This is a genomic window from Pantoea sp. YR525, from assembly GCF_900116775.1.
Lineage (GTDB): Bacteria > Pseudomonadota > Gammaproteobacteria > Enterobacterales > Enterobacteriaceae > Pantoea > Pantoea symbiotica.
Map to the genome: position 1 here is coordinate 1 of NZ_FPBU01000005.1, position 230686 is coordinate 230686.

The following is a 230686-nucleotide window of genomic DNA, read 5'->3' on the forward strand; positions in this document are numbered from 1 at the left end:
CACGAACGAATTTGTCTCAGAACGGGCATGAGCCCGGTGGAATACCGGGCATCAAAAGAGATGTAAAATGTGTCCAGGTTTTGGGGTTCAGTGCATGGCCACGCCCTCTGCACTCCCGGGCCCTGCGCCAGCCCAACCCGCCGCTGCGCGGTACCTTCACTCATTCACGATTCCTGACGGACCGGTGGCGATTCGCTCCTGCTCAGCGCCACCTCTCGCCGCATCCATGCGGCTCGCCCTGGAATCCCTCATTCGCTCAGCGGTTTGGGATGTCGCCTCAACACCCGCGCTGCAGTAGCAATGCAATTTTCCGACTCACAATCGCGACTAATTCCGTAGGGTCGCCATTCATGGCGACCTGGTGCGCATGAATGCGCACCCTACGAAAAACCCGTTCGGGTACTGTCATTATTGTGCGATAACCTCTGCGGCTGGGGCGACCTGATGGCCGCAGGCTTCGATTTCGCTGCGCACAATGGTGGCGAGCGCCAGCGAACCTGGCGTGTCGCTGTGAACCAGAATCGAGCGCGCTCGCACTGCAATCTCTTCACCTTCAATCGTCGTCACCGTGCCATGCTGCAAAAACTGTCGCACGCGGGCGCGCAAGGCGGCTTCCTCTTTGATTACCGCACCGGCAATGCCGCGTGGAACTAAGCGGCCTTGCGCGTCATAGGCGCGGTCCGCCAGAAACAGCGTCAGCGTCTTCAGGCCAGCCGCCTGCGCGGCGGTTTCGATGATCGTATCGGGCTGGGCGAAGATGATCAGATCGCTATTGATGCGCGCCACCAATTCCATCACCTGTTGCGCCAGCGCGGCATCGCGGTTGACGATGTTGCCCATCGCGGCGTGGAAACTGAAGTGGGAAACATAGGTGCCTTCCGCGCGGGCAATCGCCGTGAGCGCGCCGAGCTGATAGGCCACCTGCTGGCAAATCTCTTCGGCGCTAAACGGCAGTTCGCGGCGGCCAAAACCCTGACGATCCGGTAAACCGGGATGCGCGCCAATCCCCACGCCATGTGCCTTCGCCAGCCGCACCATGTTGGTCATGATCGCCGCATCGCCCGCGTGAAAGCCGCAGGCGATATTGGCGGATGACACCACTTTCATCAGCGCGGCGTCATCGCACAGCTGGTAAACGCCAAAGCCTTCGCCCATATCGGAATTCACATCAATCTTCATGCCTGGTTTCCTTATGCGGATTAAACGGTAAGCGCTTTACGCAGTGGCTGGCAGCTGAGACGCAGGCGGCTCAGCCAGCGCGTGACTTCCTGTTCGATGGCGATCGCTTCACGCACATCGCATTGGATCAGCTGGATCGACTGGCCCGGCAGCACTTGTCCAAGTCGCCATAGATCCTGCTCGATCACGCCCGCGATCTTCGGATAGCCGCCAGCGGTGTTGGCATCGCTCAGCTGGATGATCGGTTCGCCGCCCGGCGGCACCTGCACAATGCCGGGGATCAGCCCGTAAGATCGCATTTCAACGGTTTCTGACGGGAAGATCGGATCGCCTGAAAGCCGATAGCCGGTGCGATTGCTTTGATTCGATACCTGCCACGACTGCTGCCAGAAACGCGCAGCATCGGCGGCAAACAGCGGGTATTCGCCGGAGGGAATGGCGCGCAGCTGAATTTCTCCGGCGGGGTTGCGGGGAAAACATGCGTGTAATGCGCTGTCTGGCGGTTCAATGCCGATGCCGCTGTGGGGAAGTAACGGGCTGCGACTTTCGCCGAGCGCCAGCCGATCGCCACGCTGCAGCGGACGACCTTCAACGCCGCCGAAGCCGCCGCGCAGCGCGGTACTGCGCGAGCCGAGCACCAGCGGCACATCGATGCCGCCAGCAATACACACATAGCCACGCGCGCCGCTGCGTGGATAACGCAGCTCCAGCACTTGCCCGGCGCGTACGCTGCAGCCCCACCACGGCGGCAGCGGCGTGCCATCCAGCGTGGCGCGGCAATCGGCACCGGTCACCGCGATGCTGCTGTTTTGCAAAAAACGTACGTGAAACGGAAACAGCTGCACTTCAATCGCCGCTGCATTTTCGTCGTTGCCGAGCAGGAGATTACCGGCACGCAGCGCCAGCGGATCCATCGCGCCGCTTACTGACACGCCCATGTGGCGATAGTTGAAGCGACCTAAGTCCTGCACCGTGTTCAGCGCACCGCTCTGTTCGATCTCAATCACAGCTCTATCCTCTGCGGCAGAAAACGGATGCGATCGCCCGGTGCCATCAGCGCGGGCGATGCGGCCAGCGGATCAAACACCGCCAGCTCGGCAAAACCAATCGCGTTCCAGCCGTTTGGGCCGGTCAGCGCCGAGACGCCCGCCTGTGCGCCGCCGATGGTGACGGTGCCTTTAAGCATGCTGAGCGACGGCACTTTCTTGCGCGGCGTCGCCAGCAGCGGATCCAAACCATGCAGATAACCGAAGCCAGGCGCGCTGCCCAGCGCAAACACCGTGTATTCGCTTTGATGATGCAGGCGTACCACCTCGCGCGGGCTTAAGCCGGTATGGCGACATACCGCCTCGAGATCGATGGCGTGTTCGCCGCCGTAATGCACCGGGATTTCAATCAGTTTGCCCTGCGGACTGATCGCCTGCGCCTGATCCCAGGCAGCATGCAGCTGCATGCGCACGGCGGTTTCATCGGCTGGGATATGGCGGAACAGCACCAGCAGATTGGTGACGCCGGGGATCAGCGCTTCAATTGCTTCATCGGCATGCAGCAGGCGCGCCAGCGACCAGATGCGCCGCTGCGCCGGGAGATCGAAACCGCCCGGCGCTTCCACCAACCACGCGCGTGCGCCGATGGTGGAGAGCTTGATATCAGAGGAGCAAACCAGCGCGGGGGCGCTGGCGGGCGGGAGAGCAGAGTGCGACTTCACGGGCATGGTTATTCCAGCGGTTCAAATTTCAGACTGGAGAGCGGCTGTACGCGCTCTTCGCGCACCATTTTGTATTCGGTGTTAGGCCCAATCCATGTATCCCAGATTTTGTCGATGGTGCCGTCATCGTCCATCGCCTTCAGGCTGCTGTTGACGCTGGCCAGCAGTGCCGGTTCATCACGCTTCATGCCGACACCAATCGGCTCCAGCGCCATCGGCTCTTTGATCATCGCCAGATTGATGCCGTCTTTTTTCGCCTGTGAAATGGTTTTGATGCCGGTCATGGTGTTGGTGACGAAGCCGACTGATTTGTTCTGCTCCAGCGCGAGGAACGCGGAGGCCGAATCCTGGAAGGTCACCGCTTTGCCGCCTTTAATGTGGATCGACTGCTCAGAGGTGGTGCCTTTGGTGGCGCTGATGCGTTTGCCCTGGAAATAGCTCAGCGGCTTGTCGGCCAACGGTGCTTTCACCAGCAGCATCTCTTTGGCGACGTAGTAGGGATCGCTGAACTGAATCTGGTTGCCGCGAGTTTTGGTGTAGGCAAGGTTAGCGATCAATACGTCGGCGCGACCGGTGGCAATCACCGCAATACGCGCTTCCACCGAGGTGGGCACCAGCGTCAGTTTGACGTTCATCTGCTTCGCCAGCGCGTTGCACAGATCGATATCCATGCCCGCCAGCTGGCGCGTTTTCGGATCCGGGGAAGAGAAGGGCGGCACGTCCGAATAGACCGCGCACTTTAGCTCGCCGCTGGATTTGATGTTCGCCATCATGTCTGCATGAGCAGCCGAAATAGCCAGCAGCGGCAGCAGTGCCAGCCCGATGGTGGTACGTCTTTTCATGGTCATGTGAACTTCCTCAATGATGAATACCACGGCGTCACCGGGACGGAGCGCCTGATTTCTCGCTTTTCTGGACTATATCGGCTTTGTTTTCAGACGAAAAAGAGGGAAACCCTGTCGTGCGATAGCAAAAAAATATGGCTAAGCGGCGCATAAGTTCTTTCTATTCGGGCAGAGCAAAAAAGTGTTATCCAGCGCACACTTTTATCGCCAGGCTGGTTGCATGTCCTCTCGGCAGTCCCGCCGATTGCATGTGGTAGAGAGAAGTGAAAAAGCATGAATGCCCGATTAGGCGTGTTATTGAAGATAGTGGCCGCGCTGTGCGCCACCTTGATGCTGGCGTGTGTGAAGGGGCTAAACGGTGCCATTCCCACTGGCGAAGTGATTTTTTTCCGCAGCTTTATCGCGCTGTTCCCGCTGCTGATTTGGCTGAAAATGCAGGGCAACGTGCTGGAAAACCTCAAGACGCGTAACCTGTTTGGTCACTTTATACGTGGCTTCTCCGGCACCGGCGGCATGTATTTTAACTATCTGGCGCTGGTGTATATCTCACTCGCTGATGCGACCGCGCTCAGCTATGCCGCGCCGCTGTTTACCGTGATTATGGCGGCGATGCTGTTGAAAGAGCGGGTGCGGGTTTCGCGCTGGATCGCGGTGGTGGTGGGATTATCCGGCATTCTGATCATGCTCTCTTCCAGCCTGAGCGCCAGCGGCGCGCTGTTTTCTCATGGTGCCAGCAATGCGACGGCGAGCATCGGCGTTGCATTTGCGTTGCTGGCGGCGCTGTGTTCCGCGACCTCTAACGTACAAATCCGCTTCCTCAACGGCATCGAAAAGCCGGGCGCGATTGTGTTCTATTTCTCTGTAATGACGACTCTTATTGGCCTGGCGACGGCGCTGTTTGGCTGGAGCAAACCCAGCTCCATACAGCTGTTATTGCTGGTGGGCTGCGGCCTGTTTGGCGGTCTCGCACAGATTCTGGTGACGCTTAGCCTGCGTTATGCCGATGCCTCACTGCTGGCACCGTTCGATTACACCACGCTGGTGTGGTCGATGCTGATTGGCTATCTGTTCCTGAACAGCCTGCCGGGCAGCACCACCTTGCTGGGCGCATCGATTGTGGCGCTGGCCGGGATTTTTGCGGTGTGGCGTGAGAACCGGCAGCGTAAGCTGGCAATGGTGAGTAGTACGCCGTAGGGTTGCCATTTATGGCGACCTGGTGCGCATAAATGCGCACCCTACGACGGCGAAAGATTAGCGGAACACATCATCAATGATTTCAACCTGCTTGGTGCGCAGCGTCTCATCCAGCCAGCTGCGTTCCAGCGCGCCGGTCTTCGCCAGCTCGAAGTTGTGTTCATCAACGATGAGATATGCCTGCGCTGCTTCGAGAATGCGTGCGGCATCCTGGCGAGGAATCACAATCACACCATCCGCATCGCCCAGCACGATATCGCCCGGCGAGACGTGAATTTTACCGCAGGCAATCGGCACGTTGATCTCGCCGGGACCGTCCTTGAACGGGCCACCCGGCGTGTGACCGGCGGCGTAGATGGGGAAATCCATGCGTGACAACCCTTCGATATCGCGGACCGGGCCGTCCAGCACAATGCCTTCCATACCGCGCTGTCTGGCATAGGTCGCCATCACTTCACCCATCAGCGACTGACTGCGATCGCCTTCGTTCGACAGAATAATCACATCGTTTCGGCCCGCCATATCCAGCGCTTTGTGCAGCATCAGGTTGTCGCCGGAACGCGCTTTAACCGTCACCGCCAGGCCACACATGATCGTCTGGCGCGGCGCGGTTTTCAGACTGATCTCCGCCGACAAGGCGGGCAAGCGGCTCATGCAATCCGCTACCACCGCCGCCGGTAAACGGCGAAAAGCTTCCAGCAGCGGTTCGGCATCGGCGGGACGGCGTAAATAGATTCGGTTTCCTGCGCTCATGGTTATTTTCCTGTAGGGAGTGATTTAATTAATCGAATCGTGTTTCTGAATAAATAATTAAAGATGGAAGTAAGACGTTGTATTTTTCTTTGTGAGAAGTCACTACTTCAATAATTAGGGCGTTAAGCTAACAAGCTGAATCAGCGGGTGATTACTAGTATGAAATTAAGCTTACGCGATTGCGCAGGTGTTACGTATGGGATGTTACGGCTAACGGAGGCAGGATCACGAATTAATATTTTGGGTGGGTTTAAATCACTGATAATTAATTTCATTGGATTTTATTATGGTGAGATAGATTAAAAGTATTAGCTGAGTCGTTAATTTATTTTCAGAAGCGTCTCTCAAATCTAAGACGTTCAGTACATCGGCAAGCAGAAATCATGATGCAAATCATCTCTCAAAATATAACTTCCAGTTTATATGGTGTCGATATAAACTACAGTTTATGAGAGGCAATTTTGAACAGTTGGGAAGTCGAAATTACTTTGCTCTTTGCAGCATGGCTGCAAGAACAAGATGATGAAATGGTTGAAGATGTGTTGTCGAGTCTCGAAGTGCTAAAGGTGTTTGGCCCAATGTTGGGGCGACCGGATGTCGATACGGTCACCGGTTCTCGTTTTGCCAACATGAAGGAACTTCGCGTCCAAAGTAATGGAAGGCCGATTCGCGCATTTTTCGCGTTTGATCCTGCAAGGAAGGCTATCGTGCTGTGTGCGGGGGATAAAACCGGTGTTAATCAGAAGCGCTTCTACCAATCGATGATCAAACTGGCTGATAAAGAGTACAAGCAGCATCTGGAGGAATTAACCAATGCCAAAACTTGAAGAGCTGATCGCACAGCGTTCTCCTGAGTCCCAGGAGCGCATTAAAAATAAGGCCGACCAAAAAATCATGGAGATCCGCCTGCGTCAGTTGCGTGAGGAGCTGGAACTTTCACAGGTGCAGTTGGCTGAAAAAATGGGTATCTCGCAGCCTGCTATCGCCGCGATTGAAGCGCGAGGTGACGAGATAAAACTTTCCAGCCTGAAAAAGTATGTCGAGGCGTTAGGCGGTAAGTTGAGTCTCAATGTTGAACTTCCCACCGGAGATGGTCGGATATTTCAGATCTGATGTGGAGGAAGATGTCCGTGAGAAACCGGCATCTTTTTCAGAACGCAGAAAAGTAAAAACCCAGCCATAAGCTGGGTTTTCAGAATGTTGGTGCCCGGACGCGGAATCGAACCACGGACACGGGGATTTTCAATCCCCTGCTCTACCGACTGAGCTATCCGGGCAACGGGGCGCATTAAACCCTAATGGCTTATCGTCGTCAACGGCTTTCGTCAAAAAAGCGTAGCAATCGTGATTGATTGCTTGCTTTTCAGACAAGGTGGATAAAAAGGCTACGCCAGCGCACCATTTTTGCGGCACAGCGCGATGCCGAGTACATCTTCCGCCAGGCGGCGCGCCGTTGCCACATCCTGCACGTTGCGTTTCACCAGCAGCTTGCTCAGGCAACCTTCCAGAATCAGCTCCATCTGATCGGCCACCATGGTGGGATTATCCAGCGCTAAATCGACCAGAATTTCATGGGTAAATTGCCAGGAACTGCGCTTTTGCTGTTCGGCTAGCTGATGCACCGGCTGATCGGGTTGCGGATAGAAGCTGCAGGCGGCGATAAACAGGCAGCCGGGAAAGCGGCCTTTGCTGACGTGTTCACTCAGCACTTCGTAGCGGGCCAACAGCTTTTGTTCGGCGCTGAGATGTTCATTGAGCTGCACCTGACGACGCCAGCTATCAATCTGCTGGCCGTGATAGCGCAGCGCGTCGTACAGCAAGGCATCACGATCGGGCCAGAAACGCGTCAGCTGTTCTGCTTCAAGACCGGTTTCGCCAGCCAGTTGGCTCAGGGAAGTGGTGGCGGCCAGGCCGCTCTGTTCGAGCACATTCAACGCATGCTCGAGTATTTGTTCACGTTGCAAGTGACTCTCCTCTGGAATGCGGGCCCGCTCGCGGACGAGCGGGCAGTGTTCTGCTGACAGTGTCGTTTAACGTGACAAATTCTGCAAATGCGTGCGGAAATCGGCGGCGTTGAGGAAGCCGGTGACGCGCGAATCAGGGATCTCTCTGCCTTGCGCGTCAAAGAACAGAATGGTCGGCAAACCTAAAACCTGCAGATGCTGCAACAGCGCGTTGTCCTGGGCGTTATTGGCGGTGACATTGGCTTGCAGCAGTTGCACCTGACTTAATGCGTTACGCACGCCTTCATCGCTGAAGGTGTATTTCTCGAACTCTTTACAGGCCACGCACCAGTCGGCATACAGATCGACCATAGTGATGCGGCCTTGCGCCTGCTGCAGCGCGCTATCGAGCTGCTCGCTGCTATTGATGGTTTGGAACGGCAGATGCGCCACGGCTTGCGCGCTGGTGCTGCTGCCAAACGCCCAATCCTGTAACGGGCGAGCACTGACCAGCGCGGCGGCGAGCATGATGATCTGCAGCACACGCCATTTACCGCTGGCGCGCAGGCTAAGGCTGAATGCCCAGGCAAAAAACGCCACGCCGAGCAGGCTCCACAAACGGATGCCCCACAGATCGCCAATCACGCGTTCCAGCAGGAATACCGGCAGCGCCAGAATCACAAAGCCAAAACCTTCTTTGACGGTTTGCATCCACGGCCCGCTTTTCGGCAGCAGCTTGTTGCCAAACATGGTCACGGCAATCAGCGGCAGGCCCATGCCGAAAGCATACAGCCACAGCGTGCCAGCACCGGCCCACAGATTACCGCTCTGCGCGATATACAGCAGAATGGCGCTGAGCGGTGCGGTGGTGCAGGGCGAGCAGATCAATCCCGCCAGTGCGCCCATCATAAATACGCCGGGCAGCGAGCCACCTTGCTGGCGATTGCTCCACAGTGTCAGGCGCGTTTGCAGGCTGGCAGGCAATTGCAGCGAGAACAGGCCAAACATCGACAGCGCCAGCACGATAAACAACGCCGACAAGCCCATTAACACGTAAGGATGCTGTAGCGCGGCCTGGAAGCGTAATCCCGCCGCTGCAACCACCATGCCGAGCACGGTGTAGGTCAGCGCCATACCTTGCACATACACCATCGCCAGCGCGAATAATCGCCCCATCGAATAGCGGCGCGGGCCACCTAAAATGATGCTGGAGATCAGCGGATACATCGGCAATACGCATGGCGTGAAGGCAACGCCAATACCAATCAGTAGCGCCCACAGCGGTGAAAACGGCAGCGGCGTGCTGTTTTTGGCGGGCTGCGCGCTGACTGCGGGCGCAGCCTGATTGGCGGCAACCGCGCTCAGCGGCACGGCGCGGGTTTCAGGCGGATAGCAGAAACCGGCGGCGGCGCAGCCTTGATAGGTCACGGTGACGGTCGCGCCGGCATCGGCCTGGCGCAGCGTGATCGGCAGTTGCAGATCTTGCGGATAGATTTCACTTTTGCCGTAGAACTCATCTTCGTGCGACTGGCCTGGCGGCAACGTCAGCGGGGCAATCTGCGCTTTTTGCGGCGTGACATGGATTTGCTGGCGATAGAGATAGTAGCCATCCTTCACTTTCCAGCTGAGCGTCAGCTGATTGCCCTGCTGCGAGAAATCGAAGCCAAACGCTTGATCAACCGGCACAAAGCGGCTGTTGTTGTTCGGGGCGAAAAGTGAGGCTTGTGCCGAAAGGCAGAAAACCAGCGCCAGGCAAAAGCCGGCAAGGCGAAAGAGTCGTGCAGCCATAGCGAATGAATGAGCTCCGGTGGCGAATAGGCCGCGATAATAGCACGACCGCTTCGCCACGAGGTTTTCAGGATGTAACGGCGCTATAGAATCAGGCTGCCAAACAGGAAGCCAAACGCCACCGAGAAGGCAATTGCCAACACGCCGGGAATAATAAAGGAGTGGTTAAACACAAACTTGCCGATACGGGTTGAACCGGTGTCATCCATTTCGACGGCGGCCAGCAGCGTAGGATAGGTCGGCAGCACGAACAGCGCGGAAACCGCTGCAAAGGAGGCGACAGCGGCCAGCGGCGAGACGCCCAGCATCAACGCAGCAGGCATTAACGCTTTGGTGGTGGCGGCCTGCGAATAGAGCAGCGTGGCGGCGAAGAACAGCACCAGCGCCAGCATCCACGGATAACCTTGCAGCATATCTCCGGCTAACGCCTGAATGTCGTTGAGGTGCGCTTTAACGAAGGTATCGCCCAGCCACGCGACGCCCATCACGCAGATACAGGCACTCATGCCTGATTTAAAGGTGCTGGCGCTGAGGATTTCACCGGTATCGACTTTGCAGGTCAGGCAAATCAGCGTGGCAACGGTCAACATAAACACCACGATGGCTTCGTTGCGCGGCAGCACTGGGTTGGTGATGAGGCCAACGCTGTCGCTAATCGCGGTGGCGTAGAGCACCACGGCGGCAATGCCGATCAGGAAGAGGAAGACAGCACGCTTCGCGCCTGGTTTGATGTCATAAACCTGCTCACCGCGCAGCCTCACTTCACCTTTTGCCAGTCGCGCCTGGTAAACCTCATCATCCTTAAGTTCTTTGCCGAGGAAACTGGTGATGATGGCGGCGCAGAAGATTGCTGCCATGGTGGAGGGAATCGCAACGCCCAACAGCGCCAGATAACTTACGCCGCGCGGTTCAAGAATGGAGGCGAAAAATACCACTGCCGCAGAAAGCGGCGACGCGGTGATGGCAATCTGCGAGGCGACAACCGCAATCGACAGCGGACGAGAAGGGCGCACGCCTTGCTCTTTCGCCACTTCAGCAATCACCGGCAAGGTGGAGAACGCGGTGTGGCCGGTACCGGCCAGCAGCGTCATGACATAGGTGACCAGCGGCGCGAGGAAGGTGACATAGCGCGGATGACGGCGCAGCAGGCGCTCGGCCAATCCCACCAGATAGTCGAGACCGCCAGCAATCTGCATCGCGGCAATCGCGGCAATCACCGCCATGATAATTTCGATCACATCGAAGGGAATCGCGCCGGGCTTTAAGCCGCAAATCAGCGTTAACGCCAGCACACCTAAACCGCCCGCGAAACCGATGCCGATGCCGCCAAGACGCGCACCGAGCCAGATCGCCAGCAGGACAATAACTAACTCCACTACTACCATTCGTTCCGCTCCCTGAGCCGTGGATCAATTTCGACTCTTAAAGTTGTAGCCGCCAAAATGAAAAAAGCACGCCGCATTGTATACGGGCGTGCTTTTGGCAACTTGATCCGGAACGGATTACTGTTCGTTTTCGTCGGTGTAGCGTTTGGCTTTATATACCGGATGCATCAGGTTCTGAATGGAGAAAATATCGTCCAGTTCGGTTTCCGTCAGCAGGCCGCGCTCCAGCACCACTTCACGTACGCTCTTGCCGGTTTCGGCACAAATCTTACCGACGATGTCGCCGTTGTGATGGCCGATGTACGGGTTGAGGTAGGTGACGATACCAATCGAGTTGAACACGTAAGCTTCACACACCGCTTTGTTGGCGGTGATGCCGTTAACGCATTTTTCCAGCAGGTTGAAGCAGGCGTTAGTCAGGATGCTGATCGATTCGAACAGCGCCTGGCCAATTACCGGCTCCATCACGTTGAGCTGCAGCTGACCCGCTTCAGACGCCATGGTGACGGTGATGTCATTGCCGATCACTTTGAAGCACACCTGATTCACCACTTCTGGCACCACTGGATTCACTTTGGCGGGCATGATTGATGAACCGGCCTGCAGTTCTGGCAGGTTGATCTCATTCAGGCCGGCGCGCGGACCGGAAGAGAGCAGGCGCAGGTCATTACAGATTTTCGACAGTTTCACCGCCAGACGTTTCAGCGCCGAGTGCACCATCACGTATGCGCCACAGTCGGAGGTGGCTTCAATCAGATCTTCTGCAGGCACCACCGGCAGATTACTCACTTCTGCCAGACGCTGTACCGCCAGCTGCTGGTAGCCATCTGGCGTGTTGAGACGCGTACCGATGGCGGTCGCGCCAAGGTTCACTTCCAGCAGCAGTTCGGCGGTGCGCAGGATGCTGCGGGTCTCTTCATTCAGCAGCACGTTAAACGCGTGGAACTCCTGGCCGAGCGTCATCGGCACCGCATCCTGTAGCTGGGTACGGCCCATTTTCAGGATGTTTTCGAACTCAACCGCTTTGCGCTGGAAGCCTTCGCTTAGCTGATTGATGCCGTCGAGCAGTTTCAGAATCGAGGCGTAAACCGCGATACGAAAACCGGTTGGATAAGCGTCGTTGGTGGACTGACACTTGTTCACGTGATCGTTGGGATTGAGGTACTGATACTCACCTTTCTGGTGGCCCATCAGCTCCAGACCGATGTTGGCCAGCACTTCATTGGTGTTCATGTTGACCGAGGTGCCCGCGCCGCCCTGATAGACGTCAACCGGGAACTGATCCATGCATTTACCGTTATTCAGCACTTCATCACAGGCCTGAATAATGGTGTTGGCGATATTACGGGGAATGGTCTGCAACTCTTTGTTGGCGAGCGCGGCTGCTTTCTTCACCATCACCATACCGCGGACAAACTCCGGTATGTCGCTGATTTTACTATTACTAATATAGAAGTTTTCAATCGCACGCAGAGTATGAACACCGTAGTAAGCGTCTGCCGGAACTTCGCGCATGCCTAACAGGTCTTCTTCGATACGAATGTTGTTCGCCATGATTACCTTCTTATTATTGCTGCCTGGTTACTGCCGGGCGTCCGAATGGACGGGCGGCAATTAACGTGCAGGTGAAGCGATTATATTGTCGTGGAATGTCAGCGCCGACATATTATCCATCTTCGCGCTGACGGGCACGATCATATTCTGATGTTACAGAATTGTTTGTGCACAGATCACTTTACGGGCTTTTACAGGCCCAGCGGTAATAACGATATGTGATGTACTTCGCAATTTTAAGTCAGTGGGAAAAAAATGGCAGGATCAGTTGAAAATGCCGGTGCAAATGCCCATCTCTATCAATACGGTCCTACAGACCATCCCTTTCTGCTGTCTGGCAATTTGCGGGGCAGCTCCAACTCACAGGAGAATTCGGTGCGCTGGTTACCGTTAGTGATTTTTTTTGTTTTGGCCTGGATTGAGATCTCAATCTTCATTCAGGTCGCGCATGCGCTGGGCGTGCTGCTCACCATGCTGCTGGTGATCTTCACCTCGTGTATTGGTGTGTCGCTGGTGAAAAATCAGGGCATGAAGAACTTCCGGCTGATGCAGGAGAAGCTGGCGCGTAACGAAAGCCCGGCGGCTGAGATGACCAAAAGCGTTTCGCTGATCATCTCCGGCTTCCTGCTGCTGTTGCCTGGTTTCTTCACCGACTTTCTCGGTTTACTGCTGCTGTTGCCGCCGGTGCAGAAGCATCTGACCTTGAAACTGATGCCGCATCTGCGCGTGTGGCGCGGACCGGGCGCCGGTCCGGATGCCGGTTTCACCGTGGACGGTGAATACGAGCGCAAAGATCAGGACCGAATTGGTCACGATAAGGACCAATAAATTCATCAAGGCGGCGCAAGCCGCCTTTTTGCTGCATTTTTCGCCATCTGTTGCAGAAACGAAAATATTTATATTTTTTGCCCTTGAAAGCCCACTTATTGCCCCTATCTCTTCCAGCACGAGGCCGGAAGCCATGCAGTCCGGTTCAACCCCAAAAAATGAATGATTGGACTTCTCAAAGGAGAGCTATCAAATGAAAATTCGTCCATTGCATGATCGCGTCATCGTCAAGCGTAAAGAAGTTGAAGCTAAATCAGCGGGCGGCATCGTGCTGACCGGTTCAGCTGCCGGTAAATCTACCCGCGGTGAAGTCCTGGCTGTTGGCAAAGGCCGCATCCTGGAAAACGGTGAAGTTAAGCCACTGGACGTAAAAGTGGGTGATCTGGTGATTTTCAGCGAAGGCTACGGTGCTAAAACCGAGAAAATCGACAACGAAGAAGTTCTGATCATCTCCGAAAGCGACATCCTTGCAGTAGTTGAAGCGTAATTTACGCGTAATTCACTGAACGAAACGAATTTAAGGGATATTTGAAATGGCAGCTAAAGACGTAAAATTCGGTAATGACGCACGCGTGAAAATGCTGCGTGGCGTAAACGTACTGGCAGATGCAGTAAAAGTTACCCTGGGCCCGAAAGGCCGTAACGTGGTTCTGGATAAATCTTTTGGTGCACCGACCATCACTAAAGATGGTGTTTCTGTTGCGCGTGAAATCGAGCTGGAAGACAAGTTCGAGAACATGGGTGCACAGATGGTGAAAGAAGTTGCCTCTAAAGCGAACGACGCAGCAGGCGACGGCACCACCACCGCAACCGTTCTGGCTCAGGCGATCATCACCGAAGGCCTGAAAGCTGTGGCTGCGGGCATGAACCCGATGGATCTGAAGCGCGGTATCGACAAAGCAGTTATCGCTGCCGTTGAAGAACTGAAAGCGCTGTCTGTACCTTGCCAGGATTCACGCGCTATCGCACAGGTTGGCACCATCTCTGCTAACTCCGACGAAACCGTGGGTACTTTGATCGCTGACGCGATGGACAAAGTGGGCAAAGAAGGCGTTATCACCGTTGAAGAAGGCACCGGCCTGCAAGACGAGCTGGACGTGGTTGAAGGTATGCAGTTTGATCGCGGCTACCTGTCTCCGTACTTCATCAACAAGCCTGAAACAGGCGCAGTTGAGCTGGAAACCCCGTTCATCCTGCTGGCTGACAAGAAAATCTCTAACATCCGCGAAATGCTGCCAGTGCTGGAAGCCGTTGCTAAAGCCGGTAAGCCACTGCTGATCATTGCAGAAGACGTGGAAGGTGAAGCACTGGCAACGCTGGTGGTGAACACCATGCGCGGTATCGTGAAAGTGGCTGCGGTTAAAGCACCTGGTTTCGGCGATCGTCGTAAAGCTATGCTGCAGGATATCGCTATCCTGACCGGCGGTACCGTGATCTCTGAAGAGATCGGTATGGAGCTGGAAAAAGCTACCCTGGAAGATCTGGGTCAGGCTAAGCGCGTTGTCATCAACAAAGACACCACCACCATCATCGATGGCGTGGGCGATCAAGGCGCTATCTCTGGCCGTGTTACTCAGATTCGTCAGCAGATCGAAGAAGCGACCTCTGATTACGACAAAGAGAAACTGCAGGAGCGCGTAGCGAAACTGGCAGGCGGCGTTGCCGTTCTGAAAGTGGGCGCAGCAACTGAAGTTGAAATGAAAGAGAAGAAAGCACGCGTTGAAGATGCTCTGCACGCGACCCGTGCTGCAGTAGAAGAAGGCGTGGTTGCAGGTGGTGGTGTGGCGCTGGTTCGCGTTGCAGCGAAAATCGCCGCATCTGGCCTGAAAGGCGATAACGAAGATCAGAACGTGGGTATCAAAGTTGCGCTGCGCGCAATGGAAGCGCCACTGCGTCAGATCGTTTCTAACGCCGGCGAAGAGCCTTCAGTTGTTGCTAACAACGTGAAAGCGGGCGACGGTAACTACGGTTACAACGCGCAGACCGAAGAGTACGGCAACATGATCGACTTCGGTATCCTGGACCCAACCAAAGTGACCCGTTCTGCGCTGCAGTACGCTTCATCTGTTGCAGGCCTGATGATCACCACCGAAGCGATGGTGACCGATCTGCCTAAAAACGATGCACCTGATTTAGGTGGCGCTGGCGGTATGGGTGGCATGGGCGGAATGGGCGGCATGATGTAATTGCCCCTGACTGCTTAAGTCATCTGGAAAACCCCCGATCGGAAACGGTCGGGGGTTTTTCTTTTGCTGGGGAACAAGGTATAAGTAAGGGCGCAATACTTCGGCTTTACGGGTTTAGGGCAATGAATGTTCAGAAAAAAAGTGCGCTTTTCTGCTACGCTGCCGCCCGACACTGATGATAATAAATGGGGATTACAATGCGGATTAACCTCTTGCTCGGTCTGGCAGTCGGAACTTTACTGCTGGCGGGCTGTAGCAGCTCCAATCAACTGAGTGCTGGCGGCGAACGTGTGACCTTCGTCGACCAACAACCCGCGAGTCAATGTCAGCTGCTGGGAACGCTTACCGGCTCCCAGAGCAACTGGCTGAGCGGTTCAGGCGGTGAAGGCAGTTCACTGCGTGGCGCAGCTAACGACCTGCGTAACCGCGCGGCTGAAATGGGCGGCAACGTGATTTATGGCGCCACCAGCCCGACGCAGAATTTGCTGTCAGCTTTCGCGCCGCTCGATAGCAAAATGACCGGCCAGGTGTATAAGTGCCCGTGATTTTTCCGGCCTAATGGCCTGAAAGATGAAAAGCAAAATGGCCGAAAATTCTCGGCCATTTTGTTATTTGCGCAACGCTGCCATCTCATTACGTACGCGTGTTAGTTCGTCCTTCGCCTCAGAGAGTTCTTCGCGCTTGTCCTCTAATCGACGTTGATATTTGCGAATTCTTTTCGCATCGCCATCCATGCGGGCGCGCTGTAGATCAAACTCGATTTCTCGAATAGATTTCTGCTTACTCGCGACTTTATCGCTGAGTTTATCCAGCTGACGCTGCGTGTCTGAAATAACACTACTTCTGCTGCAGTGGGCATCCAACTCGGTGAGTGCACTGCGCAGGCCAGCGATGCGGGCAGGGTTATTATTGGCTTCGGCGTAACGTAACTCTTCGCTGATGGCCGCGTGACGTGAGCCGCAATCCTGAGCCGCTTTAGCCTTCATGCTTAAAAATAAACTCAATGACAATAATGCCAGCAATATCAATGCTAACTTTTTCATAAAAGCTCCTGGCTTCCAAAAGCACACTATGTGCTCGATCGTTCCAGGTGCTTTTATAGAGGAACTGAACTGGGGAAACACCCAGTCGTGTCTGGCTTATTCCTGACGCAGCTGTAAATCCAGCGGCGTCTTGCTTGGCTCTCCGCCAATCTCTCGCGCCAGTTTTGGCACCATATAACCGGACACCATCGCCAGCAGCTGGCGCACCAGCACGCGCGCTTCTTCATCGGAAACAAAGAAGTGCGCCGCGCCTTGCACCTTATCCAGCACGTGCAGGTAGTAGGGCAGAATGCCGGCATCAAACAGCGCATTACTGAGATCCGCCAGCGTCTGCGCATCATCATTCACATCACGCAGCAACACGCTCTGATTAAGCAGCGTAACGCCTGCACGCTTCAGCATCTGCATGCCGTAACGCAGCTCGTCATCAATTTCCTGCGCGTGGTTGATATGGCTCACCATCAACACCTGCAGACGCGTGTCGGCCAGAATCTGACACAAGCCTTCAGTGATGCGCGCCGGGATCACCACCGGCAAACGGGTGTGAATACGCAGGCGTTTGAGGTGCGGGATTTTTTCCAGCGCGTCCACCAGCCATGCCAGCTCATGATCTTTCGCCATCAGCGGATCGCCGCCGGAGAAGATAATCTCATCCAGTTCCGGATGCGTGGCGATGTAATCAATCGCCGCTTGCCAGTTGCGCTTGTTGCCCTGGTTATCCTGATAGGGAAAATGACGGCGGAAACAGTAGCGGCAGTTGACCGCACAGCCGCCTTTTACCAGCAGCAGCGCACGGTTTCTATACTTATGCAGTAAACCCGGCACCACGCTGCTTTGTTCATCCAGCGGATCGGTGCTATAACCTGGCGCATCAATAAATTCCTGACGGCTGGTGAGCACTTGCAGCAGCAGCGGGTCCGTTGCATCGCCTTTTTTCATGCGTGCGATGAAGGCGCGCGGTACGCGCAGGGCGAAAAGCTTGCGTGCATCAGCGCCTGCAGCCAGATCAGCATGCTGATCAAGAGATAAAAGTTGCAGTAATTCAGCAGGTTCGGTGACAACATCAGCTAGTTGCTGCAACCAATCTTCTCTGACGGGGGGATTTAGGGTTACAATGTGTGCCATTTTTTTGGCTATTTACCAGTTCAATATTTACAGAGGGCCTTTATGGCGACTTATCTTAGCAACGATTTCCGTCCCGGTCTTAAAATCATGTTCGAAGGCGAGCCATATGCCATCGAAGCCAGTGAGTTCGTTAAGCCGGGTAAAGGCCAGGCATTTGCGCGCGTAAAAATGCGTCGTCTGCTGACCGGTTCTCGCGTTGAGAAGACCTTCAAATCTACTGACTCTGCCGAAGGCGCAGACGTTCGTGATATGACGCTGCAATACTCTTACAACGACGGCGACTTCTTCTACTTCATGCACCCGGAATCTTTCGAGCAGTATCAGATCGAATCTAAAGTGCTGGATGACGTGACCAAGTGGCTGCAGGACAATGCGGATTGTATCGTTACCCTGTGGAACGATAAAGCGATCGCTGTTCAGCCACCAAACTTCATCGAAGCTGAAGTTATCGAAACCGATCCAGGCCTGAAGGGTGATACCGCAGGTACTGGCGGTAAGCCAGCTACGCTGTCGACTGGCGCGGTAATCAAAGTGCCACTGTTCGTACAGATTGGCGAAGTGGTAAAAGTGGATACCCGCTCTGGCGAATACGTTTCTCGCGTAAAATAATCGTCAAATCAGGCGCATCATCGATGCGCCTTTTTTCTCTCTGTGTGTTTCCCTTCTCTTTTTTCATCCGCCCAATCCGCAGTTTTACAGATCAAGACTATGCTTTAAGAGCTGTACTTTTACTGCAACCAAAAAGGATATGGCTATGTTAAAGAAAAGTATTGTCGCGATTTTTTCCGTGCTGGTGCTCTCATCCGTTCTGACCGCTTGTAACACCACGCGTGGTGTTGGCGAAGATGTTCAGGCGGGCGGCAAAGCGATTCAGCGCAGCGCACAGTAAGATATTCCGGTGTGAAAGCGACTTTCGCACCGGTTCTCTCTATTTCTGCTCCACCCAAATCAGTTCATCCACCGGGAATCCGGCACTTCTGGCCTGTTCAACCAAACGTTGTTTAACGCTTTCATCCAGTTGCGGCGTACGCGACAGAATCCACAAGTAGCTACGATTCGGCCCGCACACCAGCGCATAGCGATAGTCAGGATCCAAGGCAATCACGTTGTAACCGCCATAGAACGGGCCAAAGAATGACACTTTAAGCGAGGCGCGCTGTTTATCGCCGGTGAAGTAGGCTTTGCCCACGCTCTCCTGCCAGCGCTGTTTCTGCTGATTGTAGCCACGATTGATCACCTTTAAGCCGCCATCGTCGCGCGGACTATAATTGGCAGTAACCTGTTGTAATCCTCGCTCAAAGCGGTGATCGAGGCGGGCGATCTCATACCATTGGCCGAGATAGCGCTGACTATCGAAACCTTCTACCACCGTGACGCCTTTGGGCGGCGTGGTCGTGCAGGCAACGGAGAGAAAGGCGCTCAGGCTGGCGAGCAGGGTTTTCCATGGGGACATTGTGGGATTCCTTTACGATTTAATGGGTTAAGTATAGCTGCCCGATACCAAATTGCTGCCTGCGCCCGCTGTCGTTGTTTGCTATCGGCAATGCGGGTAGACTTCCACCCCTTATCTGTATGAGGAGTCATCAACATGAGCGAAACGGCAAGCTGGCAGCCGAGCGCATCCATTGCCAATTTGTTGAAACGCGCCGCTATCATCGCGGAAATACGTCGTTTCTTTGCCGATCGCGGCGTGCTGGAGGTCGATACCCCGGCGATGAGCCAGGCGACCATCACTGACATCCATCTGGTACCGTTCCAGACGCGTTTTGTTGGGCCAGGCGCAGCCGAAGGGCGCGATTTGTGGCTGATGACCAGTCCGGAATATCACATGAAGCGCCTGCTGGCGGCCGGAAGCGGCCCGATTTACCAGATGGGCCGCAGCTTCCGTAACGAGGAAGCAGGACGTCACCACAATCCCGAGTTCACCATGCTGGAGTGGTATCGTCCGCACTACGATATGTACCGCCTGATGAATGAAGTGGACGATTTGATGCAGCAGGTGCTGGAGTGCGACAGCGCTGAATCGCTGTCGTATCAGCAGGCGTTTATCCGCCATCTGGAAGTGGATCCGCTGTCGGCCGATAAAGCACAGCTGCGCGAAGTGGCGGAGAAGCTGGGCGAGGGCGAGCTGGCGAATCGTGAAGAAGACCGCGATACGTTGCTGCAACTGCTGTTTATGCTGGGCGTTGAACCGAAGATTGGTAACGATAAGCCGTGCTTCGTCTACCACTTCCCGGCAACACAGGCCGCGCTGGCAGAGATCAGTACCGAAGATCACCGCGTCGCCGAGCGCTTTGAGGTTTATTACAAAGGGATTGAGCTGGCGAACGGTTTCCGTGAGTTAACCGATAGCCGTGAGCAGCGTCAGCGCTTTGAGCAGGACAATCGTCGTCGTGCTGCGCGCGGCCTGCCACAACATCCTATCGATACCAATCTGCTGGATGCGCTGGCGCACGGTATGCCTGCTTGTTCTGGCGTGGCGTTGGGCGTAGATCGTTTAATCATGCTGGCGCTGAAAGCCAGCTCGCTGAGCGAAGTGATCGCCTTCCCGGTCGATCGCAGCTAAATCATCAGGGCGCGCAAGCGCCCTTATGGCGTGGTGGTGGCGGGCGCGGTCACTTCCGGGAATTCCTGAATCGTCACCGGCAAGGTCATTTTCTTTTCATTGCGCAAAATCTGCACGTCAATCACCGAACCCGGACGAATTTCTGCCACCTGATCCATGGTTTCCTGCGCCGAGAGCGCCGGTTTGCCATTCACTTCCAGCAGCACGTCATTAGCCTGAATGCCGGCGCTATCGGCAGGCCCGCCCGGCGTGACGTCGCTAACGATAATGCCCTGTACGCGATCGAGATTATTGCCCTGGCCATGCAGCGGCGGCAGTTCACGTCCGGTAATGCCGATATAGCCGCGAATCACCCGGCCATCACGAATCAGCTTATCCATGATTTTGCTCGCCAGCGCGGTGGGAATGGCGAAACCAATCCCTTCCGGCGTTTCGCCATCGCTGCTTTTATCAAACGTCAGGGTATTAATGCCCATCAGTTCGCCCAGCGAGTTAATCAATGCGCCGCCCGAGTTGCCCTGATTGATTGAGGCATCGGTCTGCAGGAAATTTTGTCGTCCGGATGAGCTCAGGCCCACGCGTCCGGTGGCGCTGATAATGCCTTGCGTCACGGTTTGGCCTAGGTTGTAAGGGTTACCGATCGCCATGACGACGTCGCCGATGTGCGCGATACGTTTGGCGTTGATGGGGATAACCGGCAAGTTGGAGGCGCTGATTTTCAACACCGCTAAATCGGTCATGGCATCGGAACCCACTAAGGTGGCTTCGAAGAAGCGTCCATCCTGCAGCGCGACGATGATCTGATCGGCGTTATTAATCACATGTTTATTCGTGAGGATGTAGCCTTTGCCGTTCATGATCACGCCGGAGCCGAGCGTGGTGATGCCGCGATTATTGTTGCCGTGGGCGCTGCGGTTATAGACGTTGACGACTGCGGGCACGGCGCGTCGCACACCCTGATTAAAACTAACGGGTGCTTCATCGTCGCTATTGTCATGTTCAAAGGTGATGTTGCTGCCCATACGCAGCGCAGGGATCGCGACAAGCAGTAAGCCAGCCACGATCAGGCCCATCACCACAGAACGCAAAAGTTTAAGAAACATGGTGTTATTTCAAGCCAGGTGAGATCGCAGGGCAGAATAGCATGAGAAAGGCGGACAAACACCTGCTTGTCCGCCTGATGCGAGGATTATCGCAGAAGCAGGTAAATACTCTCTTCGCCGCGCACCACGTTCAGTGCCAGCACCGGCGGTTTGCCTTCCAGCACTTTGCGCATTTCGGCAATAGAAGCGACGCGATTGCGGTTCACGCCGATGATCACATCATCTTTCTGCAAACCGACTTGCTCCGCTGGTGTGCCTTTTTCGATGGCATCGACTTTCACGCCTTTATCACCGGTTTTGGTCGCGCCGTCGCTCAGCGTTGCGCCTTGCAGTGCCGGAGACATCAACTGTGCGCTGGCGGTGGTTTGCGCACTCTGTTCCAGCGTAACGGTAACGTTGACCGGTTTGCCTTCACGCAGCAGGCCGATTTTCACGTCCTGGCCCGGCGGCGTGGTTCCGACTTTCACGCGCAGCTCGGCAAAGCTGGTGATCGGCTTATCATTGATCGAGGTAATGATATCGCCGGCTTTGATGCCCGCTTTCTCGGCGGCTGACTTCGGCAGTACTTCTGAAACAAAGGCACCGCGCTGCGCATCAACGTTAAACGCTTTGGCGATATCGGCAGTCATTTCCGTGCCTTTGATGCCGAGCTGACCGCGCTTCACTTCGCCGAACTGAATCAGCTGCTGCGCCAGATTCATCGCCATGTTGGCGGGAATGGCGAAGCCAATGCCGATGTTGCCGCCGCTTGAGGCCAGAATCGCGGTGTTGATACCAATCAACTCGCCATTCAGGTTCACCAGCGCACCGCCGGAGTTACCGCGGTTAATCGCGGCATCGGTCTGAATGAAGTTTTCCAGACCTTCCAGATTCAGGCCGCTACGACCCAGCGCGGAGATAATGCCCGATGTGGCCGTTTGACCCAGACCAAACGGATTTCCGATGGCCACGGCAAAATCACCCACCTTGAGCGAATCGGAATCGGCGATTTTTATCTGCGTGAGATTTTTCGCGCCTTCAACCTGAATCAAGGCGATGTCGGTTTGTTCATCGTGACCAATTAACTTAGCGTCATATTCGTTGCCGTCACCCAACTGCACGCTAATTTTATCGGCGTTGCTGACCACATGGTTGTTGGTGAGGATGTAGCCTTTAGCGGCATCGATGATCACGCCAGAACCCAGACCTTCAAAGGGCTGCGGCTGAGATTGGCCCGGTGCCTGACCAAAAAAGCGCTTCAGCGGTTCAGGAATCTCCTGCGCCTGCTGGCCGCTGTCGGTACCTTCAACACGCACGCTCACTACTGCGGGCAGAACTTTTTCCAGCATCGGTGCCAGGCTTGGCAATGCTTGTCCCTGAATCTGGGCAGGAAGAGTCGCCAGCGCACTCGGCGCCGCAGCCAAACTCATCCCGATACCCAAGGCTAATGCGCTTAACAGACGTGCTTGTTTTTTCATTGCTACAACGCTCTCGCTGCGAAAGGGATAAAAGAAGTGTGACAGTAGTTTGTGGTTTGTGTTCGAAAACAAAAAGGGCACAGCCAAGCTGTGCCCCAAAAGGATTAATTACGCGGTGCGCGGTCGCTGCCACGTAACAGGCCGGATGCGCCTTCAGAGTAATCGCGCGGCATCTGTACCGGCGCCTGATCGTTATCCGCTTCGGCTTCCGTTAGCTGGTAGGCAAACGGGTTTTTCTCGCCTGGCAGGTTTGGCAGCAGGTCGTTAGAACCTTTCGCCATGTGCTGATACAGCTGGCGATAATCATGCGCCATGTTGTCCAGCAGCTCGGCGCTGCGGGCGAAGTGGTTAGTGAGCTCCTCGCGGTAATCCGCCAGCTCCGACTTCGTTTTTTCCAGTTCATACTGCATGCTACGCTGCTCGCGCAGCTTCTTGTTGCCAAAACGCATGACGACTGCGCCGACAATAATGCCAATCACTAAACCAATCAGCCCGTATTCCCAGGTCATAATGACTCCCGTGTAATTTCCGTTGTTTCGTAGGGCATTGCTTCTGTTGCAACATCAACTTCAATAGCAGCCACTATACCCAATAATCTATTGGAAGTGGAACTATCGGGCTGCATCGCTTAGTGTAGAGCGGCCTAATTTTCGTCAACCGACCCGTGAATCGGACTTTTTCAGGGATTCTGAGAGAACCATGCAAACCTCATCTCCGCTTGCACGCTACGAGCAGGCGCTGTCGCAGGGCGAATTCCGCCCGGATGACGTACAACGAGAAGCGATTACCCGCTTAGATACCATCCAGCAAGGATTGATTGCCCGCCAGCAACAGGTTGAACCGGCTGCCAAAGGTCTGTTTGGCCGCTTGTCTAAGATGATCAATAAAGAGAAAAGCACCCACGAAGCGCCCGTGCGCGGCCTTTATATGTGGGGCGGTGTGGGACGCGGTAAAACCTGGGTGATGGATCTGTTTTTTCAGTCAATTCCTGGTGATCGTAAGCTGCGCCTGCATTTCCACCGCTTTATGCTGCGTGTCCATCAGGAACTGACGCAGCTGCAAGGCCACAGCGATCCGTTGTTGATTGTTGCCGATCGCTTTAAAGCAGAAACCGACATTCTCTGTTTCGATGAGTTTTTTGTCTCGGATATTACCGATGCGATGCTGCTGGGCACGCTGATGGAAGCACTTTTTGCGCGCGGCATTTCGCTGGTGGCAACCTCGAACATTCCGCCGGATGAGCTCTATCGCAATGGTCTGCAGCGCCCGCGTTTCCTGCCTGCCATCGAACAAATCAAGCGTCATTGTGACGTGATGAACGTGGATGCCGGTATCGATTACCGCTTGCGCACCTTAACCTCAGCGCATTTGTGGAACTTCCCGCTCAACGATGCCACGCACAGTGAAATGGAGCGCATGTTCCGCGCGCTGTCAGGCAAAGCGCGTGAAGACGCGCCGGTGCTGGAGATCAACCATCGCCAGATGCCGACGCTCGGTGTGCATGAAGGCGTGCTGGCGATCAATTTCCTGACGCTGTGCGGCGAAGGGCGCAGTCAGCACGACTATATTGAGCTCTCGCGCCGTTTTCATAGCGTCTTGCTGTATGATGTGCCGGTGATGATTTATAAGACCGAAGATCAGGCGCGCCGCTTCCTGGCGCTGATCGATGAGTTCTACGAGCGCCACGTGAAACTGGTTGTCGCGGCTGAAACATCACTGTTTGAAATTTATCAGGGCACACGCTTGAAGTTTGAGTATCAGCGCTGCTTGTCGCGTTTGCAGGAGATGCAGAGCGAAGAGTATTTGCGTCTGCCGCATCTGCCCTGATGACGTGGCATAAATCGTAGGTTTTAGATGCAAAAAGGTTCGATCTTTGAGTTCGACTTCTCTATAATCTTGCGACCCCACGTTACAGCATCGGTTTTCTTTCCCAAGAACTCGATGTGATCCGGTAACTCACTTGAAGGGGTGGCTTGCTGGGCAAAATGGTCGTGTGAGCCTCAATCGTTTACTTAGCGTTTGGGATTTCACCAACGTGTAACTTTTTATTTGGGTAAGCTTTTCAATGAAAACTTTTACAGCTAAACCAGAAACCGTACAGCGTGACTGGTATGTTGTTGACGCAACGGGCAAAACCTTGGGTCGCCTGGCGACTGAACTGGCGCGCCGTCTGCGTGGTAAGCACAAAGCGGAATACACTCCGCACGTTGATACCGGTGATTACATCATCGTTCTGAACGCAGAAAAAGTTGCTGTAACCGGCAACAAGCGTACTGACAAGATTTACTATCACCACACTGGCCACATCGGTGGTATCAAGCAAGCGACCTTTGCAGAGATGATCGAGCGCCGTCCTGAGCGTGTGATTGAAATCGCGGTTAAAGGCATGCTGCCGAAAGGCCCACTGGGTCGTGCTATGTACCGTAAACTGAAAGTTTACGCAGGCAACGAGCACAACCACGCGGCGCAGCAACCGCAAGTTCTTGACATTTAATCGGGATTATAGGCAATGGCTGAAACTCAAAACTACGGCACTGGTCGCCGCAAAAGCTCTGCCGCTCGCGTCTTCATCAAGCCGGGTAGCGGTAACATCGTAATTAACCAGCGCTCTTTGGAGCAATACTTCGGTCGCGAGACTGCACGCATGGTCGTGCGTCAGCCGCTGGAGCTGGTTGATATGGTTGGTAAATTTGACCTGTACATCACTGTTAAAGGTGGTGGTATTTCTGGTCAGGCTGGTGCGATCCGTCACGGTATCACACGCGCTCTGATGGAGTACGACGAGTCTCTGCGTTCTGAACTGCGTAAAGCGGGCTTCGTTACCCGTGATGCGCGTGAAGTTGAACGTAAGAAAGTCGGCCTGCGTAAAGCACGTCGTCGTCCGCAGTTCTCCAAGCGTTAATTGTTTGCTGCTTCGGCAGCGGCAGTTGGCTCAAAAAACCCGCTTCGGCGGGTTTTTTATTGTCTGCATTTATGATTTTTTCCCACGAAAAACGCGAGCTTTACCCGCATTTTGCCCGCAAATCATCACGCCCGCCCCACAAGCTGCTTAAAATCTGGTAAACTCACTGTCACTTTGCGCCTGCGAGACGCAGCGTTGTGCTTGTCGTTCCTGTCGGGAAGACCGGACGATGCGACTAACGCTGACGGTAGGCGAATCTGATGAGCCGGTGAGTCGCCGCGTGGTTGGCTATTCGCAGTATCTTTTTGTGAACAAACTTGGAGGTTTTCATGGCTGTCGCTGCCAACAAACGTTCGGTAATGACGCTGTTTTCTGGTCCGACTGACATTTTCAGCCATCAAGTACGTATCGTACTGGCTGAGAAGGGCGTCAGCGTGGAGATCGAGCAGGTTGAAACGGATAACCTGCCGCAGGATCTGATTGACCTCAACCCGTATCGCACCGTACCGACGCTGGTCGACCGTGAACTGACGCTGTATGAATCACGCATCATCATGGAATACCTCGATGAGCGTTTCCCGCATCCACCGCTGATGCCGGTTTATCCGGTCGCGCGCGGTGAAAGCCGTCTGATGATGCACCGCATTGAGCAGGATTGGTACAGCCTGATGCGCACCATCGAAACCGCCAACGGTGCAGAAGCCGACGCAGCGCGCAAGCAACTGCGTGAAGAGCTGCTGGCGATTGCGCCACTGTTCGCACGCACGCCGTTCTTCATGAGCGAAGAGTTCAGCCTGGTGGATTGCTATCTGGCGCCGCTGCTGTGGCGCTTGCCGCAGATGGGTGTTGATCTGTCTGGCGCGGGTTCAAAAGAGCTGAAAGGCTATATGACGCGCGTGTTTGAACGTGACTCTTTCCTTGCGTCACTGACGGAAGCAGAACGTGAAATGCGCCTGCAAGCTCGGGGCTAATGTATGGAAATGTCGCAACTAACGGCGCGTCGTCCTTACCTGTTGCGGGCGTTCTACGACTGGTTGCTTGATAATCAGTTGACGCCGCATCTGGTGGTCGACATCAATCTGCCTGGTGTGCAGGTGCCGCTGGAATATGCGCGTGATGGGCAGATCGTTCTGAACATCGCGCCGCGTGCGGTAGGTAATCTGGATCTCGCCAATGATGAAGTGCGCTTCAACGCGCGTTTCGGTGGCGTACCCCGTCAGGTTTCTGTGCCGATGGCTGCGGTTCTGGCGATTTATGCCCGTGAAAACGGCGCTGGCACTATGTTCGAACCGGAACCGGCTTATGAGCTGGCAACGGACGATCAGGATGGTAGCGGTCAGGAAGAGACGATGATGTCTGTGATTGATGGCGATCGTCCGGATGATGCGACTGACGACGATCACTCGCCAGATGATGAGCCCCCGCCGCGTGGCGGACGACCTTCACTGCGTGTGGTGAAGTAAAACGTGCAATAAAAAACGGGCCGATTGGCCCGTTTTTTTATACCTGCGCGTCTTAGTAGACGTCGCGCAAGTAGCGTTTATCTTTCTTCAGCTGATCAACGTAAGCCGCCGCACGCTCGCTGGACAAGCCACCGAACTGACGAACCACTTCATACAGCGCGGCATCAACATCTTTTGCCATGCGTGATGCATCGCCACACACGTAGAAGTACGCGCCATCCTGCAGCCAGGCGTACAGCTCAGCGCCTTTCTCCAGCATGCGATTTTGCACGTAGATCTTCTCTTCCTGATCGCGCGAGAAGGCCAGATCCAGATTAGTCAGCAGACCTTTCTCCTGCCATGCCTGCAGCTCTTCTTCGTAGATGTAATCGTGTGCCTGATGCTGGTCACCGAAGAACAGCCAGTTTTTACCTTCTGCGCCCGTTGCCTGACGTTCCTGCAGGAAGGCGCGGAACGGTGCGATACCGGTGCCAGGTCCAACCATGATCAGCGGTGCATTGCCGTTTGACGGTACGCGGAATGCTTTGTTCGGCGAGATGAAGATCGCCGGCTTTTCGCCGCGACGTACACGTTCAGCCAGATAAGTTGAGCACACGCCTTTACGCTCGCGGCCACCGCTGTGGTAGCGCACGGAAGCGATGGTCAGATGTACCTGATTTGGATGCGCTTTCGAGCTCGACGAGATGGAGTAAGCGCGATGCTGCAGTGGACGCAGCATGGCAACGAATTCCGGCACCGACAAGCTGCGCGTCAGCTCAAGCTGCAGCAGATCCAGCGTGTCTTTGCCCCACAGCCAAACGGCAAGGGTATCTTTGTCGTCGTGCTGCAACACGTGACGCAATTCCTGGTTGGTGGTGTTCTGACCAACCCATTCAATCAGTTTGCGTGACGGCTCCGAAATTTCGAACTGATAAGTCAGCAGATCGCCAAGGTTACGGTCAAAGCCAGGTACCGGCGTTTCGTAATCGGCTTTCAGCTGAGTCAGCAGCAGTGAAACCAGTGACGCGTCGTTCACCGGGATCACACCCAGCGCATCGCCCGCTTCATATTTCAGACCGCTGTCGGTGAGATCAAACTCAAAGTGACGAATATCTTTCGCCGACTCTTCAGCCGACAGGCGCTTATTGGTCGCCAATGCGGCCGCGTAAGGGTTTTGCTTATTGCTGCCCGGAATGACAGGTGCTTCTGGCGCGCTTTCTAATGCATTACCGCTGCTGCCCGCACTGGCGGCGAATTGCGGCATTGCCGTGCCAATCCATTCGCTGGATGGCTCTTCGAAGTCGATATCGCAGTCGATACGATCGGCGACGCGTTTCGCACCGAGCTGCTCCAGACGCATATCGATGAATTTACCTGCCTGGCAGAAACCGTCGTAGCCGGTGTCGCCAATCGCCAATACCGCAAAATGCATCTGCTCCAGACGTGGCGCGGTGCTGGCTGAAATCGCGTTCCAGAACAGCTGAGCGTTATCCGGCATTTCGCCTTCGCCGTAAGTCGAGGTGACGATCAGCACGTGACGCATGGTAGCGAACACATCCAGATCCACTTCGCCCAGCGCCTGCACCACTGGCACTAAACCTTTGGCGCGTGCGGCTTTAGCAGCCGTTTGCGACAACGCTTCAGCGTTACCGGTCTGTGAACCGAACAGGATATGCAGCTGGGTGTTTGCACCCGCAGCCGGTGCGCTCTGCTTGTCTTCTAATACCAGCAGGCGCGAATGGAGACCGGCGAGGAAGCCCGCCAGCCAGTATTTCTGCTCACCGTTAAACGGTGCATCTTCAGGAATGTAAGGAATTTTCATCGGTAAGGCACTCAATCCTGTTCAATCAAAATATAAAGACTAAATTACACATGTTCATTAGCACTGCAATCAGGAAAGTTTCCCGACCGCAGCAGCGATTTCTGGTAGTGCAGCACGCGCAAACAGCTCTTCAAAATCAGGCAGATGGCCAAGCACTTCGCGGTTGCAGGCATCCTGATAAATGATCCAGCCGTAAGTCGCCAGGCTGTCCATGGAGCGAATGTTGCGCTGCGTTAACGCCGCTTTGTAATCCGCCATACGTTTAGCGGCGATCAGGCTTGCCAGTTCGTCATCGCTGTAGCTCTCAATCGCCGAGCGTGCATGACGTTGCAGACGGCTTATCAAGGTGAAATCTTCGGTCATCAGCAGATTGCGTACCGCTTTTTCCACCGCCGGATCTTCCACCGCCGTGCCTTTCGGCAGTTTGCCCAGAGCCAGCTGCTGCGCGAGGCTGAGAACGGTGTAATTGTTCAGCAGAACAAACATCTCCAGCGTATCTGTCGCGCCGTAAGCCGGAACCGCGCCGTTGGCAATGGTTTTACCGTCACGCCAGGCCGATTTGAACTTCGTCACCTGATGCGCAGCCAGCGACGTTGACAGCTCTTCAAGCAAGTCTTTACGTGATTTGGCTTTGAGGATTTCGGTGCCATCCTGATACAGCAGCAGTGAACGCGGCATCACATACACAAAGTGATGACACTCGGTTTCCCAGTTATCCAGCAGCCAGGCCGCGCGTGGCGATTGGGTTGCTTCCAGATGCCAGTTAAGCATGGTCAGCACCGCTTGCTTGTGCACCTGCGCCATTTCATCATCATCGGCGATGGAGCCAAACAGCACTGAATCACCTGCCGCATGCGCAGCCAGCGATCCATACGGGTCGTACTGGTAAGCGAAACCGCCGCTCATGCCGTTGCCGAAGCCTTTACCAAAGGTGCCAAGGTTAAGAATGGCGCCGTTGGTCATGTATTCGCAGCAGAAGTCACCCACGCCTTCAACTACCGCGGTTGCGCCGGAGTTACGCACGGCGAAGCGGTCACCCGCCTGGCCCTGAACAAACAGACGACCGCCGGTCGCGCCAAACAGCGCGAAGTTACCGATCAACACGTTGCCATCGCTGTCTTGTGCGCCGCCGCCTGGTGACATCACCACCAATTCGCCGCCGCATTGGCCTTTACCGACACCGTCGTTGCAGGTGCCGTAATGCTTCATTTGCATGCCGTCGTTGCAGAACGCGCCGAACGACTGGCCGGCAGAACCGCTGGTATTAATCAGCACGCTACGCGGTGCCAGATAATGACGACCGCGATCGTCTTTCATGACCGCCGGCAATGCTGCCAGTTGATCTTTAGGTAATTCATGGTTCAGCATGCGCTCGATATCGATCGCCAGTTGACCGCCCACGCTCTTGTTACGGTTGTTCAGGGTGATGCCCGCGCCCAGCGCGATTTCACGGCTTGCCGCGCCAACCAGCTGCGTTTTCAGCTCGTTAACCCAGCCATCATCCAATTCAAAGTCTTTTTCCAGATACACCGGCTTAGCAATTTTCTGCTCTGGCACCACGGTCAACATAGCGCGCAGATCCAGTTTGCCGACTTCCAGCGGGTGATCCATCAAGTGCAGAAGATCCGAACGGCCGCGCGCTTCACGTAATGAACGCAAGCCGAGGCGGGCGAGGAACTCACGCACTTCCTGCGCCACGTTGATGAAGTACTGCGCCAGCTGACGCGGATCACCATCAAAGGCTTCAGCGTTGGTGGTTAAACCGGCCGGGCATTTGACGTTACAGTTTTTCGCCATCACGCATTTCAACATCATCAGCGCGGTGGTGCCGAACTCGAAGCTGTCGCCACCGAGCAGGGCAGATTTGATCACATCGCTGCCGGTCTGCTGCGCGCCGGAGCAGCGCAGCTGCACTTTGTCGCGCAGGCCGTTAGCACACAGCGCCTGATGCACTTCAGCGATACCGATCTCCGCGACGCGGCCGGTGTATTTAAGGCTGGTAACGGAAGCCGCGCCGGTGCCGCCGGTGTTACCCGCGACGTTAATCACATCCGCGCCGGCTTTCGCCACGCCGACGGCGATGGTGCCGATACCTTCAGATGAAACCAGCTTGACGATGACGCGCACGCGCGCGGCTTTACAGTCGTGGATCAACTGAGCCAAATCTTCGATGGAGTAAGTGTCGTGGTGCGGCGGCGGTGAAACCAGCTCGACGCCCGGCGTACCGCCACGCGCGGCGGCAATTTCAACGGTCACTTTCGGTGCCGGCAACTGACCGCCTTCACCGGGCTTCGCGCCCTGACCGATTTTGATCTCCAGCTCTTCCAGCATTGGATCAGCAAGATAAGCCGCCCACACGCCGAAACGACCCGATGCCAACTGCTTGATACGTGACGCACGGATGGTGCCGTGACGTGAATAGTGCTCGCCACCTTCACCGCAGTTACTCATGCCGCCAACCATGTTGGTACCGTGTGCGACAGCTTCATGCGCAGGCGCAACCAGCGCACCGTGGCTCATCGCACCGGAAGCAAAGGTACGCGTGATTTCATGTGCCGGTTGAATCTCTTCCAGCGGCAGCGATGGCAGCGCGGTGAAGATCAGCGACAGATAATCAGCGGCTTTGCCGTAAGCGGTGATGTGCAGTACGCCATCCGCCACGCTGCTGCTTTCGATATCGTCGGTGAAACGGGTTTTCAGCGCACGCACCAGCGCTTCCAGGCGCTCGTTCTCTGGTTTCAGGCCAGCAATCGCATCGATCAGACGCAGCTCAAACTGGTTCAGGCTGCCGTTCACCGCTTCACACTTCAGGCCTCGCGTAGCGAAGCCGTTGTTCACCAGCGAGTAGCGGCCCAGTTTGCGGCCGAATTCGGCTTCGCTATCAACGTGGGTCAAATCGCACGGCAGCGCAAGGATGTCGCGCAGCGCCGCTGGACGACGTTTACGCTCGGCATGCATCAGGCCGGAGAACTGACGGTAATCTGGCGTGATGGCAAAGGTGTCGATTACATCATTCGGGATGCGCTCAAAGCTGCTGTCTTTAAAGGCTTCTGCTTTGATGTTGAATGCGTTATCCAGTTTGGCCAACGTCATCAAACGAATAAAGTTGTCCTCTTCGCGCTCTTTATTAGCAAAGCGAATCGGCTGTTCCGTCATATCGATAAAGGTACGTACCGCGATGGTACCGTACGAGTGTCCCGCGCCTTCAGCACGCTCTTTGAACAGGCCGAGCAACGGTACTTCCGCTTCGCCCTGAATTTTCAACGAGCTCTGGTGCCAGTCAACTGCCATCTGAGCGATCGCCGGGAAGCCTGCGCCGCCGACAGGAGTTTTGATATTCGGGAAATATTTCTTCAATACCGGATCGTCGGTATTCAGGAAGTTCGGCTCGAAGAACTCGCCGCAGCTGTAGCTCTCAACCGTACACAGGCCGACTTTACCCATGGTTTTCATCAGCGCTTTTTCGGCTGCTTTGGCATAGCGTTTAAAGGCTTTGTTGCCTTCTTCGCCTTCACCAAATTTCTCTTCCGCACGCATCTGCACGCCGAGTGGGTAAACGGCAGAAGCACCGAAGCCCAGCGTCGCCGCGATGTGGTGTGAAGAGATGCTTTGACCACTTTCGACTACCAGCGAAACATCCAGACGCAGACCTTCCTGCACTAAGCGCTGGTTGATCGCCGACACCATCAGCAGCATCGGAATCGCTGCGTGGGTTGAGGAGATATGACGATCGGTGATCACCGCGATGCCGCCTTGCTGGCGTGCGAAATCCACCACCTGCTGAGCTAAGTCATCAATGGCTTTTTCCAGCGCGTTGGCGTTGGCCGCACGGCTGACGATATCTTTGCCAACGACTGGCTCATACAGCATCTCGAAGCGCGCATAAGGTGCGACGGTTTGCTCGCGCAGGCGCAGCATGTCGAGGTGCGTCAGGATTGGCGTCGGAACTATGATTTGCTGACCTTTGCTGCGGCCGAGATGCGGTTTCGCACCCAAGGCAACACGCAGCGTCATGCCGTCCGCTTCACGAATCGAATCGAGCGGCGGGTTAGTGACTTGCGCAAATCGTTGTGAGAAGTAGTGCGCCATGCCGCCTTCGTGGTCGGACAGGCCATTGATGGCGTTGCCGTAACCCATTGCTGAGATCTTCTCAGCGCCGGTTTGCAGCATCGGGTCCATCATGAATTTGAAGCTTTCCTGGTTGTAGTAGTAGGCGACAAAACGTTGATAGGTTTTGAGGTCACCACGATAACGCAGCGGCGAACCAAGCTGCTCCGCCTGAATTTCCGGCAAGTCGGCGAGATCGATACGCGCTTTGCCCAGCAGCGACAGGTAATCTTTTTCAGCCGCCAGTTTTTCCAGCGCTTCAACCGTGGTGTAAGAGCGTTTCTCTTTGTGATCGTAATAGAGCATGCCGCCCGCTTCGATACGGCCACGACGCAGTACGCTTTCCGGTGGGAAGGCGATCTGGCCTGCTTCAGACATCGCACCGATGTATTCCGCAGTTTCAACGGAACGCAGTGGACGGAGGCCGAGGCGGTCAAGACGCGCGCCGATCACTTCACCGTTACCGAAGATCAGCGCAGCTGGGCCATCGTTCTTCTCTTCATATAAAGAGAAGTACTCGAGCATGGCGCGCACTTCGTTTGAGAGTGACGTATCGTTCTCCCACGCCGGCGGCATCATCGAAACCACGGCGTTGATCAGGTCGAGATTATCTTCCATCAAACGGCTGTGGATGCTCTGGTCGAGACGTGAGCTGTCTGACTGACCTTTTGGACGCACGATTTTTTTACCGCGCGCCAGCATCAGTGCCGCTTCAGCAATGCGATTTTTACGATCGGTGTTCAGCTCGCCGTTGTGCGCCATTAAGCGGAACGGTTGCGCCATGGTGGTATGCGGATCGGTGTTGGTCGAGAAGCGGGTGTGGAAAAACAGCCCGCGCACCTGATGGTCCGCATCGGTCAAATCTTTGAAGTATGGGATCACTTCGTTGGAGTTCAGGCGTGCTTTAAATACCTGCGTGCGCGAAGAGAGCGACAGCGGATAGAGGCCGCCGAATTCGCTTTCGGTAAAGGCGCGTGCTTCGATATCCAGCAACGCGCGATAAATCTGGCGCTCGAATTCGAGTTGTTCAGTCACTTCCTGCGGCGCGGCAAATATCCACTGCACAATCGGCAGCTGGAATTGCAGGGCGGCCGGGCGCGTCACGCTGCCGTCCAGCGGCATATCGCGTTTCACTAAGATCGGGAAGTTATGCGCCGCCAGCGTTTCTTCAACCAAACGCTCAGCGTTGGCTCGCAGCTCTGCATCTTTTGGCACAAAGAAGTTACCCACGCCGAAACGGCCGGCTTCCAGCGCCAGACCGGTAACCTTGCGGAAGAAGTTCAGGGAGAGATCGACGTTTACACCCGCGCCATCGCCCACGCCTTCGGCAGACATGCCGCCACGATGCGGGACTGTGCATAGCGCGCTATGGGCCATCCGCAGAATCTCATGAGTCTGCTCGCCGTCCTTACGGGTAATGAAACCTACACCACAGCTATCACTTCCGGCTGATGGGTCATACAAACCATAGGGATTCGGTTTTTGCGTGGACATTGAGAGTCTCCTTAAACTTCTTTTGACATTACCTGCATTATTTCGCGTACCGCAGCGTGGCATTTAGAGCCAACGCGGCGGTATCAATTCTTGTGCCGCTCAGTAAAGAGCGGGCGTCGCAGCACCGAGCAAAGGCTCTCAAGACACTGTTGTCACGTCCTTAATGAGCTGCTCTTTTTATTCCGGTCTCTTTCGGGAGATAGCTTGCATCCAGAGGGAGGCTTCTTGCTGCATAGATATGCCGAGACACAGGCCCACCAGGAAAGCTTCCAGTGGAATTCCAACTTATCGGGAAAGCGAACTCAGGTCAAATAGCCAGCTTTGTTGCGGGTAATTGGCTTTTTCGCCACTTAATTAAATGATTATTAAGGTTTTATTGCGTAAATTTATGTCAATCTCCCGCTGCGCATTCCCCCAGGAAGTGTGAGCCGTCTCACTGTGACCCAGCCCTCTAATATCCAAACAATGCTGGCAGGAAGGGTTATAACAGCATTTAATTCTGTTGGGGGCAGTTGATACACAGCATGTATCTGTTTTTCTTATGGCGTCATATTTGAATCAAAATGGGGCTGCCATTAGTAAAATTAATCACGCGAGGCGTGCTTAAAAAATCACTTAAGTTGAATGGGTATGCAATAAAGAGGTGCAACCATCAGGAAAAATGGCTGCCAGGGTGCTGATTAGCACAGGATGTTGAGATAAGGCCCGCAAAAGCGCGGCCCTCCAGATTATTCAGTTGGCAGAATTAGTCAAGCGCTTTGCGCATATAGAAGGGAACGTCGGCGAAATCGCGCTGCGATGCACCATTACAGGGCATAACCCGCGTGTTATGGCAGGGTGAAGCGGGGCAGCGCAGCGATAATTACGCTATCATGAGCCAGATTTCGTTCAGGGAGCTCGTAATGAAACAGATTCGTCTTTTAGCGCAGTACTACGTTGATTTGATGGTCAAACTCGGCCTGGTGCGTTTTTCGCTACTGTTAGCCTCGGCGCTGGTCGTACTGGCGATGGTGGTGCAGATGGCCGTCACCATGGTGTTGCGCGGACATGTGGAAAGCATCGACGTTGTCCGCTCCATCTTCTTCGGTCTGTTAATTACGCCCTGGGCAGTCTATTTCCTCTCGGTGGTGGTCGATCAGCTGGAAGAGTCGCGCCAACGCCTATCAAAACTGGTGGATAAGCTGGAAGAGATGCGTACGCGCGATCTCGAGCTTAATCAGCAGATGAAGGAGACCATCACCCAGCTTAATCAGGAAATTAACGATCGTATTAAAGCTGAGCAGGCGCGTGAGCAGGTGATGGATAAGCTGCGCGAAGAGATGGCACGACGCGAGCAGGCGCAAATCGAGCTGGAACAGCAATCCTCCTTCCTGCGCTCTTTCCTGGATGCATCACCGGATTTGGTATTCTACCGCAACATTGATAAGCAGTTCTCCGGTTGTAACCGCGCCATGGAACTGCTAACCGGCATGAGCGAAAAGCAGTTGATTGGCCTGACTCCGCGCGATATCTACGATGACGAAGCCGCTACCAAAGTGCTGGAAACTGATGAGAAGGTATTCCGCCACAATGTATCGCTGACGTACGAACAGTGGCTGCAATATCCCGACGGGCGCAAAGCCTGTTTCGAAATCCGTAAAGTGCCCTATTACGATCGCGTGGGTAAACGCAGTGGCCTGATGGGCTTTGGCCGCGATATTACTGAGCGTAAGCGCTATCAGGACGCGCTGGAGAACGCCAGCCGTGAGAAGACCACCTTTATTTCTACTATCAGCCACGAGCTGCGTACGCCGCTGAATGGCATCGTTGGGCTGAGCCGCATCCTGCTGGATACCGATCTCAATCAGGAGCAACTCAAGTACCTCAAAACCATCCACGTTTCAGCCATCACGCTGGGCAACATCTTCAATGACGTGATCGAAGTGGACAAAATCGAGCGCCGTAAAGTGCAGCTGGATAATCAGCCGCTTGATTTCACCGGCTTCCTCGCCGATCTGGAAAATCTCTCTGGCCTGCTGGCGCAGCCAAAAGGGCTGAAGTTTGTTATGGCGCCAGAGTTGCCGCTGCCGCATAAAATCTCGGCGGATGGTACGCGCTTGCGTCAGATTCTGTGGAACCTGATTGGCAACGCCGTGAAATTTACCCAGCAGGGCGAGATTGTGGTGCGCGTCGCCTATCGTCAGGATGAAACGCTGCACTTTGAAGTGCAGGATTCCGGCATGGGCATTCCGCAGGAAGAGCAGGATAAGATCTTCGCGATGTATTACCAGGTGAAAGATCAACATGGCGGCAAACCGGCGACGGGTACCGGCATCGGTTTAGCGGTTTCGCGTCGTCTGGCACAGGCGATGGGCGGCGATATCAGCGTCAGTAGCGTCGCGGGGCAGGGTTCCTGCTTTACCGTCGAGATCAACGCGCCACGCGTCGCTGAGGAAGTAGAAGACGATAATCTGGATGACAGCATGCCGTTGCCGGCGCTGCACGTGTTGCTGGTGGAAGATATCGAGCTCAACGTCATCGTGGCGCGGTCGGTGCTGGAGAAGCTGGGCTGCAGCGTCGACGTCGCGATGACCGGAACGGACGCGCTGGCGATGTTTGATCCGCAGGAGTTCGATCTGGTGCTGCTCGACATTCAGCTACCGGATATGACCGGCCTCGACGTGTCGCGTGCCATCCATCAGCGTTATGCCGATGTGGCGCTGCCGCCGCTGGTGGCATTGACCGCCAACGTGCTGAAAGACAAAAAAGAGTATCTCGATGCCGGCATGGATGATGTGTTGAGCAAGCCGCTTGCCGTGCCAGCGCTGACGGCGGTGATCAAGAAGTTCTGGGATTATCAACCTGAGCAGGAAGAGATAGCCGTCGAGTCATCAGACGAGCAGTCACGCACGCTGTTAGATGTGGCGATGTTGGAGCAATACATTGAGCTGGTTGGCCCAGGATTGATTACCCAAAGCCTCACCATGTTTGAGCAGATGATGCCGGGTTACCTCGACGTGCTGGATTCCAACATGATGGCACGCGATCAAAAAGGCATAGCTGAAGAAGGGCACAAGATCAAAGGTGCAGCAGGTTCGGTTGGCTTACTGCATTTGCAGCAGTTAGCGAAACAGATTCAGTCGCCAGAATTGCCAGCGTGGTGGGACAACGTGCAAGAGTGGGTTGACGAATTAAAACAGGAATGGCTCAAAGACGTGAACGTGTTACGTGAATGGGTAGCAGAGCGGGAAAAATCACAGGACGTTAGAAAAAAATGACCCCAGTCGAAACTGGGGTGCGCGAATACTGCGCCAACACCAGGGAAATGGGTACTGCTGCTATTATTAGAAATCGAATAAGAAAGCAACAGTTCGGTATTGGTTAACGCTTCAAAATCACCTTAACAAATTCGCCAATGCTTGCGACAAGATTCATTAAATTGTGTGATGTTGAGCAGCGATTAAATACAGAAAACATTAATTTGCTGACACAGTCAAGCAAGGAATTAATTTCTTTGCCATATTGCACTTTTTTTGACCAAATGTTCTGCTTTTTGCCTGGTTTTGCTGCAGTGACCGGCAGGAAAAGCCTGACACAAGCATGGAAAATCTGATTCTGACAAAAAATTGAGGTTAAGTAAGATTAACACTCTGATATTGATAGATAAAAACAGATTTTTCGGCGGGTTATCCAAAACGTTTTGGAAACCTTAAACGGAAAGTTCCAGTTTATAGTTTATTGAATAATGTAAACCAAACGTGCGGTAAATCGCTTTACCATCCGTGAGGTCGAATGCATGCAGGATCAGACAGATTTGGGCGCATTTTTCAGAATGGTCTCTGTTATCAATGAACAAGTTCGAACAACAATAAAATTGATAGTTAAGTATCATGAAAGAATTTACGTGAGCGATATCACATTCAGTTAAGTGTTCATGCATGCAGCATTTGATCTATTGATCGCTATGGAACCGATTCCTTTTTGGCGGAAGTGCTTGATGTGATTGGCTCTAATAGAGGAACACTGATTGCGATGGCAACAATTTTCCAGACGTCTTAACCAGTCTGAGGATAAAATTTAGTGGTTAATCGTTGGTATTCGCTATCGTGACTTGGGTGATTGATTAATACAGGGAACAGGTAAGAGAAAATTGCATGAGCAAGAGTAAAGGAACACTGGGAAAACGTATTAAAGTGCTGATTGCTAAAGCGCTACTGGCCTGGCTTGGCATATGGTTAGCGGGCATTTTGCTGTTTGCTTTTTTACCGGTACCGTTCTCGGCGGTGATGGTGGAACGGCAAATCAGCGCCTGGTTTACTGGGCGCTTTGATTATGTGGCGCACTCGGATTGGGTCGGCATGGACGAAATCTCGCCGTGGATGGCATTAGCAGTTATCGCTTCTGAGGATCAAAAGTTTCCCGAGCATTGGGGCTTTGATGTCGATGCCATCCAGTCAGTGCTGGATAACGATGGCAATGAACGCATGCGCGGTGCTTCAACCCTTTCACAGCAGACGGCGAAAAACCTGTTTCTGTGGGATGGTCGCAGCTGGTTGCGTAAAGGGCTGGAAGCAGGATTAACGGTGGGAATCGAAACCGTGTGGACTAAGCGGCGTATCCTGACGGTTTATCTCAATATCGCAGAATTTGGCGACGGCGTGTTTGGTGTGGAAGAAGCTTCACAGCGCTATTTTCATAAACCCGCTAGCCGCCTGACGATGTCTGAAGCGGCGTTACTGGCAGCAGTGCTGCCCAATCCGATCCGTTTCCGCGCCGATGCGCCTTCAGGCTACACACGGCAGCGGCAGCAGTGGATTCTGCGGCAGATGCGCCAGTTGGGCGGCGAGGGTTTCCTCAATCGCTACAAGCTGCACTGAAAGGCTTAATCTTCGTCAAAGCCCGCTTCAAACAGTTCTATAACCGCTGCCAGCGCCTGCTCTTCCTGCGGGCCGCTGGCTTCAATCTCAATATGGCCGCCTTTCGCTGAGTCGAGCATCAGCAGCGCAATCACGCTGCTGGCTTCGGCTTCGGTGCCCGATTCGTTACGCAGCAACACTTCAGCATCAAAACTCTGCACCAGCTCGAACAGCTTCATTGCTGGGCGCGCGTGCATGCCCAGCTTGTTACGAATCTCAACGGTTTGCTTCACGGTCATGATTTGCGTTTTTCCAGAGTGCGATGACGAGACTGCACGTTTTTACCGCGTGAACGGAAATAATCCGCCAGTTGTTCAGCGATATACACTGAACGATGCTTCCCGCCAGTACAGCCGATGGCGACGGTGAGATAGCTGCGGTTATTGGTTTCCAGCATCGGCAGCCACAGTTCCAGATAGCTGCGCGTTTGATAGATAAAGTTGTGCACTTCGGTGTGACGATCGAGGAAGGCGGCAACTGGACGATCCAGGCCGGTCATCGGACGCAGCTTAGGATCCCAGTGCGGATTCGGCAGGAAACGCACATCGAAGACATAATCAGCGTCGATTGGAATGCCGTGTTTGAAGCCAAATGACTCAAACACCATGGTCAGTTCACGCTCGCGTTTGCCCAGCAGGCGCGTGCGCAGCATCTCCGCCAATTCATGAACCGACATCTCGGACGTATCGATAATTAGATCGGCGCGTGAGCGCAGCGGCTCCAGCAGATCGTTCTCTTCATCGATAGCACTCTCCAGCGACAGATTTTTGCTGGAGAGCGGATGCAGGCGACGCGTATCGCTGTAGCGGCGAATCAGCGTGTTGCGATCGGTATCGAGAAACAGCAGCTGCGGCGAGAAGGTATCCGGCAGATTGTTGAGCGCGGCCTCAAAGACTTCCGGTGATTCCGGCATGTTGCGCACGTCAATGCTGACCGCCGCAGAGATATTGCGTTCGGTTAAGGTATTCGCCAGCTCCGGTAGCAATACCACCGGCAAGTTGTCGACACAGTAGAAGCCCATATCTTCAAGGGCACGCAGCGCGACTGATTTTCCTGAGCCTGACCGACCGCTAACGATCATCAGCACCATCACATTTCTCCCGTTTTAAACCGGCGAACAGGCCGGTAAAAGTGTTTCTCGCTTAAGAGTGTGCTTCCTGAGCTTCTGTGATAATGGCGTAGAGCTCTTCGTCGCTCTGTGCCGCACGCAAACGACGACAGACGGTTTTATCCGCCAGACGTTTGGCAACCAGCGAAAGCGTATGCAAGTGGGTTTTACACTGGTCCGCAGGTACCAGCAGGGCAAACAGCAGGTCAACCGGCTGATTGTCTACCGCATCAAAAGCGATAGGCTGATCGAGGCTGATAAACACGCCGACAGCGCGTAAGGTGTCCTCCTCCAGCTTGCCATGTGGAATGGCGATGCCGTTGCCAATACCGGTACTGCCCATACGTTCGCGGGTCAGGATGGCTTCGAAAAGCGTCTGGTGCGGCAGATTGAGCTGCTTCGCTGCCAGCTCGCTGATAATTTCCAGCGCGCGTTTTTTACTCTGGCAGTGTACGCCGCTACGGGTACAGTCCAGTGAAAGGACCGAGCTCAATTCCAGTGTTAGATCGTTGTTCATCATCGTTTCACTTGCGAGTTCACATAGCCGCGAGGTTCAGGCGATTGATTTCATTGCCGTTCGCCCGCTGGCGCTTGCGCAGATGACAAAACGGGGCGGTAATATCCGCCCCATTTATGCTCTAAGTGCCGAATCAGTCAGCACTCTGCAAGCGTGAAGGTTAGTGTTTTTTCAGTTTGTCTTTGTGTTTGGTCAGCTGACGGGAAAGCTTGTCGATTAACCCGTCGATGGCCGCGTACATGTCTTCCGCTTCCGATGTGGCGTGCAGCTCCCCGCCGTTGACGTGCAGTGTTGCATCCGCAATCTGCGTCACCTTCTCTACCTTCAGAACAATATAAACCTGATTGATGCGATCAAAATAGTGTTCCAGTTTGGCAAATTTGGTATTTACAAATTCACGCAGAGGTTCGGTAATCTCAACATTAAGGCCGGTAAGGTTTAGCTGCATAGGTCTTCCTTCTTCGTTCGGTCAAACCAGCTGTTTACGCTGGTTTGATGGCGGTATAGATAAAGACTCGCGATATTTAGCAACCGTACGTCGCGCTACCATGATGCCCTGTTCGGATAACATGGAGGTCAGTTTGCTGTCGCTCAAGGGTTTTGCGGGGTTTTCCGCCGAGATCAATTTTTTCACTAATGCACGAATCGCCGTGGACGAGGCTTCGCCACCGCCTTCGGTGTTGACGTGACTGGAGAAAAAATACTTCAGTTCAAAGATGCCACGCGGGCTGTGTAAATACTTTTGCGTGGTCACGCGGGAAATAGTGGATTCGTGCATATCAACAGCCTGAGCGATATCCGCCAGCACCATCGGACGCATGTACTCCTCACCCTGCTCAAAAAACGCCTGCTGCTGTTCAACGATACAGCGTGTCACTTTCAGCAGCGTGTCGTTACGGCTCTCCAGGCTCTTAATTAGCCACTTGGCTTCCTGTAAATTGCTACGAATAAACTGATTATCGCTTTCGTTACGGCCAGCTCCGCCCATCGCAGCATACTGCTGATTGATTTTCAGGCGCGGCATGCTGTCGGAATTCAGTTCAACCGTCCAGCGCTTGCTGATTTTGCGCACCAGCACATCGGGAATGACATATTCCGGTTCGCTGGTATTGATTGACTGGCCAGGGCGCGGATCGAGTGACTGAATCAGCAACATCGCCTCTTTCAGCACCTCTTCCTTCAGACGCGTTACGCGCATCAGGCTGCGGAAATCATGGTTGGCCAGCAGATCAAGATGTTCGCTCACAATCAGGCGCGCTTCCGCCAGCATGGGCGTGGCGGCATCATATTGCGAAAGCTGTACTAACAGGCAATCACGCAAATCACGCGCACCAACGCCGACCGGATCGAAACGCTGCACGCGTTTGAGCACGGCTTCAACTTCTTCTAGCGTCAGCTCTTCATCGCCAATACTGTCATAAATATCTTGTAAGCTGACGGTGAGATAGCCGGTGTCGTCAATGGCATCCACAATGGATGTAGCGATGGCGCGATCGGTATCAGTGAACGGCGTTAACTCAACTTGCCACATCAGGTAATCCTGCAGCGATTGCGTGGTTTCGCCCTGATAGATTGGCAGTTCGTCCTCCTGGTAATCGGTGCCGGTGCCTGACGGCGTGCCCGCAGTGTAGATTTCGTCCCAGGTGGCGTCGAGCGGGAGATCTTCAGGCATGTCTTTCTGTTCAAGAGCTTCACGCGTGTCTAGTGAATCACTCTCTTGTTCCTGAAATTCGCGCGCGTCGACTTCTTCGTGCAGATCGGTTTGTTCAAGCAGCGGATTGCTTTCCAGCGCCAGTTGGAGTTCTTGCTGGAGTTCAAGCGTAGAGAGTTGCAGCAAGCGAATGGCTTGCTGCAACTGTGGTGTCATCGCCAGCTGTTGGCTGAGCCTGAGTTGCAAACCTTGCTTCATAATTCGGTTAGAATTTCCTAAGCAAACGTAGGGTGTTACGACACCTTATCAGAGTCTGAACTCTTCGCCCAAATAAACACGCTTAACCTGCTCATCTACAAGAATTTCATCAGGCGTGCCATGGGCAATTAAATGCCCCTGGCTAACTATATAAGCGCGTTCACACACCGCGAGGGTTTCACGCACGTTGTGGTCGGTAATCAGCACGCCAAGGCCGCTGTCACGCAGATGCTCGATGATTTTCTTGATGTCGATAACCGAAATGGGGTCAACACCGGCAAAAGGCTCATCCAGCAGGATGAATTTCGGATTAGCGGCCAGCGCGCGGGCAATTTCCACACGACGGCGTTCACCACCCGACAGCGCCTGGCCCATGCTGTCGCGCAGATGGCCGATATGGAACTCTTCCATCAGCTCGTTGGCACGATCCTGACGCTGCTCTTCTGTCAGATCATCACGGATCTGCAGCACCGCCATCAGGTTGTCGTACACGCTCAGGCGACGGAAGATCGAGGCTTCCTGCGGCAAATAGCCGATGCCGCGACGGGCGCGCGCATGCAGCGGCAAGATGCTGATGTCTTCATCATCAATTACGATGCGGCCCGCATCGCGCGGCACAATTCCGACCACCATGTAAAAGGTGGTGGTTTTACCGGCACCGTTTGGGCCCAGCAGGCCGACAATCTCGCCGGATTTTACCTGCAGGCTAACATCTTCCACCACGCGGCGGCCTTTATAGGCTTTCGCCAGGTTCTCAGCGATTAGTGTAGCCATAGCAATCAGTTACTCTTTTTAGGGCTCGCGGACGAACCGTTTTTGTCCTGCAGCTGCGACGGAACCAGAACGGTGGTCACGCGCTTGCTGTCACCCTGGCTGAACGCCTGCATCTTCTGCTCTTTCACCAGGTAAGTGATGCGGTCGCCTTTAATGTTGCTATCCTGCTGCTGAATGAAGGCATTACCGGTCAGCTCAACAAAATCGTTCGCCAGTTCATAGTGCAGTTTACTGGCGTGGCCTTGCACCGGCTTACCGTTATCCTGCATCTGATAGAAGGTCGCTGGCGTGCCGTAAGCATCGACGATGGTTTTCTTGCTATCGCCGCCCGGACGGGTGACGACCACTTTATCGGCGGTAATCTTGATGGAACCTTGGGTCACAATCACGTTGCCGGTAAAGGTCGCGACGTTGCCCTGCAGGTCCAGCGCCTGGTTGACGGAGTCAATATTCACCGGCTTGTCTGAGTCACCGGTTAATGCCAGCGCAGGCAGGCTCGTTGCCAGTAGCGTACTCACCAGCAATAACTTAAGGCTATTTTTGTTCATTTTGAATTTCATAGGAAGTTTTGACCTTTTCAAGCAGCTCAGCATGTTTCGTCCGTAAATTGCCGCGCATTTTCATGCCAGTGGAATTAAAACTGCGGCCAAAAAGGGTGACTTGATCGTCAGATGTCACATCCTGGGTGACCAAATTAACCTGAGCGTTATCGGTAAGGATGCGCTCAAGCTGTGAATCCTGGGTCAAAGTATTGACGACAACGTTGCCATAAAGATAAAGCATACGATCTTTAGTCAGCTTTGCCTTATCGGCGCGCACCGACCATGTCGCGACTTTGTTTACGTCATAGGTGGTCATCACCGGATTATCGAACCAACTTATCTCATCGGCAGCAAAGTAGGTGACTTTATCGGAGACCAGCTTATAGCCCAGCGCGCCTGTTGGGTTATACACCACCGTGTTCGATTTCTCGCTGGTGTAGGTTGGCGCTTGATCGTTAGTCGCCACCGGCGTTCGGTCGTCATCCTGGTTGGTGAGATTCCAGCCGATCAGCACTAAGGCGATCAAGGCCAGGATCAGCGTCATCCAACGCCTGCTCTTACTCATATTGATTGCCCTTTGGCATCCTCAAATTTGTTCTGCGCCATCAAGATCAGATCGCACAACTCACGTACAGCGCCGCGCCCACCGGCAATGCGGGTAACATAATGCGCGCGCGGCAGTAAAATTGGGTGGGCATCGGCAACGGCCACGCTCAAACCCGCCTGCGCCATCACCGGCCAGTCGATCAGGTCATCGCCAATGTAGGCGACCTGATCGGCGGTCAATGACAGTTTATCCAGGAGTTCCCGCCAGGCCAAAAGCTTATCCGATTGTCCCTGGTAAAGATGCGTAATGCCGAGTGTCTTACAGCGATCTTCCAGCAGTTTTGCTTTGCGGCCGGTAATAATAGCCACTTCGACGCCGGAGGTCAGCAAGCAACGCACGCCATAACCATCGCGCACGTTAAAAGCCTTCAGCTCTTCACCGCTGTTGCCCATGTAAATCACGCCATCCGACATCACGCCATCGACGTCACAAATCAGCAGGCGAATCTGCGCAGCACGCGCCATGACTTCTGCGCTCACCGGACCGTAGCACGTCTCGACCATCGCTGTTTCAGCACTCATTGTTTCTTCCTGTTCAGACTACGCCAGCGCGCAGCATGTCATGCATATGTACCACACCGAGCAGGCGATCGTCATCGGCCACCAGCAGGGCGGTGATGTTTTTGTTTTGCATCAGATTAAGGGCATCGACCGCGAGCATATTCGGGCGCACGCGAATACCGCCGCTGGTCATCACGTCCTGAATACTGGCAGTCTGGAAATTGATGCCCATATCGAACACGCGGCGCAAGTCACCATCGGTAAAGATGCCTTCGATTTTCATCAGGTCATCAACAATCACCGTTAAACCAAGATTCTTGCGGGTAATTTCCAGCAGCGCATCGCGCATTGAGGCATCACGGCTGACGTGCGGGATTTCATCGCCGCTGTGCATGATATCGCTGACGTGCAGCAGCAGTTTGCGGCCCAACGCACCGCCGGGATGCGACAGCGCAAAATCTTCCTGGGTAAATCCGCGCGCTTCCAGCAACGCCACGGCGAGCGCATCACCCATGACTAAGGTCGCGGTGGTGCTGGTGGTCGGTGCCAGGCCGAGCGGACAGGCTTCCTGCGGCACTTTCACGCACAGATGCACATCCGCCGCGCGGCCCATCGCGCTTTCCGGACGGCCGGTGATACAAATCAGCTGCACCTTCTGGCGCTTTAACACCGGCACCAACGCAAGGATTTCGCCGGACTCACCGCTGTTGGAAATCGCTATCACCACATCATTTGTGCTGACCATGCCGAGATCGCCGTGGCTGGCTTCACCGGGATGCACAAAGAAAGAGGGCGTTCCGGTGCTGGCAAAAGTCGCGGCCATCTTTTTACCGATATGTCCGGATTTTCCCATGCCCATCACCACCACTTTGCCTCGGCAGGCAAAGATCATCGCGCAGGCGCGATCGAAATCGTCATTGATATATTGATCAAGCTGCTCCAGCCCTTCGCGTTCGATGCGCAGCACCGCTTTACCTGCTTGCTGGAAATCGAAATCCGGTTGCTGATGTGACATGGTCAGTCCGTCCTTAATAGCTTGTGATAAGCATGGGGCTAAGCCACAGCCACAGCACCCACGCGATAAAACCACCTAATAATAGTGTGCCTGCGATACGGCCAATACGGCGTTTGCGCAGCAGGCAGAGCAGGGCGAACAGTACGCTCACTGCCAGCATCACCCAGTAATCACGCGCGAAGGCATGCGCATCAACGCTGCCGGGATGAATCAGCGCTGGCAGGCCGAGCACAATCGCCAGATTGAAAATGTTGGCGCCGATCAGGTTACCGATAGCGATATCGTCCTCACCTTTCAGCGCGCCGGCCACAACGGTGGCCAGTTCGGGCAAGCTGGTGCCGACGGCAATCAGCGTCAGGCCCATCACCAGTTCGCTCACACCGAAGTAGTCGGCAAAGACGGTGGCGTTGTCGATCACCATCCGCGTTGACATCGGCAGAATAATTAGCGCGACTGCCAGCCACAGGAAGGCCACGGTGTTGCCGGCTTCATCGCGCGGCAGTTCGGCCAGCTGTTCACGGGTTAGCGTGTCGTTATTATCACGTTCAGCACGGCGAGCAATGCGGATCACCACCAGCAGATAACCCAGCGCGATCAGTAGCAGCGCAACGCCATCAAGACGGCTGAGGTGATTATCAAACAGCATGATGCCGCTGAGCAGTGAGACTAGCAGCATTAATGGCAGTTCGCGCCGAATCAGATTGGAGTGTACTGTCAATGGATGGAGCAACGCTGCGCCACCCAGAATCAAGAGAATGTTGGTGATGTTCGAGCCCAGCGCGGTGCCGACCGCTAAATCCATCTGTCCATGCTGCGCGGCCGAAAACGAGACGATCAATTCCGGCAATGATGTGCCAATGCTCACCACCGTCATACCTATGATCAGCGGTGGGATGCCAAAGGATCGACAGAGGATCGCGGCGCTAAATACCAGACGGTCGGCGCCGTAAACCAGTAAAATCAATCCGATAAACAGCAAGGCAGAGGCTACGAACATTAAAAATCCTTGATGGATGGAGGTGTCGGCGAACCTTGTCCGACAGGTAAAAACATTCTGCACGCACTAACAGGCGCTGATTTTGACTGTCTGAGAGGCAAAAGTAAATTTTAAGGCCGTTTTCGCCACACTAAGTGGGTAAGTTTCTGTAAAACTATCGTGCATTCGAGGCTACCAGGCTACCATCCACCGCTTTGATAGCGCCCGATCCGCATAAAGAGGTAAAGATGATCCAGCAGCAAACGAATCTGGTTGAGGTTCGTGGCGTCAGTTTCACGCGCGGAGATCGTACAATCTTTGACGATATCTCGTTAACGGTACCCGCCGGCAAAGTCACCGCAATTATGGGGCCGTCCGGAATTGGTAAAACCACGCTTTTACGTCTGATTGGCGGGCAATTACAGCCCGACAAAGGCGAGATTTGGTTCCGCGATCAGAATATCCCGACGCTTTCCCGCACGAAATTGTACGAAGCGCGTAAAAAAATGAGCATGCTGTTTCAGTCAGGCGCGCTGTTTACCGATCTCAACGTGTATGAAAACGTTGCCTGGCCGTTGCGTGAACATACGCAGTTGCCGCCAGAACTGTTGCACAGCACCGTATTGATGAAGCTGGAAGCGGTGGGATTGCGTGGTGCTGCGAAACTGATGCCTGCCGAACTCTCTGGCGGTATGGCGCGCCGTGCGGCGCTGGCGCGTGCTATCGCGCTGGAACCGGAGCTGATCATGTTCGATGAGCCTTTTGTCGGCCAGGATCCGATCACCATGGGCGTGCTGGTGAAGTTAATTGACGAACTGAATCATGCTTTGGGCCTGACCTGCATTGTGGTTTCACACGATGTGCCTGAGGTATTGAGCATTGCCGATCATGCCTATATTGTTGCCGGACAAAAAATTATTGCTCAGGGCAGCGCGCCGGAACTGCGGGAAAATCCCGATCCGCGTGTGCGCCAGTTTATCGAGGGTCATGCGGATGGTCCGGTGCCGTTTCGCTTTGCCGCTGGCGATTATCTCAGCGACTTGACCCGCTCAGGGAGAACGTAAACTGATGTTGTTACAGGCGCTAGCGTCATTTGGACGTCAGGGAATTAATACCTGTGCCGCTTTTGGCCGCGCAGGCCTCATGCTATTTCATGCGCTGGTGGGTAAGCCGGCTTTTCGTCGCCATGCGCCGCTGCTGGTAAAACAGCTCTACAGCGTGGGCGTGTTATCGTTGCTGATCATCGTGGTATCCGGCCTGTTTATTGGCATGGTACTGGGTCTGCAAGGCTATCTGGTGCTCACCACCTACAACGCTGAAACCAGCCTTGGCATGCTGGTGGCGCTCTCGCTGCTGCGTGAACTCGGTCCGGTCGTCACGGCGTTGCTGTTTGCAGGCCGTGCAGGTTCAGCGTTAACCGCTGAAATCGGGCTGATGAAAGCCACCGAACAGCTCTCCAGCATGGAGATGATGGCCGTCGATCCGTTACGTCGCGTGGTATCACCGCGTTTCTGGGCCGGCTTTATCAGCATGCCGCTGCTGGCGCTGATCTTTACCGCCGTCGGTATTGCCGGTGGCGCGCTGGTGGGCGTGAGCTGGAAAGGGATCGATCCGGGTTTCTTCTGGTCGGCGATGCAGAACGCGGTGGATTTCCGCACTGATGTCGTTAACTGCATGATCAAAAGCGCGGTCTTTGCCGTTACGGTAACCTGGATTGCGCTATTTAATGGCTATGATGCCATCCCGACCTCGGAAGGGATCAGTCGGGCGACGACGCGTACCGTGGTGCATGCTTCACTGGCGGTACTCGGTTTGGATTTTGTGCTGACAGCACTGATGTTTGGGAATTGATGCAATGCAAAGCAAGAAAAACGAAATCTGGGTTGGCGTCTTCATGCTGGCTGCGCTGCTGGCGCTATTATTCCTCGCCCTACGCGTCGCCGATCTCAAAACAATCGGCACCGAACCGACGTGGAAGATGTATGCCACCTTCGATAATATCGGCGGACTGAAAGTCAGTTCTCCGGTAAAAATTGGCGGCGTGCTAATTGGTCGGGTGTCAGATATCGCGCTGGATGAGAAAACTCTTTCACCGCGTGTAACCATGGATATCAGCGATAAATTCGCCAATAAGATTCCAGACACCAGCTCATTAGCCATCCGCACCCAAGGTCTGCTTGGTGAGCAGTTCCTGGCGTTGAATTTAGGTTTTGACGATCCCGAGCTTGGCTCATCGATGCTGAAAGATGGCGGCACCCTGCGTGACACCAAATCGGCACTGGTGCTGGAAGACCTGATCGGTCAATTCCTCTATAAGAGCGGCGATAATAAACCCGACAACAAATCCCAGGGCGCGGAGAGTGCACCAGCAGCACCTGCAACAACGGAATAACCTACGAGGTAAAACATGATGTTTAAACGTTTACTGATGATTGCTGTGTTGGCAATCGCACCGCTGGCAGCCAACGCCGCAGCGGATCAAACTAATCCTTACAAGCTGATGAACGAAGCGGCGGATAAGACCTTTACCCGCCTGAAAAATGAACAGCCAAAGATTAAGCAGGATCCGAACTATCTGCGTGAAGTGGTGCGTCAGGAACTGATGCCGTACGTGCAGGTAAAATATGCCGGTGCGTTGGTTCTCGGCCGCTATTATCGTGATGCGACACCGGCGCAACGTGATGCCTACTTTGCCGCGTTCGGTGATTATCTGGCGCAGGCTTACGGCCAGGCGCTGGCGCTGTATAACGGTCAAACTTACCAAATCCAGCCGGAACAGCCGATTGGTGATGCCAATATCGTGGCGATTCGCGTCACCATTATCGATCCGAACGGGCGTCCGCCAGTGCGTCTCGATTTCCAGTGGCGTAAGAACAGCCAGACCGGCAACTGGCAGGCGTATGACATGGTGGCTGAAGGCATCAGCATGATCACCACCAAACAGAATGAGTGGGGCGATCTGTTGCGCACCAAAGGCATTGATGGCCTGACGGCTCAGCTGAAAGTCTATGCAGCACAGCCGATCACCCTGGATAAAAAGCAATAATGAGTGAACCGTTACGCTGGCAGCGTACTGCCAGCACGCTGGCCCTAAGCGGCAAATTAGATCGTGATACTTTGCTGACCTTGTGGCAGGAACGTGACACTGCGGTGGCGGATATCACCACCATTGATGTTGCCGGGCTGGAAAGGGTGGATTCAGCGGGTTTAGCGCTGCTGGTGCATCTGCGTGAAATCGCGCGAGCCCAAGGCAGCGCGCCACTTTTCTCTGGCATCTCCGATAAACTCCAGTCGCTGATCACGCTGTATAACCTGCAGCAGATTATTGTTTCTGCGGAAAAAATCGCCTGATCTGCGGATGTCGAAGCTAAGCCCCTGATTTTTTCAGGGGCTTTTGCGTATTTAAGAGTCAGGCGCTTTCCTCTAAGATGGCAGCCTTATTATTATTAAGCGAAGTAACGAGCAATGGAAAATAGTGAAGTTCAGGCCGTGCTGATGCAGGCGCTGGCATTAGAAGAAGTACACGTACTCAGCAACGATGGCAGCCATTTTCAGGTCATCGCGGTGGGCGAAATGTTCGGCGAATTGAGCCGCGTGAAGAAGCAGCAGGCTGTGTATGCGCCGCTGATGGAATATATTGCGGATAACCGTATTCATGCGGTTTCCATCAAAACTTATACCCCAGCCGAGTGGGCGCGCGACCGTAAACTCAACGGTTTCTAAGTGCCTCACCGGTTGTTTTATTGATAGATAATTGAGAGCCGTGTTAATGGACAAATTTCGTGTGCAAGGCCCCACTCGTTTAAGTGGTGAAGTGACCATTTCCGGGGCGAAGAATGCTGCGTTGCCGATTCTGTTTGCTGCGCTGCTGGCTGAAGAGCCGGTAGAGATTCAGAACGTACCGAAGCTGCGTGATATCGATACCACCATGAAGCTGCTGAATCTGCTGGGTGCGCGCGTTGAGCGCAATGGTTCGGTCCACGTTGATGCTCGCGAAGTTAATGTTTTCAGTGCGCCATACGATTTAGTGAAAACCATGCGTGCTTCGATCTGGGCGCTGGGTCCGCTGGTGGCGCGTTTTGGTCAGGGCCAGGTTTCACTGCCGGGCGGTTGCGCTATCGGTGCGCGTCCGGTCGATCTGCACATTACTGGCCTGGAACAGCTTGGTGCGGAAATTAAGCTGGAAGAAGGCTACGTTAAAGCTTCTGTCAATGGCCGCCTGAAAGGCGCGCACATTGTGATGGATAAAGTGTCTGTTGGCGCTACCGTCACCATCATGAGCGCTGCTACGCTGGCTACCGGCATCACCATTATTGAGAACGCCGCGCGTGAGCCGGAGATTGTCGATACGGCAAACTTCCTCAACACGCTGGGCGCGAAAATCACGGGCGCAGGCACAGACAAAATCACCATCGAAGGTGTTGAGCGTCTGGGCGGCGGCGTTTATCGCGTTCTGCCAGATCGTATCGAAACCGGTACTTTCCTGGTCGCAGCAGCGATTTCACGTGGCAAAGTTGTTTGCCACAACACTAAGCCTGATACGCTGGATGCGGTGTTGTCTAAATTGCGTGAGGCTGGTGCAGAGATCGAAGTGGGCGAAGATTGGATCAGCCTGGATATGCACGGCAAGCGTCCAAAAGCGGTGAACATCCGCACGGCGCCGCATCCGGGCTTCCCAACTGATATGCAGGCGCAGTTCACGCTGCTCAACCTGGTGGCAGAAGGAACCGGTGTGATTACCGAAACCATCTTCGAAAACCGCTTCATGCATATCCCTGAACTGATTCGTATGGGCGCGCATGCAGAAATCGAAAGCAACACTGCGATTTGTCATGGCGTTGAGACCTTGTCGGGTGCGCAGGTGATGGCTACCGATCTGCGTGCATCAGCGAGCCTGGTGCTGGCGGGTTGTATTGCAGAAGGCACCACGTTAGTCGATCGTATCTATCACATCGACCGTGGCTATGAGCATATCGAAGATAAATTGAAAGCGATGGGTGCAAATATCGAGCGCGTAAGCGGCGAATAATTTTTACCTTTGCGCATTAAAAAACCAGTCACGGCAACGCGGCTGGTTTTTTTTCATCTGCAGTATGGTCAGATCTTTTTACGATCTTTGGGTGAGCGTATGCGCTTTTTGCGATCCTTCAGCAGGCCGGTAAAAGGATCATAATATCGGCTCGGCCAGATCTCTGCCGGATGCACCTTAATCGCATTGGCGATTAGCCATTCGCCTTTGGGCCAGGGTCGCGATAGCGCATTGGCCAATGTTGACGAGCTGAGCCCTGATTCACGTGACAGTGCTGCCAGTGATGTGCCTTTCTTACGTAATGCAGCAATGATATCTGCCGGGTGCCAATCCACTTTCCTTGGGTACATAACTTTCTTCTCCGTGTCCGTGTTATTACTTCATCTCCGCTGAAAAAGCTTTCCCGTTGCAGAGATATCTGGAAAAAACCCGCATTTTTATAGCAAATGTTTCCAGTTAATTTCCAGTAAATGTTTGAACGGCGCACGAAACTGCGTCGCTTTTCGCAAAAGCAATGCAAGCGATGTAAGTGAAAGGGGAGAAGAGTGAGGAAGGAAACGGGACCAATGCAGGCCCCGTTAAAATCAGAAGTCGCGTTGTACTGACATGTGCGCCAGCGCTTCTAGTGCGCTGCGCCACGGGCTTTCGGGTAATACTTGCAGTGCTGAAATAGCTTTATCCGCCTCTTCTTCAGCACGTTTGCGCGTCCATTCCAGCGAGCCAGTTTGTTGCATTGCAGCCAGCACCGGTTCCAGCAGGTGACGACCGTTGCCTTCTTCAATGGCTTTACGGATCATCTGCGCCTGTTCAGGCGTTCCGTTGTGCATCGCGTGCAGCAGCGGTAGCGTCGGTTTGCCTTCGCTCAGGTCATCACCGGTATTTTTACCCAGCGTTTCGCCATCCGCGCTGTAATCCAGCAAATCATCAATTAACTGGAAAGCGGTGCCAAGATAGCGACCATAATCCTGCAGCGCTTTTTCCTGCGCTGGCGAAGCATCAGCTAAAATCGCCGATGCTTGCGAAGCTGCTTCGAACAGGCGGGCGGTTTTGCTGTAGATCACCCGCATGTAGCTCTCTTCAGTGATGTCGGGATCGTTGCAGTTCATTAACTGCAGCACTTCCCCTTCGGCGATCACGTTGACCGCTTCCGACATCAGCGCCAGGATCTTTAAGGATCCCATGCTGGTCATCATCTGGAATGAGCGCGTATAGATAAAATCGCCCACCAGCACGCTAGCCGCATTACCAAACGCGGCGTTCGCGGTGGCTTTGCCACGGCGCATATCGGATTCATCCACCACATCATCGTGCAGCAGCGTCGCCGTATGGATAAATTCGATCAGCGCCGCATTGGTGATGTGCAACGATCCCTGATAATTCAGCGCGCGTGCCGACAGCACAGCGATCATCGGACGGATGCGTTTGCCCCCGCCGCTGATAATGTAATAGCCCAACTGGTTAATCAGTGAGACTTCTGAATTCAGCTGCTCGAGGATGGTCTGGTTGACGGCCGCCATGTCCTGCGCGGTTAATTCATTAATCTGTTCTAAGTTCATTCGTCTTTTCAGCTTTACTCGTTTTTTGCATGGTAAGCGCTTTAAACAGCGTGAGTTCAGGTAATCTGTTACTGATTGTACTTGAAAAATCGGGTTGCGAAACGTTTGCATTCGCCTTGCGCTTTTTTTCTGCAAGAGAGTGCAAAGTGCTCTTGTCTTCTGCTGGAGTATTGCGTAGAATTCGCGCCCTATTGTGAATATTTATCGCGCCGCCTGATGAACAAGAAAGGCACGCGCAGAAGCGGAGTTTTATATGTACGCGGTTTTCCAAAGTGGTGGTAAACAACACCGAGTAAGCGAAGGTCAGACCGTTCGCCTGGAAAAGCTGGACATCGCAACCGGTGAAACCATTGAGTTTGACCAGGTTCTGATGATCGCAAATGGCGAAGACGTGAAAATCGGCGCGCCACTGGTTTCAGGCGGTGTGATCAAGGCAGAAGTTGTGGCTCACGGTCGTGGCGAGAAAATTAAAATCGTTAAGTTTCGTCGTCGTAAACACTACCGTAAGCAAGCTGGTCACCGTCAGTGGTTCACAGATGTGAAAATCACTGTGATCGGCGCGTAAGAGGAGATCTGACAAATGGCACATAAGAAGGCTGGTGGCTCGACCCGTAACGGTCGCGACTCCAACGCAAAACGTCTGGGTGTAAAACGTTTCGGTGGCGAATCTGTTCTGGCAGGTAGCATCATCGTTCGTCAGCGTGGCACCAAATTCCACGCAGGTAGCAACGTAGGTTGTGGTCGTGACCACACCCTGTTTGCCACCGCAGACGGCAAAGTAAAATTCGAGATTAAAGGCCCGAACAACCGTAAATATATCAGCATCGTTGCTGAGTAAGGTTGTCGTGCTGCAGACGTCTAACGTCTGAATACACGAATGAAAGGCCCCGCAGCTTTGCGGGGCTTTTTACATTCTGCTACTGAGCTTGCTGGATAACAGTTACGCTTTAGCACAGTTGTTGTACAATTTATGTACTCCTGGCTTTGCCAATCTTGTATTATCCGCCGTCGGTCAGCGCAGAAGACCCTGGCGGACCCGTTTGCGGCCTGCAAGCTGCCGTGAACGACAGCGTGACGGAGAAATAAAATGAAGTTTGTAGATGAAGCGACGATCCTTGCGGTCGCGGGTGATGGCGGCAACGGTTGCGTAAGCTTCCGCCGTGAAAAATATATTCCAAGAGGCGGCCCGGATGGCGGCGACGGCGGCGACGGCGGCGACGTGTATCTGTTGGCGGATGAAAACCTCAACACCCTGATCGATTATCGCTTTGAAAAGTCTTTCCGTGCCGAACGTGGCCAGAATGGCCAAAGCCGTGATTGCACCGGTAAACGTGGTAAAGACATCATCGTTAAAGTGCCAGTTGGTACCCGCGTCATTGATCAGGGTACAGGCGAAACGCTGGGCGACATGACGCGTCATGAGCAGAAGCTGATGGTGGCGAAAGGCGGCTGGCATGGCCTTGGTAACACGCGCTTTAAATCCTCGGTTAACCGTTCCCCGCGTCAAAAAACCATGGGAACACCGGGCGAGAAGCGTGACCTGCAACTAGAACTGATGCTGCTGGCTGACGTTGGTATGCTGGGTCTGCCGAATGCCGGTAAATCGACCTTTATTCGCTCTGTTTCCGCAGCGAAACCAAAAGTTGCGGATTATCCGTTTACTACGCTGGTGCCAAGCCTTGGCGTAGTCCGCATGGATAACGAAAAGAGTTTTGTTGTCGCTGATATCCCTGGCCTGATTGAAGGCGCAGCGGATGGCGCAGGTCTGGGTATTCGCTTCCTGAAGCACCTTGAGCGTTGTCGCGTGCTGTTGCATCTGATCGATCTTGCCCCAATCGATGAATCTGATCCGGTCGAAAATGCCCGCATCATTCTCGGCGAGTTGGAGAAATACAGCGATAAACTTTTCCAGAAGCCGCGTTGGTTAGTGTTCAACAAATGTGACCTGCTGAGCCGCGAAGAAGCGGAAAGCCGTGCCAAAGCGGTTGTGGAAGCATTAGGCTGGGAAGAAAAATATTACCTAATCTCTGCGGCTAGCCATGATGGCGTGAAAGATCTTTGCTGGGATGTGATGAGCTTTATCATCGAAAATCCAAAAGAAGCCGAAGAAGAAGCTAAAGAGCCAGAGAAAGTGGCCTTCATGTGGGATGATTATCACCGTGAAGCCATGGAAACTGCGCAGGAAGTGGAAGAAGACGACGATTGGGATGACGACTGGGACGAAGAAGACGACGAAGGCGTCGAAATCATTTACCAGCGTTAATCGCACAAAAAAGCGGCCAGAAGGCCGCTTTTTTTATGTCTTAACCCAGCACCGCCACCGTCAATCTCGAGGTGCAGCACAGCTGATCGCGGGCATTACGAATCTCGATCTGCCAGCTTTGATTACGCGCACCAAGGTGTAGCGGGCGGCAAATGCCGTGCACTTCACCGCTGCTCACCGCGCGATGATGGCTGGCACTCACCTCAATGCCCACCACGCTTTTGCCTTCTTCGATGCTGAGATACCCGGCGATCGATCCCATCGACTCCGCCAGCACCACCGAAGCACCGCCGTGCAGCAGGCCAAACGGCTGCTGCGTGCGGGCATCCACCGGCATGGTGGCTTCGAGGTAATCTTCGCCGATGGTGGTAAACACAATACCAAGGTGTGCCACCAGCGAGTTCTCACCCATCTTATTCAGCGTTTCAAGATCGACCGATCGTTTCCAGATTGCCATCACTTAGGATCCTAGCGTTGCGCCACCGTCGACCACAATATCCTGCAGTACTACGTGGCTGGCAAGATCCGAAGCGAGGAACATCACGTTCGCGACGATCTCATGCGGTTTAGCGATCTTACGCAGCGGGATCCCCAGCTTGTACTGATCCGGGAAACCATTAATCATCTCCTGCTCGGCTTCTGGTGTATGCCACAGGCTGCGTTGCATATCGGTATCGGTGGAACCTGGCGAGACGATATTGCAGCGCACGCCGAACGGAGCCATTTCCAAACCCACGGTCAGACACAAGCTGCGCAACGCGGCCTTGGACGCGCCATAAGCGGACATACCAAGACGCGGCGCATGTGCCGAATTGGAGGCGATGGTGACAATCGCGCCCGCACGCTGCTGGCGAAACACCGGCAAGGTTTGCTGGAACATGTTGAACGCGCCGCCGGCATTCACCGCCAGACACGCTTGCCAATCTTCGAACGACAGTTCATCGGTGCTGCCAATACGCAGGATGCCGGCACCGTTCACCAGCACATCCAGACGTGGCTGATCCGCCAGCAAACGCTGACAAACCGCTTTCACCTCGGCGGCGTTCGCTACATCCAATACCTGCGTGGTGAACGGATAGTCGGCCTGATCGAAACGCAGATCGAAGCCGATAACCTGCGCACCTGCTTGATGGAAGCTCAGCGCTGTGTGATAACCAATCCCTTTGCCCGCGCCGGTGACCCAGACAATCTTTCCGCTAAAATCGAACGTCGCACTCATTTAGTCGGCACCCTTGATAACAGCGCCCACCAGCCATCGATGGTCGGATTTTTTGCCAGACTGACGAAGTCGATATCGCTGTGCACCTGACGCCAGCGCGCCGCCAGCGCCATTACGCGTACCGAATCCAGACCGTAATCGATCAGGTTCTCGTCATCTGCTGGCACATCGTCATCTTCCAGCAGCGGCAGAATCAGCGCGCGCAGATCGTCTTTGCTCAACGGCAGCGGCATCAGATCGGCGGTCATTACCACTTTACCGCTGCGACCCGCGGTGTAAGTCAGCGCCATCATGTGCTCTTCACGCGTGAAGTCGGCCAGCGCATCCGCCACCATAAACGGCTGGATGTTACGCATAAAGGCGTCAGTCGCGGTGGTCAGGCAACCGATATGTGCGTACACGCCGGTGATGATCAGCTGATCGCGCCCCATTTCCTGCAGGATCGATTCCAGTGGTGAGCGCACGAAGGCGCTGTAACGCCATTTGGTCAGAACCTGGTCGTCCTGATCCGGTGCCAGCGCATCAACGATCTTCTGTTGATCGGGATGTTTGTTCAGGCCCGGTCCCCACATATCGTTAAGCAGCGCGCGATCGGCATCGCTCTGCTCGTTCGGCTGAGCGGTATAGAACACCGGAATGCCCTGCGCTTTGCAGTAAGCGCGCAGGCGAGCGATGTTTTCCACCACCTGATTAACCAGCGGGCTATTTTCGCCCCAGAAATTGAGGAAATAAGCCTGCATATCGTGAATCAGCAGCGCGGCACGCTGAGGTTCCACCGCCCACTTCACTTTGTTGGTTGGCAGTTCAGTCGCTGCAGGCAGCGCGTAAGAGTTCAGTTTTGGAATAGCCATTACAATCTCCGGAACAGGTCAGGCTTGCGCTTGTTGATCGGCAAGCTGTTGGCGTAAACGTTTTTTATCCACCTTGCCGACAGGCGTCAGCGGCAGGGCATCTACGCAGGTAATACGGTCAGGTAATTTGAACTCGGCCACGCCCAGTTCGCGCAGGTGACGACGCAGCGCCACTGCTTTAATCGGTTGGCTGGCGACAATAAAGGCGCAGCTCTTTTCACCCATCAGTTCGTCGTTCATCGACACCAGCGCGGCGTGGATCACATCTGGATGGCGCTGTAGCAGATTTTCGATCTCTTCCGCAGCGATCTTCTCGCCACCGCGATTGATCTGATCCTTTTCGCGCCCTTGCACGGTGATGTAGCCCTGCGCGTCGATCTCAATCAGATCGCCAGAACAGTAAAATCCGTTGGTATCGAAGCTGGCAGCGTTATGTTCCGGGCTCTTGTAGTAGCCACGGAAGGTATAGGGTCCGCGCGTCATCAGGCGACCGATGGTGCCGGTTGGCAGCGCATTACCGTGCTCATCGGCGACCCACACTTCATCGTCTTCAGAGATCGGGCGGCCTTGCGTGGTGAGAATAATTTTCTCATCGTCGCCAAAGCGAGTGTAGTTCACCAGACCTTCGGCCATGCCGAACACCTGTTGCAGCTGACAGCCGATTTCGCGCTGAATACGTGCCGCCAGGGTTTCGCCCAGTTTGGCGCCGCCCACCTGAATACGCTGCAGCGAGGCCAGCTGTTTATTGCTGCCCCATTCCTGAATCGCCTGTAACCACAAACTCACCGCTGGCGGCACCAAACCGGTATCGGTGACCTGATACTTCTCGATCAGCGGGAAACAGAGCGTGGCGCTGGGATCGGCGGCCAGAATCACCTGACCACCGGCATAAAATACGCCGAGCGAGCCCGGTGAGCTCATAGCGAAGTTATGCGGTGCGGGCAGGGCGATGAGATAGCGCGTATCGGCGGTGACTTCACAGATCTCATCACTGGCGCGGATGCTGTAGTAATAGTCGTTGTGCGTGCGCGGAATCAGCTTCGGCGTGCCGGTGCTGCCGCCGGAGAGCTGGAAAAACGCCACTTCATCGGCGGCAGTTGGCGTGGCGACGAAATCACCCGCAGCTTCCGCCATCAAGGATTCCAGCGTGTTTTCCGGCTGATTGTCATTACGCAGAATCACCTGCTGCAGTGAAGGCTGCGCATCGCATAGCGCGCTGATAAAGCTATCGTCAGCAAACAGCGCGTGAGTGCGATCGGCAATCAGCAGCTTAGGTTCGATCTGCGCCGCATAGGCACTCAGCTCGGTACGCTGATGGCTGAACAGCGCGAATACCGACGCCACGCCGAGTTTAAACAGCGCAAATACCGTGACATAAAAATCAGCCACGTTGCCAAGCTGCACCAGCGCCGTATCGCCGTTTTGCAGGCCACGACGCTGCAGCGCGGCGGCCAGGTTGCTGCTCAGCACATCCATTTCGCGATAGCTAATCTGACGATCGCCATCAATCACCGCGATGGCATCGTTGTGCTGATGACGCGCCAAAATATCGGTCATCGGCACATCCAGCCAGTAACCTTTTTCGCGGTAGCGCGCAGCCAGATCGTCCGGCCAGCGAGTATAGGGAATGCTCATGCTCTTTCCTTTATTGCAGTCCAAAGGCGCGCAACATGGTGTCCAGCTTCACGCCGGTTTCACGCCACTCTGATTCGGGTTGGGAGTCGGCGACAATGCCCGCGCCAGCAAACAGGCGCACGCGCGTACCCTGCACGGTGCCGCAGCGGATGGTGACGACCCATTCGCCATTGCCTTCGCTATCGCACCAGCCGACGATGCCACCAAACAGTTGGCGATCAAAAGGTTCCAGCTGCTGAATGAGCTGCTGCGCGCGCTGATGCGGGAAGCCGCTCAACGCTGGCGTTGGATGCAGCAGGCAAGCCAGCGACAGCGCATTTTCGCGTTCGTCCTGCACTTCACCGTCAATTTGCGTGGCGAGATGCCACAAAGTGGCGGTGGTGATCAGCGATGGAATAGTTGGCACCGACAGCAAACGGCTACGCGGCTGCAAGGTGTCGCGCATCGCATCGGTCACCAGTTTGTGCTCATGACGATCTTTACCGGAATCCATCAGCGTATCGCCTGCTGCACGATCCTGTTGAGCATCGTCGTGATTGCGCCGCGCCGAGCCCGCCAGCGGACAAGAGCTAAAATCGCGCCCCTGTTTGCGCAGCATCAGCTCCGGACTGGCGCCAATCAGCGCACCGCCTTGCGGCAGTGGAAGATGGAAATGGTAGCTGTTGGGATTCTGCGCAATCACGCGCTGCATCAGTGCGGCGGTATCAACCGGTTGTTCAGTGACGATATCCATCAGACGAGACAGCACCACTTTATCCAGATCGCCGCGCTGCGTGGCCGCCACCGCATCGGCCACCATGGTGGTAAATACGTCGTGGTCCGGTATCGCTGCGCGGCGACGCACCTGCGGCAGATCGCTGACGTTTTGCGGCAGCGCGCTTTGCAGGTCGGCGCGGTTAAACGTCTGATAGGTTTCAGGAATAAACAGCGCAGCCGGCTGGCTGACGTCAAACGGGATCGCGCCGACCAGAATCGGATTGTCGATGCCATGTTTTTTCGCCGTCGCAAAATGCTGACGCAGCTGTTGTTGGAAATCACCGTCCAGCGACGCGGCGTCATGTACCGGCGCGGTAATGGTGGTATAGCATCCTTGCGTTGCCAAACTACGCCACGGCGAGGTAAAGAGGAAACCACGGCTTAGCGCGGAATAATCCTTCAGCCAGGCATTTTCAAACGTGGAAGATTCCACCATAATTTTCACCTATAAATGATAAGATTATTAAGAATGATTATCATTTTTATTATGGGCCTGTAACCTACGTCGATTGGGCAAAGGTGTCAATCCATTCGCGGGATTTCAGCTGCGTTTAAACGTAATCAGGCGCTGACGCTAAGCAGGGCAATATGCTAAAAAGTGGACCAAAACTTATGAATAAATGCGGTTTTTGGGGCATTGCAGCCCTTATATGTGTTTTCCAGATTTTCACCAGCATCGCCCATGCCGAACAAGGTTGGCCGCGCACCGTGCAGGGCGCCAACGGATCGATCACCCTCAATCACGCGCCGCAGCGCATTGTCTCGACCAGCGTCACGCTGACCGGCTCGCTGCTGGCCATTGATGCGCCGGTCATCGCTTCCGGCGCGACCGCGCCGAACAGTCGTCTGGCTGACGATCAGGGTTTCTTCCGTCAATGGAGCGATGTTGCCAAAAAGCAGCATCTTCAACGTCTGTATATCGGTGAACCCAATACCGAAGCGGTTGCTGCGCAAGCGCCGGATCTGATCATCGTCAGCGCTACCGGCAACGATTCTGCCATCAAGCTCGCCGAACAGTTTTCGGCTATTGCACCGACGTTGGTGGTCAATTACGACGACAAAAGCTGGCAGGATGTTGTGACGCTGTTAGGCAAGGCGAGCGGTCACGAAGCGCAGGCGGCGCAGCGCATCAAAGCCTTCGACGATCGTGAAGCAGCGCTGAAAAAAGCCATCACGCTGCCACCGCAGCCGGTCTCCGCTATGGTGTGGAACGGTGGCGGGCGCGCGGTCAATCTGTGGACCGCAGCTTCAGCGCAGGGCAAGCTGCTGGAACAACTTGGCTTTACCCTGGCAACGCCACCGGCGACGGTTGAGCAGGGCCACAACATGGGGCAGCGCAAAGATATCATTCAGCTGTCGGGCGAAAACGTTGCCAGCGGCCTGACCGGGAAAACCTTCCTGCTGTTTGCCGCTGACGATAAAACCACGCAATCGGTGCTAGGAAATCCGTTCCTCGCGCAAAACGCTGCGGTGCAGAACAAGCAGGTGTACGAGCTGGGCGTCGATTCGTTCCGTCTCGATTACTACAGCGCCAGCAATCTGCTGGCGCGTCTGGAAAAGCTGTTTGTTAAATCATGATGCCTGTTCCGCCAGCTCAGGCGCTGGCGGATGGTAACGACGTAAACGGCCCATCACCAACCACATCAATATGCCCAGCAGCGCCGCCGCAAAGCCAAATACGGCGGCGGCCTGCGGTGGCTGCAACCATGAACCCATCGCACCAATCACCGCCGCACCAATCGCATCGCCGGTCACGTTCTGCGCGGTCCACAAGCCGTTGATACGGCCTAACAGATGATCCGGCGTTAATGCCTGAATCATCGCGTACTGCACCAGGCTATTGATGGCGCTGAAGTAACCGAAGGCGACTAAACAGGCTAACGCCAGCGGCAGGTTCGGCATCAGGCTAAACAAACCCAGCGCGATAAACGCCGCAATCGCGCTGCCGAGCACCAGCTGTCCGGGACGCGCGGCGTGCTTAAGCTTACCGCTGGTGAATGCGCCGATCGCCGCTCCGAGCGGCACGGCGGCATACATCAGGCCAAGCTGGTCCGCGCTCACTGACCAATGCGGCGCGAGTGATGGATAGAGCACGCGCACCGCGCTGGCCAGCGTCACTAATGCGCCAATCAGCGCCACCATGCCGACAATCGGGCTGGCGAAAAGAAACTGCACGCCAGCGGCGAGGGATTTCAGCGGATGTTCACGCGGCTGCGGCGGAGGCGGCAAGGTTGGCAATTTCAGCAGCGTTAACACGGTAAGCAAAGTGCCAAAGGCGGCGAGGGCGTAGTTCCAGGTTACGCCGCCATGCGCAATCACCAGACCGGCAATCGCCGGCGATAAAATCGAGCCGAAGCGCACCGTCAACATGGTGATCGCGCCCGCCTGCATAATGTTTTCCCTGCCGACCAGCGCGGGTGTCGCCGCCAGCAGCGCGGTGACGCCAATCGCGCCGAAAAAGCCATCCCAGAAACCGAGCAGATAAACCGCGATCAAAGAGGGTTCTGGCAGCGCGGCGTTGATGGCCAGCGCGATAAAACCTAAGCCGCAGGTGGATCGGGCAAACAGAATCAGCTTTTTGCGTTCATGGCGATCCGCCAATACGCCGCCGGTGAGCAGGCCGATAAACATGCCCGCAGCGGCCAGCGTCACCGCCAATCCCACCAGCAGCGGTGAATTTGTCAGGTGCTGGATCTGCACCGGCACTGCCACGGCGAGCATGCCGAGCGCGACAATCGAGATAAAACGCGCGATAAACACCGCGCGAAAAGCCGGATGGGTTTTCAGCAGTGAGAGATCGATAAAGTGGGAAGATTTGTTCATGTGTTCGCCTTATTGCACCAATTTTCCTCATCGTCCGCGAGGCGAGTCATGGTAACATAGCTAAACGCGAGTAATAACGATAACCATTATCAAGTTACATCGCGCATGCGACGACGTTGAACAGTGAAGGTTTAGAACGCTATGCGCCAGATACGTGCATTAGCAGGCTCAGGGATTCTGCTCTTGCTTCTCATCGCGCTCAGCTTAATGCTGGGGGCAAAATCGATACCGCTTCCCGATGTTTATCATTCGCTTACCACATCCTGTAACAGCGCGGAGTGCGTCATTGTGCGTGACGCGCGCCTGCCGCGTACGCTGACCGGTTTGCTGGCGGGCGTGGCGCTCGGCCTCGCCGGTGCATTAATGCAGAGCCTGACGCGCAATCCGCTGGCCGATCCCGGCATTCTTGGCGTTAACGCCGGAGCCGGTTTCGCGGTGGTGATTGGTATTGCGCTGTTCGGTGCTGACTCGCCGGTAGATTGGCTCGGCTTCGCCTTTGGCGGCGCGCTGTTGGCTTCCGTGCTGGTGGCGATGACCGGCGCGATTGGCGGCGGGCGCGTCAATCCGGTGCGTCTGACGCTGGCCGGCGTGGCGCTGGGCGCGGTGCTGGATGGATTAACTTCTGGCCTGTCACTGCTCAATCCTGACATCTACGATCATCTGCGTTTCTGGCACAGCGGTTCGCTGGATATTCGCAACTTCTCCACGCTGCGCACGCTGTTCCCGGCGGTACTGATCGGCAGCGTGGTGGCCATTGCGCTGTCGCAGGCGCTGAACAGTTTGAGTATGGGCGGCGACATGGCGACCGCGCTCGGTACGCGAGTGGCGCGCACCCAACTGCTTGGCCTGTTGGCGATTGCGCTGCTGTGCGGCGCAGCTACGGCGGCGGTCGGCCCAATAGCCTTTGTTGGTTTGATGACGCCGCACTTTGCCCGCTGGCTGGTGGGTAACGATCACCGCTGGATGCTGCCCGCCACCGCGCTGGTCACGCCGATTCTGCTGCTCGCCGCCGATATCCTTGGCCGCCTGCTGGTGGCGGGCGAGCTGCGGGTTTCCATTGTTACGGCGATGCTCGGTGCGCCGATGCTGATTATGCTGGTGCGCCGTAAATTGGGTCGGGGTGCACTATGACGCGTCGTCTCTGGCTTCATACGCTTTGGCTGCTGTGCGCCTGCGCTCTGCTGGCTTATCTGGCGATGACGCGCGGCGCATTGCAGATCAGCGGTGAACAAATTTGGCAAATTCTGCTCGGGCAGGGCGCAAGCAACGTCAAGCTGATCGTGCTGGAGTGGCGTCTGCCGCGCGTGCTGATGGCGCTGTTGATTGGTGCCGCGTTAGGCATCAGCGGCGCGGTTTTCCAGTCGCTGCTGCGCAATCCGCTCGGCAGCCCGGACATTCTTGGCTTCAACACCGGCGCATACAGCGGCGTGCTGGTGGCGCTGGTGCTGTTTAATCAAAGCGTCACGGCGATGACCGGCGCAGCTTTGATTGGCGGCATTGCCACGGCGGCGCTGGTCTATCTGTTTGCCTGGCGCAACGGCGTGGAAACCTTCCGCCTGATTATCGTCGGCATCAGCGTGCGAGCGCTGCTGATGGCGTTGAACTCATGGCTGATTATCAGCGCTTCGCTGGAGTCGGCGCTGAGTGCGGGCTTGTGGAGCGCCGGATCGCTCAACGGCATTACCTGGGCGAAAACGCCGCCGGTGATTGCGGTGCTGCTGCTGGCGTTACTGCTGATGGCGCTGCTGGCGCGGCGGATGCGTTTACTGGAGATGGGCGATGACACCGCCTGCGCGCTCGGCGTGCCGGTGGAGCGCAGCCGCATGTGGCTGATGCTGATTGGCGTGGTGCTCACGGCGGCGTCTACCGCGCTGGTCGGGCCGATTTCGTTTGTCGCGCTGCTGGCGCCGCAGATTGCCCGTCGTCTCGGTGGCGGCGTCAAAGGTGCGTTGCCGCTGGCGGCGTTGTGCGGCGCGCTGCTACTGATAGCCGCAGACTTCGCCGCACAGCACTTGTTCCTGCCTTATCAATTACCGGTTGGCGTGATTACCGTCATTCTCGGTGGACTTTATCTGATTGCTTTACTGGTGCGGGAGGCGCGACGCCAATGACCGAGATCCCTTCACGTCTGCGCGGCGATGGCCTGACGCTGGGCTACGACAAAAAGGTGGTGGCAGAGAATCTGTCGGTGGCGATTCCGCAAGGTGAGCTGACGGTGATTATCGGCCCCAACGCCTGCGGCAAATCGACGCTGCTGCGTACGCTGAGTCGCCTGCATACGCCGCTGAAAGGTGAGGTGTTGCTGGATGGCGCGGCCATTGCCAGCTATCCCACTAAAGAGGTGGCGCGGCGTCTGGGCCTGCTGCCGCAAAGTTCCAACGCGCCAGCGGGCATTAGCGTCACCGAGCTGGTGGCGCGCGGACGCTATCCGCATCAGGCGCTGTTTGGGCGCTGGCGTGCGGAAGATGAAGCGGCGGTGCAGAACGCGATGCGTGCCACCGGCGTGGCCGATTTGGCGCAGCAGTCGGTGGATACGTTATCAGGCGGTCAGCGCCAGCGCGTGTGGATTGCCATGGTTTTGGCGCAGGAAACGCCATTACTGCTGCTGGATGAACCGACGACCTGGCTGGATATCACCCATCAAATTGAGCTGCTGGAATTGATGCAGGATCTTAATCAGCAGCATGGTCGTACGCTGGTGGTGGTGCTGCACGATCTTAATCACGCTTGTCGCTATGCCACACATTTGATCGCCATGCGTTATGGGAAGATTGTTGCCGAAGGGAAGCCGTCGGAGATCGTGACGCCCGCGTTGATCGAGCAGGTGTATGGTTTGCGCTGCGTGATTGTGGAAGACCCGGTGGCGCATACGCCGATGATTGTGCCGCTGGGGCGCGGGAGTAATTGAGGAGGTCGCCATGAATGGCGACCCTACAAAATCGTACCGGCCCTGCGTAGGGTCGCCATTCATGGCGACCTTCTTTCAAATTAACCCAGCAACCGCTGCAACAACGGCCCAATCTGCTCAAACATCTGCGGTGAAATGATCTCCACGTGAGCGCAATCCATCGGCCACACCTCCAGTTCACCGACATACGGCGCCCAGGCGCGGCGCGCATCTTGCCCTGGCTGCTGCGTCTGTTCGGCGAGGAACAGCGTGGCGCGACCGTTGAAACGGGCGCTGCGGGCCGTTGCCAGCAGGCGCACCGAGCTGGCGTAGTTGGCTTCGATGGTATCGAACATCGCACGCATCTCTTCACCTGCCTGATGGCGTTGCGCGGCGATAAACTGCTCGCGCTCGCGATTTACCTCTTCCAGTACCGCCGGATCCAGTACGTTCTCGCCGCGTTTCTCATCCCAGTTTTGCGTTTCCGGCGGCCAGGTATCCAGCAGGCCGAGGAACGCCACTTCTTCACCTGCCGCTTCCAGCCGTGCCGCGATGCCTTGTGCCAAAGTTCCGCCCAGCGAATAGCCCAGGAAATAGTAAGGTCCGTGCGGCTGCACGTCGCGCAGGGTTTGCAGATGGGCGTCGCACACCTCATCCAGATGCGCGCTTTGGTTCAGCGGGCTGTTGGTATCCGGCGACTGAATGCCGACCAGCGACCAGCGCTGATCGAGATAACGTTGCAGAATGCTGAACTGCCAGGCAAAACCCGACGCCGGATGGAAGCAGAACAGCGTTGGTCCGTTGCCCTGGCGCAGCGGCAGCACCGCTTCGAAACCGGCTTGCTGATGTGATTGCGTATCACTGAGCAGCGTTGCCAGTTTCTCCACCGTCGATGCCACCATGATTTGCCCCACCGAGACCGGCTGTTGCAGTTCACGGCGCAACTGCGCCGCTAAGCGCATCGCCAGCAGCGAATGGCCGCCGAGGGCGAAAAAGTCATCCTGCGCGCTGATTTCCTCACGCGCCAGCAGCTGACAGAAAGCATTGGCTAAGGTGGTTTCCAGCCCTGCGAGCGGGGCACGCCCAGCGCTGACGCCAGCAGATTCCGGCAACGGCAGCGCTTTACGATCCAGTTTGCCGTTGCTGCTGAGCGGGAAGGCATCGAGCTGCACAATTGCCACCGGCACCATATGCGCGGGCAAGCGTTGCGCCAGCGCCTGACGCAGCGCGTCGCTATCAACCGGCTGCTCTGCAATCACGTAGCCGACCAGCTGGCGCGCATCACCTTGCGCCGCTGTGCCACCGAGTACCACCGCGTGTGTGACCGCCTGTTCAATGCCGGGCTGCGCGCTGAGCACATGATCGATTTCATTCAGTTCGATGCGCTGACCGCGAATCTTCAGCTGATCGTCGCTGCGGCCGAGATATTCCACCGCGCCGTTATCCAGCCAGCGCGCTACGTCGCCGGTAAGATACATGCGCTCGCCAGGCATGAAAGGATCGGCGATAAAGCGGCTGGCGGTGAGATCGGGACGGCCAAGATAGCCATGCGCCAGCTGCACGCCGGTTAAGTAGAGATCGCCCGCCACGCCCGGCGGCACCGGCTGCATGCGGGCATCGAGGATGCGCAGGCTGGTATTCCACACTGGAAAACCAATCGGCACGCTGGCGCCTTCGACCGCGGCCAATGCATCACCAAACGCCGGATACCAGCTGACATCCACCGCCGCTTCGGTTGGGCCATACAAATTGTGCAGCGGCACCTGCGTCAGTTTTTCCCATTCGCGCGATAAATCCGTCGGCAACGCTTCACCGCTGCAGAACACGTTGCGCAAGCTGGCGCAGCAGGCAATCGCCGGTTGATCATCCAGCGCCGCAACAAAGGCCGCCAGCATCGAGGGGACGAAATGCGTGGTGGTGACTTGGTAGCGGGCAAACAACTGCTGTAGCGCTTCCGGGTCGCGATGGGCTTCTGGCGGTGCCATCACCAACTGCGCACCGACCAGCAGCGGCCAGAAGAATTCCCACACTGAAACGTCGAAACTGCTCGGGGTTTTCTGCAGCACCACGTCATCGGCTTGCAGCGGATAGCGATCCTGCATCCATAGCAGGCGATTGACGATGGCTTCATGCCCCACCAGCACGCCTTTAGGGCGGCCGGTCGAACCTGAGGTGTAAATGATGTAGGCGCCATCCTGCGGCGTCGGCGCGCTGGCCGGCTGCGGCGCATGCGGGTTATTATACAGCACATCGAAATGCAGCTGATTGATCGAGGCGATGGCGCTGAAGCGCGCGCTAAGCGCCGCGCAGGTGATCAGCGTTTTCGGCGCGGCGTCTTCCAGCATCAGCTGTAAGCGGTCATCCGGATAACCGGTATCAAGCGGCAAATAGGCGGCACCCAGCGAAACAATCGCCTGTAGCGCCAGCGAGAGTTGCACCGAACGCGGCAGCGCCACGGCGACAATATCGCCACGCTGCACGCCGGCGGCGCTGAGATCGGCGGCCAGCGCAAACACCTGCTGCTGCATTTCGCGGTAGCTAAGCTGATGTTGCGCATCGGCCAGCGCCGGTGCATCGGGCGTAAGCGCCGCCTGTTGCGCTAACAGGGAAGCGAGCGTTTCAGCTGGCAGCGGATAGGCAGTTTGGTTGATCGCGGCAATCTGCGCATGTTCTTCGGCGGTGAGCAGATCGAGCTCGCCGCACGGCCGCTGCGGCTGTTGCGCCAGCTGATTGAGCAGCAGAGCAAAGCGGCTGGCGTGACGCTGCAAAGTTTGTTCGCTGTAGCGTTCGGCATTCGCCAATAGCTCCAGCGTCAGTTCACCGTGCTCGCTGATATAGATGGCGATTTCCAGATCGCGCACCGGGCCGGACGCCAGTTGATGCGTGATGCCCTCCACGCCAGCGAAATCGAGTTGGTAATCAAACATCTTCAGGTTGATCACCGGTCCATACAGCGGATCGCCATCGCCGAGACGGCCGAGATCGCGCTGCACCTGCTCAGCGTCATAGCGCTGATGACGACGCATCTTTTTCACTTCGCCCGCCAGCTGGGCGGCGAGCGCGCTGATCGGTTGCGTTGGATCGTAATGTACCGCCATCGGCAATACGTTGATCACCGGGCCGGTGGCGCACAAGGCGGCCGAGCCGATACGGCGCATAAAGATGAAACCGGCGGCAAAGTCGTTTTGCCCGCTGAGACGCGCCAGCCACAGCGCTACCAGCGCAAAGGCGAGATCGGCGGCGCTGGCGTGCGGATGCTGCTGAACCAGCGTCTGGAAGGTGCTGCGATCCAGCGTAACGCTGTGGCGCAGCAGATCGGTGCTGGCATTTTGTCCGGCGAGCGGCAGCGGCGAGAGCGAAGCTGGTGAAGGCAGCGCCGCGCCTTTTTCGCGCCAGAACTGGCTGTCGCGCGCAAAGGAGGAGGATTCACGATAGCGCTGATACTCGTCCACCACTTCGCTAAACGGAATAAACGGCGTCGGTTCAGCGGCTTGCTGCTGTACGGCTGCGGTATAGAGATTGGCGATGCGGCGCGTCAACGCGGTAAAGCTGAAGCCATCCACTACCAAATGGTGATAGCGCTGATACCAGAACCAATGCTGATCGTCGAGACGGAACAGGCGGTGATGCCACAATTTTGCACCGCTCAATACGCGCAGATCGCCATTCATGTCGTCACGCATCAGCGCACGCGCTGTGGCGGGCGCATCGGCCTCAGCACGCAAATCGACAATCTGCGGCAGGCTAAAGGATTGTGGCTGCGGCCACTGCAACGCTTCGCCTTCCACTTCGCCAAATGCCATGTTCAGCGTGTCGGCTTCCTGCATGCCCGCCACGATCGACTGGGCCAACAGGGCGCTATCAATCTCACCGCGCAGTTCAACAAAGTGCGCCACCGCGTATGCGTTGTGGTGCGGTGACAGCTGATCGGCAATCCAGATGCCGGGCTGTGCCGCGACTAACGGCAAGGTTTTATGGTCGGTCATAGGCATGTTCATCAGAGATTCGGACATGGATGCTCCGGTTTGCTCCACAGCGCTTGCAGGCCATTCAGCAGGCTGCCGCGCCAACAGAGCGCGTCATGGCCGCCTTCCACCGGCTGGTAATTTACCTGATAGCCGGCAGCGCTAAGCTGCTGTTGAAGTTGTTGATTAGCTTGCAGAATCAAGCCTTCGCGTTTGCCAGCTTCGAGCCAGAAACGCAGCGGTTGGCGCGGCGCGAGACCGCTATCTAGCGCCTGCAGCAGCCAGCCGTGCGGATTGCCGCGTTCCGGCCACCAGAAGGATCCGGACAAGCTGAGCGCGTTGCCGAAAGTTTCCGGCCAGTGCAGCGCGGCAAACACCGACGCCAGGCCACCAAAGCTTTGTCCGGCGACGATGGTGCTGTCCGCCTGCTGGCGATAGGGCGTTGATTGTGCGATTTGCGGTAACAGTTCTTGCTGAATGGCTTGCCAAAACTGCGCGTTGCACGGCAGCTCGCGGCTGCGGTGTTCGCTGTCGATGATGTCGATAAACAGATATACCGCTGGCGGCAAAGAACCGGCATCGGTGAGCTGCTGCAGCGGTCCAGCAATCGGCATGCTGTGCGCCCAGAATTGCCCGTCGAGCATGATGGCCAGCGGGCGCTGCTCGGGATTGGCCTCGCCGGTGGTGTGAATCCACACCTTGCGACTGTTGCCCAATAGCGCGCTATCCCATTGCTGCTGTTGCAGTTCAATGGCTGGCGCTGTGCCGTGATCCACCGCTTGCCACAGCTGTTGATTGGGCGCGTGCGGCAGATGCAGCGGCGATACGCCCATGCCGCGACCACCGGACCAGCCACGTAAGTGATTCAAAGGATCGGCCTGCGCCGTCGGGAATTTGTCGCGCCACCAGTTGCGCAGTGTGGACATCTCGGCAACGCCGGTGAAGTCGGTGGCCTGCTCATCGGGCATCAAACAGTAACTGCCGCGCCAGTTAGCGGGCAGCGAAGTCTGCCAATACCAAACATTGGTGCCTGCCACGCGCATTAACGACTGCGGCGGGCGGCGCTGGTGGTGATCGGTCACGCCGGTAATGTTGATCCACACGCGCTGGGTCGACGATTGCGTTTCATCGCCTTGCGGGTCACGCCAGAAGAAGGTGACCTGACATTGGCCATCGTCTGCTAACTCAATGCGGGGAATGCCTTGGGATTGTTGCGCCTGCCACCAGGCTTCACTGCCGGTTACATCATTTCGCCAGGTCATAGGGCTGCCAGTCGGTGTTTACGCGGAGATTTACATAAGCTTGATGAATAATACTATTGATAATAATTTGCATTTGCAATAGGGTGACTGCGCTCAAAAATGAGCACGCCTGTTCCGCCTGATGCTTACCGTTCGGTAAGGTTGCGCTACGGATGGTTTGAAGGGTCTGGAACTGGGCGCGATATGGACAGGGATCTTCTCACCGGCTCGCCAGTTAAGCATCCAACGGCTTTTCGCTGGCCATCCAGGAACGTATAAAATGAAAAATTACTCAAGGTTATCATTAGCCATTCTGATTGAACTGGGGCTCAGCGCCTCACTGCTTTCCAGCAGCGCCTGGGCAGCGGAGACTTCATCCAGCAAAACCTCAGCGAGCACCACTGACGCACAATCAATGGACGGCGGCACCTTGATGGTCACCGCGCAGCAACAGAACCTGCAAGCGCCGGGCGTCTCAACCATTACCGCCGACGAGATCAAAAAACATCCGCCAGCACGCGATGTGTCCGAAATTATCCGAACCATGCCAGGCGTGAACCTGACCGGCAACTCCACCAGCGGCCAGCGCGGTAACAATCGCCAGATCGATATTCGCGGCATGGGCCCGGAAAACACCCTGATCATGGTGGATGGCATGCCGATCACCAGCCGCAACTCGGTGCGCCTTGGCTGGCGTGGCGAGCGTGATACGCGTGGCGATACCAACTGGGTGCCGCCGGAGATGATCGATCACATCGACGTGATTCGCGGACCGGCAGCGGTGCGTTACGGCAACGGTGCAGCGGGCGGCGTGGTGAATATCATCACCAAAAAACAGACCGATCAGCAGTGGCACGGTTCCTGGAACACCTATTTCAACGTGCCGGAACATAAAGCGGAAGGCGCGACCAAGCGCACCAACTTCAGTCTCGAAGGGCCGCTGGGCGATGATTTCAACTTCCGCTTGTACGGCGGTTTAGCCAAAACCCAGGCCGATGCCTATGACATCAACGAAGGGCATGCGGCTGCACGTACCGGAACCTATGCAGGCAGCTATCCGGCGGGTCGTGAAGGCTCGGTTAATAAAGATATCAATGCATTGCTGAGCTGGGCGTTTGCGCCGATGCAGACGCTGGAGCTGCAGGGCGGTTTCAGCCGTCAGGGCAATCTGTATGCGGGTGACACGCAGAACACCAACACCAGCGCGCTGGTGAAAAGCATGTACGGTGACGAAACTAACCGCCTGTATCGCCAGAACATTTCATTGAAATGGACCGGCGCATGGGATAACGGCGTCAGCACCAACACTTACGCGCGCTACGAGAAAACCCGCAACTCGCGCATCAATGAAGGTTTGGCGGGCGGCACCGAAGGCATCTTCTCCAACAGCGGCTTCAACACCATTCAACTGGATGATGTGCTGCTGCATAGCGAAGTTAGCATTCCATTTGAACTGCTGTTTAACCAAACCGCGACGCTGGGTACCGAATGGAACCAGCAGCGCATGAAAGACGGTTCTTCCAACACGCAGGCGGCGAACTACGGTTCGGTGCCGGGCATCGATAACACCGGCCGCAGCCCCTATTCCCAGGCAGAGATTTTCTCGCTGTTTGCGGAAGACAACATGGAGCTGACCGACAGCACCATGCTGACGCCAAGCCTGCGTTTCGATCATCACTCAATTGTTGGCAATAACTGGAGCCCGTCGCTCAACCTGTCGCAAGGTTTGGGCGATGACTTCACGCTGAAGATGGGGATTGGGCGCGCCTATAAAGCGCCGAGCCTGTATCAAACCAACCCGAACTACTTGCTGTACAGCAATGGTCAGGGTTGTGCGGCCAGCACCGGCGCCTGTTATCTGCAAGGTAACAGCGATCTGAAAGCAGAAAACAGCATCAACAAAGAGATTGGTCTGGAGTGGAAACATGAAGGTTATCAGGCCGGTTTGACCTGGTTCCGCAACGATTATCGTAACAAGATCGAAGCCGGTTACTCGCCAGTCAGCAAAGCGTCCAATGGCACCACTGATATTTATAAGTGGGAAAACGTACCGAAAGCGGTGGTGGAAGGGCTGGAAGGCACCGTCAACGTGCCGTTCTCCGACAGCGTGACGTGGAACAATAACTTCACTTATATGCTGCAGAGTAAGAATAAAGAGACCGGCGATCGTTTATCGGTGATTCCGGAGTACACGCTGAACTCGACGCTGAGCTGGCAGGCGATGCAGGATCTGTCGCTGCAAACCACGCTGACCTGGTACGGCACGCAGACGCCGAAGAAGTATGATTACAAAGGGAATATTTCTACCGGCAGCGCAACGGATAAAGTGAGTCCTTACTCAATTATCGGCATGAGCGGTACTTACGATATCAACAAGTACGCCAGCGTCACGGTGGGCATCGATAACCTGTTCGATAAACGTCACTATCGCGAAGGTAATGCGCAAACCACCGGTAACGCCAACACCAACTCTTATCTGTATGGTGCCGGCGCCAATACTTACAACGAATCCGGTCGTACTTACTTTATGAGCCTGAATACCCACTTCTAACGGCGTTTAGCCAATTAGTTGATGCGGTAAATAGCAGCGGGCAATCAGCCCGCTGCGATCTTCACGATTGACCAATTCCAGCCTGCCGCGATGCATCTGCACGATGCGCAGTACGATATTCAGACCCAAACCGCTGCCGCCGTAACGCTGATCGCGACGACGAAACGCTTGCGTCAGCTCTTCCGCGGCGGCGGCTTCAATGCCCGGACCTTGATCCCACACTTCGATAATCACCTGCTGCTTGTCCTGCTGCATCTTTACCGTGACTTCGCTGCCTTCCGGGCTATAGCGCGAGGCGTTTTCCAGCAGATTGCGCAGCATCAGGCGCAGCAGCACCGCTTCGCCTTGCTGCGGCACATCGTTATTCTGCGGCCAGTGCAGGATTTGCTGACGCTGTTGATACATCTCGGCCATTTCTGGTTTCAGCGGTTGCATGATGTCTTGTTGCCACTGCAACTGCTGATAGTGACCGCCCGCCAGCGCTTGTCCGGCGCGCGATAACATTAAAAGCTGTTCCACGGTGTGCATCAGCTGATCGATGCGTTCAATCAGCATCTCGCTCTGCGGCACGTTCTGCTGGTGGAGCAGCTCGAGATGCAGGCGTAATCCGGCCAGCGGCGTACGCAACTCGTGCGCGGCATCGGCGGTGAATAGGCGTTCCTGCTGCAAGGTGTGATCGAGGCGTGAAAACAGTTGGTTGATCGAAGTGGTTACCGCCACGATCTCATCCATTTCGGAGTAGATCGGCAATGGCGTCAGGTTATCCGCTGAACGATGCGCAAGGCTGTCCTGCAGCGATTTCAGCGGACGGATAATCCAGTTTATCGCCCAAAACGACAGCAGCAAGGTGAGGGCGACCATCACTAAGGAAGGCAGCAGCAACGAGGCAATCGCCTCACGGATCTCGTTTTCCACGCGATCGTTACGCGCCTGCGCCGAGAGCGTTTCGTTGACCAAAAAACTGATCTGCTCGCGGCTTTCATGCCACAGCCAGATGGCGCTCATCACCTGACAGGTGAGGAGAATCAGCGCCAGCATAATCAGTAACCGCTGACGCATGCTGTTCATTCGCGGATTTCCAGACGGTAACCGACGCCGCGCACGGTTTTGATGCGATCTTTCCCGAGCTTGCGACGTAAATTGTGGATGTGAACTTCAAGGGTGTTGGAACCGGGATCGTCATTCCAGCTGTAAAGATCCTGCTGCAGCGTTTCGCGGTGCACGTTTTGCCCCACGCGCATCAGTAAGCGGGTGAGCAACGCGAACTCTTTTGGCGTGATCTCCAGCGGGATCGCTTCCAGCAAGACCTGCTGCGAACTGAGATTGAGCGTCAGATCGCCTTGCTGCAGCAGGTTATCGCTGTGGCCCTGATAACGGCGAATCAGCGCTCGCACGCGTGCCTGTAACTCGACCAGCGCAAACGGCTTCACCAGATAATCATCAGCGCCGGCATCCAGACCATCAACGCGATCCTCCAGCGCATCGCGCGCCGTGAGGATCAGCACCGGCACCGCAATGCCGTCGCGTCGCCACTGACGCAGCAGCGAAGCACCATCGCGATCCGGCAAGCCGAGATCGAGCACGATCAGGCTGTATTGTCCGCTACGCAGCAGCGCATTGCTCTCTGCAGCCGTGCTGGCGCAGTCGATGGCGTAGCCCTGCGAGCTTAGTGCCTGCGCAAGGCCCGATTGCAATAGTGCATCATCTTCAACAATTAGCAGTTTCATCAGTTGTTCTTGTTGATATCCGTATAGAGGCGGCTCTCAAAACGTACCAGTGGAATGCGGCGCGTTTTCTGATCTTCCGGCGGCACAGCATAGCCGGACAGGAACTGGACAAAGGCGACGCGCGCACCGCTGGAGGTGGTGATGAATCCTGCCAGATTATAGACGCCCTGCAGCGAACCGGTTTTCGCAGATACTTTGCCATCCAGTCCTGCTTCGTGCAGACCGCCGCGATATTGCAGCGTGCCGTCGTAACCGGCCAGCGGCAACATCGAAATGTAATTCAGCGTTGAATCATTTTTCGCAATGTATTGCAGTACTTGCATCATGGTGTCTGGCGCGATCAGGTCATGACGCGACAGGCCGGAACCATCGACCTGAATGCTGTTGCCGAGATCGACACCGGCTTTTTCGCGCAGAATGCGACGTACCGCATCCGAACCCGCGCGGAAGGTGCCCGGCACGTTGAAGTAGTGATGGCCGATGGTGCGGAACACGGTATCGGCAATCATATTGTCCGACTTCTTCAGCATGGTGTGCAGCAGTGTGTGCAGCGGCGCTGATTGCGTCGAAGCCAACACGGTACCCGGCGACGTCACTTGCGACTGGCGAACCAGATGCCCGCTGTAATCAATGTCGGCGGCGCGCAGCTCGGCTTTAAGAATCTCACCGGCCCACGCAGCACCATCCTGCACGGCAAATGCCAGCGGCAGCGGCTCTGAACGTTGGCGCATGCAGCCGGTTAAGGTGTAGCGATTGAGCTCGCCTGGTACGACATCCAGCTCGCAATATTGTCCGTCACCGCTGTTGCGACCAATGGTGCGCACCTGACTAAACATGTGAGCCGGATAATAGGAAGCGATACGCACAAAGGCGTTTTCGCCCGGCGTGTTGGCGCTATACAGCGAAACCGAGAAACAGTTTTTATCGACGATTGCCGCGCCCGGCGGCGCGCTGAAGCACTGCGTCAGATCGTTCCACGGCCAGCCTGGCGCCATATCGTGGCTGGCAAACACCGAGGTGTCGATCACCAGGTTGCCCTTGATATGGGTGATGCCCTGCTTTTTCAGCGCGGCAACCATGTTGCGCAGATCCTGGCGACCCAGCGTGGGATCGCCGCCAAAACGCGCTACTAAATCGCCATTCAAGGTGCCATCGTTAACCGCACCTTTGGTCTCCATGGTGGTCTGGAAACGGAAATCGGGCCCGAGTTCTAACAAAGCCGCCAGCGCTGTCACCACTTTCATGGTGCTGGCCGGTAACGCCATCTGTTTGCCGTGATAATCGATTATTGGGGTGGATGCGCCCACTTTTTGTACCATCAGCGCCAGGTTTGCGCCGTCTGGCAAATACTGCATGTATTCATCAACGGGGGCTGCTTGTGCCTGCAGCATAAACGCACAGGTTAATCCGGTAACAAGTCGTGAAAATCGCATAATCTCGCGGTAACTGACGGGTGAGGGCGTCAATACTACGTCCCCGGACGGTGCAAAGTAAACGATGACCCACAGGGAACTCTGGGGTAAAATACGTATCAAAATGCAAAACCGAACCTGACCCGGAAAGCTTTCCCGGTCAGGCTTCTTTTGCTTGTGAAAAGAGGTAACGCGCCGCAGAAGCAGTTTTCTGCTGTCACCGGTCAGGATGACGCCGTTAACCAGGATAGATGACGAGGAGCCAAAATGAATCAGATTCCGATGACGTTGAAAGGCGCTGAGAAGCTACGCGAAGAGCTGAACGAACTGAAATCCGTGAAGCGTCCGCGCATTATCGCCTCCATCGCCACAGCCCGTGAGCACGGCGATTTGAAAGAGAATGCCGAATATCATGCGGCTCGCGAAGAACAGGGTTTCTGCGAGGGTCGTATTCAGGAGATCGAAGCCAAGCTTTCTAATGCGCAAGTCATTGATGTGACTGCCATGCCGAAAACCGGTCGCGTGATTTTTGGCGCTACCGTGACCATCCTCAATGTGGATACGGATGAAGAGTTCACCTATCGCATCGTGGGTGACGATGAAGCTGACTTCAAACAGAACCTGATTTCAGTGAATTCGCCGATGGCGCGTGGATTGGTTGGAAAATCAGCAGACGATGTCGCGATTGTGAAAACCCCGGGCGGGGATGTGGAATATGAAGTCCTGAAGGTGGAATACCTTTAAGATATTGCTACGCTTTGCAATATGTCGCTGCATTTTGTAAAGAAAGGAAAAAGGCCGCATTGCGGCCTTTTATCACATGCAGGAGCGTGGCACTTTCTTTGCCCGTCGCCGCCTTTAAAGGCATGATTAACGCGGAAGAGTAATTTTACGCTCTTTGGCAGGGCGATACAGCACCAGCGTGTTGCCGATTACCTGTACGTTGCCTGCTTTAGTCTCACGCACGATAGCGTCCACGATCAGCTGCTTAGTTTCACGATCTTCCGAGGCAATTTTTACCTTGATCAATTCGTGATGCTCGAGCGCCAGTTCGATTTCGGCGAGCACGCCTTCGGTCAGGCCATTACCGCCCAGCATGACAACCGGCTTAAGCGGATGGGCAAGGCCTTTCAGGTGCTGTTTTTGTTTGGTACTCAGATTCATCGTATTTTTTGCTTACTCAGGGATTGAAAACGGTACATTCTACCGCCATCTCGGGTATATCGCCAAATCAACGCGACCATTGCGTGCTGATTTATCGCTACGATGACGATTTAATTGGAAAAATTATGACGGGTAAAAAGCGTTCGGCCAGTTCCAGTCGCTGGCTACAGGAACACTTTAGCGATAAATATGTGCTGCAGGCACAGAAAAAAGGGTTACGTTCGCGTGCCTGGTTTAAACTTGAAGAAATTCAGCAGGGTGACAAGATTTTCAAACCCGGGATGACAGTTGTTGATCTCGGTGCGGCACCCGGCGGTTGGTCGCAATATGTGGTTCAGCTTATCGGATCAAGTGGTCGTATCATCGCCTGCGATCTGTTACCAATGGATCCAATTGTCGGCGTTGATTTTTTGCAGGGCGATTTTCGAGATGAGGCGGTACTTAACGCCTTACTGGAGCGCGTAGGCGACCAAAAGGTGCAGGTGGTGATGTCTGATATGGCACCCAACATGAGCGGTACACCTGCGGTTGATATTCCACGTTCGATGTATTTGGTAGAATTGGCGCTGGAAATGTGTCGGGATATCCTGGCCCCAGGCGGCAGTTTTGTCGTGAAAGTGTTTCAGGGAGATGGCTTCGATGAATACCTGCGGGAAATTCGCTCCCTGTTTACGAAAGTGAAAATTCGTAAGCCGGACGCTTCGCGATTACGTTCGCGCGAAGTGTACATTGTGGCGACGGGGCGCAAACTTTAGCCCGAATTGCCGGAATCAAAGCAAGACGACCAATGCGTTTACTCTGATGTGTAATTCTGAGTTTCAGAGTAAACAAGCAAAATCATCCGCACTGCGATTCCAGGTATGAAGGAACTATAGTACCCTACGCTGTCTGTTAACATCGTTGTAATATGAGGTTAATCCCTTGAGTGACATGGCGAAAAACCTGATTCTCTGGTTAGTCATCGCGGTCGTGCTGATGTCTGTATTCCAGAGCTTTGGGCCCAGCGAGTCGAATGGCCGTAGGGTTGATTATTCAACTTTCCTATCGGAAGTGAACCAAGATCAGGTCCGCGAGGCACGAATTAACGGGCGTGAGATTAACGTTGTCAAAAAAGACAGCAATAAATACACCACCTATATCCCCGTCAACGATCCTAAGTTACTCGATAACCTGTTGACCAAAAACGTCAAAGTAGTTGGCGAACCGCCTGAAGAACCAAGCCTGCTGGCTTCCATCTTCATCTCATGGTTCCCAATGCTGCTGCTGATTGGCGTGTGGATCTTCTTTATGCGGCAGATGCAGGGCGGCGGCGGCAAGGGCGCGATGTCCTTCGGCAAGAGCAAAGCCCGCATGCTGACCGAAGATCAGATCAAAACCACTTTTGCTGACGTGGCCGGTTGTGATGAGGCCAAAGAAGAAGTGGGTGAGCTGGTTGAGTATCTGCGTGAGCCGAGCCGTTTCCAGAAACTGGGCGGTAAAATCCCAAAAGGCGTCCTGATGGTCGGCCCTCCGGGTACCGGTAAAACGCTGCTGGCGAAAGCGATTGCTGGCGAAGCCAAAGTACCGTTCTTTACTATTTCCGGTTCTGACTTCGTTGAAATGTTTGTCGGTGTTGGTGCATCTCGTGTGCGTGACATGTTCGAACAAGCGAAGAAAGCTGCGCCGTGCATCATCTTTATCGATGAAATCGATGCGGTTGGCCGTCAGCGTGGCGCAGGTTTAGGCGGTGGTCACGATGAACGTGAACAAACGCTGAACCAGATGCTGGTTGAGATGGATGGCTTTGAAGGTAATGAAGGCATCATCGTTATCGCGGCAACTAACCGTCCAGACGTACTTGACCCGGCGCTGCTGCGTCCAGGCCGCTTTGACCGTCAGGTTGTCGTCGGTCTGCCAGACGTGCGTGGTCGTGAGCAGATTCTGAAAGTCCATATGCGTCGTGTGCCGCTGGCAACCGATATGGATCCTTCAGTCATCGCACGTGGTACGCCTGGCTTCTCCGGTGCGGATTTGGCTAACCTGGTCAACGAAGCTGCGCTGTTTGCTGCTCGCGGCAACAAGCGTGTGGTTTCGATGGTTGAGTTTGAAAAAGCCAAAGACAAAATCATGATGGGTGCAGAACGTCGCTCCATGGTGATGACCGAAGAGCAGAAAGAATCGACGGCCTATCATGAAGCGGGTCACGCGATCGTCGGTACGCTGGTTCCGGGTTACGATCCGGTGCACAAGGTCACCATCATCCCGCGTGGTCGTGCACTGGGTGTGGCCTTCTTCTTGCCAGTGGGCGATGAAATCAGCGCCAACCGTCAGAAGCTGGAAAGCCGTATTTCTGTGGCTTACGGCGGACGTCTGGCGGAAGAGATCATTTATGGTCCTGACTATGTTTCTACCGGTGCTTCATCTGACATCAAAATGGCAACCAGCGTAGCGCGCAACATGGTTACGCAGTGGGGCTTCTCTGAGAAGCTGGGTCCATTGCTTTACGCTGAAGAAGAGGGTGAAGTATTCCTCGGTCGTTCAGTGGCGAAAGCAAAACATATGTCAGATGAAACGGCGCGCATTATCGATCAGGAAGTTAAACACCTTATCGATACCAACTATCAGCGTGCACGCCGTATTCTGAATGAAAACATGGACATCCTTCACGCGATGAAAGACGCGCTGATGAAGTATGAGACCATCGATGCACCGCAAATCAGCGATCTGATGGCACGCCGCGAAGTGCGTCCACCAGCAGGTTGGGAAGAGGCGAAAGTTGCTGTGGGTAATGGCGACTCTACCCAGGCTCCACGTCCTGTTGATGACCCGAAAACTCCGGGTTCAGACAAGATCATGTGATGGCGTTCTGGCGGGATGCGTAGCTCACCGTCAGATTTGCAGCCGCAATACTTGTTACAATGCAAACCCCGGCAAGTCCGGGGTTTTTTACATTCTGCGATTCAGTGATTCCTCAAGGAGATTCTCGCCATGAAGTTGTTCGCCCGTGATTCCCATCTCGATCTCTCTTTTCCCCATGTGATGGGTATTTTGAATGTCACGCCGGACTCTTTCTCTGATGGTGGAAGCCACAACACGCTGGTTGATGCGCTGACGCACACCAATGAAATGGTGAATGCCGGTGCCACCATCATTGATGTTGGCGGTGAATCAACACGTCCGGGCGCTGATGAAGTCAGCGTGGAGGAAGAGCTGGCACGCGTCATTCCGGTGGTGGAAGCCATCGCGCAGCGTTTTGAGGTGTGGATTTCCGTAGATACTTCCAAGCCAGAAGTGATCCGTGAAGCGGCGCGAGTGGGCGCTCACATTATCAATGACATTCGTTCCCTGTCTGAACCGGGCGCTCTGGCAGCGGCAGCAGAAACCGGTTTGCCGGTGTGTTTGATGCACATGCAAGGTGAACCGCGCACCATGCAGCAGGCACCGGAATATAGCCACATCGTGAGCGAAGTGGACGCTTACTTCGCTGCGCAGATTGCGCGATGTGAAGCAGCCGGTATCAAAAAAGATAATCTGCTGCTCGATCCTGGCTTCGGTTTCGGTAAGAATCTCAGCCACAACTATGAACTGCTGGCCAATCTGAGCCATTTCCACCATTACGGCTTACCACTGTTGGTCGGGATGTCGCGGAAGTCGATGGTTGGTCAGTTGCTAAATGTCGGTCCGGCGCAGCGCCTGACCGGAAGCCTCAGCTGTGCGGTGATTGCCGCCATGCAAGGGGCGCAAATTATTCGCGTGCATGATGTGAAAGAGACTGTCGAAGCGATGCGCGTCGTCGAAGCGACACGGAGAGCAAAAGGATAAAGGCATGAGTAATCGTAAATATTTCGGTACAGATGGTATTCGCGGCAAAGTCGGTGAAGCACCGATTACCCCTGATTTTGTTCTCAAGTTGGGCTGGGCGGCCGGTAAGGTGCTGGCGCGTCAGGGTTCACGCAAAGTATTGATTGGTAAAGATACGCGTATTTCAGGCTATATGCTGGAATCGGCGCTGGAAGCGGGTCTGGCGGCGGCGGGATTATCTGCAGCCTTCACCGGTCCGATGCCGACGCCTGCTATTGCTTATCTGACACGCACTTTCCGCGCTGAAGCCGGCATCGTGATTTCGGCTTCGCATAATCCCTTCGACGACAATGGCATCAAATTCTTCTCTGCTGAAGGCACCAAGCTGCCGGACGAAGTCGAAGAAGCCATTGAGCTGGAGATGGAAAAGCCGATCACCTGCGTGGAGTCAGCTGAACTGGGCCGCGCCAGCCGCATTGTCGATGCCGCAGGTCGTTACATCGAATTCTGTAAAGGGACGTTCCCCAGCGAGCTGAGCCTGAATGGGCTGAAGATTGTGGTTGATTGCGCTAACGGCGCGACTTACCACATTGCGCCTAATGTGCTGCGTGAGCTGGGTGCGACTGTGATTGCTATCGGCGTGCAGCCGGATGGCATGAACATCAACAAAGATTGCGGTGCGACCGATTTGCGTCTGCTGCAGCATCGCGTGTTGGAAGAGAAGGCCGATCTCGGACTGGCTTACGACGGCGATGGCGACCGCATCATGATGGTTGACCATTTAGGTCATAAAGTCGATGGCGATCAGATTCTCTACATCATTGCACGCGAAGGGCTGCGTCAGGGCCAACTGCGCGGCGGCGTGGTCGGCACGCTGATGAGTAACATGGGTCTGGAACTGGCGCTGAAACAGCTGGGAATTCCATTCACCCGTGCGAAAGTGGGCGACCGCTATGTGCTGGAAAAAATGCAGGAGAAGGGCTGGCGTTTAGGCGCGGAAAACTCTGGTCACGTCATTCTGCTGGATAAAACCACCACCGGCGACGGCATCGTGGCAAGTTTGCAAGTGCTCACTGCAATCGTGCGCAACCATATGACGCTCCATGATCTGTGCAGCGGCATGAAAATGCTGCCGCAGATTTTGGTCAATGTGCGTTTCGCTGGCGAGCACGATCCACTGGAAAGCGAGAGCGTGAAAGCAGTGACTGCAGAAGCTGAAAAAACGCTGGCGGGGCGTGGTCGTGTGTTGCTGCGCAAATCCGGCACAGAGCCACTGATTCGTGTGATGGTGGAAGGCGAAGATGAGGCGCAGGTCAGCGCGCTGGCGCACAAAATCGCGGATGCAGTAAAAGCGGTTTAAGTTGTTTCAGGCGGAGAGATTTTGTACTTTCCGCCTGCAAAATCACCGGGATGGTGCTTTTTTCCGCAATCGAAAGCGATGGTGAAAATTGCACTTGCAGAGGTATGTGCCTTTGGTTAGTATTCACACCCGCTTCTGATGGGTGATGACGAGACTCCCCATCGATATTGGTTGAAGCTTTAACTGTGCAGATAACGCGCAAGGAAACAGGTTGATTATGTACGAAGCTCTGTTAGTTGTTTTCCTTATTGTAGCGATTGGCCTCGTAGGTTTGATCATGCTGCAGCAAGGCAAAGGCGCTGATATGGGAGCCTCATTCGGTGCGGGCGCTTCTGGTACGCTGTTCGGTTCAAATGGGTCTGGCAACTTTATGACTCGCATGACCGCAGTACTGGCTACGCTGTTCTTCATCATCAGCCTGGTTCTGGGTAACCTGAACAGTAATAAAACAGCCAAAGGTAGCGAGTGGGATAACCTCACTGCGCCGGCGCAGTCTGAACAGCAGACTCAGCCAGCTAAACCGGCAACGCCGGGTAATGATATCCCGCAGTAAGATCGTCAACGCTGTAGTGCGATAAAACAACGTCGCAGTCTAGTGATGTACCGAGGTGGTGAAATTGGTAGACACGCTACCTTGAGGTGGTAGTGCTCGAAAGGGCTTACGGGTTCAAGTCCCGTCCTCGGTACCAAATCTCAGTTTAACTTGCATTTTTTGCAAGGTCGGCGTATTATTCGCCACGTTTTCGGACGCGGGGTGGAGCAGCCTGGTAGCTCGTCGGGCTCATAACCCGAAGGTCGTCGGTTCAAATCCGGCCCCCGCAACCACTTTCCCTTAGAGTTCTTTTTCAAATATACTGTATGCATCGACGGACGCAATCTCAGTGATTTTTGAAAAAAATTCTTTTGGATTGTGCTCCGAAGCCGCTATGCGGCGTACAGGGTCCAGTCACAAAAAGCCCCGAATATTCGGGGTTTTTTGTTATCAGGAAATCGAAACACTGGGCTATAGGCCCTTTTTTTATGTCTTGGGGGTGGGCTTGTCCACATTAGAGCAAAAATTGACAGAGTTGATCTCTGCTCCAGTAGAAGCGCTTGGCTACGAATTAGTCGGTATTGAGTTTATTCGTGGTCGCACATCAACCCTGCGCATCTATATTGATAGTGAAGAGGGTATCAATGTTGATGATTGCGCCGATGTTAGCCACCAGGTTAGCGCAGTAATGGATGTGGAAGATCCAATTACCGTGGCTTACAACCTTGAAGTTTCCTCGCCGGGTCTCGAACGTCCTCTTTTCACTGCTGAACACTATGCACGTTTTGCCGGTGACGAGGTGAGCCTGGTACTACGCATGGCCGTACAAAACCGCCGTAAATGGCAGGGTATCATCAAGTCTGTTGAAGGCGAGATGATCACGGTGACCGTTGAGGGTAACGATGAAGTGTTCGCGCTGAGCAACATTCAGAAAGCGAACCTGGTCCCCCACTTTTAAAAGTCCGGATTGAGGCTAACCAGGATGAACAAAGAGATCTTAGCTGTAGTAGAAGCCGTTTCTAACGAAAAAGCCCTGCCGCGTGAGAAAATCTTCGAAGCGCTGGAGAGCGCTTTGGCCACTGCGACCAAAAAGAAGTATGAGCAAGAGATCGAAGTGCGTGTCAGCATCGATCGCCGCAGCGGCGATTTCGACACCTTCCGTCGCTGGCAGATTGTGGAAGAAGTCACGCAGCCGACTCGCGAGATCACGCTGGATGCAGCTCGTTATGAAGACGAAGCGTTCAATCTGGGCGAATTTGTCGAAGATCAGATTGAATCTGTCACCTTCGACCGTATCACCACCCAAACTGCTAAGCAGGTTATCGTACAAAAAGTACGTGAAGCTGAGCGCGCGATGGTGGTTGATCAGTTCCGTCAACACGAAGGCGAAATCATCACCGGCGTGGTGAAGAAAGTGAACCGCGACAACATTTCACTGGACCTCGGCAGCAATGCTGAAGCCGTGATTGTGCGTGAAGACATGCTGCCGCGTGAAAACTTCCGTCCAGGTGACCGTATTCGTGGCGTGCTGTACGCCGTTCGCCCTGAAGCGCGTGGCGCGCAGCTGTTCGTCACCCGCTCTAAGCCAGAAATGCTGATTGAGTTGTTCCGCATTGAGGTGCCAGAAATTGGCGAAGAAGTTATCGAGATCAAAGCGGCAGCGCGCGATCCGGGTTCACGCGCCAAAATCGCGGTGAAAACCAACGATAAACGAATTGATCCAGTGGGCGCTTGCGTCGGTATGCGCGGTGCGCGTGTCCAGGCGGTTTCGAGCGAGCTGGGTGGCGAGCGTATCGACATTGTGCTGTGGGACGACAACCCGGCGCAATTCGTTATCAACGCTATGGCGCCAGCCGATGTGGCGTCAATTGTGGTGGATGAAGACAATCACACCATGGATATCGCTGTTGAAGCCGGCAATCTGGCTCAGGCGATCGGCCGTAACGGCCAAAACGTGCGTCTGGCTTCCCAACTGAGCGGTTGGGAACTGAACGTGATGACCGTCGATGATCTGCAGGCCAAGCACCAAGCTGAAGCCCATGCAGCGATCGATATGTTCACCAAACATCTCGACATCGACGAAGAGTTCGCCACCATTCTGGTGGAAGAGGGCTTCTCTTCGCTGGAAGAATTGGCTTATGTGCCAATCAACGAGCTGCTGGAAATCGACGGCCTCGATGAAGAGACCATTGAAGCCCTGCGTGAACGAGCAAAAAATGCGTTAACTACCCTGGCATTAGCGAAAGAAGAGAGCCTTGGTAATCAGGAGCCCGCTGAGGATCTTCTGAATCTTGAGGGCTTGGATCGTGCGCTGGCGTATCGCCTGGCGGCGAAAGGCGTTTGCACGCTGGAAGATCTCGCTGAGCAAGGTGTTGACGATCTGACAGATATTGAAGGGCTGGATGACGAGAAAGCCGGTGCGCTGATTATGGCTGCACGTAATATCTGCTGGTTCGGCGATGACGCGTAATAACAGGAAGGAACAGCATGACAGATGTAACCGTAAAATCGCTGGCCGCCGAAATTCAGACCCCGGTCGATCGCCTGGTACAGCAATTTGCTGATGCAGGGATCCGTAAGTCTGAGAACGATGTGGTGTCCCAGCAAGAGAAAGAAACCTTACTGTCTCACCTGAATCGTGAGCACGGTCAGACCGGTTCAAGCAAGCTGACTTTGCAGCGCAAGACGCGCAGCACCTTGAATATTCCCGTCACCGGGGGTAAAAGTAAGTCGGTACAAATTGAAGTCCGCAAAAAGCGCACATACGTGAAAGGCGACGCAGAGTCTGAGCAAGCTCAGGCAGAAGCGGAAGCCGAGGCGCAGCGTGAAGCGGAAGAGCAGGCGCGTCGCGAGGCGGAAGAACAAGCCCGTCGCGAAGCTGAACAGAAAGCGCAACGTGAAGCCGAAGATAAAGCCAAGCGCGAAGCCGCTGACAAGGCCAAACGTGAAGCAGCGGAAAAAGAGAAATTGACTAATCAACCTACCGACGTAGTAGCCAAGGCTGCGCAGTCTGATAAAGCCCGTCGTGAAGCAGAAGCTGCCGAACTGAAACGTAAAGCAGAAGAAGAAGCACGCCGTAAGCTGGAAGAAGATGCGCGCCGCGTGGCTGAAGAAGCCCGCCGCCTGGCTGAAGAAAAAGCTGTTGAATGGGCCAAACCTGAAGAAGAGGATAAAGGCGACTATCACGTCACTACCTCAACTCACGCCCGTCAGGCAGAAGACGAGAACGATCGCCAGGTAGAAGCTGGCCGTGCACGTGCTCGCACCACCAAAGCAGCTCGCCCGGTGAAGAAAGGCAACAAGCATTCTGAAGCCAAAACCGATCGCGAAGAAGCGCGTGCGCAGGTTCGTGGCGGCAAAGGCGGCAAACATCGTAAGCCAAGCACCCTGCAGCAGGGCTTCAACAAGCCAGCTCAGGCTGTTAACCGCGATGTCGTCATCGGTGAAACCATCACCGTTGCTGAACTGGCCAACAAAATGGCGATCAAAGGTTCTCTGGTCGTTAAAGCGATGATGAAGATGGGCGCCATGGCGACCATCAACCAGGTTATCGATCAAGAAACCGCTCAGATGGTCGCGGAAGAGATGGGTCACAAAGTGATCCTGCGCCGCGAGAATGAGCTGGAAGAAGCGGTAATGGACGATCGTGATACCGATGCTGCGCAAGAGTCTCGTGCTCCGGTCGTTACCATCATGGGTCACGTTGACCACGGTAAAACCTCTCTGCTTGACTACATTCGTTCAACGAAAGTGGCATCAGGCGAAGCGGGCGGTATTACCCAGCATATCGGTGCTTACCACGTTGAAACTGACAACGGTATGATCACCTTCCTCGATACCCCGGGACACGCCGCGTTTACCGCAATGCGTGCTCGTGGTGCGCAGGCCACGGATATCGTTATCCTGGTTGTTGCTGCTGATGATGGCGTGATGCCTCAGACCGTTGAAGCTATCCAGCATGCGAAAGCAGCCGGTGTGCCAGTGGTTGTTGCGGTCAACAAAATCGATAAGCCAGATGCTGATCCAGACCGCGTTAAGAACGAACTGACCCAGTACGGAATTCTTCCGGAAGAGTGGGGCGGTGAGAACATGTTCGTTAACGTCTCTGCGAAAGCCGGTACCGGTATTGACGATCTGCTGAATGCGATTCTGCTGCAAGCAGAAGTACTGGAACTCTCTGCTATCCGTGAAGGTATGGCGAGCGGCGTGGTAATTGAATCGTTCCTCGACAAAGGTCGTGGTCCGGTTGCTACCGTGCTGGTACGTGAAGGTACGCTGAACAAAGGCGATATCGTGCTGTGCGGCTTCGAATACGGCCGTGTACGTGCGATGCGTGACGAATTGGGTCGTGAAGTGCTGGAAGCGGGTCCATCCATTCCAGTGGAAATCCTGGGTCTGTCCGGTGTGCCGGCCGCAGGTGATGAAGCGACTGTCGTACGTGATGAGAAGAAAGCGCGTGAAGTTGCACTGTATCGTCAGGGCAAATTCCGTGAAGTTAAGCTGGCGCGCCAGCAGAAGTCTAAGTTGGAGAACATGTTCGCCAACATGACTGAAGGCGAAGTGTCTGAGCTCAACATCGTACTGAAATCTGACGTACAGGGTTCTGTCGAAGCCATCTCTGATTCGCTGCTGAAACTCTCTACCGACGAAGTGAAAGTGCGCATTATCGGTTCAGGCGTTGGTGGTATCACCGAAACCGACGCAACGCTGGCTGCAGCATCCAACGCTATCATTCTCGGCTTCAACGTGCGTGCTGATGCATCTGCTCGCCGCGTGATTGACGCTGAAAACGTTGACCTGCGTTACTACTCCGTCATCTATAATCTGATCGACGAAGTGAAAGCAGCGATGAGCGGTATGCTGGCTCCAGAGTTTAAACAGCAGATTATCGGTCTGGCTGCGGTACGTGACGTGTTCAAATCACCGAAGTTTGGTGCCATCGCGGGCTGTATGGTCACCGAAGGTAACATCAAACGTCACAACCCAATCCGCGTACTGCGTGACAACGTGGTTATCTATGAAGGCGAGCTGGAATCTCTGCGCCGCTTCAAAGATGACGTTAACGAAGTTCGTAACGGCATGGAATGTGGTATCGGCGTGAAGAACTACAACGACGTTCGCGTTGGCGATATGATCGAAGTGTTCGAAGTGATTGAAATTAAACGCACCATCGATTGATCATCATTTGATGTGTTGCAATTTGGGAGGCCTCTGGCCTCCCGAATTATTTGGGAGAAAGAAATAATGGCAAAAGAATTTGGCCGCCCACAGCGCGTTTCTCAGGAGTTGCAGAAAGAGATTGCAATCATCCTGCAGCGCGAAATTAAAGATCCACGTCTCGGTATGATGGTGACAGTTTCGGGCGTTGAAGTGTCGCGCGATCTCGCCTATGCCAAGGTGTTTGTGACCTTTTTGAATGACAGAGATGAAGAAGCGGTACAAAACGGCCTGAAGGCGCTGAAAGAAGCCTCTGGCTATATCCGTACGCTGGTAGGCAAAGCGATGCGCCTGCGTATCGTGCCGGAGCTGACCTTCTTCTACGACAACTCGCTGATCGAAGGTATGCGTATGTCGAACCTGGTCAGCAACGTCATTAAGAGCGATGTTGAGCGTCGTGGCGATAGCCCGGCGGAAGATGACAAGGAGGACTAATGAGTCGTCCTCGTCGTCGCGGTCGCGACGTCCACGGTGTGTTTCTGCTGGATAAGCATCAAGGCGCCTCTTCCAATGATGTGCTGCAGAAAGTAAAGCGTCTGTTCAATGCGAACAAAGCGGGCCACACCGGCGCGCTCGATCCTCTGGCGACCGGCATGCTGCCGGTTTGCCTCGGTGAAGCCACCAAGTTTTCGCAGTATCTGCTCGATTCAGACAAGCGTTATCGCGTCATTGCTCGCCTGGGTGAACGCACCGATACGTCTGATGCTGACGGCAATATTGTTGAGACGCGTGCGGTTACGTTTGATCAGGCAGCACTGGATGCGGCGCTGGACTATTTTCGTGGCGACACCATGCAGGTGCCGACCATGTTCTCCGCGCTGAAGTACCAGGGACGCAAGCTGTATGAGTACGCACGTGAAGGCATTACCGTGCCGCGTGAAGCGCGCCCGATCAAAGTGTTTGAGCTGCAGTTTATTCGCTGGGAAGGTGATGAGCTGGAGCTGGAGATTCACGTCTCTAAAGGCACTTACATCCGCACTATCATCGACGATCTTGGTGAGCGGCTTGGCTGCGGTGCGCACGTTATCATGCTGCGTCGTCTGCAGGTGGCGCGTTATCCGATCGAAAGAATGGTGACGCTCGAGCAGCTGCAGGACGTGGCGGCCACCGTCAATATGGCAGAAACGCCAGATTACAGCGCGCTCGATGCGTTATTGCTGCCGATGGATAGCCCGGCAGAAGAGTTCCCGATTGTGAATTTGCTGCCTGCGGTGGCGGCTTATTTTAAACAGGGTATGCCGGTTCAGGTGGCGGATGCGCCGGAACAGGGATTGGTGCGCGTGACTGAAGGTAATGAGCACAAATTCATTGGTATGGCCGAAATCGCCGAGGATGGGCGCGTGGCGCCGCGTCGTCTGGTGGTAGAATTTCCTGCGTAATCAATCCTCTCGCATTTGACCTAACGGCGCATTTGCGTTGCTATCAGGCGAAGAGTAGAATGGCGCGGCTTTAAAAGCGGGCTGCTGAATTAGAGATCGGCACCCATACATTCATTATTTACTGGAGTTTATTATGTCTCTAAGCGTAGAAGCTAAAGCAGAGATCGTTGCTAAATACGGTCGTGGTACCAACGACAGCGGTTCAACTGAAGTTCAGGTTGCTCTGCTGACTGCTCAGATTAACCACCTGCAGGGTCACTTCTCTGAGCACAAGAAAGATCACCACAGCCGTCGCGGTCTGCTGCGCATGGTATCTCAGCGTCGTAAGCTGCTGGACTACCTGAAGCGTAAAGACGTTGCTCGCTACACCGGTCTGATCGAAAGCCTGGGTCTGCGTCGCTAAGTCTGAAGAATCTGATCAAGGGTGTAGCGCATGCACTATGCAAAAAAACGCATCTGACGATCAGATTTGTGCGAGTTTCGCGAAAAGGGGGCCTTTATGGCCCCTTTTTTCGAGCAATCCGCAGCAATCCGGACCAAACTCATGTATTGTTGCAGAGAGTGATCTTTGCTTGCAGAGGTTCGCGCGGCTAATGAGAGGCTTTACCGCATGGGCGGTTAAGGTTGTCATTAGTCGCGAGGATGCAACTGAAGATCGGTAATCCCCGGCGCGCCAGAATGGGCTGCGCCCCTGAATTTAAGGACTTAAATTTTGCTGAACCCGATCGTACGCAAATTCCAATATGGTCAGCATACCGTCACGCTGGAAACCGGCATGATGGCGCGCCAGGCTACCGCTGCAGTAATGGTGAGCATGGATGACACTGCTGTATTCGTTACCGTTGTTGGCCAGAAAAAAACTAAACCAGGTCAGGATTTCTTCCCGCTGACGGTTAACTATCAGGAGCGTACTTACGCTGCTGGTCGTATCCCGGGTAGCTTCTTCCGTCGTGAAGGCCGTCCAAGCGAAGGCGAAACCCTGATCTCACGCCTGATTGACCGTCCAGTTCGTCCGCTGTTCCCGGAAGGCTTCATTAACGAAGTCCAGGTTATTGCGACCGTGGTTTCTGTTAACCCACAGGTTAACCCAGACATCGTTGCGATGATCGGTGCATCTGCTGCACTGGCTCTGTCTGGCCTGCCGTTCAATGGTCCAATCGGCGCAGCGCGCGTCGGTTATATCAATGACCAGTACGTACTGAACCCAACTGCTGATGAAATCAACGAATCACGTCTGAACCTGGTTGTTGCCGGTACCCAGAACGCGGTGCTGATGGTGGAATCAGAAGCTGACATCCTGACTGAAGAGCAGATGCTGGGCGCTGTGGTATATGGCCACGACCAGCAGCAGATCGTTATCGAAAACATCAATGCGCTGGTTGCCGAAGCCGGTAAACCACGTTGGGATTGGCAGCCACTGCCAACTAACGATGCACTGATCGCACGCGTTACTGCACTGGCAGAAGCGGGCATCAGCGATGCCTATCGCATCACTGATAAGCAAGAGCGTTACACTCAGGTTGGCGCAGTGAAAGACGCGACCATCGCGGCACTGCAGGCTGAAGATGAAACGCTGGATGCTGGCGATATCGCTGACATCGTACACGATCTCGAGAAGAGCGTTGTTCGTAGCCGCATCATCCGTGGCGAACCGCGTATCGATGGCCGTGAGAAAGATATGATTCGTGGTCTGGACGTGCGCACTGGCGTACTGCCACGTACGCACGGTTCATCACTGTTCACCCGTGGTGAAACGCAGGCGCTGGTTACCGCAACGCTGGGTACCGCACGTGATGCGCAGAATCTGGATGAGTTGATGGGCGAGCGTACTGATAGCTTCCTGTTCCACTACAACTTCCCTCCGTACTGCGTGGGCGAAACCGGTATGGTTGGCTCACCGAAGCGTCGTGAGATTGGTCACGGTCGTCTGGCGAAGCGTGGCGTGCTGGCAGTCATGCCTAAGCAAGCTGACTTCCCATACACTGTGCGTGTGGTTTCAGAAATCACCGAATCTAACGGTTCTTCTTCAATGGCTTCCGTGTGTGGTGCTTCTCTGGCACTGATGGACGCTGGCGTACCGATCAAAGCAGCCGTAGCCGGTATTGCGATGGGTCTGGTTAAAGAAGCCGATAACTTTGTCGTTCTGTCTGACATCCTGGGTGACGAAGATCACCTCGGCGACATGGACTTCAAAGTAGCAGGTAGCCGCGATGGTATTACTGCGCTGCAGATGGATATCAAAATCGAAGGCATCACCCGCGAAATCATGCAGGTTGCACTGAACCAAGCTAAAGGTGCGCGTCTGCACATCCTGAGCGTGATGGAACAGGCAATCAGCACGCCGCGTCAGGAAATCTCTGAGTTCGCGCCGCGCATTTACACCATCAAAATCAGTTCAGACAAGATCAAAGATGTCATCGGTAAAGGCGGCTCGGTTATCCGTGCGCTGACCGAAGAAACCGGAACCACCATCGAAATCGAAGATGACGGCACCGTGAAGATCGCTGCAACTGATAGCCTGAAAGCTAAAGAAGCCATTCGTCGTATCGAAGAGATCACTGCTGAGATCGAAGTTGGCCGCATTTACTCAGGTAAAGTGACACGTATCGTTGATTTCGGTGCCTTCGTGGCAATCGGCGGCGGTAAAGAAGGTTTGGTTCACATCTCTCAGATCGCCGATAAGCGCGTAGAGAAAGTGACCGACTATCTGCAGATGGGCCAGGAAGTTCCAGTGAAAGTAATGGAAGTGGACCGTCAGGGCCGTGTACGCCTGAGCATCAAAGAAGCGACAGAGCAGAAACCAGCGGAAGAAGTTGCTACCGCTGCATCTGATGCATCTGACGCCGAGTAAGCGTTTACCGATTTACCTCTCCCTGCTTTGCGGGGAGAGGTGTTTAGATCATCGCGAGGGCGGGAATCCTTGTGCACAGCAGGAGGATGACAGGATGGTTGTCCCAATGTTTGTATTCGGGAGTGGGAAATGAAGCCTTTTTTGCGCTGGTGTTTTGTTGCGACAGCTATCACGCTGGCAGGATGCAGCAACTCCAATTGGCGTAAGAACGAAGTTCTGGCAGTACCTTTGCAGCCCACACTGCAGCAAGAGGTGATCCTGGCGCGCATGGAACAAATTCTTGCCAGTCGTGCCCTGACCGATGATGAACGCGCACAGCTATTATATGAGCGCGGAGTGTTGTATGATAGTTTGGGTCTGAGGGCACTAGCGCGGAACGATTTTTCGCAAGCGCTGTCTATAAGACCAGATATGCCTGAGGTATTTAACTATCTCGGTATATACTTAACGCAGGCAGGCAACTTTGATGCTGCCTATGAAGCGTTTGATTCTGTACTTGAGCTTGATCCAACTTACAACTATGCGCATTTAAACCGTGGTATCGCCCTCTATTACGGCGGTCGATACAAGTTAGCGCAAGATGATCTGCTGGCGTTTTATCAAGACGATCCTAACGATCCATTCCGCAGCCTTTGGCTCTATCTCGTTGAAAGCGATATGGATGCCGACAAGGCAAAAGTTACGCTGAGACAGCGTCATGACAAAGCGGTTCGCGATCAATGGGGATGGAATATTGTCGAGTTCTACCTTGGCGACATCAGTGAAAAAACGCTGATGGAACGTCTCAAGGCGGACGCAACGGATAACACCTCGCTCGCTGAACATCTCAGTGAAACCAACTTCTATTTAGGTAAGTACTACCTAAGTCTGGGGGAGAAGGACGACGCGAAAGCGTTGTTCAAACTGGCGGTGGCCAACAACGTAAACAACTTTGTTGAGCACCGATACGCATTGTTGGAACTGGCGCAACTCGGCCAGACACAAGACGATTTATCAGAATCTGACCAGCAATAGCTGACGAACTTTTATTGCCTGAATACCTGTAAAGTCATCATCTTCAGAGATGAGGGCTTTTCTGTTCGTCAAAACTTCTAATTTGAGCCGGTTCACACTTTTTGATGAAAATGACTGAAAGTTTTCACGACGAGTTATGTAGACTGGCCGCCGCAATCTAAGAGGCACGTGTACTACATGACTGATATTCAAACCACTTTTGCTGACCTTGGCCTGAACGCCGACATCCTCGAATCACTGAACGGTATGGGCTACGTTAAGCCTTCTCCAATCCAGGCTGAGTGTATTCCTCACCTGCTGGCTGGCCGTGACGTGTTGGGTATGGCGCAGACCGGTAGTGGTAAAACTGCGGCTTTCTCACTGCCGCTGCTAAACAACATTGATCCTACTGTTAAAGCACCGCAAATTTTGGTGCTGGCACCGACCCGCGAATTGGCGGTACAGGTTGCTGAAGCCGTCACAGAATTCTCTAAACATATGCGTGGCATCAACGTTGTAGCCCTGTACGGTGGCCAACGTTATGACGTTCAGCTGCGCGCACTGCGTCAGGGACCACAAGTTGTTGTGGGTACGCCTGGTCGTCTGCTGGATCACCTGAAGCGTGGCACGTTAGATCTGTCTAACCTGCGCGGTCTGGTGCTGGACGAAGCTGATGAAATGCTGCGTATGGGCTTCATCGAAGACGTTGAAACCATCATGGCGCAGATTCCAGACGGTCATCAGACCGCGCTGTTCTCAGCAACCATGCCAGAAGCGATTCGTCGTATCACCAAGCGCTTCATGAAAGATCCACAGGAAGTGCGCATCCAGTCAAGCCTGACTACGCGCCCAGACATTTCTCAGTCTTACTGGACCGCTTACGGCCGTAAGACTGACGCACTGGTTCGCTTCCTGGAAGCAGAAGATTTTGATGCAGCCATCATCTTCGTGCGTACCAAAAATGCCACGCTGGAAGTGGCCGAAGCGCTGGAGCGCAGCGGTTATAACAGCGCAGCACTGAACGGTGACATGAACCAGGCACTGCGTGAGCAGACGCTGGAGCGTTTGAAAGATGGTCGTCTCGACATCCTGATCGCTACCGACGTTGCCGCACGTGGTCTGGACGTTGAGCGTATCAGCCTGGTCGTAAACTTTGATATCCCAATGGATGCAGAGTCTTACGTTCACCGTATCGGTCGTACCGGCCGTGCTGGTCGTGCAGGTCGCGCGCTGCTGTTCGTTGAGAACCGCGAGCGTCGTCTGCTGCGTAACATCGAACGCACCATGAAGCTGACCATTCCAGAAGTTGAACTGCCGAACGCAGAACTGCTGGGTGAGCGTCGTCTGGCTAAGTTCGCGGCTAAAGTACAGCAGCAGCTGGAAAGCAGCGATCTGGACCAGTACCGCGCACTGCTGAGCAAAATGCAGCCGGGCGAAGATCTGGATATCGAAACTCTGGCCGCAGCACTGCTGAAAATGGCTCAGGGCGAACGTCCACTGATTCTGCCACCAGAAGCACCACGTCCAGCGCGTCGTGAGTTCAGTGATCGTCCTGACCGTGGTGAGCGTCGCGATTCACGCGATTCTCGTGGTCCACGCGAAAGCCGTGACAGCCGCGATGGCGATCGTCCACGTCGTGAACGTCGTGACGTTGGCGAAATGCAGCTGTACCGCATTGAAGTAGGCCGCGATGATGGTGTAGAAGTTCGTCACATCGTTGGCGCGATTGCTAACGAAGGCGACATCAGCAGCCGTTACATCGGTAACATCAAGCTGTTTGGTACTCACTCAACCATCGAGCTGCCGAAAGGCATGCCGGGCGAAGTACTGCAGCACTTCACTCGTACGCGTATTCTGAACAAGCCGATGAATATGCAGCTGATGGGTGATGCACCGGTGCACGAGCGTAGCGAACGTCGTCCATCTGCTGGCGGCGAACGTCGTGGCAATGGCGCACCGCGTGGTGAGGGTGCTCCACGTGGCGAAGGCGCTCCACGTCGCTTCTCCGAGCGTCGTGAAGGTGGCCGCGAAGGCGGACGCTTCAGCCGTGAAGGTGGCCGTGGCCCGCGTCCAGAAGGCGCAGCTGCACCACGTCGTCGTGATGCATAAGCGTTAAACGCTAAAGTAAAAAGGGACGCTGATGCGTCCCTTTTTTTATGCCTGTGGAAAGTAAAGTTTACACACCGCCAGCAATTAGCACGCGTTCACCGCTAACATATGCCGCCTCTTCCGATGCCAGAAACAGCGCGACTTGCGCCACATCTTCCGGCAAGCCAAAGCGTCCAAGCGGCGTAGCGGCAATCAGTTGTGCTTTCAACTCCGGATGCATCTTCTTCGCCGCCAGCAAACCTTCGGTCAAAATAATGCCGGGAGCTAACGCATTGACGCGAATATTGCGTGGGCCAAGTTCGCGTGCGAGGCCTTGCGTCAAGGTATCGATCGCGCCTTTGGTTGCCGCCCACAGCACCGAACCGGGCGTGCTGCGTTGGCTGTTTAAGGCGCTTAGATTGATGATGGAACCGCCGCGTGCGGGGAAATGTTTTGCCGCCTGCTGACACACCAGCAAGGTGCCCAGCAGATTCACGTTCAGCTGCTGCTGCATTTCGCTGATACTAAGGTCGGCAAAGTCACCGTGGTGAAAAATGCCGGCGTTATTCACCACAATATCGGGTGCGCCAAACTGCTCAATGCTGCTAGCGAACAGGCGCTGCACATCTGCCTCGCGTGAGATATCAGCCTGGACGGCGATGGCGTCGCTACCCAGCGCCTGGATGTCGGTCACCACATCCGCCGCACCCACTTCGTCCTGAAGATAATTCACCACCACCCGAGCACCGGCCGCCGCGAAAGTCATGGCGATGGCGGCACCAATGCCTTTCGAAGCGCCCGTCACCAGCGCAATTTTGCCTTCAAGTGTTTTCATCGTGTCTCTCCACCTGAGATTTCGGGGAAGATAAAGCATGCGCTGTCCATACAATCGGGTGGTAGCGCAATCCTGCAAGCTTCTTGCACGATCCTGCAAATCTGCTGCTCAAGGACTAGGCGCAACGCCAGCGACAAGCGAGAATATCAACTCAGTGATTTCTTATCGCGGAGCGCAGAACGCATGATTCATCAGGAACAATGGCAGCAGTTGGTGGCAATCATTGCCCGCCATGCGCCGCAGGATGGTCGTCACTATTGCCCGATCGATTTTCTCTCTTTCGGCCGCAGTTCTCAGCCCACCAGTTTGGCGCATGTGGCGACCTGGGCCAGCTTTGCTCTGATCGCGCAGGGGCAAAAAGCGCTGCGCATGGGCGATGAAGTGATGCATTACGGACCGGGTGATTTGCTGCTGGTGACGCTCGATATGCCGGTGCAATCCTGCGTGGTGATGGCGACGCCAGAGAAGCCGAATCTCGGCGTAGGAATCACCATTAATGAAACGCGTCTGATGCGTTATCTGGAACACTTTCCGCACCATCACCTCGCGACTACGTCGGTTAGCGAGCGCGGTATCGCCGTGCATAAAGTTGCGCCGCCGTTGGTGGATGCAGTGATGCGTTTGGTGGAGTTGCTGGATCATCCGCAGGACATTGCCGCGCTGGCACCGTTAATTGAGCAGGAGATTTTCTATCGTCTGCTGACCGGGCCAGAAGGGCCGCGTATTCTCAACATGGCGTTGACGGAGCGGCCAGGCAACAAAGTGGCGCGTGCCGCACGCTGGCTAAGGGAAAACTTTCATCATCCATTGAAAATGGATCATCTGGCGAGCAGCGTGGGGATGAGTATTTCGTCGCTGCATCATCACTTTAAAGCGGTAACGGCGATGACGCCGATGCAATATCAAAAGCAGCTGCGGCTCAACGAAGCGCGTCGTTTGATGTTGATTGAAAAGCTGGATGCTGGAACGGCGGGTTATCGGGTGGGTTATCAAAGTGCTTCGCAGTTTAGCCGCGAATACAGCCGCTTTCACGGCCAGTCACCGGCGCGTGACGCGCGAACAATTGCGGTGGGTGCAGAGTGGATAAACCCACCGCAATGAGGTTTACAGCGTGCGTGCCGCTTCCATTGCCAGCGCGAAGGAGCGCAGACGCGCCTGCGAATCGTAAATCTGGCCGTTGACCATAATTTCATCCGCCTGGGTTTCACGCATCAACGCGGCGAGGCCGCTGCGCACTTTATCGCTATCGCCGACAATTGACATGCTCAGGGCCTGCTGCACGCCATATTGCTCGGACGGTGACCACAGATTATCCATGTTCTCCACCGGCGCGGGCAGCGGACCCGGTTTGCCACGGCGCAGATTAATAAACTGCTGCTGCATCGAGGTGAACAGGAAGCGCGCATCACGCTCGCTTTCGGCCGCCACCACGTTGACGCACACCATTGCATACGGCTTCGCCAGACGCGCTGAAGGTTTGAATTTCTCACGATAAATATGCAGCGCCTGGAACAGCAGATCGGGCGCGAAATGCGAGGCAAACGCAAACGGTAAACCAAGCTGAGCGGCCAATTGCGCGCTATACAAACTGGAACCGAGCAGCCACACCGGAATTTTCAATCCTAAACCTGGCACCGGTTGAACTGGCGGATGTTCACCCTCTTCGGCGTCAAACCAGCGAATCAGTTCAGAAACATCTTCCGGGAAGCTATCTGCCTGGGCGCTGGAAAGATGACGACGCAACGCCAGCATGGTGCGTTGGTCCGAACCGGGCGCGCGGCCCAGTCCCAAATCGATACGGCCAGGATAGAGTGATTCGAGGGTACCAAACTGTTCGGCGATCACCAGCGGCGCATGGTTGGGCAGCATGATGCCGCCTGAGCCGAGGCGCAGCGTTTCGGTATTGGCGGCTAGATAGCCGATCAAGACTGAGGTCGCGGCGCTGGCAATCCCCGTCATATTATGGTGTTCAGCCAGCCAGTAGCGGTGGAAACCCAGCGCTTCAGATTGACGGGCCAGCGCCAGCGAATTATGGAACGCATCGCGTGCAGCGGAACCTTGTGGAATAGGCGCCAGATCCAACACGGACAGGCGAACAGTTTTTTTCTCAGACATGGGCACTCCAAATAGGGATGGCGCAGGTGTTTAGTCGGACCTGCGCTTGTGAGTATTACTCATCGTTACCCATATTAAAACTGCTAATAACCGCAGGAATATAGCCGGAATGTGCCTTTACCGCTCGCCTTCAAGCGCCATCCCGGCCAGGCGACGCCAATATCCGTTGCAGTCGCTGCCACGCGCCATCATCAGCGGGGCCTGACCGGCTTCGTTGGCGCGGAAGCGATCCACTTCGGCGAGCGTACTTTCGCCCTGTGGCGACAAACGCACAATGTCGATCCAGTTATGCATGCCGCTCAAATCATTGCCGAGGTTGTAGCAATAGCCGCTCATGGTCTGAATGCCGTTGAGGACAAACACCTGCTGGCCTTCCTGTGAAAGCACGCGGCGGCCAGTGGGATAATTGATGCAGCAGGTTTGGCAATCATCTTTGCCGCGATTCTCGGCGCGTGCGGTGAAGCAGCGGGCCGACAACGCCAGCGGCAGATGGCCATAACCGAGCACTTCCACCTCAAATTGCTCGCGCACGCCCGCCGCATCGCACTGCTGCAGCAGCTGAATTAGCCAGTCGCGAGACATCTCCACCGGAATGCACCAGCGCGTCATGCCTTCTTGCAGCAACAGTTGCAGCGTCTGCGCGTTATATACGTTGAGCGTTGGTCCGGCGACAAATGGCAATTTGCGTTCTGCCGCCATGTTCACGGTACCGATGTCATTGGCTTCCAGCAGGAACTCACCGTTCTCGACATAGCGCCGCAGCTCCTTAACTTCTGATGGCGACTGCAGCAGTGCCAGCGTACTCAGCACCACTTGCTTACCCTGCAGCGCCAGCATGCGTGCAATCTCCATCCATTGATTGAATGACGTCGCGCGTCTCTTGCTGCACACCGCTTCGCCGAGATAGATGATTTCGGCACTGCTCTCGGCGGCGCGTTGATAAAAGGTTTCAAGCGTATCTGTTGGCCAGTACCACAGCACCGGCCCGATGGCGTATTTCATGCGATCTCCTTATTGCCAGTCGCGGTGATAAGCACCGAGCGTGGTTTGGCTGCCTTCTGATAACTCGCCCAGCGCCTGCATCCAGGGTTCTTGCACGACATACTGCTCAGGCGATGCCATGCAGCGATCGATGGCCTGACGCCACACTTTTGCCACCTGCGCCACATAGGCCGGGCTGCGCTGACGCCCTTCAATTTTCACCGAGGCAATGTTGGCGCGCAGCAGTTCAGGCAGCAGCGACAAAGTGTTCAGGCTGGTGGGTTCTTCCAGCACGTGATAGAGCTGGTTATCCACTTCATAACGGCCTTTACACAACGTGGGATAGCCCGCGCTCTCGTCGGGCGCGTAGCGGTCAATCAGCACTTCATTCAGGCGTGATTCCATGCCCTTTGGCGTCTGTTGCCAGCGGACAAATTTCGCTGGCGAGCAGGCACCTGCGCTGTTAGGCGACTCGCCGGTCAGCCAGGATGAGAGATAGCAGCGGCCTTCGGCCATAATGCACAGGCTACCGAAGGCGAACACTTCCAGCGGCACCGGCGTCTCACGCGCCAGCTGTTTGACCTGATACATCGATAGCACGCGCGGCAGCACAACGCGGCTAAGTTGAAAGTGACGATGATAAAAATGAATGGCCTGAAGATTGGTGGCGGAGGCTTGTACCGAAAGATGACGCTCAACCTGCGGATAGCGTTTTGCCGCGTACTCCAGCGTGGCAATATCCGCCAGAATCAGCGCATCCGCACCGTTCTGGGCGGCAACATCAATCGCGCTTTGCCAGCGATTCATCCCATCAGGATGGGCGAAGGTGTTGATGGCCACATGCAGTTTGCGGCGATGCTGATGCAGATAGCGCGCGGCTTCAGCCAGTTTCTTATCGGTAAAATTGAGGCCAGCAAAGTGGCGGGCATTGGTATCGTCTTTCAGGCCGACATACACCGCGTCAGCACCATGCTCCACCGCCGATTTCAGCGCAGGCAAATTCCCCGCCGGACACAGCAGTTCCATACATTTTCCTCCCCGGATTCTGAAGCCGAAGAGTGTAAATAACTGACCGGACAGCAATGTTGATTTAAGGCAGTGAAAGCGGCATTGATGATCGGGAGTGAGGCTTTTTCGTCCAGCCAGGCGGCGATTTCCTTGATCTCAGTGGAGGCGACGCCGGTCAGATGTGGCAAAATAGATGAAATTTTCTGAAGGGAATGTCGATGATGTTTGCGCGCTTACGCGGTCTGATTGTGGAAAAAGGCCCAGAATTCCTTGCTTTACCCGTTTCCATTACCCCTTTCCCGCTAAAAAAAGCTATTCTGCAACAACTCCTAAACTGGCAATTTCGTCATGCTTTGTCTGAAGGTGAGTTAGACTTTCTGGAAGGGCGTTATCTGGGGATCGAAGTTGCCGATGTGAATCTGCGCTGGATCACCACCCTGCAAGCAGGGCGCCTGACCGTTTCGCGCGACACCGAGGCTGATGTCTGGTTTCGCGGTGAAGCCAACGATCTGTTGCTGGTGGCAGCACGCAAAGCGGATCCCGATATGTTGTTCTTTCAACGCCGTCTGGTGATTGAAGGTGACACGGAGCTGGGACTTGAGGTGAAAAACCTAATGGATGCCATTGAACTGGATGCCATGCCCACGCCATTACGCACGGGATTGCAGCAGCTCGCTGCTTTTATTGAGGCAGGAATGAAACAGGACGCGAAGGCCGCTGAGGCGCGCGCGGGGATCTCATGTTGATTCGTACTGAAATTGGCGTTGATGCAGCAGGCATCGATAGCCTGTTAAAGCGCAGTTTTGCTACCGCTGCCGAAGCGGAACTGATACAGCAACTGCGCGAAGATGGCTTGCTGACTCTTGGTGTCGTTGCCACGGATGATGAAGGTCAGGTGCTGGGTTATGCCGCTTTCAGTCCGGTGACCCTGCAAGGAGAAGACCGCAACTGGGTAGCGTTGGCGCCGCTCGCCGTGGATGAATCGGTGCGCAAACAGGGCCTTGCTAAACAGCTGGTGTATGAAGGATTGGATTCACTTAATGAGTTCAGCTACAGCGCCGTGGTGGTGTTGGGCGATCCTGAGTTTTACAATCCACTCGGCTTTGAACCGGCGGCACGACATGGTTTGCACTGTCGTTGGTTAGGCAGCGAAGCGGCCTTCCAGGTGTACAAACTGGCAGGCGATGCGTTTGTCGGTGCAGAAGGGCTGATCGAATTCGCCGAACCGTTTAATCGTTTCGACTAAACCAGGCTATTAAGCAGGGCGGCTGCTGCGCAACCAGCAGCAGCTTTTGCGCGCGGCTAAGCTGCTTCACCTGATATTCAAGGCGTGACGCCGCAGCGCGATCGCCGGCATCGCAATGAAACACCAGCGTTAAGGGCCCTTTGCCGCGCAGCGAACGCGCGCCGCGTCCCTGCTGATGCTGTTGCAGGCGACGGTTAACATCGGTGGTGATGCCGGTATACAGCATGCCTGCGGCGGTTTGTAGCAGATAAAGTTGCCAGCCTTGTTCCATCATACTCATCTCGAAAATTAGCTGGCAGGCAGTGTAGCGCGCTTCAGGCCGCATCGCTATTCGCCGCACGGAGTCCGATTTTGTCCGACCATGCTCATCTGATTCGCTACTTAAAAAAACAGCATGTGCTGTCGTTATCTGCCAGCCACGGCGACGATCTGTGGTGCGCCAACTGCTTCTATGTGTTTGATGCAGCGAACATGGCGTTCTGGCTGATGACCGAGCCTGACACGCGCCATGGCGCATTAATCCAGGCAAATCCTCGCGTGGCAGGCACCGTGAATGGCCAGCCGAAAAGCGTGTTGTTGATCAAAGGCGTGCAGTATCGCGGCGTGATTCAGCTTCTAAGCGGAGAAAGGGAAACGATGGCGCGTCACGCCTATCAGAAGCGTTTTCCGGTGGCGAAGAAAGTCACGGCGCCGCTGTGGGAAATCATGCTCGATGAAGTGAAGATGACCGACAATGCGCTGGGCTTTGGCAAAAAAATTGTCTGGCAACGCAGCGACATGTAGGTGCAAGAGGTAAATTTCCGCCCCGGATCAAGTTTGAGCGATTTCCACATGGCGGAATGAAATGACCTGAATAACACTAAGGCCTATCCGCCGCGTATCCCAACGCGGCATCGTTATTCAGTTGAATACGGAATTCTGTGATGACCCAACTCTCTTCTCACGCCCCAGTGACACGCTTTGCCTGGTGGAAACCGCTGCTGTTCCTCGCCGTTGTGGTAATCGGTCTGTGGTATGTCAAATGGCAGCCTTATTACGGCAAAGCCTTTACTGCCGCCGAAACGCACTCGATTGGTAAATCGATTTTGGCCAATGCGGCGGACTCACCGTGGCGCGCAGCGCTTGATTACGCCATGGTCTATTTCCTCGCCGTGTGGAAAGCGGCGGTGCTCGGCGTGATCCTCGGATCGCTGGTGCAGGTGCTGATTCCACGCGCCTGGCTGCTGCGTCTGATGGGCAGCTCGCGCTTTGGCTCGACGCTGATGGGCACTGGATTAGGTTTGCCAGGCATGATGTGCAGCTGCTGTGCAGCGCCGGTGACAGCTGGCTTGCGTCAGTCGCAGGTTTCCAGCGGCGCGGCAATGGCGTTTTGGCTGGCGAATCCGCTACTCAATCCCGCCACGCTGATTTTTATGGGCTTTGTACTTGGCTGGAATTTTGCGGCGATTCGGCTGGTGGCGGGTTTGATGATGGTATTGGGCATCGCGTGGCTGGTGCAGCGCAGCGTGCCGGATCAGGCCGTTGCCGCGCCCGTTATACCGGCTCGCGATGAGCAGCCGTTTCTGACGCGCTGGCTGCGAGTGATGTGGCGACTGTTCTGCAACACCATTCCGCTGTACATCGTCGCGGTATTGTTGCTCGGTGCCGCGCGCGTTTGGCTGTTCCCGCACGCGGATGGCGCGGTGGGCAATACGCTGTTTTGGGTGATGTTGATGGCAATTGCTGGCTGCCTGTTTGTGATTCCCACCGCTGCGGAAATCCCGATTGTGCAGACCATGATGCTGGCGGGCATGGGCGTTGCGCCCGCGCTGGCGTTGTTAGTCACGCTGCCCGCCGTGAGTGTGCCGTCGTTATTGATGCTGCATCGCGCCTTTCCCGCACGGGCGCTGTGGATCGCGCTGATCGGCGTGGCAGGCAGCGGCATGCTGCTCGGCGTGCTCGCCTTGTGGCTGGCGTAACCACCAAATCTTCTGATTGCGGCTGCCGCGCCACAGCAGCCGCGCATCTTTTTCCGCTTCGATAAAACGTCCGTCAATCAGCACATCAATCTCATCCACCACTTCGCGCTGCGCCGCACTGAGTTCCGCCATCTCGTAGCCGGTCCACAGCCAGATATCCTTATCCGGACATTCACGTCGCACGCGTTTCACAAGGCGGCGCACATGCGGCACGTTATGCGGATGCAGCGGATCGCCGCCGCTCAGCGACAAGCCCTGACGCGGAATGCGCCGATCGTTAAGATCGGCGATCAGCTTCTCTTCCATCTCCAGCGTAAAAGGTACGCCGGAATCCAGCTGCCACGTGCTTTGGTTATAGCAGCCGCGACATTGATGTTCGCAGCCCGCGACAAACAGTGTGCAGCGCGTGCCGGGCCCGTTAACGATATCAACCGGATAATAGCCGTGGATGCGCATCATCCCAGCTTTCCTGTCTCCAGATGTTTAACGCGCCGCTGTACCTCTTCTTGTTTACCGGCGTTAAACGGACGCGCATCCGGGCTGCCGAGATAGCCACACACGCGGCGCGTCACCGACACGCGCGCCGGATCGTGATTACCGCAGCATGGGCAGGTGAACCCTTTGCTGGTGCAGCTGAACTCGCCGCTAAAGCCGCATTCGTAGCACTCATCGATCGGCGTATTGGTGCCGTAATAGGGCACGCGGTGATAGCTGTAATCCCAAACGTCTTCGAGCGCTTTGAGGTTGTGCTGGATGTTGGGGTATTCGCCGTAACAGATGAATCCGCCGTTAGCGATGGCGGGATAGGGCGCTTCAAAGTCGATCTTGTCGTAGGGATTGACCTTTTTCTCCACGTCGAGATGGAAGCTGTTGGTGTAATACCCTTTGTCGGTCACGCCTGCCACCACGCCAAATTCCGCGGCATCGAGACGACAGAAGCGGTCGCACAGATTCTCGCTCGGCGTGCTGTACAAGCTGAAGCCGTAGCCGGTTTCCTCTTTCCAGGCATCCACCGCGTTACGCAGATGGGTAACAATCGCCACGCCTTTTGCCCGCAGGTATTCGGCGTCATACGGATGTACTTCGTTGCCGCTCAGCGCATTCAGCGTCTCATGCAGGCCGATGTAGCCAAGGGAAATCGAGGCGCGGCCGTTGCGGAAAATGGCGCCCACTTCGTCATCCGCTTTCAAGCGCACGCCGCAGGCACCTTCCATATACAGAATCGGCGCCACGCGCGCTTTGGTTTTTTCCAGCCGGGCGATACGCGTCATTAAGGCACGCTTCGCCAGCGCCAGACGTTCATCCAGCAAGCGCCAGAACTGCACTTCGTCGCCTTTGGCTTGCAGCGCGATACGCGGCAGATTGAGGCTGATGACGCCAATATTGTTGCGGCCTTCATGAATCTGCTCGCCGTTCTCCTCGTAGACGCCAAGGAAGCTGCGGCAGCCCATCGGCGTTTTAAACGAACCGGTCACTTCCACCACTTTTTCGTAGTTAAGGATATCCGGATACATGCGTTTGCTGGCGCACTCCAGCGCTAGCTGTTTGATATCGTAGTTAATTTCGCCAGGCCGACGATTCACCCCTTCGCGGATAGCAAACACCAGTTTCGGGAACACCGCCGTTTTATGATTTTTACCCAGCCCGGCAATGCGGTTACGCAGAATGGATTGCTGGATCAGCCGCGCCGCCCAGTCGGTGCCGAGGCCAAAGCCAAAGGTGACAAACGGCGTCTGGCCATTGGCGGTGTGCAGCGTGTTCACTTCATACTCCAGCGACTGAAACGCGTCGTAGCACTCTTTTTCGGTGCGCACGCGCGCATAGGCTTCGGCATCGGGAATCTGCCACTCTAGCGCCACCGCGCGGTGTTTTTCCAGGCTGAGCGTGACGAACGGCGCCAGCACTTCATCAATGCGGTTGATGGTGGTGCCGCCGTAAATATGGCTGGCAACTTGCGCGATGATCTGTGCGGTCACCGCCGTGGCGGTAGCGATCGATTTGGGCGGCTCGATCTCGGCATTACCCATCTTGAAACCGTTAGTCAGCATGCCGTGCAGATCGATCAGCATGCAGTTAAACATCGGGAAGAACGGGGAATAGTCGAGATCGTGGTAGTGGATGTCGCCGCGCTCATGCGCCAGCACCACATCGCGTGGCAACATTTGCTGCTGAGCGTAATGTTTAGCGACGATACCGGCCAGCAGGTCGCGCTGGGTTGGGATCACTTTGCTGTCTTTATTGGCGTTTTCATTGAGCAGCGCCGCGTTGGTTTGCTCCACCAAACCGCGAATGGCGTGATGCAGTTTACCGCGCTGCTCACGCGCTAGATCGCGGTCATGGCGATATTCGATATAGGCGCGTGCCAGCTGCGGCCAGCGTCCGCTCATCAGCGTCTCTTCCACCGCGCACTGAATGTCGCGGATATCCACTTCGGCCTGTTCAGCCAGCTGCTGGCTAACCTGCGCCGCCACTTGCGCGCACCAGGCCGTATCATCGATTTGTGCCGCACGCGCGGCCGCGCTTACTGCCGCCTCGATCCGCTGCGCATCAAACGGCACTCTGCAGCCGTCACGCTTAATCACCACCGTCGCCATTTCTTCTCCATGAAACTATATGTAGATAATTTTAAGGAGTGTAATCGCTATATATGGTGTTTACGCAGTAATTAATCGCAGGCGGTTTGACCTACAGCAAGGAAGCCACAACCAAGATTGAAAGCCGCGCAATGGTTACTCTAATGCTCGTCAGTAAGCGTCTTTCGGTCACCATAAATGGCGACCCTACAATGGATTGGCGCGATTTTCGTAGGGTGCGCATTCATGCGCACCTGCATGCATATGCAAATTAATGTTTAACTGAGCGGCATTACGCAATGGTTACTCTGGCTAAACTACAAAAGTTTTAACCCGCCTTGATTTCGGTTTGTCGCCACTTGCTTTGCAAAGCGAAACAGGTTTAATGGGCCTTTTGCCCATTTTGGTCCGCTGTTTCATTTACAAGGATGCCCAGATGCCATTGCAGAGAACCTTGCTTGCCTGTTGTTTATCCATGACTTTTTCCGCCTTCGCCGCGCCCGCCGGAGATTTACCGCTGATGCCGTGGCCACAAAGCGTGGTGCAGCCGAGCGGCGGCGGGGCGTATGCGTTAACACCGCAGCTCACGTTGCATATCTCGGGCGATCATCTGGAAGGTGCTGAATCGCGCTGGCGTGCGCGCATTGCGCGGCAAACCGGCTGGCCGCTGCTGCCAGCCAGCGCATCCAGCGATCATCCCAACATTCAGGTGCAAATCGCGCAGGCGGTTGATCCGATTCCCCAGCCGGACAGCGACGAAAGTTATCATCTGCTGGTTAACAGCGACGGCGTGTTACTGAAAGCCAATACGCGCTTTGGTGCGATGCGCGGCATGGAAACCGTGCTGCAGCTGATCGAGAACACCGAAAAAGGCACCGAAATCCCCTACGTCACCATTGACGATAAACCGCGCTTTCCGTGGCGCGGCGTGCTGATCGATTCGGCGCGCCACTTCCTGCCGATTGAAACCGTGAAGCGGCAAATCGACGGCATCGCCGCTGCGCGTATGAACGTGTTTCACTGGCACTTAACCGACGATCAAGGTTGGCGTTTTGCCTCCAGCCACTATCCGCAGCTGCAGGAAAAAGCCAGCGACGGCTTGTACTACACGCAGCAGCAGATGCGCGATGTGGTGCACTATGCCACGCAGCGCGGCGTGCGCGTGGTACCGGAAATCGATCTGCCTGGTCATGCCTCGGCGATCGCGGTGGCGATGCCGGAATTAATGAGCGCGCCGGGCCCGTATCAGATGGAACGCGGCTGGGGCGTGTTTAAGCCGCTGCTCGATCCCAGCAACGACGCGGTGTTCCGCTTTATCGACACCTTAATGGGCGAAGTAACGGCGATCTTCCCCGATCCCTACATTCACATCGGTGGCGATGAGGTCGATCCAAGCCAGTGGAATGATTCCACGCGTATTCAGCAATTTATGCGCGATCACGGTCTAAAGGATACGCATGCGCTGCAAGCCTGGTTTAACCAGCGCGTTGAGAAAATCCTCGAAGCACATCAGCGCCGCATGATCGGTTGGGATGAGGTTTACCATCCTGATCTGCCAAAAAGCATTCTGATTCAATCGTGGCAAGGACAGGATGCGTTGGGCACCGTGGCGAAAAACGACTTCCGCGGCATTCTCTCCACCGGTTTCTATCTCGATCAGCCGCAAACCGCCGCCTATCACTATCGCAATGAACCCTGGCCGCAAGGGCTTAACGGCGCGGATCAGGTGCAAGCCGGTGAGCAGACGCAGAGCTGGCAATTCACCATGCCGCGTCTGAAAGGCAGCGCGCTGAAAGGCAGCTTTACGCTGATTGAGGGGAAAAACGGCTGGCGCGGCTTTATCGATTTCAGTGGCAAAGCGCGTCGTATGGTCAGCGATATCCGCTGGCTGTCGCCTACGCAGCTGACCTTCAGCGTCGATACGTGGATGGGGCCGTTCCAGCCAATGGTGACGCTGACGCAAGACAAGCTGACCGGTTATATGCTGGTGGGCAACGTACGTTATCCCACGGAAGGTAGCAAACTGGCGCAAGTGCCAACCGGCATTGCGCCATCTGTACCGACGCCGGAGCAGATGCAAAACAACCTGATTGGCGGCGAAGCGGCGCTGTGGGCGGAGAACGTTAATAGCCGGGTGATTGATACGCGCCTGTGGCCGCGCGCTTTTGTGGTGGCTGAGCGGTTATGGTCGGCAAAGGATGTCACCGACAGCGATAACATGTATCAACGCCTGAGCGCGGTGGATCGCTGGGGCACTATTTCTGTCGGTTTGCAGCAGCATCAGCAGGCTGAAGTGCAGATGATGCGTCTGGCAAACAGCAGCGACATCACGCCGCTGCGCATATTGGCCGAAGTGCTGGAACCGGCGCAGTACTACACGCGCCAGCATCTGAAATTCCAGGTGGGACATTACGACTATTTTGAACCGCTCAATCGTTTGGCGGATGTGTTGCCTGCCGAGAGCAACGCGGTGCGTTTGCTGGATAAGCAGGTTGATCGCTTGATCGCCAATCGCGCCGATCACGCGGCGGCGCATGCCATCCGTCAGCAGCTGCAGCGCTGGCAGAACAACAGTGATGCGGTGATGCCGCTGATTCTGGGTAGCTATCAGCTCAAGCCGCTACAGCAGCAGGTGCAGCAAGTGACAGAACTGAGCCGGATGGGGCTGGATTTGGTCAACGCGCTGGAGCGTAATCAGGCGTATGGCGCAGGCGAAGTGGCGCAGATGCATACGCAACTGGACGCGGCAGCGCAGGTGCAGGATGAAACGGTGCTGGCGCTAGTGCGGCCGCTGGAGAAGTTACTGCGATCGTTTAAATAACAGAGGTCGCCATTAATGGCGACCCTACGAAAAGCGTAGGGTGCGCATTTATGCGCACCGCGATCAATCAACGACGAACCGCAATCGCCTCAATCTCAATCTTCACATCTTTCGGCAGACGCGCCACTTCTACGCAAGAACGCGCTGGGAAGCTGGCGTTGTGCTCGGTGAAGAACGCTTCGTAAGTTGCGTTCACCGTGGCGAAGTCATTCAGATCCTTCACAAACACGGTGGTTTTCACGATATCGCTCACTTTCAGGCATGCTGCTTCGACAATCGCTTTCACATTTTCCAGTGACTGACGTGCCTGCGCAGAAACATCGTCGGCAACGGCGCCGGTGGCAGGATCAACCGGGATCTGGCCTGAAGTGATGATCATACTGCCGAGATCCACGCCCTGCACGTAGGGGCCAATCGCTGCGGGTGCGTTTGAAGTACTGATTTCGCGAGACATTGTTTCTCCTTGAAAGTGCGCGGCCGACCGATGTCCGCCGCGAAATGAATCGTCCCATTATAGGGACGACGCAGGCGATTACCAGTGACCGAGCACCACGTGGCGCGCGAACTCTTTCTCGCAATATTTGCACTTCAGATGTACATCATCTTCGCGCTTTTTCACCGCAAAGCTGGTGAACACCGGCTCGTTGCGGCTGATGCAGTTGCTGTTCGGGCAAGTCAGCACGCGGTCAATACGATCCGGCAAAGTTGGGGCGATCTTCGCCACCACTTCGTATTCGTCAATGCGGTTCACCGTGGCAAGCGGCGCATACACCGCCAGCTGATTGATCTGATCGTCGGTCAGGAAGGTGTTTTCGATCTTGATCAGATCTTTGCGGCCCATCTCGCCCGACGGCAAGTTGAGGCCAATGGTGATGCGCTGATCGGTTTCGGTCAGACGAAAAAGCGACAGTAACTTAAAGCCGACCTGCGCCGGGATATGGTCGATCACCGTGCCGCGTTTGATGGCTTCAACCTGCAATTTATTATCGTGTGTCATCGCTTTGCTCCTTACAGTGCCAGTTCGCGATTCAGTACCAGCGCCAGCAGTGCCTGGCGAGCGAAGATGCCATTTCCAGCCTGCTGGAAATACCAGGCGTGCGGCGTGCTATCCACGTCGGTGGTGATCTCGTCGATACGCGGCAGCGGATGCAGCACTTTCATGTTGTCGCGCGCACCGGCTAAATCGGCGGCGCGCAGGATGAACTGTGCTTTAACGTTGGCGTATTCCGACGGATCGAGGCGCTCTTTCTGCACGCGCGTCATATACAGAATGTCGAGTTCTGGCATCACTTCTTCGATGGTGTCGTGGCGCGACCAGGCAATGTTCTGCTCATCCAGCATATCGGTGATGTACGACGGCATCGCCAGCGCATCCGGCGCGATAAAGAAGAAGCGGTTGCCATCAAACTTCGCCAGCGCCTGCGTCAGTGAATGCACGGTGCGGCCATATTTCAGGTCACCGACCATCGCCACATTAAGGTTATCGAGGCGATTTTGCGTTTCGCGAATGGTAAAGAGATCGAGCAGCGTTTGCGTCGGATGCTGGTTGGCACCGTCACCCGCGTTGAGAATCGGAATGCCGCCGGAGAATTCCGTCGCCAGACGCGCCGCGCCTTCCTGCGGATGACGCATCACGATGGCATCGACGTAAGTACCAATCACCGAAATGGTATCGGCGAGGGTTTCTCCTTTCTTGCCGAGCGAGGTGTTGCTGCCGTCGGCGAAGCCCACCACCGACGCGCCGAGACGATGCATCGCGGTTTCAAACGACAAGCGCGTGCGCGTTGAAGCTTCAAAGAAGCAGCTGGCGATCACGTTGTGTTTCAGCAGCTCCGGCTGGGGATTGGCTTTCAACTGGGCGGCGGTATGCAGCACCAGCTCCAGCTCGTCGCGGTTGAGATCGTTGATGGAAATAATGTGCTTGCGATATAGCGGGTTGGCCATAGCGTTCTCCTCTGCGCTGCCGGATTGCGGACAAAAAAAAGCCCCTGCTTAAGGGGCTTTTTTTACGATCGATTGATGACGGAAAGAAACAGATGCGCCGCCCGCTGTCAGGCGTCGTTGAGCGTCAAATTGTGCGCTGCGCTGTTGCATGTTTCCTCCGGCAAATTGGGCCGCATTATACGCATTCACTGATTTGCATCAAGCAAATATCGCGCACGAGGTAAACGTTTGCGGCGCGACCAATCATAGCTTGCCGAGCGTCGCCACCATCACCGCTTTAATGGTGTGCATGCGGTTTTCAGCCTGATCGAACACGATGCTGTGCGCAGATTCAAACACCTCATTACTCACTTCCATGCCATCCTGCAAACCGTACTGCTCGGCCATTTGCCGGCCCAGCGTGGTTTTGTCGTCATGAAAGGCAGGCAAGCAGTGCAGGAACTTCACCTGCGGATTGCCGGTCAGTGCCAGCATCGCGCTGTTCACCTGATAAGGACGCAGCAGAGCGATGCGATCTTCCCACACCGATTTGGCTTCGCCCATCGACACCCACACATCAGTGTAGATGAAGTCGGCACCTTGCACGCCTTCGGCGATATCTTCGGTCAGGGTGATTTTGCCACCGGTTTGCTGCGCGGCCACGCGGCATTGATCCACCAGCTCCGCTTCCGGCCAGCAGCCTTTTGGTGCCACCAAACGCAGATCCAGGCAGACCAGCGCAGCGGCTTCCAGCATGCTGTTACCCATGTTGTTACGCGCATCGCCAACGTAAACCAGCGTCATTTCATTCAGCGCTTTACCCGGCAAATGTTCCTGCATCGTCAGCAGATCGGCCAGCAGTTGCGTGGGGTGGAATTCGGTGGTTAGGCCGTTCCACACCGGCACGCCAGCGAATTCCGCTAAGGTTTCCACCAGTTCCTGGCCGTAGCCGCGATATTGAATACCGTCATACATGCGTCCCAGCACGCGCGCGGTGTCTTTCATTGACTCTTTATGGCCGATTTGGCTGCCACTTGGGCCGAGATAGGTAACGTTAGCGCCCTGATCGTAAGCGGCAACTTCGAAAGAGCATCGGGTACGAGTCGAGTCTTTTTCGAAGATGAGCGCGATGTTTTTGCCTTTCAGGTACTGCGTTTCGCTGGCATTTTTCTTTGCGTGTTTTAATTCACCTGCCAGACTCAGCAGAGAATCGATTTCGGCTGGGGTGAAATCCAGCAATCTCAGGAAATGTCTTTGATGTAGCTGACTCATACAGCGCTCCGGGTGCCCACATTAAAATGAATTAAAATTCAATCTAACCGTATGAATATGCATTTTCAACCCCAGCGTTAAGAAACTTGTTGTTTTGTGTAGTGGCGCGCGAGGCAGTGTGGGAAAATAATTGTATTCAGCCGAATATTTGAGGACACACCCATGGCATATGAAGCATTGCTGGAAGAACAGCGCGAAGAGACGCGACTGATCATTGAAGAGTTGCTGGAAGACGGCAGCGATCCAGATGCGCTTTACACTATCGAACATCATCTCTCCTGCAACAACTTTGACTCGCTGGAGAAGGTCGCGGTTGATGCCTTCAAACTGGGCTACGAAGTCAGCGAGCCAGAAGAGCTGGAGCTGGAAGACGGCACCACCGTGATGTGTGTGGATATCCTGAGCGAAGGCGCGTTGAAGCCTGAGTTGATTGATGCGCAGGTTGAGCAGTTGGTGAATCTGGCGGGCAGCTACAACGTCGATTACGACGGTTGGGGCACCTACTTTGAAGATCCTGATGCCGAAGATGAAGACGACGATGGCGAGTTCATCGACGACGAAGAAGACAACGGTGTGCGTCACTAAGCATTAATGGGCGGCGCTCGCCGCCCTGAAACCTCTCCCCGTAAGACAAAGACTGCCCATGAATTACGCTCCGCTATTAGAACCGATCTATCAATTCCTGCATTGCCGCACGCCACAAGCGTGGATTGATGAAGCGCGCAAGCCGGAAAATCTGACGTTGCTGCTCACCGATCACATGGTTTGCGAATTGAAAGCCGCGCAAACTGCGGTGTTTATCATCCGTAAATACGTGGCGGATAAGCCGAGTGGTGATGCCATTCTGGCGTGGCTCAAGCCGTATGAAGATTTTATCTACCGTGACGAGCAGGACAGTAATTTCATCAATGCCCACAAGAATCTGACCAAAAGCATTATCGTGCGCAACGAACTGCCTTGGGCCGACGATCTGGTGGAGATGATGGTGCTGCTGGTGAAAGAGGAATTGCATCACTTCTATCAGGTGTGGGAGATCATGCAGTCGCGCGGTTTGCCGTATCGCAAAATCACCGCCAGCCGCTATGCCAAAGGTTTGATTCGCGAAATTCGCACTTATGAGCCGGAAGCGCTGGTGGATAAGCTGATTTGCGGGGCGTACATCGAAGCGCGTTCCTGCGAGCGTTTCGCCAGCCTGGCGCCGTATCTGGATGAGCAGTTGGAGAAGTTCTATATCTCGCTGCTGCGCTCGGAAGCGCGTCATTATCAGGATTACCTGAAGCTGGCACAGCAGATTTCGCCGAAGGACATTGCGCCGCGCGTGCAGGTGTTTGGTGAAACAGAAGCGCGCTTAATTAGCGAACCGGATAGCGAGTTACGCTTTCATAGTGGTGTGCCGGCAATTTGGTGCGCATGAATGCGCACCCTACAAAAAACCGGCAACTAAACCGTAGGGTCGCCATTCATGGCGACCTCTATCATCACAACACCTTCAACATCCGCACTTCGCAATCCACATGCCCGGTACAGCCCATCGCGTTATCAATCAGCTCAAACCCCAACGACTCGTACAACTTAATCGCACGCGTCAAACTGCCGGTGGTTTCCAGATAGCAACGCTGAAAACCCCGTTGACGGGCAAATTCCATGGCGCGCAGCGCCAGATCGCGCGCCAGGCCTAAGCCGCGCACCTGCGGCAGGAAATACATCTTCTGCAGCTCGCAGATATCCGGCGCGCTGCAGGCCAGCGGAGCAACGCCGCCGCCGCCCACCACCACACCATCATGTTCCACAATCCAGTAGGCGCTATTGGCTTCGCTGTAGAGTTCGAACAGGCGATCGAGATGGGGATCGGACACGGTGTAGCCTTTGTCCGCGGTCAGGCCAAATTCAGCTGACACATCACGGATCACCTGCGCGATCAGCGAGTTATCGGCAGCGGTAATGGGGCGCACCTTTAAATTGATGGAGGCGTCGGTGGTCATCATTATCTTCCGGTAAAAAAAAGCCGGGCAGTGCCCGGCTTCGATTAAGCAGTTGGACTGAAGCGCTTACAATGCCGCAATCACGCCCTGCTGTTCAAACAGTTTTGCTTTTGATTGCTCAAGCTCAGCCACGCGCTCACGCTCTTTCGCGACAACCGCTTCCGGCGCACGTGAGACGAAGCCTTCGTTCGCCAGCTTGGTCTGGATCTTCTCGATTTCGACATCAAGTTTAACCAGCTCTTTCGCCAGACGCTCCAGCTCGGCTTCTTTGTTGACCAGATCCGCCATTGGGATCAGCAACTCAGCGCCTTCAACAATCTTGGTGACCGAAACCGGGCCTTTCTCGCCCGCAGGCAGAATGGTCAGGCTTTCCAGACGCGCCAGACGCGACAGGAAGGTGCGGTTCTCTTCAACGCGACGCTGAGCGGCGGCAGAGCAGTCACGCAGCAGCACGTCGAGCGGCTTGCTTGGTGCGATGTTCATCTCAGCACGGATATTACGCACCGCAACGATCGCCTGCTTCATCCACTCGATATCGGCCTGCGCCTCGGCATCCTCTTTCGCCGCTTCATACTGCGGGAACGGCTGCAGCATGATGGTATCGTGGTCGATGTTTTTCAGACCTTTCACACGCTGCCAGATGGTTTCGGTGATGTAAGGAATGATTGGATGCGCCAGACGCAGCAGCGCTTCCAGCACGGTGACCAGCGTATTACGCGTACCGCGCAGTTCCGCTTCGCTACCGCTGGTCATCACCGGCTTGGTCAGCTCCAGATACCAGTCACAGAACTGGTTCCAGGTGAAGTCGTACAGAATGTTGGCCGCGATATCAAAGCGATAGCTATCCAGCGCTTCACGATAGGCTTTCACGCTGCGGTTGAATTCGCTCAGGATCCAGCGATCCGCCAGCGACAGCTTCATTTCGCCGCCGTTTTGGCCGCAATCCTGCTCTTCGGTATTCATCAGCACGAAGCGGCTGGCGTTCCACAGCTTGTTACAGAAGTTGCGGTAACCTTCGAGGCGCTTCATATCCCAGTTGATATCACGACCGGTAGACGCCAGCGCGGCGAGGGTAAAGCGCAGCGCATCGGTACCTGAAGGCACGATGCCGTCCGGGAATTGCTTCTCGGTACGTTTGCGGATCTTCTCAGCCAGCTGCGGCTGCATCATGTTGCCGGTACGCTTCTCCAGCAGATCTTCCAGCGAAATACCGTCAATCATATCCAGTGGATCGATGACGTTGCCTTTCGACTTGGACATCTTCTGGCCTTCTTCATCACGGATCAAACCTGTCATGTAGACGGTTTTAAACGGCACCTGCGGTTTGCCGTTTTCATCTTTGATGAAGTGCATGGTCAGCATGATCATGCGCGCAATCCAGAAGAAGATGATGTCGAAGCCGCTCACCAACACGCTGGTTGGATGGAAGGTACGCAGCGCTTCGGTGTTCTCTGGCCAGCCCAGTGTCGAGAAGGTCCACAGACCGGACGAGAACCAGGTATCCAGCACGTCGTCGTCCTGGCGCAGCGCCACGTCGGCGGCCAGATTGTTTTCCTGGCGCACTTCGTCTTCGGTGCGGCCAACATAGACGTTGCCGTCGTTGTCGTACCATGCTGGGATGCGATGTCCCCACCACAACTGACGTGAAATACACCAATCCTGAATGTCGCGCATCCATGAGAAGTACATGTTTTCGTACTGCTTCGGCACGAACTGGATGTCGCCGTTTTCTACCGCTTCCACCGCGACTTTTGCCAGCGGTGCGGTGCGCACATACCATTGGTCGGTCAGCATTGGCTCGATCACCACGCCGCCGCGATCGCCGTAAGGCACGGTCAGGTCGTGCGGTTTGATCTCTTCCAGCAGGCCGATCTCATCAACGGCAGCAACAATCGCTTTACGCGCGGCGAAACGCTCCATCTTCTGGAACTGTGCCGGGATATCGTCGGCGCACTCGTCGCTGACTTCACCATTGGTGTCGAACACTTCCGCGCGCTCGCGGATATCGCCATCAAAGGTCAGAATGTTGATCATAGGCAGCTTATGACGACGACCCACTTCGTAATCGTTGAAGTCATGCGCAGGCGTGATCTTCACGCAGCCGGTGCCTTTTTCCATGTCAGCGTGTTCATCGCCAACGATCGGAATGCGACGGTTCACCAGCGGCAGGATCAGCTCTTTGCCGATCAGATCTTTGTAGCGTGGATCTTCCGGGTTAACTGCGACGCCGGTATCGCCCAGCAGGGTTTCCGGACGCGTGGTCGCCACCACCAGGTAATCTTTGCCTTCAGCGGTTTTCACGCCGTCAGCCAGCGGATAGCGGATGTGCCACATCGAGCCTTTGCTCTCGCGGTTTTCCACTTCCAGATCGGAGATGGCGGTACGCAGTTTTGGATCCCAGTTCACCAGGCGCTTGCCACGATAAATCAGGTTCTCTTTGTACAGGCGGACAAACACTTCGCGCACCGCGTTGGACAGACCGTCATCCATGGTGAAGCGCTCGCGCTCCCAGTCAACCGAGTTGCCGAGACGACGCATCTGGCGCGTAATGGTGCCGCCGGATTCCGCTTTCCACTGCCAGATTTTGTCGATGAACGCATCGCGGCCATAATCCTGGCGCGTTTTGCCCTCTTCAGCGGCGATTTTGCGTTCTACCACCATCTGCGTGGCGATACCGGCGTGATCGGTACCGGCCTGCCACAAGGTATTTTTACCCTGCATGCGCTGGTAGCGAATCATGGTATCCATGATGGTCTGCTGGAAAGCGTGACCCATATGCAAGCTGCCGGTGACGTTCGGCGGCGGGATCATGATGCAAAAGCTTTCCTGGCTGGTATCGCCATTCGGTTTAAAGTAGCCCTGCTGTTCCCAGTGCTCGTAGAGCGGCTGCTCGATATCTTGCGGGTTATATGTCTTTTCCATTTCTACACTGTCGTTTGCGGCGAGGGTGGCGTCGCCGTATTCAATTGGAAACCAACGCTGCGATAGGCTTTGTAGCGATCGCGCGCCAGTTGTTTTAGGGATTCTTCATAAGGAACGAAGTCTATCACTTCATGGAAACCAGTAGCAAAATCTGCGAACTGCGGCAGAAGGCTGATCAGCAGATCGCGCGGTGAACTGCCACGACGCTGTGGCCAGGCCAGCTCAACCGGTGCGCCGTAGCGCGGGCCTTCTCCAGCGAGGTTATGCGGCACAAAGGCGTTGGCCGGGAGCTGCCAGAGCGCTTCATCCAGCCGATTGGCTTGTTCTTCGTTTTCGCAGGCAATCAGGATGCGTTTGCCGTCACGCCAGCGTGTTTCGGCAAGAGAGCACACCAATGCTTCAATGGCGGTTAGGCCGTCGCTGGCGCTCTCAGACTCCATCACATAGAAAGTGGCGTTTTTCATGGCGGACTCATTTCCATAAATGACAGTGGGGCGCATTGTGCGTCATCGGGTTTCGTGCGTCCAACAATAAGGTCGCCATAAATGGCGACCCTACGGAGTAAGGTGCGCATTCATGCGCACCGTTTCAATGACCGCATTGCGACAACTTAATCGTCGCCGTTCAATCCTGCGCGATTCAGCAGGAACTGCGACAGCAGCGGTACCGGACGACCGGTTGCGCCTTTGGCTTTACCGGAACGCCATGCGGTACCGGCGATATCGAGGTGGGCCCAGTTAAACTTACGCGCAAAGCGCGCGAGGAAACAGGCCGCAGTAATCGCACCGCCAGGACGGCCGCCAATGTTCGCCATATCAGCAAAATTGGATTCCAACTGCTCCTGATACTCATCCGCCATCGGCAGACGCCAGGCGCGGTCGCCGGACTGCTCAGACGCGCTAATAAGCTCGTGCGCCAGCGGATTGTGGTTCGACATCAAACCGCTGACATGATGACCCAACGCAATCACGCAGGCGCCAGTCAACGTAGCGACGTCAATCACCACTTCTGGCTCGAAGCGTTCAACGTAGGTCAGCGCATCGCACAGCACCAGACGGCCTTCAGCATCGGTATTCAGCACTTCAACGGTTTGGCCTGACATGGTGGTTAACACGTCACCCGGACGCATTGATTTGCCATCAGGCATGTTTTCACAGCCCACCAGCACGCCCACCACGTTCAGCGGCAGATTCAGTTCCGCCACCATGCGCATCACGCCGTACACCGACGCCGCACCGCACATGTCGTACTTCATCTCATCCATCGCTTCGGCTGGTTTGATCGAGATACCGCCGGAATCGAAGGTTAACCCTTTGCCGACCAATACGATTGGACGTGCTTCCGGATCGTTATTGCCTTTGTACTCAATCACCGACATCAGCGATTCATTGTGGGAACCGGCACCGACCGCCAGATAGGCGTTCATACCCAATTCTTTCATCTGCTGTTCGCCGATGACGCGGGTTGTTACATTTTTGCTGTACGCATCCGCCAGCTGACGCGCCTGCGACGCCAGATACGCGGCGTTACAAATATTTGGCGGCATATTGCTGAGGTCTTTTGCGGCTTTCACACCGGCAGCCACAGCCAAACCGTGCTGAATAGCACGTTCGCCGCTGGTGAGTTCACGGCGGGTCGGCACGTTGAACACCAGCTTACGCAGCGGACGGCGCGGCTCGACTTTGTTGCTTTTCAGCTGATCAAAGTTGTAGAGCGCTTCTTTAGAGGTTTCGACCGCCTGACGCACTTTCCAGTAGGTATTGCGACCTTTGACGTGCAGTTCAGTCAGGAAGCACACCGCTTCCATCGAGCCGGTGTCATTCAACGTATTGATTGTTTTCTGAATCACCTGCTTGTACTGGCGCTCATCCAGCTCGCGCTCTTTACCGCAGCCGATCAGCAGGATGCGTTCGGAGAGGATATTCGGCACATGGTGCAGCAGCAGCGTTTGGCCCACTTTTCCTTCCAGTTCACCGCGGCGCAGCAGGGCGCTGATGTAGCCATCGCTGATTTTATCCAGCTGCTCAGCAATGGGTGACAAACGGCGCGGTTCGAAAACGCCAACAACAATGCAGGCGCTACGCTGTTTTTCCGGGCTACCGCTTTTTACACTGAACTCCATGCACTCTCCTGAATCTTAAAGACAACGGCCTAAGCTGTCGTTAGAATGTAGCGCGCTCGTAACTCATTAATTCGTTACGACGCCATGACAATTCAACGCCGGTAGTCATAATGAGTTGTGGTGACAAGTATGTTGTTTTTTCACCACGCTAACGCGTTCGTCATACTATTTTAGCTACGATGACGGCCATTGATGAAGAAAAATGGCTGATAAGCGTTGAAACTAGCGATTTTCCTGCAAAAAGACAAGTTATCACAGGCGTACTAAGCGTGATCATCATTAGATATCTGGTTCGGGAAACGCTCAAAAGCCAGCTGGCTATCCTCTTCATCCTGCTACTTATCTTCTTTTGCCAGAAGTTAGTGCGGATTTTGGGAGCTGCGGTGGATGGCGAAATTCCAACAAACTTAGTTCTGACATTGTTAGGACTTGGCGTGCCTGAAATGGCACAACTTATCCTGCCCCTAAGCCTGTTTCTGGCGATTTTAATGACCCTTGGGCGGCTGTACACCGAAAGTGAAATCACGGTGATGCATGCCTGCGGCCTGGGGAAAAGTGTGCTGATCAAAGCCGCGATGATCCTGATGCTGTTCACATCGATTGTGGCGGCGGTCAACGTCATTTGGTTAGGGCCATGGTCCTCACGTTATCAGCAGGAAGTGACGCAAAACGCCAAAGCGAACCCAGGCGCGGCGGCGCTGGCGGCTGGACAGTTCCAGACCTCCAGCGACGGTAATGCGGTACTGTTTGTTGAAAATGTGAAGGGCAACCATTTCGGTAACGTGTTCCTGGCGCAGCTGCGTCCGAAAGGCAATGCGCGTCCATCGGTGGTACTGGCTGACAGCGGTCACATGGAGCAGCACAAAGATGGCTCGCAAGTGGTAACGCTGGATAAAGGCACGCGTTTTGAAGGCACGGCGATGCTGCGTGACTTCCGCATCACCGACTTTGTGAATTATCAGGCGCTGGTGGGCTACAAAGAAGCCACGCTCGATCCGAACGATGCCGATCAGGCGGATATCAGCACGCTGTTCCAGAACAAAACCCCGCAGTTCCAGGCTGAGCTGCACTGGCGCTTAACGCTGGTGTTTGCGGTGCTGATTATGGCGTTGATGGTGGTGCCGCTCAGCGTGGTGAACCCGCGTCAGGGCCGCGTGCTGTCGATGCTGCCTGCCATGCTGCTGTACCTGATCTTCTTCTTGCTGCAGAGTTCGCTGCGTTCCAACGCCGCGAAAGGCCGCTTCGATCCGGCCATCTGGATGTGGGTGGTGAACTTCTCCTATCTGGCGCTGGCGGTGCTGCTGAACCTGTGGGATACCGTGCCGATGCGTCGCATCCGTGCGCGCTTTAGCCGTGGAGGATCGGTCTGATGTTTAAGGTTCTTGACCGCTATATCGGCAAAACCATCTTCAACACCATCATGCTGACGCTGTTCATGCTGGTGTCGCTGTCGGGCATTATAAAGTTCGTTGATCAGCTGCGTAAAACCGGGCAGGGCGCATATACCGCGCTGGACGCCGGTTACTACACGCTGCTCAGCGTGCCGAAAGATATCGAAATCTTCTTCCCGATGGCGGCGCTGCTGGGCGCATTGCTGGGTTTGGGCACGCTGGCGCAGCGTAGCGAACTGGTGGTGATGCAGGCATCGGGCTTTACCCGCATGCAGGTGGCGCTGGCGGTGATGAAAACGGCGATTCCGCTGGTGCTGTTAACCATGGCGGTGGGCGAGTTTGTTGCGCCGCAGGGCGAACAGATGGCGCGTAACTACCGCGCACAGCAGCTTTACGGTGGCTCGCTGGTCTCGACGCAAAACGGTCTGTGGGCGAAGGACGGCAACGACTTCATCTACATCGAGCGCATCAAAGGTGATAACGAAATTGATGGCGTCAGCATCTACAAGTTCAGCGATCAACGCCGTTTGCTGAGTGTTCGCTATGCGGCGAGTGCTACCTGGAATGCGGATAAAAAGCTGTGGGCGCTGTCGCAGGTCGATGAATCGGATCTGCAAGATGCGAAACAGATTACCGGCTCGCAAACGCTGAGCGGCGAATGGAAAACCAACCTGACGCCCGATAAGCTCGGCGTGGTGGCGCTGGATCCGGACGCGCTGTCGATCACCGGCCTGTATAACTACAGCAAATATCTCAAGCAGAGCGGCCAGGTTTCAGGACGCTACCAGCTGAATATGTGGAGCAAAATCTTCCAGCCGCTGTCAGTGGCGGTGATGATGCTGATGGCGCTGTCGTTTATCTTTGGCCCGCTGCGTAGCGTATCAATGGGCGTGCGCGTGGTGACGGGGATTAGCTTTGGCTTCCTGTTCTACGTGCTGGACCAGATCTTTGGTCCGCTGAGTCTGGTCTACGGTTTGCCGCCGATTCTGGGTGCAATTCTGCCAAGCGGCGCGTTCTTCGCCATCAGCTTGTTCCTGCTGATGAAACGCCGATAAGCCTTGTAGGGTCGCCATTTATGGCGACCTTTTTAATGCAACTGCTCGATCAACCCCGGCACCTGCGACAACAAATACAAAATCAGCCCAATTGTCCCGCCAACCAGCGTGCCGTTAATGCGGATAAACTGCAGGTCGCGACCAATATTCAGCTCAATTTGCTGTGACATATCGCGCGCATCCCAGCTTTTCACCGTATCGCTAATGTGGCGCGTCAGGAAGGCAGCAAACTCCGGCGCCACGCTACGTGCAGCGTCTTCGAGATGCTGATTCATAGAAGCGCGCAGCGCTTCATCGGCCGCCAGAGTTTCGCCCAGCCACAGCGCAGCCAGTCTGACGCGCTCCTGCACCCGCGAATCCTCGCTGTTCAGGTCGTCTTTCAGCCAGCCACGTAAATCCTGCCAAAGCTCGCCAATATAGCGATTGAACGACTCATCTTCCTTCAGCCAGCTCTTGATGGTTTCGGCGCGTTCCGCCATCTCGGGATCGCTTTTCAGTCGCTCAATCAGGCGCTGCACCGCGCGGTCAAAGCCGAGACGTAACTCATGTCCCTGATCGAGCGCCACCTGATCGAGTATCGAATCCACCGCATTCGCCACCAAATCGGCGCTGTGCTCGCCAAGCCATTCGGTCGGCAACATTTTGGCTTTAATCGGATGCTCGCGCTTCAGCCAGCGCACAATCTGCGCGGCGATAAACTCGCGCGTACCGGGCTTGTGCAGCAGGCGCAGCAGCTGTTGTACCGCCGCATCCAGCAGCTCCTGATGACGATTATTTTTCGTCAGGCTATCCAGCAGCAGCGCGCTGGATTGGGTGAGATCGACTTTATCCAGCGCGCGATGCACCGCACGGCGCAGAAAACGCTGAATGCGTTGATCATCGGTGAGATCGAGAAAACCGCGCATCACCTGCAACAGATGGCGGCCAATGCGATCGGCGTTGCCCGGCGTGTTGAGCCACTGCGCCAGCATCTGCGACGGATCGTGGCGGCGAATCAGCGCCAGCAGCGAATCGGTATCAAGGAATTTCTCCTGCACGAAGCGACCCAAATTCTCGCCAATGCGATCTTTGTTGCGCGGAATAATCGCCGTGTGACGCGAGATAAACGGCACCGGCACGCGCCGGAACAGCGCCACCACGGCGAACCAGTCGGCTAATGCGCCGACCATCGCCGCTTCCGCAATCGCCTTCAGCCCGAGTACCCAAAAATTGGGGGTCAAAAACAGCGTTACCACAAAAGTCGCTGCCGCAATCAGCAGCAGCGACAGCGCCAGACGCTTGCTGCGTTTGAGTTGTTGATATTTATCCATAATTCCTTTTTTAACGACGTCGTCCGCCTAATAAACTGCCTAACACACCGCGAATGATCTGATTGGTGACCTGACGCGCGGCACTTTTCGCCACGCTCTGCACCACGCCGTCACGCTTGCCGCCGCGCGGGCCGGTGCTGCCGAACAAGATGTCCTTCAGGCCGCCGAGAATGCCGTCATCAACGGCAACATTGTTGCCTTTGGCTTCTGGCGCATTGGCTTGCTGGGTGGTGGCCTGCACGCCTTTTTGCAGCATTTCGAACGCCGATTCGCGATCCACTTCCGTGTCGTATTTACCGTACAGCGGCGAGTTGTTTATCAGGCCGTTACGTTCATCCTGGCTTACCGGCCCCATGCGCGAGCCGGGCGCAATCACCATCGCCCGCTGCACCATCGATGGGCTGCCTTTTTCATCGAGGAAGGAGATCAGCGCTTCGCCGGTGCCGAGCGCCTGAATCGCCTCGACGGTATCAAACGCCGGATTGGCGCGCATAGTTTCAGCGGCGCTTTTTACCGCTTTTTGATCTTTCGGCGTAAAGGCGCGCAGCGCGTGCTGCACGCGATTGCCGAGCTGGCCCAGCACATTGTCGGGAATATCGGCGGGATTTTGCGTCACGAAATAGACGCCAACGCCTTTCGAACGGATTAGGCGAATCACCTGCTCAACTTTCTCCAGCAGCACCGGCGGCGCATCGGTAAACAACAGATGCGCTTCGTCGAAGAAGAACACCATTTTCGGCTTATCGAGATCGCCAGCTTCGGGCAAGTGCTCATACAGCTCGGCCAGCAGCCACAGCAGGCTGGTGGCGTAAAGTTTCGGCATTTGATAGAGCTTTTCCGCCGAGAGGATGTTGATAAAGCCTTTGCCGTTGCTGTCGCAGCGCATCCAGTCGCGGATATCCAGCATCGGCTCGCCAAAGAAGTGTTCAGCACCTTGCTGCTCCAGCGCCAGTAATCCGCGCTGAATCGCCCCAACGGATGCGCTGTTGATGTTGCCATATTGCGTCTGGAAGGCTTTGGCGTTGTCGCCGATGTACTGCGTCATGGCGCGCAGATCTTTGAAATCCAGCAGCAACAAGCCCTGATCGTCGGCGATGCGGAAGATGATTTGCAGTACGCCCGATTGCACCTCGTTGAGGTTGAGCAGACGCGCCAGCAGCAGCGGGCCGAGATCGGAGACCGTGGCGCGTACCGGATGGCCTTGCTGACCAAAAATATCCCACACCATCACCGGACTTTTCTGCGCCTGCCAGTCGGTAACGCCAATTTTCGCCAGACGCGCCAGCAGCTTCTCCGAACCTTCACCCGCAGCGGAAATGCCGGTGAGATCGCCTTTCACATCGGCCATAAACACCGGCACGCCGATATCGGAGAAGGATTCCGCCAGCTTTTGCAGCGTGACGGTTTTGCCGGTGCCGGTAGCGCCGGTGATCAAACCGTGGCGGTTGGCCATGTTGGAGAGAAGATGCAGTTGAACGTCAGGCGTTTGGGCAATCAGTAACGGAGTGGTCATGATTTTTTCGCTCTCAGGCAATAGGTTATGCCTGAAAGGATAGCAAGCGGCGCGGTGTATCGCGTAATGTTTGTCAGTCGAGGTTCATAACGGTCGCCATGAATGGCGACCCTACGGTTTTGTAGGGTGCGCATTTATGCGCACCGAACAATAACGCTGAAATGAGATTACTTCTGCACCGTATCAAAAAACAGCAAACTCACGCCAATCCCTTGCTGCACATGATTCACATTATTACGTACCGCCACTTGTTGAGCGCCCTGCAGCGTCACCACGAACGGTGAGTTCTGCTGCACGGTTTTCTGCAAATCGGTATAGAGCGCACGGCGCTTAACGGCATCGCTTTCACCGGCTGCAGCACGGGTTTTCGCACTCAGATCCGGAATATCCCAGCCGACGCGCCACGCCAGGGTTTTGGAACCGCCCGGCACGTTATACGCAAAAGCGCTGGCGTTGGTGTTTGGATCGACATAGTCCGCGCCCCAGTAGATAAAGATCGACTGGAAATCGCGACCGCGCATTTTGCTCCACAGCTCGGATTCCGCCACCGGCTGCAGCTCAATCTGCACATCTGCTTTAGCGAAGCTGGCCTGCAGCGCCTGCGCCACGTCAATGTAAGGCGGCTGATTGATCACCGTCAGCGCAAACTTGGTCCCCGGCTTGATGCCGCCTTTGGCTAAAATCTCTTTGGCTTTCGCCACATCGTAGTGGAACGGCTGATCGTCCAGCGCGCCGTCAAAACCTTGTGGCAGGAAGCTCTGATGAATGCGGTACTGACCTTTCAGCAAATCCTTCGAGATGGAATGGTAATCCACCAGCCAGCGCGCGGCTTGCCACAGCGCCGGATTGCTTAATGCCGGTTGCGCTTTGTCTTTGGTATTGAAACCGAGGTAGTAAACCAGGCTGGATGGGAAGGCTTCAATGCGCAGGTTTTTGTCGCTCTTCAGCGCATCAATCTGGTCCGGGCCAAGCTGGTACGCCACATCGACATCGCCTTGCTGAATCAGCAAACGACGCGCACCGGCATCCGCCACGCCTTTCAGCAAAATGCGTTTCAGCTTCGGCTGCGGATTAGCTTGTTGGTTAGCGCTCAGCACCAGCGCCTGCTGCGGCACATATTGCTGAATGGTAAAGGCGCCGCTGCCGGCGGAATGGGTATGCAGCCAGCCGTTGCCGAGATCGTTATTGGCGACGTGTTGCTGCACGGTTTTGCTATCCACCACCGAGGCAACCGGCGCGGTCAGCAGACGTAGCGCCAGGTTTTGACCAATCTGCGCCGGCCACTGAATCTCAAGCTGATGGTCATTCAGCACTTTGAACTGGCTGGCGATGTTTTCCCTGGTCCAGCCAAATTCGGCGAGGATGAAAGAGGGCGCTTTGTTCAGTTGCACCGCACGCGTCAGTGAGAAGATCACATCCTGCGCTGTCACCGGATTGCCGCTGGAGAAGTGTGCATCGGGTTGGATGTTGAACACTAAGCTGTGCGGCGTGCTGCCTTGTTGCCAACGGGTGGCCAGCAGCGGTGCAAGTTTTTGTGGATCATTACGATCCGCCTCCACTAACGTTTGGTAGATGTTGCGCTGCACGCTGTTACTGACGGTTTCGAAGCTTTCAGCGGGATCGAAGCTAATAATGCCGTCGAGCGGGACGGCGACGACAAGGGTATCTTTCGGTGTGGCGGCGTGCAGTGTAAAGCTGCTGCCCCATAAAGCGACGAGCAAAATCAGTGAGCGCATTATTATTGTCCTGAGTGATAGATAAATTCACTCTATCTCTGCCGTCGCGTTGGCAAAATGCCGGTTTGTTCTGAGCTGTGCCGGAAAATAACAATTGATTACCTTGAGGTATTATTACGTTTATTTTGTGCGCGACTTGTCATTTCCACGAAATAGATCGTTCATCTGCTGGTCAATAAAGTAAATAAGATGTTATAAATGAGAATAATTCTCTGGTATGGAAGTATGATTTTTTTTCATTGATTCATTTCTGCGATTATTTCTTTGCGCGATAATACCTGGTCAAATGCCCACTGATTAGTGCCAATATCCCATCAAATGTACGGTTAAAACCGTGTTTTTCGCCTCGAAAGCCTTTTACCAAGCCTTAACCTAAATTCAACATGATGATTGAATTTCATCAAAACACATCCTTAATTGAATTTTTACATTCAGAAATGCCTATATCCCTAAGATTGCCAGGTTATTTACCGATTTATAAAGCTATTAACAAAAATAATTATCTTTCTTAGCAAGTGAGAGTCGTCGCGCCATGCTTCTAAATAAACCGACCACCAGACGTAAGTTTTTACTTGGGTCGCTTCTGGCTTTGCCATTAAGTGACCTGGTATTTAAGGGATTGACTGCGGCGCAAGCTGCGGAAATGGCAGCACCTGAGCTCGCCGACTATAAACCGATCTTTTTCAGTGCCGATGAGTGGCAATTTATTCTGGCCGCAGCCGATCGTCTGATTCCTGCCGGCGGCAAAGGTAAAGCGCCAGGTGCACTGGAAACCAACGTACCGATCTTTATCGATCAGCAGTTGCACAGCCCGGAGTTCGGGGCAGAGATCTACATGCAAGGTCCTTTCAACGTGCATGCGCCTGCCACCATGGGTTATCAAATTCCGTTCACGCCACAGCAGATGTACCAAACCGGTATCAAGCTGGTGAATCAATGGACGCAAAGCAACTTCCAGAAACCGTTCCATGAGCTGTCACTGGAAGAGAAAGATGCAGTCCTCACCAAAGTGAACAAAAACGACGGTATCGACTTCGCCGCGCTGGGCGAAGAGAACCTGAAAGCCTCGCAGTTCTTCGGCCAACTGCTTGCAGATACCAAACACGGCTACCTCGCTGACCCGATGTACGGCGGCAACAAAGGCATGAAAGCCTGGATTGCCATCGGCTTCCCGGGCGCACGCGCCAGCTTTACCGAATGGGTGAAGCAGCACAACGTGCCGTACCCGCTGGGACCGGTCAGCCTCTTGGGTGAAAGCGCGTAAGCACACCCCCGTTTTTGGTATGTGAGACAGGATTAACATGGCACAGATTACAAAGAAAGAAGTCGACGTCGTCGTTTGCGGCCTCGGCTGGGCCGGCTCGTTGATGAGTATCGAACTGGCGATGGCGGGACTCGAAGTGCGCGCATTAGAGCGCGGCGGCGAGCGTGATTACCCGGATTTCGCTTACCCGAAACCGGCCGATGAATACGCCTACAACGTGCGTAACAAAGTGTTTGCCACCCCGAAAGAAGTGGCGGTTACCGTGCGTTACAACAGCAGCCAGACGGCGTTGCCCACCCGTAAATGGGGCGCGTTTGCGCCGGGTACCGGCGTGGGCGGCGCGGGCATGCACTGGACGGCGGTGCTGATTCGTCCCACCCCAACCGATATCAAGCTGAAAACCTACGTCGATGAGGCCTACAAGCCAGGCATCCTGCAGGAAGATATGCGCGTGATGGATTTCCCGTTCACCTGGGAAGAGATCGAGCCGTATTACTACAAGTTTGAGCTGATCTGCGGTCAATCGGGTAATACCGGCAACCTGCGCGGTCAGATTCTGCCGGGCGGCGATCCGTTCGAAGGCCCACGCTCTGAACCTTATCCGTTGCCTGCGCTGGAAGACACGCTGAACAACGTGATGTTCAAAGAGGCGGCCACCAAGCTCGGCTATCATCCGTTCCCGAACCCTTCTGCCTGCGTATCGCGCGCGTGGAAAAACCCGTACGGCAACCAGATCGCGCCGTGTAACTACTGCGGCTACTGCTCGAAATATCCGTGCCTCAACTACTCAAAAGCCTCACCACAAACTGCGGTGATGGATGCGTTGAAGCGCATGCCAAACTTCTCTTACGAAGTGCATGCGGAAGTGGTGAAAGTGGTACTGCACGACGACCAGAAAACTGCCAAGGGCGTGATTTATTACGATGTGGACGGCAACGAAGTATTCCAGCCGGCGAAGATCGTGGTGCTCTCCAGCTTCCAGCTCTACAACGTGCGCCTGATGCTGCTGTCCGGTATCGGCAAGCCGTATAACCCAATCACCGAAGAAGGTGTGGTAGGGCGTAACTACGCGTTCCTGTCGAACGGCGGCGCAACCCTGTTCTTCAAAGACAAAAACTTCAACTCTTACGCCACCGCAGGCGCCACCGGCCAGATGTTCAACGACATTTCACCAGGCAACTTCGATGGTCCGGGCCTCGGCTTCCTGGGCGGCGCCAAGATCCACAGTTCACAGGCCACCGGTACGCCAATGGCCGCTGCGTTGCCGAAAGGCACACCGAGCTGGGGCATGGGTTACAAGGAAGGTCTGGAGGAGTGGTACAACCATTCCATGAAGATCAGCATCACCACCACCTGCCAGTCGTACCGCGATATCTATCTGGATCTGGATCCAAACTACACCGACCATCGCGGTCAGCCGTTGCTGCGTATGACGTTCAACTGGAAAGAGAACGAACTGAAGCTGCAACAGCATCTGAAAGGCATCGTCGGCAACATCGCCAAAGAGCTGAACCCAGACAGCATGAGCATGAGCTTCCTGCCGATGGGCGCGGATTTTGACCTCACCAAATATGTTTCGACCCACAACGTGGGCGGCGCGGTGATGGGCGATAACCCGAAAACCTCTGCACTGAACAAGTACCTGCAGAGCTGGGATGTTCATAACGTGTTTGTGCCGGGCGGCAACGCCTTCCCACAAAACTTCCAGGCGAACCCGACCGATACCATCGGCGCGATCACCTTGATGGCGGCACAAGCGATTAAAGAACATTATCTGAAAAATCCCGGTCCACTGGTACAGGCATAAGCGCATGAAATTAAAATCATTGTTAATCGCCAACGCCGTGCTGCTGGGCAGCTTTGCAGTGCAGGCACACGCGGAAGATGAAGCTCAATTGATCAAGCAGGGTGAATACCTGTCGCGTCTCGGCGACTGTATGGCGTGCCATACGGTTTCTGGTAAAGGGGATTACGCTGGTGGTTTGGCGATTGAGTCGAATCTCGGCACCATTTACTCCACCAACATCACGCCAGACAAAGAGCACGGCATCGGCAACTACAGCGAGCAGCAGTTCTCGGACGCGGTGCGCAAAGGCGTGTTGCCGAACGGGTCGCGCCTCTATCCGGCGATGCCGTATCCGGATTACGCCAAAATCTCCGACGCCGATATGCACGCGCTGTATGTCTACTTCATGAAAGGCGTGAAGCCGAGCAGCGAGCAGCCGCCGGAAACCGATCTCAGCTTCCCGTTCAGCCAGCGCTGGGGCATGCGCTTCTGGAACTGGGCGTTCACCTCTGACAAGCCATTCCAGCCGATTGGTGGCGCGTCAGAAGAGGTCAATCGCGGTGCGTACATCGTGGAAAGCCTGGGTCACTGCGGCAGCTGCCATACGCCACGCGGCCTCGGTATGAACGAGAAAGCGCTGGATAGCGGCGATGATCAGTTTCTTGCTGGTGGCAGCCTGAATAACTGGGATGTGCCGTCACTGCGTGGTTTGCCGCGCTGGAGCGAGCAGGAGATCGTTGATTACCTGCAAACCGGTCGTAACGATAAAGCGGCGGTGGGCGGTGAGATGAAGTCGGTGATTGAGCACTCGAGCTCGCACATGACCGATGCTGACCTGAAAGCGATTGCCTCCTATCTGAAGTTCATTGGCGGCAACCCGGCGCTGCAGGCGTATGACGTGAAGAAACAGCAGGCGACGGAAGCGAAACTGACTGCCGCGAAAGGTTTGTCGGAAGGTGAGCGTCTGTATATCGACAACTGCGGCGCTTGCCACTTTGTCACTGGTAAAGGCGCGCCGGGGATCTTCCCGGAGCTGGATCAGGCGACGATCGTCAATGCCAAAGATCCAAGTGGTTTGATCCACACCATTCTGGCCGGTGCGCAGCAGCCATCGACCGAGAAGGCGCCATCAACGCTGGCGATGCCAGGTTTTGCTAAGCGTCTGGATGATGATCAAGTGGCTAAACTGGCAACCTTTATTCGTCAGGGCTGGAGCAACAATGCGCCAGCGGTGACGAAAGATCAGGTAGCCGAAGTGCGTAAAACGTTGAAATAAAACCGTAGGGTCGCCATTCATGGCGACCTTTTTTTAATGTCTTGATATCAATGATAATTGTGAATCACTTCTAACACGCCGTTAATCACGAACTGCACGCCCATACACACCAGCAAAAAGCCCATCAGACGCGAAATCGCCTCGATCCCGCCTTTACCTACCAGCTTCATGATGGCGCCCGAACTGCGCAGTGAAATCCACAGAATCACCGACACGGCCAGAAATATCAGCACCGGCGCAACGGCAACCACCCACGCCGGGAAATCCACACCCGATTTAACCGTCGACGCGGAACTGATGATCATCGCGATGGTGCCCGGCCCAGCGGTGCTCGGCATCGCCAGCGGTACAAACGCGATGTTGACGCTTTCACGGTTGCTATCGGTCGCGTCCAGCTCATCCTGCTTATGCTCGGCTTCAACCGAATGCCCCACCGGTTTCGCCGGAAACAGCATGCGAAAACCGATAAACGCTACAATCAATCCGCCCGCCATGCGCAGGCCGGGAATCGAGATACCAAAGGTGTGCAGCACCGCGCTGCCGGCGTACCACGCCACCATCATGATCAGGAACACGTAGATCGAGGCCTGCATCGCCTGGCGATTACGCTCCTGGAAGTTCATCTCACCGGCCAGGCCAAGAAACAGCGCCACGGTGGTCAGCGGATTGGCGAGCGGCAAAATCACCACCAATCCCAGCCCGATGGCTTTAAACAATTCCAGCATGAAATGTCCTCAGAATTCCAGGTCGCCATAAATGGCGACCCTACAAATGCGGCGATGCCCTCCGTAGGGTCGCCATTTATGGCGACCGTGTCAGACGCCGCCCCTACCCGAACATCAATGCTTCGGCGTATCCAGTGCCTCGATCAACTCGGGGAAGAAATCCTGCAGCAGTTCCGGCGTCATCAGTTCGGGATAGTTGATCAAATGCTCACGAATGCGCTCATTCACATCGGGCAGCAAACGCTGGGCGGCGTCTTGCGCGCTGATCTTCTTCTGCTTCATCAGGCGCAGCACATCATCCGGCAGATTGTCTTCATCTTCGACTTCATCCACACCTTCGAGATCGTCCAGCTCATCCAGCAGATCCATCAAGGCTTCAATCTGCGGCGTGCGTGACTGGTATTCGGATGGCTGCTCGTTTTCCAGATAACGCAGCAGCGCGCGCACCGGTGAACCATCGGGTTCGGCGGGCGGTTCGTTGGCGAACCAGGTCAAAAGGTCGTGCTGCGTGACCTGATGGACGTGATAACCGTTATCCACCAACTCATCGGCGAGGATATCGGCGGTATCGTGCTCAATCAGGCAAATGTGGGTGCGATTAGGCGTGAACTGCTCCAGCCACTGATAAATCTCTTCAATTACGCTGTCGTCGTAAATAAAGGTTTGGCTGAGATAGCTGTCATCCTGCTGGTGAACGCAGATGTGAATCTGGTCGGGATCGAAGTAAATCGCAATGTTGATGCCTTTCATGTGCGCTGTCCTGTGTGGTGCAAAATCTCACTATAGCCTCAGGCAGCGCAGATGAACATGGTGGTGCCAGCAGCATCGGCTACTGGCGGTAAAAATTAACGTAAATCAGCACGATCCAACCCATAAGCGCTGTCCAGTGCGCCCGGCGTCATCTGCGACAGCACCATCAGGCGGTTCCAGGTGTTGATCACCGCGATGCAGAACGTCAGCTCGCTGGTCTCCACTTCAGAGAAGTGCGCGCGCACCTCGTTGTACAGCGCTTCGTCGATGCCGTGATCGCCCAGACGCGTCAACGCTTCGGTCAGCGCCAGCGCCGCTTTCTCTTTGGCAGTGAACAGCGGTGATTCGCGCCAGATCGCCACGTGATGCAGACGCAACTCGCGCTCGCCGTGCAGTTTGGCTTCTTTCACATGCATATCGACGCAGAATGCGCACTGATTGAGCTGCGAGGCGCGCAGATCGACCAGATGCTTAATGGTGGTGTCGAGTGACGATTTCCCCAGCGCAGCGGTGGCGTCGCCTAAGGTTTTCACCAGCGCGGGAATGTTTTTGAAATGGTTAACGCGTGAAGTCATGGTGTTGTCCTCTCTGTTCAGAATAAACGTTCAATGGATTGCAAGGCATGAGGTAAAGCGGTGGCGCGGCTGACGGGATCGTGCGTGCCATCAACGCGGATAAATTCCACATCGGTGATGCCGATGTATTCGAGCGCCACGCGAATGTAAGGCGTGAACTGGTCGTCCTGCACAAACGGGCCGTGGGCAAACACGCTGCCGCTGGCGACGACGCTATACACCTTTTTGCCGTTCACTAATCCGACTTTGCAGCCATCCGGCGTGAAGGCGAAGGTGCGTCCGGCGCGGGTGATATGGTCGAACCAGGCTTTCAGCACTGAAGGCAAACCGAGGTTCCACATCGGCGATGAGATCACCAGTGTGTCGCAGGCAAACAGCTGATCGACTAAATGCTCCGACGTCTGGATGGCGGCACGCTGCGCTTTATCGCGCTGATCCGGCTGAGTAAAGAAAGCGCCAATCGTGAAGGCATCCAGATGTGGCAGCGGATGTTGTGCCAAATCCAGCACCGTCTCTTCGAGGTCGGCATGCTGCGCCCGTAGCTTCTCCACTAAATGGGCCGAAGCGATGCGGGACGCCGAACCCGCCAAATCGGGGCTGACTTTGATGTGCAGCAGTTTCATTCAATTGTTCCTTAAGCGAGATGGCGATGGATTGCGTAGTTGATGCGTGCATCTTAAACTTCTATGTCTGAGTGAAAAGGGTCAAAAACCGTGAAAACAGGTAGGACATGGCGTGGGATATAAAGAGATTTACGCGCGATATCGCCAGCAGATTCTCGCAGGGCAACTGAAGCCGGGTGACCGCGTACCGGCGATCCGCACGCTGGCGAGTGAGTTGCGGGTGGCGCGAAAGACGGTGGAAGCCGCCTATGAAATCCTGATCGGCGAAGGCTATTTTGTCAGCCAGGGCGCGAAGGGCACGCGCGTTAATCCGGAATTGATTCTGGCGGCAGCGGCCGAGGAAGCAGTGCTGCCAGCGCCGCCAGCCAGTGATGTTTCACTGCGTGAACCAAAAGGCGAGCTGCGGCTTGGCATTCCGGCGCTGGATGAGTTTCCGCATAAAAAGTGGCTGCTGATTTCCGGCAAAGCGGCGCGAACCTTGCGTGCGGATGAAATGATTTTGCCGCCGATCATGGGTTATCAGCCGCTGCGCGAAGCTATCGCCAGCTATCTGAACATTTCGCGCGGACTTAACTGCCAGCCGGAACAGATCTTTATCACCAGCGGTTATCGCGCCAACCTGCGACTGATTCTGGCGGTGCTGGCGCAGCCGAGCGACAAAGTGATGTTTGAAGATCCCGGCTACTTCTTCGGGCAAAAACTGCTGAAGCGCATCGCGCCGAATCTGCATTACGTGCCAGTCGATCGGCAAGGTATGGATGTGGATTATCTGCTGCGCTATCACGCCGATGCGCGTTTCGCCATCGTCACGCCCACGCATCACAGCCCGCTGGCGGTAACCTTATCGCTGCCGCGCAAGCATCAACTGCTGGAGTGGGCGCAACACAACGAGAGCTGGATCATTGAAGATGATTACGACGGCGAGTTTCACTACACGCGCAAAGTGATTCCGGCGCTGAAAAGCCTCGATGTGCACGATCGGGTGATTTACACCGGCACCTTCAGCAAAACCATGATGCCGGCGATGCGCGTGGGTTATCTGGTGATGCCAAAAGAGACCATCGCGCGTTTCAGTGAGCTGGGGGAAATCCTTGAAACCGGCATGTCGCTGCTGCCGCAAAAGATTCTGGCGCAGTTCCTGAGCGAAGGGCATTTCTATCGCCACATCAAAAAGATGCGCACTCTTTATCAGCAGCGACGCCGCATGATGCTGGATGCCTTACAGGCGTGTTTCCCGGATGTGTTTGATTTTGAACTGACCGATGGCGGCATGCACATTGTCGCCTTCCTGCCACGCGGTACGCAGGACGCGGCGCTGGCGGAGATTTGGCAGCGGCATCAGCTGCGCGTCTTGCCACTTTCCGGCTGGTATATGCAGACGCAGAAACGCTATGGCCTGGTGATGGGCTATACCAATATTCGATCGGTGGAGCAGGCGCAGGAGTTGTTGCAGAGAACGGTACAGGAGACGCGAGCGTTATTGGGTTAAAGAAAAGGCGCGAGGGACAGCTCGCGCCTTGATACTGGCGCGTCCTTACATGCCGATATATTTTTTGCCCTGCTTCAGAACCACGTCGCAGGCTTTGGTTTTCAGCTTCTCACCCATCGGCGAGTTGCTCAGGCTTTGCAAATTCAGCTGCTGACCGTTGCCGGTGTTCAGCAAGCCTTGCAAACCCTGCTGATAATCGGTTTTCTGCGCTTGTGCCGTTGGCGTGCTTAAACCGAGCTTGCTCAGCACCTGATCCTTCACCGATGACACATTGTTATCCACCACGTTGTGCTGCACGCAATACGACATCACGCCCGCGGCGTTGGTCATGCTGTTGGAACTCACCGCTTTATCGCCGCCGTTCAGCAGGCCGGTGAGCGATGAGAGCGACATGCCGCCGTTCTGCGTGGTGCTGGTGCTGTTGTTTTGCTGCGACAGCTGCGATGCCGCGCTGCTCAGCTGATCCTGCCAGCTTGCCGCCGATGCGCTTCCCGCAACCATGGCTGCCGCGATGCCCCATCCCCAAATCATGCCTTGTAATTTCATCTCAACCTCGTTGTCTTTTATGTTCTGACTGCGTCAGTTTTGGTTAAGAGAGGTTTGACTGCGGAAAGTTCCAGTTAAGCGGGCGGATTGGGGCAAATTGGGACCGTTCTGGGTTTTTGTTTTTGAAATTCGGTTAGTGGGATTGACTGTATAACAAGCAGTTATCTGCGAAATGCTGGTTTTTTCAACGCTTAGCACACATCCCCAACGATTCCAGTTGCGCACTCTGCTCGTAAAGGTATAATCCCCAACGTTTTCCGCATCCTCTTCAGTGCCGAAGTGGCGAAATCGGTAGACGCAGTTGATTCAAAATCAACCGTAGAGATACGTGCCGGTTCGAGTCCGGCCTTCGGCACCATTACTTATCTAGTTACTTGTTTCCAAAAGACTTTATCTTTCTATAAGTCCCATATCGCGCTACCCTCCTACAAAAGGGTATACGAGGCGATGTCTCACCGTTACAACCTCTATCGTCGAGCCAGTGGCATTTATGTCGTTCGCATTAGTGTTCCGCAGCGTTTCCGTCGATATGCAGGGCAGTGTGAAATTCACACTTCAACGAGCACATACCATCTTCAAGAAGCTAAGCAACGGGCTACGCGTTTGATTGCTGTCTGGCATCAGACTTTACGTGAGTATGAAGAATTGGATTATCAAACGTTAAAAGATTGCGCTCCATTGCTGACCGGCAAGGGGATGATTTCTCTAACAAACTTCTCCCAGGCAATCAAACTGCCGATCACTCAGCTTATCCAGGCCGTCATAAACCGACGTTTCCCAGTTTTCTGGTTGGCATCTGGGCAGACTGGTTTCTATGTTGAGAATGCTTCTGACGTTGAAAAAGATCATGTGGTAGGTGGTTTCGTGCTTAACAGCGCATTTGAAATCGGAGAAGAGATTTCAGCAAAGGGTTACCTGCAACCATTTAATCCGCTGCACACATTGCGTTGCCTAATCACAGAGGGGATTTCTGATGAAGAGACCGCGTTCCGGGCAGGTGGAGAAAATCCTAAGGGAGGTTGGTTCTTTGATTTACCGGGGGTTGTAATCACTCCTGACAGCTTGATGATTAACAATGTTCAAGCTGAAAGCCTCCGTTCAGACTGGCTAGCTTCAAGCCATCCAGTAGCTGCATTAAAAGCCCATTCTGCTCCTGCTGCCATCTCTGCTGCGGTTACAACATCCACCAATGAGTATGTCCACCATAAATATTACTCAAAAACGGTGACATGGTTATGTGAAGAATACCTAAACCATAGACGCAAAGGAAAAATAACTGTCGCCGCAGTTAATGATACAAAGAAGTTTTTTTCGTTCATGATTGAGCTAATGGGTGATGTAACTTTAGACACAGTAGACCGAGATTTTCTCCGCGCTTTTGAAAGTAAGCTACGCACTATTCCTGCAAACCGTGACAAAGCAAAAATAAAATACGGTTTGAATGGCATAAATGAATTGATTGCCAAAGCCGCTGAAAATGAAGATCCGCTGATGTCTGATGAGTCGGTAAGGAAATATGTTAATGGGGTATTTGGGGCCATTAAATGGGCAGTGGCTGATGGTAAGTTTATTAAGTCCCCTTGTGATAACTTTTTCCCCAAAAAAGATGCTGAGTTAATGCCTCAAGAACTGGCCGAAACTTTTAGTTCTGAGGATATTACCAATATTTTCTCACTACCTTGGTTCATTTCAGGGACTGGAGAGCGAAACTCAAAGGGACGCTTTCACCAGTATAGACCATTTCATTATTGGATGCCTTTGCTAGGATTATTCACAGGAGCAAGAGTTAATGAAATTGCTCAGTTATATCTTAAAGATCTTCTTGAAGAAGATGGAGTCTTTTATCTAAACCTCGATAGTGATGAGGCTAGCGGTAAAAAACTGAAGAATGCTAATGCTCGCAGAAAAATTCCTCTTCATTCAGTTATCATAAATCTAGGATTTATTGATTATGTTCAGGCATTGAGAGATTCAGGATATGAACGTCTTTTTCCAGAACTCAAGGCTCATAGAACTAAAGGTTTCGGTCGCCCAGTATCTGCCTGGTTTAATGAGTCACTATTAGCAGGCCGTTTAAAAATGGCTCGTAATAGGAGTAAGTCCTTCCATTCATTCCGCCACACAGTAGCTACTCACTTAAAAGAAAAGGGTGTTAGTAGTGAGTTCCGAAAGCAGCTTTTAGGACATGTCCGTGGTGAGACTGAAACAGAAGTGAGATACAGCAAAGATCTTAAGCCGGTGCATATGATCGCTGTCATTGAACAATTAGATTTTGAGTTGCCTAATATATGTAAGTTTAACTCTGAAGATGGTTTGTCTGCTATTAATAATGCAATTCTGATAAAGAGATAAAGAGATAAAAATCTAAATTTAATAATTCTTCCTCCACTCATTAAATGGTGAGTGGAGGTGTTAAGTTAAAAGCTATACTTGTGGGCGGCAAATGCTCACCATTTCATCATGGTGGATTTTATCAATTTCTTCAATCCAGGAAAAAATATCACCTATTACATTCGTTCCTTCTCCGATTAAGTTCTCGGCAATATCTTCATTTATTTCGATCACCGCACTGTGTGAGTATTTGTTAATAAACCTATAAACTTTTTCTTTCTTATGGCCATCAAATGCCACACACCCTTTTGCAGCTACATCCATCAGCTGTGATAGATCTGATCTGTGTCTTGGATATTTGAAATTTAGAAATGATTCTAATAATTTACGTGAAAGGTTGGCTGTAAAGAATGCTTGTTCACGGGTTAATCTAGGGTGTTCTTTATGTTTGTAGAGTGTTTCAAATATATAATGATATTCTGAGTTATAATCTATAAGGCTTGCATCTGCATTACAGAGTGAGGATGATCGGGGCGTTATTGCACTTGGCTCTATTGTGTAGAAAAAGGCATTAGCTGGTTTTTCTTTATTTCTTCTGTTTCTATTATTTGTATTAAACCAGTCTCTAGCTAGTTTGAAAAAAGTAAAGTTATGAGTTAAAAGAAAGAGTTGCTTGGCTTCATGGCAGTATGTTTTGATGAAGGAATATGAATGAAATAGGTGGTTAGAGTCAAAACTCGATACAGGATCATCGAATACAAGTATGCTGTCTGAAATTTTGTTATCATTTTCAGTAAGTTTGGTTATGAAATAAATCAAAGCAATTGCAGTTTTCTCGCCTTCACTTAGATTAGGCGCATGACCTAATTTATTATCCCTCAGTATTTCATACCCATTCTTTGATTTATTAAACTGTAGGCTAAGTTCAGATCGCCCTAGAAAACCATGGAGATGCTTGTTGAATATGTCTGCTGCAATTGTCTCATTCGACAATGAGTTTTCAATTACTCTAATTTCTTCCTGAATCTTTTTTAATTCATCTGACAGTTTATCAAGGTTTTTAATTTCATTATCACGATTAGATACCTTCCTAAAGTAGTCAAAGGATTTAACTTCTGATGCTGCATAATGTGATTCAAGCTGAGATTTAACCTTGGTTGTTTCTTTTTTAAAATCACTGGTTTTTTTATTGTGTAATTTTATCGAGGTGTTAATTTCTTCTGAGCGCTTATTGAACTCTTTAAAAAAGTCTTCTTTTATCTCGATTGCGATCATGCTTACATTAAATGGGTTTTTAATTTTCTCATCTAAAAGCTTACTCCATTCTTTTATTTCATTGTTTATCTTTTCAGCTTCTTGTTTTAAAAGAGAGGCGCTGCCTTTAAGGTTTTCCTTATATTCATCATAGATATCTATATCATTAACATTGATTACTTCAATAAATTGATCTTGAAGCCATGACTTAGCTCTATCTAGGGTTTCTGAAAATTTCTTATACTCATCATTGAAATGAGCATTAAGTTCATCAATTCTTTCTTGAGAGATTTTGCTGCCACAAAATTCACAGTATTCACTATCCTTATTTATGTCTAAGCCATGCAAAACCCAAGCTTGGGTTGTTTGGTTGTTTTTTAGGTGTTCAATGACCTTGTTTGTAACAGATTGCTTAAAAAGTTCATTCAACCTGTCTTGCGCTCTTTTAAGTAATATTTGGTCTATATGTGGAGCAATTATATTAATCTGTGGTTTCTGAGTAGGGTTGGCTGCTTTAGTTAAGTTCGAAACTTCATTAATATTAAGTATTGCACCATCTTTGTTTATTTCATTTGTATTTGAATTGATGAATCCTTCTAATTTTGTTCTATTGTAACTCAAAAATCTAGAGTCACTAGTGTCAATTACTTGAAGGCTGGTCTTAGTTCTTCTGGCTGCGTCCGTTAGAAATTTCTGAATATCAGATGTGAGTTATTCATTATCTTTTTGAGTTTTTATAAGTTCTTTGTTTTTAGTTTCAAAGGATTTCTTTAGATCTTCTAGTTTTTTCTTTTCAATAATTTTTTCTTGAGCAATTAATAGTATGCTTTTAACTGAACTATTCCAGTCAATGTTTTTATTGACAAAGCTTTGATTGAACACCTTAATGTTCATGTTGTTTGCAGCTATGTTTTCTTTATTTATTACTATACCGTCAATTGTTTTAATGGAAAATGTTGATTCAGGATATCTGATGAATTGATGGTTTTCAATTTGTTCAAATAAAGATGTTAGTGTTGATTTTCCACTACCATTCCAACCATATATAAGATTTAGCCTTCCGAAATCCTTTGCATCACTTTTTGTATAGTTCCTGAAAATTCCGTAGTCTTTAATAAAGTCAATACGTTGCATCATTTATAGTAACCCCAAGTAACTATGTGAATGTCCGTTTTCTGATACTCGTTTGTGAAGAAAAATTACTCTAATTTCAGTAGCGATTACCATCACTTTATTCGGAAGATGATGCTCTCTGCCAACAAACGACCGTTTTCCGGCACCCCCATATCTCTGAGATTTTACCTGTCAAAAAATTAGCCTTGGCTTTTCTGGCAGGCCATCCTATTTTTGGCCTCGTTTTCTGACAGGAGGAGCTAGAGATGGCAGTGTTTGGTTATGGGCGTGTTTCAACACAACAGCAAGATACTGAGAACCAGAGGCTGGAGCTGCTCCGGGCTGGGTGGGATGTTAATTACTGGTTTGCTGATGTTGTTAGTGGAAAGGTCTCAGCAGGCCAAAGAAAAGCCTTTGCTGAGATGCTTAACAAAATTCGAGATGGTGAAACTTTAGTTGTGGCGAAGCTAGATCGCCTCGGACGCGATGCTGTTGATGTTCTTCAAACTGTCAGGGAGCTAGCGAATCGTAACATCAAAGTCATTGTGAGCCAGCTTGGGACAACAGATCTTACCTCTGCTGCGGGTAAGCTGCTGCTATCAATGCTAGCAGCAGTTGCAGAAATGGAACGTAATTTACTGATTGAGAGGACGCAAGCCGGATTGATTAGAGCAAAAGCTGAAGGCAAAAAACTGGGACGCCCTTCAAAAACCACGCCGGAGCAACGTAGCGCGATTTTGTCAGAAAAGAGTGCTGGTGCAAGCATCAGCGCTCTTGCACGTCGCTACGGGCTTTCCAGAGCGACAATAGCAACATTAATTAACAGCCCTTAGCTTCCAGAGTTAATGCAACTGAGCAAACCAAGCTTCCAAATCTAATTTCACATTGATTAGGTTATGTTTTGCGACCAGTTTCATAAAGTCTGGTGTTCTGCCCCACCAATCGTTAATCAACAGCTTCTCTCCACCTAAAGACAGATGATATCCATCGGGAACTCGCAGCCCGACGTTTTTTGGGGAGAGCACAGCAATCGCGAGTAAGCCAAAGATTGTCCGGTCAGATAAACGAACTGTTCCAACACTCGCCTCAAGAGATGTGGTGGTAACACGGTTTGATGCATCAGGTATAAGTTCAAAACCTTCAGGCAGTTCATCCCCGTGACCATGAGTGCATCTATGAATCCCATAGATAAGGTCGGCAATATCTGGTCTATCTGACAGTTTTTGCCCTTCATAGACTTTGGCAGGCCAAAAAGTTTCTTCTAAATTTATGTTTGGCATAGCCATAGGGCCGAAAATTGAATAATGCTCTCTGAGCGTTTGGGTAAATCTGCGTTGGTGCTTGCGGATTTCTGGATGGAGCTTTTTTGATGTTCCGTCGAAAGCGTTGCAAGCATGCATCATGGCACCATCAAGATCCCCTAACTCAAAATCATCAATTGCTTTTCTGACTGAATACGCGATTCCTGCCATATGCCCCTACCAATTCAAATTTAGTCTCAACACCAGAATCATATGATCTTGCAAAAGACTAGTTAACAGATTTGATAGCATTACTAATTTAGGTTGGAAATTTCACGATTGGTGCGTGGTCATTTAGTGGTCTAAAAGTCACATTTCCTACATGAAAAAAGACCTAAGAATGATGTTTGGTATACAAGTGAAAAAACTGCGCGTTGCTTCAGGGCAAAGCCAAGAAGCCTTTGCTGATCGTTGTGGTTTTGCGCGTAGCTACATGAGCAGAATTGAACGTGGTAGCTCAAATGTTTCGCTTGATGCAATTCAAACTCTTGCAGAAGCACTTAAGGTAAGTGTGCGTGATTTATTTTTGTTTGATGAAGCAAATAATCCCAACCCTGAAATGTTTGTTCCCTATGCCTCTGATGGTAGCTGTTTCCACCCCGGCCTAGCTAGTCCGCGTGACGGTTCTTTCCGCGTAGGAGAGCGAAGTTCTCAGCTACGTTTTCAATCGTTTGAAGAAGCATTGAATTATTTACGCGGCATGGAAACTGCTAAATGGCGTAGGCCTAATTCGCAAGGAAATTGGGGATTGGTATCTGCGGTTCGGTGGGGAAAGTTGAACGATCAATAGGGGCGTTTACAGCCCCCGACATCGCTTCATCTTTGTTCAGTTCATACAAACGCTGTAAACCAGAGTAGCGAGTGTCTCCGGTGGAGTGGTTCTCATGTCTTTGAAAGCCACTAGCACGAGTTTTTTAGCATAAGCCACATCAGCGTCTGTAATGCCGGGCTGTTCTGCTAGTGAGGACTCTATAGACATCCAATACTTCATGGTCTGTCCAGCGTCTCTTCCTTCAGCGATGTCCTTCTCGATATGTGCCCAGGCCTGGCATTGCTGGTCTCTGGTTGCTGCGCTTGCAGTGCCGGAAGCGATCGATATAGCAGTAAGCATGATTATGGTTAATAACGGTTTCATTGGTTTGAAATGTCTCATTTGGGTTTCATTTTGAGTATACATTTCCAACCTATTGGTTGATATGACAAATCAACCTTTTCCGCCATATGGAGCGCATCTATGAGGTTCCTTGCAAAAAACGGCTGATCGAAGGAGGCACTCCCTTGGAGAGTAGCTCCGAATCCTAGGAGATCGGCTTTAGAAAAAATAAGTAGATAGTGAGTTGCCCCGGACAAGTGTTTTGGGGGGAGTTTAGTTACAGCTATAAGTAAAAATATTTAGTGTTTATTCGACAACTTATAGACAAGAAAAGACAACTTATGAGGATGAAAGTGGTTATGGCTGGCTTTTTTTATTGAGGGAGGTTTGAAGTGTTTTGACGTAATGTTTTGAAGTTAAGAAGAGCTTTCCGGTAGAGAGGTTATATTTCCCCTTACCCGTTCAGGACGAACAGGTTAGAGGTAACCAGACTACCGCACGGTCTTTCCGTATAGAGTTCTCTCTGACCTTCTCTGGATTCTCACAGATGCGCTGATAGGTCAGTAAGGTTTTTCAGCACACTGCACGCGACTCGGCTCCAGAGACTCTTTCGAGCATCTCCACCTTCGGCTTCTCTGTCGCAATTCTTCTAAAGCCCGTTGTAGTTATACAACTTTAAAACCCGCCCGAACATTGGGACCCCGATAAGGCGAGAGTTAAATATGTATACTGGATAAGACAATTCGAGTCAATGCGGGGCGTGAAAATCATCATAAATGCCACTTTTGCGGTTTTTATAATGCCGTTCTGGTTTTAGATGAATTGCAAGCCACTAGCTCGTCCTACAAAACAGTCCTACAATTCCCGCTCTCAACCACTTGGTAGTGCGGTATCAGCAGGTTACAAAGTGATAGGTTCGAGTCCGGCCTTCGGCACCATCGATTGATGCAAAATTAAGTCGCTTACGAGCGGCTTTTTTTGTGTCTGAAATCCGGCATATTTCGCGAGTCCTGCGCAATCACCTCTGTCTTAAGATCCTGTTAAGAACTCTTCGTATAATAGCGCTCATCAATCTAAACCTAGAGTTCACCATGAAAAACACCCTTATTTCCCTTTCGATTCTTTTCTCTGCTTTGACTGTGACTTCTGTTCAGGCTGCCAACCCAGCCACCGGCTGTGACGCCAAAAAACAGGATATCCAGCAAGAACTGGCGATGGCGTGTGAGCATGGCAATCCTGCGCGCATCGCGGGTCTGGAGAAAGCGTTGGGTGAAGCTAGCGAACATTGCACGGACAGTGGATTACTCAAAGCGCGCCAGGAAAAAGTGGCCGAGAAGCAGTTGAAAGTGCAGGAGCGTGAGCAGTATTTACAAGAAGCGCAGGCCAAAGGCCGCAGCGACAAAATTGAGAAGCAGCAGCGTAAACTGGCCGAAGCGCGTGAAGAGTTGAAACAAGCACAGGACGCATTGACGCAATAAACCGGGCGTCCCGCCCAGAAAATTCGCGCTTTGTCTCAAAATTCTCCCGCAGAGATTTTTTTCATCCAACTGTCGGGATTGCATGGCAGAATGGCGCTCCGGTGAAATCAGTGGAGTGCAGAAGCGATGACAGTTGAAATTGAGCAGCGTATCTACGAGCTGGTGCGACGTTACGACGGCGTTTACCTGTTTAAGCAAAAAACGCTGACGCCGCAGATTGATATCGATAGCGATCTCAACTTCGAACGTGAAGAAGCTGCTGCGCTGATGGATGAGTTCTTCGGCGAGTTCAGCGTCGATCGCGGCGGATTTGTCATCGAAACCTACTATCCCGATGAGCCCTCGCTGGCGCAGATTCTCAATCCATTCAATAAGCGTGAAGTGCCGGTGGTACCCGATTTCACGCTGGGAATGTTGATTGAATCGGCGAAAGCGGGGCGCTGGCTGTACGAGTAACAGCAGGCTCAGCGCCGAGCCTGCCGCCTTTCACCGCTTCACGTGCACGCCAAAGCCGCTCTCTTCCGCTACAAACTCCGCTTTCAACGTCAGCTCAGGAATCTCATAGTCGCCGCCGTTCTGCTGACGGTAGGCAATTGGCGCCGTTTCTGCCAACGTATCCAGTCTCGTGGCCAGCGCATCGCACCAACCAGCAAAACGTTCTGATGCCGACTTTTGTACCCGATAGAAAACCAGCGGCGGCAGCACGCTAAAGCCGGGATAAAACAGCATGCCGTGCTGAATCGGGAACAGCAGATCGTTAATCGGGCCGTTAATGCCGCGCGGGCTGTAATGCGATTCCCATCCACCTGTCGTCACCACCAGCATCGCGCGTTTGCCGCTGAGATTGCCTTCGCCGTAGCGATCGCCCCAATGCTGTTCATTGTGCTCGCCCACACCGTAGGCAAAACCGTTAGCGTAAACGCGGTCAAACCAGCCTTTCATGATGGCGGGCATCGAAAACCACCACAGCGGAAACTGGAAAATTACCGTATCGGCCCAGCGCAATTTTTCCTGCTCGGCGGCGATATCGCCAGCCTGCAGCTGATGATCGTAGGCGAAGCGTGAATCCACCGTCGCATCGTAATGGTCGCCGACTAACGGGGCGCGCGTGTCATCAGCGTCGAGCTGCGCTTTCCACTGCATCGCATAGAGATCAGAGACCTGCACCTGATGTCCGGCATGCTGCAAATGCTGCACGGCAAAGTCTTTGAGTGAACCGCTCAGCGAACGCGGTTCCGGATGGGCATACACAATCAATACATTCATGGGCTTAATCCTGTGAGATGAAAACCACTGCAGATTAAGTCGGTGCTGGCTATAGTAGAAATCAATTGCTGATATCTCAGGTATAGACAGAGTGAATATCAACTCACTGGATTTGAATCTGCTGCAGACGCTCAACGTGCTGTTAACCGAACTCAACGTCACGCGCGCGGCGCAGCGCCTGCATCTCTCGCAGCCTTCCGTCAGCGCTCAGTTGGCGCGATTGCGTGGACATTTTGACGATCCGCTGTTGTTGCCTGGGCCGCGCGGCATGTTGCCAACGGCGCGCGCTGAAGCGTTGCGTGAGCCGCTGCGTCTGGCGCTTGAGGCGGTAGAACGTGCTGTCGCGCCGCCCGATACCTTTAATCCGGCCAATGCCGAAGTCACCTGGAGCATCGCCGCCACCGATTACACCTCGTCGGCGTTAGTGTTGCCCGCGCTCAACCTGATTCGTGCCGCTGCACCGCTGAGTCGCATGGCGGTCCTGGCGCTCAATCCGCCGCTGATAGCGCAGCAGTTGGAAAAAGGTGAGCTGGATGTGGTGTTTCATACCGGCGATAACGCGCCGCCGACGTTGCATCAACGCAAACTGTTCAGCGAGCGCTACGTGCTGGCGGGACGGCGCGATCACTCGCACTTGCAACGTCCGCCGACGCTGGATCAATTCTGCCAGCTTGAATTTGTCATGGTGTCGCCGGATGGCGGCGGCTTCAGCGCCGCCACCGATACTGCACTGGCGAAGCTGGGACGTTCACGCCGCGTAGTGTTGTCGGTGCCGCATTTCTTGTTTATGCAGGAAACGCTGGCGAACAGCGATTTGGTGGCAGTGCTGCCCGAGCGGTTGGTGCGCCACGCTTCGCACCTTCAGGTAATCGATCTGCCGCTGGAGGTGCCGGGCTTTGATATTTTGCTGTTGTGGCATGAACGCCTGCACCGCGATCCGGCTCAGCAGTGGTTGCGACAGCAGATTGTGGCTGCGCTGTCCCTTTCTTAATCAACGTGAAAAACCGCGAGTTTTTCCGGCATTTCAGGCGGCTCTATTCTGCTTAGCATTTCATTAGCGACATTAAAATAATCGCATCCTGCCCAAATGGCCTTACTACCGATGATATAAACTCGTTTCTGCGCACGCGTTATTGCAACGTTTAACAAATTGGGTTTTGAAGATGCCCATTTTTCTCCGCCAGAATTATTAGCCGATAAACCAAGCACAATAATGACATTTTTCTCTTCTTTTCCCTGAAAGGTATGAACGGTGCCCACCCTATCATCAATCCAACGGTTGATATCCTTGATGCCTTTTAGTTCCTGACTCAATAAGGATTTAAGTTGGTTTTTAATCTGTTTAAAAGGCGAAATAATATAGACGTCCGGCAGCGCACCATGATGTTCAAACCAGTCATTAATCATCATGAGGACTTTTTTTCCCTGTGCGGGAACGTAATGTTTTCCTTTCACTTCACCACAAACATCTAACCAGCCGCTCTCTCCCCAAAGATTATTGTCAGTTGGCCAACGCTTGTCCCGACCATGAAGCATTTTATTGTTGTAAGCAATCTTGTTGGCGATACTAAACATGGGCTCATCACAGCGTCGATGGACGCGCAGCGGACTACCGAGCCAGTTCTCATTAGATATTTGTGCTGAACCATAGGGGTTCACTCTATCTGCAAGATTTTGTACTGACTGAGTTGTTGGAGACCACTCACGCCAATCATCGGCAAAGGCACGTTGAGCAAGAGCTTCAACGAAGGCAGGAGGAATTGTAAAAACGGGCTCAATCTGTAAGGGGTCTCCCACAACAACAGCACGTTTCGCGCGCCATAATGCTCCAGCCGCTTGTTGAGGTGTTGCCTGCCCAGCTTCATCAATAAATAACCATCCAATATCACCGGCACCTAAATGCATAAACTGACGATGAACGGATGCAAATGTTGAAGAAACTACCGGCACAATCATAAAAAGAAGTTGCCACAAAGCGAGACAGGCTTTGGTTTCTTGTACACCACCATTTATGGCGTCGCTGACGGAGAATATAACTTTAAGTAAGTTGCACTCTTTATAAGCTTCTTTCAGCCATGATTGATGTAAATCCAGGGCGCATGCTGAAAGCTGACTACGGGCTGCATTTAATATTGCGCCATGGCCGAAAGTGGTACGCTGAATGTCCTCAGCTTCGATATTGATTTCATCTGCGGCAAAAATGGTGTCTTGATACTTAATCCGCAATGCTAAACAATGTTTTTGTTTAGCATCCAATTCATCTTGGATTTGACTTAAACGTTGCTCCGCCAGTTGTAACGCGGCAATGGTAGAATTTAATCTATTTTTTAATCCAGTAATAATGGCTTTAATCCGGAAGATTTTTCTGAATTTTAGGGTCAACCAATGCGGTAAATGCTCTGCACATCGCGTAGTTCGGGCGTTGAGCATAAACCTTCGTAAACGTAGTTTTTGTATTTTTATCTGCTGTTGATGGTAATAATTAGATAGATCGTTAAGCTCTTCAAGCTGCTGAAGTTCCTGAATGATAGATTGATGTTTTTGTTGCGCGTCAATGAAAGCTTTTTTAGCTGCTGCGAAGCTCGCTATGTCTTTATTTTTTAGTGATTCAAATAGGTGTCTGTATTCATCAGCCGGTGATGAAGTCACAGCTTTCGTATGATTATGTGTAAACACTCGCTCTTTAAAGCGATCGCGATTCTTTTTCTTTCCCAAAGCTACAGCAATCAATCCCCAACAATCATCATCTGGGGCAAGCGGTTTGATAAGATAAGTTTTTTCTGGCTGTTTTTCGCTATTTTTTAGAGATCGTGAAAATGCCGCGAGTTTTCGCGCAGCTGATTTAAAATAATCATGATGTTGCCATTCATCTCCAAGGCTTTTCAGCTGAGGTAGTTCGCGTGAGATATTTTCGACAGCAGCATTATTGCTTGAAGCTACCACCATTTCATAGCCACAAAGTTCAGAGCGAAGACAGGGGATCTTGCGCGTGTTGCCATTGACGCTAATGGTGATTGAGCCAGAAAAAACATCCTCAACCCGATTATAATTCGCAAGAATGGCAGCGCGCTTAACGATATTATTTGCAATGATATCACGAAGTAGAGTTGTTTTACCCGTACCTGGTGGACCATTAACTGAATAAAGTCCTTGATGAGTAAGTTCTTGCTCAAGAGTATTAATAGCAAACTGCTGCATTAAACTCATGTTGTGTTTTCTATCTGAAAGCCAGCGTCCAGCAGGAAGTTGGGCTAATCGTAATTTCTCAATCAATAGCGTCCTTCCTGCCGGTAGAAGTAAATCTACGTTTTTCTTACGACTGCCGGTTAGATAGCGTCCTAATGGTGAGTCAATATCAAGTTTATTCCGCTTGATATCTTCTATTATCCGCTCAATATCACGTATGTAGAAGCTATTTAATATACTGATCTCATTTGAATTATCTGAAGCGGAAGTCAGCGGAAAATCAGAATCGTTTGATAATGCCAGTTCAGTCTCGTCACTAAGTTTTGAAAGTAAAGATGGATCTAGCGAAGCTGAAATGTTGAGTTTGTTGGGTTTTGTTTCACTTAATTTAATGAATAGTGCAGGCGTAGGGGTTTGAGGAGAAAAAGTAGTCCACTGCGCCATTGATTTTAAAAATTCAATTATTTCAAATGTAGTTAAAATAGGTGGTAGTTGATGTTTTATTTTTATATTGTCAGCGGTGGTGACAATTTCATTAAAACGTTGCTGTAATTTTTTTGTATCAATTTCATAGGTATCAAAGTTCAGTCGTTCTAATCCACCTGTAGATATCTGACCTAATGCCCAGGTCACAGTTGAAAACTCAAAACTCTCGCTATCAATAACACCATTATGATCAAGCTTACATTTTATCGAGCATGTACGACCTTCATTGCCGAGCGCGTCATTCTCTATGTCACTTTGTTTATAAATGAAGGGCTTTGCTTGCTGAAATATTTCGTCACGTTCAAAGATGCCGAAAAAGAGCTCGTAACGGTATTTTTTTTCAGGTGAATAATCACTTCCTGCACGCCTGATTTGCTGAGGTTCAATCCAGGGAAGTGATGTATTATGTTGTAATTCCTCCATGCTCAGTTGAATTACGCCATCCGCATTATTTTCAAGATCTTTAATGTCAGTTGATTCGAAAAACTCTATTTTGTGCCAATAATCCAGAATACGTATAGCTTGCTGGGTGGGCAACATTTTGCTTTGATCGTCCATGAAACTTTAATCCTCTGAATGTTTACCTGCTGATTCTTATACTACCGCTTTGAATGCTTGGCATTCAATGATTGGCTCATCGGTGGAATGGTTAAAGATGAACGATCGAATAGCTGCCGGTTCATTAGCCATCCACATGACCTCAAAAATTCACTTCTCCCGCATCACAAAAATCATCACACTAGCCACCTTTACCATTATGGAGAGATGGCATGATTACCCGATTGCTGCTGGCGATATCGCTACTTGCCAGCCTGAGTGCGCCGCTGTTAGCAGATCAAGACGGCGTCTCCTTTAGCCACAAAGACTGGGAATTGGCCTGCGATAACACGCTGACCTGTCGCGCCGCCGGTTACAGCGCCGAAGAGGGCGCGGGCGGCTCGGTGCTGCTGGTGCGTGCCGGTGGCCCCAATGCGGTGACGCACGGTCGCGTGGTGCTGGCCGATACCGGCGATGATGATTCTAAAGTGGTGAACAACTTAGCGCTGTGGATTGATGACCGTGCGCTGGGCGACGTGGCGAAAGCCGACAACGACGAATGGACGCTGACCGATGAACAAACCCAGGCGCTGATCAACGGTATTAAAGGCAGCGGCAAAGTGGAGTTTCGCGGTGGCGAGGAGCCTTTCGATCTCTCCAGCAATGGCGCGTTTGCGGTGCTGCTGAAGATGGATGATGCGCAAGGTCGTCTTAGCACGCCGGGCGCGCTGGTGCGTAAAGGCAACAAGCCGGAAAACAGCGTACCGGCAGCGGTGGCGATGCCGGTGATTCAACAGGTGAAAGTGGTGAAGGCTGATGCGCGTCCGTTGACGGCCGATGAGCTGGCGCTGTTGAAGCCGAAGCTGATTGCCTCACTCACCGATGACGACAGCTGTGACAATCTGGCACCGTCCGACGATCAGCCGGAAGAGGGCGCGGAGCCGCTGACGTTAACGCCGGTCGATGATGCGCACGTGTTGATCGCCGCGCTGTGCTGGCGTGGGGCGTATAACGAAGGTTATGGCTATTGGCTGATCGACAAAGCGTTGCAGGGCACACCTCAGCTGGTGACGGATTCTGGCTCTGATTACAGCGAAGGTGTGATCTCCGAAGCGCAGAAAGGGCGCGGCATCGGCGACTGCTGGAGTACTGCGGCGTGGGTGTGGGATGGCAAAGCGTTTGAGCAGAGCAGCGATGCTACCACCGGCATGTGCCGCGCGATTCGCGCGGGCGGTGCATGGCAGTTGCCAACCTGGGTTACAGAGGTTAAAGCGGCTTTAATCCCGTAGGGTGCGCATTCATGCGCACCTGGTCAGCAGGTCGCCATGAATGGCGACCCTACAAATGGCGATCTTATTTGCCGCAGCACTGCTTATATTTTTTACCGCTGCCGCATGGGCAAGGATCGTTGCGGCCAGTTTTCTCGCCGGCAAAGTGCGGCAGTTGAGGTTCTGGATCGGGCTGCGCCATGCGCTGTTCCTGCCAGTATTCATGCAGCTCCAGCGCCGCAGGGCGAATCGCCTCAATGCTGGCTTCAAACTCGTCCGGCGTGAAGGCTTCGCGCTTCGCCAGATGATCTTCGCTGCCGTGCAAGGTAATCGCCTCCATCATCGGCTGCAGTGATTCGGGCAGCAGCGACCAATCTGCATCCAGCGCCACGCCGCGCAGATAGCCGTAGCACCAATCTTCCACCACGGTGAATTCCTGGCCTTCCATCTCTTGCGTGCCAAACAGCGGGTCGAACTGCTCCGGGAATTCGGCAAGGCGCTCGGCGATGTCGTTCAGATGCTGGAACGTCAGCGTCATAAAACGATCCATCTCGCGCTCATTCGACCATTTTGGAATGTGCTTTTTGCCACCCCACATCGCCACCAGCCATTCGCTCGGTTCGATGTCGTTCGGGCCTGAGAGCAGCGCCGTCAGCATGCCGTCCAGCTCAGCGGTATCCACCACTGAGTGCTCGTTGCCGTATTTCTCCAGCATATCTTCAAGCCAGTTCAGCTCTTTTTCGGTTAACGGACCCTGGTTCATACGGCATCTCCTGCTTTCATTGATGGGCAATGCCCAAAGTTAATTGGCGGCGATTATAGCGGGAAGCGGGCGCGATTTATCGCTTTTTGCATATCGATTGCTGAACCTCTCCTAAAAATGATTCGCCATAACTTATCGCGCAACAGTATTGGCTGCTTTTGTCGACAGATGGCAGCGTAAAGGCAGAATTTTTCTGCATAAAGGATGCAAATTATGGCCAGCACATTGCCGGTACTGGATTTAGCCCTGCTGGAACTGCCGGATGCGGAACAGGTGCAATACCTTACCGAACTGCGCGAGACCGCGCGTGACGTTGGCTTCTTTTATCTGGTGAATCATGGCATCAATCCGCAACTGTTGCAGAACGTGCAAAGCATCACGCGCGCGTTCTTTGCCTTGCCGGATGAAGAGAAGCAGCGCGTTTCGATGATTCATTCGCCGCATTTTCGCGGCTACAACCGTGCGGGCGTGGAATATACCCGTGAGCAGCGCGATCAGCGTGAGCAATTTGATATCGGTGCAGAACGCGCCGCGCTGCCGTTGCAGCCAGACGATCCAGCATGGAAGCAGCTGCAAGGGCCCAATTTGTGGCCGCAGGCGCTGCCGCAGCTGCGTCCGGTGATCCACGCGTGGCAACAGGCGATGACCGACGTGGCGCTGCGTTTACTGCGCGCGTTCGCCAAATCCCTGGCGCTGCCGCCGGACGCTTTTGATGCGCTGTACGGCACGCACCCCAACGAACATGTGAAGCTGATTCGCTATCCGGGTCAGGATGCCGCTGCCAGTCAGCAAGGTGTCGGTGCGCATAAAGATTCCGGCTTTCTGACTTTTCTGTTGCAGGACGATCAGCCTGGATTGCAGGTTGAAGTCACGCCGGATCAGTGGGTTGATGCGCTGCCGAAAGCGGGCGCTTTTGTGGTGAACATCGGCGAACTGCTGGAAATCGCCACCAATGGTTATCTGCGCGCCACCGTGCATCGCGTGGTGTCGCCGCCGGCAAAACAGCAGCGCATCTCCATCGCTTTCTTCCTCGGCGCGCAGCTTGATGCCGAAGTGCCGCTCTATCAATTACCGCCGCAGCTGGCGGCAGAAGCGCGCGGACCGACCAGCGATCCCAGCAATCCGCTGCTGCGTGAAGTGGGTTGGAACTATCTCAAAGGGCGTTTGCGATCGCATCGCGACGTGGCGCAGCGTTATTACGCTGACACTCTCAATAGCGTTAAATCATAAGAAACTAAGGGAAGCAGATGAATAAAAAGGTGATAGCCGCGTTAGCGATGGTTTCGGTGTTCAGCAGTTACGCCTCGGCGGCTGCGCTGCGCGTGGCGGCAGATGCCGTGCCGCACAGCGAAATCCTCAACCACATCAAACAAACTGACAAGAAGCTCGATCTTAAGGTGATTGAACTCAACGGCAACCTCAACGCCAACGAACTGCTGGCGCGCGGTGACGTCGATGCCAACTACTTCCAGCATGTACCTTATCTGCGCGATCAGGAAAAAGCGCTGGGCGAGAAATTTTCTGTGGTTGCCACCGTGCATATTGAGCCACTTGGCATCTACTCGCACAAAGTGAAATCACTGAAAGATCTGCCTGATGGCGCGCAGGTTGCGGTACCAAATAATGTCACCAATCTGAGCCGCGCACTTTATCTGTTGCAGGCCAATGGTTTGATCAAACTGAAGAGCAGCAGCGCCAATACGCTGGTGACTTCCGCAGACATTACTGACAACCCGCACCATCTGAAGATTATCGAAGTGGAAGCGCCGCAGCTGCCGCGCGCGCTGGATGATGCGCAGTTGGCGATCATCAATGGCAACTACGCGTTGCAGGCCGGTTTAGTGCCGTCGAAAGATGCGCTGGCGCTGGAACAGGCGAAGGATAATCCGTATGCCAACGTGCTGGTCACCACGCCGAAACTGGCGCACGATCCGCGCATTCTGGAACTAGCGAAAGATCTGGAGTCAAAGCAAACCGCTGAATTTATCAACCAGCACTATAAAGGATCGGTTATTCCCGTTAATCAATAATCCCCGCCGCCACCTGGTTTTGGCAGGTGGCGCTGACTTTCTTCTGTGTTATATTTCGCCACCAACACCCGTCGCACCCACTATAAAACATAAAAATTCGCTCAATCCATTGCCATGATTATCTTCGCCAGGAATAAACGGGTGCTGTGCCATCGTTTAATAACATGCATCATTCTGCTGGGCATGAGCGTATTGCTCAGCGCCTGCGGCACCTTGTCGCAAACCTCCGCGCCCGTCAGCGATAAAGTCTATCTTTCGCACGCGACCTTTAATGAAAACGTCGATGACATCGTGCGCCATTACATGCAGCAGAAGCAGGTTTCCGGCATCAGCATCGCCATCATCCACCAACGCAGCCAGCCTAAATTTTACAGTTTTGGCGTCACCGATGCGGTGCACCGTTATCCCATCACGCCAGATACCTTATTTGCGCTCGGCTCGCTGAGTAAAGGCATCACCGCTGAGGTGATTATTGAGCTGGTGGATCGCGGCGAACTGCACTGGAACGATACGCTCGCGACGCTTTTGCCGCCCAACGTGCCGCTGAGCGACGATGCCAAACGCATCACGCTGTTGCAGTTGGTGACGCACACCTCGGGCTTGCCGCGCCAGGATATGGATTTACCGATGTTCATGAAATTTATGGGCTATCTGCGTAGCGGCGAGAACTTTTACGGCAACCTCGACAGCGACGCAGTGCTGGATTATCTGGCCGATTTTGACGCGCCCGCGCATCCCACCGCGCGCTATTCCAATCTCGGCTATGCGCTGTTGGGCTACATCCTCAAACATCGCTTTCATCAGGACATCGAAACGCTGGCGCAGCGCAATCTGTTCCAGCCGCTGGGCATGACCAGCAGCAGCTTCAAGCCGCAGAGTCTGCGTGGCTATCCGTGGCGTGCGCTCGGCCATGCGGGCGATCAACCTAAGCTGATTCCACGTGGGCAAATTACGCCGGATTGGGCGTTTAACAACAATATGGTGGCGGCCGCCAGCCTCTACAGCAACGCGCGCGATTTGATTCGCTATCTGGATGCGCATCTGCATGACGGCGCGGGGGCTTCGCTCAACGCGGCCTTTGCGCAGGTTAATCACGGCTACGAGCAGCACGGCAATCAGTCACAAAATATCGCCTGGGTAACCGACAGTTACGGTGATCAGCAGATCACCTATCAGGTGGGTTATATCGGCGGCTACTCGAGTTTTATTGGCTTTGATAAGCAGAACGGCAATGCGATTGTGGTGCTGCAGAACGCGTTTAACTGGAGTAACTATCTGGGCATCGCGTTATTGATGGATCTGGCGCAGAAAGCGCACGACAAAAACTAACATGGTTGCTTGCAATTTTACTGCGCCAAAAAACGCGTGAGCTGAGGTATGCTGAGCAGCGAAATTTGACGCGCTAAGCGCGCCGGGGGAACCTTCTGCGTGCTTAACTTGTCAGTTAAATGGACAGTTAATAATTAACCAGAGTGGAAATCACCAATGCGCAGGACACACGTCAATCTTCTTTCTGCAGGAATTTTTCTGGGCGCTTTAAGCCTTGCTCCGGCCGCGCTGGCGGAAGGCGAGCAAACAGACGCCGTACCGATGCCGCCACAAGTGCAGCAAACCGCACCCGATGCCCAAACCCAGGCGCCAGCCGCAGACCCGCAAACGCAGGCTCCGGCAGCCGATGCGCCAGCCAGCAATGAACCGGCTGAATCCAGCGGCGATGTTGCGCCAATTCGCCCACCGCAAAGCGGCAATGCGACGGCTCCGAATAACTACGATCTGACTACCATCATCATCGACTACAAAGAGTACAAAGTGGGCGATGTGGTGCCAGATGAGTATCGTAAAAAGCAGTACACCATTGTTGAGTGGAAGCCACGTCATCTGCCAGCGCCGCAGCCAGGCACGCACTGGGCGTACATCAATGCCAACTACATCCTGATCACCGATGACAGCGGTAAGATCGTGATGGGTAAATCAGGCGAAATCTTCTTCCGCGGTTAATTCCCGCGCAGCAGGCGCGCTAACTGGGCGACGCCCGCCGTAATCTGGCTGGTGCTGGTGTTACCGTAACCCAGCACCAGCCCTTGCTGCTTCTGCTCACCCGAATAAAATCCCGACAGCGCGCCCGGCGCGTAGCCGCTCTGGATCAGCCGATCCACCAATCTCATATCGTTTTGATCCGCAGCCAGCGATAACACCAGATGCATGCCGCATTCGCCGCCCAGCAACGGAACCTGTGCGCCAAATGTTTGCTGCAAAGCCTGCCGCAAACTCGTCTGGCGTTGACGGTACAGACGGCGCATTTTGCTCAGATGACGACTAAAATCACCGCTGAGTAAAAACAGCGCCAGCGCCTGCTGTTCAGGACGATTTCCGCCGCGCAGCAGTTCATGTAGCGCAGGGCGCAACGGCGCGACCAGCTGTGGCGGCAGCACCATAAAGCCGAGGCGCAGCGCCGGAAACAGCGTTTTGCTGAATGAGCCGACGTAGATTACCGGCGTTGGCTGCGTCATGCCCTGCATGGCGGCGATCGGCTCGCCGCTGTAGCGAAAATCGCTGTCGTAATCATCTTCAATAATCCACGTTTGCTGTTGCCGTGCGGCCGCCAGCAGCGCCAGACGACGCGGTGCGCTCATGATCACACCGGTGGGATATTGGTGCGTTGGCGTAGTGTAAATCAGGCGCGGCGCACGCTGCTGCCAGTCCTGCGGCTGCGGTGCCAGCCCTTGTGCATCAACCGCTACTGGTTCAATACGCATATCTCCCAACCGCATCGCCGCTTTCGCGCCGCGATACCCTGGCTCCTCCACCCAACCAATGTCGCCTGGGCTGCTGAGCAGCGCCACGCACAGCGTCAATGCCTGCTGCGCGCCTTCGGTAATCACGATTTGTTCGGGCGTACAGCGCACGCCGCGCGCCAATGCCAGATGCTGCGCCAGCGCTTCACGGAGCGTGCGTTCACCGAGCGGATCGCCGTAGCCCAGCAGTTGCTGCGGCTGATGCAGCATCACGCGGTTCAACGCCCGCCGCCACTGAGCCAGCGGGAAATGTGCCAGCGAAGGAACTCCGGGGCGCAGCGCCATCTCCTGAATGAAGCTGCGATGGCTGGATCGCAGCTCAGCAATGCGCGGCGACAAGGTGATTTCGTCGCTGATATGCGACTGATTTTCCTGCGGCAGCTGCGCCATATTGCTGATGCGACTGCCCTGGCGATCGCTCAACAAAAATCCTTCCGCCTGCAGCTGCGCCCAGACGGCGATCACCGTATTGCGCGAAACCGCGAGATCCTGGGCCAGCTGGCGTGTCGCGGGCAAACGCGTACCGGCGGCGAGTTTGCCTGTCAGAATCGCCTGCCTGATACGTTGAAACAGTTGTTGTTGCAGCGTCTGCTCGCCGTTGGTTTCCAGCGGGGCCAGCAATAATCGATGTAGCTTAATATCACTCATTTACGCAGTTCCGTGGATCCATCAATTTCGGACATTGTGGCGCTTTTTAACACGCCAGCAAAGTGGCACTCTGCATTTCTGGTCCTGACTGATAAAGGAATTGAGGAATGTCGCAACACAGCAATGCTTACGGACAACCGGTAGGATTTCCGCTGCCAGATTGGCAACCCCGCGCCTGGCCGAACTATGAAACCTTCACCGGTGACTATTGCCGCCTGGAACCGCTGAGTGCCGAGCGCCATGGCCGCGAACTTTATGCTGCCTATGCGCTGGCTGCAGATGGGCGTGACTGGACCTATATGTTCGCCGAACCTTTTGCCGATGAAGCAGCCTATGTTGCCTATGCGCGCAAGCTGGAAAATGGGCGCGATCCCCTGCATTTCGCGGTGATCGATCCGGTTAGCAATCGCGCGGTCGGCAGCCTGGCGTTGATGCGCATTGATGCGACAAACGGATCGGTGGAGATCGGCCACGTTGCCTTCTCGCCGCTGCTGAAGCAAACGCGTATGGCCACCGAAGCGCACTATCTGTTGATGCGCTACGCCTTTGAGCAGCTGGGCTATCGTCGCTACGAGTGGAAGTGTGACAGCTGCAATCAGCCATCACGCAACGCGGCGCTGCGTTTAGGGTTTCAGTTTGAAGGCACCTTCCGGCAGGCGATTGTCTATAAAGGCCGCAGCCGTGATACCTGCTGGTTCTCGATTATCGACAGCGACTGGCCGCAGGTGAAACAAGGCTTCGAACGCTGGCTGGCGGCAGAGAACTTTACGACGAAAGGGGCGCAACGCGAAAAACTGGAGGCGCTACGTCAGAGGTGATTTAAGCCGGGCTTACAGCCCGGTTAGTTCATGAACATATATTTTGCGGTGGCAGGAATCATGGTGCAGACGATTGCCATCAGTATTCCTTTAAGCCATTGAGAATCTTTTTTTAGGGCCGTGAAGTTTTGGTCCATACGCTGATCCATTGCACCTAAGCGAATATCCAGTTTCTCGAACCTCTCGTCGATTTTCTCGAATCTCTCATCGATTTTCTCGAAGTGCTTATAAATCGTCTGAAATTGACCCGTTACATCTTTCTCAAAATGGTCAAATCGCTGTTCAAGATTATCAAGACGATTATTGGTAGCGTGCTGCATACGCACCACACCTTCCATGGCCTGCGACAGATCGATTTTAGTCAGCGAGTTTTCTTGCTGCATTTCAGCAAAGATCTCGACCATTACTTCAGCTTGCTTATCCGCCACGCCGGCCTGTTGCAGCGCCAGATAGGCTTTATGGGTGTTTATCATCGTCATTCTCATCCTTGTCTCTCCCGGTTAGCTCCTTTGCTGAGGAGAAGGTTATCCCGGTTGTGAGGGTTACTCTATTTGAGTGTGCAAACTTTGCGCGACGCCTCGAAAAAAATCAATCCGTACAACGAGTAACACGTTCAGCCAATAAAAAAGGCCTGCACGCAGGCAGGCCTTGAACTCCAGCTGTATTCGCTTAACTTTGCGGCTGCGGAATTATTTTTATATCCACCATGCCGATCCCCAGTTTGCGCGGATCCTGGCCGATGATATTGCCGACATTCGACTCTTGCGGCTCCGGTGGCGCAATAATCAAATTACGGCTGCCGGTTGGATTGGTGAAATGCAGCGTGATGGTGGAGAACTCATCTCCCAAATTCAATTGCTGCTCTTGATCGCCAACGCGCACGGGAATTGGACGATGCGCATTCGGACCGAACGCTCGCGCGGTGATCACCACATCAAAGCGTTCAGGCAGCGGATCGGTGTACTCAATATTCACTTCCGGTGCCAGATTGGCATTCGACCAGCGTCCCCACTCTTCCGGACGTGATATCCCTTTAAAACTCTTCACGCTGTTTGGCGCGCCGGGCACCGTTAACAGGAAGCTGTCGGCGTTGTAGCGAATCGCATTGTCTTCGATGCGTATTTGCTGCTCGTTGAGCTGGAAGGTTGCCGCATTGACTTCTGCTTTCGGGAAGCGGACTTTACCTTTCCACTGCGGTTTATCGATGCGGGTTACGCTGGGTTTGGCGCCCATTTGTCCCATCGACACGCACAAATCGTTCGACAGCGCCAACTCTGGCTGCCACAGGCGCGCCATCTTAAAGCAGCGATCGACCCAAACGAACTTGTCGGCGGCAGCAAAACTCGCCAGCTGATAACGCAGCGGTTCGGAGTATTCCCCTTCCGGCAGCGGTTCAACATGTTTGTCGGAGACGCGGAACAGAATCGGTAATTTGAAGGTCGCGCCAGAGAAGCTGAAAGTGTTTTTCTGTTGATCGACGGTGAAGCTGTCCATCTTGCTGGGGAAATTCCACAGCTGAATAATGTCCGCTTTCCACGATGTGACGCGCTTTGCCATGTCGTCGAACTCGGTTGACAGCGATTTCGAAGAGAGGCCGCTGCGACCAAGCCCAATCGCGTTATCCCCGCCGAGAATATCCAGCACCGTGGCGCCGTTATCCAACGTGCTGCGTTTGCCATTGAGCACTTCCGCCTGTGGCTGATCGCCACGAATCACCATAAACAGGTCATGGCGCGGCTGCTTGATCAGGTATTGATGCGCAGTGTTGTTCATCGCCAGATGATCGGAAGTCACCACGATGATGGTGTTTTTAAACCACGGTGAGGCTTTGATGCGTTCAATCAGACGCGCCACATGCTCCTGTGAACAGGCGACCGCGCTAAAGGATTGGTTGGGTTTGCCATCATAGCTGTAGCTTTTGCGCTGGCAGCTGCGCGAGATAAAACCATCCGGATGATGGGTGTCGACGGTGAGCGTGAACAATGCGAAGCGTTTTTGCGCGCGCGACAGCTCCTCGTATTTCTCAAACACCTCGTCCATCACCGTGTCATCGTAGTAGCCCCAGTTATTACGATAGCTGGGATCGGCGACGCGACTCTTCAGCTCCTGCGAGCCATACATATTGGCCGCATCAAAACCATGCGACAGCAGGAAAGTGTCTTTACCGGCGAAGCGTAAATCTGCGCCCTGAATAAACCAGTTCTCGTAACCAGAGTTCTTCAGGATGTCGCCCAGACAAATGTTCTGGGGATAGAAGCTGGAGAGCGAAGCCGAGGCATTGCCATCAAAAGGCGCAAACAGCGGGATGCCGCACTGTGAAGCCACCATGCCGGCGATGGTGTAATCGGTGCCGGGGAGCTGTTCGGTTTGGCTGAAATCGATGCTGTTATCTTTTTCCCGGCTGAGTTCCGGGGCCAGACCGGGAAATGCCTGTTGATCGAAATAGGTCCGTTCAAGACTTTCGCCATAAATGTAGACCAGATTGAGCCTGGGCTCGGCGATCACCTTATTAGGCGTTTTGTAATAGCTTTCGAAATCCGAATCGGCGAGACGCGAATGTGAGGCGATAAGCTCTTTCACCTGGCGAAACGCAGGCGTGGTTTGTACCGAACCTGCGGCACAGGCAATCGCCAGTAAACTCCAGCCGAGGTGATGCGGCCGCTTACGGCGGCGAAGTAACCACGAAAGCAGGCAAAATAGCGAGAACAGCGCGATGATCAGTCCGATGGCCGGCACCACATATTTGCTCACGCCCGCGCCGGTCAGGCTGTTGGTCAGGGTATACAGCACCGCGTCATTAATGCCATCGCCGGTAAAATAGTTGCTGGCGACCAGCGTGATGTTAAGCACGATAAACAGCGTGAGCAGCAGCAGGATCAGACTAAACCAAAATTTATTTCGCCCGGCTTTAGAGGAGTAGACCGCAATCGCAGCCAAAAAGAGTACAACCGAAACCAATTCGGACAACGTTAGATCCTCATGTTGAATGAATACGCAATCCTTGCGCCAACGACCCTCTGCGGGGATTTTGCGTCAATCTATATTGGGTGTCACAAGGCTGCAACACATCCAACCAGATTTGTGCGATGCATTCCGATTCGTTTAAGGCGGGTTAAGGCTGACTGTGGTTTCGCCTGGCAGCAACGGATGCGCTGCTGCCAGTGAGGGCAGAGAAGGGGGATTAGAGTTTTCCAGTGAGGTATTGCGCTTCGCCGTCGGCAAAGCTCCAGTCGCCTTTACTGTTGGTGATAAAACTAATCATCAAATCAGTGCCCTGAACGCCACAATTTTCCAGCAGCTCGCGCGCTAACTCTGCCATAAATAGGCACTTCTGTTCTTCACTTCTCGGGCTGGTATACACGCGCACCATCACCAGATTGTCGGTTCGCTCAAAGCCTAAGCCGGTGTCCTGAAAGACCATCTGATAACCTTTGTTTTCATGAACAATCTGATAACGATCGCGGGCCGGGACTTTAAATGCGGTTAACACCGCGCGATGTGCGGCATCCAGCAATGTGCGTATTTCTGATTCTGAACGGCCCTGAATAACGTCGAATGTCAGTAACGGCATAAATAAACCCTCGTTTTTGCTCACATGAAAAGAGTAGGATGTGGCTCTATGCTGCCGCTTGCTGCAGGAAAGAAAAAGCGCGCTGGTTGAAATGATTATTTATTATTTTGAACAATCGATATGAAAGAAATTAAAACAGATAGCCTTTGGGTCCATTTGCACTGGTTAACCGTGCTGGCTGAGCTCGGCAGTTTTACGCGCGCGGCGGAACGATTAGACGTCAGCAAAGCGGCAATGAGTCAGAAGATTAAAGAGCTGGAAAAGATGGCGGGTGTGGCGTTAGTGCAGCGCACCACGCGCAGCGTGCGGCTGACCTCTGCCGGTGAAAAGCTGGTGGATGAGCTGCGCGATCCCTTTGCGCGTATCGCACAGAGCTTTTTCAGCGTACGTGATGAAGCGGGTCCGGTGCGTGGCATGGTGCGCGTGACTGCGCCGGTGGCGTTTGCGCGTCAGCAGCTGGTGCCGATCATCGGCGATTTCTTGCGCGACTATCCGCAGGTGCGTTTGCAGCTGGACGTCACCGATCGTCTGGTGTCGCTCGGCAGTGAAGGATTTGATCTGGCGATTCGCCACAGCGATAGCCTGCCGGAAACACATGTTGCGTTGCCGCTGTGTGAAACCCGCGCGTTGCTGGTGGCGTCGCCGGCGTATCTGGCGCAGAACGGTTTGCCGGATTCACCTCAGGCGTTGCAGCAGCACAATTGTCTTTATTACCCGCGCGGACTCGAGTCGCCGCAGTGGCGCTTTCGATTAGCGGACGGCGGCAGCGAAACCGTGCAGGTAAAGATTCAGGGTAATTTTGCCACCAACAACAGCGAGTCGATCCGTGATGCTGCATTGCAGGGGTTGGGCATTGCGATGCTGCCGGACTTCAGCGCCAGCGCGGCATTAGCCAGCGGCACGCTGCAGCAGGTGCTGCCGCAGTGGCAAGCGGTGGATGCCTTCGCCGATCGGTTGTGGGTGGTACGCCCGTATGCTGCACAGGTGCCACGGGCGGTGACCACCTTTATCCATTGGTTACGCGCGCGCTTTGTTGATGGGTGAAGCCAGCGCGATTGGCGCAGGCGTTTGCATCATCTGGCCCAACAAACTGCTGCGGTTGTAATGGCCGAGCCGCAGGTTGAAGTCGAGATGCAGCTGCTCATTGCCGCTGAGTTTAATCACCGGCGGTGGCGTGAGTGGACGCTGGTGAAACAGCACCGCGTGGGCAAACGCCTCGCTTTTCCAGCCGCTTAAACGCTGATAGTAATAGGCGTTGGCCTCGCATTTACGCAGGTAGAGATTCACCCGGCGATGTTCGCGCATGGCGATCTGCTGCGCCAGTGAACCTAATTGCTGCTCCGGCTGCGCAATCTTCTGCGTTAGCAGGGAATAATCATCGCGCTTGGTCAATTCACTGAAGTAATTCTGTTCGCCGAGATGTTTGATCGGCGCGTAATGTTTTTGCCATTCGCGGATAAAGGGATTATTGGCGGTCGCCGCCAGGAACCAGCTCTCAATCACCGGCGCGAGATAGTTGACGGTGGCGTTTTCGTGATAATAACCAATCACATCCATACAACGTTCCTGATGCGCGCGATGCACCCAGGAGAGATCTTCAAATAATAAGGTGCTGCAATCAATGGCAATGCCGCCATAGCGCAGCAGTAATTCCAGGCGAATCACTTCGCTTCTTTGCTGGGCGGTTAATTGGGTCGAGGTGAATATAAAATCCGGTAAAACTTCTTTTACCGTTAAACGATTTAATAAATGGATTTCATGGTCGGGATTATCCTGACGAATCTTTTTAATATTTAATGCCAGTGATTTCGGTAAATATTCATTATCCCAATACATCCAGACTTTCTTTGGAATCTCTGGCAGATCTTTTTCGCCAGAAAGTAACACGATATTGTCCTCTTCGCTGGGATCGTATTCCGGCGCACAGAGCGCAGTATGCTGTTTTTTCTGCAGGAAAGTCTGGCTGGTAAAAGCGAGTCTTTTCCAGTTATGCCAGAGGGTTAACGCTGGCTGAAGGCGTTTTTTATTCATGATGCACCTGATTATTGTGATTATGGTGGCAAGGCGTCCCTGATCGCGGCGCTGAGCGCTCTTGATTGTCCTTTAGGCTGTGTGTAAAAAAAGTACTCTCCTATGCTTAATAAAACATTCTGTGCGATGCGGCTATCACTTTTTGATCCTTTCAGATAAACCGGAAAATCAAGGATCCGTTAAGCTTTAAATTAACGATAATTAATCGCGTGAATTGTTGGTTATTCTATTTTATCGCATTAAGACTATTCCTAATAAAATAAGCAGGGCGTGGCGTAAGTCGCGGGTGAGATTAAAAAGTGCGCGTGAGATCACTTGTTAACCTGGCTGCATTTTTCGCTGGTCTGCCGGGAAAATCTCACCCTGAGTGAGGGTTAGCTACGCTTAAAGCAGGTGATCAACAAAAGGAGACACTATGCAGCGACACAACCGTGGATTACTGGCGGTCGATAAGCAGGGCAATCGCGTGCTGTTTCTCAATCCCGAAACCTTTGCCGTTGAGCAAGAGTTAAATGCTTTTCCGCCGCGTCCACACGAGCTTCTGATGCTGCCGCAACTGGAGAAAGCTTACGTGCCGATCTACGGCGACGGCATTCACGGCGACAATCCGCATCCTGGCCATAAAGTGGCGATCATCGATCTGCGCCTGCGGCAGATCAGCGGTTTTATCGATCTGTCGCCATTAAAAGCACCGCACAGCGGCCAGTTAGGACGTGACGGCAAAGTTTATCTCTGCTGTGAAAACAGCGCGGTGGTGGCAGTGATTGATCCGGTTAGCGATCGCGTGGAAAAAACCATTCAGCTGCCTTCGCACAATGCGCACCGACTCACTTTATCGCCCAGCGGTCGCAAGCTGTTTACCGAAAATGAAGAGGACGCCAGCATTACCGTGGTGGATTTGTGTGAGGCGGAAGGGCGGATTATCGACAACATCCTGATGCCCGGCCCAATTTCTGGCATCGCCGCTTCGCCTAAACATCCTTATCTGGTGGCGAGCGCCGCCGATGCGCCGATGCTGTATGTGGTGGATCGGCAAAGTCATCGCATCCGCCTGCGCCTGAGGTTACCGGGCCATCAGCAACCCTGTCAGGTAGTGCGTTTCAGTGCCAACGGCGAGCGGTTGGTGGCGATTGGCGATCAGGAGCCGGTGGTAACGCTGTTTGACGATCTGCTCAATCCGCTCGGCGATATTCAGGTTGGCAATAAGCCGATGGATGGCTGCTTCAGTGAGGATAATAGCAGCTTGCTGATTGCGAATGAGGGCGACGGTTCGCTCAGCCTGATTGATTTGCAGCAGATGAAGGTGATTGCCACGCCGCAAGCCGGTACCGGTTGTGAGGTGCTGAGCTACTTTCAGCTCAAACCTTAAATAAACGGGCGATGATAAATCGCACTGCTCCAGTGGCGGCTGCTGGCATGTTTTTCGGCCTGCCAGCCGCGCTTGCGTAACTCACGCGCAATCAGCTTGTTCATGATGCCGTGACCGACCAATAACACCGTGCCTTGCTGCGACAGCGTCACCAGTTTATCTGCCGCAAGACGGGCGCGTTGACGCGCATGCTGCACCGATTCGACATGGCCGCTATAGCCGCACAGCCATAACAGGCGTAGTAGCGCCAGCCAGACGTTGAGCGGCAGATGCAAACGCTCAAACGGCAAAGTCGGTATTGCCACTTCGCTAAAAACCTCATCCACCGCGTGCGGCTGCAGACCCAGGCGTGTTAACGACGAACGGGCGCGCGGCAGCGGGCTGGTGGCGATCACACTCGCGAGGCGCGCAATGGTTAGACTGCGCGGCGGCGGGGAGTCGCAAATATCAGCCTGATCGTAACCTTCACACCAGTCGGCTAATGCCCGCGCCGAGAAGCGCCCATTGACCGGATGATCGGGTTTACCGTGTCGCATAAGAATAATGGTCATAGCGCTCCTGAGTGGTATTGCTCCAGTGTAATGCAGAGGTTGAGTAAGTCGCGCATCCATGACGGGATTTAAGAGTATTGCCTGTTTGTCATTAAACCTTAACTGAACTGTGCGAAAAACAGCGCGATGAAGATTCAAACTCCGCTGTTAAATGGTAAGCAATAATCGTCAATTACACGGTAATCAGACATTTCTTGCTTACGCGCATTAGATGTAATGTCATGATTTGACGCCATTTTTGCCTTGTTTTCATGAGTTATAGTGAAGTTTATCTAATAAATTTCTCTATTATCACTTGATTTATCTACGCGCGTAGATAGACTATCTCCATAGTGATAACTCACGGTGCCAGAGACGAAGTTGGCCTTGAGATGACCCAGTTACATTTGCCTCACTAATGCGATCGATGAAAATTACATCGGCGGGAACAGGCGAAGAAGCGGATTCCAACACCAGGGAATTCATTACTGATTTTTCATCCAGGTTTGCCTACTGAACGTCGCCACCGGGGAGTTCCGCTTGTTGCAAGGGAACTGACCCACGGAAGGGCGTTTGCTGTTTTTACCTCTTTCAGGGAATGGGTTATGACGGTTTCGCAACAAAGCTCACTAACATCCTCCTCAGCTGCCGACGCGCGGTTTGAAACATCCTCCGGCCGCAAAGATTTCTGGCGCGCCACGTTCTCCTGCTGGCTTGGCACCGCGATGGAATATGCGGATTTTGCGCTGTATGGCCTCGCCGCCGGCATTATCTTTGGTGACGTCTTCTTCCCCGAAGCCACGCCTGCTATCGCCTTGCTCTCGAGTTTTGCCACCTGGTCGGTGGGCTTTATTGCTCGCCCGATTGGTGCCTTGCTGTTCGGCTGGATTGGCGATCGCAAGGGACGCAAAACGGTAATGATCTCAACCATCATTCTGATGGGCGCCTCCACAACACTCATTGGTTTGATTCCTTCCTATGCCAGCATTGGCGTCTGGGCTCCCGCATGTCTGGTGCTGCTGCGCTTTACCCAGGGTTTGGGGGCGGGCGCTGAGTTGTCCGGCGGAACGGTGATGCTGGGCGAATATGCACCGGTTGAACGTCGCGGTTTGGTTTCGTCGGTGATTGCGCTGGGCTCAAACAGCGGCACGCTGATTGCGTCGCTGGTATGGCTGGCGGTGATCCAGATGGACAAAGAGAGTTTGCTGGCGTGGGGCTGGCGTATTCCGTTCCTCAGCAGCGTGCTGATTGCGGTGGTGGCGTTGTGGATTCGTCGCAACCTGCGTGAAACGCCGGTGTTTGAACGGCAGCAGGCGGAATTGCAGGCCGAACGTAACGCCACGCTGGCGCAGGCGAAAGAAGAAGTGGATACGCGCAGCTTCTGGCGCCGCACCCGCGCCTTCTGGACCATGGTCGGTTTACGCATCGGTGAAAACGGCCCTTCTTATCTGGCGCAGGGCTTTATTGTCGGTTATGTCGCCAAAGTACTGATGCTCGACAAATCGGTGCCCACCACGGCGGTATTCATCGCGTCCTTACTTGGCTTCCTGATTATTCCGTTTGCCGGTTGGCTGTCGGATCGCTTTGGTCGCCGCATTACTTATCGCTGCTTCTGCTTATTGTTGATGTTCTACGCCTGGCCTGCCTTTAGCCTGATGGACAGCCGCGATCCGGCGATTGTGATGGCGGTGATCGTGGTCGGTATGGCGCTGGCATCGCTGGGTATTTTCGGCGTGCAGGCGGCGTGGGGCGTCGAGATGTTTGGCGTGAAGCGTCGTTACACCAAGATGGCGGTAGCGAAAGAGCTGGGGTCTATCCTTTCAGGAGGCACCGCGCCATTAGTGGCGGCGGCGCTGCTGTCGTTTACCGGACACTGGTGGCCGATTGCGGTTTACTTCACGGCGATGGCCAGCATCGGTTTTCTCACCACTTTCGTGGCGCCGGAAACGCGCGGGCGCGATCTCAATCTGCCGGAAGATGCCATCTGACCAGCAGGATCGCGTAAACCATCATCACCATTGGCCGGAGATTCCGGTCAATGGCATTTACGCAGGGGCAAAGGAATGGCGAAATCTCCAACCGGAAACGTAACGCGCACGGACGTGGCAAAAATCGCCGGCACCTCGGTGGCGGTGGTCAGTTACGTGATCAATAACGGCCCGCGACCGGTGGCAGAAGCCACGCGTCAGCGCGTGCTGGAAGCGATCAAACAGACCGGCTATCGCCCTAATGCGGTGGCGCGCGCGCTGGCTTCGGGCAGCACCAAAACCTTTGGTTTAGTGGTGCCGAACATCGGTAATCCCTTTGTTGCTTCGATGGCGCACATGCTGTTGCAGGAGTCGATGAATCACGGCCACGTCATGTTGTTGGGTGATGCCGGTGACGATCGCAAACGCGAGCTGGAGATTATTCAGGGTCTGTTAAATCGTCAGGTTGATGGCCTGTTTTACAACAGCGTCGATCGCCATCCCTACATTGATGTGATTCAGGCCAGCGGTACGCCGCTGGTAATGCTGGATCGCATTGAGCCACGTCCAGGCGTCAGCATGCTGCGCGTTAATGAACGCGAAGCGGCGTGCCAGGTGACGGCGCATCTGCTCAGTCACGGTTATCAGCAGGTGGGCATGATCAGCGGCCCGTTGGACATGCTTAACGCGCAGGATCGTATTCAGGGCTGGCGCGATGCGCTGGCGCAGAAAGGATTGCTGGCGGATGAGGCGATGATTTTTCCGGCCAGCTACACGCGGCAGGGCGGTTATGACGCCGCGCAGCGCATGGTAGCCAGCGGTCGTGTGCCGCGCGCGCTGTTTACCAGTAATGAAGGCCAGGCGATTGGCTGCATTCGTGCGCTGTCGGAGCATGGACTGCGCGTGCCGCAGGATGTCGCGCTGGTGTGTTTTAACGGAACCGATCAGTCGGCGTTTCATGTGCCGACGCTCACCACCGTCCGTCAGCCGCTGCGTGATATGGCGCGCAGTGCGATTGCCATGCTCAAGAATTGGGATGGCGATGCGAAGCTGGCGGAATTCCCTCACCATTTAGAAATCGGTGAGTCCTGTGGCTGCCAGCTTACTCAACAACAATAAAACTATAACACTATGAAAAGATTGATTATCGATTGTGATCCGGGAAACGGTATAGCGGGCGCCAACACCGACGACGGCCTTGCGCTGGCGTTAGCATTGGCTTCGAAGTCGCTGTCGCTGGAACTGATTACCACCGTCACCGGCAACACGCCGAGCGCGGTCGGTGCGCAGGTCGCCAAAGATCTGCTGCAGCGATTGGGACGTAACATTCCGGTGGTGCAGGGCGCGTTGCAGGCGCTGCGCGAAGATCCTGCGCCGTGGCGTGCGCGTCTTGATCACGTAGCCGATGAAAAGCTCGGTGAACTGTGGCGCGGCGTGCGTCAGCCGCAGCGCATTCCGGCGGATGGGCATGACGCGGCTGGCGTAATGGGCCAACTGATTTGTGACAATCCAGGCGAGTTTACGCTGGTGGCGATCGGCCCGCTGACCAACGTGGCGCTGGCGCTGCAGCGTTATCCGGCCATGGCGGAATCGGTGGCAGAGATTGTGATTATGGGCGGCGTGTTCGCGCTGGATGATTACATCAAAGACACCAATTTTGGCCTGGATCCGGAAGCGGCGCATCAGGTACTGCACAGCGGCGCGACCATCACGCTGGTACCGATGGACGCCACCACGCAAACCTTGATGACGCAGCAGGATCTCACGCGACTTACCGCTAACGATCATCCGTTGCCACAGTTTGTGCGCGAGACGTTACGTCCGTGGATCGATTATTCGATTCGCACCCGCCATTTGCCCGGCTGCTGGATTCATGATGCGCTGGTGGTGGCATGGTTGCTGAATCAGCGTGTCGCCGACGGCGTGGATTATCATGTGGATATTGAGCTGCGTCCCGGTGCCACGCGTGGCAAAAGCTGGCGTTATCGCACGCCGCTGCGTCTGGATATCGGCGTGCCGCCGCAGACCGGCGCATTGGTGCATGTGATTCAAACCGTCAATAACGCGCTGCTGCTGGAGATGATCGAAAAGGCGTTTAATCAGTTGTAACGTCCGTCACTGTAGGGTCGTCATTTATGGCGACCTTCCTCTTCAACATGACACGCTTTTTTACACCGCGAATCACTCGCTGACAATTCCCGCCACAGCCCGCCTTTCTGACATGCTATATACAAATAGTTAACATAATAGTAACTCGTGAAATTATTCGCGCGGTAACTTCTAAAATAAATCCGGCCAACGATCCGGAAGCTAATCAGACAGGATAACAACATGTTCAACTGGACTGCGACCCAGCGCAACGTGGCTTTTGCCAGTTTCGCGAGCTGGACGCTGGATGCGTTCGACTTCTTTATCTTAGTGTTTGTCCTCAGCGATCTTGCCCAGTATTTCCATACCAGCGTCTCCGATGTATCCCTCGCCATCATGCTCACGCTCGCCGTGCGACCGATCGGCGCGCTGCTGTTTGGTCGGCTGGCGGAGAAGTATGGCCGCCGACCGATTCTGATGCTCAATATCGTGATGTTCTCGGCGTTTGAACTGCTTTCGGCGTGGTCGCCCACCTTCACGGCGTTCCTTGGTTTCCGCGTGATTTACGGCGTGGCGATGGGCGGCATTTGGGGCGTGGCGTCGTCGCTGGCGCTGGAAACCATTCCGGATCGCTCGCGCGGCTTGATGTCCGGCATCTTCCAGGCCGGCTATCCGTGCGGCTATCTGCTGGCGTCGGTGATTTTTGGTTTGTTCTTCGAAACGGTCGGCTGGCGCGGCATGTTCCTGATCGGCGCGTTGCCGATTCTGCTTCTGCCGTTTATCTACTTTAAAGTGCCGGAATCGCCGGTGTGGCTGGCGGCGCGCGAGCGTAAAGAGAGTAATGCGCTGCTGCCGATTATTCGGCAGCACTGGAAAATCTGTATCTATATGGTGCTGCTGATGGCCTGCTTTAACTTCTTTAGCCACGGTACGCAGGATCTCTATCCCACCTTCCTGAAAGTGCAGCATCAGTTTGATCCGCACACCGTCAGCATTATTGCTATTAGCTACAACATCGCGGCGATGCTGGGCGGCATCACCTTTGGCGCACTCTCCGAACGCATTGGCCGTAAGCGCGCGATTATTCTGGCGTCGTTCCTCGCGCTGCCGGTGCTGCCGCTGTGGGCCTTCTCCAGCGGTTCATGGATGATTGGGATCGGCGCGTTTCTGATGCAGTTTATGGTGCAGGGCGCGTGGGGTGTGGTGCCGACCTATCTCACCGAACTGGTGCCCGCCAACGCGCGTGCGGTGCTGCCGGGCTTTGTTTATCAGCTGGGGAATTTGATTGCATCAGTGAATGCGACAGTGCAGTCGCGTATTGCCGAGGCGCACGGCGGCAATTATGGTTTGGGGATGGCGATTGTCGCCGGAACGGTGGCGGTGCTGATTTGCGTGTTAGTGGCGTTTGGTCGGGAGACGCGCGGCATCGAAATCTCCGGTGCTGCCGCGCGCGAGTCGCGTTAAAGCGCCTCGCAGACGTCAACCCATTTCGCCGCAGTGAGTTCTGCCATGCGCTGCGGCGAAATGCGTACCGCGCTATGAATCGATCCTGCTGCTGGCAGCACTTCGTCAAAGCTACGCAGCGACACATCGCAATAGACGGTCAGCGGATTTTCCAGCCCGAACGGACAAACGCCGCCGACTGGATGTCCGGTCCAGTTCACCACTTCATCCACGCTTAACATGCGCGCCTTGGCGCCGAGCGCGGCTTTCAGCTTGCGGTTGTCGAGACGCGCATCGCCGCGCGTGACGATCAGCACGATGGCATCCTTCACTTTCAGCGACAGGGTTTTGGCGATTTGCCCAGGCTGAACGCCATGAACGCGTGCGGCCAGCTCAACGGTGGCGGTGCTTTCCGGCATCTCGATGATGTCGATATCCGGTGCATGTTCGGCAAAGAAGTGCCGTACCGACTCCAGGCTCATTGTTATCTCCGGTAAAAACAGAGCCAAAAAAATGCCATAAGCCTGGAAAAGTGTAAACGGGAGAAAAGGAGAATCTGTAACAGAATGCGCGGGTGCTACACCGCTTTTAACGTGCAGTTACCACAACGTTCTACGTCGGGGATGCGATAGCGCTGGCAGCAGCTGCGTCGCTCCATTTCGCCATTGCGCGGGATCATGGTGCGATACAGCGGGTTATCGCTGCCATCGAGCAGTGACTGAGTGAAAAATAGCGCCTGCTCTAACTGCAAAATCGTCTCTTCCGGCAGCTGGTTTTTCAGCTCACCGAGGAACCAGTAAAACGAAAAGCCCATGTTGTTCCAGATGAGCTTCGCATTGATATCACCGTGCTGCGTCATGCCGTTCACTGCCGGAATCAGGCATTGCTGAATCAGGCGATCGATACGCTGCTGGGCATTGAGGTAGCGCGCATCGTCATCTTCCTGCACATCCAGCCAGAAAGCGCACGGATGACCGTTTTCGTGGAACTCAACGTGAATCAGATGTGGCGAGCAATTCAGCGCGCGCGGTTCCTGCAATAACGCCATCATCAGCGGTGGCAGCAGCAGACCAAAATACCATTGCGCCCACAGTGACTGCAGCGGCTTAGCTTCCTGCTGCACATCGGGATGATCGCGATAGAGATAATCGCTGTAGCGCTGCGTCAGGCGGTGATAGTGAAGCGGATTGGACCACTCGGCCAGCGTTAACGTCCCGGCGGGTGCCGGTTGGCCGAGCTTGAGGTTGTCCAGCATGTAGCTGCGTTGTTCGCGCATCAGATCTTCCAGCGCGCTCGCTAAACTGCGATCGCTCTGCATAAAGATCAGCGGATGCTCGCTAAAGCGATGATCCTGACGCGTGATGATAGCCATGCCGGTCCTGAGTGATAACGGGAATCGAGAGACAAATGATAATCGTTCCCGTCGTTTTGAACAACATTTCTGCACATGTGGCAAAGCTTGGCGAGGTAAGCGTAGGGTCGTCATTCATGGCGACCAGCAAAACCTTACGCCAGGTTGTCACTCGCCTGCGTCAATTTCGGCAAATCTTCCCACGCTAAAATGGTGTTACGTCCCTGATTTTTCGCCACATACAGCGCGCGGTCGGCATTGGCCACCGCCTGGTCAAAATCTTCGTCGAAGATGGGCGCGATCCCCGCGCTGATGGTGACGTGCGTCGACACTTTCTCATTGAAGCGATGCGGAATTTCCAAATCCACCACGTACTGACGAATGCGCTCCGCCAGTTTCATTGCAATCGAGGCATTCACGTTGGTCATCAGCACCAGAAACTCTTCGCCGCCGTAGCGCGTGACCACATCGCGCGAACGTACCGCGTCGCGGATCGCTACGGACACGCGCGCCAGCGCCTGATCGCCCATCGCATGGCCGTAATTGTCGTTGTAGGCTTTGAAGTGGTCGATATCCAGCAGTAGCACAAAGTGGCTGCCGGCGTGGTTTTCCATAATGGTATCAAGCCGATTCTTCAATCCACGGCGGTTGTACAAGCCGGTAAGCGGATCGAGCATGCTTAAATCGCTGAAGCTCTCTTTTTCCTCATACAGCTGGCTCACCAGCCGACGGGTAAAGGTATCAAAGCGACGACGCATTAAATGGTGCAGTGAAAAGCCGATTAACGGCAGTGTAATAGTGAATAAGATCATCATTAAATGCTGACCATCATCCAATAACAGCACGGTTAATACCGGCGGCGTGATGTGTAAACAAAATGCGATCAAATAATCACTCAGCGCAATTGCACTGATAAAGAAAACGCTTAACAGGCTGATAATTAAAAAGCTGCCATCAAAATAGTAAACCAGATGATATCTGTGGTTAATATGCCACGCCCACAGCGCACCCAATATAAAAGCGACAGGATTTAATAGCGGTAATTTTTGTTTTGACGCCATTAAACAAATAACCAGCAGCGTGGAACTGAAGCCCGCCACAACGGCAACCGGCAGCGAGCGGATTGGGCTGTCGCTGCCTAAAATCGGCAGCAGGCAAAAAAGCGAAACGGCGACATTAAGAAACAGAAATAGCATCAGCGACAGCCGATATTTACTCTGTTTCAACTCATCATAAGATTGTAATTTCATTATTATTCTCGTGACAGCCCTGATATATCAAAGCGCTACCCGTAAGTAATAGTTTACCTACCCGGATAGAGAGCACGTTATTGTTGTGTTAGCGATATTGTTATCGGCGGCAATTTAGCATTTTCCAGTAATTCTGTCATCCGGCATGGCTTGCGACAAAAAATTCGCTGCAAGATGAGAAGTATTGTCATATGATAATGCGAATATTTATCATCTGAGGGTTGCGCAATGATCATGGCGATAATGGCCGCCTGCGGACTTTGGGGCGTGAGCTGGATAATGGGTAAACGTCTGGATAGCGGCTGGGGCGTGTTATTACCCTGCGCGGCTATGCCGGTTTTTGCGTTATGGGAACCGAGTTTCAGCCAATGGCGGGTGGTGATGATTGTGGCGCTGCTGCTGACCGTGGTGATGCTGTTTCATCATCGTCTGCGGCACTATTTATTGCTGCCGTCTTGTCTGGCATTGGCGGGCGGATTAGCGGCGGTGTCGGTCAATTTCCACGTCATCTGAGCAAATCGCAGAAACGACAACATCACGCTGATAGCGTGAAGTTCGTTGAAAATCTTTTTGGGAATTTACTGCTCGAAAGGAGTGACAACTGTTGGTGCGAAGGGAGGGACTTGAACCCTCACGTCCGTAAGAACACTAACACCTGAAGCTAGCGCGTCTACCAATTCCGCCACCATCGCATCTTAGTTGTCTGTTTATATCGTCGCATTGGTGCGAAGGGAGGGACTTGAACCCTCACGTCCGTAAGAACACTAACACCTGAAGCTAGCGCGTCTACCAATTCCGCCACCATCGCTCAGTGCGCAGATATAAACTGTGTGATTTTAGTTTGGTGCGAAGGGAGGGACTTGAACCCTCACGTCCGTAAGAACACTAACACCTGAAGCTAGCGCGTCTACCAATTCCGCCACCATCGCAAACTAACAACACCCTAAAGTATTGCTAACCACGGAGGCGCATTTTAGAGATTTTACTCATTGCGTCAACACATATTTCGCGACGGCAAAACGATCGCTGTAAAAAGCAACGTTTCTGCCGCCGCGCTTGAATTAACGCGTTTTGGCACCGCGACCATATACGGCGCGATAGACTTTGAAACGTCCGGTTTGCGCCAGCACTTCGTGGTTGCCGAAGGTTTCATCCAGAATTTGCGGATACGGCAGGAAGGCGTTAGCCACGATACGCAGTTCGCCGCCGCTGTTCAGATGCTTAAGCGCACCGCGAATCAGCGTGTTGGCCGCTTCAAGGCTGGTTTGCAGGCCATCGTGGAACGGCGGGTTGGAGATGATCATGTCAAAACGGCCGGTAACGTCAGAGAACACGTTACTGGCAAACACTTCACCTTCCAGTTCGTTGGCGGCCAGCGTGGCTTTACTCGCTTCAATCGCAGCAGCATGCACATCACACAGCCACAAACGTACGCGCGGCGACACTTTCGCCATTACGGTCGCCAGCACGCCGCTGCCACAACCGATATCCAACACTTTGCCACGGAAGTGCGGCGTCAGCGTGGAGAGCAGCAGATCGCTGCCGATATCCAGACCATCGCGGCTGAACACGCCCGGCAAGGTATGGATTGTGAGATCCTCGAGCTGATAGGTATTGCCGTAGCTGCTGGCATCAAAGGTCGGCTGCTTATCAAGACGACCATGATACAGGCCGCAACGACGCGCGCTGTCGACTTTCTCCAGCGTCGCCCACTCTTCCAGCATGCCTTCGGCGCTGCGTACGCCGCTGCGGTTTTCACCCACCACGAAGATATCGCAGCCTACCGGCAGCAGAGAAAGCAGGTTTTGCAGCTGGTACTGCGCTTCGGGTTTGTTCTTCGACCAGTAATAAACCAGCGTATCGCAGCCTTCAACATCGGCAGCGGTTGCAACCATGCTGTAAACCGCACGTTCACCAAGGCGATGGCTAAGGTTCTGCCAGTGATGATATTGCTGGGTATGCACGCGGCTCGACGCGGTTTCTAGCTGGGCGGGCAGGTCATCCTGCAGGTCGCCAGCAAACAACACGTGGCGGGCGGTAAATTCATCACTGTGGCGCAGAATCACTTCGCTGGCCGGGGTAAAAGCAGACATGGAGCACTCCTGTTAAATCAGAGCGACGATTATATACACGTCATACTTCAAGTTACAGGTGCGTTGGCTGCTCTCGCTCACCCGAATCACTTACCTGAAGTAAGCTCATCGGGCCTCACTCGTTTGCCGCGTTATTCGGCCGAAGGCCTCACCCCTTCGGGGCCAGCGCTAGCGCTGTTCAAAAACGCTTGGCGTTTTTGTCCTGAAACTCGAATTATTTTGTGTATGGTGCTTTGTTGGCGCATGTTCGATGGGTTTGCTAGCATAGCGTCGCATTCTGGCAGCATAACGGGTAATAGCATGAGCACAAGGCGCGACTGGCTTCTACAGCAAATGGGGATTACGCAGTACCAGCTGCGGCGTCCGCGCGTGCTGCAAGGGGAAATTGCCGTCACGCTTTTGCCCGACACACGTTTGGTTTTGGTGGCTGAACAGGCACCAACGCTACAAGAACCGCTGATTCGCGACGTGCTGCGCGCGCTGAACCTTCAACCCGCGCAGGTGATGGCGTTAACTCCAGATCAGCTGCAAATGCTGCCGGAGCAGGTCGACTGTGCTGGCTGGCTGCTGGGCGTCGAAAGCGAACATCCCTTTAACGGCATTACCTTTAACACCGCCGTTTTCAATGAACTGATCAGCAGCGGCGCCGCAAAACGCGCCCTGTGGCAACAGATGTGTAACCATGACAGCCATCTCTTTAGTCACCCCTGAAGACCAGCCGCAGCTGCTGGCGATTGAGCGCCGCGCGCATGCCTTTCCGTGGAGCGAGCAGACGTTTAGCAGCAATCAAGGCGAACGTTTTGTTAATTTCCGTATTGATGTTGAAGGTAAGCTGGCCGGATTCGCCATCACCCAAGTGGTGCTGGATGAAGCGTCGCTGTTCAACATTGCGGTGGATCCCGACTTCCAGCGTCGCGGCCTGGCGCGCCAGCTGTTGCAGCATCTGATTGCTGAGCTCGAACAGCGCGACGTCATGACGCTATGGCTGGAAGTGCGCGCCTCAAATACGCCAGCGATTGCGTTGTATGAGCAGCTGGATTTCCATCAGGTGAGCGTACGTCCCAACTATTATCCCACTGCCAGCGGACGAGAAGATGCCATCATTATGGCGCTAACCCTTTAAGGAGCACCATGCTAAACGATTGGGACTGCATCCTGTTTGATGCAGACGACACGCTTTTCCATTTCGATGCTTACGCCGGTTTGCAGCGCATGTTTGCCCGCTATGACGTGCAATTTTCCGCGCAGGATTACACCGATTATCAGGCGATCAATAAACCGCTATGGGTCGATTACCAGAACGGCACCATTTCCGCGCTGCAACTGCAAACGCGCCGCTTCACCTTGTGGGGCGAAAAGCTCAGCGTCGCGCCGGAAGTGCTCAACAGCGATTTCCTCAGCGCGATGGCCGATATCTGCCTGCCGCTCGAGGGCGCAGCGCATCTGCTGGAGACGCTGAAAGGCAAGGTGAAGCTCGCCATCATCACCAACGGTTTCACCGCGTTACAGCAGGCGCGCCTTGAGCGCACGGGTTTCCGCGATGTGTTTGATGCGCTGGTGATTTCTGAAGAAGTTGGCGTACCGAAACCTGACGTGGCGATCTTTGACCATACGCTTGCGTTGCTGGGCAACCCGGATCGTAGCCGCGTGCTGATGGTCGGCGATACGCCGGAATCGGACATTCTCGGCGGCATGAATGCCGGCCTGAAGACTTGCTGGATCGATCATGGCACGCGTCCGTTACCGGATCACATCACGCCAACCTGGCAGGTTAAGACGCTGGCCGAGCTGGAAGCGATTCTGACCAAAGGTTAAAAGTATCTATTCACCGTTACCATCGTGATGATGCTAAGAAGCCCGCTGTGCGGGCTTTTTTGTGCAAAAAATCTATTCAAGTATCTATTCACGAATCTATTCATGAAGGTGCTGAGGAGGTAAAGCGGAGATATCGTTAACGCTCTTTTTCTGTCTCTGATATTGCCGTCTGCGCCTCTTCTTCCTCTTTCTCTTTATCTTCTTTCACCGTGCGGCTCGCCGTCAGCAGGAAGGGCGATTGCTGCCAGCGGGTGCGGCGGTCACGCAGCAGGGTACGCGTCAGAATAATGCCGATGGCCAGCGCCAGTAACATCATCAGGCGCAGGATGTTGGTGGTGTTATCCACCTGACGTGATTCCGTCACCAACACGTGGGTATCCAGCGTGACGCGCAGGAAGCCTTGCGGGCCATCTTTGCCTTCCAGCGGCTGCACAATTTGATGGTTGAAGTAGCTGCCGGCGCGTTTGCCATCCAGCGACAGGCGATCGCGCACATTAATGCTTTCACCGCTGTGCGCCACCAGGCTGCCATCATCGGCGTAAACGGAGGCATCAAGAATGCGGCTATTATCGGTCATCTGATTGAGGATCGCGGCAATCTGCGTGCGGTTATCGTCGCTGTTATCCATCAACGGTTTAAGGCTAAACGCCACCTGTTTAGTCAGCGTGCGCGCCAGTTCTTCCACTTGTTCAGAGCGTGCCATTTGATGGCCGAGGCTAAACCAGGATGCACCTTGCATCAGAACCACTAACAGAGCCAGCGAGATAAGAACAATCACCGTGCGATGCAGGCGAAATTTCAGTGCGGTTTTAACCATCAGAAACCCGTGTGATGTAACAGCAGAAAGGCTGGCAATTATGTTGCCAGAACCCGCGCAGACAAGGTAGCCTCTTGCGTGGTTTTGTTGTCCCTACAGGAGCTGTAATGCCAAATCGTCTTACCTGGTGCGATCTGCCCGCCGATGTTTCACTTTGGCCGGGTTTACCCCTTTCCCTCAGCGGTGATGAAGTGATGCCGCTGGATTACCGTGCCGGTCGGACTGGCTGGTTGCTGTATGGGCGCGGGCTCGATAAACAAAAACTCACCGATTATCAGCATAAGCTGGGTGCGGCGATGGTGATCGTCAGCGCCTGGAATGTCGATGAGTATCAGGTGATACGTCTGGCAGGCTCGCTGACGCCGCGCGCCAGCAAACTGGCGCATGAAGCCGGTTTTGATGTGGCGCCGCTCGGCAAAATCCCGCATCTGAAAACACCTGGCTTGCTGGTGATGGACATGGATTCCACCGCGATCCAGATTGAGTGCATCGATGAGATCGCCAAACTTGCGGGCTGCGGCGAGCAGGTGGCGGAAGTCACCGAACGCGCCATGCGCGGCGAGCTGGATTTCAAAGCCAGCCTGCGCGAACGCGTCGGCACCTTGGCGGGCGCCGATGCCAATATCCTGATGCAGGTGCGCGATGCGCTGCCGCTGATGCCAGGCTTAACCACGCTGGTGCAGAAACTGCAGGCGCTGGGCTGGCAGGTGGCGATCGCTTCGGGTGGCTTCACCTTCTACGCCGACTATTTGCGCCAGACGCTACATTTAGCTGCGGCGGTAGCCAACGAGCTGGAAATTCGCGACGGCAAGCTGACCGGCCAGGTGCTGGGACAGATTGTCGATGCCCAATTTAAAGCCGATACCCTGAACGATCTGGCCCAGCGCTTTAATATTGCCCCGGAACAGACCGTGGCGATTGGCGATGGAGCCAACGATCTGCCGATGATTAAAACGGCGGCGCTGGGTATCGCCTATCATGCTAAACCTAAAGTGAATGAGCAGACGGAAATCATCATCCGCCATGCTGACCTGATGGGCTTGTTCTGCATCCTGACCGGCAGCCTGATTCACGAAGAGCGTTAACTGAGGATTTGATTTGGCCAAAGCGGCAAAACGCGCCTTCGTTTGTAACGAATGCGGCGCTGATTATCCGCGCTGGCAGGGGCAATGCAGCGCCTGCCATGCGTGGAACACCATCACCGAGGTGCGCATTGCCGCCTCGCCTGCGGCGGCGCGTAACGAGCGTCTGAGTGGTTATGCCGGCGGTAACGCGGGCGTTAGCCGCGTGCAGAAGCTGTCGGAGATCAGCCTCGAAGCCCTGCCGCGTTTCTCTACCAGTTTCAAAGAGTTCGACCGCGTACTGGGCGGCGGCGTGGTGCCGGGCAGCGCCATCTTGATTGGTGGTAATCCGGGCGCCGGTAAATCGACGCTGCTGCTACAGGTGATGTGCAAGCTGGCGGAAGGGATGAAAACCCTGTACGTCACCGGCGAAGAATCACTGCAACAGGTGGCGATGCGCGCCCATCGTCTGGGATTACCCACCGAAAACCTCAACATGTTGTCGGAAACCAGCATCGAGCAGATCTGCCTGATCGCCGAGCAGGAGCAGCCGAAACTGATGGTAATCGACTCGATCCAGGTGATGCACATGGCGGAGATCCAATCCTCGCCGGGCAGCGTGGCGCAGGTGCGTGAAACGGCGGCGTACCTGACGCGCTTTGCCAAAACGCGCGGCGTGGCGATCATTATGGTCGGTCACGTCACCAAAGACGGTTCGCTGGCCGGCCCGAAAGTGCTGGAACACTGTATTGACTGTTCGGTGATGCTTGATGGCGATGCCGATTCCCGTTTCCGTACCTTGCGCAGCCATAAAAACCGCTTTGGCGCGGTGAATGAGCTCGGCGTGTTTGCTATGACCGAACAAGGCATGCGCGAAGTCAGCAATCCTTCAGCCATCTTCCTGTCGCGCGGTGATGAGATCACCTCGGGCAGTTCGGTGATGGTGCTGTGGGAAGGCACGCGTCCGCTGCTGGTCGAGATTCAGGCGCTGGTGGACCATTCGATGATGGGCAATCCACGCCGCGTCGCGGTGGGGCTGGAGCAGAATCGCCTGGCGATCCTGTTAGCGGTGCTGCATCGCCACGGCGGCTTGCAGATGGCGGATCAGGATGTGTTTGTTAACGTGGTCGGCGGCGTAAAAGTCACCGAAACCAGCGTCGATTTGGCGCTGCTGATGGCGATGGTATCGAGCTTCCGCGATCGTCCGCTGCCGCAGGATCTGGTTATCTTTGGCGAAGTGGGCCTTGCCGGCGAAATTCGCCCGGTGCCAAGCGGTCAGGAGCGGATTTCCGAAGCGGCGAAGCACGGCTTCAAGCGCGCCATCGTCCCGGCCGGTAATGCACCGAAGAAGCCGGTGGAAGGGATGAAGGTGTATAGCGCGAAGAAGTTGGCGGATGCGTTAGCGATTCTGGATGAGTTGTAAGTTTTACCGGTCGGCATGAATGCCGACCCTACATTTGTAGGGTGCGCATTTATGCGCACCGTCTTAAAGGCCGCACCGCCCTTTATTCCACGCAGGAGGCACGCAATGTCATCATTTGACTACCTGAAAACAGCCATTCGCCAGCAAGGCCACACGCTGCAGCAGGTTGCCGACGCCAGCGGAATGACCAAAGGCTATTTAAGCCAGCTGCTCAACGCCAAAATCAAAAGCCCGAGCGCGCAGAAGCTGGAAGCGCTGCACCGTTTTCTTGGCCTGGAATTTCCGCGCCGCGATAAAACCGTTGGCGTGGTGTTCGGGAAATTTTATCCGTTGCATACCGGCCATATCTATCTGATCCAGCGCGCTTGCAGCCAGGTCGATGAACTGCATATCATCATGGGCCACGACGATCCGCGCGATCGCGAACTGTTTGAAAACAGCGCCATGTCGCAGCAGCCGACCATTAGCGATCGATTACGCTGGCTGCTGCAAACCTTCAAATACCAGAAAAATATCCGCATCCATTCGTTCGATGAAGAGGGAATCGAACCTTATCCGCACGGCTGGGATGTGTGGAGTGGCGGCGTTAAAACCTTTCTGGCTGAGCAGGGCATCGAGCCGAATTGTGTCTATACCAGTGAAGAACCCGACGCCGCCATGTATGAGCAACACCTTGGCATTCCGGCGGTGGTGATCGATCCCAATCGATCCTTTATGAATATCAGCGGCGGCCAGATTCGTCAGGATCCGTTCCGTTACTGGGAATACATTCCAACCGAAGTGAAGCCGTTCTTCGTGCGCACCGTGGCGGTGCTGGGCGGCGAGTCGAGTGGCAAATCAACGCTGGTGAACAAGCTGGCGAATATCTTCAATACCACCAGCGCATGGGAATATGGCCGCGATTATGTTTTCTCTCACCTCGGTGGCGACGAGATGGCGCTGCAGTATTCCGATTACGACAAAATCGCGCTGGGCCAGGCGCAGTACATCGACTTCGCCGTGAAGTACGCCAGTAAAGTTGCCTTTATCGATACCGATTTCATCACCACGCAGGCGTTTTGCCTCAAGTACGAAGGACGCGAGCACCCGTTTGTGCAGGCGTTAATTGATGAGTACCGTTTCGACCTGGTAATTTTGCTGGAAAATAACGTGCCCTGGGTGGCGGATGGACTGCGCAGCCTCGGCAGCTCCATGGATCGCCGCGAGTTCCAGACCATGCTGATCACCATGCTGCGTGAAAACAATATCGAGTTTGTTCACGTCAAAGAAGATGACTACGACACGCGCTTCCTGCGCTGCGTCGAGTTAGTGAAGCAGATGTTGGGCAGTTAAAACACACACTCAGGCGGTGTCAAAGCCGCCTGAATCAAGTCTCTGGCAAAACAAACACATGCTGTAAGAAAAGCGCATTTAGCGCTTCCGGCCCGATCTCATACGCCAAAATATTGGCTTTTAGCCAATCCTCAATCCGCAATTCAGACCAATCAATACGAAAACCGGCATGCAATGCTATGTGTTCAAACAGGATGCGCAGCGTTCTGCCATTACCTTCGCGAAAGGGATGCAGAATGTTGAGTTCACCGTAATACCATGCCATTCGCTGGCAAAACTCGGGATGATCAAGGCCGCTTAGCCAGCTCTCGTTCTCCATTTTACGGAATAGTTGTTCAGCTTCGCGTCGAATAAACATGGGCTGACAGAAGCGGGTATTGCCTTTGCTAATAGCAATATCGCGAATGTCGCCGGCCCAAGAATATAATTCGGCAAATAACGTGTGGTGAATGGTGCTCAAAGTATTTAACGAAAAAGGAGGTTGAAACAGGTTGATATGACTAATAGTGAGGGCAGTGACGCTGCGTTCGGCCGCTTCGAGTTGCTCGCTATCACGAATGTTATAGCGGTTAATCAGCACTGAAGAATCGGGATAGCAATAGTGATCGCGCCAGGAAGAGTAGCGATCCATGGTGTCTAGCTCCGCTGAAAATGCTTACGCACTTGCGCCAGCGAAGTAAACGCAGGTTCTTTTGGGATCTCAATGCCTTCCAATGAAGAACTGGCAATAAAATTGGCGTGCTTAGTTTGCTCGTAAATCATCTCTTCACGCTTCATGGAGCGAATTTTTTGATCTTTTCTCATTGCGCACCTCTTGGTGAGTAAAAGGTGCCATTGCTGGCACCTTTGAAACAATTACTTCGTCATACGCTTGTACTTGATACGCTTCGGCTCGAGCGCGTCGGCGCCGAGGGTGCGTTTCTTGTACTCTTCGTACTCGGTAAAGTTGCCTTCGAAGAACTCCACCTTGCCTTCATCCTGATAATCGATGATGTGGGTGGCGATACGGTCAAGGAACCAACGGTCATGCGAGATCACCATGGCACAGCCAGGGAATTCCAGCAGGGCGTTTTCCAGCGCGCGCAGGGTTTCGATGTCGAGGTCGTTGGTTGGTTCATCGAGCAGCAACAGGTTGCCGCCGACTTGCAGCAGCTTGGCGAGGTGCAGACGACCGCGCTCACCACCTGACAATTCACCAACGCGTTTGCCCTGATCGGTGCCTTTGAAGTTGAAGCGACCGACGTAAGCACGGCTTGGCATCTCGGTGTTGCCCACGCGCATAATGTCCTGACCGCCAGACACTTCTTCAAACACGGTTTTGGAGTTGTCCATCGCGTCACGGAACTGATCAACCGATGCCAGCTTGACGGTTTCGCCCAGCTCGATGGTGCCGGAATCCGGTTGCTCCTGACCTGACATCATGCGGAACAGCGTTGATTTACCCGCGCCGTTCGGACCGATGATGCCGACAATCGCGCCTTTTGGTACCGAGAAAGTGAGATCGTCGATCAGCACGCGATCGCCATACGATTTCTTCAGATTGGTCACTTCCAGCACTTTGTCGCCAAGGCGTGCGCCAGGTGGAATGAAGAGTTCGTTGGTTTCGTTACGCTTCTGGTAATCGGTGTTGTTCAGCTCTTCAAAGCGTGCCAGACGGGCTTTGCCCTTGGACTGACGGCCTTTCGCGCCTTGACGCACCCACTCCAGCTCTTTCTCGATAGATTTGCGACGCGCCGCTTCAGAAGACGCTTCCTGCGCGAGACGCTGATCTTTCTGCTCCAGCCAGGAAGAGTAGTTACCTTCCCACGGAATACCTTCGCCGCGGTCCAGTTCCAGAATCCAGCCAGCCACGTTATCCAGGAAGTAACGGTCGTGCGTGATCGCTACAACGGTGCCTTCGAAGTCGTGCAGGAAGCGCTCGAGCCACGCCACGGATTCAGCATCCAGGTGGTTGGTCGGTTCGTCGAGCAGCAGCATGTCTGGCTTTTCCAGCAGCAGACGACACAGCGCCACGCGGCGGCGCTCACCACCGGAAAGGGTGGCGATTTTGGCATCCCAGTCTGGCAGACGCATGGCATCGGCCGCACGGTTCAGTTGGGTATCGAGGTTGTGACCATCATGCGCCTGGATCACTTCTTCCAGACGGCCCTGTTCAGCGGCCAGCTTGTCGAAATCCGCATCGGGATCGGCATACAGCGCATACACTTCGTCGAGACGCTTCAGCGCGCCAACCACTTCTGAAACCGCTTCTTCAACGGATTCACGCACGGTGTGCTCCGGGTTCAGCTGCGGTTCCTGCGGCAGATAACCCACATTGATGCCCGGCTGCGGGCGAGCTTCCCCTTCGATATCGGTATCGATACCGGCCATGATGCGCAGCAGCGTCGATTTACCCGAGCCGTTCAGGCCGAGTACACCGATTTTTGCTCCAGGGAAGAAGCTAAGAGAAATATTCTTCAGGATGTGACGCTTCGGCGGAACGACCTTGCCGACGCGATGCATGCTATAGACGAATTGAGCCACGTTGGATTGAGCCTTTTGGTCTGTGAGTTATGAACTTTAGGTACAGAAGTTTAGCTGTTTTCACCCTTTATTCATACCCGTCATACATCGGCTTGCCGCGGTCTTTATCGGTCACCATAAATGGCGACCCTACAACACATCTGCACGCTTTTGTAGGGTCGCCATTTATGGTGACCACATGCAATATCATCAACTTATGGCAAACGCAGCGGGATGTTTTGTTGTGCCAGCCAACTCTTCAGCGCCGGTTCGGGCGCGCTATCGCTGACCAGCAAATCAAAACGGCGCAGTTCAGCAATGCGTGCCGGCAGCACTTTGCCAAATTTACTGCTGTCTGCTACTAACACGCGCTGACGTGCGCGCAGCATCGCGTGGTGCTTCATCGCCAGCTCGTTGATGTTGTAGCAGGTTGCGCCCTGTTCCTGATCGATACCTGCAGCAGAAATAAACGCCAGCGTCGGGCAGAGATCGTCGAGGATCGAATGCGCGCCAATCGGCGTAAACAGCGCGTTGTCGGCGTGGAACTCGCCGCCGCTCAGGATCACGTTGCAGGCCGGTTTCTCTTTCAGCGCCAGGAAAGTGTTCATCGCGCAACAGATGGCGGTGAACGGCAAGGTGTCGGGGATCGCATCCACGATGTACGGCAGCGTAGTGCCGCAATCAAAAAATACCGTGTCATTTTCACTGATCAGATCCGCAGCAGCCTGCGCCAGGCGCTGTTTGCGTGCGGCGTTCTGACCGTGCTGATCGGAGATGAAATAGTGTCCAGCGTGGCTTTTCGGATCGCTAACGATATAGCCGCCCAGCAGCACCACGGTTGAAGCCGGTTCAGTGAGATCGCGGCGGATGGTCATTTCCGACACGCCCAGCAGCTGCGCTGCGTCTTTCAGGTGCAGTTTATCGGTGCGTTTCAGCGCCTGAGCCAACTTGTGAATACGTTCGTCGCGCCGGGTTTCCATGATCATCTCTGCGTAATTAATCCTGAAGTCGAAGTAGCCTGGTCAAAAATCACGATAAATCTCACATATTTTAATGATTTGCGACGTATCCAGCAGGCCAGTTTTCAATCTTACCTGTAATGAGATCGGCCCGCAAACCTCACGCAGTGCCGCCAATATTTTGCTCTCTAGCCGCTTCGCTCTCGTTCTCAATGTTGTTGCATTGTTAGAATAATAACATTCATTTCCATGAATGAATGGCTGTTTATCGGCTTTTTGTCATGATGTTGAGGTGTGAAATTTATCACATAATTAACTTTATTAACCTGATATTGTGATTTTTATAACATTATGACGTTAAAATTTCACCGGGAGAAAACAATGGATATTGCGGTTATTGGGTCAAATATGGTGGACCTCATTACCTATACCAATCAGTTGCCTAAAGCGGGCGAAACGCTGGAAGCACCCGATTTTTCCATCGGCTGTGGTGGCAAAGGTGCCAATCAGGCGGTGGCAGCGGCGAAGATGGGCGCCAGCGTGATGATGGTGAGCAAAGTCGGCGACGATCTGTTTGCGCCGAATACCGTAGCCAATCTGCAACAGCAGGGCGTTGATACCCGTTTTGTCACAACCGCGCCAGGTACTTCCAGCGGCGTGGCGCCGATCTTCGTTGACGATCAGTCGCAGAACCGCATTCTGATTATCAAAGGTGCTAACCAGCAGCTGAAACCGGCGGATATTGCTGCCGCCGCCGAGGCGCTGAAAAGCTGCCAGCTGATCATTCTGCAACTGGAGATCCCACTGGAAACCGTCTATTACGCCATTGATTTTGCCCGTCAGCACGACATCAAAGTGATCCTTAATCCGGCACCGGCGGTAGCGGATCTCAATATCGAATACGCCTGCAAATGCGACTTTTTCATGCCGAATGAAACCGAGCTGGAGATCCTCACCGGTATGCCGGTCACCACCGATGAAGAGGTGAAGCTGGCGGGGCAATCGCTGCTTAAACGTGGGCTGAAAAACCTGATCATCACGCTGGGCGGACGCGGTTCGCTGTGGATGTCTGGCGACAATGTGCATCAGGTTGCACCCACTGCGGTAAAAGCGGTGGACACCAGCGGCGCGGGCGATGCCTTTATCGGCTGCTTCGCCCACGAGCTGGTGAAAAGCGGCGATATTCCGGCCGCGATGGCGCAAGCCTCTGCTTATGCCGCCTGCAGCGTGACCGGTCGCGGCACGCAGCGCTCCTATCCCGACGCGGAAACCTTCCAGCGTTTTCTCAACGTTCACTGAGGTCGAGTTATGCAACCGAACATTGTTCAGCAATCTGATGGCTATCTGAATAAAACGCCGCTGTTCCAGTTCATTTTGCTCTCGTGCCTGTTCCCGTTGTGGGGCTGTGCGGCGAGTCTGAACGACATCCTGATCACCCAGTTCAAAAGCGTGTTCGCGTTAAGCGATTTCGCCAGCGCACTGGTGCAGAGTGCGTTCTACGGCGGCTACTTCCTGATCGCCATTCCGGCCTCATTGGTGATCCGCAAAGCCACCTATAAACTGGCGATTTTGCTGGGACTGGCGCTGTATATCGTGGGCTGCGTGCTGTTCTATCCCGCTTCGCACATGGCGACCTACACCATGTTCCTCGCGGCGATTTTCGCCATCGCCATCGGTTTGAGCTTCCTCGAAACCGCCGCTAATACCTATAGCTCGATGATTGGTCATCGCGATCACGCCACGCTGCGACTGAATATCAGCCAGACGTTCTATCCGGTCGGTGCATTGATGGGTATCGTGCTGGGCAAATATCTGGTGTTCCAGGAGGGCGACAGTCTGGAAAGTCAGCTGGCGGGCATGAATGCTGAACAGGCGCATGCGTTCCGTCTCACCATGCTGGAGCACACGCTGGAACCGTACAAATATCTGGTGATGGTTTTGGTGGTGGTGATGCTGCTGTTCCTGTTCACCCGCTATCCGCGCTGCAAGCCGGAAAGCAGTGAAAAATCCCTGCCGTCGCTCGGCGAGACCTTCCGCTATCTGGCGGCGAATCGTCACTTCAAACGCGGCATCGTGGCGCAGTTCCTGTATGTCGGCATGCAGGTGGCGGTATGGTCGTTCACCATTCGTCTGGCGCTGACGCTTGGCGCGATCAATGAACGTCATGCCTCTAACTTTATGATTTATAGCTTTATCGGCTTCTTTATCGGTAAATTTATCGCCAACTTCCTGATGACACGCTTCCGTGCGGAGAAAGTGTTGATTGCCTACTCGCTGCTGGGCGTTCTCGCGCTGGCGTATGTGATGTTTGTGCCGAACTTTACCGCCGTGTATGCCGCCATCTTTGTCAGTGCGCTGTTTGGTCCGTGCTGGGCGACGATCTACGCCGGTACGCTGGCGACTGTCGATAACAAATACACCGAAGTGGCGGGCGCGTTTATTGTGATGTCGATTGTCGGTGCCGCCTTTATTCCAGCGATTCAGGGCTTCGTCTCCGATCATCTGGGATCGATGCAGCTGGCGTTCGGCGTTTCGCTGCTGTGTTTCGCTTGGGTTGGTTACTTCTTCTGGGGCGAGCTGCGTCATAAAAAACAGGCGGAAGCGGCCGGTCGTTTAGTCGAGGAGATGCCATGAAAACCCGTTTACCGTTACGTCGTGAGCAGTTTCACGAAACGCCCGCCACGCTGCTGCGCAACGAGACGTTTCACGTCGAGCTGTTTCGCTATCCAGCCGGCGTGGAAGCGGTGCGCATCAGCAACCCACGCGGCACGGTGATCGTGCTGCCGTTTTACGGTCAGATGGTGTGGGACGCCAACTTTGACGGCCATTCGCTGACCATGGGCCACAGCTTTAAGCAGCCGCTGCCCGGCAGTTCGATTATTGATACCTACGGCTGTTTTGCTTTCCACTCCGGGCTGCTGGCCAACGGTTGCCCGGCGGAAGACGACGATCATCCGCTGCACGGCGAAATGGCCTGCGCGCGCATGGACAGCGCATGGATGGTGCTGGAGGAGGATCGCGTGTCGCTGGAAGGCGAAACCGAGTATGTGAAGGGCTTCGGCCATCACTATCTTGCCGCACCGGCGGTGCGCCTTGAGGCCAATGCGGCGCGCCTGCACATTGAGATGAACGTCACCAACCTGGCGGGTGCGCCGATGCCGCTGCAGTATATGTGTCATCTGAACAGCGCCTGGCTGGATCAAGGCCGTTTCCAGCAGTCGATCCCGACCGATGCGTTCCAGCTACGCAGCTCGATCCCGGCGCACGTCAAGCCCACGCCGCAGTGGCGCGCGTATACCGATCAACTGGCGCGCGATCCGCAGGCGTTTCAGCAACTCGATCAGCCGGAGATGTGCGATCCGGAGATCGTGTTCTTTGCTGACGATCTCCAGCAGTACGGCGATGAGATGCAGTTCGAACTGCACTCACCGCAGGGATTTGACCTGATGACGCGCTTCTCCAGCCAGCAATTCCCGCACGCCACGCGCTGGATGCTGCATAACCGCGATCAGCAGGTCGCCGCCTATGTGCTGCCGTCAACCTGCCGCCCGGAAGGTTTTAAAGCAGCGCAGCGCGCCGGCACGCTGATTGAGTTGGCACCTGGCGAACAGCGCCATTTCAGCGTTGAAACCGGGATTTTGTAATTCCATTCCATACACAATTCGTTGGGTCGCCATTTATGGCGACCAGGTCTCCAGGTGCGCATGAATGCGCACCCTACATAAACCGAACCTCAGGTTTGTAGGGGCGCCATTTATGGCGACCTGGTTTCCAGGTGCGCATTAATGCGCATCCTATATAAACCGCACCTCAGATTTGTAGGGGCGCCATTTATGGCGACCTGGTTTCCAGGTGCGCATTAATGCGCACCCTACGAAAAACGGTGCAACTAAATCGCCACTAACCCCCGTACACCATCGGCTTCCATGCTTGAACCGGCGCCGCGCTGCACGATCTCGCCGCGCGACATCACCAGATAGCTGTCGGCCAGTTCGGCGGCGAAATCGTAAAACTGCTCGACCAGCAGGATCGCCATATCGCCGCGCTGCGCCAGCTGGCGGATCACCGCTCCGATCTCCTTGATCACCGACGGCTGGATCCCTTCGGTCGGTTCATCGAGGATCAACAGCTTTGGTGAACAGGCAAGGGCGCGGCCAATCGCCAATTGCTGTTGCTGTCCGCCCGACAGATCGCCGCCGCGGCGTGCTTTCATCTCACGCAGCACCGGGAACAGTTGATAAATCTCCTCCGGCACCGCTTTGGCCTGTGCGCCAGAAAAACGCGCCAGCCCCATCAGCAGATTCTCCTCCACCGTCAGACGCGGGAAAATTTCGCGCCCCTGCGGCACATAAGCGATACCCGCCTGCACGCGCTGGTGCGGTTTGCGGCTGTTGATCACTTTATCCTGCCAGCGAATCTCGCCGGACTTAGCAGGAATCAGCCCCATCAAACATTTCAGCAGCGTGGTTTTGCCTACGCCGTTGCGTCCCAGCAGGCAGGTAATTTCACCCGGCTTCGCTTCAAACGACAGGCCGCGCAGAATGTGGCTGCCACCGTAATATTGATTCAGTTCCGCGACTTGCAGCATGTTAACGCCCCAGATAAACGTCGATAACCCGATCGTCCGCCTGCACTTCGCGTAACGATCCCTCAGCCAAAACCTGGCCCTGATGCAGCACGGTGACGTGATCGGCAATGGTTTCAACAAAGCCCATGTCGTGTTCGACCACCATCAGCGAATGCTTACCGGCGAGGCTGCGAAACAGCTCGGCGGTGTACTCGGTTTCGGCATCGGTCATGCCGGCCGCCGGTTCATCCAGCAGCAGCAGATGCGGGTCCTGCACCAGCAGCATGCCGATTTCCAGAAACTGCTTCTGACCGTGCGATAGCAAACCGGCTTTGCGCTGGCGTTCACCGCCCAGCCGCAGCAGTTTCAGCACCTCATCAATGCGATCCTGCTGCTCGCCGTTCAGTCGCGCACGCAGGCTGGCCCACACCGATTTGTCGTTTTTCAGCGCGATTTCCAGATTCTCAAACACCGTTAACGCTTCGAAAACCGTGGGTTTCTGGAACTTGCGTCCAATACCGGCACGCGCGATCTCCACCGGCGACATTTTGCTGAGATCGGTATCCTGGTCGTAGATCACCTGGCCATTATCCGGCCGGGTTTTACCGGTGATCACATCCATCAACGTGGTTTTTCCCGCGCCGTTGGGGCCGATCACGCAGCGCAGTTCGCCGACGCCGATCTTCAGCGAGAGATCGGTTAGCGCGCGGAAACCGTCGAACGACACGTTGATCTTCTCCAGCTGCAATACCGGATCGGTTTGTTCACGATGACGATCCGAGGGATGAGGTTGGGTAAACAGTTGTTCAGTCATCACGCCTCCGGCGCAGCAGGCCAATCACGCCACGCGGCAGGAACAGCGTGACCAGGATAAACATCAGGCCAAGGAAGAACAGCCAATATTCCGGGAAGGCGACGGTAAACCAGCTTTTGGCACCGTTGACAATGGCGGCACCGAGCAACGGACCAATCAAGGTGCCGCGTCCGCCCAGCGCCACCCAAATCGCCGCTTCAATCGAGTTGGTCGGTGACATTTCACTGGGATTGATAATGCCGACCTGCGGCACATAGAGCGCGCCCGCCAGCCCGCACAGCACCGCCGAGAGCGTCCAGACAAACAGCTTGAAGCCTTTGGGATCGTAACCGACGAACATCAGGCGGTTCTCCGCATCGCGCACGGCGGTCAGCACGCGGCCAAACTTGCTGCGTGCCAGCGCGAAGCCAATGCCGAGGCTCACCAACAACAGCAGCACCGTGGCGACAAACAGCCCGATGCGCGTGCCGGTCGCGGTGACGTTAAAGCCGAGCAGTGTAGTGAAGCCGGTGAAGCCGTTGTTGCCGCCGAAGCCGGTTTCGTTGCGGAAAAACAGCAGCATGCCGGCGTAAGTCAGCGCCTGCGTCATGATCGAGAAGTAGACGCCTTTGATTTTCGAGCGGAAGGCGAAGAAGCCAAACACCAGCGCCAGCAAACCCGGCACCAGCATGATCAGGCACAGCGCCCAGGCAAAATGTTGCGTGCCCGCCCAGAACCACGGCAGCTCGTTCCATGAGAGGAAAGACATAAACGCGGGTAAGCCGTCACCGGAGGCCTGACGCATTAAATACATGCCCATCGCATAGCCACCGAGCGCGAAGAACAGACCGTGACCCAGCGACAGCAGCCCGGCGTATCCCCACACCAAATCGAGCGCTACCGCAACCACGGCGTAACAGAGAATTTTGCCGACCAGCGTCAGCGTGTAGGTGGAGATCGCCAGCGGATGCGTGGCGGGCAGCAGGGCGCAGAACGGCAGCACCAGCAGCAGCGCGGTGATCACCACGCCAAGGCTGATGGTCAGGCGCGGCGCTTTGCGCGCAATGGTTAACGTCATTGGCTGGCTCATCAGTCAATCACCCTCCCTTTGAAGGCAAACAGGCCCTGCGGACGTTTCTGGATAAACAGCACGATCAGCACGAGGATGAGGATTTTGCCGAGCACTGCGCCAATCTGCGGCTCCAGCACTTTGTTGAGAATGCCGAGGCCAAAGGCAGCCACCACGGTGCCCGCCAGTTGGCCGACGCCGCCCAGCACCACCACAAGGAACGAGTCGATGATGTAGCCCTGACCGAGCTCCGGCCCGACGTTGCCAAGCTGCGACAGCGCCACGCCGCCGAGTCCGGCAATGCCAGAACCGAGGCCAAACGCCAGCATATCGATGCGTCCGGTCGGCACGCCGCAGCAGTCGGCCATCGCGCGGTTCTGCGTCACGGCGCGTACGCTAAGGCCGAGGCGAGTTTTATTCAGCAGCAGCCAGGTGAGGCCCAGCACGGCAAACACAAACAGGATCACCGCGATACGGTTGTAAGGCAGCACCAGATTCGGCAACAGCTGCAGCCCGCCGGAGAGCCAGCCTGGGTTCGCCACCTCCAGGTTCTGCGCGCCAAACAGCATGCGCACCAGTTGAATCAGCATCAGGCTGATGCCCCATGTCGCGAGCAGCGTTTCCAGCGGACGTCCGTACAGATGGCGGATGATGGTGCGCTCCAGCAGCATGCCCATGCAGGCGGTGACCAGAAACGCCACTGGCAGCGCCAGCAGCGGATACCACGCCAGCCACTGCGGTGCGAACTGCTGGAACAGGCTTTGCACAAACCAGGTCGCGTAGGCGCCCAGCATCAGCATTTCGCCGTGCGCCATATTGATCACGCCCAGCAAACCGTAAGTAATGGCAAGGCCCAGCGCCGCTAATAACAAGATCGAACCCAGCGACAGGCCGGTAAACGCCTGACCGAGCAGATCGCCCCACATCAGGCGCTGTTTAATCTGCTTCAGGCTGGCGGTGGCGGCGTCACGCACGTTGGCATCGGGCTCATTGCTGGCCTGAGTCAAGCGCGTGAGGCTGGCCTGCATATTGGGATCGCTGGATTCGCCGAGCAGTTTGACGGCTTTGAGGCGCAGCGCCGCATCCGGGCTGGCGAGTTGCAGATTGGCCGCTGCCATGAGCAGTACGTCGTGCACTTTCGCGTCTGTTTCCTGCACGAGACGCTGTTCAATCAGCGGCAGCATGTCAGCGACGCCATCGTTTTGCAGTTGTTGTGCGGCACGTAAACGGATCGCGGCATCGTCGCTCACCAACTGGTGGGCGGCGAGGGCGCTGGCGATCAGCACGCGCAGGCGGTTATTCATAAACAGCTTTTTGGTCTCGCCGCTGGGCTGTTGCGCGCTGTCGAGCGGCTGCAACGTCTCGCCCTGTTTGCTGAACGGCTGCTGTTTTTGGTCGATGACCACGGTTTCATTGCGCAGCGCCTGCAGCAGCGGCAGGCGATTAGCCTGCGGTGCGGCGGCCCACTGCTGGAGCAGCGTGGCTTGTTGCGTGCGGCTGGCGGCCGCGAAGTCTGCGCCATCGCCCGCCTGGGCGAGCCAGGGCAGCAGTAACAGCAGACAGCAGAGATAACGGCGGATTGTCATGGTTCTGGCCCTGATGGTTTGTTAGGTGCGGTTTGATGCCCTCACCCCGACCCTCTCCCACGGGGAGAGGGAGACGCTGCCAAATGCAAGCTCGATCCATTCCCTCTCCCGCTTGCGAGAGAGGGTTAGGGTGAGGGCTTACTGTGTTGATTTCACCGGATGATCAGGCTTCTTATCGTTACCCGCGATGTACGGGCTCCACGGCTGGGCGCGCACCGGTTGCTGGGTCTGCCACACCACGTTGAACTGACCGTTCTCTTCCACTTCGCCAATCATCACTGGTTTGTGCAGGTGATGGTTGGTTTTATCCATGGTCAGGGTGAAACCGTCTGGCGCTTTAAAGGTCTGTCCCGCCATCGCCGCGCGCACTTTGTCCACATCGGTGGTGCCCGCTTTCTCTACCGCCTGCGCCCACATATGCAGGCCAACGTAGGTCGCTTCCATCGGATCGTTGGTCACCACGGTGTTAGCGTTCGGCAGGTTGTGCGCCTTGGCGTATGCGCGGTAATCCGCAACAAATTTGGCGTTGGTTGGGTTATCAACTGACTCGAAGTAGTTCCACGCCGCTAACTGTCCGACCAGCGGTTTGGTATCGATGCCACGCAGTTCTTCCTCGCCGACCGAGAAGGCGATCACTGGAATATCCGTGGCTTTGATGCCCTGGTTGGCGAGCTCTTTGTAGAACGGCACGTTGGAGTCGCCGTTGATGGTGGAGATCACCGCCGTTTTGCCACCGGCAGAGAACTTCTTGATGTTGGAGACGATGGTCTGATAATCGCTGTAACCAAACGGCGTATAGACCTCTTCGATGTCTTTATCCTGTACGCCTTTGGTGTGCAGGAAGGCGCGCAGAATCTTGTTGGTGGTGCGCGGATAGACGTAGTCGGTGCCCAGCAGGAAGAAGCGTTTTGCGCTGCCGCCGTCTTCACTCATCAGGTATTCCACCGCCGGAATCGCCTGCTGGTTCGGCGCGGCGCCAGTGTAGAACACGTTCGGCGACATCTCTTCGCCTTCGTACTGCACCGGATAGAACAGCAGGCCGTTCAACTCCTCAAACACTGGCAGCACCGATTTACGCGATACTGAGGTCCAGCAGCCAAACACCGCCGCCACTTTGTCCTGGGTCAGCAGTTGGCGCGCTTTTTCGGCAAACAGCGGCCAGTTAGAAGCCGGATCGACCACCACCGGTTCCAGCTTTTTGCCCAGCACGCCGCCTTTGGCGTTGATCTCATCGATAGTCATCAGCGCCACATCCTTCAGCGGCGTTTCGGAGATCGCCATGGTGCCGGAGAGCGAGGACATAATGCCCACCTTGATGGTGTCAGCAGCCTGTGCCGCGAAGGCAAAGCCCATGCTGGCAACAGAGGCAGAGAGCGCGAAAGCCTTGAGCAACGAACGTCTTTTCATCAGTAAACCCCTCACTATGTTTGTATTGTTATTCAATGGGTTGAAGTCGAGCCTGCTGTAACATATGCAATGTGATCTTTCTGACCTCTGCCTTACTGACGGCGATGTGGTCGGTTAAAATGCGCTGCGCCTCCTCGGTTTGTTGCTGGAAAATCGCCCGTAAAATCTGAGCGTGCTCGCGGTATGTCGCCTCCATGCGGTCGTCACGGGTAAAATCGAGACGGCGAATGATGCGGATTTTTTCGGTCAGTTCGGCGTGGATGCGCGCCATCTCCTGATTGCCAGCGGCGGCCACCAGCGCCATGTGGAAGGCTTCATCCTGCGCTGAAACCGCTTTGCCATCGGCCAGCGGCGGCGCATCGATCCAGAAGCTTTTCAGCGCGGTCAGCATGTCGATGCACTGCGGTGTGGGCAGCGCGCACAAGCGGCGCACCGCTTCGCACTCCAGCACGGTGCGAAAGTCGTACAGCTCTTCGAAATATTCGAAGTCGAACGGCTTCACCTGCCAGCCGCTGCGGAACCACACTTCGACGTAGCCCTCGCGCTCCAGCCAGAACAGCGCCTGACGCACCGGCGTGCGGCTGACTTCCAGCCGATCGGCGATTTCGTTTTCGCTGAAGCGGTCGCCCGGCATCAGTCGAAACTCAAAAATGTCCTGCTTCAGCGCCTGGTAAACCTTCTCGGCCAGCGCTTCCGGACGACCTTTGCTACGAGGGCTCGTGTTCATGCAAACTCCTTATTCCAGCCACAGCAGAGCATCGCCCGGACTCACCGGACGTCCTGCCTGGCAGGCAATGCGTTTCACCGTGCCTGCCTGCGGCGCGACAATCGCCAGTTCCATTTTCATCGCTTCTACGATGATCAGCGTTTGACCGGCTTCCACCGCGTCGCCCGGCTGCACCAGCACTTTCCAGATGTTGCCGTTCATATCGGCGCACACCGCCAGCGCATTGTCGTCGGCTTCAGCCACCACCAATGTCTCTTCGCTGGTGAGCGGCGCGTTCTGCTCTTCCTGCGCCCACAGCGTCACTTCCTGTTCGAAGGCGGCAGACTGACGCTGGCGGAAGTCGCTGATCGACGCGGCGTTTTCGGCGAGGAATTGATGATGGGCGGCGAAGTCGAATACCGTTTCTTCGATGCGCACCGTGGCGCGGCCTTCGCGGAAGTCATCGCGCAGCTGCGTCAGTTCATCTTCCGTTACCGGGTAGAAGCGCACCTGATCGAAGAAGTGCAGCAGCCACGGCTCGTCGGCCGAGAACTGTTCGTTCTTGAGGAACTTGTTCCAGATTGGCAGCGTGCGGCCCACCAGCTGATAGCCGCCAGGTGAATCCATGCCGTAGATGCACATGTACATGCCGCCAATGCCGACCGTGCCTTCGGCGGTAAAGGTGCGCGCCGGGCTGTATTTGGAGCTCAGCAGGCGATGGCGTGGATCGATCGGTACCGCGCAGGGCGCGCCTAGATAGACATCGCCGAGGCCGAGAATCAGATAGCTGGCATCGAAAATCGTGTCGCGCACCGCTTCACGGCTCTCTAAACCATTAATACGCTGGATAAAGTCGACGTTATTTGGCAACCACGGCGCACTGGCACGCACCGTTTCTTTGTAACGTTCGACCGCGCCGAGCGTGGCACTGTCTTCGAAGGCCATCGGCATCCAGACAATGCGTGACGGCACTTTCAGCTGGCTGACATCGCCGAGCCCGGCTTCCAGTTCCAACAGCAGCTGCATCAGCTGTTTCTGGCTGAGAATCAGGCTGTCGTAGCGCACCTGCAAAGAGCGCACGCCCGGCGACAACTCTTCCACGCCCGGCACCGCGCGTTCACGCAGCGCATTCATCAACAGATGCACGCGCAGACGCAGCGCCAGATCCAGCACGTTATCGCCGTACTCAATCAGCACATATTTGTCGCCAGCCTGGCGATAAACCGCCGCTGGCGTGGTTGCCGTGGCGGGGAGCGCAGCCAGCAAGGTGGCGGAACCGATAGCGCTGGCCGCTAAAGAGGGCACCTCAAAGGCTGGCGCGTGGCTGCTGCGCAGGGTGGCCACGCTGTGCGCCTGGGCTTTTTCCAGCGCCACCGCTTCGTCGGCGCTGATCGGGTGGAAGCGGATTTTATCGCCCGGTTTCACCTGACCTACTTTCCACAGCTCAGCTTTGGCGATGGTTACCGGGCAGACGAAGCCGCCGAGGCTTGGGCCGTCGTGCGTCAGGATCACCGGGAAGTCGCCGGTGAAGTTCACCGCGCCGATGGCATATTCGCAGTCATGCACGTTGGAGGGATGCAGACCGGCTTCGCCGCCGTTGGCGCGCGTCCACGTCGGTTTCGGGCCCACCAAACGCACGCCGAGGCGGTTGGAGTTGTAGTGCACCTGCCAGTCGCTGGCAAAGAACTCATCAATTGCCGCCTGGGTGAAGAAATCCGGTGCGCCGTGCGGTCCATACAGCACGCCGATGCGCCATTCGGTGCCGTAATGCGGCACCAGCGCATGATCGAGCGCCTGCGGTGCACTGACCGGTGCGGGCGTGGTGCAAGCGGCGAGCTGCGGCTGGGAGATTGGCAGCATGTCGGCGACGCGCAAGGTGCGTCCGGCGTGGCCGCCAAACTGGCCGAGGGAGAAGGTGGAGCGGCTGCCGAGATATTCCGGCACGTCGAACCCGTTGCGCACCGCTAAGTAGGTGCGACAGCCGCTTTGTGCACGGCCCAGCGTCAGCGTTTGTCCTGCTTTGACGCTAACGGGCTGCCAGTACGCAATGCTTTCGCCATCGACGTCGGCTGGGCAATCGGCGCCTGTTAGGGCAATCACCGCATCGCTGTGGAAGCGCAGCGTGGGGCCTTGCAGAGTGAATTCCAGACCGGCTGCGCTGTCGTGGTTACCGACAATGCGGTTGGCGAGGCGGAAGGCGAAATCGTCCATTGGTCCGGACGGCGGCACGCCGATATCCCAGTAGCCGAGGCGGCCAGGAAAATCCTGAATGCTGCTGAAGGTGCCGGGTTGCAGCACTTCAATCACGCTGGCGGCGGGCGTGAAGCTATCAAGGAAGCGCGTCCACACTTTGCCGCTGCGGAAGGCGTCGGTGGCGACGATCTGGCGCAGATAATCAAGGTTGGTGGCGATGCCATGCAGTTGGGTGGCGGCCAGCGCCTGCTGCATCTTTTCCAGTGCCGCTTCGCGCGTGTCGGCATGCACGATCAGCTTGGCGACCATCGGATCGTAATACGCCGAGACTTCGGTGCCGGTATCGATCCAGCCATCGACGCGCACATCATCCGGAAAACAGACGCCGGTCAACACGCCTGGACTTGGCTGGAAGTTTTTCAGCGGATCTTCAGCGTAGATACGCACTTCAATCGATGCGCCTTGCGGAGCCTGTTGCAGACGCGCCCAGTCGATGGCATCGCCAGCGGCCACTTTCAGCATACACTCGACTAAATCGAGGCCGGTAACGCATTCGGTGACCGGATGTTCCACCTGCAAGCGGGTGTTCACTTCAAGGAAGTAGAACGCATCTTGCTCAGCGTCGTAGATATATTCCACGGTACCGGCGCTGCGATAGTTCACCAGCTCGCCGAGGCGTACCGCGGAAGAGAGCAGCGCTTCACGCGTTGCCTGCGGCAGATTGGGTGCCGGCGTCTCTTCCACCACTTTTTGGTTGCGGCGCTGCAACGAGCAGTCGCGTTCGCCGAGCGCGATCACTTTGCCGCTGCCGTCGCCAAAAATCTGCACTTCGACGTGGCGCGCGCGGTCGATGCAGCGTTCTAAAAACACGCCTGCATCGCTGAAGAACTGCTCGCCCAGACGGCGCACGCTTTCCCACGCATTGCCCAGCGCATCGGCGTCGGCGCAGCGCGTCAGGCCAATGCCGCCGCCGCCCGCCGTACTTTTCAGCATCACCGGATAGCCGATGGTGTCGGCGGCGCTTAAGGCTTCTTCCAGCGAACTCAGCAGCGGCGTTCCCGGCGTCATCGGCACGCCCGCGCTGGCGGCTAACTCACGCGCGCGGTGTTTCAGGCCAAACTCGCCAATCTGTTGCGCGGTTGGGCCGACAAAGGCGATGCCGGCTTTTTCACAGGCATCGGCAAACGGCAGGCTTTCTGACAGGAAACCGTAGCCCGGCCAGATGGCTTCCGCACCGGTCTCCTGTGCGGCGGCGAGGATTTTATCGATGCGTAAATAGCTGTCGCTGGCTTTGTCACCGCCGAGGGCGATGGCGACGTCAGCTTCTTTGACGTGGCGCGCGTTGCGATCGGCATCGGAATAGACGGCAACGCTTTTCACGCCGAGGCGTTTTAAGGTGCGAATGGCGCGGCAGGCGATTTCGCCACGGTTAGCAATCAGAACGGTGCTGAACATGCTTATTTACTCCCCTGAGATGCCAGCCAGTTGCGCCAGCCGCCAAATTCGGTAATTTCCAGCGCCTGCGACAGCACCGCCGGTTCACAGATAAAGCCTTTGACGATGCGTCCGTCGGCCAGCGTCAACGAGCCAATGCCGAGCGGCGCCGGGATTTCCGCCACGAACTCGCCAAAGCGCGCCAGCGGGATATCCCACAGTTCCACAGTGATCGCCGCACCGCTTTCGCCACGCAGCAGGCCTGGCTTCTTAATCGGGCCATCGAGCAGGGCGAACAGGCGGTAATTGCTGGCGGTTTGTGTCTCTTCGACTAAAACCGCCTGGCGTGTTGTGAGCTGGAAGTTGAGCGGCATGCCGGTGAGATGCGCGCCCACCACCGCCACGCGGACGTGATCGGCGGACACTGGCAATGCGCCTTGCTGAGCAGGCTGCGCTTTGCCGGTGGCACCGAGCGGCAGCGCCATCTGCTGCTGCCAGCGCAGGCCAAAACCGGCCAGCGCACGATCCTGCCAGGCAGGCGCAATCAGCGTGATGCCGGCAGGCAAACCATCGGCGCGGAAGGGCGCAGGCAGCGCCAGCGCGCTGAGATCGGCGAGGTTGGTGAAATTGGTGTAGGTGCCGAACTGCGAGTTGTAATGCACCGGCTCCTGCTGCATTTCGGCCAGCGTATGGATGGTTGGCGAGGTGGGCACCACCAGCGCATCGAACTGCGCCAGCGTTTGCTGAATCTGGCGCGTCAGTTCGGCGCGCAGGTATTCCGCCTGATAGGCTTCGACCGCAGTGTATTTCAGGCCGCTGCTGACGATGCCGTACACCACCGGATCCATCTCTTCCGGACGATTGATCATCTCGCCCACCGCCACGGTGCGTTCGGCAACCCACGGACCGTAATAGAGCTGCTCGGCGAGTTGATGGAATAGTGAAAAGTCGATCGGATGCAGCGTTGCGCCGCCAGCCTGCAATTGCTCCAGCGCCGCCAGCCAAGCGGCTTCGGCCTGTTTGTCGCCGAAGAACTCGGGCGTGGCGGGAATGGCGAAATCAGGCTGCGCTTTGAAGCTGGCGGGCGCGGTGTGCGGATTGCTGCGCGAATAGGCATCGCCCGCGTCATAGCCGCCCGCTGCCGTGGCCACCGCGAAGGCATCTTCGACCGTTAATGCGAACACGGAAATGGTGTCATTGAGGCGGCAAGCCGGTACCACACCGCTGGCGGAGAACCAGCCTTTGGTCGGTTTGAGGCCAACGATGTTGTTGAAACCGGCGGGCACGCGGCCCGAACCGGCGGTGTCGGTGCCGAGCGAGAAGCCCACCAGACCGCGCGCCAGCACCGACGCTGAACCGGAGCTGGAACCGCCGCTGACGTAATCAGGGTTGAAAGTGTTGCTCACTGCGCCAAATGGCGAACGCGTGCCGACTAAGCCGGTGGCGTATTGGTCGAGGTTGGTTTTGCCAATCACCACCGCGCCTGCTGCTTTGAGCTGCGCGACGACAAAGGCATCGGCTTCGGCGGTGTAGGTGAAGGCGGGGCAGGCGGCGCTGGTTGGCCAGCCGGCAACATCAATATTATCTTTTACCGCAAACGGTACGCCGAATAGCGGCAACGCGGCCGGGTTGCGCTGATAGCTCGCCAGCAGCGGTTCAATTTGTGCCTGCAGCTGCGCGGGCGTGGCGAGATAGAGCCAGGCGTTATCCTGCGCGTCGATTGCGTCGAGATGGGCCGCCAGCAAGGCGGTAATTTGTTGTGGATCCTGTTGGTAACTGCGTTGCCAATCCTGGAGCGTAAAGCCAAAGGTCGATGCCATGAGTGAATTCCAACTGGTATACAAGATGGAATTCAACAGAGCAAAGCGCGTGCCATTTTTGTAAGCCGATGAAACCGCGTAGTTAATTGATGTGTAATAAGTTTTCCTGATGATAAATTGCACAACGGCGGCGCAAAGGCTGCGCAATGGCGGTGCGCGAGCGTAAATTTTGTGAAGAACATGGCAAGAGACGGTTGGCCTGGTTAGCATGAAGGATGTCTGGCATGAGCTGGATCGCAGCACTGAGAGGAGAGCGTAATGGAGAAGTGGCGTTACTGGATGCTAGGGATCTGTCTGGTCAGCACGGCCAGCAGCGTATGGGCCGATTCGCTGGATCAGCAGCGACAGCGCTATGCGCAAATCAAGCAAGCCTGGGATAACAAACAGATGGACCAGGTGACGCAGCTGATGCCGACGCTGCAGGATTATCCGCTCTACCCGTATCTGCAATATCGCCTGCTGGCGCAAGATCTCGATCAAGAGACGCCGCTGGCGGTGAAGAACTTTATTCAACAATATCCCACGCTGCCACCGGCGCGCTCGCTCTCAACGCGCTTTGTGAATGTGCTGGCGAACCGCCAGGATTGGCAGGGTGTGCTCAGCTTCAGCCCGGATGAACCCAAGCCGGTGCAGGCGCGCTGTAACTGGTATTACGCCAAGTGGGCCACTGGCCAGCAGCAGGCGGCATTTGCCGGTGCGAAAGAGATTTGGCTGCGCGGCACCGCGTTGCCGAACGACTGCGACAAACTGTTCTCGGTATGGCAGGCCAGCGGGCAACTTTCGCCGATTACCATCCTCGAGCGCATCCGTCTGGCGATGAAAGCCGGTAACGACAGCCTGGTGAATTACCTGGCGAAAATGCTGCCGGCGGATTATCAAACCACCGCCAGCGCGCTGATTGCGCTGCAGCAGAATCCGCAAACCGTCACCAGCTTTGCCAGCACCATGGGGCCCACCGATTTCACCCGCATGGCGACCAGCTACGCCTTCGCCCGCGTGGCGCGTGAGGACATGGATAACGCGCGCATGATGATCCCGCAGTTGGTGCAGGCGCAGAAGATGAGCCAGGCCGATGAGCAGGATCTAAAAGAGACCGTGGTGTGGCGCATGATGGGCGCGGATCTCACCAGCGAGCAGGCGCGCTGGCGTGATGCGGTGGTGATGAACAGCGAATCCACCGCGCTGGTGGAGCGCCGCGTACGGCTGGCGCTGAGCCAGAACGATCGTCGTGGTCTCAATACCTGGATCGCGCGTTTGCCGGTGGAAGCCAAAGAGAAAGATGAGTGGCAATACTGGCAGGCGGATTTGCTGATTTCGCAGGGCCGCAAAGAGGAAGCCAACGATATTCTGCGTAAGCTGATGCAGGCGCGCGGCTTCTATCCGATGGTCGCGGCGCAGCGTTTGGGCGTGGAGTATCCGTTGCAGGTCGATAAGGCACCGGCAGCTGACAGCAGCGTGACGCAAGGTGCGGAAATGGCGCGCGTGCGTGAGCTGATGTATTGGGGATTGGATAACCTGGCGCGCAGTGAATGGGCCAATCTGATCTCCAGTAAAACCCGTTCGCAGCAGCAGATGCTAGCGCGTTACGCCAACGAGCAGGATTGGTGGGATCTCAGCGTGCAGGCCACCATTACTGCAAAAATGTGGGATAGCCTGAAAGAGCGCTTCCCGCTGGCGTGGCAAAACCTTTATCAGCAATACACCAGCGACAAAGGTATTCCGCAGAGTTATGCGATGGCGATTTCGCGTCAGGAGAGCGCGTGGAACCCGAAAGCGCGTTCACCGGTGGGCGCCAGTGGATTAATGCAGGTGATGCCTGGCACGGCAACGCATACCGTGAAGATGTATAACATTCCCGGCTATGTGAACAGCAGCCAGCTGCTGGACCCGCAGACCAATATTCAGATCGGGACGCAGTATCTGGAGTATGTCTATCAGCAGTTTGGTCAGAACCGCATCTTCTCTTCGGCCGCCTATAACGCTGGTCCGGGACGCGTGCGCAGCTGGCAGAAAACCAGCGGCGGTAATCTGGATGCGGTGGCGTTTATCGAAACCATTCCGTTCTCAGAAACGCGTGGCTACGTGAAAAACGTGCTGGCCTACGATGCCTATTACCGCTACTTCATGGGCAAGCCAGACAAGATTCTCGCCGACAGTGAGTGGAATCGCCAGTATTGACTGTGCTATGCTTCCGTACTCGTTAATGAGTACGGAAGCCCTTCATGAGCCAACCCCTTTCTTCCCAGCCGGAATCGGCTCAGCCTGTTGAAGATAACTGGCTGCGTTTTATCGAACTGATGCAAAACGCTTTTGCCGATGGCGTGGCGCTGCCGTTATTACAACTGATGATGACGCCGGATGAACGTGAATCCTACGGGACGCGTTTGCGCATTATTGAAGAGTTGATGAGCGGCGAGATGAGCCAGCGTGAACTGAAGAATGAGTTGGGCGTGGGCATCGCCACCATTACGCGTGGCTCTAACAGCCTGAAAGAGGCGCCGCCAGAGCTAAAACGCTGGCTGGAAGCGCGTCTTGGCCGCGATTAACGCTGGCTGTACAGAGGATGCGTGAACGGACACAGCGCCAGAATCAACGCCTGATGATAGACGCTGGAGCGGCTCAGCAGGCCGTGGGTTAAGGCTCCAATCGCGCCGCCTTTGTGTTTGATATTTTCCACGCCGGTTAAGCGTGCCATCTCATCACCCAATTCATGCCCGGCAGCTAAGCCTGCCACGACGATCGGCGGCAGCGTAAAGCTGGCTGAACGTGATTCACCGCGCTGCTGCGCGTTTTCAATCACCATCCACGCAAAGGCGCAATCGCCTTCAATGCCCGCTTCAATTGCCACCCAGTAATCGGCCTGTGGACGCGCCTGACGTGCGTTCTCTACCCGCTGGCGTGCGCCAGTTCGCGTTTCAACATCACTAAGTGGCTGGGCTGCGACGCCGCTCTCGACCTCAACCCCTTCGATGTGGCAGGATCCTTCGCCGAAAACGTCGTTGAACGCCTGAGCAATCGCGCGAATTTTTGCCGGGTTGATGGTGGCTGCGACAACATGGTACATAATTGTTTGAACCCTCGAGGCAAATTTGTCGCAGTATAACGGAAATTAAGCATGCTACAGGTCTATCTTGTTCGTCACGGTGAAACGGTATGGAATGCGGCCCGACGCATTCAGGGGCAGTCTGACAGCCCGTTAACGGAAAAAGGTGAGCAGCAGGCACATCAGGTGGGCGAGCGGGTGAAATCGCTGGGCATTACTCACGTGATTGCCAGCGATTTGGGACGTACGCGTCGTACGGCAGAGATTATCGCCGACGCGTGTGGCTGCACCGTTACGCTCGATGCGCGTTTGCGTGAGCTGAATATGGGCTGCCTGGAACAACGTCCACTCGATGGCTTAACCGAAGAAGAGGAAAACTGGCGTAAAACGCTGGTGGATGGCACCACGGCGGGGCGTATTCCGGGTGGTGAATCGATGGCGGAAATGGCCGCGCGTATGCACGAAGCGCTGAATGCGCTGCTCGAGCTGCCTACAGGTAGCCGTCCGCTGATTGTCAGCCACGGTATGGCGCTGGGCGTGCTGGTTAGCACCATTCTCGGTTTGCCTGCGCATGCGGAGCGTCGTTTGCGTCTGCGTAACTGCTCGATTTCACGCGTGGATCATCAGCAGAGCGCGTGGCTGGCGGCCGGTTGGGTGGTTGAGACGGCGGGCGATGTGTCGCATCTGGATGCGCCTGCGCTGGATGAGTTGCAGCGTTGATCCGACGTAGTAAATAAAGAGGTCGCCATGAATGGCGACCCTACGAAATCGTGCAGTTCTGCGCTAAGGTCGCCATGAATGGCGACCCTACGACGATTAATGGTTTTGTGGGCGAATCGGAATCAGGTATTCGCAGCGGATTTCCGTTGGCGGCTCGCTACGCTTCTTACCACCGTGCGTGAAGAAACGCTCGATATCCTGTCCCTGACGACGCACTAATCCCAGCGTCGGCATGCAGGTGCCGTACAGCAGCAGTATGAACTCACCCAGCGCGCTGCGCGCACCGTTGTAGGTGAACTGCACGTAATCTCCTGCTTCCAGCACTACGCTCTGATTCGACTGCATGCTTTTTGCCAGCTGATCGGCGGGCACCGCAGTCGTGTAGAGAATCTCCTGCTCATCATCCTTTTCATGGCTGGCACGCACCTGATGCAGGCCGTACAGCACCGGCGGCACCGTGTCGGTTTCCAGCAGGAACTGCTTCCAGAAATGCATGCGCATCTCATCACGGTAGCTGGAAATCTGCTCCAGCGTGCAGGAGTAACTCTGCGTTTGGCCGACCAGCACCGTTTCAGGCAGCGTAACAAACTGCGCTTCCGGAATGCTGTTATCGTCGAGACGAATCGGTGGGCGAATGCCAAACGAGTTCCATTCCGACGAGCGACGATACCAGGCAGGCGTTTGGTTGAACTGCTTTTTAAACGCACGGGTAAACGTCTGCTGCGAATCGAAGCGATATTGTAAAGCGATGTCGAGGATGGGGCGGCTGGTCAGGCGTAGTGCCACCGCGGCTTTCGACAGCCGACGCGCGCGAATATACGCACCAATCGCGTGGCTGGTTACTTCCTTGAACATCCGCTGCAGATGCCACTTGGAATAGCCTGCTTTCTGCGCAACGTTATCTAATGAAAGCGGTTGATCCAGATGGCTCTCCAGCCAGACAAGCAAATCGCGAATGATACCGGCTTGGTCCATAAAACATCCTCATAACTCTCTGGTGGCGCAACTATGAAGTCGTCGAATAATAGCACGAAATGCACAAAAGCGTGGGGGCGGTTTGCTAATCGAGTGTGCTAAGTCAATGCGGGTTAAAACCCGTTTAGGTTTGGTTCTGTGTTCGATTGACAGTACATTACATTCTCATCTATTCGATTGGCAATGGTAACTCAATGACAATAGCTCGTATTCTTATAATCACGTTGGCAACATATGTATTCAGTGCTGGCGTCCAGGCCGAAGAGATCGGCTCAGTAGACACGGTATTCAAGATGTTTGGCCCCGATCATAAGATCGTGGTGGAAGCCTTCGATGACCCGGACGTAAAAAATGTAACCTGTTATATCAGCCGGGCAAAAACCGGCGGGATCAAAGGCGGATTGGGTTTGGCGGAAGATACGTCCGACTCGGCCATTTCCTGCCAACAGGTTGGGCCGGTAGAGCTTAGCGATAAAATCGCACAAGGCAAGGCGCAAGGTGAAGTGGTGTTCAGGAAACGCACATCGCTGGTGTTCAAGAAGCTGCAGGTGGTGCGCTTCTTTGACCAGAAACGCCATGCGCTGGTGTACCTAAGCTATTCCGACAAGGTGGTGGATGGATCGCCGAAGAATGCGCTGAGCGCCGTGCCGATTATGCCGTGGCATTAATACAGACATAAAAAAACGCCCTGACGGGCGTTTTTTCTTTCAACTCTTAATCCTGCAATTCGCCGCAGAAGCGGTAACCTTCACCGTGAATAGTGGCGATGATTTCAGGCGTGTCTGGCGTGGATTCGAAATGCTTACGGATGCGGCGGATGGTGACATCCACGGTACGGTCATGCGGCTTCAGCTCGCGGCCGGTCATCTTCTTCAGCAAGTCACCACGCGTTTGAATTTTGCCTGGATTCTCACAGAAGTGCAGCATGGCGCGGAATTCACTGCGCGGCAGCTTATACTGGTCGCCGTTCGGGCTGATCAGTGAGCGGCTGTTGATATCCAGCTCCCAGCCATTAAAGCGGTAGCTTTCAACGGTACGGCGCTCTTCGCTTGGCATCGCCAGATTCATGGTACGCGACAGCAAGTTGCGTGCACGAATCGTCAACTCACGCGGGTTGAACGGTTTGGTGATGTAATCATCGGCACCGATTTCCAGACCGAGGATTTTATCCACTTCATTATCACGGCCGGTCAGGAACATCAGCGCGACGTTTGCTTGCTCACGCAGTTCGCGTGCCAGCAGCAAACCGTTTTTACCTGGCAGGTTGATATCCATAATCACCAGGTTGACGTCATTTTCCGTCAAAACCTGATGCATCTCGGCGCCGTCGGTGGCTTCATAGACCACGTAACCTTCTGCCTCAAAGATACTTTTGAGGGTGTTACGCGTGACCAGTTCGTCTTCAACGATAAGAATGTGCGGGGTCTGCATGTTTCGCTACCTAAAATTTGCCAACAAATCGAAAACAGGGCGTACGTCGGTTACGCAATTTTGCTGCAACCGGTATACGAAATAATCTTCGGAATACACCATCCATCTACGTCAACTTCAGTGTTAGCTCAGCCAGTCAGGATGGATATTTGCACGCCCCGAGGATATCGGACAGGCGCTCATCCTAACCGTATTAACAGCAACCTAACAGCACCAACAACAACCGATAAGCATAAAAACAACGCTTCGTTGACTTATATCAAATGCAAGTGTAGCACGTTAACACTTTTATGAAAAACTTCTCCAGGATTGCTAGTTTAGCTCACAAAATGCAGCATTTTTGCTACATTTATCCCTTATGCAACCAAAACTAAAACACGCAGGAAATTATATTTCAATGATATGAAAGAAAAGGGTTTTATATTAAATAGGTCATATAATTTTGCTTATGCCTGCTAATTTCCACTACAGCTGGATTTATCCCTCTTTTAACATCATTAACATCTTATTCTCTCTGCTAGCCGCAGTTGGTATTTTCTCTCCTGCATGCCAACATAATGCGAGTTGTTAACAGTTCGATGGAAAAATCATGCATTTCCCCTTAATCCTTGTCTCTCCCGCCCGTCCAGAAAATATCGGTGCGGCTGCCCGCGCCATGAAAACCATGGGTTTTAGCGAGCTGCGCATTGTCGCCAGCGATGCCTGGCAAGATCCGGCAGCACGCCGCGTGGCGCACGGCGCCGGTGAGATCCTCGATAACGTCAAAACCTACGCCACGCTCAGTGAGGCGCTAAAGGATGTCGATTTTTCCGTGGCGACCACCGCGCGCAGCCGTGCGAAGTTCCGCTATTACGCCACGCCTGCGCAGGTTGAAAACATCCTGCAGGAGAAGCGCCAATGGCTGAGCCGCATCGCGCTGGTGTTTGGCCGTGAAGACAGCGGTTTAACCAATGAGGAGCTGGAGCAGGTTGATCTGTTGACCGGCATCCCGATGGCCAATGATTATCCGTCGCTGAATCTCGGTCAGGCGGTGATGGTATATTGCTATCAACTGTCAGCGCTCAATCAGATTGCAGCTGAGACCGCGGAAGTGGCGAATGAGCTGCAGTTGCAGGCATTGCGCCAGCGCTTCCACCAGTTGCTGGTTAAGCTGGATGTCAGCGATGACGTCAAAATGGCCGACTGGATCGATCAGCGTATTGGCCTGCTGGAACAGCGTGACAGCGCCATGCTGCATCGCTTGTTACATGACGTAGAAAAAAAACTTATAGATAATTGCTCGGATAAATCCTGAGTTGCTAGTGACTGATGCGGGAATCCGCCGCATCTCCTGAACGATCGCAATAATTTTTGCTTCATCAAGCGCAGCACTGCGCAGCGCCAGGGATGGCGCGGCTAAGACAAATTCGTTGACTTAACGTGCGCTTTGCTTTACTTCTGGAAGGCAGACGGACAAGACAAAGACAGACAGAAAAAAATCTAAATGCGTAAACTCAGCCTGAACACCACAATTATTATTACCACCACCATTACCACAGGTAACGGTGCGGGCTGACGCATACAGGAAAAACAAAGAAAAAAGCCCGCACCTAAACAGTGCGGGCTTTTTTTTCGGCAAAAATTCAGGAGAGCTTTAACTATGCGAGTGCTGAAATTCGGCGGAACCTCAGTAGCCAATGCGGAACGTTTTCTCCGTGTGGCGGACATTCTGGAAAGCAATGCACAACAGGGACAGGTTGCGACCGTACTCTCTGCACCAGCAAAAATTACCAATCATCTGGTGGCGATGATTGAGAAAACCATCAGCGGCCTCGACACCTTGCCGAATATCAGTGATGCCGAACGTATTTTTGCCGACCTGCTGCAAGGCTTGCGTGACGCGCAGCCGGGCTTTGATTATGACGGACTGAAAACCCGCGTTGAGCTGGAGTTTGCGCAGCTGAAACAGGTGCTGCACGGCATCAGCCTGCTGGGCCAATGCCCGGACGCCGTTAATGCCGCCATCATCTGCCGTGGCGAGAAGCTATCGATTGCGATTATGGAAGCGTTGCTGCAGGCGCGCGGCCATAAAGTCACCGTGATCGATCCTGTGGAGAAGCTGCTGGCGATTGGTCATTACCTCGAATCCACCGTTGATATCGCCGAATCCACGCGCCGCATCGCCGCCAGCCAGATCCCAGCCGATCACTTTATCCTGATGGCCGGTTTCACCGCCGGTAACGAGAAGGGCGAACTGGTGGTGCTGGGCCGTAACGGCTCTGATTACTCCGCTGCGGTGTTGGCTGCGTGTTTGCGCGCTGACTGTTGTGAAATCTGGACCGATGTTGACGGCGTTTATACCTGCGACCCGCGTCAGGTACCCGATGCGCGCTTACTGAAATCGATGTCATATCAGGAAGCGATGGAGCTCTCTTACTTTGGCGCCAAAGTGCTGCATCCGCGTACCATCGCACCCATCGCCCAGTTCCAGATTCCTTGCCTGATCAAAAACACTGCTAACCCACAAGCGCCGGGCACTTTAATCGGTGGCGAAGGCGAGCTGGATGAAAATCCGGTTAAAGGCATCACCAACCTGAATAACATGGCGATGTTCAACGTGTCGGGTCCGGGCATGAAAGGCATGGTTGGCATGGCGGCGCGCGTTTTCGCGGCGATGTCACGCACCGGCATTTCAGTGGTGCTGATCACCCAATCCTCTTCAGAATACAGCATCAGCTTCTGCGTACCGCAAAGCGAGCAGGCGCGTGCGCGTCGCGTGCTGGAAGAGGAATTCTATCTCGAGTTGAAAGATGGCTTGCTCGATCCGCTGGACGTGCTGGAACAGCTGGCGGTAATTTCCGTAGTTGGCGATGGCATGCGCACGCTGCGCGGTATCTCGGCCAAATTCTTCTCGGCGCTGGCGCGTGCCAATATCAATATCGTGGCGATTGCGCAGGGCTCGTCTGAGCGTTCCATCTCGGTGGTGGTGAGCAACGATGAAGTCACCACCGGCGTGCGGGTGGTGCATCAGATGCTGTTTGCCACCGATCAGGTAATCGAAGTGTTCGTGGTTGGCGTTGGCGGTGTCGGCGCGGCATTGCTGGATCAGCTGCATCGCCAGCAGACATGGCTGAAACAGAAGCATATCGATCTGCGCGTGTGCGGTATCGCTAACTCGCGTGCGCTGTTAACCAACGTACACGGTATCGATCTCAGCAACTGGAAGGCGGAACTGAACGAAGCCAAAGAGCCGTTCAATCTCGGTCGCCTGATGCGTTTGGTGAAGGAATATCATCTGCTGAACCCGGTGATCGTCGATTGTACTTCCAGCCAGGCGGTCGCCGATCAGTATGCCGATTTCCTCGCCGAAGGTTTCCACGTCGTCACGCCGAACAAAAAGGCCAACACCTCATCGTGGAACTACTACCAGCAGATGCGTGCAGCGGCAGCGAAATCGCGTCGTAAGTTCCTTTACGACACCAACGTCGGTGCCGGTTTGCCGGTGATCGAAAACCTGCAAAACCTGATGAACGCCGGTGATGAGCTGATCAAGTTCTCCGGTATTCTCTCTGGCTCGCTCTCCTTTATCTTCGGCAAGCTTGATGAAGGCGTTTCGCTGTCGGAAGCGACCAAAATGGCGCGTGAAATGGGCTTTACCGAGCCAGATCCGCGTGACGATCTTTCTGGTACCGATGTGGCGCGTAAGCTGCTGATTCTGGCACGTGAAGCGGGACATCAGCTGGAACTCAGCGATATCGACATCGAACCGCTGCTGCCTGCCAGCCTGACCGAGATCGCCGACGTTGAGCAGTTTATGGAACGTCTGCCGGAACTGGATAACGCCTTTGCCGCGCGCGTTGCCAAAGCGCGTGACGAAGGTAAAGTATTACGCTTCGTCGGCGCGATTGAAGAGGGCGGCGTCTGCAAAGTGAAGATTGATGCGGTGGACGGCAACGATCCACTGTACAAAGTGAAAAACGGTGAGAATGCGCTGGCATTCTACAGCCGCTACTATCAGCCAATCCCGCTGGTTCTGCGTGGATATGGTGCAGGGAATGATGTCACAGCAGCAGGCGTGTTTGCTGACCTGCTGCGTACGCTGTCGTGGAAGTTGGGAGTTTGATGATGGTAAAAATTTATGCACCGGCCTCGATAGGTAACGTCAGCGTCGGCTTTGATGTGCTTGGCGCGGCGGTTTCGCCGGTGGATGGTACCTTGTTGGGTGACTGCGTTTCCGTAGAAGCCGCCGACAGCTTTAGCCTGGTGAACTCCGGGCGCTTTGTCAGCAAACTGCCGACCAATCCGCAAGAGAACATCGTTTATCAGTGCTGGGAGCGTTTTTGCCAGGCGATTGGTAAGCAAGTTCCGGTGGCGATGACGCTGGAAAAGAATATGCCGATCGGTTCCGGGCTCGGCTCAAGCGCCTGTTCGGTGGTTGCCGGTTTGATGGCGATGAACGAATTCTGCGGCAAACCGCTCAACGATACCGAACTGCTGGCGCTGATGGGCGAGCTGGAAGGGCGTATTTCCGGCAGCGTACACTTTGATAACGTTGCGCCGTGCTTCCTTGGCGGCGTGCAGCTGATGATTGAAGAGAACGGCATCATCAGTCAGGACGTGCCGTGCTTTGACGAATGGCTGTGGGTGATGGCGTATCCGGGGATTAAAGTCTCCACCGCCGAAGCGCGCGCCATTCTGCCGGCACAGTACCGTAAAGAGGATGCCATCAAGCACGGTCGCCTGCTGGCGGGCTTTATTCACGCCTGTCATACGCGTCAGCCTGGGCTTGCGGCTAAACTTATGCAGGATGTTATCGCTGAGCCGTATCGCACCAAACTGCTGCCAGGCTTCGCCGATGCGCGTAAAGCGGCGCAGGATATTGGCGCGCTGGCCTGCGGCATTTCGGGTTCCGGCCCGACACTTTTCGCTGTTTGCAACGAGATGGCAACGGCACAGCGGATGGCGGACTGGCTGAGCCAGCACTATCTGCAGAATGAAGAAGGTTTCGTCCACATCTGCCGTCTTGATACGGCTGGCGCACGTAAATTGGGATAACGCATGAAACTCTACAACCTTAAGGATCACAACGAGCAGGTTAGTTTTGCTCAGGCCGTTAAACAGGGCCTCGGCTCGCAGCAAGGGCTGTTTTTCCCGCTCGAACTGCCGGAATTCGAACTGACCGATATCGATGCCATGCTGGAGATGGATTTCGTCAGCCGCAGCAGCAAAATTCTCTCTGCCTATATTGGCGATGAAATTGCCGCGCATCAGCTGGCCGAGCGCGTGAAAAACGCCTTTGCTTTCCCGGCACCAGTGGCGAAGGTCAGCGATGATGTGGCTTGCCTCGAACTGTTCCACGGCCCAACGCTGGCGTTCAAAGACTTCGGCGGCCGCTTTATGGCGCAGATGCTCTCCTATGTGAGTGGTGCGGATGAGCAGATCACCATTCTGACCGCCACGTCCGGCGATACCGGCGCAGCGGTGGCGCATGCCTTCTACGGCATGGAAAACGTGCGCGTGGTGATTCTCTATCCACAGGGCAAAATCAGCCCGCTGCAGGAGAAACTGTTCTGTACGCTGGGCGGCAACATCGAAACCATCGCGGTTGAAGGCGATTTCGATGCGTGTCAGGCACTGGTGAAACAGGCGTTTGATGATGAAGAGCTGAAGAAGGCGATTGGCCTGAACTCGGCGAACTCCATCAACATCAGCCGTCTGCTGGCGCAGATTTGCTACTACTTCGAAGCGGTAGCGCAGCTGCCACAAGAGAAGCGCAATCAGCTGGTGGTGTCGGTGCCGAGCGGAAACTTCGGTGACTTAACGGCTGGCCTGCTGGCGAAATCATTGGGTCTGCCAATCAAGCGTTTTATCGCTGCGACCAACGCGAACGATACCGTGCCACGCTTCCTCGGCAACGGTGCATGGCAGCCAAACGCCACGGTTGCAACGCTGTCGAACGCCATGGATGTCAGCCAGCCAAATAACTGGCCGCGCGTGGAAGAGCTGTTCCGCCGCAAAACCTGGCGTTTGACCGATCTGGCGTACGGCGCTGTAACGGATGAAACCACCAAATCCACCATGCGCGAGCTGGCTGAGATTGGCTACATCTCTGAACCGCATGCGGCGATTGCTTATCGACTGCTGCGCGACAACCTGCAGGAGGGCGAATATGGCCTGTTCCTCGGGACTGCGCATCCGGCGAAGTTCAAAGAGAGCGTGGACGAGATTTTAGGTCAGGATCTGCCGCTGCCGAAAGAGCTGGCCGAGCGCGCCGACTTGCCGCTGCTGTCGCACAACCTGAAAGGCGATTTCGCTGAACTGCGCGCGTTTTTGTTGAAGTAATGTAGGGTCGCCATTCATGGCGACCTCGATCAAGCCGCCATCATGGCGGCTTGCTTATTTCTGTTCGCGGCGCTTAAACACCAGCTCATTATCTTTGCTTTCTGCCGCGTCAAAGAAATACCCATCCACATCGAACTTCTTCAGCTGCGCTGGCTTGGTCAGGCGGTTCTGAATCACATAGCGGCTCATCAATCCTCGCGCTTTCTTGGCGTAGAAGCTAATCACTTTGAACTTGCCGTTCTTCTCATCAAGGAACACCGGTTTAATCAGCTGCGCATTGAGCTTCTTCGGCTTGATGGCTTTGAAATACTCATCGGATGCCAGATTGATCAGCACATCGTCGCCTTGCTCAGCAATCGCTTCGTTTAACTTCTCGGTCAGCAAATCGCCCCAGAAGCCGTAGAGATCTTTAGCGGCCGGATTCGCCAGTTTAATGCCCATCTCCAGACGATAAGGTTGCATCAAATCGAGCGGACGCAGCAGACCGTATAACCCGGATAACATGCGCAGGTGCTGCTGGGCAAAATCGAAATCGTTGTCGCTAAAGGTTTCGGCCTGCAAACCGGTATACACATCGCCTTTAAACGCCAGAATCGCCTGACGCGCGTTCTCCAGCGAGAAGGGCGGCTGCCATTGGTTAAAACGATCGGCATTCAGGTGCGCCAGCTTGTCGCTGATGCCCATCAGTGAACTGATCTGTGACGGTGAAAGATCGCGCGCAACGTCAATTAATTGGTGTGATTTTTCTAACAGCGCCGGTTGGGTAAAACGTTGTGTCGCCAGCGGGCTTTCATAGTCCAGTGTCTTCGCTGGCGAGATAACCATCAGCATCGTGTACGTCCTCTTTGACCCGCAGGTTTATCAGGGAATTGAAGGGAAAAATGTCGCAAGGAGTGTAGCAAAAAAGCGGCATGGATCGGCAAATCGCTCCCATTTGTTAGCGCTATCGTAAAGGGCACTTCGTGGTGTTGCGCCGTCACTTGTGCGTGATATTATCGCAACAGCCTTTTACACCCTGACAGTCAACCTAAGAGAAAGAGAACCATGACGGACAAACTTACTTCCTTGCGTCAGCTGACTACTGTGGTCGCCGACACCGGTGATATCGCGGCAATGAAGCTTTACCAGCCGCAAGATGCGACCACCAACCCTTCTTTGATTCTCAACGCCGCTCAAATCCCTGAATACCGCAAACTGATTGACGAAGCCATTACCTGGGCGCGTCAGCAGAGCAGCAATAAAGAAGAACAACTGGCGCTGGTATCTGACAAGCTGGCCGTCAACATTGGTCTGGAAATTCTCAAACTGATCCCAGGTCGCATCTCGACTGAAGTGGATGCGCGTCTCTCCTACGACACTGAAGCGAGCATCGCTAAAGCGCGTAGCCTGATCAAATTGTACAACGATGCCGGCATCAGCAATGACCGTATCCTGATCAAACTGGCTTCGACCTGGCAGGGCATCTGTGCTGCTGAGCAGCTGGAAAAAGAAGGCATCAACTGTAACCTGACGCTGCTGTTCTCCTTCGCGCAGGCGCGTGCGTGTGCCGAAGCCGGCGTGTTCCTGATCTCTCCATTCGTTGGCCGTATCCTCGACTGGTACAAGCAGAACACCGATAAAAAAGAGTACGCAGCACACGAAGATCCAGGCGTGGTGTCTGTGGCTGAAATCTACAACTACTACAAGCAACACGGTTATGAAACCGTGGTGATGGGCGCGAGCTTCCGTAACGTTGGCGAAATCATTGAGCTGGCGGGCTGCGATCGTCTGACCATTTCTCCGGGCCTGCTGAAAGAGCTGGCTGAGAGCGAAGGTACCGTTGAGCGTAAACTGAGCTACACCGGCGAAGTGAAAGCGCGTCCAGCGAAGATGACCGAAGCTGAGTTCTTCTGGCAGCACAACCAGGATCCAATGGCCGTTACCAAACTGGCTGAAGGTATCCGCAACTTTGCCATTGATCAGGGCAAACTTGAGAAGATGATCGCCGAACTGCTGTAAGGTGCCAGGCCGTGGCGGCGACATGCTGCCACGGTTTTACGTTTTTCCCCCGCTTCCTGTATTATCCTTTTACTTCCCACGTCATTTGCTGCCTTGCAGCCAACCACAGCGATAACTCTATGGATACTTTACGAATTGGATTAATTTCCGTTTCCGATCGTGCTGCTAACGGCATCTATCAGGATCAGGGCATTCCGGCGTTAGAGAGCTGGCTCGCCGCCGCGCTGGCTACGCCGTTTGAAATCGAAACGCGTTTAGTGCCGGATGAACAACCCATGATTGAGCAGGCGATCTGCGAGCTGGTCGATGAGCTGTTCTGTAACCTGGTGCTCACCACTGGTGGTACCGGACCGGCGCGACGTGATGTGACGCCGGATGCCACGCTGGCGGTCGCCGACCGTGAAATGCCGGGCTTCGGCGAGCAGATGCGTCAAATCAGCCTGCAATTTGTGCCGACCGCCATTTTGTCGCGTCAGGTTGGCGTGATTCGTAAGCAGTCGCTGATCCTTAATCTGCCGGGACAGCCGAAATCAATTAAAGAGACGCTGGAAGGGCTGAAAGCGGAAGATGGAACGGTGAAAGTGCCAGGGATTTTTGCCGCTGTACCTTATTGTTTACAGCTGCTGGAAGGGCCTTATGTGGAAACACATAACGATGTGGTAGCAGCTTTTCGCCCGAAAAGCGCCCGTCGTGAGACAAATGACTAAAAATCGGCGTTTTCAGGCATAAAATCCAGCGGCACTGGTGTGGCAAAATATTGACGGTATAGTAATCCAATCTTTACATAATTTGTTTTGCCTCTGGATACCGCTGGATTATGGATACGCACGCAACGCGTCGACTCAATGGGCAGGATTACAAAACCCTGTCGCTGGCCGCCCTTGGTGGGGCGCTGGAATTCTACGACTTCATTATCTTCATCTTCTTTGCCGCTGTGATCGGAGAGCTGTTCTTCCCGCCTGACATCCCTGAATGGCTGCGTCAGGTGCAGACCTTCGCCATCTTTGCTGCCGGTTATCTGGCGCGTCCGTTGGGCGGCATCATCATGGCGCACTTTGGTGACAAAGTAGGGCGTAAGAAGATGTTCAGCCTCAGTATTCTGCTGATGGCGCTGCCGACGTTAGCAATGGGTGCATTGCCCACTTATGCCAGCATCGGCATCGCTGCACCGTTGTTGATGCTGCTGATGCGCGTGCTGCAAGGCGCGGCTATTGGCGGTGAAGTGCCAGGCGCGTGGGTGTTTGTCGCCGAACATGTGCCCGAAAAACGCATCGGTTTTGCCTGTGGCACGCTGACGGCGGGCTTAACCGCCGGCATTCTGCTCGGTTCACTGGTGGCAACGGTGCTGAACACCACGCTATCGCCTGCTGCGATTCGCGATCACGGCTGGCGCATTCCTTTCTTCCTCGGCGGGGTGTTTGGCCTGCTGGCGATGTATCTGCGTCGCTGGCTGCATGAAACGCCGGTGTTCCAGCAGATGCAGCAGCGCAAAGCGCTGGCAGAAAAAATGCCGCTGCAAACCATCCTCGCCAGTCATAAGCGCGGCATTGTGATTTCGATGCTGCTCACCTGGCTGCTGTCAGCCTGCATCGTGGTGGTGATTTTGATGGCGCCAACGCTGATGCAGAAACAGCACGGCATTCCGGCAGCGCTCAGTCTGCAAGCCAACAGCTTCGCCACCATTATGCTGCTGCTGGGTTGCGTTATCGCCGGATGGCTGGTAGATCGCTTCGGCGCGGCGCGTTCGCTGATGGTCGGCTCATTATTGCTGGCGATCGGCAGCTGGAACTTCTTCCATCAACTGGGCAGCACGCCGGAAATGCTGTTTGTCTGGTATGGCTTAGCGGGACTGAGCGTTGGCGTGGTGGGCGTGGTGCCGTTTGTGATGGTGCGCGCGTTCCCAGCGGCGGTGCGCTTTACCGGCATCTCGTTCTCTTACAATGTTGCTTACGCGATTTTTGGTGGCCTGACGCCAATTAGCGTGACGCTGATGATGAGCCTGACGCCAATGGCACCGGCCTGGTATGTGCTGGCGCTGGCGGTGATTGGCTTTATGGTGGGCATTTGGCTGTGGCGCGATAGCCGTCAGCAGCATGCGCAGTTGGATATGTCGCTGCACTCGTCATAAGGCAAAAAGCGGAGCCAAACAGCTCCGCTTTTTCTTTTCTTACTCGCCAATCGGCAATACCGTGCGGCCAAATTTCTCGTTCAGCACTTCGCCCATCGCCAGATAGAACGCGCTCGATCCGCAAATAATGCCAATCCAGCCAGCAAAGCGCAGCAGCCCCGCGTTATCGGTCAGATGGCCGATGGCCAGCAGCGCAAACAGCAGCGTCAGACTGGCGAAGATGAACTGCAGCATTTTCGGCGACTTCAGCGTGCCGAAGAACAGGAACGCGGTGAACACGCCCCACAGCGCGAGATAGGCGCCAAGGAAGTGGCCGTCGGCCGCTTCTGCCAGCCCCAGTTTCGGCAGCAGCAGAATCGCCACCAACGTTAACCAGAAGCTGCCGTAAGAGGTAAAGGCGGTCAGCCCGAAGGTGTTGCCTTTCTTATACTCCAGCAGCCCGGCAAAAATTTGCGCGATGCCGCCGTAGAAAATACCCATCGCAAGGATGATCACATCCATCGCAAACAGGCCAGTGTTGTGTAAGTTGAGCAGGATGGTGGTCATACCGAATCCCATCAGGCCCAACGGGGCGGGATTCGCCAGCGTGGTATTGCTCATAATTCCTCAGAAGCAGCGTTGAAGATGTTGTAAGTGTTTTACCCCCGCGCAAACCGCTGGTGGCGCGAGGCGCTGCATAATAAGCGGCCTCTTTTTGGCCAACTTTGATCTGAATCGACCAGAGAATGAAATTTTTTTTAGTTTTAACCCTTGATGCGCATCGAACCGGCCCCATTTACTTGTCATCGAGCGTTGTGAGGCAGCAAAAAAAGCCTGCTTCAGCAGTTGAAAGTGGTCAGTTTGACCGCATCTCTGTTTCACAACCCTAATTGGCAAAGAATTTAAGTGGGAGATGTTTAGATGGGTAAGATTATTGGTATTGACTTGGGTACAACCAACTCATGTGTTGCAGTTATGGATGGTGGTAAAGCACGCGTGCTGGAAAACGCCGAAGGCGACCGCACCACGCCGTCGATTATTGCGTATGCACAGGATGGCGAAACTCTGGTTGGTTCACCGGCTAAACGTCAGTCTGTGACCAACCCGCAGAATACCCTGTTTGCGATCAAGCGCCTGATTGGCCGTCGCTTCCAGGACGAAGAAGTACAGCGTGATATTAAAATCATGCCTTACAAAATCATCGGCGCGGATAACGGCGACGCATGGATTGATGTGAAGGGCCAAAAAATGGCACCGCCGCAGATCTCTGCTGAAGTGCTGAAAAAGATGAAGAAAACCGCGGAAGATTTCCTCGGTGAAGCTGTAACTGAAGCGGTTATTACCGTTCCAGCTTACTTCAACGATGCGCAGCGTCAGGCGACCAAAGACGCCGGCCGTATCGCGGGTCTGGAAGTAAAACGTATCATCAACGAACCAACCGCAGCAGCACTGGCTTACGGTCTGGATAAAGGTCAGGGCAACCGCACCATCGCGGTATACGACCTGGGCGGCGGTACTTTCGATATCTCAATCATTGAGATCGACGAAGTTGATGGCGAGAAAACCTTTGAAGTTCTGGCAACCAACGGTGATACCCACCTGGGTGGTGAAGACTTCGATAGCCGTCTGATTAACTATCTGGTGGCCGAATTTAAGAAAGATCAGGGCATCGATCTGCACAACGATCCGCTGGCAATGCAGCGTCTGAAAGAAGCGGCAGAGAAAGCCAAAATCGAGCTCTCTTCAGCGCAGCAGACCGACGTTAACCTGCCGTACATCACGGCGGATGCGACAGGTCCTAAGCACCTGAACATCAAAGTAACGCGTGCGAAGCTGGAATCTCTGGTTGAAGATTTGGTATCTCGCTCAATCGAGCCGCTGAAAGTGGCTCTGCAGGATGCGGGTCTGTCTGTTTCAGACATCAACGACGTCATCTTGGTGGGCGGTCAAACGCGTATGCCAATGGTTCAGGCCAAAGTGACTGAGTTCTTCGGCAAAGAGCCACGTAAAGACGTGAACCCGGATGAAGCGGTAGCCGTTGGTGCTGCGGTTCAGGGCGGTGTGTTGGCAGGTGAAGTGAAAGACGTTCTGCTGCTGGACGTTACCCCGCTGTCGCTGGGTATCGAAACCATGGGCGGCGTGATGACTTCGCTGATCAGCAAGAACACCACCATCCCAACTAAGCACAGCCAGGTGTTCTCGACTGCTGAAGATAACCAGTCTGCCGTGACCATTCACGTGCTGCAGGGTGAGCGTAAGCGTTCAGGCGATAACAAATCACTGGGCCAGTTCAACCTCGACGGTATTCAGTCTGCACCGCGCGGCATGCCGCAGATCGAAGTGACCTTCGATATCGATGCGGATGGTATCCTGCACGTGTCGGCGAAAGACAAAAACAGCGGTAAAGAGCAGAAGATCACCATCAAGGCGTCTTCTGGTCTGAACGAAGAAGAGATCGAAAAAATGGTGCGTGACGCGGAAGCGAACGCCGAGTCTGACCGTAAGTTCGAAGAGCTGGTTCAGACCCGTAACCAGGGCGATCAGATTTCGCACAGCACCCGTAAGCAATTGGACGAAGCGGGCGACAAACTGTCTGCTGAAGATAAAGCACCAATCGAAGCGGCGTTGACCGAGCTGAACACCGCGCTGAAAGGCGAAGACAAAGCAGACATCGAAGCCAAAATGCAGGCATTGATGGAAGTGTCCAGCAAACTGATGGAGCTGGCACAGCAGCAGGGTCAGGCAGCTGATGCAGGCGATGCAACTGCACAGAAAGATGACGACGTTGTCGACGCTGAGTTCGAAGAAGTTAAAGACAAAAAATAATTGCCCCTGACCGGGCGCGACGGCTGGCCTGACAGCCGTTGAAACCAGCACGGGCGTAGGAGATTTCTCCACGCCCGTGCGATCATGTTAAGGGCAGAACAAATATGGCTAAGAGTGATTTATACGAGATCTTAGGCGTCTCTAAATCCGCAGATGAGCGTGAAATCAAAAAGGCTTATAAGCGCCTGGCGATGAAATACCATCCGGACCGTAATCCGGACAATAAAGAAGCCGAAGCGAAGTTTAAAGAAATTAAGGAAGCCTACGAAATTCTGACCGACGCACAGAAGCGTGCGGCCTACGACCAATATGGTCATGCAGCCTTTGAACAAGGTGGCATGGGCGGTGGTGGCGGCTTCGGCGGCGGCGGTGCTGACTTCAGCGATATCTTTGGCGACGTCTTTGGCGATATTTTTGGTGGTGGCCGCCGTCAGCGTGCCTCACGTGGCGCCGATTTACGCTACAACATGGAGCTAACGCTGGAAGAAGCGGTACGCGGCGTGACCAAAGAGATCCGCATTCCAACTCTGGAAGAGTGCGACGTCTGCCACGGCAGCGGCGCGAAAGCGGGAACCAAACCGCAGACCTGTCATACCTGTCATGGTGCTGGTCAGGTGCAGATGCGTCAGGGTTTCTTCACCGTGCAGCAGGCGTGTCCGACCTGTCACGGTCGCGGTTCAGTGATTAAAGATCCGTGCAATGCTTGCCATGGTCATGGTCGCGTTGAGCGCAGTAAAACCCTGTCGGTGAAAATTCCTGCAGGCGTGGATACCGGCGATCGCATTCGTCTGACCGGCGAAGGTGAAGCGGGCGAACACGGCGCACCAGCGGGCGATCTGTACGTTCAGGTTTCGGTGAAAAAACATCCGATCTTCGAGCGTGAAGATAACAACCTGTATTGCGAAGTGCCGATTAACTTCGCGATGGCAGCATTGGGCGGCGAGATTGAAGTGCCGACGCTTGATGGCCGCGTGAACCTGAAAGTGCCTTCTGAAACGCAAACCGGCAAGCTGTTCCGCATGCGCGGTAAAGGCGTGAAATCGGTGCGTGGCGGCGCGGTAGGTGATTTGCTGTGTCGTGTGGTGGTGGAAACGCCAGTCAGCCTCAACGACAAACAGAAAGCGCTGCTGCGTGAACTGGAAGAGAGTTTTGGTGGCCCAAGCGGCGAGAAAAACAGCCCGCGCTCCAAAAGCTTCCTCGACGGTGTGAAGAAGTTCTTTGACGATTTAACGCGTTAATCCCGTCTTAGATGTATAAAAAGCGGAGAGGAAACTCTCCGCTTTTTTTATATTCATTATTAATGATATTAAAATCCGTTAATTTCATCTTAACAATCATTAAAGATGCATTAAATATATTTATTTGTTTTACTTTCAAATTCAAGGCTTGAATACTACTTCAATCTATATATCTAAATTGATCTCTCGGCGGTCATACGTGCATTTATTTGCAATGGCGGCATCAGGGATGCTTGTGAATATTAAGTTAATTGATTGGAGTAATCATGTTTTATATACGGGGGATTTTCATTCTCATGGCGTTATTGCCTTTAACTGCCGCTGCGCATGTTAAATGGTTTGTCGATTACAACACCGAGAATCGCCCAGCTTCACTATTGAATATGCTGCAGTCTGTGGAATTTATGGGACTGCTGGCCCTTGCAACCATTGTCATATTTCTTACCTCGGTGCTGGATCGTAAACTGGCATCGCCAGTTGATGTACCCGAATGGCAACCGAAATTATCGCTGCTGGAGAATTGCGTGCCGGCTATAATGCGTTATGGTACTTCAGCATTCTTTTTAACGCTGACGTTAGGCTTTCCACATATTATTCTGACGCCAGAATTAGTGGTTGAAAATCCGGCGATGCGTTATGTGCATGCGCTAATTGCTCTGACCGCTTTTCACCGCCGTACAAGTTTAATTGCTGGCGTTGGTATCTTATTCCTTTACAGCTACGCCACCCAATTATACGGCACCTTCCATATGCTGGATTATCTGGTATTTATTGGCACCGGTGTCTATCTGATCATGCAAACCTTAGGCGGCGATAAAGTACGTGGCCTAACCATTGAATTGGTACGTTTTATGCTGGCATATTCATTCTTGTGGGGTGCAATTGAAAAATTCATGCAACCCGATCTCTTTTACCATCTGTTAGAAGATCATAGTTATCTGGCGATGGGCATGGACTGGGAATTCTTCGTCCGTGCGGCAGGCTTTGTGGAGTTTTGTTGTGCCTGGCATATCTTTAGTGGTCGTGCGGCGGGTTATGCTGGTATTGGCTTGATGGCGTTCTTTGTCATCGCCGCGGTTATTCCGTTCGGTATGATCGATTTCATTGGCCATTTCTTATTTATCATTCCACTGATTGCCGTGCTGTTCACGCCGCGCAAAGTGCCACTCTGTCGCACCGCATGCGGTAGCACACTAGCGTTTCTGTTGGCGCTTGCGCTGTATTTGCTGGTGGCTTATGCCGCTTGGTATATGCTTTATTTTTACCTGCATTTGGACTTATTCCATTAAGAGGTGATTATGCATCGGCATTACCGAGCAATTAACGAGACATAAGCTGCTTTTAACGAGGTGTCTGAATCGCTACACTTCTCAGCCTAAATGTCTCTACTCAGGAGGAGTTGTGAACAAATCCCGTTCTATTCGAAGCTTGCTGAAAAGCTTTATCGCCAGTGACGCCAGCAACGGCATGGTGCTGATTCTGGCGGCCGTTGCGGCGATGATTTTGGCGAACAGCGCAGAAACCGCTCAAGGTTATCAATCGTTTCTTGCTGAGCCGGTGCAGATTCGCTTTGGCGCATTAGACATCAGTAAAAACCTGCTGCTGTGGATTAACGATGCCATGATGGCGCTGTTTTTCCTGGTGATTGGTTTGGAAGTGAAACGCGAGCTGATTACTGGCGAGCTCGCCAGTCGCGATCGCGCCATTTTCCCGGTCATCGCGGCAATTGGCGGTATGGTGGTGCCAGGACTGATTTTCCTGTTCTTCAACCACGGCGATCCTATTGCGCGTAACGGCTGGGCGATTCCTACCGCCACCGATATTGCTTTCGCTTTGGGCGTGTTGGCGCTGCTGGGCAGTCGCGTACCGACTGCGCTAAAAGTGTTCCTGATGGCGCTGGCGATTATTGATGATCTTGGCGCTATCGTGATCATCGCGCTGTTCTATACCAGCGATCTTTCGGTGTTGTCATTGAGCGTTGCCGCCGGTGCGATTGTGCTGCTGGCGATTCTTAATCGCTGCGGCGTGCGTAACATTGCCATCTATATGTTGGTCGGTATTGTGCTGTGGACGGCGGTGCTCAAGTCTGGTGTCCATGCAACGCTGGCGGGCGTGATTGTTGGCTTCTTCGTGCCGCTGGAAGAGAAGAACGGCCATTCTCCGGCCGAGCATCTGGCGCATGGTTTAATGCCGTGGGTCAACTGGCTGATTCTGCCGCTGTTCGCTTTCGCTAACGCCGGTATTTCGCTGACCGGTATTACCTTTATGGATGCGCTGTCGCCAGAGCCGCTGGGCATCATTCTCGGCTTGCTGATTGGTAAACCGTTGGGCATCACGCTGTTCTGCTGGCTGGCAGTCAAGTGGCGGCTGGCAGTGCTACCGGGAGGTACCACCATACGCGATATCATGGCGATTGGTGTGCTATGCGGTATCGGCTTCACTATGTCGATCTTTATTAGTTCGCTGGCGTTTGATGCCGCCCACGAGCAACTGGTGACCTTCTCCAAACTGGGGATTCTCAGTGGCTCGCTGCTTTCGGCGGTCATTGGCTACACGCTGCTACGAATTAAACTGCGTTAAGAGAGGAAGGAGGCGAAAGCCTCCTTTTTTTGCCGATGAATCAGCTCAATTTTAATCATCTCTACTATTTCTGGCAGGTGTGTAAAACCGGCTCGGTGGTGCGCGCGGCGGATGTGCTGTGCCTGGCGCCACAGACGGTTACCGGCCAAATTAAATCGCTGGAAGAGCAACTCGGCGGCGTGCTGTTTCGCCGTCAGGGACGCGGTTTGGTGCCCAATGAGCTTGGGCAACTGGTGTTCCGCTATGCCGATCGCATGTTCATGCTGAGTCAGGAGATGCTCGATATCGTTAACTACCGCAAAGAGTCGCATCTGCTGTTCGATGTTGGCGTGGCGGATGCGCTGTCAAAGCAGTTGGTGAGCAAGGTGCTGGAGGCTGCGGTGGTGGCTGAAGAGCGAATCCACCTGCGTTGCTTTGAATCAACGCACGAGATGCTGCTGGAACAGCTAAGCCAGCACAAGCTGGATATGATCCTCTCCGATTGCCCAATTGATTCCACTCAGCAGGAAGGGCTGTTTTCGATCAAGCTGGGCGAATGTCCGATCAGCTTCTGGTGTAACACGCCGTTACCGACGCTGCCGTTTCCCGCCTGTCTGGAAGAGCGTCAATTGCTGATTCCGGGCCGTCGCTCGATGCTGGGCCGCAAACTGCTGAACTGGATCCACAGCCAGGGCTTACAGGTGGAGATTCTGGGTGAGTTTGATGATGCGGCATTAATGAAGGCATTTGGTGCGCTGAACAACGCGATATTTGTGGCTCCCACATTATATGGGGACGAGATTTACCGTGATGATGCTATTAAAGAGATTGGGCGTTTGGATGCGGTGATGGAGGAGTATCACGTGATCTTTGCCGAACGAATGATTCAGCATCCGGCGGTACAGCGGATCTGCCATCGCGACTTTAGTACGCTGTTTTCCACTGAATTGCAGGCATAAAAAAACCGGCTAAGCGCCGGTTCTTTTTTACAAAGCGATTAACAGACGGGCGATTAAGCCAGTTTGTTGATCTGAGCAGTCAGGTTTGCTTTATGACGTGCAGCTTTGTTTTTGTGGATCAGACCTTTAGCAGCCTGACGGTCCACGAGTGGTTGCATTTCGTTGAATGCGTTCTGCGCAGCAGCTTTGTCGCCTGTTGCGATAGCCGCGTATACTTTCTTAATGAAAGTACGCATCATTGAACGGTTGCTTGCGTTATGCTTGCGACGTTTCTCAGATGTTACGGCGCGTTTCTTAGCTGATTTGATATTAGCCAAGGTCCAACTCCCAAATGTGATCTATATGGACAAATCAAAGGCCGAGGACTATGCCTTTTGCGCCTTCTTATGTCAATGGATTTGTGCAAATAAGCGTCGTTTTAAAAACAACACTCGATTACGTAATTGATGGCGCAGGATTCTACCAGCAACGCGGCGTTGAATACAGTATTTCGCAGCAAAAATCTTCAGATCCTTGCTAAGCAACTGGCTACGCGTGGAATAAGCCGCGCCAGAAGCAGGAAAGGCACGTATACGGGTTAACCTAAACGCCATTCAAGGGTATAATCCGCCGATTTCCACCGGTTTGAGTCAGCCATGAAGTTTATCCGCGGTATTTATAATCTGAAAGAGCAGCATCGCGGCTGCGTCCTGACCATTGGTAATTTCGACGGCGTACATCGCGGCCACCAGGCTTTGATGGCTGAATTGATTGCTGAAGGACGAAAACGCAATCTGCCGGTGGTGGTGATGGTATTTGAGCCACAACCGCTTGAGCTGTTTGCCGGCGATAAAGCCCCGGCGCGCCTTACGCGTTTGCGTGAAAAGCTGAAGTACCTCGAACAAGCGGGCGTTGATGCCGTACTCTGCGTACGTTTTGATCGTCGCTTCGCTGCGCATTCGGCGCAGAGTTTTATTTCTGAATTGCTGGTGGACAAGCTGAACGTCAAGTTCCTGGCCGTCGGCGATGATTTCCGCTTCGGCGCTGGTCGCCAGGGGGATTTCCTGTTATTACAGAAAGCCGGTGCGGAGTATGGCTTTGAAGTCATCAGCACCCAAACCTATTGCGATAGCGGCAAGCGCATCAGCAGCACCGCCGTTCGTCAGGCGCTGGCGCAGGATGATTTTACGCAAGCCGAAGCGCTGCTGGGCCATCCGTTCAGCATCTCAGGTCGCGTAGTGCACGGCGATGCACTTGGGCGCACCATCGGTTTCCCAACGGCTAATCTCCCTTTGCGTCGCACCGTTACGCCGGTTAAAGGCGTATTTGCGGTAGAAGTGTTGGGCCTCGGCGATCAGCCGCTGCCCGGCGTGGCCAATATTGGTACGCGCCCAACGGTAAAAGGTTTACGTCAGCAGCTTGAAGTTCACCTGCTCGACACAAATATGAATCTCTATGGGCGTCACATTGAAGTGGTGCTGAAACAGAAGATTCGCGATGAACAGCGTTTCGCTTCGCTGGACGCGCTGAAAGAACAAATTGCGAAAGATGTGGTGACGGCCCGCCAATTCTTTGGGCTAAAAACACCGGTTTAATGACCGAAATACGGAATCGAGAATCTGATGAGTGACTATAAATCTACCCTGAATTTGCCGGAAACGGGGTTCCCGATGCGTGGCGATCTGGCCAAGCGCGAACCGGGAATGCTGCAACGTTGGTATGATGACAACCTGTACGGCATCATCCGCGAAGCCAAGAAAGGGAAAAAAACCTTTATTTTGCATGATGGCCCTCCTTATGCGAACGGCAGCATTCATATTGGTCACTCAGTTAACAAGATTCTGAAAGACATTATCGTCAAGTCGAAAGGCATGGCGGGCTTTGACTCGCCGTACGTTCCTGGTTGGGACTGCCACGGTTTGCCGATTGAGCACAAAGTTGAGCAGATGATTGGTAAGCCGGGCGAGAAAGTCAGCGCGGCTGAATTCCGTGCCGCTTGCCGCCAATACGCGGCGGAGCAGGTTGAAGGTCAGAAAAATGACTTCATCCGACTCGGCGTGCTGGGTGACTGGGATCGTCCTTACCTGACGATGAACTTCCAGACCGAAGCCAACATCATTCGTGCGCTGGGTAAAATCATCGGCAACGGCCATCTGCACAAAGGCGCTAAGCCGGTGCACTGGTGCATGGATTGCCGCTCGGCACTGGCTGAAGCGGAAGTGGAGTATTACGACAAAACCTCGCCATCCATCGACGTGATGTTCAATGCCGTTGATGCCGATGCAGTGCGGGCGAAGTTTGGCGTCGCCGCTTCAGAAGGCCCGGTTTCACTGGTGATCTGGACCACCACGCCGTGGACCATGCCAGCCAACCGCGGTATCTCGCTGCATCCGGAATTTGAATATCAGCTGCTGCAGATTGAAGGTCGTAGCCTGATTCTCGCCAAAGAGATGGTTGAGAGCGTGATGAAGCGCGCCGGCATCAGCGACTGGAAAGTGCTGGGCGAATGCAACGGCGCGGCGCTGGAGCTGCAACTGTTCCAGCATCCGTTCCTTGAGCAGATCCAATCGAAAGTGGTTCTGGGTGAGCACGTGACGCTGGAAGCGGGTACCGGTGCGGTACATACCGCGCCAGGCCACGGCCCGGATGACTATGTTATCGGTCAGAAATACGGTCTGGAAACCGCTAATCCTGTGGGTCCGGATGGCGCGTATCTGCCAAGCACCTACCCAACGTTGGATGGCGTAAACGTCTTTAAAGCCAACGACATGATCGTTGAGCTGTTGAAAGAGAAGGGCGCGCTGCTGCACGTTGAGAAACTGCTGCACAGCTACCCGCACTGCTGGCGTCACAAAACGCCGATCATCTTCCGTGCTACGCCACAATGGTTCATCAGCATGGATCAGAAAGGCCTGCGTGCACAGTCGCTGAAAGAGATCAAAGGCGTGCAGTGGATCCCGGATTGGGGCCAGGCGCGTATCGAAGCGATGGTGGCGAACCGTCCGGACTGGTGTATCTCACGTCAGCGTACGTGGGGCGTGCCGATGGCGCTGTTCGTGCACAAAGAGAGTGAGCAGCTGCATCCGGATACACTGGAGCTGATGGAGAAAGTCGCCAAGCTGGTTGAGCAGGACGGCATTCAGGCGTGGTGGGATCTCGATCCGCGCGACCTGATGGGCGACGACGCTGACCACTACGTTAAAGTGCCAGACACCTTAGACGTGTGGTTCGACTCCGGATCAACCAGCTACGCGGTAGTGGATGCGCGTCCGGAATTCGGTGGCCATACGCCGGATATGTATCTGGAAGGTTCGGATCAGCATCGCGGCTGGTTCATGTCTTCTCTGATGATCTCCACCGCGATGAAAGGCAAAGCGCCTTATCGTCAGGTACTGACGCACGGTTTCACCGTTGATGGTCAGGGCCGCAAGATGTCTAAATCGATCGGCAACACCGTGGCGCCACAGGATGTGATGGATAAGCTGGGCGCGGATATTCTGCGTCTGTGGGTTGCCTCTACCGATTACTCCGGTGAGATGGCGGTCTCCGACGAAATCCTCAAGCGTGCCGCAGACAGCTATCGTCGTATCCGTAACACCGCGCGTTTCCTGCTGGCTAACCTCGCGGGCTTCAACCCGGCGACCGATTGCGTCAAGCCGGAAGAGATGGTGGTGGTGGATCGCTGGGCGGTTGGCCGTGCGCTGGCAGCGCAGCAGGATATCGTGCACTCCTACGAAAACTACGATTTCCACGAAGTGGTGCAGCGTCTGATGCACTTCTGCTCTATCGAAATGGGCTCGTTCTATCTCGACGTGATCAAAGATCGTCAGTACACCGCGAAAGGTGACAGCCTGGCGCGTCGCAGCTGCCAAACCGCGCTGTGGCATATCGTTGAAGCGCTGGTGCGCTGGATGGCGCCAATCATGTCCTTCACCGCAGACGAAATTTGGGGCTACCTGCCGGGCGAGCGCGCGAAATACGTGTTCACCGAAGAGTGGTACCAGGATCTGTTTGGTCTGGCGGATAACGAAGCGCTGAACGACGCCTATTGGGATGATCTGCTGAAAGTGCGCGGCGAAGTGAACAAGGTCATCGAGCAAGCGCGAAGCGACAAACGCATCGGTGGCGCGCTGGAAGCAACGGTCACGCTGTATGCGGATGCCGAGCTGGCAGCTAAGCTGCAGGCGCTGGGCGATGAGCTGCGTTTCGTGCTGTTAACTTCAGGCGCAACCGTGGCGGATTACGCCACTGCCAGCGATGAAGCGCAGCAGAGCGAACTGTTCAAAGGTCTGAAAATCGCGCTGCACAAAGCAGAAGGCGAGAAATGTCCGCGCTGCTGGCATTACACTACAGACGTTGGCCAGAATCCTGAGCACGCTGCGGTATGTGGCCGTTGCTACACTAACGTGTCCGGAAACGGCGAGCAGCGGAAATTTGCCTGATGAGTAAAGCTATTTCTTCGACCGGTTTGCGCTGGCTTTGGCTGGTGCTGGTGGTGATCGCCATCGATTTTGGCAGCAAAATGTGGGTCATGGATAACATGATGCTGCATGAAACGCAGCCGCTGATGCCGTTCCTGAATCTGTTCTATGCGCATAACTATGGCGCGGCGTTCAGCTTCCTGGCCGACAAAGGCGGCTGGC

General features: G+C 54.6%; 209 protein-coding genes, 7 tRNA genes, 1 pseudogene and 1 other annotated feature (1 of these 218 cut by a window edge). Of the genes and pseudogenes, 113 read left to right on the forward strand and 104 right to left on the reverse strand.

Features of this window, described 5'->3' with window-relative positions; all coding sequences use genetic code 11:
- Nucleotides 1–408: 408 nt before the first annotated feature.
- Genes BM323_RS11210 through BM323_RS11225 form a run of 4 tightly spaced genes read right to left on the reverse strand, consistent with a single transcriptional unit; the run spans nt 409 to nt 3735 of the window.
- Nucleotides 409–1179, reverse strand: a complete 771-nt coding sequence (locus tag BM323_RS11210) for a 5-oxoprolinase subunit PxpA (RefSeq protein ID WP_008109618.1) — start codon at nt 1177–1179, stop codon at nt 409–411.
- A 20-nt stretch (nt 1180–1199) separates the two neighbouring features.
- Entirely contained in the window at nt 1200–2186 is a 987-nt protein-coding gene (locus BM323_RS11215) for a 5-oxoprolinase subunit C family protein (RefSeq protein ID WP_008109617.1), read from the reverse strand.
- Entirely contained in the window at nt 2183–2893 is a 711-nt protein-coding gene (gene pxpB / locus BM323_RS11220) for a 5-oxoprolinase subunit PxpB (protein WP_008109616.1), read from the reverse strand. Before pxpB ends, BM323_RS11215 begins: the two co-directional genes overlap by 4 nt.
- 2 nt (nt 2894–2895) lie before the next feature.
- Nucleotides 2896–3735: a transporter substrate-binding domain-containing protein gene (locus BM323_RS11225; RefSeq protein ID WP_061718305.1), complete on the reverse strand. Its 840-nt coding sequence runs from the start codon at nt 3733–3735 to the stop codon at nt 2896–2898.
- A gap of 270 nt (nt 3736–4005) precedes the next feature.
- Here BM323_RS11225 and BM323_RS11230 point away from each other — a divergent pair, with 270 nt between their 5' ends.
- A complete protein-coding gene (locus BM323_RS11230; RefSeq protein WP_008109612.1) occupies nt 4006–4926 on the forward strand; it encodes a DMT family transporter in 921 nt (306 codons plus the stop codon).
- Between the two features lie 57 nt (nt 4927–4983).
- Here the strand turns inward: BM323_RS11230 and BM323_RS11235 are convergent, their stop codons facing one another.
- Nucleotides 4984–5679, reverse strand: a complete 696-nt coding sequence (locus BM323_RS11235) for an RraA family protein (RefSeq protein ID WP_008109611.1) — start codon at nt 5677–5679, stop codon at nt 4984–4986.
- Nucleotides 5680–6140: 461 nt separating this feature from the next.
- Here BM323_RS11235 and BM323_RS11240 point away from each other — a divergent pair, with 461 nt between their 5' ends.
- Complete coding sequence (locus BM323_RS11240) at nt 6141–6506, forward strand: type II toxin-antitoxin system RelE/ParE family toxin (RefSeq protein WP_008109609.1); 366 nt, start codon at nt 6141–6143, stop codon at nt 6504–6506.
- Entirely contained in the window at nt 6493–6792 is a 300-nt protein-coding gene (locus BM323_RS11245) for a helix-turn-helix domain-containing protein (protein ID WP_008109607.1), read from the forward strand. Before BM323_RS11240 ends, BM323_RS11245 begins: the two co-directional genes overlap by 14 nt.
- Nucleotides 6793–6880: 88 nt before the next feature.
- Here BM323_RS11245 and BM323_RS11250 read toward each other — a convergent pair.
- The 5 genes from BM323_RS11250 to aspA form a co-directional block, all read right to left on the reverse strand.
- Nucleotides 6881–6956: transfer RNA gene (locus tag BM323_RS11250), tRNA-Phe, on the reverse strand.
- Between the two features lie 108 nt (nt 6957–7064).
- Nucleotides 7065–7643, reverse strand: coding sequence for a division control transcriptional repressor DicD (locus BM323_RS11255; protein ID WP_008104431.1), 579 nt, complete (start codon nt 7641–7643; stop codon nt 7065–7067).
- A gap of 66 nt (nt 7644–7709) precedes the next feature.
- The gene (locus BM323_RS11260) at nt 7710–9410 is read right to left on the reverse strand and encodes a protein-disulfide reductase DsbD (RefSeq protein WP_008104428.1); all 1701 of its coding nucleotides are present in this window, start codon (nt 9408–9410) and stop codon (nt 7710–7712) included.
- A gap of 83 nt (nt 9411–9493) precedes the next feature.
- Nucleotides 9494–10795, reverse strand: a complete 1302-nt coding sequence (locus BM323_RS11265; RefSeq protein WP_008104426.1) for an anaerobic C4-dicarboxylate transporter — start codon at nt 10793–10795, stop codon at nt 9494–9496.
- 117 nt (nt 10796–10912) lie between these two features.
- Nucleotides 10913–12349: an aspartate ammonia-lyase gene (gene aspA, locus BM323_RS11270; protein ID WP_008104424.1), complete on the reverse strand. Its 1437-nt coding sequence runs from the start codon at nt 12347–12349 to the stop codon at nt 10913–10915.
- A 375-nt stretch (nt 12350–12724) separates the two neighbouring features.
- Here aspA and BM323_RS11275 point away from each other — a divergent pair, with 375 nt between their 5' ends.
- The 4 genes from BM323_RS11275 (at nt 12725) to BM323_RS11290 (ending at nt 15908) form a co-directional block, all read left to right on the forward strand.
- The gene (locus BM323_RS11275; RefSeq protein ID WP_036648355.1) at nt 12725–13177 is read left to right on the forward strand and encodes an FxsA family protein; all 453 of its coding nucleotides are present in this window, start codon (nt 12725–12727) and stop codon (nt 13175–13177) included.
- Nucleotides 13178–13370: 193 nt separating this feature from the next.
- On the forward strand, nt 13371–13664 hold the full coding sequence (locus BM323_RS11280; protein ID WP_008104420.1) for a co-chaperone GroES: 294 nt from the start codon (nt 13371–13373) through the stop codon (nt 13662–13664).
- A gap of 46 nt (nt 13665–13710) precedes the next feature.
- Nucleotides 13711–15363, forward strand: coding sequence for a chaperonin GroEL (groL, locus tag BM323_RS11285; protein WP_008104418.1), 1653 nt, complete (start codon nt 13711–13713; stop codon nt 15361–15363).
- Nucleotides 15364–15560: 197 nt separating this feature from the next.
- Nucleotides 15561–15908, forward strand: a complete 348-nt coding sequence (locus BM323_RS11290) for a DUF4156 domain-containing protein (protein ID WP_008104416.1) — start codon at nt 15561–15563, stop codon at nt 15906–15908.
- A 63-nt stretch (nt 15909–15971) separates the two neighbouring features.
- Here BM323_RS11290 and BM323_RS11295 read toward each other — a convergent pair whose 3' ends face one another.
- Together BM323_RS11295 and epmB are read right to left on the reverse strand one after the other, a co-directional pair.
- Nucleotides 15972–16406 carry a DUF1090 family protein gene (locus BM323_RS11295; protein WP_008104414.1) on the reverse strand — a complete coding sequence of 145 codons (435 nt, stop codon included), beginning with the start codon at nt 16404–16406 and terminating at the stop codon, nt 15972–15974.
- Between the two features lie 96 nt (nt 16407–16502).
- Nucleotides 16503–17531, reverse strand: coding sequence for an EF-P beta-lysylation protein EpmB (gene epmB, locus BM323_RS11300; protein WP_008104412.1), 1029 nt, complete (start codon nt 17529–17531; stop codon nt 16503–16505).
- A gap of 42 nt (nt 17532–17573) precedes the next feature.
- Between epmB and efp the strand changes: the two genes are divergently transcribed.
- Nucleotides 17574–18140: an elongation factor P gene (efp, locus tag BM323_RS11305; protein WP_008104410.1), complete on the forward strand. Its 567-nt coding sequence runs from the start codon at nt 17574–17576 to the stop codon at nt 18138–18140.
- Nucleotides 18141–18285: 145 nt separating this feature from the next.
- Nucleotides 18286–18420, forward strand: a complete 135-nt coding sequence (locus BM323_RS11310) for an entericidin A/B family lipoprotein (protein WP_008104408.1) — start codon at nt 18286–18288, stop codon at nt 18418–18420.
- 39 nt (nt 18421–18459) lie between these two features.
- On the opposite strand, the gene BM323_RS11315 is transcribed toward BM323_RS11310, so the two are convergent.
- A complete protein-coding gene (locus BM323_RS11315; RefSeq protein WP_008104407.1) occupies nt 18460–18984 on the reverse strand; it encodes a lipocalin family protein in 525 nt (174 codons plus the stop codon).
- Between the two features lie 135 nt (nt 18985–19119).
- Between BM323_RS11315 and epmA the strand changes: the two genes are divergently transcribed.
- Nucleotides 19120–20097, forward strand: coding sequence for an elongation factor P--(R)-beta-lysine ligase (epmA, locus tag BM323_RS11320; RefSeq protein WP_008104404.1), 978 nt, complete (start codon nt 19120–19122; stop codon nt 20095–20097).
- A gap of 23 nt (nt 20098–20120) precedes the next feature.
- Here the strand turns inward: epmA and degS are convergent, their stop codons facing one another.
- From degS to zapG, 3 genes are all read right to left on the reverse strand, one after another.
- Entirely contained in the window at nt 20121–21200 is a 1080-nt protein-coding gene (gene degS, locus BM323_RS11325; protein WP_008104403.1) for an outer membrane-stress sensor serine endopeptidase DegS, read from the reverse strand.
- 86 nt (nt 21201–21286) lie between these two features.
- A complete protein-coding gene (gene degQ, locus BM323_RS11330; protein ID WP_008104400.1) occupies nt 21287–22657 on the reverse strand; it encodes a serine endoprotease DegQ in 1371 nt (456 codons plus the stop codon).
- A 104-nt stretch (nt 22658–22761) separates the two neighbouring features.
- Nucleotides 22762–23166 carry a Z-ring associated protein ZapG gene (gene zapG, locus BM323_RS11335; protein ID WP_008104398.1) on the reverse strand — a complete coding sequence of 135 codons (405 nt, stop codon included), beginning with the start codon at nt 23164–23166 and terminating at the stop codon, nt 22762–22764.
- Nucleotides 23167–23356: 190 nt separating this feature from the next.
- On the opposite strand from zapG, the gene zapE reads away from it, so the two are divergent.
- The 5 genes from zapE to sspB all read left to right on the forward strand — a co-directional run bounded on the left by zapE (nt 23357) and on the right by sspB (nt 27022).
- Nucleotides 23357–24484: a cell division protein ZapE gene (zapE, locus tag BM323_RS11340; protein ID WP_008104396.1), complete on the forward strand. Its 1128-nt coding sequence runs from the start codon at nt 23357–23359 to the stop codon at nt 24482–24484.
- 238 nt (nt 24485–24722) lie between these two features.
- Nucleotides 24723–25151 (forward strand): 50S ribosomal protein L13, encoded by a 429-nt coding sequence (gene rplM, locus BM323_RS11345; RefSeq protein WP_007886599.1) that lies wholly within the window; start codon nt 24723–24725, stop codon nt 25149–25151.
- A gap of 15 nt (nt 25152–25166) precedes the next feature.
- A complete protein-coding gene (gene rpsI / locus BM323_RS11350; protein WP_007886600.1) occupies nt 25167–25559 on the forward strand; it encodes a 30S ribosomal protein S9 in 393 nt (130 codons plus the stop codon).
- A gap of 329 nt (nt 25560–25888) precedes the next feature.
- Nucleotides 25889–26530, forward strand: coding sequence for a stringent starvation protein SspA (gene sspA, locus BM323_RS11355; RefSeq protein ID WP_008104394.1), 642 nt, complete (start codon nt 25889–25891; stop codon nt 26528–26530).
- A gap of 3 nt (nt 26531–26533) precedes the next feature.
- Nucleotides 26534–27022 carry a ClpXP protease specificity-enhancing factor gene (sspB, locus tag BM323_RS11360; RefSeq protein WP_008104391.1) on the forward strand — a complete coding sequence of 163 codons (489 nt, stop codon included), beginning with the start codon at nt 26534–26536 and terminating at the stop codon, nt 27020–27022.
- Nucleotides 27023–27074: 52 nt separating this feature from the next.
- Here the strand turns inward: sspB and BM323_RS11365 are convergent, their stop codons facing one another.
- Together BM323_RS11365 and BM323_RS11370 are read right to left on the reverse strand one after the other, a co-directional pair.
- Complete coding sequence (locus BM323_RS11365) at nt 27075–28823, reverse strand: sulfite reductase subunit alpha (RefSeq protein ID WP_008104389.1); 1749 nt, start codon at nt 28821–28823, stop codon at nt 27075–27077.
- 69 nt (nt 28824–28892) lie between these two features.
- The gene (locus tag BM323_RS11370; RefSeq protein WP_008104388.1) at nt 28893–34424 is read right to left on the reverse strand and encodes a glutamate synthase-related protein; all 5532 of its coding nucleotides are present in this window, start codon (nt 34422–34424) and stop codon (nt 28893–28895) included.
- Between the two features lie 902 nt (nt 34425–35326).
- Between BM323_RS11370 and arcB the strand changes: the two genes are divergently transcribed.
- Nucleotides 35327–37681, forward strand: coding sequence for an aerobic respiration two-component sensor histidine kinase ArcB (gene arcB / locus BM323_RS11375; protein ID WP_008104386.1), 2355 nt, complete (start codon nt 35327–35329; stop codon nt 37679–37681).
- An 876-nt stretch (nt 37682–38557) separates the two neighbouring features.
- Nucleotides 38558–39280 (forward strand): monofunctional biosynthetic peptidoglycan transglycosylase, encoded by a 723-nt coding sequence (mtgA, locus tag BM323_RS11380; RefSeq protein WP_008104381.1) that lies wholly within the window; start codon nt 38558–38560, stop codon nt 39278–39280.
- Nucleotides 39281–39285: 5 nt separating this feature from the next.
- On the opposite strand, the gene npr is transcribed toward mtgA, so the two are convergent.
- From npr to BM323_RS11435, 11 genes are all read right to left on the reverse strand, one after another.
- Nucleotides 39286–39558: a PTS phosphocarrier protein NPr gene (npr, locus tag BM323_RS11385; RefSeq protein ID WP_008104379.1), complete on the reverse strand. Its 273-nt coding sequence runs from the start codon at nt 39556–39558 to the stop codon at nt 39286–39288.
- The gene (gene rapZ, locus BM323_RS11390) at nt 39555–40409 is read right to left on the reverse strand and encodes an RNase adapter RapZ (RefSeq protein WP_008104378.1); all 855 of its coding nucleotides are present in this window, start codon (nt 40407–40409) and stop codon (nt 39555–39557) included. The genes npr and rapZ overlap by 4 nt, the downstream gene beginning before the upstream one ends.
- Nucleotides 40410–40461: 52 nt before the next feature.
- Complete coding sequence (gene ptsN / locus BM323_RS11395; protein ID WP_175501705.1) at nt 40462–40944, reverse strand: PTS IIA-like nitrogen regulatory protein PtsN; 483 nt, start codon at nt 40942–40944, stop codon at nt 40462–40464.
- A gap of 160 nt (nt 40945–41104) precedes the next feature.
- Nucleotides 41105–41392 (reverse strand): ribosome hibernation promoting factor, encoded by a 288-nt coding sequence (hpf, locus tag BM323_RS11400; protein WP_008104375.1) that lies wholly within the window; start codon nt 41390–41392, stop codon nt 41105–41107.
- Between the two features lie 21 nt (nt 41393–41413).
- Complete coding sequence (rpoN, locus tag BM323_RS11405; RefSeq protein WP_008104373.1) at nt 41414–42853, reverse strand: RNA polymerase factor sigma-54; 1440 nt, start codon at nt 42851–42853, stop codon at nt 41414–41416.
- A 48-nt stretch (nt 42854–42901) separates the two neighbouring features.
- On the reverse strand, nt 42902–43627 hold the full coding sequence (lptB, locus tag BM323_RS11410) for an LPS export ABC transporter ATP-binding protein (protein WP_008104371.1): 726 nt from the start codon (nt 43625–43627) through the stop codon (nt 42902–42904).
- A 5-nt stretch (nt 43628–43632) separates the two neighbouring features.
- Complete coding sequence (gene lptA, locus BM323_RS11415; RefSeq protein ID WP_036648348.1) at nt 43633–44187, reverse strand: lipopolysaccharide ABC transporter substrate-binding protein LptA; 555 nt, start codon at nt 44185–44187, stop codon at nt 43633–43635.
- A complete protein-coding gene (gene lptC / locus BM323_RS11420; protein WP_036648345.1) occupies nt 44162–44734 on the reverse strand; it encodes an LPS export ABC transporter periplasmic protein LptC in 573 nt (190 codons plus the stop codon). Before lptC ends, lptA begins: the two co-directional genes overlap by 26 nt.
- Nucleotides 44731–45297 (reverse strand): 3-deoxy-manno-octulosonate-8-phosphatase KdsC, encoded by a 567-nt coding sequence (kdsC, locus tag BM323_RS11425; protein ID WP_008104366.1) that lies wholly within the window; start codon nt 45295–45297, stop codon nt 44731–44733. Before kdsC ends, lptC begins: the two co-directional genes overlap by 4 nt.
- 13 nt (nt 45298–45310) lie before the next feature.
- Nucleotides 45311–46291 carry an arabinose-5-phosphate isomerase KdsD gene (kdsD, locus tag BM323_RS11430; protein WP_061718264.1) on the reverse strand — a complete coding sequence of 327 codons (981 nt, stop codon included), beginning with the start codon at nt 46289–46291 and terminating at the stop codon, nt 45311–45313.
- A gap of 13 nt (nt 46292–46304) precedes the next feature.
- Complete coding sequence (locus BM323_RS11435; RefSeq protein ID WP_008104362.1) at nt 46305–47288, reverse strand: calcium/sodium antiporter; 984 nt, start codon at nt 47286–47288, stop codon at nt 46305–46307.
- 227 nt (nt 47289–47515) lie between these two features.
- Between BM323_RS11435 and mlaF the strand changes: the two genes are divergently transcribed.
- The 7 genes from mlaF (at nt 47516) to murA (ending at nt 52296) form a co-directional block, all read left to right on the forward strand.
- The gene (gene mlaF, locus BM323_RS11440; RefSeq protein ID WP_008104360.1) at nt 47516–48331 is read left to right on the forward strand and encodes a phospholipid ABC transporter ATP-binding protein MlaF; all 816 of its coding nucleotides are present in this window, start codon (nt 47516–47518) and stop codon (nt 48329–48331) included.
- A 4-nt stretch (nt 48332–48335) separates the two neighbouring features.
- Entirely contained in the window at nt 48336–49118 is a 783-nt protein-coding gene (gene mlaE / locus BM323_RS11445) for a lipid asymmetry maintenance ABC transporter permease subunit MlaE (protein ID WP_007886633.1), read from the forward strand.
- A gap of 4 nt (nt 49119–49122) precedes the next feature.
- The gene (gene mlaD / locus BM323_RS11450) at nt 49123–49659 is read left to right on the forward strand and encodes an outer membrane lipid asymmetry maintenance protein MlaD (RefSeq protein ID WP_008104357.1); all 537 of its coding nucleotides are present in this window, start codon (nt 49123–49125) and stop codon (nt 49657–49659) included.
- 18 nt (nt 49660–49677) lie between these two features.
- Nucleotides 49678–50313 (forward strand): phospholipid-binding protein MlaC, encoded by a 636-nt coding sequence (gene mlaC / locus BM323_RS11455; RefSeq protein ID WP_036648371.1) that lies wholly within the window; start codon nt 49678–49680, stop codon nt 50311–50313.
- On the forward strand, nt 50313–50618 hold the full coding sequence (gene mlaB / locus BM323_RS11460) for a lipid asymmetry maintenance protein MlaB (RefSeq protein WP_008104353.1): 306 nt from the start codon (nt 50313–50315) through the stop codon (nt 50616–50618). The genes mlaC and mlaB overlap by 1 nt, the downstream gene beginning before the upstream one ends.
- Nucleotides 50619–50732: 114 nt before the next feature.
- The gene (gene ibaG, locus BM323_RS11465; protein WP_008104351.1) at nt 50733–50990 is read left to right on the forward strand and encodes a BolA family iron metabolism protein IbaG; all 258 of its coding nucleotides are present in this window, start codon (nt 50733–50735) and stop codon (nt 50988–50990) included.
- Between the two features lie 46 nt (nt 50991–51036).
- Nucleotides 51037–52296 (forward strand): UDP-N-acetylglucosamine 1-carboxyvinyltransferase, encoded by a 1260-nt coding sequence (gene murA / locus BM323_RS11470; RefSeq protein ID WP_008104349.1) that lies wholly within the window; start codon nt 51037–51039, stop codon nt 52294–52296.
- Nucleotides 52297–52364: 68 nt separating this feature from the next.
- Here murA and BM323_RS11475 read toward each other — a convergent pair whose 3' ends face one another.
- Nucleotides 52365–52646, reverse strand: a complete 282-nt coding sequence (locus tag BM323_RS11475; RefSeq protein ID WP_008104347.1) for a helix-turn-helix domain-containing protein — start codon at nt 52644–52646, stop codon at nt 52365–52367.
- Nucleotides 52647–52880: 234 nt separating this feature from the next.
- On the reverse strand, nt 52881–53852 hold the full coding sequence (ispB, locus tag BM323_RS11480) for an octaprenyl diphosphate synthase (protein ID WP_008104346.1): 972 nt from the start codon (nt 53850–53852) through the stop codon (nt 52881–52883).
- Nucleotides 53853–54105: 253 nt separating this feature from the next.
- Between ispB and rplU the strand changes: the two genes are divergently transcribed.
- From rplU to cgtA, 3 genes are all read left to right on the forward strand, one after another.
- A complete protein-coding gene (gene rplU, locus BM323_RS11485; protein ID WP_007886644.1) occupies nt 54106–54417 on the forward strand; it encodes a 50S ribosomal protein L21 in 312 nt (103 codons plus the stop codon).
- Between the two features lie 15 nt (nt 54418–54432).
- Entirely contained in the window at nt 54433–54690 is a 258-nt protein-coding gene (gene rpmA / locus BM323_RS11490) for a 50S ribosomal protein L27 (protein ID WP_007886647.1), read from the forward strand.
- A 249-nt stretch (nt 54691–54939) separates the two neighbouring features.
- A complete protein-coding gene (gene cgtA, locus BM323_RS11495) occupies nt 54940–56115 on the forward strand; it encodes an Obg family GTPase CgtA (RefSeq protein ID WP_008104343.1) in 1176 nt (391 codons plus the stop codon).
- A 40-nt stretch (nt 56116–56155) separates the two neighbouring features.
- Here the strand turns inward: cgtA and BM323_RS11500 are convergent, their stop codons facing one another.
- Genes BM323_RS11500 through BM323_RS11520 form a run of 5 tightly spaced genes read right to left on the reverse strand, consistent with a single transcriptional unit; the run spans nt 56156 to nt 61012 of the window.
- On the reverse strand, nt 56156–56572 hold the full coding sequence (locus tag BM323_RS11500) for a hotdog fold thioesterase (RefSeq protein WP_008104341.1): 417 nt from the start codon (nt 56570–56572) through the stop codon (nt 56156–56158).
- Between the two features lie 3 nt (nt 56573–56575).
- Nucleotides 56576–57334, reverse strand: coding sequence for a 2,3-dihydro-2,3-dihydroxybenzoate dehydrogenase (dhbA, locus tag BM323_RS11505; RefSeq protein WP_008104339.1), 759 nt, complete (start codon nt 57332–57334; stop codon nt 56576–56578).
- Nucleotides 57331–58185: an isochorismatase gene (locus BM323_RS11510; protein ID WP_091003749.1), complete on the reverse strand. Its 855-nt coding sequence runs from the start codon at nt 58183–58185 to the stop codon at nt 57331–57333. The genes dhbA and BM323_RS11510 overlap by 4 nt, the downstream gene beginning before the upstream one ends.
- 18 nt (nt 58186–58203) lie before the next feature.
- Nucleotides 58204–59820, reverse strand: a complete 1617-nt coding sequence (locus BM323_RS11515) for a (2,3-dihydroxybenzoyl)adenylate synthase (protein ID WP_008104335.1) — start codon at nt 59818–59820, stop codon at nt 58204–58206.
- Nucleotides 59821–59830: 10 nt separating this feature from the next.
- Entirely contained in the window at nt 59831–61012 is a 1182-nt protein-coding gene (locus tag BM323_RS11520; RefSeq protein ID WP_008104333.1) for an isochorismate synthase, read from the reverse strand.
- Nucleotides 61013–61188: 176 nt separating this feature from the next.
- Here BM323_RS11520 and fepB point away from each other — a divergent pair, with 176 nt between their 5' ends.
- Nucleotides 61189–62154: a Fe2+-enterobactin ABC transporter substrate-binding protein gene (gene fepB / locus BM323_RS11525; protein WP_008104331.1), complete on the forward strand. Its 966-nt coding sequence runs from the start codon at nt 61189–61191 to the stop codon at nt 62152–62154.
- Here fepB and entS read toward each other — a convergent pair.
- Nucleotides 62149–63399: an enterobactin transporter EntS gene (gene entS / locus BM323_RS11530; RefSeq protein ID WP_008104329.1), complete on the reverse strand. Its 1251-nt coding sequence runs from the start codon at nt 63397–63399 to the stop codon at nt 62149–62151. The two genes, fepB and entS, sit on opposite strands and share 6 nt — an antisense overlap.
- A gap of 141 nt (nt 63400–63540) precedes the next feature.
- Here entS and fepD point away from each other — a divergent pair, with 141 nt between their 5' ends.
- The 3 genes from fepD to BM323_RS11545 are packed head-to-tail and all read left to right on the forward strand — an operon-like array spanning nt 63541 to nt 66307.
- Nucleotides 63541–64530, forward strand: a complete 990-nt coding sequence (fepD, locus tag BM323_RS11535) for a Fe(3+)-siderophore ABC transporter permease (protein WP_071531648.1) — start codon at nt 63541–63543, stop codon at nt 64528–64530.
- Nucleotides 64527–65510: an iron-enterobactin ABC transporter permease gene (gene fepG / locus BM323_RS11540; protein WP_008104326.1), complete on the forward strand. Its 984-nt coding sequence runs from the start codon at nt 64527–64529 to the stop codon at nt 65508–65510. The genes fepD and fepG overlap by 4 nt, the downstream gene beginning before the upstream one ends.
- Nucleotides 65507–66307 carry an ATP-binding cassette domain-containing protein gene (locus tag BM323_RS11545; RefSeq protein ID WP_008104324.1) on the forward strand — a complete coding sequence of 267 codons (801 nt, stop codon included), beginning with the start codon at nt 65507–65509 and terminating at the stop codon, nt 66305–66307. The genes fepG and BM323_RS11545 overlap by 4 nt, the downstream gene beginning before the upstream one ends.
- An 80-nt stretch (nt 66308–66387) precedes the next feature.
- Here the strand turns inward: BM323_RS11545 and BM323_RS11550 are convergent, their stop codons facing one another.
- Both BM323_RS11550 and fes read right to left on the reverse strand, forming a co-directional pair.
- Nucleotides 66388–70299 (reverse strand): enterobactin synthase subunit F, encoded by a 3912-nt coding sequence (locus BM323_RS11550; protein ID WP_008104323.1) that lies wholly within the window; start codon nt 70297–70299, stop codon nt 66388–66390.
- Nucleotides 70284–71513 (reverse strand): enterochelin esterase, encoded by a 1230-nt coding sequence (gene fes, locus BM323_RS11555; protein WP_008104322.1) that lies wholly within the window; start codon nt 71511–71513, stop codon nt 70284–70286. Before fes ends, BM323_RS11550 begins: the two co-directional genes overlap by 16 nt.
- Nucleotides 71514–71772: 259 nt before the next feature.
- Here fes and BM323_RS11560 point away from each other — a divergent pair, with 259 nt between their 5' ends.
- A complete protein-coding gene (locus tag BM323_RS11560) occupies nt 71773–74043 on the forward strand; it encodes a TonB-dependent siderophore receptor (RefSeq protein ID WP_008104320.1) in 2271 nt (756 codons plus the stop codon).
- A gap of 6 nt (nt 74044–74049) precedes the next feature.
- On the opposite strand, the gene pmrB is transcribed toward BM323_RS11560, so the two are convergent.
- The 3 genes from pmrB to dacB are packed head-to-tail and all read right to left on the reverse strand — an operon-like array spanning nt 74050 to nt 77203.
- Complete coding sequence (gene pmrB, locus BM323_RS11565; RefSeq protein WP_008104318.1) at nt 74050–75111, reverse strand: two-component system sensor histidine kinase PmrB; 1062 nt, start codon at nt 75109–75111, stop codon at nt 74050–74052.
- Nucleotides 75108–75770 carry a two-component system response regulator PmrA gene (gene pmrA / locus BM323_RS11570; protein ID WP_008104316.1) on the reverse strand — a complete coding sequence of 221 codons (663 nt, stop codon included), beginning with the start codon at nt 75768–75770 and terminating at the stop codon, nt 75108–75110. The genes pmrB and pmrA overlap by 4 nt, the downstream gene beginning before the upstream one ends.
- Nucleotides 75770–77203: a serine-type D-Ala-D-Ala carboxypeptidase gene (gene dacB, locus BM323_RS11575; RefSeq protein ID WP_036648341.1), complete on the reverse strand. Its 1434-nt coding sequence runs from the start codon at nt 77201–77203 to the stop codon at nt 75770–75772. Before dacB ends, pmrA begins: the two co-directional genes overlap by 1 nt.
- A gap of 246 nt (nt 77204–77449) precedes the next feature.
- On the opposite strand from dacB, the gene greA reads away from it, so the two are divergent.
- Nucleotides 77450–77926 (forward strand): transcription elongation factor GreA, encoded by a 477-nt coding sequence (gene greA / locus BM323_RS11580; RefSeq protein WP_008104312.1) that lies wholly within the window; start codon nt 77450–77452, stop codon nt 77924–77926.
- A gap of 126 nt (nt 77927–78052) precedes the next feature.
- Here greA and yhbY read toward each other — a convergent pair whose 3' ends face one another.
- On the reverse strand, nt 78053–78346 hold the full coding sequence (gene yhbY / locus BM323_RS11585; RefSeq protein ID WP_007886683.1) for a ribosome assembly RNA-binding protein YhbY: 294 nt from the start codon (nt 78344–78346) through the stop codon (nt 78053–78055).
- Nucleotides 78347–78471: 125 nt separating this feature from the next.
- Here yhbY and rlmE point away from each other — a divergent pair, with 125 nt between their 5' ends.
- The 17 genes from rlmE (at nt 78472) to BM323_RS11665 (ending at nt 96567) form a co-directional block, all read left to right on the forward strand.
- Nucleotides 78472–79101 carry a 23S rRNA (uridine(2552)-2'-O)-methyltransferase RlmE gene (rlmE, locus tag BM323_RS11590; protein WP_007886684.1) on the forward strand — a complete coding sequence of 210 codons (630 nt, stop codon included), beginning with the start codon at nt 78472–78474 and terminating at the stop codon, nt 79099–79101.
- Between the two features lie 175 nt (nt 79102–79276).
- Nucleotides 79277–81184, forward strand: a complete 1908-nt coding sequence (ftsH, locus tag BM323_RS11595; protein ID WP_036620266.1) for an ATP-dependent zinc metalloprotease FtsH — start codon at nt 79277–79279, stop codon at nt 81182–81184.
- A 129-nt stretch (nt 81185–81313) separates the two neighbouring features.
- On the forward strand, nt 81314–82147 hold the full coding sequence (folP, locus tag BM323_RS11600) for a dihydropteroate synthase (protein WP_008104309.1): 834 nt from the start codon (nt 81314–81316) through the stop codon (nt 82145–82147).
- A gap of 4 nt (nt 82148–82151) precedes the next feature.
- Nucleotides 82152–83486: a phosphoglucosamine mutase gene (gene glmM / locus BM323_RS11605; protein WP_008104307.1), complete on the forward strand. Its 1335-nt coding sequence runs from the start codon at nt 82152–82154 to the stop codon at nt 83484–83486.
- Nucleotides 83487–83703: 217 nt separating this feature from the next.
- Nucleotides 83704–84039 (forward strand): preprotein translocase subunit SecG, encoded by a 336-nt coding sequence (gene secG, locus BM323_RS11610; RefSeq protein ID WP_007886689.1) that lies wholly within the window; start codon nt 83704–83706, stop codon nt 84037–84039.
- A gap of 49 nt (nt 84040–84088) precedes the next feature.
- Nucleotides 84089–84175, forward strand: a tRNA-Leu gene (locus tag BM323_RS11615).
- A 59-nt stretch (nt 84176–84234) separates the two neighbouring features.
- Nucleotides 84235–84311 (forward strand) — tRNA-Met (locus BM323_RS11620).
- Nucleotides 84312–84523: 212 nt separating this feature from the next.
- Nucleotides 84524–84976 carry a ribosome maturation factor RimP gene (gene rimP, locus BM323_RS11625; protein ID WP_036620302.1) on the forward strand — a complete coding sequence of 151 codons (453 nt, stop codon included), beginning with the start codon at nt 84524–84526 and terminating at the stop codon, nt 84974–84976.
- A gap of 24 nt (nt 84977–85000) precedes the next feature.
- A complete protein-coding gene (nusA, locus tag BM323_RS11630; RefSeq protein WP_008104302.1) occupies nt 85001–86488 on the forward strand; it encodes a transcription termination factor NusA in 1488 nt (495 codons plus the stop codon).
- A gap of 17 nt (nt 86489–86505) precedes the next feature.
- A complete protein-coding gene (infB, locus tag BM323_RS11635) occupies nt 86506–89196 on the forward strand; it encodes a translation initiation factor IF-2 (protein ID WP_008104299.1) in 2691 nt (896 codons plus the stop codon).
- Nucleotides 89197–89262: 66 nt separating this feature from the next.
- Nucleotides 89263–89670 (forward strand): 30S ribosome-binding factor RbfA, encoded by a 408-nt coding sequence (rbfA, locus tag BM323_RS11640; RefSeq protein WP_008104296.1) that lies wholly within the window; start codon nt 89263–89265, stop codon nt 89668–89670.
- Nucleotides 89670–90614: a tRNA pseudouridine(55) synthase TruB gene (gene truB / locus BM323_RS11645; RefSeq protein WP_008104295.1), complete on the forward strand. Its 945-nt coding sequence runs from the start codon at nt 89670–89672 to the stop codon at nt 90612–90614. The genes rbfA and truB overlap by 1 nt, the downstream gene beginning before the upstream one ends.
- Before the next feature lie 133 nt (nt 90615–90747).
- Nucleotides 90748–91017, forward strand: coding sequence for a 30S ribosomal protein S15 (gene rpsO, locus BM323_RS11650; RefSeq protein WP_036620269.1), 270 nt, complete (start codon nt 90748–90750; stop codon nt 91015–91017).
- A 309-nt stretch (nt 91018–91326) separates the two neighbouring features.
- Nucleotides 91327–93465, forward strand: a complete 2139-nt coding sequence (gene pnp, locus BM323_RS11655; protein ID WP_008104291.1) for a polyribonucleotide nucleotidyltransferase — start codon at nt 91327–91329, stop codon at nt 93463–93465.
- Nucleotides 93466–93594: 129 nt separating this feature from the next.
- Entirely contained in the window at nt 93595–94479 is an 885-nt protein-coding gene (gene nlpI / locus BM323_RS11660) for a lipoprotein NlpI (RefSeq protein WP_008104288.1), read from the forward strand.
- A 104-nt stretch (nt 94480–94583) separates the two neighbouring features.
- Nucleotides 94584–94640: a protein YrbN gene (yrbN, locus tag BM323_RS24720; protein ID WP_098053093.1), complete on the forward strand. Its 57-nt coding sequence runs from the start codon at nt 94584–94586 to the stop codon at nt 94638–94640.
- Between the two features lie 16 nt (nt 94641–94656).
- Nucleotides 94657–96567, forward strand: a complete 1911-nt coding sequence (locus BM323_RS11665; RefSeq protein ID WP_008104286.1) for a DEAD/DEAH family ATP-dependent RNA helicase — start codon at nt 94657–94659, stop codon at nt 96565–96567.
- A gap of 67 nt (nt 96568–96634) precedes the next feature.
- Here the strand turns inward: BM323_RS11665 and BM323_RS11670 are convergent, their stop codons facing one another.
- Complete coding sequence (locus BM323_RS11670; protein WP_008104284.1) at nt 96635–97381, reverse strand: SDR family NAD(P)-dependent oxidoreductase; 747 nt, start codon at nt 97379–97381, stop codon at nt 96635–96637.
- Between the two features lie 183 nt (nt 97382–97564).
- On the opposite strand from BM323_RS11670, the gene BM323_RS11675 reads away from it, so the two are divergent.
- Nucleotides 97565–98482, forward strand: a complete 918-nt coding sequence (locus BM323_RS11675; protein ID WP_008104282.1) for an AraC family transcriptional regulator — start codon at nt 97565–97567, stop codon at nt 98480–98482.
- Between the two features lie 3 nt (nt 98483–98485).
- Here the strand turns inward: BM323_RS11675 and BM323_RS11680 are convergent, their stop codons facing one another.
- The 3 genes from BM323_RS11680 to BM323_RS11690 all read right to left on the reverse strand — a co-directional run bounded on the left by BM323_RS11680 (nt 98486) and on the right by BM323_RS11690 (nt 101503).
- Complete coding sequence (locus BM323_RS11680; RefSeq protein ID WP_008104280.1) at nt 98486–99496, reverse strand: luciferase-like monooxygenase; 1011 nt, start codon at nt 99494–99496, stop codon at nt 98486–98488.
- A 117-nt stretch (nt 99497–99613) separates the two neighbouring features.
- Nucleotides 99614–100498: a U32 family peptidase gene (locus BM323_RS11685; protein ID WP_008104278.1), complete on the reverse strand. Its 885-nt coding sequence runs from the start codon at nt 100496–100498 to the stop codon at nt 99614–99616.
- A 9-nt stretch (nt 100499–100507) separates the two neighbouring features.
- Nucleotides 100508–101503, reverse strand: coding sequence for a ubiquinone anaerobic biosynthesis protein UbiU (locus BM323_RS11690; protein ID WP_008104276.1), 996 nt, complete (start codon nt 101501–101503; stop codon nt 100508–100510).
- Nucleotides 101504–101706: 203 nt separating this feature from the next.
- Between BM323_RS11690 and BM323_RS11695 the strand changes: the two genes are divergently transcribed.
- Both BM323_RS11695 and BM323_RS11700 read left to right on the forward strand, forming a co-directional pair.
- Nucleotides 101707–102231, forward strand: coding sequence for a ubiquinone anaerobic biosynthesis accessory factor UbiT (locus tag BM323_RS11695; protein ID WP_036648365.1), 525 nt, complete (start codon nt 101707–101709; stop codon nt 102229–102231).
- Nucleotides 102225–102731 carry a GNAT family N-acetyltransferase gene (locus BM323_RS11700; RefSeq protein ID WP_008104273.1) on the forward strand — a complete coding sequence of 169 codons (507 nt, stop codon included), beginning with the start codon at nt 102225–102227 and terminating at the stop codon, nt 102729–102731. The genes BM323_RS11695 and BM323_RS11700 overlap by 7 nt, the downstream gene beginning before the upstream one ends.
- Here BM323_RS11700 and BM323_RS11705 read toward each other — a convergent pair.
- Nucleotides 102715–103002: a GIY-YIG nuclease family protein gene (locus tag BM323_RS11705; RefSeq protein ID WP_036648362.1), complete on the reverse strand. Its 288-nt coding sequence runs from the start codon at nt 103000–103002 to the stop codon at nt 102715–102717. The two genes, BM323_RS11700 and BM323_RS11705, sit on opposite strands and share 17 nt — an antisense overlap.
- A gap of 80 nt (nt 103003–103082) precedes the next feature.
- On the opposite strand from BM323_RS11705, the gene BM323_RS11710 reads away from it, so the two are divergent.
- Nucleotides 103083–103514, forward strand: a complete 432-nt coding sequence (locus tag BM323_RS11710; RefSeq protein ID WP_008104269.1) for a YhbP family protein — start codon at nt 103083–103085, stop codon at nt 103512–103514.
- Between the two features lie 140 nt (nt 103515–103654).
- Nucleotides 103655–104689 (forward strand): permease, encoded by a 1035-nt coding sequence (locus BM323_RS11715; RefSeq protein WP_091003752.1) that lies wholly within the window; start codon nt 103655–103657, stop codon nt 104687–104689.
- Here BM323_RS11715 and nrdG read toward each other — a convergent pair.
- Complete coding sequence (gene nrdG, locus BM323_RS11720; RefSeq protein WP_008104266.1) at nt 104582–105148, reverse strand: anaerobic ribonucleoside-triphosphate reductase-activating protein; 567 nt, start codon at nt 105146–105148, stop codon at nt 104582–104584. The two genes, BM323_RS11715 and nrdG, sit on opposite strands and share 108 nt — an antisense overlap.
- Complete coding sequence (gene nrdD, locus BM323_RS11725) at nt 105145–107283, reverse strand: anaerobic ribonucleoside-triphosphate reductase (protein WP_008104264.1); 2139 nt, start codon at nt 107281–107283, stop codon at nt 105145–105147. The genes nrdG and nrdD overlap by 4 nt, the downstream gene beginning before the upstream one ends.
- 415 nt (nt 107284–107698) lie before the next feature.
- Between nrdD and BM323_RS11730 the strand changes: the two genes are divergently transcribed.
- Nucleotides 107699–110083 (forward strand): beta-N-acetylhexosaminidase, encoded by a 2385-nt coding sequence (locus BM323_RS11730; protein ID WP_008104262.1) that lies wholly within the window; start codon nt 107699–107701, stop codon nt 110081–110083.
- A 67-nt stretch (nt 110084–110150) separates the two neighbouring features.
- Here the strand turns inward: BM323_RS11730 and ridA are convergent, their stop codons facing one another.
- The 4 genes from ridA to argF form a co-directional block, all read right to left on the reverse strand.
- On the reverse strand, nt 110151–110537 hold the full coding sequence (gene ridA / locus BM323_RS11735) for a 2-iminobutanoate/2-iminopropanoate deaminase (protein ID WP_008104260.1): 387 nt from the start codon (nt 110535–110537) through the stop codon (nt 110151–110153).
- Between the two features lie 78 nt (nt 110538–110615).
- The gene (pyrI, locus tag BM323_RS11740; protein ID WP_007886734.1) at nt 110616–111080 is read right to left on the reverse strand and encodes an aspartate carbamoyltransferase regulatory subunit; all 465 of its coding nucleotides are present in this window, start codon (nt 111078–111080) and stop codon (nt 110616–110618) included.
- 11 nt (nt 111081–111091) lie between these two features.
- Nucleotides 111092–112027, reverse strand: a complete 936-nt coding sequence (gene pyrB / locus BM323_RS11745; protein WP_008104258.1) for an aspartate carbamoyltransferase — start codon at nt 112025–112027, stop codon at nt 111092–111094.
- A gap of 243 nt (nt 112028–112270) precedes the next feature.
- The gene (gene argF, locus BM323_RS11750) at nt 112271–113278 is read right to left on the reverse strand and encodes an ornithine carbamoyltransferase (protein WP_008104256.1); all 1008 of its coding nucleotides are present in this window, start codon (nt 113276–113278) and stop codon (nt 112271–112273) included.
- Between the two features lie 162 nt (nt 113279–113440).
- Between argF and rraB the strand changes: the two genes are divergently transcribed.
- Nucleotides 113441–113863: a ribonuclease E inhibitor RraB gene (gene rraB, locus BM323_RS11755; protein ID WP_008104254.1), complete on the forward strand. Its 423-nt coding sequence runs from the start codon at nt 113441–113443 to the stop codon at nt 113861–113863.
- A 58-nt stretch (nt 113864–113921) separates the two neighbouring features.
- Nucleotides 113922–114692 carry a tRNA isopentenyl-2-thiomethyl-A-37 hydroxylase MiaE gene (locus BM323_RS11760; protein ID WP_008104252.1) on the forward strand — a complete coding sequence of 257 codons (771 nt, stop codon included), beginning with the start codon at nt 113922–113924 and terminating at the stop codon, nt 114690–114692.
- A gap of 64 nt (nt 114693–114756) precedes the next feature.
- Here BM323_RS11760 and BM323_RS11765 read toward each other — a convergent pair whose 3' ends face one another.
- The 4 genes from BM323_RS11765 to pepA form a co-directional block, all read right to left on the reverse strand.
- The gene (locus BM323_RS11765; protein ID WP_008104250.1) at nt 114757–115260 is read right to left on the reverse strand and encodes a GNAT family N-acetyltransferase; all 504 of its coding nucleotides are present in this window, start codon (nt 115258–115260) and stop codon (nt 114757–114759) included.
- A gap of 66 nt (nt 115261–115326) precedes the next feature.
- Entirely contained in the window at nt 115327–118182 is a 2856-nt protein-coding gene (locus BM323_RS11770; RefSeq protein WP_008104249.1) for a valine--tRNA ligase, read from the reverse strand.
- Nucleotides 118183–118184: 2 nt separating this feature from the next.
- Nucleotides 118185–118646: a DNA polymerase III subunit chi gene (locus BM323_RS11775; protein WP_008104246.1), complete on the reverse strand. Its 462-nt coding sequence runs from the start codon at nt 118644–118646 to the stop codon at nt 118185–118187.
- Nucleotides 118647–118792: 146 nt separating this feature from the next.
- Nucleotides 118793–120304, reverse strand: coding sequence for a leucyl aminopeptidase (pepA, locus tag BM323_RS11780; RefSeq protein WP_008104244.1), 1512 nt, complete (start codon nt 120302–120304; stop codon nt 118793–118795).
- 269 nt (nt 120305–120573) lie between these two features.
- Between pepA and lptF the strand changes: the two genes are divergently transcribed.
- Entirely contained in the window at nt 120574–121674 is a 1101-nt protein-coding gene (gene lptF / locus BM323_RS11785; RefSeq protein ID WP_036648360.1) for an LPS export ABC transporter permease LptF, read from the forward strand.
- Entirely contained in the window at nt 121674–122750 is a 1077-nt protein-coding gene (gene lptG / locus BM323_RS11790) for an LPS export ABC transporter permease LptG (protein WP_008104239.1), read from the forward strand. Before lptF ends, lptG begins: the two co-directional genes overlap by 1 nt.
- 32 nt (nt 122751–122782) lie before the next feature.
- On the opposite strand, the gene BM323_RS11795 is transcribed toward lptG, so the two are convergent.
- The 3 genes from BM323_RS11795 to BM323_RS11805 form a co-directional block, all read right to left on the reverse strand.
- A complete protein-coding gene (locus BM323_RS11795) occupies nt 122783–124060 on the reverse strand; it encodes a DUF445 domain-containing protein (protein ID WP_008104236.1) in 1278 nt (425 codons plus the stop codon).
- A 10-nt stretch (nt 124061–124070) separates the two neighbouring features.
- The gene (locus BM323_RS11800; RefSeq protein WP_008104234.1) at nt 124071–125573 is read right to left on the reverse strand and encodes a helicase HerA-like C-terminal domain-containing protein; all 1503 of its coding nucleotides are present in this window, start codon (nt 125571–125573) and stop codon (nt 124071–124073) included.
- Between the two features lie 167 nt (nt 125574–125740).
- The gene (locus tag BM323_RS11805; protein WP_008104231.1) at nt 125741–127309 is read right to left on the reverse strand and encodes an ABC transporter substrate-binding protein; all 1569 of its coding nucleotides are present in this window, start codon (nt 127307–127309) and stop codon (nt 125741–125743) included.
- A 532-nt stretch (nt 127310–127841) separates the two neighbouring features.
- On the opposite strand from BM323_RS11805, the gene BM323_RS11810 reads away from it, so the two are divergent.
- From BM323_RS11810 to BM323_RS11820, 3 genes are read left to right on the forward strand one after another with little or no spacing between them, the layout of a single operon-like run.
- Nucleotides 127842–128573: a gluconate 2-dehydrogenase subunit 3 family protein gene (locus BM323_RS11810; protein ID WP_008104229.1), complete on the forward strand. Its 732-nt coding sequence runs from the start codon at nt 127842–127844 to the stop codon at nt 128571–128573.
- Between the two features lie 37 nt (nt 128574–128610).
- Complete coding sequence (locus BM323_RS11815; protein ID WP_008104227.1) at nt 128611–130380, forward strand: GMC family oxidoreductase; 1770 nt, start codon at nt 128611–128613, stop codon at nt 130378–130380.
- 4 nt (nt 130381–130384) lie between these two features.
- Nucleotides 130385–131635 (forward strand): c-type cytochrome, encoded by a 1251-nt coding sequence (locus tag BM323_RS11820; protein WP_008104225.1) that lies wholly within the window; start codon nt 130385–130387, stop codon nt 131633–131635.
- A 47-nt stretch (nt 131636–131682) separates the two neighbouring features.
- Here BM323_RS11820 and BM323_RS11825 read toward each other — a convergent pair whose 3' ends face one another.
- From BM323_RS11825 to BM323_RS11840, 4 genes are all read right to left on the reverse strand, one after another.
- Nucleotides 131683–132360: a MarC family NAAT transporter gene (locus BM323_RS11825; RefSeq protein WP_008104223.1), complete on the reverse strand. Its 678-nt coding sequence runs from the start codon at nt 132358–132360 to the stop codon at nt 131683–131685.
- A 114-nt stretch (nt 132361–132474) separates the two neighbouring features.
- Nucleotides 132475–133110, reverse strand: a complete 636-nt coding sequence (locus BM323_RS11830; protein WP_008104221.1) for a hypothetical protein — start codon at nt 133108–133110, stop codon at nt 132475–132477.
- A gap of 95 nt (nt 133111–133205) precedes the next feature.
- On the reverse strand, nt 133206–133685 hold the full coding sequence (locus BM323_RS11835) for a carboxymuconolactone decarboxylase family protein (protein ID WP_008104219.1): 480 nt from the start codon (nt 133683–133685) through the stop codon (nt 133206–133208).
- Nucleotides 133686–133702: 17 nt separating this feature from the next.
- Entirely contained in the window at nt 133703–134308 is a 606-nt protein-coding gene (locus BM323_RS11840) for an FMN-dependent NADH-azoreductase (protein ID WP_008104217.1), read from the reverse strand.
- Nucleotides 134309–134420: 112 nt separating this feature from the next.
- Here BM323_RS11840 and BM323_RS11845 point away from each other — a divergent pair, with 112 nt between their 5' ends.
- A complete protein-coding gene (locus BM323_RS11845) occupies nt 134421–135797 on the forward strand; it encodes a MocR-like pyridoxine biosynthesis transcription factor PdxR (RefSeq protein ID WP_008104214.1) in 1377 nt (458 codons plus the stop codon).
- Nucleotides 135798–135842: 45 nt separating this feature from the next.
- Here BM323_RS11845 and BM323_RS11850 read toward each other — a convergent pair whose 3' ends face one another.
- Nucleotides 135843–136343: a YjjA family protein gene (locus BM323_RS11850; RefSeq protein ID WP_008104212.1), complete on the reverse strand. Its 501-nt coding sequence runs from the start codon at nt 136341–136343 to the stop codon at nt 135843–135845.
- 273 nt (nt 136344–136616) lie between these two features.
- Between BM323_RS11850 and BM323_RS11855 the strand changes: the two genes are divergently transcribed.
- Both BM323_RS11855 and BM323_RS11860 read left to right on the forward strand, forming a co-directional pair.
- Nucleotides 136617–136701 (forward strand) — tRNA-Leu (locus BM323_RS11855).
- Nucleotides 136702–136790: 89 nt separating this feature from the next.
- Entirely contained in the window at nt 136791–138695 is a 1905-nt protein-coding gene (locus BM323_RS11860) for a site-specific integrase (RefSeq protein WP_008104210.1), read from the forward strand.
- Between the two features lie 72 nt (nt 138696–138767).
- On the opposite strand, the pseudogene BM323_RS11865 reads toward BM323_RS11860, so the two are convergent.
- Nucleotides 138768–141065: pseudogene (locus BM323_RS11865) on the reverse strand (AAA family ATPase).
- Between the two features lie 242 nt (nt 141066–141307).
- On the opposite strand from BM323_RS11865, the gene BM323_RS11870 reads away from it, so the two are divergent.
- Nucleotides 141308–141874 carry a recombinase family protein gene (locus tag BM323_RS11870; protein ID WP_008107774.1) on the forward strand — a complete coding sequence of 189 codons (567 nt, stop codon included), beginning with the start codon at nt 141308–141310 and terminating at the stop codon, nt 141872–141874.
- Nucleotides 141875–141883: 9 nt separating this feature from the next.
- Here BM323_RS11870 and BM323_RS11875 read toward each other — a convergent pair whose 3' ends face one another.
- Nucleotides 141884–142513 carry a hypothetical protein gene (locus BM323_RS11875; protein ID WP_008107773.1) on the reverse strand — a complete coding sequence of 210 codons (630 nt, stop codon included), beginning with the start codon at nt 142511–142513 and terminating at the stop codon, nt 141884–141886.
- A gap of 151 nt (nt 142514–142664) precedes the next feature.
- Between BM323_RS11875 and BM323_RS11880 the strand changes: the two genes are divergently transcribed.
- A complete protein-coding gene (locus BM323_RS11880) occupies nt 142665–143132 on the forward strand; it encodes a helix-turn-helix domain-containing protein (protein WP_008107772.1) in 468 nt (155 codons plus the stop codon).
- A gap of 36 nt (nt 143133–143168) precedes the next feature.
- Here the strand turns inward: BM323_RS11880 and BM323_RS11885 are convergent, their stop codons facing one another.
- Entirely contained in the window at nt 143169–143519 is a 351-nt protein-coding gene (locus BM323_RS11885) for a hypothetical protein (RefSeq protein WP_008107771.1), read from the reverse strand.
- A 1007-nt stretch (nt 143520–144526) separates the two neighbouring features.
- Here BM323_RS11885 and BM323_RS11890 point away from each other — a divergent pair.
- On the forward strand, nt 144527–144913 hold the full coding sequence (locus BM323_RS11890; protein ID WP_008107770.1) for a DUF1090 domain-containing protein: 387 nt from the start codon (nt 144527–144529) through the stop codon (nt 144911–144913).
- A gap of 126 nt (nt 144914–145039) precedes the next feature.
- On the forward strand, nt 145040–145369 hold the full coding sequence (locus BM323_RS11895; RefSeq protein WP_008107769.1) for a DUF1493 family protein: 330 nt from the start codon (nt 145040–145042) through the stop codon (nt 145367–145369).
- 30 nt (nt 145370–145399) lie between these two features.
- Here BM323_RS11895 and BM323_RS11900 read toward each other — a convergent pair whose 3' ends face one another.
- Complete coding sequence (locus tag BM323_RS11900) at nt 145400–146179, reverse strand: NAD(P)H-dependent oxidoreductase (protein ID WP_091003755.1); 780 nt, start codon at nt 146177–146179, stop codon at nt 145400–145402.
- A gap of 91 nt (nt 146180–146270) precedes the next feature.
- Here BM323_RS11900 and BM323_RS11905 point away from each other — a divergent pair, with 91 nt between their 5' ends.
- Entirely contained in the window at nt 146271–147170 is a 900-nt protein-coding gene (locus tag BM323_RS11905) for a LysR family transcriptional regulator (RefSeq protein ID WP_008107763.1), read from the forward strand.
- Here BM323_RS11905 and BM323_RS11910 read toward each other — a convergent pair.
- A complete protein-coding gene (locus BM323_RS11910) occupies nt 147167–150409 on the reverse strand; it encodes a DEAD/DEAH box helicase (RefSeq protein WP_008107760.1) in 3243 nt (1080 codons plus the stop codon). The genes BM323_RS11905 and BM323_RS11910 overlap by 4 nt on opposite strands.
- Before the next feature lie 212 nt (nt 150410–150621).
- On the opposite strand from BM323_RS11910, the gene BM323_RS11915 reads away from it, so the two are divergent.
- Nucleotides 150622–151677: a DUF1176 domain-containing protein gene (locus BM323_RS11915; RefSeq protein WP_008107759.1), complete on the forward strand. Its 1056-nt coding sequence runs from the start codon at nt 150622–150624 to the stop codon at nt 151675–151677.
- A 64-nt stretch (nt 151678–151741) separates the two neighbouring features.
- Here BM323_RS11915 and BM323_RS11920 read toward each other — a convergent pair whose 3' ends face one another.
- Nucleotides 151742–152419 carry a YecA/YgfB family protein gene (locus tag BM323_RS11920; RefSeq protein ID WP_008107757.1) on the reverse strand — a complete coding sequence of 226 codons (678 nt, stop codon included), beginning with the start codon at nt 152417–152419 and terminating at the stop codon, nt 151742–151744.
- A 210-nt stretch (nt 152420–152629) separates the two neighbouring features.
- On the opposite strand from BM323_RS11920, the gene BM323_RS11925 reads away from it, so the two are divergent.
- From BM323_RS11925 to BM323_RS11940, 4 genes are all read left to right on the forward strand, one after another.
- A complete protein-coding gene (locus tag BM323_RS11925) occupies nt 152630–153649 on the forward strand; it encodes an isopenicillin N synthase family dioxygenase (protein ID WP_036649305.1) in 1020 nt (339 codons plus the stop codon).
- A gap of 17 nt (nt 153650–153666) precedes the next feature.
- A complete protein-coding gene (locus BM323_RS11930; protein ID WP_008107753.1) occupies nt 153667–154449 on the forward strand; it encodes a MetQ/NlpA family ABC transporter substrate-binding protein in 783 nt (260 codons plus the stop codon).
- A 183-nt stretch (nt 154450–154632) separates the two neighbouring features.
- On the forward strand, nt 154633–155778 hold the full coding sequence (locus BM323_RS11935) for a serine hydrolase domain-containing protein (RefSeq protein WP_036649302.1): 1146 nt from the start codon (nt 154633–154635) through the stop codon (nt 155776–155778).
- 156 nt (nt 155779–155934) lie between these two features.
- On the forward strand, nt 155935–156447 hold the full coding sequence (locus BM323_RS11940; RefSeq protein ID WP_008107748.1) for an RcnB family protein: 513 nt from the start codon (nt 155935–155937) through the stop codon (nt 156445–156447).
- Here BM323_RS11940 and BM323_RS11945 read toward each other — a convergent pair.
- Nucleotides 156444–157892, reverse strand: coding sequence for a MocR-like pyridoxine biosynthesis transcription factor PdxR (locus BM323_RS11945; protein ID WP_008107746.1), 1449 nt, complete (start codon nt 157890–157892; stop codon nt 156444–156446). The two genes, BM323_RS11940 and BM323_RS11945, sit on opposite strands and share 4 nt — an antisense overlap.
- Before the next feature lie 107 nt (nt 157893–157999).
- Between BM323_RS11945 and BM323_RS11950 the strand changes: the two genes are divergently transcribed.
- Nucleotides 158000–158710, forward strand: coding sequence for a GNAT family N-acetyltransferase (locus BM323_RS11950; RefSeq protein ID WP_008107744.1), 711 nt, complete (start codon nt 158000–158002; stop codon nt 158708–158710).
- A gap of 23 nt (nt 158711–158733) precedes the next feature.
- On the opposite strand, the gene BM323_RS11955 is transcribed toward BM323_RS11950, so the two are convergent.
- The 3 genes from BM323_RS11955 to BM323_RS11965 all read right to left on the reverse strand — a co-directional run bounded on the left by BM323_RS11955 (nt 158734) and on the right by BM323_RS11965 (nt 162281).
- Complete coding sequence (locus BM323_RS11955; protein WP_238541737.1) at nt 158734–159189, reverse strand: hypothetical protein; 456 nt, start codon at nt 159187–159189, stop codon at nt 158734–158736.
- Nucleotides 159190–159379: 190 nt separating this feature from the next.
- Entirely contained in the window at nt 159380–161677 is a 2298-nt protein-coding gene (opgB, locus tag BM323_RS11960; RefSeq protein ID WP_008107741.1) for a phosphatidylglycerol--membrane-oligosaccharide glycerophosphotransferase, read from the reverse strand.
- 214 nt (nt 161678–161891) lie between these two features.
- Complete coding sequence (locus BM323_RS11965) at nt 161892–162281, reverse strand: tautomerase family protein (protein ID WP_008107739.1); 390 nt, start codon at nt 162279–162281, stop codon at nt 161892–161894.
- Between the two features lie 120 nt (nt 162282–162401).
- On the opposite strand from BM323_RS11965, the gene BM323_RS11970 reads away from it, so the two are divergent.
- Nucleotides 162402–163325 (forward strand): LysR family transcriptional regulator, encoded by a 924-nt coding sequence (locus BM323_RS11970; RefSeq protein WP_008107738.1) that lies wholly within the window; start codon nt 162402–162404, stop codon nt 163323–163325.
- Here BM323_RS11970 and BM323_RS11975 read toward each other — a convergent pair.
- A complete protein-coding gene (locus BM323_RS11975; RefSeq protein WP_008107736.1) occupies nt 163299–164312 on the reverse strand; it encodes a glycosyltransferase family 32 protein in 1014 nt (337 codons plus the stop codon). The genes BM323_RS11970 and BM323_RS11975 overlap by 27 nt on opposite strands.
- 415 nt (nt 164313–164727) lie before the next feature.
- On the opposite strand from BM323_RS11975, the gene BM323_RS11980 reads away from it, so the two are divergent.
- Nucleotides 164728–165681 carry a YncE family protein gene (locus BM323_RS11980; RefSeq protein ID WP_008107734.1) on the forward strand — a complete coding sequence of 318 codons (954 nt, stop codon included), beginning with the start codon at nt 164728–164730 and terminating at the stop codon, nt 165679–165681.
- Here the strand turns inward: BM323_RS11980 and BM323_RS11985 are convergent.
- Nucleotides 165678–166232, reverse strand: coding sequence for a histidine phosphatase family protein (locus tag BM323_RS11985; protein ID WP_008107732.1), 555 nt, complete (start codon nt 166230–166232; stop codon nt 165678–165680). The genes BM323_RS11980 and BM323_RS11985 overlap by 4 nt on opposite strands.
- 584 nt (nt 166233–166816) lie before the next feature.
- Between BM323_RS11985 and BM323_RS11990 the strand changes: the two genes are divergently transcribed.
- From BM323_RS11990 to BM323_RS12005, 4 genes are all read left to right on the forward strand, one after another.
- Nucleotides 166817–168199 (forward strand): MFS transporter, encoded by a 1383-nt coding sequence (locus tag BM323_RS11990; protein WP_091003759.1) that lies wholly within the window; start codon nt 166817–166819, stop codon nt 168197–168199.
- 75 nt (nt 168200–168274) lie between these two features.
- A complete protein-coding gene (locus tag BM323_RS11995) occupies nt 168275–169297 on the forward strand; it encodes a LacI family DNA-binding transcriptional regulator (RefSeq protein WP_008107730.1) in 1023 nt (340 codons plus the stop codon).
- A gap of 12 nt (nt 169298–169309) precedes the next feature.
- A complete protein-coding gene (locus tag BM323_RS12000; protein WP_008107729.1) occupies nt 169310–170287 on the forward strand; it encodes a nucleoside hydrolase in 978 nt (325 codons plus the stop codon).
- 222 nt (nt 170288–170509) lie between these two features.
- The gene (locus tag BM323_RS12005; protein WP_008107723.1) at nt 170510–171730 is read left to right on the forward strand and encodes an MFS transporter; all 1221 of its coding nucleotides are present in this window, start codon (nt 170510–170512) and stop codon (nt 171728–171730) included.
- Here the strand turns inward: BM323_RS12005 and BM323_RS12010 are convergent.
- The 3 genes from BM323_RS12010 to BM323_RS12020 all read right to left on the reverse strand — a co-directional run bounded on the left by BM323_RS12010 (nt 171727) and on the right by BM323_RS12020 (nt 174310).
- Nucleotides 171727–172191 carry a YbaK/EbsC family protein gene (locus BM323_RS12010; RefSeq protein WP_008107722.1) on the reverse strand — a complete coding sequence of 155 codons (465 nt, stop codon included), beginning with the start codon at nt 172189–172191 and terminating at the stop codon, nt 171727–171729. The genes BM323_RS12005 and BM323_RS12010 overlap by 4 nt on opposite strands.
- Before the next feature lie 95 nt (nt 172192–172286).
- The gene (gene fhuF, locus BM323_RS12015) at nt 172287–173081 is read right to left on the reverse strand and encodes a siderophore-iron reductase FhuF (RefSeq protein WP_091003760.1); all 795 of its coding nucleotides are present in this window, start codon (nt 173079–173081) and stop codon (nt 172287–172289) included.
- Between the two features lie 134 nt (nt 173082–173215).
- Entirely contained in the window at nt 173216–174310 is a 1095-nt protein-coding gene (locus tag BM323_RS12020) for a GGDEF domain-containing protein (protein ID WP_008107720.1), read from the reverse strand.
- 228 nt (nt 174311–174538) lie between these two features.
- Here BM323_RS12020 and BM323_RS12025 point away from each other — a divergent pair, with 228 nt between their 5' ends.
- Nucleotides 174539–174823, forward strand: a complete 285-nt coding sequence (locus BM323_RS12025; RefSeq protein ID WP_008107719.1) for a DUF1435 domain-containing protein — start codon at nt 174539–174541, stop codon at nt 174821–174823.
- A 92-nt stretch (nt 174824–174915) separates the two neighbouring features.
- Here the strand turns inward: BM323_RS12025 and BM323_RS12030 are convergent.
- The 4 genes from BM323_RS12030 to rsmC form a co-directional block, all read right to left on the reverse strand.
- Nucleotides 174916–175002, reverse strand: a tRNA-Leu gene (locus tag BM323_RS12030).
- Nucleotides 175003–175031: 29 nt separating this feature from the next.
- Nucleotides 175032–175118, reverse strand: a tRNA-Leu gene (locus tag BM323_RS12035).
- Nucleotides 175119–175152: 34 nt separating this feature from the next.
- Nucleotides 175153–175239: transfer RNA gene (locus tag BM323_RS12040), tRNA-Leu, on the reverse strand.
- Between the two features lie 132 nt (nt 175240–175371).
- Complete coding sequence (gene rsmC / locus BM323_RS12045; RefSeq protein ID WP_008101784.1) at nt 175372–176403, reverse strand: 16S rRNA (guanine(1207)-N(2))-methyltransferase RsmC; 1032 nt, start codon at nt 176401–176403, stop codon at nt 175372–175374.
- A 300-nt stretch (nt 176404–176703) separates the two neighbouring features.
- On the opposite strand from rsmC, the gene BM323_RS12050 reads away from it, so the two are divergent.
- From BM323_RS12050 to yjjG, 3 genes are read left to right on the forward strand one after another with little or no spacing between them, the layout of a single operon-like run.
- Nucleotides 176704–177114, forward strand: a complete 411-nt coding sequence (locus BM323_RS12050) for a DNA polymerase III subunit psi (RefSeq protein WP_036647611.1) — start codon at nt 176704–176706, stop codon at nt 177112–177114.
- Nucleotides 177086–177526 (forward strand): ribosomal protein S18-alanine N-acetyltransferase, encoded by a 441-nt coding sequence (gene rimI, locus BM323_RS12055; RefSeq protein ID WP_008101780.1) that lies wholly within the window; start codon nt 177086–177088, stop codon nt 177524–177526. Before BM323_RS12050 ends, rimI begins: the two co-directional genes overlap by 29 nt.
- 8 nt (nt 177527–177534) lie before the next feature.
- Nucleotides 177535–178218, forward strand: coding sequence for a pyrimidine 5'-nucleotidase (gene yjjG, locus BM323_RS12060; protein WP_008101778.1), 684 nt, complete (start codon nt 177535–177537; stop codon nt 178216–178218).
- Nucleotides 178219–178354: 136 nt separating this feature from the next.
- Here the strand turns inward: yjjG and BM323_RS12065 are convergent, their stop codons facing one another.
- A complete protein-coding gene (locus tag BM323_RS12065; RefSeq protein ID WP_008101775.1) occupies nt 178355–179035 on the reverse strand; it encodes a YtjB family periplasmic protein in 681 nt (226 codons plus the stop codon).
- A 107-nt stretch (nt 179036–179142) separates the two neighbouring features.
- On the opposite strand from BM323_RS12065, the gene serB reads away from it, so the two are divergent.
- From serB to nadR, 3 genes are all read left to right on the forward strand, one after another.
- Nucleotides 179143–180120, forward strand: coding sequence for a phosphoserine phosphatase (gene serB / locus BM323_RS12070; protein ID WP_008101772.1), 978 nt, complete (start codon nt 179143–179145; stop codon nt 180118–180120).
- A 13-nt stretch (nt 180121–180133) separates the two neighbouring features.
- On the forward strand, nt 180134–181519 hold the full coding sequence (gene radA, locus BM323_RS12075) for a DNA repair protein RadA (RefSeq protein WP_007886867.1): 1386 nt from the start codon (nt 180134–180136) through the stop codon (nt 181517–181519).
- Between the two features lie 105 nt (nt 181520–181624).
- The gene (gene nadR / locus BM323_RS12080) at nt 181625–182851 is read left to right on the forward strand and encodes a multifunctional transcriptional regulator/nicotinamide-nucleotide adenylyltransferase/ribosylnicotinamide kinase NadR (RefSeq protein WP_008101769.1); all 1227 of its coding nucleotides are present in this window, start codon (nt 181625–181627) and stop codon (nt 182849–182851) included.
- A 34-nt stretch (nt 182852–182885) separates the two neighbouring features.
- On the opposite strand, the gene BM323_RS12085 is transcribed toward nadR, so the two are convergent.
- The 4 genes from BM323_RS12085 to deoR all read right to left on the reverse strand — a co-directional run bounded on the left by BM323_RS12085 (nt 182886) and on the right by deoR (nt 186333).
- Nucleotides 182886–183482: a putative adenosine monophosphate-protein transferase Fic gene (locus tag BM323_RS12085; RefSeq protein WP_008101766.1), complete on the reverse strand. Its 597-nt coding sequence runs from the start codon at nt 183480–183482 to the stop codon at nt 182886–182888.
- 5 nt (nt 183483–183487) lie between these two features.
- The gene (locus tag BM323_RS12090; RefSeq protein ID WP_008101765.1) at nt 183488–183655 is read right to left on the reverse strand and encodes a YhfG family protein; all 168 of its coding nucleotides are present in this window, start codon (nt 183653–183655) and stop codon (nt 183488–183490) included.
- 51 nt (nt 183656–183706) lie between these two features.
- Nucleotides 183707–185374 (reverse strand): energy-dependent translational throttle protein EttA, encoded by a 1668-nt coding sequence (ettA, locus tag BM323_RS12095; RefSeq protein WP_008101764.1) that lies wholly within the window; start codon nt 185372–185374, stop codon nt 183707–183709.
- Between the two features lie 194 nt (nt 185375–185568).
- Nucleotides 185569–186333, reverse strand: a complete 765-nt coding sequence (gene deoR / locus BM323_RS12100; RefSeq protein WP_008101762.1) for a DNA-binding transcriptional repressor DeoR — start codon at nt 186331–186333, stop codon at nt 185569–185571.
- A gap of 360 nt (nt 186334–186693) precedes the next feature.
- Here deoR and rbsK point away from each other — a divergent pair, with 360 nt between their 5' ends.
- Genes rbsK through BM323_RS12115 form a run of 3 tightly spaced genes read left to right on the forward strand, consistent with a single transcriptional unit; the run spans nt 186694 to nt 189956 of the window.
- Entirely contained in the window at nt 186694–187611 is a 918-nt protein-coding gene (gene rbsK / locus BM323_RS12105; RefSeq protein ID WP_008101755.1) for a ribokinase, read from the forward strand.
- Nucleotides 187612–187620: 9 nt separating this feature from the next.
- Nucleotides 187621–188946 carry an L-fucose:H+ symporter permease gene (gene fucP, locus BM323_RS12110; RefSeq protein WP_008101752.1) on the forward strand — a complete coding sequence of 442 codons (1326 nt, stop codon included), beginning with the start codon at nt 187621–187623 and terminating at the stop codon, nt 188944–188946.
- Nucleotides 188943–189956, forward strand: coding sequence for an aldose 1-epimerase family protein (locus tag BM323_RS12115; RefSeq protein WP_008101744.1), 1014 nt, complete (start codon nt 188943–188945; stop codon nt 189954–189956). Before fucP ends, BM323_RS12115 begins: the two co-directional genes overlap by 4 nt.
- Before the next feature lie 245 nt (nt 189957–190201).
- Here the strand turns inward: BM323_RS12115 and urtE are convergent, their stop codons facing one another.
- The 8 genes from urtE to atzF all read right to left on the reverse strand — a co-directional run bounded on the left by urtE (nt 190202) and on the right by atzF (nt 201887).
- Entirely contained in the window at nt 190202–190900 is a 699-nt protein-coding gene (urtE, locus tag BM323_RS12120; protein ID WP_008108711.1) for an urea ABC transporter ATP-binding subunit UrtE, read from the reverse strand.
- A 1-nt stretch (nt 190901) separates the two neighbouring features.
- Nucleotides 190902–191693 carry an urea ABC transporter ATP-binding protein UrtD gene (gene urtD / locus BM323_RS12125; protein WP_061718176.1) on the reverse strand — a complete coding sequence of 264 codons (792 nt, stop codon included), beginning with the start codon at nt 191691–191693 and terminating at the stop codon, nt 190902–190904.
- On the reverse strand, nt 191686–192762 hold the full coding sequence (urtC, locus tag BM323_RS12130) for an urea ABC transporter permease subunit UrtC (RefSeq protein ID WP_008108709.1): 1077 nt from the start codon (nt 192760–192762) through the stop codon (nt 191686–191688). The genes urtD and urtC overlap by 8 nt, the downstream gene beginning before the upstream one ends.
- Nucleotides 192762–194327 carry an urea ABC transporter permease subunit UrtB gene (gene urtB / locus BM323_RS12135; RefSeq protein WP_008108708.1) on the reverse strand — a complete coding sequence of 522 codons (1566 nt, stop codon included), beginning with the start codon at nt 194325–194327 and terminating at the stop codon, nt 192762–192764. The genes urtC and urtB overlap by 1 nt, the downstream gene beginning before the upstream one ends.
- 138 nt (nt 194328–194465) lie before the next feature.
- Nucleotides 194466–195734, reverse strand: coding sequence for an urea ABC transporter substrate-binding protein (gene urtA / locus BM323_RS12140; protein ID WP_008108706.1), 1269 nt, complete (start codon nt 195732–195734; stop codon nt 194466–194468).
- 28 nt (nt 195735–195762) lie between these two features.
- Nucleotides 195763–196461: a GntR family transcriptional regulator gene (locus BM323_RS12145; RefSeq protein ID WP_008108704.1), complete on the reverse strand. Its 699-nt coding sequence runs from the start codon at nt 196459–196461 to the stop codon at nt 195763–195765.
- Nucleotides 196462–196470: 9 nt separating this feature from the next.
- A complete protein-coding gene (gene uca / locus BM323_RS12150) occupies nt 196471–200088 on the reverse strand; it encodes an urea carboxylase (protein WP_008108701.1) in 3618 nt (1205 codons plus the stop codon).
- A 2-nt stretch (nt 200089–200090) separates the two neighbouring features.
- The gene (gene atzF, locus BM323_RS12155; protein ID WP_008108699.1) at nt 200091–201887 is read right to left on the reverse strand and encodes an allophanate hydrolase; all 1797 of its coding nucleotides are present in this window, start codon (nt 201885–201887) and stop codon (nt 200091–200093) included.
- Nucleotides 201888–202145: 258 nt separating this feature from the next.
- Here atzF and sltY point away from each other — a divergent pair, with 258 nt between their 5' ends.
- Both sltY and trpR read left to right on the forward strand, forming a co-directional pair.
- Entirely contained in the window at nt 202146–204065 is a 1920-nt protein-coding gene (sltY, locus tag BM323_RS12160; protein WP_008108697.1) for a murein transglycosylase, read from the forward strand.
- Nucleotides 204066–204109: 44 nt separating this feature from the next.
- Nucleotides 204110–204433 carry a trp operon repressor gene (gene trpR / locus BM323_RS12165; protein WP_008108696.1) on the forward strand — a complete coding sequence of 108 codons (324 nt, stop codon included), beginning with the start codon at nt 204110–204112 and terminating at the stop codon, nt 204431–204433.
- Here trpR and yjjX read toward each other — a convergent pair.
- Nucleotides 204430–204951: an inosine/xanthosine triphosphatase gene (yjjX, locus tag BM323_RS12170; RefSeq protein ID WP_008108694.1), complete on the reverse strand. Its 522-nt coding sequence runs from the start codon at nt 204949–204951 to the stop codon at nt 204430–204432. The genes trpR and yjjX overlap by 4 nt on opposite strands.
- A 51-nt stretch (nt 204952–205002) precedes the next feature.
- Here yjjX and gpmB point away from each other — a divergent pair, with 51 nt between their 5' ends.
- Nucleotides 205003–205650, forward strand: a complete 648-nt coding sequence (gene gpmB / locus BM323_RS12175; RefSeq protein WP_008108692.1) for a 2,3-diphosphoglycerate-dependent phosphoglycerate mutase GpmB — start codon at nt 205003–205005, stop codon at nt 205648–205650.
- 96 nt (nt 205651–205746) lie between these two features.
- Here gpmB and robA read toward each other — a convergent pair whose 3' ends face one another.
- Entirely contained in the window at nt 205747–206625 is an 879-nt protein-coding gene (robA, locus tag BM323_RS12180; protein ID WP_008108690.1) for an MDR efflux pump AcrAB transcriptional activator RobA, read from the reverse strand.
- Between the two features lie 194 nt (nt 206626–206819).
- On the opposite strand from robA, the gene creA reads away from it, so the two are divergent.
- Complete coding sequence (gene creA / locus BM323_RS12185) at nt 206820–207293, forward strand: protein CreA (RefSeq protein ID WP_008108688.1); 474 nt, start codon at nt 206820–206822, stop codon at nt 207291–207293.
- A 46-nt stretch (nt 207294–207339) separates the two neighbouring features.
- Here creA and arcA read toward each other — a convergent pair whose 3' ends face one another.
- Nucleotides 207340–208056 (reverse strand): two-component system response regulator ArcA, encoded by a 717-nt coding sequence (gene arcA / locus BM323_RS12190; RefSeq protein WP_008108686.1) that lies wholly within the window; start codon nt 208054–208056, stop codon nt 207340–207342.
- A 589-nt stretch (nt 208057–208645) separates the two neighbouring features.
- Between arcA and BM323_RS12195 the strand changes: the two genes are divergently transcribed.
- From BM323_RS12195 to thrC, 5 genes are all read left to right on the forward strand, one after another.
- Nucleotides 208646–209350 (forward strand): tRNA/rRNA methyltransferase, encoded by a 705-nt coding sequence (locus BM323_RS12195; RefSeq protein ID WP_008108682.1) that lies wholly within the window; start codon nt 208646–208648, stop codon nt 209348–209350.
- Nucleotides 209351–209539: 189 nt separating this feature from the next.
- On the forward strand, nt 209540–209611 hold the full coding sequence (gene thrL / locus BM323_RS24725; RefSeq protein WP_071531027.1) for a thr operon leader peptide: 72 nt from the start codon (nt 209540–209542) through the stop codon (nt 209609–209611).
- Nucleotides 209547–209669: a sequence feature (Thr leader region), on the forward strand. It overlaps the preceding gene by 65 nt.
- A gap of 26 nt (nt 209670–209695) precedes the next feature.
- On the forward strand, nt 209696–212158 hold the full coding sequence (gene thrA, locus BM323_RS12205; RefSeq protein WP_008108679.1) for a bifunctional aspartate kinase/homoserine dehydrogenase I: 2463 nt from the start codon (nt 209696–209698) through the stop codon (nt 212156–212158).
- 2 nt (nt 212159–212160) lie between these two features.
- On the forward strand, nt 212161–213090 hold the full coding sequence (gene thrB, locus BM323_RS12210; protein WP_008108677.1) for a homoserine kinase: 930 nt from the start codon (nt 212161–212163) through the stop codon (nt 213088–213090).
- Between the two features lie 3 nt (nt 213091–213093).
- On the forward strand, nt 213094–214377 hold the full coding sequence (gene thrC, locus BM323_RS12215; RefSeq protein ID WP_008108676.1) for a threonine synthase: 1284 nt from the start codon (nt 213094–213096) through the stop codon (nt 214375–214377).
- A 54-nt stretch (nt 214378–214431) separates the two neighbouring features.
- On the opposite strand, the gene yaaA is transcribed toward thrC, so the two are convergent.
- The gene (yaaA, locus tag BM323_RS12220; RefSeq protein WP_091003763.1) at nt 214432–215208 is read right to left on the reverse strand and encodes a peroxide stress protein YaaA; all 777 of its coding nucleotides are present in this window, start codon (nt 215206–215208) and stop codon (nt 214432–214434) included.
- Between the two features lie 213 nt (nt 215209–215421).
- On the opposite strand from yaaA, the gene tal reads away from it, so the two are divergent.
- The 3 genes from tal to BM323_RS12235 all read left to right on the forward strand — a co-directional run bounded on the left by tal (nt 215422) and on the right by BM323_RS12235 (nt 218503).
- Nucleotides 215422–216375: a transaldolase gene (tal, locus tag BM323_RS12225; RefSeq protein WP_008108671.1), complete on the forward strand. Its 954-nt coding sequence runs from the start codon at nt 215422–215424 to the stop codon at nt 216373–216375.
- 119 nt (nt 216376–216494) lie between these two features.
- Nucleotides 216495–217082, forward strand: a complete 588-nt coding sequence (gene mog, locus BM323_RS12230; protein WP_036649583.1) for a molybdopterin adenylyltransferase — start codon at nt 216495–216497, stop codon at nt 217080–217082.
- 110 nt (nt 217083–217192) lie between these two features.
- Nucleotides 217193–218503, forward strand: coding sequence for an MFS transporter (locus tag BM323_RS12235; protein WP_008108668.1), 1311 nt, complete (start codon nt 217193–217195; stop codon nt 218501–218503).
- Between the two features lie 39 nt (nt 218504–218542).
- Here BM323_RS12235 and satP read toward each other — a convergent pair whose 3' ends face one another.
- Nucleotides 218543–219103: an acetate uptake transporter gene (gene satP, locus BM323_RS12240; RefSeq protein WP_008108667.1), complete on the reverse strand. Its 561-nt coding sequence runs from the start codon at nt 219101–219103 to the stop codon at nt 218543–218545.
- Between the two features lie 300 nt (nt 219104–219403).
- Between satP and dnaK the strand changes: the two genes are divergently transcribed.
- The 5 genes from dnaK to nhaR all read left to right on the forward strand — a co-directional run bounded on the left by dnaK (nt 219404) and on the right by nhaR (nt 226064).
- Nucleotides 219404–221308 (forward strand): molecular chaperone DnaK, encoded by a 1905-nt coding sequence (dnaK, locus tag BM323_RS12245; protein ID WP_008108665.1) that lies wholly within the window; start codon nt 219404–219406, stop codon nt 221306–221308.
- A 104-nt stretch (nt 221309–221412) separates the two neighbouring features.
- Nucleotides 221413–222546: a molecular chaperone DnaJ gene (gene dnaJ, locus BM323_RS12250; RefSeq protein ID WP_008108664.1), complete on the forward strand. Its 1134-nt coding sequence runs from the start codon at nt 221413–221415 to the stop codon at nt 222544–222546.
- Nucleotides 222547–222812: 266 nt separating this feature from the next.
- Complete coding sequence (locus tag BM323_RS12255; RefSeq protein ID WP_008108663.1) at nt 222813–223835, forward strand: DoxX family membrane protein; 1023 nt, start codon at nt 222813–222815, stop codon at nt 223833–223835.
- A 112-nt stretch (nt 223836–223947) separates the two neighbouring features.
- Entirely contained in the window at nt 223948–225126 is a 1179-nt protein-coding gene (nhaA, locus tag BM323_RS12260) for a Na+/H+ antiporter NhaA (RefSeq protein WP_008108662.1), read from the forward strand.
- A 35-nt stretch (nt 225127–225161) separates the two neighbouring features.
- Complete coding sequence (gene nhaR, locus BM323_RS12265; protein WP_008108661.1) at nt 225162–226064, forward strand: transcriptional activator NhaR; 903 nt, start codon at nt 225162–225164, stop codon at nt 226062–226064.
- Nucleotides 226065–226117: 53 nt separating this feature from the next.
- On the opposite strand, the gene rpsT is transcribed toward nhaR, so the two are convergent.
- Nucleotides 226118–226381: a 30S ribosomal protein S20 gene (gene rpsT / locus BM323_RS12270; protein WP_036619798.1), complete on the reverse strand. Its 264-nt coding sequence runs from the start codon at nt 226379–226381 to the stop codon at nt 226118–226120.
- Nucleotides 226382–226699: 318 nt separating this feature from the next.
- Between rpsT and ribF the strand changes: the two genes are divergently transcribed.
- The 3 genes in view from ribF to lspA are tightly spaced (at most 27 nt apart) and all read left to right on the forward strand, a layout consistent with a single transcriptional unit that may run on beyond the window.
- Nucleotides 226700–227638, forward strand: coding sequence for a bifunctional riboflavin kinase/FAD synthetase (gene ribF / locus BM323_RS12275; RefSeq protein ID WP_008108659.1), 939 nt, complete (start codon nt 226700–226702; stop codon nt 227636–227638).
- Between the two features lie 27 nt (nt 227639–227665).
- Nucleotides 227666–230485: an isoleucine--tRNA ligase gene (ileS, locus tag BM323_RS12280; protein WP_091003766.1), complete on the forward strand. Its 2820-nt coding sequence runs from the start codon at nt 227666–227668 to the stop codon at nt 230483–230485.
- Nucleotides 230485–230686, forward strand: partial view of a signal peptidase II gene (gene lspA / locus BM323_RS12285; protein ID WP_008108657.1) — the start only. The gene runs 305 nt beyond the window's last position; 202 of the gene's 507 nt are visible here — the first part of the coding sequence; the start codon lies at nt 230485–230487; its stop codon lies off the right edge, out of view. The genes ileS and lspA overlap by 1 nt, the downstream gene beginning before the upstream one ends.

Coding starts and splice junctions, on each gene's coding strand:
- BM323_RS11715 (WP_091003752.1), top strand. CDS start 103,655: ATGACCCAACTCTCTTCTCACGCCCCAGTGACACGCTTTGCCTGGTGG.
- yjjG (WP_008101778.1), top strand. CDS start 177,535: ATGCTAAACGATTGGGACTGCATCCTGTTTGATGCAGACGACACGCTT.
- BM323_RS12145 (WP_008108704.1), bottom strand. CDS start 196,461: ATGAACACGAGCCCTCGTAGCAAAGGTCGTCCGGAAGCGCTGGCCGAG.
- rplU (WP_007886644.1), top strand. CDS start 54,106: ATGTACGCGGTTTTCCAAAGTGGTGGTAAACAACACCGAGTAAGCGAA.
- lptC (WP_036648345.1), bottom strand. CDS start 44,734: ATGAGTAAGAGCAGGCGTTGGATGACGCTGATCCTGGCCTTGATCGCC.
- BM323_RS11850 (WP_008104212.1), bottom strand. CDS start 136,343: ATGAAATTACAAGGCATGATTTGGGGATGGGGCATCGCGGCAGCCATG.
- BM323_RS11910 (WP_008107760.1), bottom strand. CDS start 150,409: ATGGACGATCAAAGCAAAATGTTGCCCACCCAGCAAGCTATACGTATT.
- epmA (WP_008104404.1), top strand. CDS start 19,120: ATGAGCGAAACGGCAAGCTGGCAGCCGAGCGCATCCATTGCCAATTTG.
- BM323_RS11365 (WP_008104389.1), bottom strand. CDS start 28,823: ATGAAAATTCCTTACATTCCTGAAGATGCACCGTTTAACGGTGAGCAG.
- BM323_RS11835 (WP_008104219.1), bottom strand. CDS start 133,685: ATGACTTCACGCGTTAACCATTTCAAAAACATTCCCGCGCTGGTGAAA.
- urtA (WP_008108706.1), bottom strand. CDS start 195,734: ATGAAAAGACGTTCGTTGCTCAAGGCTTTCGCGCTCTCTGCCTCTGTT.
- BM323_RS11210 (WP_008109618.1), bottom strand. CDS start 1,179: ATGAAGATTGATGTGAATTCCGATATGGGCGAAGGCTTTGGCGTTTAC.
- yjjX (WP_008108694.1), bottom strand. CDS start 204,951: ATGTACCATGTTGTCGCAGCCACCATCAACCCGGCAAAAATTCGCGCG.
- pxpB (WP_008109616.1), bottom strand. CDS start 2,893: ATGCCCGTGAAGTCGCACTCTGCTCTCCCGCCCGCCAGCGCCCCCGCG.
- pyrB (WP_008104258.1), bottom strand. CDS start 112,027: ATGGCCAACCCGCTATATCGCAAGCACATTATTTCCATCAACGATCTC.
- BM323_RS11315 (WP_008104407.1), bottom strand. CDS start 18,984: ATGTCCCCATGGAAAACCCTGCTCGCCAGCCTGAGCGCCTTTCTCTCC.
- sltY (WP_008108697.1), top strand. CDS start 202,146: ATGGAGAAGTGGCGTTACTGGATGCTAGGGATCTGTCTGGTCAGCACG.
- BM323_RS11950 (WP_008107744.1), top strand. CDS start 158,000: ATGTCGCAACACAGCAATGCTTACGGACAACCGGTAGGATTTCCGCTG.
- kdsD (WP_061718264.1), bottom strand. CDS start 46,291: ATGTCACATCAGCAACCGGATTTCGATTTCCAGCAAGCAGGTAAAGCG.
- BM323_RS11920 (WP_008107757.1), bottom strand. CDS start 152,419: ATGAACCAGGGTCCGTTAACCGAAAAAGAGCTGAACTGGCTTGAAGAT.
- BM323_RS11760 (WP_008104252.1), top strand. CDS start 113,922: ATGAATTACGCTCCGCTATTAGAACCGATCTATCAATTCCTGCATTGC.
- lptA (WP_036648348.1), bottom strand. CDS start 44,187: ATGAAATTCAAAATGAACAAAAATAGCCTTAAGTTATTGCTGGTGAGT.
- entS (WP_008104329.1), bottom strand. CDS start 63,399: ATGAACAAATCTTCCCACTTTATCGATCTCTCACTGCTGAAAACCCAT.
- lptB (WP_008104371.1), bottom strand. CDS start 43,627: ATGGCTACACTAATCGCTGAGAACCTGGCGAAAGCCTATAAAGGCCGC.
- BM323_RS12255 (WP_008108663.1), top strand. CDS start 222,813: ATGTTTTATATACGGGGGATTTTCATTCTCATGGCGTTATTGCCTTTA.
- BM323_RS12235 (WP_008108668.1), top strand. CDS start 217,193: ATGGATACGCACGCAACGCGTCGACTCAATGGGCAGGATTACAAAACC.
- glmM (WP_008104307.1), top strand. CDS start 82,152: ATGAGTAATCGTAAATATTTCGGTACAGATGGTATTCGCGGCAAAGTC.
- creA (WP_008108688.1), top strand. CDS start 206,820: ATGACAATAGCTCGTATTCTTATAATCACGTTGGCAACATATGTATTC.
- ibaG (WP_008104351.1), top strand. CDS start 50,733: ATGGAAAATAGTGAAGTTCAGGCCGTGCTGATGCAGGCGCTGGCATTA.
- urtD (WP_061718176.1), bottom strand. CDS start 191,693: ATGACTGAACAACTGTTTACCCAACCTCATCCCTCGGATCGTCATCGT.
- satP (WP_008108667.1), bottom strand. CDS start 219,103: ATGAGCAATACCACGCTGGCGAATCCCGCCCCGTTGGGCCTGATGGGA.
- BM323_RS11840 (WP_008104217.1), bottom strand. CDS start 134,308: ATGAAACTGCTGCACATCAAAGTCAGCCCCGATTTGGCGGGTTCGGCG.
- BM323_RS11890 (WP_008107770.1), top strand. CDS start 144,527: ATGAAAAACACCCTTATTTCCCTTTCGATTCTTTTCTCTGCTTTGACT.
- rpsI (WP_007886600.1), top strand. CDS start 25,167: ATGGCTGAAACTCAAAACTACGGCACTGGTCGCCGCAAAAGCTCTGCC.
- BM323_RS12050 (WP_036647611.1), top strand. CDS start 176,704: ATGAGCACAAGGCGCGACTGGCTTCTACAGCAAATGGGGATTACGCAG.
- BM323_RS11915 (WP_008107759.1), top strand. CDS start 150,622: ATGATTACCCGATTGCTGCTGGCGATATCGCTACTTGCCAGCCTGAGT.
- BM323_RS11235 (WP_008109611.1), bottom strand. CDS start 5,679: ATGAGCGCAGGAAACCGAATCTATTTACGCCGTCCCGCCGATGCCGAA.
- BM323_RS11310 (WP_008104408.1), top strand. CDS start 18,286: ATGTTAAAGAAAAGTATTGTCGCGATTTTTTCCGTGCTGGTGCTCTCA.
- mog (WP_036649583.1), top strand. CDS start 216,495: ATGGATACTTTACGAATTGGATTAATTTCCGTTTCCGATCGTGCTGCT.
- BM323_RS11690 (WP_008104276.1), bottom strand. CDS start 101,503: ATGGAACTGCTGTGTCCGGCGGGGAATTTGCCTGCGCTGAAATCGGCG.
- secG (WP_007886689.1), top strand. CDS start 83,704: ATGTACGAAGCTCTGTTAGTTGTTTTCCTTATTGTAGCGATTGGCCTC.
- BM323_RS12025 (WP_008107719.1), top strand. CDS start 174,539: ATGATCATGGCGATAATGGCCGCCTGCGGACTTTGGGGCGTGAGCTGG.
- BM323_RS11945 (WP_008107746.1), bottom strand. CDS start 157,892: ATGAGTGATATTAAGCTACATCGATTATTGCTGGCCCCGCTGGAAACC.
- deoR (WP_008101762.1), bottom strand. CDS start 186,333: ATGGAAACCCGGCGCGACGAACGTATTCACAAGTTGGCTCAGGCGCTG.
- BM323_RS11680 (WP_008104280.1), bottom strand. CDS start 99,496: ATGTCTGAGAAAAAAACTGTTCGCCTGTCCGTGTTGGATCTGGCGCCT.
- BM323_RS11830 (WP_008104221.1), bottom strand. CDS start 133,110: ATGAAAGGCATCAACATTGCGATTTACTTCGATCCCGACCAGATTCAC.
- BM323_RS11825 (WP_008104223.1), bottom strand. CDS start 132,360: ATGCTGGAATTGTTTAAAGCCATCGGGCTGGGATTGGTGGTGATTTTG.
- BM323_RS11245 (WP_008109607.1), top strand. CDS start 6,493: ATGCCAAAACTTGAAGAGCTGATCGCACAGCGTTCTCCTGAGTCCCAG.
- BM323_RS11225 (WP_061718305.1), bottom strand. CDS start 3,735: ATGACCATGAAAAGACGTACCACCATCGGGCTGGCACTGCTGCCGCTG.
- dnaK (WP_008108665.1), top strand. CDS start 219,404: ATGGGTAAGATTATTGGTATTGACTTGGGTACAACCAACTCATGTGTT.
- BM323_RS11875 (WP_008107773.1), bottom strand. CDS start 142,513: ATGGCAGGAATCGCGTATTCAGTCAGAAAAGCAATTGATGATTTTGAG.
- nusA (WP_008104302.1), top strand. CDS start 85,001: ATGAACAAAGAGATCTTAGCTGTAGTAGAAGCCGTTTCTAACGAAAAA.
- hpf (WP_008104375.1), bottom strand. CDS start 41,392: ATGCAGCTAAACCTTACCGGCCTTAATGTTGAGATTACCGAACCTCTG.
- dhbA (WP_008104339.1), bottom strand. CDS start 57,334: ATGAGTGCGACGTTCGATTTTAGCGGAAAGATTGTCTGGGTCACCGGC.
- npr (WP_008104379.1), bottom strand. CDS start 39,558: ATGACCGTGAAGCAAACCGTTGAGATTCGTAACAAGCTGGGCATGCAC.
- truB (WP_008104295.1), top strand. CDS start 89,670: ATGAGTCGTCCTCGTCGTCGCGGTCGCGACGTCCACGGTGTGTTTCTG.
- infB (WP_008104299.1), top strand. CDS start 86,506: ATGACAGATGTAACCGTAAAATCGCTGGCCGCCGAAATTCAGACCCCG.
- rpsO (WP_036620269.1), top strand. CDS start 90,748: ATGTCTCTAAGCGTAGAAGCTAAAGCAGAGATCGTTGCTAAATACGGT.
- fepD (WP_071531648.1), top strand. CDS start 63,541: ATGCGCCAGATACGTGCATTAGCAGGCTCAGGGATTCTGCTCTTGCTT.
- BM323_RS11900 (WP_091003755.1), bottom strand. CDS start 146,179: ATGAATGTATTGATTGTGTATGCCCATCCGGAACCGCGTTCGCTGAGC.
- efp (WP_008104410.1), top strand. CDS start 17,574: ATGGCGACTTATCTTAGCAACGATTTCCGTCCCGGTCTTAAAATCATG.
- ftsH (WP_036620266.1), top strand. CDS start 79,277: ATGGCGAAAAACCTGATTCTCTGGTTAGTCATCGCGGTCGTGCTGATG.
- BM323_RS11670 (WP_008104284.1), bottom strand. CDS start 97,381: ATGAAAACACTTGAAGGCAAAATTGCGCTGGTGACGGGCGCTTCGAAA.
- BM323_RS11370 (WP_008104388.1), bottom strand. CDS start 34,424: ATGTCCACGCAAAAACCGAATCCCTATGGTTTGTATGACCCATCAGCC.
- thrC (WP_008108676.1), top strand. CDS start 213,094: ATGAAACTCTACAACCTTAAGGATCACAACGAGCAGGTTAGTTTTGCT.
- pmrA (WP_008104316.1), bottom strand. CDS start 75,770: ATGAAACTGCTAATTGTTGAAGATGATGCACTATTGCAATCGGGCCTT.
- rsmC (WP_008101784.1), bottom strand. CDS start 176,403: ATGTCTGCTTTTACCCCGGCCAGCGAAGTGATTCTGCGCCACAGTGAT.
- dnaJ (WP_008108664.1), top strand. CDS start 221,413: ATGGCTAAGAGTGATTTATACGAGATCTTAGGCGTCTCTAAATCCGCA.
- BM323_RS11705 (WP_036648362.1), bottom strand. CDS start 103,002: ATGGAACAAGGCTGGCAACTTTATCTGCTACAAACCGCCGCAGGCATG.
- atzF (WP_008108699.1), bottom strand. CDS start 201,887: ATGGCATCGACCTTTGGCTTTACGCTCCAGGATTGGCAACGCAGTTAC.
- BM323_RS11770 (WP_008104249.1), bottom strand. CDS start 118,182: ATGGAAAAGACATATAACCCGCAAGATATCGAGCAGCCGCTCTACGAG.
- aspA (WP_008104424.1), bottom strand. CDS start 12,349: ATGGCGAACAACATTCGTATCGAAGAAGACCTGTTAGGCATGCGCGAA.
- cgtA (WP_008104343.1), top strand. CDS start 54,940: ATGAAGTTTGTAGATGAAGCGACGATCCTTGCGGTCGCGGGTGATGGC.
- tal (WP_008108671.1), top strand. CDS start 215,422: ATGACGGACAAACTTACTTCCTTGCGTCAGCTGACTACTGTGGTCGCC.
- BM323_RS11730 (WP_008104262.1), top strand. CDS start 107,699: ATGCCATTGCAGAGAACCTTGCTTGCCTGTTGTTTATCCATGACTTTT.
- rbsK (WP_008101755.1), top strand. CDS start 186,694: ATGGATATTGCGGTTATTGGGTCAAATATGGTGGACCTCATTACCTAT.
- BM323_RS11695 (WP_036648365.1), top strand. CDS start 101,707: ATGTTTGCGCGCTTACGCGGTCTGATTGTGGAAAAAGGCCCAGAATTC.
- BM323_RS11880 (WP_008107772.1), top strand. CDS start 142,665: ATGAAAAAAGACCTAAGAATGATGTTTGGTATACAAGTGAAAAAACTG.
- BM323_RS12065 (WP_008101775.1), bottom strand. CDS start 179,035: ATGGTTAAAACCGCACTGAAATTTCGCCTGCATCGCACGGTGATTGTT.
- sspB (WP_008104391.1), top strand. CDS start 26,534: ATGGAAATGTCGCAACTAACGGCGCGTCGTCCTTACCTGTTGCGGGCG.
- trpR (WP_008108696.1), top strand. CDS start 204,110: ATGAGCCAACCCCTTTCTTCCCAGCCGGAATCGGCTCAGCCTGTTGAA.
- dacB (WP_036648341.1), bottom strand. CDS start 77,203: ATGCGATTTTCACGACTTGTTACCGGATTAACCTGTGCGTTTATGCTG.
- BM323_RS11500 (WP_008104341.1), bottom strand. CDS start 56,572: ATGGCAATCTGGAAACGATCGGTCGATCTTGAAACGCTGAATAAGATG.
- BM323_RS11930 (WP_008107753.1), top strand. CDS start 153,667: ATGAATAAAAAGGTGATAGCCGCGTTAGCGATGGTTTCGGTGTTCAGC.
- zapE (WP_008104396.1), top strand. CDS start 23,357: ATGCAAACCTCATCTCCGCTTGCACGCTACGAGCAGGCGCTGTCGCAG.
- zapG (WP_008104398.1), bottom strand. CDS start 23,166: ATGACCTGGGAATACGGGCTGATTGGTTTAGTGATTGGCATTATTGTC.
- folP (WP_008104309.1), top strand. CDS start 81,314: ATGAAGTTGTTCGCCCGTGATTCCCATCTCGATCTCTCTTTTCCCCAT.
- BM323_RS11980 (WP_008107734.1), top strand. CDS start 164,728: ATGCAGCGACACAACCGTGGATTACTGGCGGTCGATAAGCAGGGCAAT.
- BM323_RS11975 (WP_008107736.1), bottom strand. CDS start 164,312: ATGAATAAAAAACGCCTTCAGCCAGCGTTAACCCTCTGGCATAACTGG.
- BM323_RS11295 (WP_008104414.1), bottom strand. CDS start 16,406: ATGAAAAAGTTAGCATTGATATTGCTGGCATTATTGTCATTGAGTTTA.
- nrdD (WP_008104264.1), bottom strand. CDS start 107,283: ATGGCGACGGTGGTGATTAAGCGTGACGGCTGCAGAGTGCCGTTTGAT.
- argF (WP_008104256.1), bottom strand. CDS start 113,278: ATGAGTCAGCTACATCAAAGACATTTCCTGAGATTGCTGGATTTCACC.
- BM323_RS12085 (WP_008101766.1), bottom strand. CDS start 183,482: ATGGATCGCTACTCTTCCTGGCGCGATCACTATTGCTATCCCGATTCT.
- degS (WP_008104403.1), bottom strand. CDS start 21,200: ATGTTTCTTAAACTTTTGCGTTCTGTGGTGATGGGCCTGATCGTGGCT.
- yhbY (WP_007886683.1), bottom strand. CDS start 78,346: ATGAATCTGAGTACCAAACAAAAACAGCACCTGAAAGGCCTTGCCCAT.
- mlaC (WP_036648371.1), top strand. CDS start 49,678: ATGTTTAAACGTTTACTGATGATTGCTGTGTTGGCAATCGCACCGCTG.
- mlaB (WP_008104353.1), top strand. CDS start 50,313: ATGAGTGAACCGTTACGCTGGCAGCGTACTGCCAGCACGCTGGCCCTA.
- sspA (WP_008104394.1), top strand. CDS start 25,889: ATGGCTGTCGCTGCCAACAAACGTTCGGTAATGACGCTGTTTTCTGGT.
- groL (WP_008104418.1), top strand. CDS start 13,711: ATGGCAGCTAAAGACGTAAAATTCGGTAATGACGCACGCGTGAAAATG.
- rpoN (WP_008104373.1), bottom strand. CDS start 42,853: ATGAAGCAAGGTTTGCAACTCAGGCTCAGCCAACAGCTGGCGATGACA.
- urtC (WP_008108709.1), bottom strand. CDS start 192,762: ATGAGCCAGCCAATGACGTTAACCATTGCGCGCAAAGCGCCGCGCCTG.
- ileS (WP_091003766.1), top strand. CDS start 227,666: ATGAGTGACTATAAATCTACCCTGAATTTGCCGGAAACGGGGTTCCCG.
- BM323_RS11520 (WP_008104333.1), bottom strand. CDS start 61,012: ATGGTGGAATCTTCCACGTTTGAAAATGCCTGGCTGAAGGATTATTCC.
- gpmB (WP_008108692.1), top strand. CDS start 205,003: ATGCTACAGGTCTATCTTGTTCGTCACGGTGAAACGGTATGGAATGCG.
- BM323_RS11805 (WP_008104231.1), bottom strand. CDS start 127,309: ATGCGCTCACTGATTTTGCTCGTCGCTTTATGGGGCAGCAGCTTTACA.
- BM323_RS11700 (WP_008104273.1), top strand. CDS start 102,225: ATGTTGATTCGTACTGAAATTGGCGTTGATGCAGCAGGCATCGATAGC.
- BM323_RS11935 (WP_036649302.1), top strand. CDS start 154,633: ATGAGCGTATTGCTCAGCGCCTGCGGCACCTTGTCGCAAACCTCCGCG.
- BM323_RS11955 (WP_238541737.1), bottom strand. CDS start 159,189: ATGACGATGATAAACACCCATAAAGCCTATCTGGCGCTGCAACAGGCC.
- nlpI (WP_008104288.1), top strand. CDS start 93,595: ATGAAGCCTTTTTTGCGCTGGTGTTTTGTTGCGACAGCTATCACGCTG.
- mlaF (WP_008104360.1), top strand. CDS start 47,516: ATGATCCAGCAGCAAACGAATCTGGTTGAGGTTCGTGGCGTCAGTTTC.
- BM323_RS11230 (WP_008109612.1), top strand. CDS start 4,006: ATGAATGCCCGATTAGGCGTGTTATTGAAGATAGTGGCCGCGCTGTGC.
- BM323_RS11435 (WP_008104362.1), bottom strand. CDS start 47,288: ATGTTCGTAGCCTCTGCCTTGCTGTTTATCGGATTGATTTTACTGGTT.
- BM323_RS11545 (WP_008104324.1), top strand. CDS start 65,507: ATGACCGAGATCCCTTCACGTCTGCGCGGCGATGGCCTGACGCTGGGC.
- BM323_RS12090 (WP_008101765.1), bottom strand. CDS start 183,655: ATGAGAAAAGATCAAAAAATTCGCTCCATGAAGCGTGAAGAGATGATT.
- rpmA (WP_007886647.1), top strand. CDS start 54,433: ATGGCACATAAGAAGGCTGGTGGCTCGACCCGTAACGGTCGCGACTCC.
- urtB (WP_008108708.1), bottom strand. CDS start 194,327: ATGACAATCCGCCGTTATCTCTGCTGTCTGCTGTTACTGCTGCCCTGG.
- arcB (WP_008104386.1), top strand. CDS start 35,327: ATGAAACAGATTCGTCTTTTAGCGCAGTACTACGTTGATTTGATGGTC.
- yaaA (WP_091003763.1), bottom strand. CDS start 215,208: ATGCTGATGGTTATCTCGCCAGCGAAGACACTGGACTATGAAAGCCCG.
- BM323_RS11685 (WP_008104278.1), bottom strand. CDS start 100,498: ATGAAATACGCCATCGGGCCGGTGCTGTGGTACTGGCCAACAGATACG.
- BM323_RS11280 (WP_008104420.1), top strand. CDS start 13,371: ATGAAAATTCGTCCATTGCATGATCGCGTCATCGTCAAGCGTAAAGAA.
- fepB (WP_008104331.1), top strand. CDS start 61,189: ATGAATAAATGCGGTTTTTGGGGCATTGCAGCCCTTATATGTGTTTTC.
- degQ (WP_008104400.1), bottom strand. CDS start 22,657: ATGAAAAAACAAGCACGTCTGTTAAGCGCATTAGCCTTGGGTATCGGG.
- BM323_RS11510 (WP_091003749.1), bottom strand. CDS start 58,185: ATGGCTATTCCAAAACTGAACTCTTACGCGCTGCCTGCAGCGACTGAA.
- thrB (WP_008108677.1), top strand. CDS start 212,161: ATGGTAAAAATTTATGCACCGGCCTCGATAGGTAACGTCAGCGTCGGC.
- robA (WP_008108690.1), bottom strand. CDS start 206,625: ATGGACCAAGCCGGTATCATTCGCGATTTGCTTGTCTGGCTGGAGAGC.
- BM323_RS11550 (WP_008104323.1), bottom strand. CDS start 70,299: ATGTCCGAATCTCTGATGAACATGCCTATGACCGACCATAAAACCTTG.
- fes (WP_008104322.1), bottom strand. CDS start 71,513: ATGACCTGGCGAAATGATGTAACCGGCAGTGAAGCCTGGTGGCAGGCG.
- BM323_RS11885 (WP_008107771.1), bottom strand. CDS start 143,519: ATGTATACTCAAAATGAAACCCAAATGAGACATTTCAAACCAATGAAA.
- rbfA (WP_008104296.1), top strand. CDS start 89,263: ATGGCAAAAGAATTTGGCCGCCCACAGCGCGTTTCTCAGGAGTTGCAG.
- BM323_RS11795 (WP_008104236.1), bottom strand. CDS start 124,060: ATGGATAAATATCAACAACTCAAACGCAGCAAGCGTCTGGCGCTGTCG.
- BM323_RS12000 (WP_008107729.1), top strand. CDS start 169,310: ATGAAAAGATTGATTATCGATTGTGATCCGGGAAACGGTATAGCGGGC.
- BM323_RS12195 (WP_008108682.1), top strand. CDS start 208,646: ATGCATTTCCCCTTAATCCTTGTCTCTCCCGCCCGTCCAGAAAATATC.
- BM323_RS11265 (WP_008104426.1), bottom strand. CDS start 10,795: ATGGTAGTAGTGGAGTTAGTTATTGTCCTGCTGGCGATCTGGCTCGGT.
- nrdG (WP_008104266.1), bottom strand. CDS start 105,148: ATGATGCGCATCCACGGCTATTATCCGGTTGATATCGTTAACGGGCCC.
- rlmE (WP_007886684.1), top strand. CDS start 78,472: ATGACGGGTAAAAAGCGTTCGGCCAGTTCCAGTCGCTGGCTACAGGAA.
- epmB (WP_008104412.1), bottom strand. CDS start 17,531: ATGGCACACATTGTAACCCTAAATCCCCCCGTCAGAGAAGATTGGTTG.
- arcA (WP_008108686.1), bottom strand. CDS start 208,056: ATGCAGACCCCGCACATTCTTATCGTTGAAGACGAACTGGTCACGCGT.
- BM323_RS11860 (WP_008104210.1), top strand. CDS start 136,791: ATGTCTCACCGTTACAACCTCTATCGTCGAGCCAGTGGCATTTATGTC.
- BM323_RS11810 (WP_008104229.1), top strand. CDS start 127,842: ATGCTTCTAAATAAACCGACCACCAGACGTAAGTTTTTACTTGGGTCG.
- urtE (WP_008108711.1), bottom strand. CDS start 190,900: ATGCTGCAAGTCGCGGAACTGAATCAATATTACGGTGGCAGCCACATT.
- thrA (WP_008108679.1), top strand. CDS start 209,696: ATGCGAGTGCTGAAATTCGGCGGAACCTCAGTAGCCAATGCGGAACGT.
- serB (WP_008101772.1), top strand. CDS start 179,143: ATGCCAAATCGTCTTACCTGGTGCGATCTGCCCGCCGATGTTTCACTT.
- rraB (WP_008104254.1), top strand. CDS start 113,441: ATGGCATATGAAGCATTGCTGGAAGAACAGCGCGAAGAGACGCGACTG.
- greA (WP_008104312.1), top strand. CDS start 77,450: ATGAATCAGATTCCGATGACGTTGAAAGGCGCTGAGAAGCTACGCGAA.
- BM323_RS11815 (WP_008104227.1), top strand. CDS start 128,611: ATGGCACAGATTACAAAGAAAGAAGTCGACGTCGTCGTTTGCGGCCTC.
- rapZ (WP_008104378.1), bottom strand. CDS start 40,409: ATGGTGCTGATGATCGTTAGCGGTCGGTCAGGCTCAGGAAAATCAGTC.
- BM323_RS12115 (WP_008101744.1), top strand. CDS start 188,943: ATGAAAACCCGTTTACCGTTACGTCGTGAGCAGTTTCACGAAACGCCC.
- ribF (WP_008108659.1), top strand. CDS start 226,700: ATGAAGTTTATCCGCGGTATTTATAATCTGAAAGAGCAGCATCGCGGC.
- BM323_RS11260 (WP_008104428.1), bottom strand. CDS start 9,410: ATGGCTGCACGACTCTTTCGCCTTGCCGGCTTTTGCCTGGCGCTGGTT.
- BM323_RS12010 (WP_008107722.1), bottom strand. CDS start 172,191: ATGAGCCTGGAGTCGGTACGGCACTTCTTTGCCGAACATGCACCGGAT.
- BM323_RS11985 (WP_008107732.1), bottom strand. CDS start 166,232: ATGACCATTATTCTTATGCGACACGGTAAACCCGATCATCCGGTCAAT.
- BM323_RS11775 (WP_008104246.1), bottom strand. CDS start 118,646: ATGAAAAACGCCACTTTCTATGTGATGGAGTCTGAGAGCGCCAGCGAC.
- BM323_RS12005 (WP_008107723.1), top strand. CDS start 170,510: ATGTTCAACTGGACTGCGACCCAGCGCAACGTGGCTTTTGCCAGTTTC.
- BM323_RS11800 (WP_008104234.1), bottom strand. CDS start 125,573: ATGACCACTCCGTTACTGATTGCCCAAACGCCTGACGTTCAACTGCAT.
- fepG (WP_008104326.1), top strand. CDS start 64,527: ATGACGCGTCGTCTCTGGCTTCATACGCTTTGGCTGCTGTGCGCCTGC.
- ridA (WP_008104260.1), bottom strand. CDS start 110,537: ATGTCTCGCGAAATCAGTACTTCAAACGCACCCGCAGCGATTGGCCCC.
- BM323_RS12020 (WP_008107720.1), bottom strand. CDS start 174,310: ATGAAATTACAATCTTATGATGAGTTGAAACAGAGTAAATATCGGCTG.
- pyrI (WP_007886734.1), bottom strand. CDS start 111,080: ATGACACACGATAATAAATTGCAGGTTGAAGCCATCAAACGCGGCACG.
- fucP (WP_008101752.1), top strand. CDS start 187,621: ATGCAACCGAACATTGTTCAGCAATCTGATGGCTATCTGAATAAAACG.
- BM323_RS11995 (WP_008107730.1), top strand. CDS start 168,275: ATGGCGAAATCTCCAACCGGAAACGTAACGCGCACGGACGTGGCAAAA.
- BM323_RS11820 (WP_008104225.1), top strand. CDS start 130,385: ATGAAATTAAAATCATTGTTAATCGCCAACGCCGTGCTGCTGGGCAGC.
- BM323_RS11665 (WP_008104286.1), top strand. CDS start 94,657: ATGACTGATATTCAAACCACTTTTGCTGACCTTGGCCTGAACGCCGAC.
- mtgA (WP_008104381.1), top strand. CDS start 38,558: ATGAGCAAGAGTAAAGGAACACTGGGAAAACGTATTAAAGTGCTGATT.
- BM323_RS11965 (WP_008107739.1), bottom strand. CDS start 162,281: ATGCCGTTACTGACATTCGACGTTATTCAGGGCCGTTCAGAATCAGAA.
- ispB (WP_008104346.1), bottom strand. CDS start 53,852: ATGAACTTAGAACAGATTAATGAATTAACCGCGCAGGACATGGCGGCC.
- BM323_RS11970 (WP_008107738.1), top strand. CDS start 162,402: ATGAAAGAAATTAAAACAGATAGCCTTTGGGTCCATTTGCACTGGTTA.
- mlaD (WP_008104357.1), top strand. CDS start 49,123: ATGCAAAGCAAGAAAAACGAAATCTGGGTTGGCGTCTTCATGCTGGCT.
- mlaE (WP_007886633.1), top strand. CDS start 48,336: ATGTTGTTACAGGCGCTAGCGTCATTTGGACGTCAGGGAATTAATACC.
- pepA (WP_008104244.1), bottom strand. CDS start 120,304: ATGGAGTTCAGTGTAAAAAGCGGTAGCCCGGAAAAACAGCGTAGCGCC.
- BM323_RS11675 (WP_008104282.1), top strand. CDS start 97,565: ATGATTCATCAGGAACAATGGCAGCAGTTGGTGGCAATCATTGCCCGC.
- BM323_RS11475 (WP_008104347.1), bottom strand. CDS start 52,646: ATGTACCCAAGGAAAGTGGATTGGCACCCGGCAGATATCATTGCTGCA.
- nadR (WP_008101769.1), top strand. CDS start 181,625: ATGTCATCATTTGACTACCTGAAAACAGCCATTCGCCAGCAAGGCCAC.
- BM323_RS11290 (WP_008104416.1), top strand. CDS start 15,561: ATGCGGATTAACCTCTTGCTCGGTCTGGCAGTCGGAACTTTACTGCTG.
- ptsN (WP_175501705.1), bottom strand. CDS start 40,944: ATGAACAACGATCTAACACTGGAATTGAGCTCGGTCCTTTCACTGGAC.
- rplM (WP_007886599.1), top strand. CDS start 24,723: ATGAAAACTTTTACAGCTAAACCAGAAACCGTACAGCGTGACTGGTAT.
- murA (WP_008104349.1), top strand. CDS start 51,037: ATGGACAAATTTCGTGTGCAAGGCCCCACTCGTTTAAGTGGTGAAGTG.
- fhuF (WP_091003760.1), bottom strand. CDS start 173,081: ATGGCTATCATCACGCGTCAGGATCATCGCTTTAGCGAGCATCCGCTG.
- kdsC (WP_008104366.1), bottom strand. CDS start 45,297: ATGAGTGCTGAAACAGCGATGGTCGAGACGTGCTACGGTCCGGTGAGC.
- BM323_RS11765 (WP_008104250.1), bottom strand. CDS start 115,260: ATGACCACCGACGCCTCCATCAATTTAAAGGTGCGCCCCATTACCGCT.
- lptG (WP_008104239.1), top strand. CDS start 121,674: ATGTTTAAGGTTCTTGACCGCTATATCGGCAAAACCATCTTCAACACC.
- BM323_RS11560 (WP_008104320.1), top strand. CDS start 71,773: ATGAAAAATTACTCAAGGTTATCATTAGCCATTCTGATTGAACTGGGG.
- uca (WP_008108701.1), bottom strand. CDS start 200,088: ATGTTCAGCACCGTTCTGATTGCTAACCGTGGCGAAATCGCCTGCCGC.
- BM323_RS11990 (WP_091003759.1), top strand. CDS start 166,817: ATGACGGTTTCGCAACAAAGCTCACTAACATCCTCCTCAGCTGCCGAC.
- rimI (WP_008101780.1), top strand. CDS start 177,086: ATGACAGCCATCTCTTTAGTCACCCCTGAAGACCAGCCGCAGCTGCTG.
- BM323_RS11870 (WP_008107774.1), top strand. CDS start 141,308: ATGGCAGTGTTTGGTTATGGGCGTGTTTCAACACAACAGCAAGATACT.
- BM323_RS11940 (WP_008107748.1), top strand. CDS start 155,935: ATGCGCAGGACACACGTCAATCTTCTTTCTGCAGGAATTTTTCTGGGC.
- BM323_RS11515 (WP_008104335.1), bottom strand. CDS start 59,820: ATGAGCATTCCCTATACTCGCTGGCCGGACGATCTGGCTGCGCGCTAC.
- nhaR (WP_008108661.1), top strand. CDS start 225,162: ATGAATCAGCTCAATTTTAATCATCTCTACTATTTCTGGCAGGTGTGT.
- pmrB (WP_008104318.1), bottom strand. CDS start 75,111: ATGAACAGCATGCGTCAGCGGTTACTGATTATGCTGGCGCTGATTCTC.
- BM323_RS11895 (WP_008107769.1), top strand. CDS start 145,040: ATGACAGTTGAAATTGAGCAGCGTATCTACGAGCTGGTGCGACGTTAC.